General features: G+C 71.6%; 195 protein-coding genes, 1 tRNA gene and 1 riboswitch (2 of these 197 cut by a window edge). Of the genes, 87 read left to right on the top strand and 109 right to left on the bottom strand.

Translation table 11 applies throughout. The features are described from left to right. Positions 1 to 367, bottom strand: the 5' portion of a protein-coding gene (locus N4G70_RS05985; RefSeq protein WP_261711392.1) for an NfeD family protein. Its footprint begins 65 nt before the window's first position; the window shows 367 of its 432 coding nt (coding positions 1–367); its start codon is at positions 365 to 367; the stop codon falls past the left edge of the window. A gap of 162 nt (positions 368 to 529) precedes the next feature. Continuing rightward, complete coding sequence (locus N4G70_RS05980) at positions 530 to 1,324, bottom strand: ABC transporter ATP-binding protein (RefSeq protein ID WP_261711304.1); 795 nt, start codon at positions 1,322 to 1,324, stop codon at positions 530 to 532. 149 nt (positions 1,325 to 1,473) lie between these two features. On the opposite strand from N4G70_RS05980, the gene N4G70_RS05975 reads away from it, so the two are divergent. Then, entirely contained in the window at positions 1,474 to 2,259 is a 786-nt protein-coding gene (locus tag N4G70_RS05975; protein WP_261711302.1) for a hypothetical protein, read from the top strand. Between the two features lie 559 nt (positions 2,260 to 2,818). On the opposite strand, the gene N4G70_RS05970 is transcribed toward N4G70_RS05975, so the two are convergent. Then, the gene (locus tag N4G70_RS05970; protein ID WP_261711301.1) at positions 2,819 to 3,463 is read right to left on the bottom strand and encodes a response regulator transcription factor; all 645 of its coding nucleotides are present in this window, start codon (positions 3,461 to 3,463) and stop codon (positions 2,819 to 2,821) included. Then, entirely contained in the window at positions 3,456 to 4,655 is a 1,200-nt protein-coding gene (locus tag N4G70_RS05965) for a GAF domain-containing sensor histidine kinase (protein WP_261711300.1), read from the bottom strand. Before N4G70_RS05965 ends, N4G70_RS05970 begins: the two co-directional genes overlap by 8 nt. A 193-nt stretch (positions 4,656 to 4,848) precedes the next feature. On the opposite strand from N4G70_RS05965, the gene N4G70_RS05960 reads away from it, so the two are divergent. The 3 genes from N4G70_RS05960 to N4G70_RS05950 all read left to right on the top strand — a co-directional run bounded on the left by N4G70_RS05960 (position 4,849) and on the right by N4G70_RS05950 (position 7,592). Further along, the gene (locus N4G70_RS05960) at positions 4,849 to 5,571 is read left to right on the top strand and encodes an SDR family oxidoreductase (protein ID WP_261711299.1); all 723 of its coding nucleotides are present in this window, start codon (positions 4,849 to 4,851) and stop codon (positions 5,569 to 5,571) included. After that, entirely contained in the window at positions 5,568 to 6,647 is a 1,080-nt protein-coding gene (locus N4G70_RS05955; protein ID WP_261711298.1) for an S-adenosylmethionine:tRNA ribosyltransferase-isomerase, read from the top strand. The genes N4G70_RS05960 and N4G70_RS05955 overlap by 4 nt, the downstream gene beginning before the upstream one ends. 270 nt (positions 6,648 to 6,917) lie before the next feature. Continuing rightward, the gene (locus N4G70_RS05950) at positions 6,918 to 7,592 is read left to right on the top strand and encodes a transglycosylase SLT domain-containing protein (protein WP_261711297.1); all 675 of its coding nucleotides are present in this window, start codon (positions 6,918 to 6,920) and stop codon (positions 7,590 to 7,592) included. Positions 7,593 to 7,670: 78 nt separating this feature from the next. Here the strand turns inward: N4G70_RS05950 and N4G70_RS05945 are convergent, their stop codons facing one another. After that, positions 7,671 to 10,196: an FHA domain-containing protein gene (locus N4G70_RS05945; RefSeq protein WP_261711296.1), complete on the bottom strand. Its 2,526-nt coding sequence runs from the start codon at positions 10,194 to 10,196 to the stop codon at positions 7,671 to 7,673. Positions 10,197 to 10,543: 347 nt separating this feature from the next. Here N4G70_RS05945 and N4G70_RS05940 point away from each other — a divergent pair, with 347 nt between their 5' ends. Together N4G70_RS05940 and serB are read left to right on the top strand one after the other, a co-directional pair. Continuing rightward, a complete protein-coding gene (locus N4G70_RS05940) occupies positions 10,544 to 12,133 on the top strand; it encodes a streptophobe family protein (RefSeq protein WP_261711295.1) in 1,590 nt (529 codons plus the stop codon). Positions 12,134 to 12,312: 179 nt separating this feature from the next. After that, complete coding sequence (gene serB, locus N4G70_RS05935; RefSeq protein WP_261711294.1) at positions 12,313 to 13,554, top strand: phosphoserine phosphatase SerB; 1,242 nt, start codon at positions 12,313 to 12,315, stop codon at positions 13,552 to 13,554. A gap of 129 nt (positions 13,555 to 13,683) precedes the next feature. Here the strand turns inward: serB and N4G70_RS05930 are convergent, their stop codons facing one another. The 4 genes from N4G70_RS05930 to N4G70_RS05915 form a co-directional block, all read right to left on the bottom strand. Continuing rightward, the gene (locus N4G70_RS05930) at positions 13,684 to 14,202 is read right to left on the bottom strand and encodes a histidine phosphatase family protein (protein ID WP_261711293.1); all 519 of its coding nucleotides are present in this window, start codon (positions 14,200 to 14,202) and stop codon (positions 13,684 to 13,686) included. Positions 14,203 to 14,330: 128 nt separating this feature from the next. Continuing rightward, the gene (locus N4G70_RS05925) at positions 14,331 to 14,537 is read right to left on the bottom strand and encodes a hypothetical protein (RefSeq protein ID WP_261711292.1); all 207 of its coding nucleotides are present in this window, start codon (positions 14,535 to 14,537) and stop codon (positions 14,331 to 14,333) included. 305 nt (positions 14,538 to 14,842) lie between these two features. After that, positions 14,843 to 14,959 (bottom strand): SGM_5486 family transporter-associated protein, encoded by a 117-nt coding sequence (locus tag N4G70_RS05920; RefSeq protein WP_261711291.1) that lies wholly within the window; start codon positions 14,957 to 14,959, stop codon positions 14,843 to 14,845. Between the two features lie 30 nt (positions 14,960 to 14,989). Next, on the bottom strand, positions 14,990 to 16,303 hold the full coding sequence (locus N4G70_RS05915; protein ID WP_261711290.1) for an MFS transporter: 1,314 nt from the start codon (positions 16,301 to 16,303) through the stop codon (positions 14,990 to 14,992). A 107-nt stretch (positions 16,304 to 16,410) separates the two neighbouring features. Between N4G70_RS05915 and N4G70_RS05910 the strand changes: the two genes are divergently transcribed. Beyond that, the gene (locus N4G70_RS05910; protein ID WP_261711289.1) at positions 16,411 to 17,094 is read left to right on the top strand and encodes a FadR/GntR family transcriptional regulator; all 684 of its coding nucleotides are present in this window, start codon (positions 16,411 to 16,413) and stop codon (positions 17,092 to 17,094) included. Positions 17,095 to 17,184: 90 nt separating this feature from the next. Here N4G70_RS05910 and N4G70_RS05905 read toward each other — a convergent pair whose 3' ends face one another. The 3 genes from N4G70_RS05905 to fabG all read right to left on the bottom strand — a co-directional run bounded on the left by N4G70_RS05905 (position 17,185) and on the right by fabG (position 19,313). After that, a complete protein-coding gene (locus tag N4G70_RS05905; protein WP_261711391.1) occupies positions 17,185 to 17,550 on the bottom strand; it encodes a hypothetical protein in 366 nt (121 codons plus the stop codon). Between the two features lie 270 nt (positions 17,551 to 17,820). Beyond that, the gene (gene fabI, locus N4G70_RS05900) at positions 17,821 to 18,588 is read right to left on the bottom strand and encodes an enoyl-ACP reductase FabI (protein ID WP_261711288.1); all 768 of its coding nucleotides are present in this window, start codon (positions 18,586 to 18,588) and stop codon (positions 17,821 to 17,823) included. A 5-nt stretch (positions 18,589 to 18,593) separates the two neighbouring features. Continuing rightward, the gene (gene fabG / locus N4G70_RS05895) at positions 18,594 to 19,313 is read right to left on the bottom strand and encodes a 3-oxoacyl-[acyl-carrier-protein] reductase (protein ID WP_120724660.1); all 720 of its coding nucleotides are present in this window, start codon (positions 19,311 to 19,313) and stop codon (positions 18,594 to 18,596) included. 210 nt (positions 19,314 to 19,523) lie between these two features. Between fabG and N4G70_RS05890 the strand changes: the two genes are divergently transcribed. From N4G70_RS05890 to tyrS, 3 genes are read left to right on the top strand one after another with little or no spacing between them, the layout of a single operon-like run. After that, positions 19,524 to 21,035 carry a TldD/PmbA family protein gene (locus N4G70_RS05890; RefSeq protein WP_399034329.1) on the top strand — a complete coding sequence of 504 codons (1,512 nt, stop codon included), beginning with the start codon at positions 19,524 to 19,526 and terminating at the stop codon, positions 21,033 to 21,035. Further along, positions 21,032 to 22,429, top strand: a complete 1,398-nt coding sequence (locus N4G70_RS05885; protein WP_261711286.1) for a metallopeptidase TldD-related protein — start codon at positions 21,032 to 21,034, stop codon at positions 22,427 to 22,429. The genes N4G70_RS05890 and N4G70_RS05885 overlap by 4 nt, the downstream gene beginning before the upstream one ends. 52 nt (positions 22,430 to 22,481) lie before the next feature. Then, a complete protein-coding gene (gene tyrS, locus N4G70_RS05880) occupies positions 22,482 to 23,750 on the top strand; it encodes a tyrosine--tRNA ligase (RefSeq protein WP_261711285.1) in 1,269 nt (422 codons plus the stop codon). A gap of 84 nt (positions 23,751 to 23,834) precedes the next feature. On the opposite strand, the gene N4G70_RS05875 is transcribed toward tyrS, so the two are convergent. Beyond that, on the bottom strand, positions 23,835 to 24,110 hold the full coding sequence (locus tag N4G70_RS05875) for a GlsB/YeaQ/YmgE family stress response membrane protein (RefSeq protein WP_189961347.1): 276 nt from the start codon (positions 24,108 to 24,110) through the stop codon (positions 23,835 to 23,837). Between the two features lie 214 nt (positions 24,111 to 24,324). Between N4G70_RS05875 and N4G70_RS05870 the strand changes: the two genes are divergently transcribed. Together N4G70_RS05870 and N4G70_RS05865 are read left to right on the top strand one after the other, a co-directional pair. Then, positions 24,325 to 24,699, top strand: coding sequence for a DUF3099 domain-containing protein (locus N4G70_RS05870; protein ID WP_261711390.1), 375 nt, complete (start codon positions 24,325 to 24,327; stop codon positions 24,697 to 24,699). A 176-nt stretch (positions 24,700 to 24,875) separates the two neighbouring features. Then, positions 24,876 to 25,133, top strand: coding sequence for a hypothetical protein (locus N4G70_RS05865; protein WP_388730911.1), 258 nt, complete (start codon positions 24,876 to 24,878; stop codon positions 25,131 to 25,133). On the opposite strand, the gene moaA is transcribed toward N4G70_RS05865, so the two are convergent. The 3 genes from moaA to N4G70_RS05850 form a co-directional block, all read right to left on the bottom strand. Further along, entirely contained in the window at positions 25,116 to 26,105 is a 990-nt protein-coding gene (gene moaA, locus N4G70_RS05860) for a GTP 3',8-cyclase MoaA (RefSeq protein ID WP_261711283.1), read from the bottom strand. The two genes, N4G70_RS05865 and moaA, sit on opposite strands and share 18 nt — an antisense overlap. Before the next feature lie 175 nt (positions 26,106 to 26,280). Next, complete coding sequence (locus tag N4G70_RS05855; RefSeq protein WP_261711282.1) at positions 26,281 to 27,912, bottom strand: cation acetate symporter; 1,632 nt, start codon at positions 27,910 to 27,912, stop codon at positions 26,281 to 26,283. Further along, positions 27,909 to 28,274: a DUF485 domain-containing protein gene (locus tag N4G70_RS05850; protein WP_261711281.1), complete on the bottom strand. Its 366-nt coding sequence runs from the start codon at positions 28,272 to 28,274 to the stop codon at positions 27,909 to 27,911. The genes N4G70_RS05855 and N4G70_RS05850 overlap by 4 nt, the downstream gene beginning before the upstream one ends. Positions 28,275 to 28,646: 372 nt before the next feature. Between N4G70_RS05850 and N4G70_RS05845 the strand changes: the two genes are divergently transcribed. Then, positions 28,647 to 30,188 (top strand): S8 family serine peptidase, encoded by a 1,542-nt coding sequence (locus tag N4G70_RS05845; RefSeq protein ID WP_261711280.1) that lies wholly within the window; start codon positions 28,647 to 28,649, stop codon positions 30,186 to 30,188. A gap of 50 nt (positions 30,189 to 30,238) precedes the next feature. Here the strand turns inward: N4G70_RS05845 and N4G70_RS05840 are convergent, their stop codons facing one another. From N4G70_RS05840 to N4G70_RS05830, 3 genes are read right to left on the bottom strand one after another with little or no spacing between them, the layout of a single operon-like run. Then, positions 30,239 to 31,282 (bottom strand): zinc-dependent alcohol dehydrogenase family protein, encoded by a 1,044-nt coding sequence (locus N4G70_RS05840; protein ID WP_261711279.1) that lies wholly within the window; start codon positions 31,280 to 31,282, stop codon positions 30,239 to 30,241. An 18-nt stretch (positions 31,283 to 31,300) separates the two neighbouring features. Then, positions 31,301 to 31,990, bottom strand: coding sequence for a lysoplasmalogenase (locus N4G70_RS05835; RefSeq protein WP_261711278.1), 690 nt, complete (start codon positions 31,988 to 31,990; stop codon positions 31,301 to 31,303). After that, positions 31,987 to 32,871 carry a sterol desaturase family protein gene (locus N4G70_RS05830; protein ID WP_261711277.1) on the bottom strand — a complete coding sequence of 295 codons (885 nt, stop codon included), beginning with the start codon at positions 32,869 to 32,871 and terminating at the stop codon, positions 31,987 to 31,989. Before N4G70_RS05830 ends, N4G70_RS05835 begins: the two co-directional genes overlap by 4 nt. A 160-nt stretch (positions 32,872 to 33,031) precedes the next feature. Between N4G70_RS05830 and N4G70_RS05825 the strand changes: the two genes are divergently transcribed. After that, positions 33,032 to 36,103, top strand: coding sequence for an NACHT domain-containing NTPase (locus N4G70_RS05825; RefSeq protein ID WP_261711276.1), 3,072 nt, complete (start codon positions 33,032 to 33,034; stop codon positions 36,101 to 36,103). A gap of 3 nt (positions 36,104 to 36,106) precedes the next feature. Here N4G70_RS05825 and N4G70_RS05820 read toward each other — a convergent pair whose 3' ends face one another. The 5 genes from N4G70_RS05820 to N4G70_RS05800 are packed head-to-tail and all read right to left on the bottom strand — an operon-like array spanning position 36,107 to position 41,052. Beyond that, positions 36,107 to 36,820, bottom strand: coding sequence for a VIT family protein (locus N4G70_RS05820; RefSeq protein ID WP_261711275.1), 714 nt, complete (start codon positions 36,818 to 36,820; stop codon positions 36,107 to 36,109). A 24-nt stretch (positions 36,821 to 36,844) separates the two neighbouring features. Next, positions 36,845 to 38,071, bottom strand: a complete 1,227-nt coding sequence (locus N4G70_RS05815) for an amidohydrolase family protein (protein WP_261711274.1) — start codon at positions 38,069 to 38,071, stop codon at positions 36,845 to 36,847. Further along, a complete protein-coding gene (locus tag N4G70_RS05810; RefSeq protein ID WP_261711273.1) occupies positions 38,068 to 39,354 on the bottom strand; it encodes an amidohydrolase family protein in 1,287 nt (428 codons plus the stop codon). The genes N4G70_RS05815 and N4G70_RS05810 overlap by 4 nt, the downstream gene beginning before the upstream one ends. A gap of 13 nt (positions 39,355 to 39,367) precedes the next feature. Continuing rightward, positions 39,368 to 40,252 (bottom strand): SDR family NAD(P)-dependent oxidoreductase, encoded by an 885-nt coding sequence (locus N4G70_RS05805; protein WP_261711271.1) that lies wholly within the window; start codon positions 40,250 to 40,252, stop codon positions 39,368 to 39,370. 2 nt (positions 40,253 to 40,254) lie between these two features. Next, a complete protein-coding gene (locus tag N4G70_RS05800) occupies positions 40,255 to 41,052 on the bottom strand; it encodes an acetoacetate decarboxylase family protein (protein WP_261711270.1) in 798 nt (265 codons plus the stop codon). 121 nt (positions 41,053 to 41,173) lie between these two features. Between N4G70_RS05800 and N4G70_RS05795 the strand changes: the two genes are divergently transcribed. The 6 genes from N4G70_RS05795 (at position 41,174) to N4G70_RS05770 (ending at position 46,747) form a co-directional block, all read left to right on the top strand. Next, complete coding sequence (locus N4G70_RS05795; protein WP_261711269.1) at positions 41,174 to 41,800, top strand: TetR/AcrR family transcriptional regulator; 627 nt, start codon at positions 41,174 to 41,176, stop codon at positions 41,798 to 41,800. 225 nt (positions 41,801 to 42,025) lie between these two features. Further along, complete coding sequence (locus N4G70_RS05790) at positions 42,026 to 43,006, top strand: DEDDh family exonuclease (RefSeq protein ID WP_261711268.1); 981 nt, start codon at positions 42,026 to 42,028, stop codon at positions 43,004 to 43,006. A 53-nt stretch (positions 43,007 to 43,059) separates the two neighbouring features. After that, a complete protein-coding gene (locus tag N4G70_RS05785) occupies positions 43,060 to 43,293 on the top strand; it encodes a hypothetical protein (RefSeq protein WP_114036065.1) in 234 nt (77 codons plus the stop codon). 62 nt (positions 43,294 to 43,355) lie between these two features. After that, on the top strand, positions 43,356 to 44,147 hold the full coding sequence (locus N4G70_RS05780) for an SURF1 family protein (RefSeq protein WP_261711266.1): 792 nt from the start codon (positions 43,356 to 43,358) through the stop codon (positions 44,145 to 44,147). 30 nt (positions 44,148 to 44,177) lie between these two features. Beyond that, positions 44,178 to 45,986 (top strand): glycoside hydrolase family 15 protein, encoded by a 1,809-nt coding sequence (locus N4G70_RS05775; protein ID WP_261711265.1) that lies wholly within the window; start codon positions 44,178 to 44,180, stop codon positions 45,984 to 45,986. 5 nt (positions 45,987 to 45,991) lie between these two features. Beyond that, positions 45,992 to 46,747 (top strand): SDR family oxidoreductase, encoded by a 756-nt coding sequence (locus N4G70_RS05770; protein WP_261711264.1) that lies wholly within the window; start codon positions 45,992 to 45,994, stop codon positions 46,745 to 46,747. A 277-nt stretch (positions 46,748 to 47,024) separates the two neighbouring features. On the opposite strand, the gene amaP is transcribed toward N4G70_RS05770, so the two are convergent. The 5 genes from amaP to N4G70_RS05745 all read right to left on the bottom strand — a co-directional run bounded on the left by amaP (position 47,025) and on the right by N4G70_RS05745 (position 49,489). Next, complete coding sequence (gene amaP / locus N4G70_RS05765) at positions 47,025 to 47,603, bottom strand: alkaline shock response membrane anchor protein AmaP (RefSeq protein ID WP_261711263.1); 579 nt, start codon at positions 47,601 to 47,603, stop codon at positions 47,025 to 47,027. Between the two features lie 3 nt (positions 47,604 to 47,606). Then, positions 47,607 to 48,296, bottom strand: coding sequence for a DUF6286 domain-containing protein (locus tag N4G70_RS05760; protein WP_261711261.1), 690 nt, complete (start codon positions 48,294 to 48,296; stop codon positions 47,607 to 47,609). Beyond that, on the bottom strand, positions 48,293 to 48,640 hold the full coding sequence (locus N4G70_RS05755) for an alkaline shock response membrane anchor protein AmaP (RefSeq protein ID WP_261711260.1): 348 nt from the start codon (positions 48,638 to 48,640) through the stop codon (positions 48,293 to 48,295). Before N4G70_RS05755 ends, N4G70_RS05760 begins: the two co-directional genes overlap by 4 nt. 3 nt (positions 48,641 to 48,643) lie before the next feature. Then, positions 48,644 to 48,835, bottom strand: coding sequence for a hypothetical protein (locus N4G70_RS05750; RefSeq protein ID WP_120724613.1), 192 nt, complete (start codon positions 48,833 to 48,835; stop codon positions 48,644 to 48,646). Between the two features lie 153 nt (positions 48,836 to 48,988). Beyond that, positions 48,989 to 49,489 (bottom strand): Asp23/Gls24 family envelope stress response protein, encoded by a 501-nt coding sequence (locus tag N4G70_RS05745; protein ID WP_261711259.1) that lies wholly within the window; start codon positions 49,487 to 49,489, stop codon positions 48,989 to 48,991. Positions 49,490 to 49,577: 88 nt separating this feature from the next. On the opposite strand from N4G70_RS05745, the gene N4G70_RS05740 reads away from it, so the two are divergent. Continuing rightward, positions 49,578 to 50,240, top strand: coding sequence for a hypothetical protein (locus N4G70_RS05740; protein ID WP_261711258.1), 663 nt, complete (start codon positions 49,578 to 49,580; stop codon positions 50,238 to 50,240). A 91-nt stretch (positions 50,241 to 50,331) separates the two neighbouring features. Here the strand turns inward: N4G70_RS05740 and N4G70_RS05735 are convergent, their stop codons facing one another. The 4 genes from N4G70_RS05735 to N4G70_RS05720 all read right to left on the bottom strand — a co-directional run bounded on the left by N4G70_RS05735 (position 50,332) and on the right by N4G70_RS05720 (position 54,336). Beyond that, on the bottom strand, positions 50,332 to 51,132 hold the full coding sequence (locus N4G70_RS05735; protein ID WP_261711257.1) for an enoyl-CoA hydratase/isomerase family protein: 801 nt from the start codon (positions 51,130 to 51,132) through the stop codon (positions 50,332 to 50,334). A 148-nt stretch (positions 51,133 to 51,280) separates the two neighbouring features. Then, positions 51,281 to 51,502, bottom strand: coding sequence for a helix-turn-helix domain-containing protein (locus N4G70_RS05730; RefSeq protein WP_216826872.1), 222 nt, complete (start codon positions 51,500 to 51,502; stop codon positions 51,281 to 51,283). Between the two features lie 386 nt (positions 51,503 to 51,888). After that, on the bottom strand, positions 51,889 to 53,487 hold the full coding sequence (locus N4G70_RS05725) for an ABC-F family ATP-binding cassette domain-containing protein (protein WP_261711256.1): 1,599 nt from the start codon (positions 53,485 to 53,487) through the stop codon (positions 51,889 to 51,891). Positions 53,488 to 53,631: 144 nt separating this feature from the next. Beyond that, positions 53,632 to 54,336, bottom strand: coding sequence for a PQQ-like beta-propeller repeat protein (locus N4G70_RS05720; protein WP_261711255.1), 705 nt, complete (start codon positions 54,334 to 54,336; stop codon positions 53,632 to 53,634). A 147-nt stretch (positions 54,337 to 54,483) separates the two neighbouring features. Between N4G70_RS05720 and N4G70_RS05715 the strand changes: the two genes are divergently transcribed. Continuing rightward, entirely contained in the window at positions 54,484 to 55,377 is an 894-nt protein-coding gene (locus N4G70_RS05715; protein ID WP_261711254.1) for a neutral zinc metallopeptidase, read from the top strand. 37 nt (positions 55,378 to 55,414) lie between these two features. On the opposite strand, the gene N4G70_RS05710 is transcribed toward N4G70_RS05715, so the two are convergent. The 3 genes from N4G70_RS05710 to N4G70_RS05700 form a co-directional block, all read right to left on the bottom strand. After that, positions 55,415 to 56,758: a hypothetical protein gene (locus N4G70_RS05710; protein ID WP_261711253.1), complete on the bottom strand. Its 1,344-nt coding sequence runs from the start codon at positions 56,756 to 56,758 to the stop codon at positions 55,415 to 55,417. A 351-nt stretch (positions 56,759 to 57,109) separates the two neighbouring features. Then, positions 57,110 to 58,237, bottom strand: a complete 1,128-nt coding sequence (locus N4G70_RS05705; protein ID WP_261711252.1) for an alpha/beta hydrolase — start codon at positions 58,235 to 58,237, stop codon at positions 57,110 to 57,112. 89 nt (positions 58,238 to 58,326) lie between these two features. After that, entirely contained in the window at positions 58,327 to 58,986 is a 660-nt protein-coding gene (locus N4G70_RS05700; RefSeq protein ID WP_261711251.1) for a class II aldolase/adducin family protein, read from the bottom strand. A gap of 106 nt (positions 58,987 to 59,092) precedes the next feature. Here N4G70_RS05700 and N4G70_RS05695 point away from each other — a divergent pair, with 106 nt between their 5' ends. The 8 genes from N4G70_RS05695 to N4G70_RS05660 all read left to right on the top strand — a co-directional run bounded on the left by N4G70_RS05695 (position 59,093) and on the right by N4G70_RS05660 (position 68,509). Next, positions 59,093 to 59,890 carry a lysozyme gene (locus N4G70_RS05695; RefSeq protein WP_261711250.1) on the top strand — a complete coding sequence of 266 codons (798 nt, stop codon included), beginning with the start codon at positions 59,093 to 59,095 and terminating at the stop codon, positions 59,888 to 59,890. 141 nt (positions 59,891 to 60,031) lie between these two features. Continuing rightward, complete coding sequence (locus N4G70_RS05690) at positions 60,032 to 61,297, top strand: inorganic phosphate transporter (RefSeq protein ID WP_261711249.1); 1,266 nt, start codon at positions 60,032 to 60,034, stop codon at positions 61,295 to 61,297. 32 nt (positions 61,298 to 61,329) lie between these two features. Next, a complete protein-coding gene (locus N4G70_RS05685) occupies positions 61,330 to 61,569 on the top strand; it encodes a hypothetical protein (RefSeq protein ID WP_261711248.1) in 240 nt (79 codons plus the stop codon). A gap of 100 nt (positions 61,570 to 61,669) precedes the next feature. Beyond that, positions 61,670 to 61,811, top strand: a riboswitch (cobalamin riboswitch). A 94-nt stretch (positions 61,812 to 61,905) separates the two neighbouring features. Beyond that, positions 61,906 to 62,862: a cobalamin biosynthesis protein gene (locus N4G70_RS05680; RefSeq protein ID WP_261711247.1), complete on the top strand. Its 957-nt coding sequence runs from the start codon at positions 61,906 to 61,908 to the stop codon at positions 62,860 to 62,862. Further along, on the top strand, positions 62,844 to 64,349 hold the full coding sequence (locus N4G70_RS05675; protein WP_261711246.1) for a cobyric acid synthase: 1,506 nt from the start codon (positions 62,844 to 62,846) through the stop codon (positions 64,347 to 64,349). Before N4G70_RS05680 ends, N4G70_RS05675 begins: the two co-directional genes overlap by 19 nt. A gap of 52 nt (positions 64,350 to 64,401) precedes the next feature. Further along, positions 64,402 to 66,462: a putative cobaltochelatase gene (locus N4G70_RS05670; protein ID WP_261711245.1), complete on the top strand. Its 2,061-nt coding sequence runs from the start codon at positions 64,402 to 64,404 to the stop codon at positions 66,460 to 66,462. Then, positions 66,462 to 67,070 (top strand): cob(I)yrinic acid a,c-diamide adenosyltransferase, encoded by a 609-nt coding sequence (gene cobO / locus N4G70_RS05665; RefSeq protein ID WP_261711244.1) that lies wholly within the window; start codon positions 66,462 to 66,464, stop codon positions 67,068 to 67,070. Before N4G70_RS05670 ends, cobO begins: the two co-directional genes overlap by 1 nt. Next, the gene (locus N4G70_RS05660; protein ID WP_261711243.1) at positions 67,064 to 68,509 is read left to right on the top strand and encodes a cobyrinate a,c-diamide synthase; all 1,446 of its coding nucleotides are present in this window, start codon (positions 67,064 to 67,066) and stop codon (positions 68,507 to 68,509) included. The genes cobO and N4G70_RS05660 overlap by 7 nt, the downstream gene beginning before the upstream one ends. A gap of 5 nt (positions 68,510 to 68,514) precedes the next feature. Here the strand turns inward: N4G70_RS05660 and N4G70_RS05655 are convergent, their stop codons facing one another. After that, positions 68,515 to 69,237, bottom strand: coding sequence for a ZIP family metal transporter (locus N4G70_RS05655; RefSeq protein WP_261711242.1), 723 nt, complete (start codon positions 69,235 to 69,237; stop codon positions 68,515 to 68,517). Positions 69,238 to 69,324: 87 nt separating this feature from the next. Between N4G70_RS05655 and cobC the strand changes: the two genes are divergently transcribed. Next, the gene (cobC, locus tag N4G70_RS05650; protein WP_261711241.1) at positions 69,325 to 70,866 is read left to right on the top strand and encodes an Rv2231c family pyridoxal phosphate-dependent protein CobC; all 1,542 of its coding nucleotides are present in this window, start codon (positions 69,325 to 69,327) and stop codon (positions 70,864 to 70,866) included. Positions 70,867 to 71,216: 350 nt separating this feature from the next. Here the strand turns inward: cobC and N4G70_RS05645 are convergent, their stop codons facing one another. The 3 genes from N4G70_RS05645 to N4G70_RS05635 form a co-directional block, all read right to left on the bottom strand. After that, positions 71,217 to 72,182 (bottom strand): SCO1860 family LAETG-anchored protein, encoded by a 966-nt coding sequence (locus N4G70_RS05645; RefSeq protein WP_261711240.1) that lies wholly within the window; start codon positions 72,180 to 72,182, stop codon positions 71,217 to 71,219. Between the two features lie 312 nt (positions 72,183 to 72,494). Beyond that, positions 72,495 to 73,787, bottom strand: coding sequence for an alpha/beta hydrolase (locus tag N4G70_RS05640; RefSeq protein WP_261711239.1), 1,293 nt, complete (start codon positions 73,785 to 73,787; stop codon positions 72,495 to 72,497). Positions 73,788 to 73,985: 198 nt separating this feature from the next. Then, positions 73,986 to 75,071, bottom strand: a complete 1,086-nt coding sequence (locus N4G70_RS05635) for an amidohydrolase family protein (protein WP_261711238.1) — start codon at positions 75,069 to 75,071, stop codon at positions 73,986 to 73,988. 113 nt (positions 75,072 to 75,184) lie between these two features. Here N4G70_RS05635 and N4G70_RS05630 point away from each other — a divergent pair, with 113 nt between their 5' ends. From N4G70_RS05630 to N4G70_RS05605, 6 genes are all read left to right on the top strand, one after another. Then, positions 75,185 to 76,282, top strand: coding sequence for an alanine--glyoxylate aminotransferase family protein (locus N4G70_RS05630; protein ID WP_261711237.1), 1,098 nt, complete (start codon positions 75,185 to 75,187; stop codon positions 76,280 to 76,282). A gap of 377 nt (positions 76,283 to 76,659) precedes the next feature. Then, positions 76,660 to 77,139, top strand: coding sequence for a diaminobutyrate acetyltransferase (ectA, locus tag N4G70_RS05625; protein ID WP_261711389.1), 480 nt, complete (start codon positions 76,660 to 76,662; stop codon positions 77,137 to 77,139). After that, the gene (gene ectB, locus N4G70_RS05620; protein WP_261711236.1) at positions 77,136 to 78,404 is read left to right on the top strand and encodes a diaminobutyrate--2-oxoglutarate transaminase; all 1,269 of its coding nucleotides are present in this window, start codon (positions 77,136 to 77,138) and stop codon (positions 78,402 to 78,404) included. Before ectA ends, ectB begins: the two co-directional genes overlap by 4 nt. Positions 78,405 to 78,466: 62 nt before the next feature. Further along, positions 78,467 to 78,871 (top strand): ectoine synthase, encoded by a 405-nt coding sequence (locus N4G70_RS05615; RefSeq protein ID WP_120724569.1) that lies wholly within the window; start codon positions 78,467 to 78,469, stop codon positions 78,869 to 78,871. Between the two features lie 2 nt (positions 78,872 to 78,873). Next, positions 78,874 to 79,734: an ectoine hydroxylase gene (thpD, locus tag N4G70_RS05610; protein ID WP_261711235.1), complete on the top strand. Its 861-nt coding sequence runs from the start codon at positions 78,874 to 78,876 to the stop codon at positions 79,732 to 79,734. Positions 79,735 to 79,874: 140 nt separating this feature from the next. After that, complete coding sequence (locus N4G70_RS05605; protein WP_261711234.1) at positions 79,875 to 80,543, top strand: hypothetical protein; 669 nt, start codon at positions 79,875 to 79,877, stop codon at positions 80,541 to 80,543. A 45-nt stretch (positions 80,544 to 80,588) separates the two neighbouring features. Here N4G70_RS05605 and N4G70_RS05600 read toward each other — a convergent pair whose 3' ends face one another. After that, positions 80,589 to 81,662: an alkene reductase gene (locus N4G70_RS05600; protein WP_261711233.1), complete on the bottom strand. Its 1,074-nt coding sequence runs from the start codon at positions 81,660 to 81,662 to the stop codon at positions 80,589 to 80,591. 115 nt (positions 81,663 to 81,777) lie between these two features. Between N4G70_RS05600 and N4G70_RS05595 the strand changes: the two genes are divergently transcribed. Further along, complete coding sequence (locus tag N4G70_RS05595) at positions 81,778 to 82,278, top strand: MarR family winged helix-turn-helix transcriptional regulator (protein WP_261711232.1); 501 nt, start codon at positions 81,778 to 81,780, stop codon at positions 82,276 to 82,278. 80 nt (positions 82,279 to 82,358) lie between these two features. On the opposite strand, the gene N4G70_RS05590 is transcribed toward N4G70_RS05595, so the two are convergent. The 3 genes from N4G70_RS05590 to N4G70_RS05580 form a co-directional block, all read right to left on the bottom strand. Then, positions 82,359 to 83,408 (bottom strand): aminotransferase class V-fold PLP-dependent enzyme, encoded by a 1,050-nt coding sequence (locus tag N4G70_RS05590; protein WP_261711231.1) that lies wholly within the window; start codon positions 83,406 to 83,408, stop codon positions 82,359 to 82,361. Between the two features lie 114 nt (positions 83,409 to 83,522). Beyond that, complete coding sequence (locus N4G70_RS05585) at positions 83,523 to 84,230, bottom strand: DsbA family oxidoreductase (RefSeq protein WP_261711230.1); 708 nt, start codon at positions 84,228 to 84,230, stop codon at positions 83,523 to 83,525. Positions 84,231 to 84,310: 80 nt separating this feature from the next. Beyond that, the gene (locus tag N4G70_RS05580) at positions 84,311 to 85,270 is read right to left on the bottom strand and encodes a GlxA family transcriptional regulator (RefSeq protein WP_261711229.1); all 960 of its coding nucleotides are present in this window, start codon (positions 85,268 to 85,270) and stop codon (positions 84,311 to 84,313) included. Between the two features lie 70 nt (positions 85,271 to 85,340). On the opposite strand from N4G70_RS05580, the gene N4G70_RS05575 reads away from it, so the two are divergent. Next, entirely contained in the window at positions 85,341 to 86,717 is a 1,377-nt protein-coding gene (locus N4G70_RS05575; protein ID WP_261711228.1) for an MFS transporter, read from the top strand. A gap of 591 nt (positions 86,718 to 87,308) precedes the next feature. Here the strand turns inward: N4G70_RS05575 and N4G70_RS05570 are convergent. Then, on the bottom strand, positions 87,309 to 88,838 hold the full coding sequence (locus N4G70_RS05570; RefSeq protein WP_261711227.1) for an aldehyde dehydrogenase (NADP(+)): 1,530 nt from the start codon (positions 88,836 to 88,838) through the stop codon (positions 87,309 to 87,311). A gap of 154 nt (positions 88,839 to 88,992) precedes the next feature. Here N4G70_RS05570 and N4G70_RS05565 point away from each other — a divergent pair, with 154 nt between their 5' ends. The 4 genes from N4G70_RS05565 (at position 88,993) to N4G70_RS05550 (ending at position 93,345) form a co-directional block, all read left to right on the top strand. Next, entirely contained in the window at positions 88,993 to 89,763 is a 771-nt protein-coding gene (locus N4G70_RS05565; protein ID WP_261711226.1) for an IclR family transcriptional regulator, read from the top strand. Between the two features lie 183 nt (positions 89,764 to 89,946). Beyond that, positions 89,947 to 91,167 (top strand): histidine kinase, encoded by a 1,221-nt coding sequence (locus N4G70_RS05560; protein WP_261711225.1) that lies wholly within the window; start codon positions 89,947 to 89,949, stop codon positions 91,165 to 91,167. After that, entirely contained in the window at positions 91,164 to 91,820 is a 657-nt protein-coding gene (locus tag N4G70_RS05555) for a response regulator transcription factor (protein WP_261711224.1), read from the top strand. The genes N4G70_RS05560 and N4G70_RS05555 overlap by 4 nt, the downstream gene beginning before the upstream one ends. 64 nt (positions 91,821 to 91,884) lie before the next feature. Then, the gene (locus N4G70_RS05550; RefSeq protein ID WP_261711223.1) at positions 91,885 to 93,345 is read left to right on the top strand and encodes a penicillin-binding protein 2; all 1,461 of its coding nucleotides are present in this window, start codon (positions 91,885 to 91,887) and stop codon (positions 93,343 to 93,345) included. Between the two features lie 66 nt (positions 93,346 to 93,411). Here N4G70_RS05550 and N4G70_RS05545 read toward each other — a convergent pair whose 3' ends face one another. From N4G70_RS05545 to N4G70_RS05535, 3 genes are all read right to left on the bottom strand, one after another. Further along, positions 93,412 to 94,200 (bottom strand): HAD family acid phosphatase, encoded by a 789-nt coding sequence (locus tag N4G70_RS05545; protein ID WP_261711222.1) that lies wholly within the window; start codon positions 94,198 to 94,200, stop codon positions 93,412 to 93,414. A gap of 876 nt (positions 94,201 to 95,076) precedes the next feature. Next, entirely contained in the window at positions 95,077 to 96,234 is a 1,158-nt protein-coding gene (locus N4G70_RS05540) for a hypothetical protein (RefSeq protein WP_261711221.1), read from the bottom strand. Beyond that, complete coding sequence (locus tag N4G70_RS05535) at positions 96,231 to 97,268, bottom strand: 5-dehydro-4-deoxyglucarate dehydratase (protein WP_261711220.1); 1,038 nt, start codon at positions 97,266 to 97,268, stop codon at positions 96,231 to 96,233. The genes N4G70_RS05540 and N4G70_RS05535 overlap by 4 nt, the downstream gene beginning before the upstream one ends. Before the next feature lie 261 nt (positions 97,269 to 97,529). Here N4G70_RS05535 and N4G70_RS05530 point away from each other — a divergent pair, with 261 nt between their 5' ends. From N4G70_RS05530 to N4G70_RS05520, 3 genes are all read left to right on the top strand, one after another. After that, positions 97,530 to 98,339 (top strand): NAD(P)-dependent oxidoreductase, encoded by an 810-nt coding sequence (locus N4G70_RS05530; RefSeq protein WP_261711219.1) that lies wholly within the window; start codon positions 97,530 to 97,532, stop codon positions 98,337 to 98,339. Between the two features lie 82 nt (positions 98,340 to 98,421). Continuing rightward, positions 98,422 to 99,633 (top strand): TerD family protein, encoded by a 1,212-nt coding sequence (locus tag N4G70_RS05525; RefSeq protein ID WP_261711218.1) that lies wholly within the window; start codon positions 98,422 to 98,424, stop codon positions 99,631 to 99,633. A 166-nt stretch (positions 99,634 to 99,799) separates the two neighbouring features. Next, a complete protein-coding gene (locus N4G70_RS05520) occupies positions 99,800 to 101,017 on the top strand; it encodes a beta-ketoacyl synthase (protein WP_261711216.1) in 1,218 nt (405 codons plus the stop codon). A gap of 89 nt (positions 101,018 to 101,106) precedes the next feature. Here the strand turns inward: N4G70_RS05520 and N4G70_RS05515 are convergent, their stop codons facing one another. Together N4G70_RS05515 and N4G70_RS05510 are read right to left on the bottom strand one after the other, a co-directional pair. Further along, a complete protein-coding gene (locus N4G70_RS05515) occupies positions 101,107 to 102,690 on the bottom strand; it encodes a TROVE domain-containing protein (RefSeq protein ID WP_261711215.1) in 1,584 nt (527 codons plus the stop codon). Positions 102,691 to 103,131: 441 nt separating this feature from the next. Next, on the bottom strand, positions 103,132 to 104,586 hold the full coding sequence (locus tag N4G70_RS05510) for a hypothetical protein (RefSeq protein WP_261711214.1): 1,455 nt from the start codon (positions 104,584 to 104,586) through the stop codon (positions 103,132 to 103,134). A 315-nt stretch (positions 104,587 to 104,901) separates the two neighbouring features. Between N4G70_RS05510 and N4G70_RS05505 the strand changes: the two genes are divergently transcribed. Beyond that, on the top strand, positions 104,902 to 106,737 hold the full coding sequence (locus tag N4G70_RS05505) for an endonuclease/exonuclease/phosphatase family protein (RefSeq protein ID WP_261711213.1): 1,836 nt from the start codon (positions 104,902 to 104,904) through the stop codon (positions 106,735 to 106,737). 68 nt (positions 106,738 to 106,805) lie between these two features. Here N4G70_RS05505 and N4G70_RS05500 read toward each other — a convergent pair whose 3' ends face one another. Beyond that, positions 106,806 to 107,540 (bottom strand): SDR family NAD(P)-dependent oxidoreductase, encoded by a 735-nt coding sequence (locus N4G70_RS05500; protein ID WP_261711212.1) that lies wholly within the window; start codon positions 107,538 to 107,540, stop codon positions 106,806 to 106,808. A 117-nt stretch (positions 107,541 to 107,657) separates the two neighbouring features. On the opposite strand from N4G70_RS05500, the gene N4G70_RS05495 reads away from it, so the two are divergent. Continuing rightward, the gene (locus tag N4G70_RS05495) at positions 107,658 to 109,214 is read left to right on the top strand and encodes a N,N-dimethylformamidase beta subunit family domain-containing protein (protein ID WP_261711211.1); all 1,557 of its coding nucleotides are present in this window, start codon (positions 107,658 to 107,660) and stop codon (positions 109,212 to 109,214) included. A gap of 190 nt (positions 109,215 to 109,404) precedes the next feature. After that, on the top strand, positions 109,405 to 110,280 hold the full coding sequence (dapA, locus tag N4G70_RS05490; RefSeq protein ID WP_399034219.1) for a 4-hydroxy-tetrahydrodipicolinate synthase: 876 nt from the start codon (positions 109,405 to 109,407) through the stop codon (positions 110,278 to 110,280). 636 nt (positions 110,281 to 110,916) lie between these two features. On the opposite strand, the gene dapD is transcribed toward dapA, so the two are convergent. Together dapD and N4G70_RS05480 are read right to left on the bottom strand one after the other, a co-directional pair. Further along, on the bottom strand, positions 110,917 to 111,909 hold the full coding sequence (gene dapD / locus N4G70_RS05485; RefSeq protein WP_120724528.1) for a 2,3,4,5-tetrahydropyridine-2,6-dicarboxylate N-succinyltransferase: 993 nt from the start codon (positions 111,907 to 111,909) through the stop codon (positions 110,917 to 110,919). Positions 111,910 to 111,919: 10 nt separating this feature from the next. Then, complete coding sequence (locus N4G70_RS05480) at positions 111,920 to 113,152, bottom strand: MFS transporter (RefSeq protein WP_261711209.1); 1,233 nt, start codon at positions 113,150 to 113,152, stop codon at positions 111,920 to 111,922. A gap of 342 nt (positions 113,153 to 113,494) precedes the next feature. Here N4G70_RS05480 and N4G70_RS05475 point away from each other — a divergent pair, with 342 nt between their 5' ends. Both N4G70_RS05475 and N4G70_RS05470 read left to right on the top strand, forming a co-directional pair. Continuing rightward, positions 113,495 to 114,376 (top strand): winged helix-turn-helix transcriptional regulator, encoded by an 882-nt coding sequence (locus tag N4G70_RS05475; protein WP_261711208.1) that lies wholly within the window; start codon positions 113,495 to 113,497, stop codon positions 114,374 to 114,376. A 318-nt stretch (positions 114,377 to 114,694) separates the two neighbouring features. Then, positions 114,695 to 115,729 (top strand): glycerophosphoryl diester phosphodiesterase membrane domain-containing protein, encoded by a 1,035-nt coding sequence (locus N4G70_RS05470; protein ID WP_261711207.1) that lies wholly within the window; start codon positions 114,695 to 114,697, stop codon positions 115,727 to 115,729. Positions 115,730 to 115,735: 6 nt separating this feature from the next. Here the strand turns inward: N4G70_RS05470 and N4G70_RS05465 are convergent, their stop codons facing one another. The 9 genes from N4G70_RS05465 to N4G70_RS05425 form a co-directional block, all read right to left on the bottom strand. Further along, complete coding sequence (locus N4G70_RS05465; RefSeq protein WP_261711206.1) at positions 115,736 to 117,127, bottom strand: DUF3616 domain-containing protein; 1,392 nt, start codon at positions 117,125 to 117,127, stop codon at positions 115,736 to 115,738. A 202-nt stretch (positions 117,128 to 117,329) separates the two neighbouring features. After that, on the bottom strand, positions 117,330 to 117,668 hold the full coding sequence (locus N4G70_RS05460; protein ID WP_100574411.1) for a metal-sulfur cluster assembly factor: 339 nt from the start codon (positions 117,666 to 117,668) through the stop codon (positions 117,330 to 117,332). Next, the gene (gene sufU / locus N4G70_RS05455; RefSeq protein WP_261711205.1) at positions 117,665 to 118,129 is read right to left on the bottom strand and encodes a Fe-S cluster assembly sulfur transfer protein SufU; all 465 of its coding nucleotides are present in this window, start codon (positions 118,127 to 118,129) and stop codon (positions 117,665 to 117,667) included. The genes N4G70_RS05460 and sufU overlap by 4 nt, the downstream gene beginning before the upstream one ends. 11 nt (positions 118,130 to 118,140) lie before the next feature. After that, on the bottom strand, positions 118,141 to 119,412 hold the full coding sequence (locus N4G70_RS05450) for a cysteine desulfurase (protein WP_261711204.1): 1,272 nt from the start codon (positions 119,410 to 119,412) through the stop codon (positions 118,141 to 118,143). A gap of 88 nt (positions 119,413 to 119,500) precedes the next feature. Beyond that, on the bottom strand, positions 119,501 to 120,265 hold the full coding sequence (gene sufC, locus N4G70_RS05445; protein WP_261711203.1) for a Fe-S cluster assembly ATPase SufC: 765 nt from the start codon (positions 120,263 to 120,265) through the stop codon (positions 119,501 to 119,503). Between the two features lie 7 nt (positions 120,266 to 120,272). After that, positions 120,273 to 120,590 (bottom strand): bifunctional 3-phenylpropionate/cinnamic acid dioxygenase ferredoxin subunit, encoded by a 318-nt coding sequence (locus N4G70_RS05440; RefSeq protein WP_261711202.1) that lies wholly within the window; start codon positions 120,588 to 120,590, stop codon positions 120,273 to 120,275. Next, complete coding sequence (sufD, locus tag N4G70_RS05435; protein WP_261711201.1) at positions 120,590 to 121,768, bottom strand: Fe-S cluster assembly protein SufD; 1,179 nt, start codon at positions 121,766 to 121,768, stop codon at positions 120,590 to 120,592. Before sufD ends, N4G70_RS05440 begins: the two co-directional genes overlap by 1 nt. A 62-nt stretch (positions 121,769 to 121,830) precedes the next feature. Beyond that, positions 121,831 to 123,252 carry a Fe-S cluster assembly protein SufB gene (sufB, locus tag N4G70_RS05430; RefSeq protein WP_261711200.1) on the bottom strand — a complete coding sequence of 474 codons (1,422 nt, stop codon included), beginning with the start codon at positions 123,250 to 123,252 and terminating at the stop codon, positions 121,831 to 121,833. Beyond that, the gene (locus tag N4G70_RS05425; protein WP_261711199.1) at positions 123,249 to 124,001 is read right to left on the bottom strand and encodes a metalloregulator ArsR/SmtB family transcription factor; all 753 of its coding nucleotides are present in this window, start codon (positions 123,999 to 124,001) and stop codon (positions 123,249 to 123,251) included. Before N4G70_RS05425 ends, sufB begins: the two co-directional genes overlap by 4 nt. Before the next feature lie 404 nt (positions 124,002 to 124,405). On the opposite strand from N4G70_RS05425, the gene N4G70_RS05420 reads away from it, so the two are divergent. The 3 genes from N4G70_RS05420 (at position 124,406) to N4G70_RS05410 (ending at position 127,275) form a co-directional block, all read left to right on the top strand. Beyond that, positions 124,406 to 125,386, top strand: a complete 981-nt coding sequence (locus tag N4G70_RS05420; protein ID WP_261711198.1) for an ABC transporter ATP-binding protein — start codon at positions 124,406 to 124,408, stop codon at positions 125,384 to 125,386. After that, positions 125,383 to 126,150 (top strand): ABC transporter permease, encoded by a 768-nt coding sequence (locus N4G70_RS05415; RefSeq protein WP_261711197.1) that lies wholly within the window; start codon positions 125,383 to 125,385, stop codon positions 126,148 to 126,150. The genes N4G70_RS05420 and N4G70_RS05415 overlap by 4 nt, the downstream gene beginning before the upstream one ends. A gap of 129 nt (positions 126,151 to 126,279) precedes the next feature. Next, the gene (locus N4G70_RS05410; RefSeq protein ID WP_399034207.1) at positions 126,280 to 127,275 is read left to right on the top strand and encodes a heme A synthase; all 996 of its coding nucleotides are present in this window, start codon (positions 126,280 to 126,282) and stop codon (positions 127,273 to 127,275) included. On the opposite strand, the gene N4G70_RS05405 is transcribed toward N4G70_RS05410, so the two are convergent. From N4G70_RS05405 to N4G70_RS05395, 3 genes are all read right to left on the bottom strand, one after another. Beyond that, positions 127,255 to 128,343 (bottom strand): amidohydrolase, encoded by a 1,089-nt coding sequence (locus N4G70_RS05405; RefSeq protein WP_261711196.1) that lies wholly within the window; start codon positions 128,341 to 128,343, stop codon positions 127,255 to 127,257. The genes N4G70_RS05410 and N4G70_RS05405 overlap by 21 nt on opposite strands. A gap of 76 nt (positions 128,344 to 128,419) precedes the next feature. After that, complete coding sequence (locus N4G70_RS05400) at positions 128,420 to 128,761, bottom strand: hypothetical protein (RefSeq protein WP_261711195.1); 342 nt, start codon at positions 128,759 to 128,761, stop codon at positions 128,420 to 128,422. A 91-nt stretch (positions 128,762 to 128,852) separates the two neighbouring features. Beyond that, the gene (locus N4G70_RS05395; RefSeq protein ID WP_162952638.1) at positions 128,853 to 129,806 is read right to left on the bottom strand and encodes a heme o synthase; all 954 of its coding nucleotides are present in this window, start codon (positions 129,804 to 129,806) and stop codon (positions 128,853 to 128,855) included. A gap of 307 nt (positions 129,807 to 130,113) precedes the next feature. Here N4G70_RS05395 and tkt point away from each other — a divergent pair, with 307 nt between their 5' ends. The 5 genes from tkt to pgl are packed head-to-tail and all read left to right on the top strand — an operon-like array spanning position 130,114 to position 136,692. Next, positions 130,114 to 132,201 (top strand): transketolase, encoded by a 2,088-nt coding sequence (gene tkt, locus N4G70_RS05390; RefSeq protein WP_261711194.1) that lies wholly within the window; start codon positions 130,114 to 130,116, stop codon positions 132,199 to 132,201. A 35-nt stretch (positions 132,202 to 132,236) separates the two neighbouring features. Beyond that, positions 132,237 to 133,355 (top strand): transaldolase, encoded by a 1,119-nt coding sequence (gene tal, locus N4G70_RS05385; protein WP_261711193.1) that lies wholly within the window; start codon positions 132,237 to 132,239, stop codon positions 133,353 to 133,355. Positions 133,356 to 133,367: 12 nt separating this feature from the next. Then, positions 133,368 to 134,891: a glucose-6-phosphate dehydrogenase gene (gene zwf, locus N4G70_RS05380; protein WP_399034325.1), complete on the top strand. Its 1,524-nt coding sequence runs from the start codon at positions 133,368 to 133,370 to the stop codon at positions 134,889 to 134,891. Beyond that, positions 134,888 to 135,913, top strand: a complete 1,026-nt coding sequence (gene opcA / locus N4G70_RS05375) for a glucose-6-phosphate dehydrogenase assembly protein OpcA (RefSeq protein WP_261711191.1) — start codon at positions 134,888 to 134,890, stop codon at positions 135,911 to 135,913. The genes zwf and opcA overlap by 4 nt, the downstream gene beginning before the upstream one ends. After that, the gene (gene pgl / locus N4G70_RS05370; protein ID WP_261711190.1) at positions 135,910 to 136,692 is read left to right on the top strand and encodes a 6-phosphogluconolactonase; all 783 of its coding nucleotides are present in this window, start codon (positions 135,910 to 135,912) and stop codon (positions 136,690 to 136,692) included. Before opcA ends, pgl begins: the two co-directional genes overlap by 4 nt. A gap of 75 nt (positions 136,693 to 136,767) precedes the next feature. On the opposite strand, the gene pgi is transcribed toward pgl, so the two are convergent. The 14 genes from pgi to N4G70_RS05300 all read right to left on the bottom strand — a co-directional run bounded on the left by pgi (position 136,768) and on the right by N4G70_RS05300 (position 154,411). Beyond that, positions 136,768 to 138,420, bottom strand: coding sequence for a glucose-6-phosphate isomerase (pgi, locus tag N4G70_RS05365; protein WP_261711387.1), 1,653 nt, complete (start codon positions 138,418 to 138,420; stop codon positions 136,768 to 136,770). A gap of 66 nt (positions 138,421 to 138,486) precedes the next feature. After that, on the bottom strand, positions 138,487 to 139,710 hold the full coding sequence (locus tag N4G70_RS05360) for an MFS transporter (RefSeq protein WP_261711189.1): 1,224 nt from the start codon (positions 139,708 to 139,710) through the stop codon (positions 138,487 to 138,489). 181 nt (positions 139,711 to 139,891) lie between these two features. Continuing rightward, the gene (locus N4G70_RS05355; RefSeq protein ID WP_003976875.1) at positions 139,892 to 140,227 is read right to left on the bottom strand and encodes an RNA polymerase-binding protein RbpA; all 336 of its coding nucleotides are present in this window, start codon (positions 140,225 to 140,227) and stop codon (positions 139,892 to 139,894) included. Between the two features lie 113 nt (positions 140,228 to 140,340). Continuing rightward, positions 140,341 to 140,574: a preprotein translocase subunit SecG gene (gene secG / locus N4G70_RS05350; protein ID WP_261711188.1), complete on the bottom strand. Its 234-nt coding sequence runs from the start codon at positions 140,572 to 140,574 to the stop codon at positions 140,341 to 140,343. Between the two features lie 108 nt (positions 140,575 to 140,682). Next, entirely contained in the window at positions 140,683 to 141,459 is a 777-nt protein-coding gene (gene tpiA / locus N4G70_RS05345; protein WP_261711187.1) for a triose-phosphate isomerase, read from the bottom strand. Between the two features lie 6 nt (positions 141,460 to 141,465). Then, on the bottom strand, positions 141,466 to 142,677 hold the full coding sequence (locus N4G70_RS05340; RefSeq protein ID WP_261711186.1) for a phosphoglycerate kinase: 1,212 nt from the start codon (positions 142,675 to 142,677) through the stop codon (positions 141,466 to 141,468). Positions 142,678 to 142,796: 119 nt separating this feature from the next. Further along, positions 142,797 to 143,807, bottom strand: a complete 1,011-nt coding sequence (gene gap / locus N4G70_RS05335; protein ID WP_120724478.1) for a type I glyceraldehyde-3-phosphate dehydrogenase — start codon at positions 143,805 to 143,807, stop codon at positions 142,797 to 142,799. A 211-nt stretch (positions 143,808 to 144,018) separates the two neighbouring features. Then, positions 144,019 to 146,967, bottom strand: a complete 2,949-nt coding sequence (locus N4G70_RS05330; RefSeq protein ID WP_261711185.1) for a M14 family metallopeptidase — start codon at positions 146,965 to 146,967, stop codon at positions 144,019 to 144,021. 163 nt (positions 146,968 to 147,130) lie between these two features. Next, positions 147,131 to 148,120 carry a DNA-binding protein WhiA gene (gene whiA, locus N4G70_RS05325; RefSeq protein ID WP_161247460.1) on the bottom strand — a complete coding sequence of 330 codons (990 nt, stop codon included), beginning with the start codon at positions 148,118 to 148,120 and terminating at the stop codon, positions 147,131 to 147,133. Further along, entirely contained in the window at positions 148,111 to 149,133 is a 1,023-nt protein-coding gene (yvcK, locus tag N4G70_RS05320) for a uridine diphosphate-N-acetylglucosamine-binding protein YvcK (RefSeq protein ID WP_261711184.1), read from the bottom strand. The genes whiA and yvcK overlap by 10 nt, the downstream gene beginning before the upstream one ends. Beyond that, on the bottom strand, positions 149,130 to 150,074 hold the full coding sequence (rapZ, locus tag N4G70_RS05315; protein ID WP_261711183.1) for an RNase adapter RapZ: 945 nt from the start codon (positions 150,072 to 150,074) through the stop codon (positions 149,130 to 149,132). The genes yvcK and rapZ overlap by 4 nt, the downstream gene beginning before the upstream one ends. Next, complete coding sequence (uvrC, locus tag N4G70_RS05310; RefSeq protein ID WP_261711182.1) at positions 150,071 to 152,197, bottom strand: excinuclease ABC subunit UvrC; 2,127 nt, start codon at positions 152,195 to 152,197, stop codon at positions 150,071 to 150,073. Before uvrC ends, rapZ begins: the two co-directional genes overlap by 4 nt. Positions 152,198 to 152,990: 793 nt before the next feature. Next, a complete protein-coding gene (locus N4G70_RS05305; RefSeq protein ID WP_261711385.1) occupies positions 152,991 to 153,788 on the bottom strand; it encodes a hypothetical protein in 798 nt (265 codons plus the stop codon). A gap of 5 nt (positions 153,789 to 153,793) precedes the next feature. Further along, positions 153,794 to 154,411 (bottom strand): papain-like cysteine protease family protein, encoded by a 618-nt coding sequence (locus tag N4G70_RS05300; protein WP_261711181.1) that lies wholly within the window; start codon positions 154,409 to 154,411, stop codon positions 153,794 to 153,796. 238 nt (positions 154,412 to 154,649) lie between these two features. Between N4G70_RS05300 and N4G70_RS05295 the strand changes: the two genes are divergently transcribed. Next, positions 154,650 to 155,573 (top strand): hypothetical protein, encoded by a 924-nt coding sequence (locus tag N4G70_RS05295; RefSeq protein WP_261711180.1) that lies wholly within the window; start codon positions 154,650 to 154,652, stop codon positions 155,571 to 155,573. A gap of 193 nt (positions 155,574 to 155,766) precedes the next feature. Here the strand turns inward: N4G70_RS05295 and N4G70_RS05290 are convergent, their stop codons facing one another. Next, the gene (locus N4G70_RS05290) at positions 155,767 to 156,195 is read right to left on the bottom strand and encodes a Rieske (2Fe-2S) protein (RefSeq protein ID WP_261711179.1); all 429 of its coding nucleotides are present in this window, start codon (positions 156,193 to 156,195) and stop codon (positions 155,767 to 155,769) included. 179 nt (positions 156,196 to 156,374) lie between these two features. Here N4G70_RS05290 and N4G70_RS05285 point away from each other — a divergent pair, with 179 nt between their 5' ends. Next, positions 156,375 to 157,268 carry a carbohydrate kinase gene (locus N4G70_RS05285; protein WP_261711178.1) on the top strand — a complete coding sequence of 298 codons (894 nt, stop codon included), beginning with the start codon at positions 156,375 to 156,377 and terminating at the stop codon, positions 157,266 to 157,268. Positions 157,269 to 157,869: 601 nt separating this feature from the next. On the opposite strand, the gene uvrA is transcribed toward N4G70_RS05285, so the two are convergent. Continuing rightward, positions 157,870 to 160,848: an excinuclease ABC subunit UvrA gene (gene uvrA / locus N4G70_RS05280; RefSeq protein ID WP_261711177.1), complete on the bottom strand. Its 2,979-nt coding sequence runs from the start codon at positions 160,846 to 160,848 to the stop codon at positions 157,870 to 157,872. A 222-nt stretch (positions 160,849 to 161,070) separates the two neighbouring features. On the opposite strand from uvrA, the gene N4G70_RS05275 reads away from it, so the two are divergent. From N4G70_RS05275 to N4G70_RS05265, 3 genes are all read left to right on the top strand, one after another. Then, positions 161,071 to 161,760: a maleylpyruvate isomerase family mycothiol-dependent enzyme gene (locus N4G70_RS05275; protein ID WP_261711176.1), complete on the top strand. Its 690-nt coding sequence runs from the start codon at positions 161,071 to 161,073 to the stop codon at positions 161,758 to 161,760. Positions 161,761 to 161,781: 21 nt separating this feature from the next. Next, a complete protein-coding gene (locus N4G70_RS05270) occupies positions 161,782 to 162,438 on the top strand; it encodes an MBL fold metallo-hydrolase (protein ID WP_261711175.1) in 657 nt (218 codons plus the stop codon). 230 nt (positions 162,439 to 162,668) lie between these two features. Then, on the top strand, positions 162,669 to 163,955 hold the full coding sequence (locus tag N4G70_RS05265; RefSeq protein WP_261711174.1) for an MFS transporter: 1,287 nt from the start codon (positions 162,669 to 162,671) through the stop codon (positions 163,953 to 163,955). Between the two features lie 23 nt (positions 163,956 to 163,978). Here the strand turns inward: N4G70_RS05265 and N4G70_RS05260 are convergent, their stop codons facing one another. From N4G70_RS05260 to N4G70_RS05240, 5 genes are all read right to left on the bottom strand, one after another. Then, positions 163,979 to 164,956, bottom strand: coding sequence for a TerC family protein (locus tag N4G70_RS05260; protein ID WP_261711173.1), 978 nt, complete (start codon positions 164,954 to 164,956; stop codon positions 163,979 to 163,981). A 285-nt stretch (positions 164,957 to 165,241) separates the two neighbouring features. Next, on the bottom strand, positions 165,242 to 167,161 hold the full coding sequence (locus N4G70_RS05255; RefSeq protein WP_261711172.1) for a TerD family protein: 1,920 nt from the start codon (positions 167,159 to 167,161) through the stop codon (positions 165,242 to 165,244). A gap of 126 nt (positions 167,162 to 167,287) precedes the next feature. Beyond that, the gene (locus N4G70_RS05250; protein ID WP_120724448.1) at positions 167,288 to 167,866 is read right to left on the bottom strand and encodes a TerD family protein; all 579 of its coding nucleotides are present in this window, start codon (positions 167,864 to 167,866) and stop codon (positions 167,288 to 167,290) included. A 155-nt stretch (positions 167,867 to 168,021) separates the two neighbouring features. Further along, positions 168,022 to 170,145, bottom strand: a complete 2,124-nt coding sequence (uvrB, locus tag N4G70_RS05245; RefSeq protein WP_261711171.1) for an excinuclease ABC subunit UvrB — start codon at positions 170,143 to 170,145, stop codon at positions 168,022 to 168,024. Between the two features lie 51 nt (positions 170,146 to 170,196). Next, positions 170,197 to 171,060, bottom strand: a complete 864-nt coding sequence (locus N4G70_RS05240; RefSeq protein WP_261711384.1) for an MHYT domain-containing protein — start codon at positions 171,058 to 171,060, stop codon at positions 170,197 to 170,199. Positions 171,061 to 171,350: 290 nt separating this feature from the next. Between N4G70_RS05240 and N4G70_RS05235 the strand changes: the two genes are divergently transcribed. Further along, on the top strand, positions 171,351 to 171,902 hold the full coding sequence (locus N4G70_RS05235) for a methylated-DNA--[protein]-cysteine S-methyltransferase (protein WP_261711170.1): 552 nt from the start codon (positions 171,351 to 171,353) through the stop codon (positions 171,900 to 171,902). A 61-nt stretch (positions 171,903 to 171,963) separates the two neighbouring features. Further along, positions 171,964 to 173,268 (top strand): MFS transporter, encoded by a 1,305-nt coding sequence (locus tag N4G70_RS05230; protein WP_261711169.1) that lies wholly within the window; start codon positions 171,964 to 171,966, stop codon positions 173,266 to 173,268. Positions 173,269 to 173,441: 173 nt separating this feature from the next. On the opposite strand, the gene N4G70_RS05225 is transcribed toward N4G70_RS05230, so the two are convergent. After that, complete coding sequence (locus tag N4G70_RS05225) at positions 173,442 to 173,885, bottom strand: cupin domain-containing protein (protein WP_261711168.1); 444 nt, start codon at positions 173,883 to 173,885, stop codon at positions 173,442 to 173,444. A 182-nt stretch (positions 173,886 to 174,067) separates the two neighbouring features. Between N4G70_RS05225 and N4G70_RS05220 the strand changes: the two genes are divergently transcribed. Further along, positions 174,068 to 174,982 carry a pseudouridine-5'-phosphate glycosidase gene (locus N4G70_RS05220; RefSeq protein WP_261711167.1) on the top strand — a complete coding sequence of 305 codons (915 nt, stop codon included), beginning with the start codon at positions 174,068 to 174,070 and terminating at the stop codon, positions 174,980 to 174,982. 23 nt (positions 174,983 to 175,005) lie between these two features. Further along, on the top strand, positions 175,006 to 175,926 hold the full coding sequence (locus N4G70_RS05215; protein WP_261711166.1) for a carbohydrate kinase family protein: 921 nt from the start codon (positions 175,006 to 175,008) through the stop codon (positions 175,924 to 175,926). 18 nt (positions 175,927 to 175,944) lie between these two features. Here N4G70_RS05215 and N4G70_RS05210 read toward each other — a convergent pair whose 3' ends face one another. Next, complete coding sequence (locus tag N4G70_RS05210; protein WP_261711165.1) at positions 175,945 to 176,595, bottom strand: uridine kinase; 651 nt, start codon at positions 176,593 to 176,595, stop codon at positions 175,945 to 175,947. 253 nt (positions 176,596 to 176,848) lie between these two features. On the opposite strand from N4G70_RS05210, the gene N4G70_RS05205 reads away from it, so the two are divergent. The 3 genes from N4G70_RS05205 to N4G70_RS05195 all read left to right on the top strand — a co-directional run bounded on the left by N4G70_RS05205 (position 176,849) and on the right by N4G70_RS05195 (position 180,556). Continuing rightward, positions 176,849 to 177,574, top strand: a complete 726-nt coding sequence (locus N4G70_RS05205) for a DUF2293 domain-containing protein (protein WP_261711164.1) — start codon at positions 176,849 to 176,851, stop codon at positions 177,572 to 177,574. A gap of 124 nt (positions 177,575 to 177,698) precedes the next feature. Further along, entirely contained in the window at positions 177,699 to 178,241 is a 543-nt protein-coding gene (locus N4G70_RS05200; RefSeq protein ID WP_261711163.1) for a hypothetical protein, read from the top strand. A 206-nt stretch (positions 178,242 to 178,447) separates the two neighbouring features. Further along, a complete protein-coding gene (locus N4G70_RS05195; protein ID WP_261711162.1) occupies positions 178,448 to 180,556 on the top strand; it encodes a TerD family protein in 2,109 nt (702 codons plus the stop codon). A 47-nt stretch (positions 180,557 to 180,603) separates the two neighbouring features. Here the strand turns inward: N4G70_RS05195 and N4G70_RS05190 are convergent, their stop codons facing one another. The 5 genes from N4G70_RS05190 to N4G70_RS05170 all read right to left on the bottom strand — a co-directional run bounded on the left by N4G70_RS05190 (position 180,604) and on the right by N4G70_RS05170 (position 188,761). Next, entirely contained in the window at positions 180,604 to 181,848 is a 1,245-nt protein-coding gene (locus N4G70_RS05190; protein ID WP_261711161.1) for an SWIM zinc finger family protein, read from the bottom strand. Next, positions 181,845 to 184,820 (bottom strand): SNF2-related protein, encoded by a 2,976-nt coding sequence (locus N4G70_RS05185; RefSeq protein ID WP_399034321.1) that lies wholly within the window; start codon positions 184,818 to 184,820, stop codon positions 181,845 to 181,847. The genes N4G70_RS05190 and N4G70_RS05185 overlap by 4 nt, the downstream gene beginning before the upstream one ends. A gap of 116 nt (positions 184,821 to 184,936) precedes the next feature. Further along, positions 184,937 to 186,391 (bottom strand): carboxylesterase/lipase family protein, encoded by a 1,455-nt coding sequence (locus N4G70_RS05180; protein WP_261711159.1) that lies wholly within the window; start codon positions 186,389 to 186,391, stop codon positions 184,937 to 184,939. Further along, a complete protein-coding gene (locus tag N4G70_RS05175) occupies positions 186,391 to 187,446 on the bottom strand; it encodes an alpha/beta fold hydrolase (protein WP_261711158.1) in 1,056 nt (351 codons plus the stop codon). The genes N4G70_RS05180 and N4G70_RS05175 overlap by 1 nt, the downstream gene beginning before the upstream one ends. Before the next feature lie 10 nt (positions 187,447 to 187,456). Beyond that, on the bottom strand, positions 187,457 to 188,761 hold the full coding sequence (locus tag N4G70_RS05170) for a triacylglycerol lipase (protein WP_261711157.1): 1,305 nt from the start codon (positions 188,759 to 188,761) through the stop codon (positions 187,457 to 187,459). Positions 188,762 to 189,003: 242 nt separating this feature from the next. Here N4G70_RS05170 and N4G70_RS05165 point away from each other — a divergent pair, with 242 nt between their 5' ends. Then, positions 189,004 to 189,375 carry a hypothetical protein gene (locus N4G70_RS05165; RefSeq protein WP_261711156.1) on the top strand — a complete coding sequence of 124 codons (372 nt, stop codon included), beginning with the start codon at positions 189,004 to 189,006 and terminating at the stop codon, positions 189,373 to 189,375. Positions 189,376 to 189,398: 23 nt separating this feature from the next. Here the strand turns inward: N4G70_RS05165 and N4G70_RS05160 are convergent, their stop codons facing one another. Beyond that, positions 189,399 to 190,295, bottom strand: coding sequence for an acyltransferase domain-containing protein (locus N4G70_RS05160; RefSeq protein ID WP_261711155.1), 897 nt, complete (start codon positions 190,293 to 190,295; stop codon positions 189,399 to 189,401). Positions 190,296 to 190,557: 262 nt separating this feature from the next. Here N4G70_RS05160 and N4G70_RS05155 point away from each other — a divergent pair, with 262 nt between their 5' ends. Then, entirely contained in the window at positions 190,558 to 190,827 is a 270-nt protein-coding gene (locus N4G70_RS05155; protein WP_261711154.1) for a DUF6343 family protein, read from the top strand. 49 nt (positions 190,828 to 190,876) lie between these two features. Here N4G70_RS05155 and N4G70_RS05150 read toward each other — a convergent pair whose 3' ends face one another. The 4 genes from N4G70_RS05150 to N4G70_RS05135 all read right to left on the bottom strand — a co-directional run bounded on the left by N4G70_RS05150 (position 190,877) and on the right by N4G70_RS05135 (position 193,518). Further along, on the bottom strand, positions 190,877 to 191,287 hold the full coding sequence (locus tag N4G70_RS05150) for a tetratricopeptide repeat protein (RefSeq protein ID WP_261711153.1): 411 nt from the start codon (positions 191,285 to 191,287) through the stop codon (positions 190,877 to 190,879). A 56-nt stretch (positions 191,288 to 191,343) separates the two neighbouring features. After that, positions 191,344 to 191,730, bottom strand: coding sequence for a DUF3592 domain-containing protein (locus tag N4G70_RS05145; protein WP_261711152.1), 387 nt, complete (start codon positions 191,728 to 191,730; stop codon positions 191,344 to 191,346). A 225-nt stretch (positions 191,731 to 191,955) separates the two neighbouring features. Next, entirely contained in the window at positions 191,956 to 192,555 is a 600-nt protein-coding gene (gene coaE, locus N4G70_RS05140) for a dephospho-CoA kinase (protein WP_261711151.1), read from the bottom strand. Positions 192,556 to 192,579: 24 nt separating this feature from the next. Then, a complete protein-coding gene (locus N4G70_RS05135) occupies positions 192,580 to 193,518 on the bottom strand; it encodes a PAC2 family protein (protein WP_261711150.1) in 939 nt (312 codons plus the stop codon). Between the two features lie 334 nt (positions 193,519 to 193,852). On the opposite strand from N4G70_RS05135, the gene N4G70_RS05130 reads away from it, so the two are divergent. Further along, the gene (locus N4G70_RS05130; RefSeq protein ID WP_261711149.1) at positions 193,853 to 194,815 is read left to right on the top strand and encodes a nitrous oxide reductase family maturation protein NosD; all 963 of its coding nucleotides are present in this window, start codon (positions 193,853 to 193,855) and stop codon (positions 194,813 to 194,815) included. 96 nt (positions 194,816 to 194,911) lie between these two features. Here N4G70_RS05130 and rpsA read toward each other — a convergent pair whose 3' ends face one another. After that, a complete protein-coding gene (gene rpsA / locus N4G70_RS05125; RefSeq protein ID WP_053729297.1) occupies positions 194,912 to 196,411 on the bottom strand; it encodes a 30S ribosomal protein S1 in 1,500 nt (499 codons plus the stop codon). Between the two features lie 374 nt (positions 196,412 to 196,785). On the opposite strand from rpsA, the gene N4G70_RS05120 reads away from it, so the two are divergent. Both N4G70_RS05120 and hrpB read left to right on the top strand, forming a co-directional pair. Beyond that, positions 196,786 to 197,625: a class I SAM-dependent methyltransferase gene (locus N4G70_RS05120; protein WP_261711148.1), complete on the top strand. Its 840-nt coding sequence runs from the start codon at positions 196,786 to 196,788 to the stop codon at positions 197,623 to 197,625. Between the two features lie 130 nt (positions 197,626 to 197,755). Beyond that, a complete protein-coding gene (gene hrpB / locus N4G70_RS05115; protein WP_261711147.1) occupies positions 197,756 to 200,248 on the top strand; it encodes an ATP-dependent helicase HrpB in 2,493 nt (830 codons plus the stop codon). 42 nt (positions 200,249 to 200,290) lie between these two features. On the opposite strand, the gene N4G70_RS05110 is transcribed toward hrpB, so the two are convergent. From N4G70_RS05110 to polA, 4 genes are all read right to left on the bottom strand, one after another. Then, complete coding sequence (locus N4G70_RS05110; RefSeq protein WP_261711146.1) at positions 200,291 to 201,286, bottom strand: DUF3068 domain-containing protein; 996 nt, start codon at positions 201,284 to 201,286, stop codon at positions 200,291 to 200,293. 35 nt (positions 201,287 to 201,321) lie between these two features. Further along, positions 201,322 to 201,477, bottom strand: coding sequence for an SPW_0924 family protein (locus tag N4G70_RS05105; RefSeq protein WP_261711145.1), 156 nt, complete (start codon positions 201,475 to 201,477; stop codon positions 201,322 to 201,324). Positions 201,478 to 201,613: 136 nt separating this feature from the next. Then, the gene (locus N4G70_RS05100) at positions 201,614 to 203,317 is read right to left on the bottom strand and encodes a lytic transglycosylase domain-containing protein (protein ID WP_261711144.1); all 1,704 of its coding nucleotides are present in this window, start codon (positions 203,315 to 203,317) and stop codon (positions 201,614 to 201,616) included. A 353-nt stretch (positions 203,318 to 203,670) separates the two neighbouring features. Beyond that, positions 203,671 to 206,382: a DNA polymerase I gene (gene polA, locus N4G70_RS05095; protein ID WP_261711143.1), complete on the bottom strand. Its 2,712-nt coding sequence runs from the start codon at positions 206,380 to 206,382 to the stop codon at positions 203,671 to 203,673. 188 nt (positions 206,383 to 206,570) lie between these two features. Between polA and N4G70_RS05090 the strand changes: the two genes are divergently transcribed. The 8 genes from N4G70_RS05090 to N4G70_RS05055 all read left to right on the top strand — a co-directional run bounded on the left by N4G70_RS05090 (position 206,571) and on the right by N4G70_RS05055 (position 216,198). Next, on the top strand, positions 206,571 to 208,877 hold the full coding sequence (locus N4G70_RS05090; protein WP_261711142.1) for an FdhF/YdeP family oxidoreductase: 2,307 nt from the start codon (positions 206,571 to 206,573) through the stop codon (positions 208,875 to 208,877). Positions 208,878 to 208,949: 72 nt separating this feature from the next. Continuing rightward, positions 208,950 to 209,417 (top strand): PaaI family thioesterase, encoded by a 468-nt coding sequence (locus N4G70_RS05085; RefSeq protein ID WP_261711141.1) that lies wholly within the window; start codon positions 208,950 to 208,952, stop codon positions 209,415 to 209,417. A gap of 303 nt (positions 209,418 to 209,720) precedes the next feature. Continuing rightward, complete coding sequence (locus N4G70_RS05080) at positions 209,721 to 210,173, top strand: hypothetical protein (protein WP_261711140.1); 453 nt, start codon at positions 209,721 to 209,723, stop codon at positions 210,171 to 210,173. A gap of 410 nt (positions 210,174 to 210,583) precedes the next feature. Beyond that, positions 210,584 to 211,798, top strand: a complete 1,215-nt coding sequence (locus N4G70_RS05075; protein WP_261711383.1) for a branched-chain amino acid ABC transporter substrate-binding protein — start codon at positions 210,584 to 210,586, stop codon at positions 211,796 to 211,798. A 95-nt stretch (positions 211,799 to 211,893) separates the two neighbouring features. Then, a complete protein-coding gene (locus tag N4G70_RS05070) occupies positions 211,894 to 212,823 on the top strand; it encodes a branched-chain amino acid ABC transporter permease (RefSeq protein ID WP_261711139.1) in 930 nt (309 codons plus the stop codon). 5 nt (positions 212,824 to 212,828) lie between these two features. Then, entirely contained in the window at positions 212,829 to 214,619 is a 1,791-nt protein-coding gene (locus N4G70_RS05065) for a branched-chain amino acid ABC transporter permease (protein WP_261711138.1), read from the top strand. Positions 214,620 to 214,624: 5 nt separating this feature from the next. Next, positions 214,625 to 215,485 carry an ABC transporter ATP-binding protein gene (locus tag N4G70_RS05060; RefSeq protein WP_388730545.1) on the top strand — a complete coding sequence of 287 codons (861 nt, stop codon included), beginning with the start codon at positions 214,625 to 214,627 and terminating at the stop codon, positions 215,483 to 215,485. Further along, on the top strand, positions 215,482 to 216,198 hold the full coding sequence (locus tag N4G70_RS05055; RefSeq protein WP_261711136.1) for an ABC transporter ATP-binding protein: 717 nt from the start codon (positions 215,482 to 215,484) through the stop codon (positions 216,196 to 216,198). Before N4G70_RS05060 ends, N4G70_RS05055 begins: the two co-directional genes overlap by 4 nt. Before the next feature lie 73 nt (positions 216,199 to 216,271). On the opposite strand, the gene N4G70_RS05050 is transcribed toward N4G70_RS05055, so the two are convergent. Continuing rightward, positions 216,272 to 216,925 (bottom strand): ANTAR domain-containing response regulator, encoded by a 654-nt coding sequence (locus N4G70_RS05050; RefSeq protein WP_120724383.1) that lies wholly within the window; start codon positions 216,923 to 216,925, stop codon positions 216,272 to 216,274. Positions 216,926 to 217,019: 94 nt separating this feature from the next. Here N4G70_RS05050 and N4G70_RS05045 point away from each other — a divergent pair. After that, positions 217,020 to 217,102 (top strand) — tRNA-Leu (locus N4G70_RS05045). Between the two features lie 83 nt (positions 217,103 to 217,185). Beyond that, positions 217,186 to 217,974: a helix-turn-helix domain-containing protein gene (locus N4G70_RS05040; RefSeq protein WP_261711135.1), complete on the top strand. Its 789-nt coding sequence runs from the start codon at positions 217,186 to 217,188 to the stop codon at positions 217,972 to 217,974. 56 nt (positions 217,975 to 218,030) lie between these two features. On the opposite strand, the gene pyk is transcribed toward N4G70_RS05040, so the two are convergent. Together pyk and N4G70_RS05030 are read right to left on the bottom strand one after the other, a co-directional pair. Beyond that, positions 218,031 to 219,467, bottom strand: a complete 1,437-nt coding sequence (pyk, locus tag N4G70_RS05035) for a pyruvate kinase (protein ID WP_261711134.1) — start codon at positions 219,465 to 219,467, stop codon at positions 218,031 to 218,033. A gap of 157 nt (positions 219,468 to 219,624) precedes the next feature. Continuing rightward, positions 219,625 to 220,314, bottom strand: coding sequence for an SIMPL domain-containing protein (locus N4G70_RS05030; RefSeq protein ID WP_261711133.1), 690 nt, complete (start codon positions 220,312 to 220,314; stop codon positions 219,625 to 219,627). A gap of 223 nt (positions 220,315 to 220,537) precedes the next feature. On the opposite strand from N4G70_RS05030, the gene N4G70_RS05025 reads away from it, so the two are divergent. After that, positions 220,538 to 222,367: a bifunctional UDP-sugar hydrolase/5'-nucleotidase gene (locus tag N4G70_RS05025; RefSeq protein ID WP_261711132.1), complete on the top strand. Its 1,830-nt coding sequence runs from the start codon at positions 220,538 to 220,540 to the stop codon at positions 222,365 to 222,367. A gap of 22 nt (positions 222,368 to 222,389) precedes the next feature. Here N4G70_RS05025 and N4G70_RS05020 read toward each other — a convergent pair whose 3' ends face one another. The 3 genes from N4G70_RS05020 to pepN all read right to left on the bottom strand — a co-directional run. Beyond that, entirely contained in the window at positions 222,390 to 223,796 is a 1,407-nt protein-coding gene (locus N4G70_RS05020) for a lysine N(6)-hydroxylase/L-ornithine N(5)-oxygenase family protein (protein WP_261711131.1), read from the bottom strand. Further along, complete coding sequence (locus tag N4G70_RS05015) at positions 223,793 to 225,184, bottom strand: aminotransferase class V-fold PLP-dependent enzyme (protein ID WP_261711130.1); 1,392 nt, start codon at positions 225,182 to 225,184, stop codon at positions 223,793 to 223,795. Before N4G70_RS05015 ends, N4G70_RS05020 begins: the two co-directional genes overlap by 4 nt. Positions 225,185 to 225,409: 225 nt before the next feature. After that, positions 225,410 to 227,106, bottom strand: partial view of an aminopeptidase N gene (gene pepN / locus N4G70_RS05010; protein WP_261711129.1) — the 3' portion only. 787 nt of this gene lie beyond the right edge of the window; 1,697 of the gene's 2,484 nt are visible here — the last part of the coding sequence; its start codon lies off the right edge, out of view; the stop codon is at positions 225,410 to 225,412.

Here is a 227,106-nt window from a genome sequence, read left to right as displayed (position 1 = left end):
CCTGCTCCGTGTCGAGCGCGCGGGCCGACCAGACCTCGCCGGCGAGTTTGATCCGGCCGCCACTCGCGTCGACCCGTTCCAGGACGACGGCCTGACGGCCCTTCAACGCCTCGGTACCGGTGGCGAGTTGGGGATGCTGGGTGCGGTGGCGGGCGGCGATGGGGCGTACGACGCCGATGAGTGCGACCGAGACGACCACGAAGAGGAGCACCTGCGCGACGGCGCCGAGCCCCAGGGCCGCCCCGATGGCGGCGGCGATCGCGCCGACCGCCATCATCCCGAACTCGGGCATGGCCGTCAGGACGAGGGGAATGCCAAGACCCGCCGCGGCTACCAGCCACCACACCCATGCCTCGATGTCCACCAGGTCATGGTAGGTCCGGGCGCCCCCTCACCGACAGGGCACATGGCACGGGGCACGAGGCACATGCCCCAGGGCACGGGCCTCAAGGCCCCGGGCCCCGGCCTCCGGCATCGAGCTCCGGGCTCCGGGCTCCGGGCTCCGGGCTCCGGGCTCCGGGCTCAGGGCTCAGGGGCCGAGCGGGAGGCCCGTCGCCGTGTAGCGGTCGCCGCGGTGCTCGACGAGCAGCGGGAGGCCGAAGCAGAGGGAGAGGTTGCGGGAGGTGAGCTCGGTCTCCATGGGGCCGGCCGCGAGCACCTTGCCCTGGCGGATCATGAGGACGTGGGTGAAACCGGGGGCGATCTCCTCGACGTGGTGGGTGACCATCACCATCGACGGCGCGTACGGGTCGCGCGCGAGGCGGCCGAGACGGCGCACCAGGTCCTCGCGGCCGCCGAGGTCGAGTCCGGCGGCGGGCTCGTCGAGGAGGAGCAGCTCGGGGTCGGTCATCATGGCGCGGGCGATCAGGGTGCGCTTGCGCTCGCCCTCGGAGAGCGTGCCGAACTTGCGGTCCAGGAAGTCCGTCATGCCGAGCCGGTCGAGGAAGGCACGGGCGCGGTCCTCGTCGACGGCGTCGTACTGCTCCTGCCAGCTCGCCGTCATGCCGTAGGCGGCGGTGAGGACGGTCTGCAGGACGGTCTGGCTCTTGGGGAGCTTGTCGGCCATGGCGACGCCGGCCATGCCGATGCGCGGGCGCAGCTCGAACACGTCGACCTTGCCGAGCTGTTCGCCGAGGATCTTGGCGGTGCCGGTGCTCGGGAAGAGGTAGCTGGAGGCGATGTTGAGGAGGGTGGTCTTGCCGGCGCCGTTGGGGCCGAGGATGACCCAGCGCTCGCCTTCCTTGACCGACCAGGAGACGTCGTCCACCAGAGCGCGTCCGTCGCGGACCACGGATACGTCCACCAGCTCCAGTACATCGCTCATGAGCGCGTTGTCTCCCCATGCCATCGTCGTGAGTGCGCGAGTGCGTCGCGGGGCGCGCCGGTGGGCGCGGTCCCCAGGGAAAACCTACGCCACTGGGGAAGTGATCCCGCCTCTAGGTCCGGTCGCGCGGCTTCCCTAGGCTGGGGGCCATGTTCTCGGAACCACGTTCAGGTCGGCTGACCGCTTGGGGAAATGCCCTGTTGGCCGGAAATGTCTCGCCGGACGACGCGCAGCTCGCGATCGTCGCGGACGACGCGGTGCACCGCGTGGAGGGGCTGCCCGGCGAGTCCGCTCCGGTGGGGCTCACGCTGGCGCTCGGCCGGCTGCGCACGCTCGGGGTGGCCGGCTGGCGGCTCGCGCTCCCGGTGGCGGGCCATCCGCTGGGGCTCAGCGGGCCCGCGGAGTTCAACGCGCGGGCGCTGGAGGCCGAGGAGGCCGTGGTCGGGTTCGGGGCGCCGTACGGACTCGTGCCGCAGGTGTACGAGGCCGGGCCCGCCGGGGACGTGCACGCGGAGGTCGTCTGGCACTGCCTGGCGGTGCGCGAGGCGCCGCCCGCGGACGTGCCCTCGCTCGGTGAGGCGGAGCGCGAGCTCGCGGAGGCGCTGCGGGATGCGACGGCCGTACTCACCCGGCTCGACGTGGCCGGTTCCGGCCCGGCGGCGGCCGCCGCGATCGACGCGTACCGGGCGCGGGTCGAGGGGCCCGACGACGAGGTGCTCGCGCCTGGCTATCCGCCGCGGGCGGTACGGGTGCTGGAGCTGGCGCGGCGAGTCGCGCTGCTGGTGGCGCTCGCGCTGGAGAACGGGCACGGGGGTGCGGTGAGTGCCTCGGAGATCGCGGCGCGGGGGGAGGCGTTGCGGCCGGTGGAGCGGGTGGCTCGGCGGGCCAGGGTTGCGGCGTACAACGCGTACGTCGAGCAGCGCGAGCGGGGGTGACCTCGGCCGGGGCGGGTTCCGGCCCGCCCCCGGGGCTCCGCCCCGGCCCCCGTGTCGCCGGACGGGTTGAAGGTGCCGCCGCACCGGGCGTTTAGGGGCGCGGGGAACTGCGCGAGAAGCGGGCACGGTCCGCAGCCGAACAAGCCCCTGGGGCTCCGCCCCAGACCCCGATCGCGCCTGAACGGCGCTCGTCCTCAAACGCCGGACAGGCTGAGGTGTCCCGTGCGGACCAGCACCGAGTAGTTAGGGGCGCGAGGAACTGCGCGAGCGGCCACACACGCCCGCAGACGCCCCGGGGCTCCGCCCCAGACCCCGATCGCACCTGAACGGCGCTCGTCCTCAAACGCCGGACGGGCTGAGGTGTCCCGTGCGGACCAGCACCGAGTAGTTAGGGGCGCGGGGAACTGCGCGAGAAGCGACCACGGCCCGCGGGCGGAATCGGGGTTGGGGGCGCGGGGAACTGCGCGACCAGCTACGCACGGTCCGCAGGCCGACAGCGGGTTCAGGGGCGCGGGGAACTGCGCGAAAGGTGAGCGTGGGGCGTGGTGGAGTCCGGGCGTCAGCCCGTTACGCCGTTGCGGACCGCCCACAGCGCGGCCTGCGTGCGGTCGGCGAGGTCCAGCTTCATCAGGATGTTCGAGACGTGCGTCTTGACGGTCTTCTCGGACAGCACGAGGTGGCGGGCGATCTCGCGGTTGGAGCGGCCGTCGGCGATGAGGGCCAGGACCTCCTTCTCGCGCTCGGTCAGGGTCGTGCCGCGCCCCGTGCCGCCGTGCCCTTCGTCCTGGCTGAGCAGGGCGCCCGCGACCTCGGGCTGGAGCAGGACGTGTCCGGCGTGCACGGAGCGGATCGCTCCGGCGAGCGCGTCCGGGTCGACGTCCTTGTATACGTATCCCGAGGCGCCCGCCCGCAGTGCGGGGACGACCGTGCGCTGCTCGGTGAAGCTGGTGACGATGAGGACCCTGGCCGGGTTGGCGAGTTCGCGGAGCCTGCGCAGGGCCTCGATGCCGTCCATGCCCGGCATCTTCACGTCCATCAGGACGACGTCCGGTCTCAGCTCCTCGGCGCGGGCCACGCCCTCGGCGCCGTCGGAGGCCTCCCCCACCACCTCTATGTCGTCCTGTACTTCCAGGAACGTGCGCAGCCCCCGGCGGACCACCTGGTGGTCGTCCACGAGCAGGACCCTGATCACCTTGTCAGCCACCGGGGACCTCCATCTCGATCGTGGCGCCCTCGCCGGGTGCCGATTGCACGGTGAGTCTGCCGCCGACGCCGCTCGCCCGGTGCCGCATCGACACCAGACCGAGGTGGCGGCCCGCGCGCCGGACCAGGCCGGGATCGAAGCCCCGGCCGTCGTCGCTGATCCGCAGCACCGCGCCCTGCTCCCGGCGCTCCAGTACGACCTCGACGCGGCCCGCGCCGGAGTGGCGCAGCGCGTTGTGCAGGGCCTCCTGGGCGACCCGCAGCAGCGCCTCCTCCTGGGCCGGGGGCAGCGCGCGCACACCGAGGTTGTCGAAGGTGACGCGGGCCGTGTGGGCGCGGTCGAGGACCTGGATGTGGGTGCGCAGGGTGTGGACCAGGCCGTCCTCCTCCAGGGCGGCGGGCCTCAACTCCACGACGGCGGCGCGCAGTTCGTCGGCCGCCTCCGCCGCGAGGGCCGCGACCTGCTGGAGTTCGCCCTTGGCGCGGGCCGGGTCGCGGTCGACCAGGGCCGCGGCCGCCTGGGCGGTGAGCCGCAGCGAGAACAGCTTCTGGCTGACCGCGTCGTGCAGCTCGTGGGCGAGCCGGGAGCGTTCCTCGGCGATGGTCAGCTCGCGGCTGCGCTCGTAGAGCCGGGCGTTGGTGAGGGCGATCGCGGCGTGCTGGGCGAGCAGGCGAAGGAGTTCCTCGTCGTGCTCGGTGAAGCCGCAGCGGTCGCCCCGGCGGGAGAGGGAGACCGTGGAGCAGCGCTTGTTGGCGAGGAAGAGCGCGCCGAGCGTCTCGTCCCCGTCGCGGATCGGCATGCCGAGGAAGTCGGACATGTCGGGGTGGGCGGAGGGCCAGCCCTCGAAGCGGGGGTCCTTGCGGACGTCGGCGAGGCGCTCGGCCTTCTCCTCGTGGAGCATCGCGGCGAGGATGCCGTGCTGGCGGGGCAGCGGCCCGATCGCCCGCCACTGCTCGTCGCTGACGCCGTCCACCACGAACTGGGCGAAGCCGCCGCGGTCGTCGGGGACGCCGAGCGCCGCGTACTCGGCGTCGAGCAGTTCGCGGGCGGACGCGGTGATCGTCTTGAGGACGTCCCCGACCTCCAGGTGCCGGCTCATGGCGAGCAGGGCGGTGCTCACGGCGGCGAGGCCCGCGCTCGGCGAGGGGGCCTCTCCCGGCCGGGCGGCGCAGTCGGGTCCAGGACGGCTCATGTGATCACCGTACCGGCGGGGTGTCGCGGTGCGCCTCGGCCTGTGGACCAGCACCGCTCGGGTCCTGCGGCCTAGGCCGAAGTGCCGTGCCGGGGTGGGCCCCGCGTCCGAGGCGGCGCCCACGCCCCCGGCGCCACTGTGAACGCATCGACGGACACGCTCGACGGACTGATGGATTAAGGGGTTGGACACCATGCCGGTCGCGATCATCACAGGTGCCTCGAAGGGGCTCGGAGGGGCACTCTCCGTGGCACTGGCCCGGCGGGGCTGGGATCTGGTCCTCGACGCGAGGACGGGTCCCGTACTGGAGGAGGCGGCGCGCCGGCTCGACGGGTACGGCACAAAGGTGGTGGCGCTCGCCGGAGACGTCACCGACGCCCGGCACCGGGCGGAGCTCGTGGCCGCGGCATGGGATCTGGGCGGTCTCGATCTGCTGGTGAACAACGCCTCCGCGCTGGGCGCCGAGCCGCTCGTCCCCCTTGAGGAGCTGGAGCTCGCGGGGCTTCGGGCGGCCCTGGAGACCAATGTGGTGGCCGCGCTCGGGCTCGTGCAGGAGGCGCTGCCCCTGCTGCGGCGGGCGCCCTCGGGCGCGGTGGTGGCGGTCAGTTCGGACGCGGCGGTCGAGGCATACGGGACCTGGGGCGGTTACGGGGCCTCGAAGGCGGCGCTCGACCAGGTGGCGGCGGTGCTCGCCGTGGAGGAGCCGGGCCTTCGGGTGTGGGCGGTGGACCCGGGTGATCTGCGCACGGACCTGTACGCGGCCGCGGTGCCGGGCGACGACTCGGGGCGGCCGGAGCCCTCGACGGTGGTGCCGGGCTTTCTGCGGCTCCTCGACGAGCGGTTGCCCAGCGGGCGCTACAGCGCGCCTTCCCTGGTGGGGGGCCTGGTGGCCACCGGTGAGGAGGCGGCGCGATGACCGCGCCCCTGGTGGTGCGGGTGCCCGATGACCTGCTGGCCTCGGTGCCCGCCGAGGTGCGCGGGGCGGGGCGCGACGACGTGCGCCTGATGGTGTCGCGCGGCTCGGCGGTCTCCCACCACCGCTTCCGCGAGCTGGCCGGGCAGTTGCGGGCCGGGGACGTGCTGGTGGTCAACACCTCGCGGACGCTGCCCGCCGCGGTCGACGGGAGGGTCGGCGGGCGGCCGGTGGTGGTGCACTTCTCCACGCTCGGCCCGGACGGGCGCTGGGCGGTGGAGCTGCGCCGCCCGACCGCCTCGGGCAGTACGGAGCGGCGCACCGGGGACCGGGCGGGAACGCCGGTGGCGCTGCCGGACGGCGAGCACCTGGTGCTGGAGGAGGCGCTGAGCCCCGACCGGCTGTGGTGGGCCCGGGTGTCGGCGGCCGACGTGGTGGGGCTGATGAGCCGGCACGGGCGGCCCATCCGGTACTCCTACACCGAGCGGGACCAGCCGCTGGCCGCGTACCAGACGGTGTTCGCGCGGCCCGCGCCCGGCGGGCTCGGCTCGGCCGAGATGCCGAGTGCGGCACGGCCGTTCACGGACCGCCTGGTCGCGGAGCTGGTGCGGCGCGGCGTGCGGTTCGCGCCGGTGGTCCTGCACACCGGGGTGGCCTCGGCGGAGGCGCACGAGCCGCCTTACCCGGAGCGCTTCGAGGTGCCCGCGGCCACGGCCCGCCTGGTGAACGCGGCCCGCGCGGGCGGCACCCGGATCGTGGCCGTGGGGACCACGGCGGTGCGCGCCCTGGAGTCGGCGGCCGGGCCCGACCGGGTCGTGCGGGAGGCGGCGGGCTGGACGGATCTGGTGGTGACGCCGGAGCGCGGGGTGCGGGTGGTGGACGGACTGCTGACCGGCCTGCACGAGCCGGAGGCCTCCCACCTTCTGATGCTGGAGGCGATCGCGGGGCGCGAGGCGCTGGCCGCCGCCTACGACCAGGCGCTGAGCAGGCTCTACCTGTGGCACGAGTTCGGCGACGTCCATCTCCTCCTCCCGGAGGAGAACCCTCACCCTGCGCATTGCTCCAGCAACGTGCGGTGAAAATGTTACGTGGCCGATGTGAGCCCGCGCATAGGACGCACATCACTTACGAAGCGGGCTAGTGGACAGATAAAGGCGGTGTGAGCCGGGCCGGAGTGGGTACGAGGCGCCTTTCGCGCGGCCCTGATCCACTACCCGGCTTCGTAATGGGCAGCTTTGCCACCAGATTTTGCGGCCGCTAACAATGGCTCCCGTCGCACAGCGCTGCGGCTCAAACGCCGCGGCGCTTCGATGCGCCGTCCCCCGCCATTCGGAAGAGGTCCAACCGCCATGCCCGAGTTCAGCAACCTGGGTCACAGTCGTCTGCCCAAGACGCACAAGATCTCGATTGCCGGTGTCGCCGCCCTCGGCGCCGCCGCTCTCGCTCTCACGGTCCTTCCCGGCACGGGCGAGTCGGGCAGTGCCGCCGCGGCCGCCGAGCCCGCCGCCTTCTCGGTGACCGTCGCCGGTACCAAGACGCTCTCGGAGAGCGTCGCCAAGCAGCACGTCACCGCGGACAAGCAGGCCCAGGCCGCCGCCAAGGCCAAGGCCGCGGCGGACGCGAAGGCGAAGGCCGACGCCGAGGCGAAGAAGCGGGACGAGGCCGCCGCCGCGAGCCGCGCCGCCGCCCGCAAGCCGATCTACGCCAACAACCTCGACGGCTGGATCCGCCAGTCCCTCGACATCATGAAGAGCAAGGGCATTCCGGGCACCTACGAGGGTCTGCACCGCAACATCATGCGCGAGTCGACCGGTAACCCGATGGCCATCAACGGCTGGGACATCAACGCCATCAACGGCGTCCCGTCCAAGGGGCTGCTCCAGGTCATCCAGCCGACCTTCAACGCGTACCACGTGCCCGGAACCTCGTGGAACATCTACGACCCGGTCGCCAACATCACCGCCGCCGCCAACTACGCGGCCGACAAGTACGGCTCGATGGACAACGTCAACAGCGCCTACTGAGCCTCTTCCTGACGTACGGGACGCGAGAAGGGCGGCACCCCCCACGGGGTGCCGCCCTTCTTCCGTGACCGGGTCCGGCTACTTGCGCATGACCTCGGGCTCGTGGCGGCGCAGCAGGCGCGCGACCACGAAGCCGAGCGCGATGCCGATGACCAGCAGCACCGAGATGTCGGTGAACCACTGGGCGGCGTCGTGCTTCCACAGCGGGTCGAGGTTGGTCGGGTCGCTCTGGTCCATCGGGCCCATCAGATGGGACAGGTCGAGCGTCGTGCCGGCGCCCGCGATGGCCCAGCGCGACGGCATCAGCCAGGCGAACTGCTCAAGGCCGGGCGAGTCGTACACCTTGAACAGGATGCCGGTGAAGACGACCTGCACGATGGCGAACATGACGAGCAGCGGCATGGTCTTCTCGGAGGTCTTCACCAGCGAGGAGATGATCAGGCCGAACATCATCGAGGTGAAGCCGAGCGCGATGACGACCAGGCACATCTCGACCGCGGGCGGCATCACCAGACCCTCGGCGGGCAGCTTGCGGGTCGAGAAGCCGATGATGCACAGGATCACGCCCTGGAAGGCGGTGATCACTCCGAGCACCAGGATCTTGGACATCAGATACGCCGAGCGGGACAGGCCGGTGGCCCGTTCCCGTTCGTAGATGACCCGTTCCTTGATCAGTTCTCGTACGGAGTTGGCCGCGCCCGAGAAGCACATGCCGACCGCGAGGATCAGCATGATCGTGCCGGCGTCCCCGTTGAACCGGGACGGCGGCGTCGGCGGGCCGAGGCCGAACTTCGCCGGGATGACGACACTGACCGAGCCGATCACGGCGGGCAGCGCCACCGACAGGGCGAGGAAGCCCTTGTCGGAGGCGATCACCGAGGTGTAGCGGCGCATCAGGGTCCACAGCTGGGAGAGCCAGCCCTGCGGCTTCGGCGGCTTCATCGCCTGGGCCGGCGGCATCTGCACCGACTGCGGGGCGACGGCGTCGATGTCCGCGGCGTACATCTGGTAGTGCTGCGAGCCCTTCCAGCGGCCCGCCCAGTCGTAGTCGCGGTAGCTCTCGAAGGCGGAGAAGACATCGGCCCAGGTGCCGTAGCCGAAGAAGTTCAGGGCCTCCTCGGGCGGGCCGAAGTAGGCGACCGAGCCGCCCGGCGCCATCACCAACAGCTTGTCGCAGATGGCGAGTTCGGCCACCGAGTGCGTGACGACGAGCACGGTGCGGCCGTCGTCGGCGAGGCCGCGAAGGAGCTGCATGACGTCGCGGTCCATGCCCGGGTCGAGGCCCGAGGTGGGCTCGTCGAGGAAGATCAGCGACGGCTTGGTCAGGAGCTCCAGGGCGACCGAGACGCGCTTGCGCTGGCCACCGGAGAGGGAGGTGACCTTCTTCTCCTTGTGGATGTCCAGCTTGAGCTCGCGCAGCACCTCGTCGATGCGCTGCTGGCGCTCGGTCTCGGTGGTGTCGGCGGGGAAGCGCAGCTTGGCCGCGTACTTCAGCGCCTTCTTGACGGTCAGCTCCTTGTGCAGGATGTCGTCCTGCGGAACCAGGCCGATGCGCTGGCGCAGCTCGGCGAACTGCTTGTAGAGGTTGCGGTTGTCGTAGAGGACATCGCCCTTGTTGGCGGGCCGGTAGCCGGTGAGCGCCTTGAGGAGCGTGGACTTTCCGGAGCCCGAGGGGCCGATGACCGCGATGAGCGACTTCTCGGGGACGCCGAACGAGACGTCCTTGAGGATGTCCTTGCCGCCGTCGACCGTGACGGTCAGATGGCGGGCGGAGAAGGAGACGTCACCGGTGTCGACGAACTCCTCGAGGCGGTCGCCGACGATGCGGTACGTCGAGTGACCGACGCCCACGATGTCCTGCGGGCCGAGCAGGACACTGCCGCCCTTGGCGATCGGCTGGCCGTTGACATAGGTGCCGTTGTGCGAGCCGAGGTCGCGGATCTCCATCCGGCCGTCGGGCGTCGCGTGGAACTCGGCGTGGTGGCGCGAGACCTGGAGGTCGGAGACGACCAGCTCGTTCTCCAGGGCACGGCCGATGCGCATGACGCGGCCGAGCGCGACCTGGTGGAACGTGGTCGGGCTGCGGTCCCCGTAGACGGGCGGGGCGCCCGCGGCGCCGCCCTGCTGCGGGACCTGCGGCTGCGGGGGCTGCTGCCACTGCTGCTGCGGGACCTGCGGCTGCTGGGGGTGGTGCGCCTGCTGAGGGTGCTGCGCCCAGCCGCCCTGCTGGGGCGGGGCCTGCTGGGGTTGGGGGTGGGCGGGCGCCGCCTGCGCCTGCTGGGCGGGGGCGGGCTGTGCGTAGGCGGCCGCGGCGGCACCGGTGAGATTCAGCCGCGGACCGTCGGTCGCGTTGCCTAGGTGGACCGAGGAGCCGGGGCCGATGTCCATCTGGTGGATCCGCTGGCCCCGCACATAGGTGCCATTGGTCGATCCGTGGTCCTCGATGACCCAACTGCGGCCGCTCCAGCTGATCGTGGCGTGCCGCCACGACACTCTGGCGTCGTCGACCACCAGGTCACCTTGCGGGTCCCGGCCAAGGGTGTACGACCTGGACGGATCGAGCGTCCAGGTGCTGCCATTCAATTCCAGTACGAGTTCCGGCACTCCAGCCCCACTTGTCGTCCCCCGAAAGGCCTCCGCACCGGAGGCCCCTGACTCCCGACAGGGAGTCTAGGGATGGTGAACATCGTGGGGAACTATTTCAGGCCCGGGCTCGTATCCGAAACCCGGGCCTTGTGAATTACGTGCACAGACCGGGCACAGTCCCGTCGCGGTCGTGCAACAGGGCCCCGGCGCCCGCCCGTTGACGCGGGCCAAACACCCCCCGAGAGTAGTAAGCACCCATGAGTGCGTACGGATCATGATGTCCGCCCATAAATGATGTGTCGGCGGTCGAAATTGGTCTCTCCATATCCAACAGGGGCAAGTCGGCTCGTATCGGGGGGGTCCTGATGAACGTGGGCGACAACGAGGTCCGGGGCTCGATCCGGTGGGGCGATGTCTGGCTCACCTCGATCGCCTCGGTGAGCTGGGCGCTGGTCGCGATGGCGGGCACGGCCGCGCTCGGGCTCCATCTGCTGGGCGCGGACGCGGCGGGAGCGCTCGGCCCGATGACGGCGGCCGTGGTGGTGCTCGGGGCGGGCGGCTCGGTCACCCCGTCCGGCGATGTCTCGGCGTTCGGCCTGAGCGGCGCGCAGGCGCGGACGGCCGTCGATGTCGCGCCCCTGGGGGTGGGCCTGGCAGGCGCGCTGCTGCTCGCGTTCTTCTTCCTGCGCTCGCTGCGGAGCGCCGGGGCCCGGATCCGGGGGGCCGAACTGGCGGCCCGCGCGGCCGTGCTGGCCCTCGTGTTCGTCGCGGTGGTCGCCGGGCTCGCGCGGGTCGGCCACGACCTGGTCACGCTCGACGGCACGGATCTTTTGCCGGGCGGCGTGAAGGTGCCGGCCATCCCCGGCATCGGGGACGTCGGCGGGCTGTTGCCGGGCCGGCTCGCCGGGCTCGCGGACACCGGGGCGAAGGTCGGCTTCCGCGTGGAGACGGCCCGCTCGCTGACGGGCGCGGCCTGCTGGGTCGCCGCGGTGCTGGCGATCGCCCTGCTCGCCTCGCGCCGCACTCCTCTGCCGCGCGGCTGGTCGGCGCTGCACCGGGCGGTGCGGCCCGCGGTCTCCGCGCTGGTGACGGTGGCCCTGGTGGCGGTGGCGGCGGGGTTCGCGGCGGCGGCGTACGCGGCGATCGGCGACGCCCACCCGGGCCGCATCGCGGGCGCCGCACTGCTCGGGGCGCCCAACGGGGTGTGGCTCGCGATCCCGCTCGGCCTCTTCGTACCGTGGAGCGGCCACGCCACGGGCACGCTCGCCACCCTGCTCCCGGACCCGCTCGGACGGCTGCTCGGCACGCGGGCCGACGAACCGGTGTCGGTGGCCCGGCTCGCCCAACTCGACGGCAGGGCATGGCTGTTGGTCCTGGCAGCCGCGTGTCTGACGCTGTGCGCGGGGGTGCTCGCCGCGGTCCGGACGCCGGTGGGCGGGCGTTCGGGCGGCGCTTTCGCCGGGCGGTGCGCGCTGTCGCTGGCCGCGGCCACCGCGGTGGCGCTCCCCCTGATGGTGTGGCTCACCGGGGTGTCCGCGAACGCCTCGCTCTCGGTGCTGGGCTTCGACGCGTTCGGGGCGGGCGTCGAGCTGCACGGCGACGCGGGGCTCGCCCTCGCGCTGGGCGCCGGGTGGGGGGCGGGCGCGGGCGCCCTGGGTGCGCTGCTCGCCGGCGCCTCGGGGGCGGCGGGCCGGCGGGCGGCCGTGCTCGCGGACCCGGGCTACCCGGACGCGGCGCGGCCTCGGGGGGAGCGGCCTCCCGGGCCCTACGACCCGGCGCCCTCCCACCGGCCGCCGAACCCCGACACCAACCCGTATCTGAAGCTGCCGCCCGGGCTGCACGGCGACCCGACCCTGCCCGGCCCCGGGGGCGGGCCGCGACCGGGCCCGCGGCCGCGCAGGCCCCCCTACGAGGGCCCGCCTCCCCCGCCCGGCCCACCGCGGCGCGGCCGCTGAACCGCTCCGGCCCGGGGCGTACGACGCGGGCCCGGGGCCCCACCCCGCCGGTCACAGCCGTACTCCCGGCTCCCACCCGGCCCGTCCAAGCCGTGCCGAGGGGCCGTACGAGGGGGGCCTGTCCGCAGGGCGGGACGGCGTGCGGGTCCGGAGCGGCGTGCGGATACGGTGGGATCACCATGACGCCATCGCCCCTGCCCCCCGCCGGCCAGAACTCCGACGCCGGTCAGAGCTCTGACGTACCGACCCTCCTCGTCAAGATCTTCGGCAAGGACCGCCCCGGCATCACCGCCGGGCTCTTCGACACCCTCGCCGCCTACTCCGTCGATGTCGTGGACATCGAGCAGGTCGTCTCCCGTGGCAGGCTCGTCCTGTGCGCGCTGGTCACCGAGCCGACCGTCGCCTCCTCGGGCGAGCTGCGGGCCACCGTGCACAGCTGGGCCGAGTCGCTGAAGCTGGAGGCCGAGATCATCTCCGGCACCGGCGACAACAGGCCGCGCGGCAGCGGCCGTTCGCATGTGACGGTTCTGGGCCACCCGCTGACCGCCGAGTCCACGGCGGCCATAGCGGCTCGTATCGCCGGTACCGGCGGCAACATCGACCGTATCTTCCGGCTCGCCAAGTATCCCGTCACCGCCGTGGAGTTCGCGGTGTCCGGCGTCGCGACCGGGACGCTGCGCACCGCGCTCGCGACCGAGGCCGCCGCTCAGGGCGTGGACGTGGCCGTCGTCTCGGCGGGCCTGCACCGCCGGGCCCAGCGGCTCGTCGTGATGGACGTGGACTCCACGCTCATCCAGGACGAGGTGATCGAGCTGTTCGCCGCGCACGCCGGCTGCGAGGCGGAGGTCGCCGAGGTCACCGCCGCCGCGATGCGCGGCGAGCTGGACTTCGAGCAGTCGCTGCACGCCCGGGTGGCGCTGCTGCGGGGCCTGGACGTCTCGGTGGTGGACAAGGTACGGGCCGAGGTCCGGCTCACCCCGGGCGCCCGCACCCTGATCCGTACGCTCAAGGCGCTCGGCTATCAAGTGGGCGTCGTATCGGGCGGGTTCACCCAGGTCACCGACGACCTCAAGGAGCGCCTCGGGCTCGACTTCGCGTCCGCCAACACCCTGGAGATCGAGGACGGCAGGCTCACCGGCCGGGTCACGGGCGAGATCGTCGACCGGGCCGGCAAGGCCCGGCTGCTGCGGAGGTTCGCCGACGAGGCGGGGGTGCCGCTGTCCCAGACCGTGGCGATCGGCGACGGCGCCAACGACCTGGACATGCTGAACGCGGCGGGCCTCGGGGTCGCCTTCAACGCCAAACCCGTGGTGCGCGAGGCCGCGCACACGGCGGTGAACGTGCCCTTCCTCGACACCGTGCTGTATCTGCTCGGCATCACCCGCGAAGAGGTCGAGGCGGCCGACGGCCTCGTCGACTGATCCCCTCGGACACGAAAGGGCCCCGGCGCGGTGTGCGCCGGGGCCCGACGCGTACGGGGCCGGACGTGCGGGGCCAGGCGTGCGGGGTCAGGCGTGCGGGGTCAGGCGTGCGGGGTCAGGCGTGCGGGGTCAGGCGTGCGGGGCCCAGAAGTCGACGAGCCTGGCCACCCCGTGTTCCACGGACTTCCAGGGGCCGTCGAAGGTGAGCACGGCGATGGCGCAGGTCGGGAAGCCGGTGCGGTTCATCCGAGGCAGCAGGTCGCCCTCCGCGTCGCCGCAGAGCGCGTCGGCCATCGCGTGCATACCGGGGTTGTGGCCGATGAGCAGCAGGTCCGCGACGTCCTCGGGGGTCTCGTTGACCAGCGCGATGAGTTCGCCGAGGGAGGCTTCGTACATCCGGTCCTCGTAGACCGTCCTGGGGCGGTGCGGCAGTTCCTGCACGGCGAGCTTCCAGGTCTCGCGGGTCCGCACCGCACTGGAGCACAGGGCGAGGTCGGGGACGATGCCGGCCTCGGCCAGTCGGCGGCCGGCGACGGGGGCGTCCGCCCTGCCTCGGTCGGCGAGCGGCCGCTCGTGGTCGGACATCTGGGGCCAGTCGGCTTTCGCATGCCTCAGAAGGACGATCCTGCGGGGTGTGTCGACGCTCATGTTCCCCAGCTTCGCATGTTTCGCGCCACCGGGCGCAGGGTCTCCCATGCTCCCCCGGCGAGGGCGACGGCCGTGCCGGCGGGGGCTGTTGCGCGTCGCAGTGCGGGGCTTTCGCGGAGCCCGGCACGCTAGCGCGAGAGGCTTTCCTGGATGCGCTCGACGAGGTGGGTGAGCGTGCCGTCGCCGGACACCGCGTGGGCGTCGCCGGACCCCACGACCAGCGCGAGGAGCGCGAAGAACGCGATCGCGGGCAGGACGACGCCCCACCACGGCAGCTTGAAGTCGATGCCACCGGCGGCCGGTTGGGTGGACCTGGGGTGGGTGTGGGCCGACATGACCGCCTCCGTGGGGGTTCCCGCTTCGAGTTCCGCGGGCGGACGGGGTGTCCGTCGCGGTACCTCAAAACCTACGGATCCGGCGGGCGTCGTCCCATCCGGCGACCCACCCACTCGACCCTGACCCTGGCCCCCTAGGGGATGGTGGGGCTAGCACCACCCTGGCGGGCCCTGCCGTCGCCCTGACCACGGCAGGACGACGCGGGGACGTCGTCCAGGTGACGCGCGGGCGTCGCCGTGGGAGAGGCGCGGGCGTCCGTCAGGGGGAGGCGGAGGCGTCCGTCAGGGAGAGGCGGAGGCGTCCGTCAGGGAGAGGCGAGCGTCGCGATGACGGCGACGACGACCGTGACGGCGAGCATCGCGCCGAGCACGAGCAGCAGCTTCTTGTGGCTGTTCTGCGGATTGGGTTCGAGCACTGGCATGCGGCCAGTGTCGCATCCCGGTTTGGCCCGCTATCGCCGGGCCCCGGCCTCGCTCTCGCGGGCCCCGGCCTCGTCCTCGATCGTGCGGTCCCGGCCGGCCAGGACGCCCACGACGATCTGCGGCACCATGAGGGCCGCCATCAGCGCGATGGGCAGGTCCCAGCCGCCGCTGCGGTCGTGCAGGAGGCCGACGAGCAGGGGGCCCGGGATGGAGAGCAGATAGCCGACGCACTGGGCGAAGGCGGAGAGGCGTACGACGCCCGCGCCGGTCCGGGACCGCTTGCCGATCATCGTCAGGGCGAGCGGGAAGGCGCAGTTGGAGATGCCGAGCAGCAGCGCCCAGGCCCAGGCTCCGGAGGCCGGTGCGAGGTAGAGCCCGGCGTACCCGGCCAGGCCGCAGGCACCGAGCGCGACGACGATGGGCCCCTGGCTGCGCAGCCGGTTGACCATCCAGGGGATGACGAAGCCGAGCGGCACGCCCATGACCATGGTGATCGACAGGAGCAGCCCGGCGGTGCCCGCCGAGACGCCCGCGTCACGGAAGATCGTCGGCATCCAGCCCATGGTTATGTAGGCGCCGGTGGCCTGGAGCCCGAAGAAGCAGGCCAGCGCCCAGGCGGTGCCGCTGCGGGTGATGCGCAGGGCGGGCGCCGCCTCCTGCTGGGCGCGGACGGCCGGCCCCGTACTCCCCGAGCGGTCGCGCGTCAGCGGGAGCCAGGCCGCCACGGCGAGGACCGCGAGCAGCGCCCAGACGCCGAGCCCCTGGCGCCAGCTTCCGCCCAGCGCGTCGGTGAGGGGCACGGTGGTGACCGCGGCGAGCGAGGTTCCGGCGGCGAGCGCCATCGAGTAGAGGCCGGTCATGGAGCCGACCCGGTCGGGGAAGTACCGCTTGACGATGACCGGCATCAGCACATTGCTGACGGCTATGCCCATCAGGGCGAGCGCGCTGGCCGCGAGGAAGGTGACGGTGCCGCCCGCGAACGGGCGCAGGAGCAGGCCGACGGTGATGGCGGCCATGCCGGCGAAGACGACGGCGCCGGGGCCGAAGCGGCGGGCCAGGCGCGGCGCCATGATGCCGAACAGCGCGAAGCAGAACGCCGGCACCGAGGTGAGGACGCCCGCGAGGCCGCCGCTCATGTGCAGTCCGCCGGTGACCTCCTTCATCAGCGAGCCGAGGCTGGTGATGGCGGGGCGCAGATTGACGGCGGCGAGGACCAGCGCGAGCGGTACGAGCCAACGCGTCCACGCCGGCACCCGGGCGGCGCCGGCGGGCGCGGGGGCTTCCAGGGGCTCGGTGCGGACGGTGGGCGCGGCGCTCAGCGTCGTGGTCTCTTCGTCGGGCATGCCGCCCATCATAGAATCATGGGATGATTGGTTGTCCAATCGTTCACGATCCCCCTTCACGGATCGTCGTTGACCCTCTTCACCCTCCCCTCTCGGACTGGAGCACCATGACGCTGAGTTCTCCCCGGCGGTCCGCCCTCGCCGACCAGGTGATCGCGCAGTTGCGCAACCAGATCACCTCGGGCGAGTGGCCGGTGGGTGCCCGCATCCCGACCGAGCCGGAGCTGGTCGAACAGCTCGGGGTGGCCCGCAACACGGTGCGCGAGGCGGTTCGCGCCCTCGCGCACAACGGCCTGCTCGACATCCGCCAGGGTTCGGGCACCTATGTCGTGGCGACCAGCGAGCTGGCCGGGGTGATGCAGCGCCGGTTCGCCGACGCCGATCCCCGCCATGTGGCCGAGCTGCGCTCCACCCTGGAGTCGTCGGCGGCCAGGCTCGCCGCCCAGCGGCGCACCGAGCGCGAGCTCAAGCAGTTGGACACGCTGCTCGACCGGCGCGAGCGGGCGTGGGCCTCGGCCGACCGGGAGGCGTTCATCGCGGCCGACGCGACGCTCCACCTGGCCGTCGTCGCGGCCTCGCACAACGACGTACTGACCGAGCTGTACGCGGACCTCGGCCATCTGCTGCGGGACTGGCTGCGGGACGACGTGGGCACCGAGATGACGCCGGAGAACCACATGGACCACGCCCGGATGGTCGACGCGATCCGGACGGGCGACGCGGAGAGCGCCGCCGCCGAGGCCGCGGCCCACGCCTTCATCTGCCTGCCGGACCGCCTCGAAGGGCGCTGAGCGGAGCTCGGCGCCGGCCGCGGAGGCCGTGCGGACCGCGCGGGACGACGCCGTCGGGGCGCCTCGCGGGACGACCCCGCACCGAGCGCGTCAGGACACCTTCTCGTGGGTGACCCACACCGCGCGGACATCCTTCCAGCACCGGTCGGTGAGCCGTACGGTCTGGCCGGGGCCGACCTCCACCGGCGCCGCGTCGGCGTCCAGGTCCCACCACATCGCGCAGTCGGTGTGCAGACGCACCCGGTCCGCGCCCGGGTAGGGGTTGTGGCAGTACGCGATCACGTGCGAGCCCCGTACGGAAGGGCGGCAGTCGGCGCCGAACGGCTCGGGCCTGGCCACCGGGGGCGGGGCGTCGGGGGCCGTCGCGGCCCGCACCACGGAGGGCACGGCGAGCCCGGCCGCCGTGGCCAGCGCCAGGAGGAGCAGGGCCAGGGCACGGCGCTGGCCCACCCGCAGGGGGTGTTGGGGGAACGGGCGTCCCCGGCGGGGGCGCGACCCCGGGGGCCGTGCCCGCGAAGACCCCGGGAGCTGCCCATCGGAACCTTCCGGGGGCCGTACACGCGAAGACTCCGGGGGCCGTACACGCGAAGGACGCACGCCCCCACCTCTTCCCGGCCGACTGCCCGACATGTCCGTCTCGTTCAGTCTGCGGGGAAGTCGTGGTCCACGCACGGCGGCCGCCCACCGGAAGGTTCCGGTGGGCGGCCGCCGATCGTGCTGGGAGGGTCAGGCACCCACGGCGTGCAGGCCGCCGTCGACGTGGATGATCTCGCCCGTGGTCTTCGGGAACCAGTCCGAGAGGAGCGCGACGACGCCCTTGCCGGCGGGCTCGGGGTCGGCCATGTTCCACTCCATCGGGGAGCGGTGGTTCCACACGTCTGCGAGCTCCGAGAAGCCCGGGATGGACTTGGCGGCCATGGAGCCGATCGGGCCCGCCGAGATCAGGTTGCAGCGGATGTCGTCCTTGCCCAGGTCGCGGGCCATGTAACGGGACGTCGCCTCCAGGGCGGCCTTGGCCGGGCCCATCCAGTCGTACTGCGGCCAGGCGTACTGCGCGTCGAAGGTGAGGCCGACGATGGAGCTGCCCGGGGTGAGCAGCTCGCGCAGCGCCATGGTGAGCGACTTCAGCGAGAACGCCGAGACGTGCATGGCGGTGGCGACCGACTCGAACGGCGTGTTCAGGAAGTTGCCGCCGAGCGCGTCCTGCGGGGCGAAGCCGATGGAGTGGACGATGCCGTCGAGGCCGCCGAGCTCCTCCTTGACCAGGCCCGCGACCCGGTCCAGGTGCTCCTGGTTGGTCACGTCGAGCTCGATGACCTTGGCGGGCTTGGGGAGCTTCTTGGCGATGCGCTCGGTCAGGGTCGGGCGCGGGAAGGCGGTGAGGATGACCTCCGCGCCCTGCTCCTGCGCCAGCTTCGCGGTGTGGAAGGCGATGGAGGACTCCATCAGCACACCAGTGATCAGGATGCGCTTGCCCTCGAGAATTCCGCTCATGGTGATCAGTGACCCATGCCCAATCCGCCGTCAACCGGGATGACGGCTCCAGTGATGTACGAGGCGTCGTCGGAGGCGAGGAACTTCACCGCGGCGGCGATCTCCTCGGGCTGCGCGTAGCGGCCGAGCGGCACCTGGGACACGATGCCCGAGCGCTGCTCCTCGGTGAGCACCTTGGTCATGTCGGTGTCGACGAAACCGGGTGCGACGACGTTGAAAGTGATGTTCCGGGACCCGAGCTCACGCGCGAGCGACCGGGCGAAGCCGACAAGTCCCGCCTTGGAGGCGGCGTAGTTGGCCTGCCCCGCCGAGCCGAGCAGCCCGACGACGGAGGAGATGAGGACCACGCGGCCCTTCTTGGCCCGCAGCATGGCGCGGTTGGCACGCTTGACGACCCGGAAGGTGCCGGTGAGGTTGGTGTCGAGGACGGAGGTGAAGTCGTCCTCGGACATGCGCATCAGGAGCTGGTCCTTGGTGACGCCGGCGTTGGCGACCAGGACCTCGACGGGACCGTGCTTGTCCTCGATCTCCTTGTAGGCCTGCTCCACCTGTTCGGTGTCCGTGATGTCGCACCTGACGGCGAGACAGCCCAGTTCGGTGAGCGCGGCCGGCGGCTCTCCGGAGCGGTACGTGATCGCGACCTTGTCGCCGCTCTCGGCAAAAGCGCGGGCGATGGCGAGGCCGATGCCCCGGTTACCTCCGGTGACGAGAACCGAGCGGCTCAACGGATCACCCTTTCGATAGGCGGATTCGTACTCCCCGCAAACTATCGGTACCGCCCGACTTACGAGGAATCGGGCCCTGACAGTGGCGAGGAACGAGCGCTGTCGGGTCCCTACAGAAAGACGTAGTCAGGGACCGGGCCGGCGGTGAATGATCGGGGGCGTCCGGTCTCATACGACAGGGAGACAGCTGTGCCATCTGGGACCCATTCCATCGACGAAGCCTTCACGGCGCTGCCCTTGCGGGCCCTCGCCGACGCGGCGCTCGCGCGGGCCCGCGCCCTGGGGGCCGATCATGCCGACTTCCGGTTCGAGCGCGTGCGCAGCGCCGCCTGGCGGCTGCGCGACGCCCGCCCGGCCGGCTCCTCGGACAGCACCGACCTCGGCTACGCGGTGCGCGTGGTGCACGGCGGGGCCTGGGGCTTCGCCTCCGGGGTCGACCTGACCATGGACGCCGCGGCCAAGGTCGCCTCCCGCGCGGTGGCGATGGCCAAGCTGTCCGCGCAGGTCATCGCGGCCGCGGGGTCGAACGAGAGGGTCGAGCTCGCGGACGAGCCGGTGCACTCCGAGAAGACCTGGATCTCCTCCTACGAGATCGATCCCTTCTCCGTCCCGGACGAGGACAAGAGCGCGCTGCTCGCCGACTGGAGCGCGCGGCTGCTGCGCGCCGACGGGGTCGAGCACGTGGACGCCTCGCTGCTCACGGTGCACGAGAACAAGTTCTACGCCGACACCGCCGGCACCGTCACCACCCAGCAGCGGGTCCGGCTGCACCCCCAGCTCACCGCCATCGCGGTGGACCGCACGACCGGCGAGTTCGACTCGATGCGCACCATCGCGCCGCCCGTCGGCCGCGGCTGGGAGTACCTGACCGGCACCGGCTGGGACTGGGACGCCGAACTGGAAGAGATCCCTTCGCTTCTGGCCGAGAAGATGCGGGCGCCCGGCGTCGAGGGCGGCCGCTACGACCTCGTGGTGGACCCGTCCAACCTGTGGCTGACCATCCACGAGTCGATCGGCCACGCCACCGAGCTGGACCGGGCGCTGGGCTACGAGGCGGCGTACGCGGGCACCTCGTTCGCCACCTTCGACCAGCTGGGCAAGCTGGCGTACGGCTCGGGGGTCATGAACGTGACCGGCGACCGGACCGCCGAGCACGGGCTCGCCACCATCGGCTACGACGACGAGGGCGTCGCGGCACAGTCCTGGGACCTGGTGAAGGACGGCACCCTCGTCGGGTACCAACTCGACCGCCGCATCGCGAAGTTGACCGGTCTCGGCCGCTCCAACGGCTGTGCCTTCGCCGACTCCCCCGGGCACGTTCCGGTCCAGCGGATGGCGAACGTCTCGCTCCAGCCGGATCCGGGCGGGCTCTCCACCGAGGATCTGATCGGCGGGGTCGAGCGCGGGATCTACGTGGTCGGCGACCGGTCGTGGTCGATCGACATGCAGCGCTACAACTTCCAGTTCACCGGCCAGCGCTTCTTCCGCATCGAGAACGGGCGCCTGACCGGCCAGCTCCGCGACGTCGCCTACCAGGCGACCACCACCGAGTTCTGGGGCTCCATGGAGCAGGTCGGCGGCCCCGGCACCTACGTCCTGGGCGGCGCCTTCAACTGCGGCAAGGCCCAGCCGGGCCAGATCGCGGCGGTCTCCCACGGCTGCCCCTCCGCCCTGTTCCGCGGGGTCAACATTCTGAACACCACGCAGGAGGCCGGGCGATGAGCTCCCGTACGACCGTCAAGCCGCACGAGATCGTCGAGCGGGCCCTGGAACTGTCCACCGCCGACGGCTGTGTCGTCATCGCCGACGAGCACTCCTCGGCGAACCTGCGCTGGGCCGGCAACGCGCTCACCACCAACGGCGTCACCCGCGGGCGGACCCTCACCGTGATCGCCACGGTGGACGGCGCCCAGGGCACCGCCTCCGGTGTCGTGTCGCGTTCGGCCGTCACCGCCGAGGACCTGGAGCCGCTGGTACGCGCCGCCGAGGCGGCCGCCCGGGGCGCCGGGCCCGCCGAGGACGCCCAGCCACTGATCACCGGTATCCCCGTCGCCGCGGACTTCACCGACGCCCCGGCCGAGACCTCCTCCGCCGTCTTCACCGACTTCGCGCCCGCGCTCGGCGAGGCCTTCGCGCGGGCCCGGGCCGGCGGCCGCGAGCTGTACGGCTTCGCCAACCACGAGCTGAACTCCACCTACCTCGGCACCTCCACGGGCCTGCGGCTTCGCCACGACCAGCCCAACGGCACCCTGGAGCTCAACGCCAAGTCCCCGGACCGCACACGCTCGGCGTGGGCGGGCCGGGCCACCGCGGACTTCAAGGACGTCGACCCCGGCGCCCTCGACGAGGAGCTGGCCCGCAGGCTCGGCTGGGCCGAGCGCCGCATCGACCTGCCGGCCGGGCGGTACGAGACGCTGCTGCCGCCGACCGCCGTGGCCGACCTGCTGATCTACCAGATCTGGTCGGCGGCGGCCCGGGACGCCGCCGAGGGCCGGACCGTGTTCTCGAAGCAGGGGGGTGGCACCCGCGTCGGCGAGACGCTCTCGCCCCTGCCGCTGACACTGCGCAGCGACCCGAACGAGCCCGGTCTGGAGTACGCGCCGTTCATGGTGGCGCACTCCTCGGGCGACACGGAGTCGGTGTTCGACAACGGGCTCCCGCTGACCGCGACCGACTGGATGCGCGGGGGCCGTCTGGAGAACCTGGTCACCACCCGGCACAGCGCCGCCCTGACCGGACTGCCGCTCGCCCCCTCGCCGGGCAACCTGATCCTGGACGGCGGCGGCGAGCGCACCCTGGACGAGATGGTCGCGGCCACCGAACGCGGGCTGCTCGTGACGTGCCTGTGGTACATCCGCGAGGTGGACCCGGCGACGCTGCTCCTGACCGGTCTGACCCGGGACGGGGTGTACCTCGTCGAGAACGGCGAGGTGGTCGGCGAGGTGAACAACTTCCGCTTCAACGAGTCGCCGGTCGACCTGCTGTCACGGGCCACCGAGGCGGGCCGCACCGGCAGGACGCTGCCCCGGGAGTGGAACGACTACTTCACCAGGACGGCGATGCCCGCGCTGCGCGTGCCCGACTTCAACATGAGCTCGGTCAGCCAGGGCGTGTGACCCGCCTAGACTGGCGGTTCCACCCCGTACTACGCCAAGGAGACCCAGAACCGTGACGGACATCGTCGACGAGCTGAAGTGGCGCGGGCTTTTCTCGCTGTCCACCGACGAGGACGCACTGCGCAAGGCTCTCGCGGACGGTCCCGTCACGTTCTATTGCGGCTTCGACCCGACCGCGGCCAGCCTGCACGTCGGCCACCTCGTGCAGGTGCTCACGGTGCGCCGGCTCCAGCAGGCCGGGCACCGGCCGCTGGCGCTGGTGGGCGGGGCCACCGGCCAGATCGGTGACCCGCGCCCGACCGCCGAGCGCACCCTGAACGACCCGGAGACGGTCGCGAACTGGGTGAACCGGCTGCGCGGCCAGATCGAGCCGTACCTCTCCTTCGAGGGCGAGAACGCGGCCGTGATGGTCAACAACCTGGACTGGACCGCGGGCCTGTCCGCGATCGAGTTCCTGCGGGACATCGGCAAGCACTTCCGGGTCAACAAGATGCTCACCAAGGACTCGGTGGCCCGCCGCCTGGAGTCCGAACAGGGCATCAGCTACACGGAGTTCAGCTACCAGCTGCTCCAGGGCATGGACTTCCTGGAGCTGTACCGGCGCTACGGCTGCACCCTCCAGCAGGGCGGCAGCGACCAGTGGGGCAACCTCACGGCCGGGCTCGACCTGATCCACCGCCTGGAGCCGGACGCCGAGGTGCACTGTCTGGCGACGCCGCTGATGGTCAAGGCGGACGGCACCAAGTTCGGCAAGACCGAGGGCGGGGCCGTCTGGCTCGACCCGGAGATGACCACGCCGTACGCGTTCTACCAGTTCTGGCTGAACGTGGACGACCGGGACATCTCGACGTACATGCGCATCCTCTCCTTCAAGTCCCGCGAGGAGCTGGAGGAGATCGAGAAGCTCACCGAGGAGCGCCCGCAGGCGCGCACCGCGCAGCGGGCGCTCGCCGAGGAGCTGACCACCCTGGTGCACGGCGCCGACCAGTGCGCGGCGGTCATCGCCGCGTCCAAGGCGCTGTTCGGCCAGGGTGAGCTCGCGGAGCTGGACGAGGCGACGCTGGCCGCCGCCCTGTCCGAGCTGCCGAACGCGAAGGTGTCCGAGCTCGGCCCGGTCACCGATCTCTTCGCCGAGGTGGGCCTGGTGGCCAGCAAGTCGGCGGCCCGGCGCACCGTGAAGGAGGGCGGCGCCTACGTGAACAACGTGAAGGTGACGGCCGAGGACGCGGTGGCCACGGCGGAGGAACTGCTGCACGGGCGCTGGCTGGTGCTGCGCCGCGGCAAGAAGAACCTGGCGGCCGTCGAGGTCGTCGGCGCCTGACCGCGCCCGGCGCCGACCCGCACCGGTCGGCCCGTCGCACCACCAGGGGGCGGCTCCTTCGCGGAGCCGCCCCCTCGCGCTGCCTCAGGCTCTCTGCTTGTTGCCCCGCAGCGCCATGTAGAGCATGTCGCCCAGGAAGACGATGACGACGGCGGCCGCGATCTGGAGGCCGTGCCGGCCCCAGTCGATGCCCTTGGTCTCGGCGATGCCGATGGCCCGGGCGATCGAGTTGCCGACGATGCCGCCGATGATGCCGAAGATGGTGGTCAGCCACAGCGGACTGTGCTGCTTGCCGGGAATGATCGCCTTGGCGATGAGACCGAGCACGAATCCCACGATGATGGCCCACAACCAGCCCATGGCTGCCTCCTTGTACGGCTCGACGTGAGCAGGTTCAGCCAGTGTCGGCCCACTCCCGGTACGGCGCACGTCGGACAGGTCCGTACGGGGCGGGTACCGCGGCATCCGGGCGGGTGGGGCCCTCCCCGGTCTCGTGCCCGGCGGAGCCCCGGCGTACGGTGGGAGCAGTCCGGGCCGGGGAGAGCCCGCCGTGGAACTCGGGTGGTGGAACGTGATGCGGAAGCAGAGCAGCGGCCAGGTCTTCCGGATCACCGGGGCCCGCCAGGGGCTCGCCGAGGACGTCCGGGGCAGGCAGCGCCGCTATGTGATCTCGATGTCGATCCGCACCCTGTCGGTGGTGCTGACGGCGGTGCTGTGGAACGTCGAGCGTCCTGTCGCCATCGTGACGCTGGCCCTCGGGGCGCTGTTGCCCTATGTGGCGGTCGTGTTCGCCAACGCGGGCCGGGAGAACGTCACTTCACTGCCCTCCACCTTCATCCCCGCCCCCGTGCGGCCGGCGCTCGGCGCCGCCCCGGTGGGCGGCTCCGCGGAACCCCCGGCGGAATCCGCGGCCGGTGACCAGGAGTGGCGTTCACACGATCACGGCTGATCCGTCACCGTCCGCAAAGCTCAGGAAAACCTCAGATCAATCATGAAGTTCCGGTGCACCACACCGGGTCCCCCATGACATACTTCGTAAGCGCTCCGCATCCCCCGTCGGAGCGACGGACCGACGCCGGGCAGCTCCCCCCGTGGCTGCTCGGCGTCGCCTTTGTACGGGGCCGCATGCCGCACAATGTCTCTGTGAGTGACGAGACCAGCGACGAGACCCCCGTGTGTTCCGCCAAGGGCTGCCGTGCCGACGCCGTGTGGGTGCTGGCCTGGAACAACCCCAAGATCCACACCCCGGAGCGCCGCAAGACGTGGCTCGCGTGCGAGGAGCACCGCGAGCACCTGTCCCAATTCCTGGGCGTACGGGGCTTCTTGAAGGATGTCGTGGCGCTCGCCGAGTGGGAGTCGGCCGGGTCAGCCGCCGATCGCTGACATCGGACGGTCGGGCTGGAGGAACGAGGGGTCGTCCAGGCCGGAGCCGGCCTTCTTCCCCCACATCGCCAGCTTCCACAGCCGGGCGATCTCCTCGTCACCGGCGTCCGAGCGCAGGGCCGCGCGCAGGTCGGACTCCTCGCGGGCGAACAGGCAGGTGCGCACCTGGCCGTCGGCGGTGAGCCGGGTGCGGTCGCAGGCCCGGCAGAAGGGGCGGGTCACCGAGGCGATGACGCCCACGGTGTGCGGGCCGCCGTCGACCACCCAGCGCTCGGCGGGGGCGGAGCCCCGCTCGTCGTCGCCCTCGGGGGTGAGCGTGAAGCGCGTCCGCAGCGACTGGAGGATGTCGCCCGCGGTGATCATGCCGTCGCGCTTCCAGCCGTGCTGGGCGTCCAGCGGCATCTGCTCGATGAAGCGGAGCTCGTAGTCGTGCTCCACGGCCCAGGCCAGCAGGTCGGGAGCCTCGTCGTCGTTGAGGCCCGGCATCAGGACGGCGTTGACCTTGACCGGGGTCAGCCCCGCGTCGCGGGCCGCCACCATGCCCTCGATGACGTCCTTGTGGCGATCGCGCCTGGTCAGCGTCTTGAAGACCTCGGGGCGCAGGGTGTCGAGCGAGACGTTGACGCGGTCAAGGCCCGCCGCCTTCAGGGCGGCGGCGGTGCGCTTGAGGCCGATGCCGTTGGTGGTGATGGACATCCGGGGGCGCGGCTCCAGGGCGGCGCAGCGCTCGACGATGCCGACCAGGCCCGGCCGCAGCAGCGGCTCGCCGCCGGTGAAGCGGACCTCCGTGACACCGAGGTCGGTGACGGCGATGCGGATCAGGCGGACGATCTCGTCGTCGGTGAGCAGATCGGGCTTGGCCAGCCACTGCAAACCCTCTTCCGGCATGCAGTACGTGCACCGCAGGTTGCACCGGTCGGTCAGCGAGACACGCAGGTCAGTGGCCACACGGCCATAAGTGTCGATGAGCACTGTGGGCCCCCTCCCCTCGTCCGTCGAACATCAGCCGAATGTGTACGCACCCGAGCCTACGCGAGACGTATGACAACGGGGGAGGCCGATTGTCACGAGGTGCGGCGAGGCCGTGTCGTAGGGTCCTACGACACGGCCTCGGGCATCCGCCGTGCGGATGTACGTGCGGGGCGGCTCAGTGGGCGCCGACGCCGGTCAGGGACTTGACCTCCAGCTCGGCGTACTTGCCCTTGTCGGACTCCTCCTTGGACAGCAGCGAACCGATCCAGCCCAGCAGGAAGCCGAGCGGGATCGAGATGAGGCCCGGGTTCTCCAGCGGGAACCAGTGGAAGTCGACCCCCTTGAACATCGAGGTCTTCGGGTTGCCGGAGACGACGGGCGAGAACAGCACCAGGAACACCGAGCTGAACAGGCCGCCGTAGATCGACCACAGCGCGCCCTGGGTGGTGAAGCGCTTCCAGAACAGGCTGTAGAGGAGGGTCGGCAGGTTCGCGGAGGCGGCCACCGCGAAGGCGAGGGCGACCAGTCCGGCCACGTTCATGTCGCGGGCGAAGGCGCCGAGCAGGATCGCGACCGCGCCGATGAGGACGGTGGCCCAGCGGGCGGCGCGCATCTCCTCCTTCTCGGTCGCCTTTCCCTTGCGGATCACATTGGCGTAGATGTCGTGCGCGAAGGAGGACGACGAGGCGAGGGTGAGGCCGGCGACCACGGCGAGGATCGTCGCGAAGGCGACGGCCGAGATCACCGCGAGCAGGGTCGCGCCGCCGGTGGTGCCGACGCCACCGCCCAGGTACTCGGCGAGCTGGGGGGCCGCCGTGTTGCCGGCCGGGTTCTGCGCCTTGATCGCGGCGGGCCCCACCAGGGCGGCCGCGCCGAAGCCGAGCGCGATCGTCATCAGATAGAAGGCACCGATGATGCCGATGGCCCAGTTCACGGACTTACGGGCGGCCTTCGCGGTGGGGACGGTGTAGAAGCGGATCAGGATGTGCGGAAGTCCCGCGGTGCCGAGGACGAGGGCGATGCCCAGCGAAAGGAAGTCCAGCTTGGAGGTGCCGCTGACGCCGTACTTGAGGCCGGGCTCCAGGAACGCGGCGCCCTTGCCGCTCTTCTGGGCCGCCGAGCCGAGCAGGTCGGAGATGTTGAAGTGGAACTTGAGCAGCACCATGAACGTCATCAGGAGGGCGCCCGCGATGAGCAGCACCGCCTTGACCATCTGCACCCAGGTGGTGCCCTTCATGCCGCCGATGGTGACGTACACGATCATCAGGACGCCGACGAGGGCGACGATGAGGATCTTGCCCGCGTCGGTGGTGATGCCGAGCAGCAGCGAGACGAGCACGCCCGCGCCGGCCATCTGGGCGAGCAGGTAGAAGATCGAGACGACGATGGTGGAGGCGCCGGCCGCGGTGCGGACCGGGCGCTGGCGCATCCGGTAGGCGAGCACGTCGCCCATCGTGTAGCGGCCGGAGTTGCGCAGCGGCTCGGCGACCAGCAGGAGCGCCACCAGCCAGGCGACCAGGAAGCCGATGGAGTACAGGAAGCCGTCGTAGCCGAACAGGGCGATGGCGCCGGCGATGCCGAGGAAGGACGCGGCGGACATGTAGTCGCCGGAGACCGCGAGGCCGTTCTGGAAGGCGGTGAACTGGCGGCCGCCCGCGTAGAAGTCGGAGGCGTTCTTGGTCTGCCGCCCGGCCCAGACGGTGATGGCGAGGGTCGCGGCGACGAACACCGCGAACAGGGTGATGATCAGCGGCCGGTGCTCGGTGGTCGAGGAGGCCGCGGCGAGCGGAATCAGGGCGGGGCTCATGCGTCGGCCTCCATGCGGGACTTGATGGCCTCGGCCTTGGGGTCGAGCCTGGCCGTGGCGTGGCGCGAGTAGAACCAGGCGATGAGGAAGGTGGTCAGGAACTGGGCGAGGCCGAACACGAAGGCCACATTGATGTTGCCGATGAGCTTGGTACCCATGAAGCCGCCCGCGTAGTTGGACAGCAGCACGTACAGCAGGTACCAGGTGATGAAGGCGATGGTCAGCGGGAAGGCGAACGAGCGGTGCGCGCGGCGGAGTTCAGCGAATTCCGCGCTCTGCTGCTCCGCGACGAATGCCTGGGTACTGGGCTGGGCCGGGCGGGATTCCACCCCGGCTTCGGGCGGCGGCGCGTCGGTGGCCACGGAATCTCCTCGCGATGCGGGTACGGCGGGTACGGAAAGTTCGGACATGGGGGTCCTTGTCGGGGATGGGACGCGGTCCCCCTGACAACGGCACGGAGCGCGGGCCGTCTCGGTTCAGTCCGGCCGTGTTTTGTCGCGGCGCCTTCCACCGGCGCGTTCGTCAGCGGGGCGCGCCGCGCGGGTGCCCGGCGCCCTTCGCGCTCCCCCGGGTCGACTACGCGACTTTCTTCGCGAACTCGGCGCAAGCCGTTGAATCGCCGTGATGATCGGGGATAGCTTCACTCCTCGATGCCCCGGGACGGCCCGATGGTCCCGGTCGCCGTCCCTCACGTCCGTACGTACCGAGAGTTCCGCCAACCCCATGGAGACCCCATGACGTTGCACATCTCCCGTACGCGCCGCGCCGTCGCCGTCTCGGCGGGTCTGGCCACCGCCACCGCGCTCGCGCTGCTGCCCGGCACCGCGTCGGCCGCTTCCACCGGAGCCGGGCCGGCCCCCGCGCGGGCCGCGTCGAGCACCGGCCCGGAGCTGAGCTACATCGTCAACGTCCGCCCCGGGCAGGGCAATTCGGCCCGGGTGCGCAGAGCCGTCGAGCAGGCGGGCGGCTCGGTGCTCCAGGCGTACGACCGCATAGGCGTGCTCGTCGTGCACTCCGCCAACGCGGACTTCGCGAAGACCATCCGCACCGTCAGGGGCGTCGATTCGGCGGGCGCGACCCGGACCGCGCCGCTGCCCGCGCAGTCCACCACCGATGTCGGCACGCCGAGGAACATCACCGCCGAGGAGCTGAGGACGCTGTCCGCGAAGGCGGCGCCCGGCGAGGATCCGCTGGAGCCGTTGCAGTGGGACCTGAAGGCGATCAAGGCGGACAAGGCGCACGAGAAGACCCTGGGCAGCTCCCGGGTCACCGTCGGCGTGATCGACACGGGCGTCGACGACACCCACCCCGACATCGCCCCGAACTTCGACCGCGCCAAGTCGGTGAGCTGCATCACCGGCAAGCCGGACACCACGGACGGCGCCTGGCGCCCGTTCACCACCGGCGGCTCCCCGCACGGCACCCATGTGGCGGGCGAGATCGCGGGCGCCAAGAACGGCGTGGGCATCACCGGGGTGGCGCCCGGGGTGAAGGTCGCGGCCATCAAGGTGTCGACGCAGGGCGGCAGCTTCTTCTACACCGAGGCCGTGGTCTGCGGCTTCATGTGGGCGGCCGAGCACCACATCGACGTCACCAACAACAGCTATTACACCGACCCGTGGTACTTCAACTGCAAGAACGACCCCGACCAGAAGGCGCTGGTCGAGGCGATCACGCGGGCCTCGAAGTACGCCGAGTCCAAGGGCACGGTGAACGTGGCGGCGGCCGGCAACGAGAACTACGACTTCGCGTCCGACGCGATCACCGACTCCTCCAGCCCGAACGACTCGACGCCGGGCAGCCGGGTCGTCGACCCGCGTGAGTGCCTGGACATCCCGACCCAGCTCCCGGGTGTGGTCACGGTCGCCGCGACCGGCGCCAAGGGCCTGAAGTCGTCGTTCTCGAACTACGGCCTCGGGGTGATCGACATCGCGGCGCCGGGCGGCGACTCGACCGCGTACCAGCCGCCCCAGGCCCCGGCCACCAGCGGTCTGATCCTGGGCCCGCTGCCCGGCGGGACCTGGGGGTACATGGCGGGTACGTCCATGGCGACGCCGCATGTGGTGGGTGTGGCGGCCCTGCTGAAGTCGCAGCACCCGTACGCCTCGGCGTGGGAGATCAAGGCGCTGCTCGCCCTCGGGGCGGTCCGTACGCCGTGCACCACGCCGTACGACATCGACGGTGACGGCAAGGCGGACGCGGTCTGCCAGGGCGGGGCGTTCTACAACGGCTTCTACGGGGCGGGTATCACCAACGCGCTCAACGCCGTTCGTTAGCAGGTGAGTTGAGGGGGCCGTCCGGAACGCGGGCGGCCCCCTCCGGCGTGTTACGGCTTGACGAGGACCTTCAGGGCGGTGCGCTCGTCCATCGCCCGGTAGCCGTCGGGCACTCCCTCGACGGAGACCGTGAGGTCGAAGACCGGGGACGGGTCGATGGTGCCGTCGAGGATGTCGGCGAGCAGCTCGGGGATGTAGGTGCGCACGGGGGCGACGCCGCCGCGCAGCGCGATGTTGCGGTCGAACATGACGCCGAGGTCGAGTCCGGTACCGCTGCCGTGCGGGACGCCGACGTAGCCGATGGCGCCGCCGTCGCGGGTGATGTCGACGGCGGTGCGCATGGACTGCTCGGTGCCGACGGCCTCGATGACGGCGTGCGCGCCCTGGCCGCGGGTCAGCTCGCGCACCGCGTCCACGGCGGCCTCGCCGCGCTCGGCGACGACATGGGTGGCGCCGAAGAGCTTGGCGATGTCGGTACGGGCCCGGTGGTGGCCGAGCGCGATGATCCGCTCGGCGCCGAGACGCTTGGCGGCGAGCACCCCGCACAGGCCGACGGCGCCGTCGCCGACGACCGCGACGGTGGAGCCGGGCCGCACGCCGGCCCCGAGCGCCGCGTGGTGGCCGGTGCCCATGACGTCGGACAGGGCGAGCAGCGCGGTCAGCAGGTGGTCGTCGGAGGCGGCGTCGGCGGGCAGCTTGACGAGGGTGCCGTCGGCGAACGGGACGCGGACGGCTTCGCCCTGGCCGCCGTCGGAGCCGACCGAGCCCCAGAAGCCGCCCTGCGGGCAGGAGGTGGTGAGGCCTTCGGAGCAGAAGTCGCACGTGCCGTCGGACCAGACGAAGGGCGCGACGACGAGGTCGCCCTTGCGCAGCCCGCGCACCGCGGGCCCGGTCTCCTCGACGAGGCCAAGGAACTCGTGGCCGATCCTCTGCCCAGGCTGACGCGCGGACTCGCCGCGGTACGCCCACAGGTCGCTGCCGCAGATGCAGGCCCGCAGGACCCGGACGACCGCGTCGGTGGACGTCTGGATCCTCGGGTCCGGCACCTCCTCCACCCGGATGTCGTGGGGGGCGTGGATGACGGTGGCGCGCATGGTGCGGATCCTTGCCGGTCAGGAGGTGGTTCGGGGTCCTTCACGGTACGCCTGTGCGAGAAGGGACTGCGCGCCGAGATACGTCAGCATGATCCAGAAGTCGGGGCGCGGAAGCTGCGGCCAGTCGGCCACGCCGGTGGCGATGAGGGTGTCGGAGAGCAGGAACAGCGCCCCGCCGAGGCCGACGAGCGGGCCGAGCCGGGAGGAGCGGCAGGCCATCGCGGTGAGCAGCAGGCTGTATCCGGCGACCGGGATCCGCAGCCCGCCCGGCAGGTCGGCCCAGAGCGCCGCGACGGTGGCGATCAGCGCGACCCCGTAGGCGGCGCCGAGCCCGGGATGCGTCCTGCCGCGCCCGAACAGCACGAGGTAGCAGACGTGTCCGGCGGCGAAGCAGCCCATGCCGAGCAGGAAGGCGGGGTCGGCGTCCGAGAGCAGGAACACATCACCGCCCCAGCCGCACAGCAGCGCCGCGACGAGCAGCCGGGGCCCGCCGCGCGCGTACACGTGCCCGGCGAGCAGCGGCATCAGGAGCGGCTTGGCGAGTAGGTGGCCGGGGTGCCAGTGCGCGAGCAGCGAGCCGAGGTCGACGAGGCAGACGCACGCGAAGGCCACCAGGAGCGGGGCGACGGCGCCGGGGTGCGGCACGGCGGGCGCGTCGGCGCCCGGGGCCGTTCCGCGCGGGACGGCGCCCGCGCCGGGGGACGTCATACGGCGCGCTCCGCCACGGCGACGGGCTCGGCGGCCGGCGCCACCGGCGTCCTCGGCTGCCAGCCCGGGCCGCGGAAGATCCGCCCGGCCCGCTCGCGCCAGGTGCTCGCGGCGCGCACGTCGCGGGCGATGGCGGCGTACTCGTGGGTGGCGACGCGCAGCGGGTTGAAGGTGGAGATGTTCTTGGTGAGCCCGAACACGGGCCGCTCGGTCTCGGCCGTGAACGAGCCGAACATCCGGTCCCAGATGATCAGGATGCCGCCGAAGTTCCGGTCCAGATAGCCGCCCTGCGACGCGTGGTGCACCCGGTGGTGGGAGGGCGTGTTGAGGACGAACTCGAAGGGCCGGGGCAGCTTGTCGACCCGCTCGGTGTGCACCCAGAACTGGTAGACGAGGTTCGCCGACGAGCAGAACGCGAGGACCGCCGGGTGCACGCCCAGCGCGATGAGCGGCACATAGAAGGGCCACACCGTCCAGGTCGTCCAGGGCTGGCGCAGGGCGGTGGTGAGGTTGAACTTGCGGCTGGAGTGGTGCACCACGTGACAGGCCCACAGGATCCGGATCACATGGTGGCCGCGGTGCGACCAGTAGTAGAAGAAGTCCTGCCCGAGCAGCATCAGCGGCACGGTCCACCACAGGACCGGGATGGCGAGCGGGGTCAGCGCGTAGACGGCCGTGTAGATCGCGACGATGGGAATCTTCCACAGCGCGTCGAAGACAAGACTGCCGAGCCCCATGCCGACACTGGTGGCGGCGTCCTTCGTCTCGTACCCCGCGGCCTCCTCGTCCGGATGGAGGCGGTAGCTCACCATCTCGACGACGGTGAGCAGCACGAAGGCGGGTATCGACCACAGCACGACATCGGGCAGGTTCGGCGACATGCCTGCACCGTAGGGGCGGGGTGGCGGCTCCGGCTAGATGTTGTTACCGACAAGTATGCGAGACGGGTTGTCAGCAGCCGTTGGTGAGTTCCGCCAATCGGTGCGGAGGGTGCGGCGTACGATCGCCGGTACCGGTGCGCTCTGGGGGGAGACAATTACGGTGCCAGGCCTTGAAGTTGTGGTGCTGCGTCTTGCCTGCACGGTGGTCTCGGCGGTCGCGAAGTCCGTCCTGACCCCGAGGCCGGGCGCAGGTCTGGTCGCCGGGCCGCTGCGCCCGCTGCCAAAACAGGCCTCCCCCGATCGTCTCGCGAAGGTCCTGGGACGCCGCCTCGACGAAGCCCATGACTCGCTGCCCGAGCACGAGCGGGCGGCGGCCGTCGACGCGGTTCGGGACGGCTTCGCGGCAGCCGGCGCCCTCGGCTTGGACCGCCTGTTTTCGCTAGGCCTTGACGCAGACCGCCTCGCCGCCGAACTGCGCCGCCCATACCCCGGCCCCGGCGAAGCCCTCTATGACGAACTCCTCACCCTCTGCTGCGCGCATGTCCTGGAACAGCTCACCGCGCATCCCTCCTTCGCGGCCCGGGCGGCGCTGGAGCAGACCAGGTCGGCCCAGGCCGCGCGCGGCCTGATCGAGGACGTACGCGACCGGGTCGGCCCCCGTCCCGAGGCGGCCGCGCTCGCCTTCGAGGAGACGTACGCGCGGTACGTGGCCGAGATCCACGGGCGACTCGAACTGTTCGGTCTGACCCTGGGCCGCTCGGCGAGCGAATGGCCGCTGGACACGGCGTACATCAGCCTCGCGGTCAGCGGGGAGCCCCGCCAGGCGGTGGGGCTCCCCCACGCGCGGGCCGCCACGATGGGCGTGGAGCAGGCGCTCGCCGGAAACAGCCGACTGCTGCTGCGCGGCCCGGCGGGCTCCGGCAAGTCCACGCTGGTGCAGTGGCTGGCGCTGAACGCGGCCCGCCGGACCTTCGGCCCCGAACTGGCCGACTGGAACAGGTGTGTTCCTTTCGTCCTGCGCCTGCGGGCTTTCACCTCGGCAGCGTCGCTGCCGATGCCGCAGGACTTCCTGCAGGCGGCCGGGGTGCCGCTGACGCCCGCGCCCGGCTGGGCCGGGCAGCTCCTGTCGGAGGGCCGGGCACTGGTCCTGGTGGACGGTGTGGACGAGGTCCCTATGCGGCTGCGGGCCCGGACCGAAGCCTGGCTGAAGTCCTTGGTGACGGCGTTCCCCGCAGCTCGATACGTCGTCACGACCCGACCGTCGGCGGTGTCCGAGGATTGGCTGGCGGGCCAGGGCTTCGTGGCGCACTCGCTCCTGCCGATGGAGCGCGAGGATGTCCGCGCTTTCGTGGCCCACTGGCACGCCTCGGCGCGGCTCGCCTGCCCGGCGCCCGAGGAGCGGGAGCGCCTGGACACCTACGAGGCCTCGCTGCTCACGGCGGTGGCCTCCCGCCGCGACCTGGGGCGACTCGCCACCAACCCGCTGATGTGCGCGCTCCTGTGCGCCCTGAACCGGGACCGACGCATGCAACTTCCCCGCGCCCGCAAAGAGTTGTACGACGCCGCGCTCGACATGCTGCTCGTGCGACGGGACACCGAGCGGGAGATCACCGGAGTCGAGGGGGTCACCCTTACCCGCGACGAGCAGACGGCCCTGCTCCAGCGGCTCGCGTACTGGCTAATCCGCAACGGCCTCGCGGAGGCGGACCGGGACGAGGTCGCCTCGATGGTGACAGAGTGGCTCGGCGCGATGCCGCAGGTGACGGGCGACCCCGACCACGTCTTCGCCCACCTGCTGATCCGCAGCGGGCTGCTTCGCGAGCCCATGCCTGGCGCGGTCGGCTTCGTCCACCGCACCTTCCAGGACTATCTGGGCGCGAAGGCGGCGGTGGAGGAGCGCGACTTCGGCGTCCTGGTGCGCAACGCGCACGACGACACATGGGACGACGTGGTGCGGATGGCGGTGGGCCACGCACGGGCGGACGAACGGGCACGTCTACTACGTCAGTTGCTGCGCCGCGCCGACCACGCGCCGCGGCTGCGCCACCGGCTGGTACTTCTGGCCGCGGCCTGCCTGGAGCACGCCCCGGAGCTGGACCCAGCCGTGTGGGCCGACGTGGAGGAGCGGGCCCGCGAACTGATGCCCCCACGTTCGTGGGACGAGGCGGAAGCCCTGGCCAAGGTGGGGCCGCTGGTCCTTGAGCTGCTGCCGGGGCCGGAGGGGCTTACCGAAGACGAGGCGGCTTTTGCGGTGCGGACGGCGGGGCTGATTGGCGGGGATGCGGCGCTAGGCGCGATCAGGCGGTTCCGAGGTGAGAAGCGACCCAGGGTGCGGGTCCAACTCGGCCTGGCCTGGGGCAAGTTTGACGCAGCGGAATATGTGACAGAGGTACTGGGACCGGCCCAGGAATGGGAAAATACCTATCTCAGTGTACGCACCGAGGAGCAGGTGGCTCAGCTGAGCCGACTCCAAGGAATGCGGATGATCAACCTGGAGGGCGACTGCGCATTGCCGGACGTCGTTCTCACCCACCCGGGCCTGACCGCCTTGAACCTCATCGCAAACGGTGTCGTCGAAGACCTGGTCCCACTGCTTCAGCTCAACGCCCTGGAGCGCCTGGCTCTACACAATTGTCCGGCCATCACGGATCTCACACCCGTCTCCGGCCTGCCCGCCCTCCGCGACCTCTCGCTCGCCACGCTCTCGCCCCGCCTTTGCCTAACACCCCTGGCCGCACTTGACCGGCTGGAGGCTCTCGCACTAGGGATCCCCGGTGAGACCCGGCGTATTGCCGACATTCCGGCCCCGGACTGGCTCCTTACATTGGGTCTGTACCGGGGGTCAGAGAGGATCAGCCTGAGCGGTCTGGAGCGTTGGCCCGACCTCCGCAACCTGACTATCACGGGTGGCCTCCAAGCGGGCGAACTGGTGCACCGTTCCACTCTGCGGAATCTACGCACCCTGCAGATCGGTGACCATCAAACCCTCGACCCGGCCGCACTGATCCAGCACTGCGGGCTGACCTACCTCAATCTGAGTAACTGCCGTCTCGTCGCGGGCCTGGGAATCCTGCGCGAGCTGCCGGATCTTCGATCTCTGTCGCTTTACAACTGCACCGGTCGACTCGATTTGAGCACTCTCGCCCACTTGGACCGGCTCCACATCCGGTACAGCAGGACCGATGTCCAGGGTGCCGAGTCCATCCCGCCCGAGCGCCTGGAGCGGTACTGACGCTCACACCCCCACCGCCCCCAGCAACGCCCCCGCCGCATAAGTGACCGCCATCGCCACCGCGCCCCCGCCCATGTTCCGCAGGACCGCGCGGTGGGCCGGGGCCGAGCCGAGGCGGGCGCTCCACCAGCCGGTCAGGGCGAGTGCGGCCAGGACCGAGCCGACCGTCACGTACAGGCGGACCGACGAGGGGGGCAGCACGATCGCGAGGAGGGGGAGCAGCGCGCCCGCCGTGAAGGCGAGGAAGCTGGCCCAGGCCGCGTGCCAGGGGTTGGTGAGTTCGTCGGGATCGATGCCCAGCTCGACGCTGGCGTGCGCGCGCAGGGCGTCGCGTTCGGTGAGCTGGACGGCCGCCTCGCGGGCCACCTCCTCGCTGAGCCCGCGCTCGGCCAACAGGCCGGTGAGTTCGGCGAGTTCGGCCTCGGGCGACTCCTTCAGCTCCCGGCGCTCCAGGGCGAGGGCGGCCTTCTCGGAGTCGCGCTGGGTGGAGACGGAGACGTACTCGCCGGCCGCCATGGACATGGAGCCGGCGAGCAGTCCGGCCAGGCCGGCGGTCAGGAGCGCGGAGCGGTCGTCGGTTGCCCCGGCCACGCCGACGACCAGTCCGGCCGTGGAGACGATGCCGTCGTTGGCGCCCAGGACCGCGGCCCGCAACCAGTTGAGCCGCGAGCCGAGGGCCCCGTTGTGCGCCTCGTCGTGCTGGTCGGATGAGCTCATGCGGGGCAGGGTCTCACCCCGTACTCACCAGACGCGCACCGACCCGCCAAGGGCGAACGCGGGGCTCGTCGCCTCGGGCGGTATCTCCTTCAGGGGCTCGGCGATCTCCGCCACCGTGGGGCCGACCCGGGCCGCGATCGCGTCCAGGGAGGTCAGGTCGAAGCCGTAGACGCGGGCCGCGTTGCCGCCGGCCATCGCCGCGACCTCGTCGCTGGGCAGGCCCGCGTAGGCGATGCGCAGGCCCTCCCGGGAGAAGGGGGTGGTGCCTTCGTCGTGGGGGTAGTCGCTGCCCCACATGATCTTGTCGAGGCCGATCCGGTCCCGCAGCGGCACCTCGTGCGGGCGCATGAAGCTCGCGCCCACGAAGCAGTTGTCCCGCCACACCTGGGAGGGCCCCTTGCCCATGGACTCGGCGAGACCGCTGCCGAACTTGGACTCCGCCGTGGACGCCTTCGTCGCGGCCGCCACCAGGCGCCCGTGGTAGTAGTCCAGCATGTCGAGCACGCCGGGGATCCAGCCCGAACCCTGCTCGGTGAGCACGAGGTTGAGGGAGGGGTGGCGGTGGAAGACCCCGCCGAAGATCAGGTGCCACAGCGCCCGGTGCGAGAACCAGGTCGTCTCCACCATGAACACCGCCCGGGCCGCCGGCTCCTCCCCCAGCGGCGGCGACGCGGACCCGCCGTGGTGGTTGACCGGTATGCCGCGTTCCGCGCAGATCGCCCAGATCGGGTCGTACACCTCGGAGTAGAGCTCGGGCACCCCCGAGCCCGGCGGGGCGCCCGGCAGCAGGATTCCGCCGGTCAGACCCGCTTCCTGGGTCCGGCGGATCTCGCGTACCGCCTCGTCCACGTCGCCCAGCAGGATCTGCGCGACGCCCGCCCGCCGGCCCGGCGCCCGGGCGCAGAAGTCGGCCAGCCAGCGGTTGTGGGCGCGCAGCCCCGCCCAGCGCCGCTCGAACTCCTCGCGGGTGGGGGTGGGTGCCATGAGGGAGGCGCTCGGGAAGAACGGCGGGATCGTGTTGGGGAAGATCACTTCCGCCACGATGCCGTCCGCCTCCAGGTCCGCCAGCCGGCGGTCGGAGTTCCAGTTGCGGTCGGCCGCGTCGGCCAGCAGGTCCTCGTACGGGTTGACGTAGGTGGCGGCCCACGCGTCGAAGGCCTCGTGGTACTTGGACTCCAGGTAGGGCCGGTAGTCCAGGAGGTCGGCGCCGGCGTGGCAGTCCGCCGAGATGACGGTGTAGCGCTCGGTCATCGCGTCACCCCGAGGACGGGGAAGTCGTGTTCGGTCAGCCAGTGGCGGCCCACCTCGCGCGAGCGCGCCCAGGACGCCTCCACCGTCAACTGGTCCTCGGGCTGGCCGAGTTCGGCCGGGGTCGGCCCGATCCGGCGGGCGATCGGCGCGAGCTTGCCGGTGTCGAAGCCGAACACCTCGGCGGCCGCCAGGCCCAGCATCCGCCGGGTCTCGGTGACCGGAATGTCATGGAAGGTGTTCTTCAGCCACTCCCGGGTGCGGGGCCAGGTGCCCTCCGGGTGGGGGAAGTCGGAGCCCCACAGGATGTTGTCGACGCCGATCTCGTAGCGCTGGGCGAGTTCGCGTCGCTTGGTGTTGGTCGCGCAGACGAAGAGCTGGCGGTCCAGATACTCGCTCGGGGGCCGCTTCAGCTCGGCGAACGGGGAGAGCTTCTTGCCGCCGTGGGCGCCGAGGTAGAGCCGGTCCATGAACCACAGCAGGTTGGGCAGCCACCAGCAACCCGACTCCGCCACCCCGAACTTGAGCCCTGGGTGGCGCTCGAAGACCCCGGACCACAGCAGGAACCAGAGCGGCCTGGCCGGCCACCAGGTCACCTCGCTGACGTAGATCCCCAGATGGTCGCCGTACTCGTGGCGCGGGGCCGCGCCCGAGTGGGTCACCAGGGGCATGCCGGTCTCGGCGGCGGCCGCCCAGACGGGGTCGTAGCGGCGGTCGTGGTAAGGCGCCTTGTCCACCCACATCGAGGGGATCATCAGCGCGCCGAGCCCGGACTCCCTGGCGCGGTGGATCTCGGCGACGACCCGGTCGACCTCACCGGTGACCGGCAACAGGGCGACCCCGCAGTGCCGTTCGGGATGCTGGCCGACGAACTCGGCGAGCCACCGGTTGTGCGCCTGCGCGCCCGCCATGCCGAGGTCGGGGTCCTGGTCGCCGGAGAGGCCGAGGCCCACGCCGAAGGGGGCGGCGGTCCGGCTGTCGACGGCGTCCGCGTCGGGGAAGACGACCTCGCCGGCCACCCCGTCGCCGTCGAGCTCCTTGAGGCGCTGCACCGCGTCCCAACCCCCGCGCAGCCCTTCCTCGTTGTCGCTGAACCAGCGGTCGGCGAAGGCCTCGTTGCGTACGCCGAGCCGGGTCATCTCCTCGCGGCGGCGCTCGCGCCCCGCGAGGAACTCGTCGAACTCCCGGTGGAAGCGGGCGTCCAGACAGGGCCGGTACTCCTCGGTGGGGAGCCCGGCGTGGCAGTCGGAGGAGATGATCAGGTACGGGTCCATCTGTGCTGTCATCGCACGTCCCTCGTCAGTCCAGAATGAAGCGTTCCAGGTAGGCCGGGTTCGCCCGGTCGAGCATCGACTGCGACCGCGCTCTGATCTGGCGGTCGCTGTGCTCGCCGGCGGGCAGCATCCAGAAGCGGTCGGCCCGGATCCCGTCGACGACCTCCGCGGCCACCGCCTCGACCGGGGTGAACTCGATCTCCTGGCCCGCCGCCTTCATGGCGGCCTCCCACTGGTCGAGGCTGCGGTAGGGGGTCCTGCGCGGCCGCTCCTTGGCGTACCGCTCGGGCCGGTTGCGGTGCGACTCCCACAGTCCGGTGCGCAGCATGTGCGGGCCGGGGAAGAGCACCGAGGCCCCCACCGCGGCGCCCTCCGCCTTCAGATGCGCGTACAGGGACTCGGTCATCGTGACGACCGCCGACTTGGTGACGGCGTACACGGACGCGGTCGGCAGCGGGGCGATCCCGCCGTCCCCCGAGGAGGTGTTGACGACGCGGCCCGGCTCGCCGCCCGCGATCATGCGGGGCACGAAGGCCTGGATGCCGTGGAAGACGCCCCACACATTGACCGCGAAGGCCCACTTCCAGTCGTTGACCTCGTGTTCCCACATGCGGCCCTCGGCGCCGGAGCCGACCCCCGCGTTGTTGCACAGCACGTGCACGGCGCCGAAGGTGTCGTACGCGGCGTCCGCGAGCGCGATCACCGAGTCCCGTTCGCTGACGTCGACGACGCGGGCGAGCACCTGGGCCCCGTCCTCGCGCAACTGCCCCGCCGCCTTCTCCAGGGCGCCCTCCTCCACGTCGGCGAGGACCACCTTGAGGCCCTCGGCGGCGAACCGCCGGGCCATCGCGAGCCCGATCCCGCTCGCGGCGCCGGTGACGACCGCGACCTGCCCCTGCCCGAGCTCCATGGTCAGACGCTCCCCTCGGGCGGCCCGTCGAGGATCTGGTGGGGGTCGTCGTAGCGCTGGTGGATGTAGGGCAACAGGGCCTGGGCGCTGACCCGTTCGACCACCCGGCCCTTCTGGTCGGTGGTCTTCTCGCCGATGGTGATCTCGACGACGCGGCGCACCGGCAGATCGGCGACCGGGTCGTACATCGACTCGCGCAGCACCACGTCGCCGGTGATCCGCTCCAGTTTGCGCACCTTCTCGTTGCGTACGCAGTGGACGAGGACGGGGTCGGCGTCGAAGCCCTCGCCGTCCACGGCCGGCAGGAACTTGAAGTAGAAGTCGGTCTTGAGCGTCGGCTCGGGCAGCGGCAGCGGGCCGTCGACGGCGCCGCGCACCTCGACGAACGCGATGGAGTGCCGGGCGAGCGAGGCCCGTACCACCAGGCCGTCCCGCTCGACGACCACCTCGCCGAGCTTCTTGGGTTCGCCGAACACCTCGCGCCCGCCGATCAGGGCCCGCTCGTGGGTCATCGGCATGACCAGCGGATACCAGCCCTCCTGCCCGTCGTGCACGGCGGCGACCGCCACCGAACCCGCGCCGAGCGGATAGCCGGGCAGGTCGACCTTGCTGATGTTGGCCCGCACCAGGGGGCGTTCGGCCGGCTTGAGCGGCGGCGGAAGGACGGCCGCGACCGCGTCGGGGTCGCTCTCCCAGAGAGCCACCACGCCGGTCGACCAGATGTCGGGGAGCTTGGAGCTCGCGGTGCGCGCGGCCTGGATCTCGGCCTCGGTGCGCGCCCCGTACCGTACGCGTGCCATGTCGTACCACCCTTCTCGAGCTGTTCTCCTCGGGGGGTCCTCGGGGTCTGTAACACAGTTACACCGCGCCCGATGAAGGGTAAAGAGCCGTGCGGGCACCGGAATTGAGGGAGCGTCAGACATGACACGCGCGTCACTCACCCGTGAGGAGGTCCTGCTCGCGGCCGGATCCCTGGTCAGACGGCACGGCCCGGCCGCCCTCACCATGCGGGCGCTCGCCGCCGAACTCGGCACGGCGGTCACCTCGATCTACTGGCACGTCGGCAACCGCGAGTCCCTCCTGGACGCCCTGGTCGAGCGGACCGTCGAGGAGCTGGGTGAGATCGAGCCGCGCGGGCGCACCCCGGCCGCGCGCGTGGTGTCGGTCGCGCGCGCCCTGCGTCGCGAACTGCGCGCCCGCCCGCATCTGATCGCGATGGTCCACGAACGCGGTCTGACCGAGCGGATGTTCCTGCCCGCCCAGCAGGCCCTGGTCCACGAGGTGCACGCGGCGGGGCTGCGCGGCGCCCGCGCGGCCCAGGCGGTGCGGGCCGTCCAGTTCCAGGTGGTGGGGTACGTCCTGGTGGAGCGCAACCGGGAGCGCGCGCCCCTCCAGCGCCCGGCCGAGGAGGAGCTGTGGCATCCCGCCATGGCCGAACAGGACCCGGCGCTGGCCCGCGCCCTTGGCACACCGGTGGACCAGGACCGGCTGTTCGACGACTCGGTCCGGGCGCTCGTGGCGGGGCTGCTCGGGGATCCGGGGGCGTGACGTACGGGCGCGCGAGGGTGCGCCTCGACCGCCCCGAGCCGCCGGGTGGTGCGGCCCGGCCCCCATCCCCACACCCGAGGGGGTGGCTTCCGCGCGGACCGAGGGGTGCCCATATCGCCTGTTCCGGGCGCCGGTTGGGGCGCGTGCCCCGGCGGGGGCGGGCCCCGGGCATCCCGTCGGGGCCCCGGCCGCGGCCCGCGCTGTCAGTGCGGGCCCGTATTCTCTGTGACCATGCTCGACGACCTGACGACAGCAGCGACGTGGCCGACCGCCTACCCACCGGGGTACGCGGTCGTCGACGTGGAGACCACCGGCCTCGCCCGCGACGACCGGATAATCTCGGCTGCCGTCTACCGGCTCGACGCGCGGGGCAACGTCGAGGACCACTGGTACACCCTGGTCAACCCCGAGCGCGACCCCGGCCCGGTGTGGATCCACGGGCTGACCAGTGACGTGCTCGAAGGCGCCCCGCTCTTCCCGGAGGTCGCCGAGGAGTTCGCGGCCCGGCTCGACGGACGGGTCCTGGTCGCGCACAACGCGATCTTCGACTGGCAGATGATCGCCCGCGAGTACGCACGGGCCGCGCGGACCGCCCCGGTCAAGCAGCGTCTGTGCACCATCGCCCTGTCCAAGGAGCTGGCGCTGCCGCTGCCCAACCACAAACTGGAGTCGCTCGCCGCGCACTTCGGCGTCGTGCAGCAGCGCGCGCACCACGCGCTCGACGACGCGCGGGTGCTGGCCGAGGCGTTCCGGCCGAGCCTGCACGCGGCCGCGGCCGGGGGCGTGCGCCTGCCGCTGCTCGAATGCCGCCCGCTGACCGAGTGGACGGACTCCCCCGCGGCCCCCCGCATCGGCTACCAGGCCTCCTACCGCGGCGGCTCGGGCACCTGGCGCGCCTCGCGCAAACGCCCCGCCTGCCCGCACCCCAACCCGGGGCGCTACGAGCCGGACCGGCCGCTCAAGCAGGGCATGCGGGTCGCGTTCTCGGGCGACACCTCCGTCGACCGCGAGCTCCTGGAGGACCGGGCCGTCGAGGCGGGGCTGCACGTGGCGACCAGCGTCTCGCGCCTCACCAGCCTGCTGGTCACCAACGATCCCGACTCGGCCACCTCCAAGACCGTCAAGGCGAAGTCGTTCGGCACACCGGTCGTCGACGAGGCCGCCTTCACCCAACTGCTGCGGGACGTGACACCGGCAGACGGGTGAGTGCCGGGCGCGGCGCCCACCGCACGCGCCGCCCAGAGCCCACCCTGTGGCCCATGGCACGTTGCGAGGTCTGCGGAAACGACTACGGGATGTCCTTCGAGGTGCACGCGCAGGGCGCGGTGCACGTCTTCGACTGCTTCTCGTGCGCCATCCACCGCATGGCGCCCATCTGTGAACACTGCCGGGTCCAGATCATCGGCCAGGGGGTCGAGGTCGAGGGCGCGTGGTACTGCGGAGCGCACTGCGCCCGCGCGGAGGGAAAGGCGGGCATCGTCGACAAGGTCTGACCCCCTGTACTTCCCGCCACCCCACCCGGCGCATCCCATGACCCGAGTTGTACGGTCATGGGGTGTACCGCTTCCTGTTGTCCCGGCAGTGGGTGCTCGTCACCCTCCTGGCCCTGGCTCTCATCCCCACGATGATCGAGCTCGGTTTCTGGCAGCTGCACCGGCACGAGCACAAGGTCGCCCAGAACACGATCATCGCCGACAACCTGAAGTCCCGGCCGGTCCCGGTGACCGACCTCACCTCGCCCGGCCACACCGTCCCGCACGCGGACTACTGGCGCCGGGTCACCGCCACCGGCAGCTACGACACCGCGCACGAGGTCGTCGTGCGGCGCAGGACCGCCGCCGACGGACGGGTCGGCTACCACGTGCTCACCCCGTTCGTCCTCGACGGCGGCGGCCCGACCGTACTGATCAACCGGGGCTGGATCGCCGACAACGGCAACCAGAGCGACTTCCCGAAGATCCCCCCGCCGCCCGCCGGCAAGGTCACCGTCACCGGCCGCCTGATGGCCGACCAGACAACCGCGGCCAGCGGCATCAAGGACGTCAAGGGCCTGCCGCCCCGCCAGGTCATGCTGATCAGCAGCGCCCAGCAGGCCAAGGCCCTGGGCCGTACCGTCCTCGGCGGCTACATCGAGCAGACCGGGCCCGAACCGGCCGACAACTCCCCCGAGCTGATCCCGGCCCCCGACGACAGCTCGATCGGCCCGCACATGGCGTACGCCGTCCAGTGGTGGCTCTTCTCGGCCGCGGTACCGGTCGGCTGGTTCATCCTCGTACGGCGCGAGAAGCAGGACCGCCTGGCCGCGGCCGCCGAGCCGGTGGCGGCGCCCGAACACGCGGCTGCTTAGCGAATTGTCCGGCCGGGAACACGCCTTGGCGTGACCCAACGTACGCAACGCATCGAGGACTACGCCCTCATCGGCGATCTCCAGACCGCGGCCCTGGTCGGCCGCGACGGCTCCGTCGACTGGCTCTGTCTGCCCCGGTTCGACTCCGCCGCCTGCTTCACCGCGCTGCTCGGCGACGAGGACAACGGCCAGTGGCGGATCGCCCCGGCCGAGGCCGGCCCCTACGGGCAGTGTTCCCGGCGCGCCTATCTGGATGATTCGCTCATCCTGGAGACCTACTGGGAGACGCGTTCGGGCACGGTGAAGGTCGTCGACTTCATGCCGCAGCGCGACACGGCGCCCGACGTCGTACGCATCGTGGAGGGCGTCAGCGGCACCGTCGAGATGTCCTCCGTCCTTCGGCTGCGCTTCGACTACGGCCATGTGGTGCCCTGGGTGCGGCGCTCGGACGGGCACCGGGTGGCGATCGCGGGCCCCGACTCGGTGTGGCTGCGCAGCGAACCCGAGGTCAAGACGTGGGGCCAGCACATGAGCACGCGCTCCTCGTTCACCGTCGCCAAGGGTGAGAAGGTCGCCTTCGTCCTCACCTGGCACCCCTCGCACGAACCGCGCCCCGCCCTCATCGACCCGCACGAGGCGCTGGAGCAGTCCCTCGCCGGCTGGCGGGAGTGGGCGGGGCGCTGCCGCTACCAGGGCCCCTACCGCGAGGCCGTGATCCGCTCCCTGATCACCCTCAAGGCGCTCACCTTCGCCCCCACCGGCGGCATCGTGGCGGCCCCCACCACCTCGCTGCCCGAGGAACTCGGCGGCGTCCGCAACTGGGACTACCGCTACTGCTGGCTGCGCGACTCCACCCTCACCCTCGAAGCACTCCTCTCGGGCGGCTATCTGGAGGAGGCGGCCCAGTGGCGCAACTGGCTGCTGCGCGCCGTCGCCGGCGACCCGGCCGACCTCCAGATCATGTACGGCCTGTCGGGCGAGCGCAGGCTCCCCGAGGTCGAACTCCCTTGGCTGAAGGGCCACTTGGAGTCGGCACCGGTACGGATCGGCAACGCGGCCGTCGAGCAGCTCCAGCTCGATGTGTACGGAGAGGTGATCGACTCGCTGTACCTGGCGCGCCAGGCGGGTCTGGAGAGCGAGTCCCACGCCTGGAACCTCCAGCTCAGTCTGCTCGGCTTCCTGGAGGCCCGCTGGCGCGAACCCGACGAGGGCCTGTGGGAGGTGCGCGGGCCGCGCCGGCACTTCGTCCACTCCAAGGTGATGGCCTGGGTGGCCGCCGACCGCGCGGTACGCACCCTGGAGGCGGAACCGGAGCTGCGCGGGGACGTCGCGCGCTGGCGCAAGATGCGCGACGAGGTCCACCGGGAGGTCTGCGAGAAGGGCTTCGACCCGGTCCGCAACACCTTCACCCAGGCGTACGGCTCAGAGGAGCTGGACGCGGCGACCCTGCTCATCCCCCGCCTCGGTTTCCTTCCCCCGGACGACCCCCGGGTGGTGGGAACCGTCGACGCGGTCCGCGCCGAACTCGGCGGAAGCGGCTTCGTGCGCCGCTACAGCACCGACGGCTCGACCGTGGACGGGCTGCCCGGCGACGAGGGCACCTTCCTGGTCTGCTCGTTCTGGCTGGCGGACGCGCTGCGCCTGACCGGCCGGGTGAAGGAGGCGCGGGAACTGTTCGAGCGGCTCCTGACGCTGCGCAACGACGTGGGGCTGCTCGCCGAGGAGTACGACCCGGGGGCCGAGCGCCACCTCGGCAACTTTCCGCAGGCCTTCAGCCACATCGGCCTGGTCGCCACCGCCTGCGCACTGGAGCCGGACGGCGGGGACGAGGCAGGATAGACGGCATGGATCTTGGACTGAAGGACCGTGTGTACGTCGTCACCGGGGCCTCGCGGGGCCTTGGCCTCGCGTCCGCCCGCGCGCTCGTCGCCGACGGCGCGAAGGTGGTCGTCAGCGGCCGCGACGAGAAGACGCTCAACGAGGCCGCCGCCGAACTCGGCCCCGGCGCCCACCCGTTGGCCTGCGACAACGCCGACCCGGAGGCGGCGGCCCGGCTCATCGCCACCGCCCGCCGGCACTTCGGGCGCTTCGACGGGGTGCTGATCAGTGTGGGCGGCCCGGCGCCGGGCTTCGTCGCGGACAACACCGACGAGCAGTGGCAGTCGGCCTTCGAGTCGGTGTTCCTCGGCGCGGTCCGCCTCGCCCGGGCGGCGGCGGACGAGCTGGAGGAGGGCGGGGTGATCGGCTTCGTCCTGTCCGGCTCCGTCCACGAGCCGATCCCCGGCCTGACCATCTCCAACGGCCTGCGCCCCGGCCTCGCGGGCTTCGCCAAGTCCCTGGCCGACGAGCTCGGCCCGCGCGGCATCCGCGTGGTGGGCCTGCTGCCGGCCCGCATCGACACGGACCGGGTCCGCCAGCTGGACGAACTGTCCGGCGACGCGGAGGCGACTCGCGCGGCGAACGAGTCCCGCATCCCGTTGCGGCGCTACGGCACGCCGGAGGAGTTCGGGAGCGTGGCGGCGTTCCTGCTGTCGCCTGCGGCGTCGTATCTGACGGGGGTGATGGTGCCGGTGGATGGGGGGGCTCGGAGGGGGTTTTGAGGGGGCGGGGGGTTGGGGGTTGGGGGGCCGGTAAGAGCCGCATCCCGACTGCGGGCCGCAGGCGGCTGGTCGCGCAGTTCCCCGCGCCCCTCAACCCCCTGCCGGGTGCAGACCGTGCTCGCTTCTCACGCAGTTCCCCGCGCCCCTAACTACTCGGTGCTGGTCCGCACCGGGCAACCTCAGCCCGTCCGGCGTTTGAGGACGAGCGCCCTTAAGGCGCGATGCGGGGTCTGGGGCGGAGCCCCAGGAATGCGGCACAGCAAAGGGCACCCCGCGCTCAACTGACGCGCCGCGCCCGGTGCTTGACCGCCCGGAGACGAACCTCCGCCGGCAGCTCCGCGAGCCCCGCCGAGTCCCGCGCGTGCGCCAGCGACTCCCCTTCGAGCCGCGCCAGCACGTCCCCCGGCTGGGCATGCGGCTCAAGCAGCAGAGCGACCCGCGCGGCCGGCGCGGCCCGCCGGCCGACCAGCACGGCCTGGGCCCGGGCCACCCCGTCAAGCCCTTCAGCCTCCCCCGCGAGCACCGACTCCAGCGCCCGCCCCCGCAACAGCGCCCCCTCACCGTCCCCGGAATCCACCAGGACCTCGGCGAGCCGGGCGCGACGCAGTTGGGCGAGCAGCCACCACAGGGCGAGCAGGACGGTGAGCGCGAGGGCCGCGATCACGACCGGCCACCACCAGTCCTGCTCGTGCCAGCGGATGCGACGGGACCGGCTCAGAAGTACGTCGTGCTTGGTGCCCCAGGGCCACCAGGACGGCACATCGAGGCCGAGTCCGGCGGCGAGGGCCGCACCGCCGCCGAGGAACAGCACCAGTCCCACAAGGCCGAGCACCACCCGGTTGACCGTCCTCAGCATGGCTCAGCCCTTCCGTTGCGGACGGCTCACATGGACCGCGAGCCCGGGCGGCCCGGCCAGGCCCAGCTCCCGGATGCCCGCACCCAGCGCCGCGTCCAAGTCGGCCCGTACATCGTCGAGTTCACGAAAGTGCGACAGGGCCCGCACCACGACCCGGGTGCGTCCCATGCGCACCCGCGCCGACTGGATGCCGGCCACTTCCATCGCCCGGTCGCGCAGCACGAGCGCGGCCGCGTCCCGGTCGAGTCCGGCGCGCACGGCCGGCGACCGGCGCCGCATCGGCAGGATGCTGCGCAGACCGGGGGTGACCGCGAGCACGATCAGCCAGACGCCGAGCGCCGCCACGGCACCCGCGCCGGCGAGCACCGCGACATCGTCGACGGGGTGCTCGGCCAGCCAGTCCGCGAGCCCGGACCGCCAGCGCATCGCCGAGCGGTGGGCCCGCACGGAGGCGATGTCGTAGAGCAGGAGGCCGGCGGCGGCCAGGATCAGCAGCGCGACGAGGCCCGAGGGGACGCGACGCGCGGACCAGAAGCGTCCCGCCCTGCCGCCCGCGCCGTCCGCGAGGACCGGCACGGCGGCGTAGTCGGCGGCCGACGCCGACTGGTCGAGCCCGGGGTCGGCCGCGGTGGCGCCCTGCTCGATCACGGGCAGCCGCTGGGTGTTGTGTTCGCCTTCGTACGGCTCGCTCATCGGATTCTCCCCCGGTCCCCGCCCGCGTCCGTCGCGTGCAGACGCTCGATCCGCACCGCCACTTCGGGCACCTCCATCCCCGCCAACGCCCTGACCCGCTCGGCGACTTGACGGCGTACCGCGCCGCACTGGCCGCCGAGGTCTCCGGGGTAGCCGAGTTCGACACTGACTTGTACCCGCGCCGAGTCGTGGTGAACGGTGACGGCGGCGCGAGGTGGGGCGCCGCTCTCGGGGATGTGGTCCAGGGCTTCCCTGGCCGCCTGCGCGGCGATCTTCGCCACCACCCGGTCGGCGATCCGGGTGGCGCCGCGCTCGGCGGGCTCGATCCGTGCGGCCACCGCCATGGGTCAGCGCCGCCGGTCGCCGCGGTCACGCGGGCGGAAGAAGTCTCCGGGGTCGAGGTCGCCGTCCACGAAACGGCCCACCACGAAGCCGATGGCGCCGAGCGCCGCGATCAGCAGGAAGGCCCCGAATCCGCCGAAGTATCCGGCGAAGCCGAGTGCCATGCCGGCCATCAAGCCAACCACCGCCATGCTCATGCCGAACTCCTCGGTTGGATGCGTGCGTCGTGTCCTTGCTGGTCCTGCGTCATGGTCGTACGGCGTTGCCGGCCGTACCGCGTTACTGGTCGTGCGGCGTCGTCGGCCGTACCGCGTTACTGGTCGTACGGCGTTGCCGGGTGCCGTACCGCGTTACTGGAGGCGGGATTCCGGTTCCTCGTCCTCGTCGTCGGGCAGCTTCACATCGCTGACCGCGATGTTGACCTCGACGACTTCAAGGCCGGTCATCCGCTCCACGGCGGAGATGACGTTCTCCCGCACATCGCGGGCCACCTCGGCGATGGACACGCCGTACTCGACGACGATTTCCAGGTCGAGCGCGGTCTGCACCTCACCGACCTCGGCCTTGACCCCGCGCGTGACGGCCGACTTGCCGCCGCCGGGGACCCGGTCCCTGACCGCGCCGAACGTACGGGACAGGCCACTGCCCATGGCATGGACGCCCATGACGTCACGGGCCGCGAGGCCGGCGATCTTCTCCACGACGCCGTCGGCGATGGTGGTGCGGCCGCGGCCGCCGGGGTCCGCGCCGCCCCGCTTGACCACGGAGGTCTTCTGGCCGTGTTCGGCCGATTCGCCCGACGGTCCGTCCCCGGGGGCGCCGGACCTGCGCTGTGCGGTGGTGTCGCTCATGTGAGTTCGTCCCTTCGCGCTTGGACTCCATTGCCCACATTAAGTGCGGTTGCCCCGACTCGCGCCCCCGATGCGGCAGGCTGGGGGAATGACGGGTGATGCGTGGAGCGCCGGGGTACGCCGCCGGCTGGGTATGGGTCGACTACTCGCGCTGGGCGGTCCGCGGGACGGGGTGTGGATCTCCGAACGGGCGGCCGTCTCGGTGCTGGGAGCGGTGGCGGCAGCGCTGCCGGGGCTCGCCGTGACGTCCCTGCGGCTGGCCCCGGCGGACCCGGAAGCCCGGGCGGAGCCGTCGATTCCGGCGCCTCCGAGCGCTCTGCCACCGGTGCCGCTGCGGATCTCCGCGCGGCTTGAGGCGCTGGGCGACCGGCCGCTGCCGGAGCTGACGGAGGGGCTGCGCCAGGCACTGTTCGACGCGGCCGACGCGCGGCTCGGCCTCGATGTCTCGGACGTCGACCTCCAGGTGGCGGCCCTTCTGGACGCCCTTCCGGTTCCCCCGTCCGGCGGTCCCCCGCCCGGCCCAGCCGAGCCGCCCGCCACGAGGGCGGCGACGGCGGCGCTCGCCACCCCCGGCGTGGCGCATCTGACGTCCGAGCTGGGTCCGCCGGTGCAGCTCACGGAGGACCACATCCGCCTGGAGCTCGCGACGACGGGCCACCCCCTGGAGGTGGCGCGTGCGGTACGGAGCGCGGTGGCCCGGGCGGTCCCGGAGGCGGCTTCCGTCGGGGTCCTGGTGACCTGGGCGGGCTGACCGGCCGGACGTGGCACGGCCGGTCAGGGGCGTCCCGGGCGGTACGGCCGGTCGGGGCGTCCCGGGGCGGCACCACTCGGGGATCGCGTCGTCAGTCGGCGAGGCCGGCCAGATCGCGCAGGCGCCGGGCCTGGGCGGCGCGCTCGGCGACCCGCTGCTCCTCGTAGCCGCGCCCGGCCGCGCCGCGCAGCAGCGCCTTCGTCTCGACCACGGCGTCACGCGGCGCGGCCAGCAGCGCACCCGCCAAGTCCCTTACCGCCGAGTCGAGTTCGCCGGCGGGCACGGCGAGGTTGGCGAGGCCGACGCGCTCGGCCTCCTCGGCCCCGACGAACCGGCCGGTCGCGCAGATTTCGAGCGCGCGGGCGTATCCGACGAGCCCGACGAGCGGGTGGGTGCCGGTGAGGTCGGGGACGAGTCCGAGACTGGTCTCGCGCATGGCGAACTGCACGTCCTGCGCGACGACCCGGAGGTCGCAGGCGAGGGCGAGCTGGAAGCCGGCACCGATCGCGTGTCCCTGGACGGCCGCGATCGACACGATGTCGTTGCGGCGCCACCAGGTGAACGCCTCCTGGTATTCGGCGATGACCGCGTCGAGTTCCGCGTCGGAACCGCGCGCGAGGTCGAGGAACGAGGGCTCGCCGTCGAAGCCTTCGGGGGTGAAGGCCTGGCGGTCGAGGCCGGCGGAGAAGGACTTGCCCTCGCCGCGCAGCACGACGACGCGCACGCTGCCCGGGAGCGACCGTCCGGCCTCTGTCAACGCCCGCCACAGAGCGGGAGACTGGGCGTTGCGCTTGGCCGGACGGGTCAGGGTCACCGTGGCGACCGCGTCGTCGACGGACAGCCGGACGCCGTCCTTGTCGAATACCTCATGTACGGATGCGGGCGTAGCCATGGGGCGCCTCCGGGTCAGTGGCCGTCAGTGAACGACCGCCTCGGCGGTCATTAAGTGACTGCACAGTAACCACCCGGTCGACCGCAGGGCCGACCGGGTGGCCACCACCGGACCCGGGGGGCCACAGGAGCCGTCCGAACCGCCTCGGTCAGACCGAGGTGGCCTTCTTGCCCCGTGTCGCTCCGCCGCGTCCACGGAGAGTGACCCCGGACTCGCTGAGCATCCGGTGGACGAACCCGTAGGACCGGCCGGTTTCCTCGGCCAGCGCCCGGATGCTCGCACCGGAGTCGTACTTCTTCTTCAGGTCTGCCGCGAGCTTGTCGCGCGCGGCGCCGGTAACCCGGCTGCCCTTCTTCAGAGTCTCGGCCACCCGTGCCTCCTCATGGGAAGTGCGCTCTGGACTTCTCATGATCACCCCTTCCGCGCTTCCTGGCCACCCATTCGGCAAGGTCCGTCCAACATCCTTGGGGGCCCGGATGGCGCACGGCCGGGGCGGAACCTCACATTCCGGCTGGGCGCGGACATATCCCGGCCCGAAAGTCGAGACGAAGCGCCAGGTCAGCGCTGTGTTCCGGGTCACACACGGAAAAAGGCCCGTCCCACAAGGGACGGACCTTGATCCCGTACCGAACACACCGGGGGTACGAGACGCACTCACTCAGATTGAGGATCACGTCTGAGCCGAATGATCCAGAGGGAGTGGATCAGCGGATGGATCACCGACCGGTCCCGCCCCCGGACACCGCCTCGGGCCGGTCAGGCGAGGGCGACCAGGTCCGCGTAGTCCGGGCCCCACAGGTCCTCGACGCCGTCCGGCAGCAGGATGATGCGCTCGGGCTGGAGCGCCTCGACGGCGCCCTCGTCGTGGGTGACCAGGACGACCGCGCCCTTGTACGTGCGCAGCGCGCCGAGGATCTCCTCGCGGCTGGCCGGGTCCAGGTTGTTGGTGGGCTCGTCGAGCAGCAGGACGTTGGCGGACGACACCACGAGGGTGGCGAGCGCGAGACGGGTCTTCTCGCCGCCGGACAGGACCCCGGCGGGCTTGTCGACGTCGTCCCCGGAGAAGAGGAACGAGCCGAGCGTCTTGCGGACCTCGACCAGGTCCAGGTCCGGCGCGGAGGAGCGCATGTTCTCCAGGACCGTGCGGTCGGGGTCGAGCGTCTCGTGCTCCTGGGCGTAGTAGCCCATCTTCAGGCCGTGGCCCGGGGTGACCTCGCCGGTGTCCGGCTTCTCGGCCCCGGCGAGCAGCCGCAGCAGGGTCGTCTTTCCGGCGCCGTTGAGGCCGAGGATGACGACGCGGGAGCCCTTGTCGATGGCCAGGTCGACATCGGTGAAGATCTCGAGCGAGCCGTACGACTTGGAGAGGCCCTCGGCGGTCAGCGGCGTCTTGCCGCAGGGCGCGGGGTCGGGGAAGCGCAGCTTGGCGACCTTGTCGGAGACGCGGACCGCCTCCAGGCCGGAGAGCAGGCGCTCGGCGCGCTTGGCCATGTTCTGCGCGGCGACGGTCTTGGTGGCCTTGGCGCGCATCTTGTCGGCCTGCGAGTTGAGGGCCGCGGCCTTCTTCTCGGCGTTCTGGCGCTCGCGCTTGCGGCGCTTCTCGTCGGCCTCGCGCTGCTGCTGGTAGAGCTTCCAGCCCATGTTGTAGACGTCGATCTGGGCGCGGTTGGCGTCCAGGTAGAAGACCTTGTTGACGACCGTCTCGACGAGGTCGACGTCGTGGGAGATGACGATGAAGCCGCCGCGGTACGTCTTGAGGTAGTCCCGCAGCCAGACGATGGAGTCGGCGTCGAGGTGGTTGGTCGGCTCGTCGAGGAGCAGGGTGTCGGCGTCCGAGAAGAGGATCCGGGCGAGCTCGATGCGGCGGCGCTGACCTCCGGAGAGGGTGTGCAGCGGCTGGCCGAGCACCCGGTCGGGCAGGCCGAGGGCGGCGGCGATGGTGGCCGCCTCGGCCTCGGCGGCGTACCCGCCCTTGGTGAGGAACTCGGTCTCCAGGCGCTCGTACTTCTTCATCGCCTTCTCACGCGTGGCGCCCTTGCCGTTCGCCATGCGCTCCTCGTTCTCGCGCATCTTGCGCAGCACCTCGTCGAGGCCGCGTGCGGACAGGACGCGGTCGCGGGCCAGCACGTCGAGGTCGCCGGTGCGCGGGTCCTGCGGCAGATAGCCGACCTCGCCCGAGCGCGTGATGGTGCCGGCGGCCGGGATGCCCTGGCCGGCCAGGCACTTGGTGAGGGTGGTCTTGCCCGCTCCGTTGCGGCCGACCAGACCGATGCGGTCGCCCTTGGCGACGCGGAAGGATGCGGACTCGATGAGGACTCGGGCGCCGGCGCGCAGCTCGATGCCGGTGGCGGTGATCACGGAAAGACTCCAGGGCGGTGTGGACGGCGGACGGGACGTCATGAGGCGCCACGCGCAGCGCGTCCCCGAAGGGGCGGCCGTGGGCGGCGGGGCGTGGAGGTCGACGCCGCCTAATGCACGAGGAGAATTGCCATGGGGCCAATTCTAACTGGGCCGTGCAACCCGGTTTCCGCCGCCGTCCGCACGCCGCCCGCCCGGGAGATCGTTGCCGAGCGGGGTACGGCCGGGGGTGATCTCGCCGAGGCCGTCGACCGCGACCAGTTCCCGGGGCCAGGGGTGGGGGCCCCGGCAGGGCCGCGCGAGCAGCAGCGCCCCCGCGGTGTGCGCCGTGCGCGCGGGGTCGAAGGCGCATCCCTGGGGCGCGGGCAGCAGCCAGCGCAGGTCCCCGTCGGCGACCCGGAAGGCGCTGACCCGCTCGGGGGCGACGACGGCCAGCATGGTGGCGTCCGGGTCGAGCGGCTGGAGCACCCCGGCGGCGCGCGCGGGCGAGGCGGTCAGCCAGGCGCCGAGGCCGGGCACGGCCCGGTGCCAGCGGACCCTGCGGGCGTCGGGGTCGGTGTCGGTGACCATGCCGTCGGCCCAGAGCGCCACGGCGTGGCCGGGCGCGCGGTACAGGGCGAGCACCCGGCTGCCCCGCCTGCCGTACGTCCAGCGCGGGGCGCCGGTGCCCCGGTCGTACGCCTCCACGGCGGCGCCCCGGATCCGTACCGCCGCCGCGCCGGCCGTCGGGGCCGCGAAGCGGTGGAAGTGGTCGCCGTAGGGGGCCCGGTCGGCGTGCCGGGCCGCGGTGACCAGTGGGAGAGCGAGTACGGCGGCGATCGCGGTCAGCGCGAGACGGGTCCGTTCCATGACGCGCCGAGCGTAACGGCCGGGGCGATAAAACAGGCGTAGCGCCGTGACCTGTCCCATACTCGGGGTGACCTTTTGATACTCGGGGTGATCATGAGCGGCCCGGGCCGCTCTGGCGGCCCCGGTGGAACAGACGGTGGTGCGCCCATGCAGTTCGACGACGACGCCGGTCTGGACACCTCCGAGGTCAAGGACCAGCGGGGCGGCGGGATCCCGGGCGGCCGGGCCACCGTCGGCGGCGGCATCGTCGGTGTCATCGCGCTGCTCCTCGGCCTGTTCTTCGGGGTGGGTCCGGAACAGCTCGGCCTCTCGTCGGGCGACACCGCGCCGGGCGCGCGTTCGTCGTCGCAGGCCCAGGTGAACCAGAGCTGCCGCACCGGCTCGGACGCCAACACCAAGGAGGACTGCCGCATCGTGGCGGTGGTCAACAGCGTGCAGGACTACTGGAGCCAGGAGCTCCCGCGGCGCGGCGGCAGGTACTCCCCCGCCCAGACGGTGTTCTTCACCGGCCGGGTCAACACCGCCTGCGGGGCGGCCACTTCGGCCGTCGGCCCCTTCTACTGCCCGGGCGACCGGCAGGTCTATCTCGACCTCGGGTTCTTCGACGAGCTGCGCACCAAGTTCGGCTCCAGCGGCGGGCCCTTCGCGCAGGCGTACGTGGTGGCGCACGAGTACGGCCACCACATCCAGAACCTGCTGGGCACCCTCCAGAAGTCGCAGGACGGGCGGCAGGGCGCCGACAGCAACGCGGTGAAGGTGGAGTTGCAGGCCGACTGCTACGCCGGGGTCTGGGCGCGCCACGCGACGACGACCCCGGACAAGGCCACCGGCCGCCCGCTGATCTCCCGGCTCACCGACCAGGACATCAAGGACGGCCTGGACGCGGCGGCGGCCGTCGGGGACGACCGCATCCAGGAGAAGTTCCAGGGCCGGGTCACCCCGGAGACCTGGACGCACGGCTCGGCGCAGCAGCGCCAGCAGTGGTTCTACACGGGCTACCGGACGGGTGACATGGCCCGCTGCGACACCTTCGCGCGGTGAGCCGGGGCCGCCCGGGAGGCGGCCGCTACGCGCGTCGCTATACGGAACCGTTGTGCACCTGGAACGCGGCGCGGCGCACGGCCTTGGCGAGGGCCGGGTCGGGGTGGGCGGCGGCGAGGGCGACCAGGACCTGCACGGTGCGCGGATGACCGATGGCCCGCACCTCCTCCAGGAGCGCCGGGACCGTGCCCTGCACCGCGGAGTCGAGGTGGCGTACGAGCAGTTCGCTCTCGCCGTGGTCGGCCACGGCGGCGGCCGTGTCGACCCACAGCCAGGTGGACTCCTCCCGGGTGAGCACACCCAGGACGTCCTCGGGGTCGCCGCCCTCGTGCTCGGCGAGCCAGAGCAGCGCGTAGGGGCGCAGGCACGTCTCCGTCGCGGCGGCGCGCACGGCGGCCTCGGCGGGCGCCCCCACGACGCGCAGCGCCTCGAAGGCCAGTCCTCTCAGCAGGGCGTCGTCGCCCCGGGCCACGTCGAGGAGCTCGGTGACGGCGCTGGTGACGGTGCGCGCGGCGGTCCAGGCGCGGTACTCGGCGCGGGCGGGCCCCGGGGTGAGTCCCGCGCAGCCGCGCAGCATGTCCTCGGCGGGCTGCTCGATGTTGCCGGCCGGGCTCTGGGCGGCGACGCAGATCTGCTCCAGCTTGACCCAGACCGCCCAGTTGCCGAGGGGGGTCAAGGTGGCCTGGCCCTCGCCCAGGACGAGGGCGCCGACCGCGGCGAGGCCGGTCAGGGCCCAGTCGAGCAGGTGGGGAAGGAGGGGCGGCAGGGACACGGGGTCGGTCCGGGGGCCCTGGGGCACCTCGCAGCGTTCCTCGCGGAGTTCGGCGACGCGCTGTTCGAGCAGATCGAGCAGGGCCGGCATGAGCACGGGCCCGTTGGAGAGCTGGAGGAGCGAGAGCACCTGGGGGACGGCTTCGACGACCTCGGCGACCGCGGTCGGGGCGAAGTCCTCCGGCGCGGGGTGGACCAGGGACCACGCGTCGAACAGGGCGACCCAGCCGCGCAGCACGGCCGCGTCGTCGCGGTCCCAGGCGCGCATGCGCCAGCCCGGCCGCACCGTGGCGCCGTGCAGTTCGACGAGGCCCGCGAGCCGGGCCCGGTCCCAGCCGGCCCGCACCTGAGCGGGCGTCAGTCCCAGGGCGGCGGCGGCCCGCTCCGCTACGGGCGCGGGCAGCGGGCCGGGCCGGCCGGGGCCGGGGGCGGCGCCGCGGGCACGCTCGGCCTCGGTCCAGCGGGCCACGCGTACGGCGTCCTGGAGCACCGCCCTGGCCTGGCGGGCCAGTTCGGCGGCGGCGGGGGTGCCCGCGGGCGGGCGCGGGGCCGGCCGGGTGCGCCGGTCGGTCACGGCCCTGCGGGCGGCGGCAAGGGGTCGGGCTTGCATCGGGTGCGGAGCGCGGACAAGCCGCAGTCTGGAGTCGCGCGGCAACTTCTCTTCAGGCTTCCGGGACGTCACGCATGCAGTCTTCCCGGTCACTGCCCGAAAGCCCAAACGGAACGAGCCGCCTTCGGGGGGCCCGGGCGCCGGTCGGGGCCCGGTATCGGGGCCTCCCGACCCGGACGAACACACTCCGTGCCCGGAGCGGAAGGCGAAACGGAATCAGCCCCGCGCGGTCGGCCCAGGCCGGAGCCGACCGCCGGGTGGCCGGGAGTCGCCCCTTGGACGCACCCTTCCCGGTGACCGTCCGAAAGTTGAAGCGGAATCGGCGGTGCTCGCCCGGTGGCCGACGCAGCGTCACATCAGCGGGGTGAGGAAACGGCGCAGGGTTTCTTCGTAGACCGTCGGGTCGGCGTTCCACATCGAGGCGTGCGGGGCGTGCCGCACGGCGTGCAGGGTGACCAGATCCGGTCGCCGGGCGGCCAGTTCGCGGGACGGACCCCAGGGGGCGAGCGTGTCGTCGGGGCCGTGGAAGAGCAGGGTGGGGACGCGCAGCGCCCGGGGGTCGACGGCCTCCCTGAGGCGGTCGCCGTGAATGCCGGTGCGGCCCTGGGCCGCCCGGACGGCGAGCGGCAGCAGGGGGCCGGGGGTGCGGTGGGCGGAGGCGAGGGCCTTGAGGGTGAACTCCCAGTCCAGTACGGGCGAGTCGAGGACGATGCCCTCGACGCGGTCGCGCAGCGCGGAGTGGGTGGCGGCGTGCAGCGCCATGGTGGCGCCGGTGGACCAGCCGTGCAGGATGACGCGCCGGGCGCCGGAGCGCAGCGCGTAGCGGATCGCGGCGTCGACGTCGCGCCACTCGGAGTCGCCGAGGTGGCCGAGCCCGTCCGGCGAACGGGGGGCGCCCTCGTCGCCGCGGTAGGCGAGGGCCAGCACCGGGAGCTGACCGCGGTGCAGGAACTCCGCGATGTTCAGGGCGTGTTCACGGGTGGTGCCGAGACCGTGCACGGCGATCACCCAGGTACTGCGGACTCCGGGGATCAACCAGGCGGGCAGCGGCCCGAGTTCGGAGGTGACCTCGACGTCCCGGTGCTCGATGCCGAGGGCGGTGCTCGGGGTGCCGCGGTGCAGTTGCGGGGTGAACCGGACCCGGTCCCCCGGCACGAGGGCGCCGTGGGTGACCCGCTCCAGGCGGCGTACCACCGTGTCGGCGGTGTGCGGGGCGTCGTCCAGGACCTCGCCGACGACGGCGTGCGCCCCCTCGCCCTCCAGGCCGTACACCCCCGGGCGCAGCGCGGCGAGCGAGCGGGTCAGGGTGATCCGGCCGGGGGCCGTGGCGTGCACGGTCAGCCGGGGGTCGGCGGGCAGCGGTCGGCCCGGCGCCGCCTTGAGCGCGGCGTCGCTGGCGTGGCGTCCGGCGACGATCGCTGCCGCCCCGACGCCGAGGAGTGTGGTGACGGCCGCTGCCGTCTTGGTTGCAGGACGCACGCGTACAGTCTCGGGGCCATCGGGCCCGGATGCCAGTGGGCGGGGCCCATCGGGGCGGCGCCGGGGGCCGCCCGTGGCCGCCCGGCCGCTCACCGCTGGGGCTGTCCGTACCCCCGCAGCCGCTCGGCGACCTCGTCGAGCTGGTCCGTGGTGAGCAGGGACGGCGTCCGGCCCGGCCGGGCCGAGGCGGTGAGCCAGAGCCGGCACATCCACTCCAGTTGGGCGGTGCGGTCGTAGGCCTGGGCCAGGCTCGTTCCATAGGTGAGGGCGCCGTGGTTCTGGAGGAGGCACCCGGTGCGGTCCTCCAGGGCGCGCAGCATGTGCCCGGCCAGTTCCTCGCTGCCGTACAGGGCGTACGGGGCGACCCGGACGGGGCCGCCGAGCGCGGCCGCCATGTAGTGGATCAGGGGCAGTTCGGTCACCAGGGTGGACACGGCGGTGGCGTGCACGGCGTGGGTGTGGACGACGGCCAGCGCGTCGGTGTGGCGGTAGACGGCCAGGTGCATCGGGATCTCGCTGGTGGGCCGGAGCGTGCCCCTGACCTGACGGCCTTCGAGGTCGACGGCGACGGTGTCGGCGGGGCCGAGCCGGTCGTAGGGCACACCCGTCGGGGTGACCAGGACCAGGTCGCCGACGCGGACCGACACATTGCCCGAGGTGCCGACCACCAGACCCTCGGCGGCCGTTCTGCGCGCGGTGTCGACCAGTTCGGACCATGCGGCGGCGATGGCCGCCTCGTCGTCGCTCATGCGGGCGATCCTGCCAGGCGGGGGCGGCCGGGACACGGGGTGGGGCCGCACTCTTCGCTAGCCTCCGGGTGGTTTGTTCCGTACACCGGAGTTTCGGGGGGAATGCATGGCTCGTGATCGCACCCGGCTGCCGCGCCGGTTCCGGGTGGGCGCGCGGGTCGCGCTCTCGGTGTCCCTGGCCTCGCTGGCGCTAGGCTCCGCGGCGCTCGCGGTGCCGGCGGGAGCCATGGACAGACCGGCCGGCCACGACGTCTCCTCGCACCAGGGGAACGTGGACTGGGGCGCCGCGAAGAGCCGGGGGGCCTCCTTCGTCTATGTGAAGGCGACCGAGTCCACCTCGTACCGCAACCCCTACTTCGGACAGCAGTACGGCGGCGCCCGGCGGGCCGGCCTTGTCCGGGGCGCCTACCACTTCGCGGTGCCCGGCCAGTCCTCCGGCCGGGCCCAGGCCGACTACTTCGCACGCAACGGGGGCGGCTGGTCGGGCGACGGCTGGACGCTGCCGCCGGCCGTCGACCTGGAGCACAACCCATACGGCAAGGACGCCAAGGACGGCAAAGACGCCAAGGGCGGCAGCGGCGCCCCCTGTTACGGGCTGAGCCCGGCCGCGATGACCGACTGGATCGCCGGGTTCAGCGACGAGATGCTGCTGCGCACCGGTCGCCGCCCGGTGATCTACACGACGGCCGCCTGGTGGAACGAGTGCACCGGCCACAGCCGGGCGTTCGGCGCGGACCACGCGCTGTGGCTGGCCCGGTACGCCGCCGCGCCGGGCGCGCTGCCGGCGGGCTGGTCGTACTGGACGTTCTGGCAGCACGCCAACGGGAGCGGGAAGCTGCCGGGTGACCAGAATCTCTTCAATGGGTCTTTCGAGCAGTTGAGGCGGTTCGCGGCCGGGCGCTGAACGGCCCCCGAGGCCGGGCAGGGAACGACAAGGGAACAACAAGGGGACACGGACACCGCTGCGCCCGCCCCAGTTCACCTTCCGTTCATCCAGGTTACTTACGTTCGTCCCGCCACTGACGTCGAACGATTGCCTGGGTAAATGGAACACATCACGCTGCTGCTCGCGATTGTGATCGTGACAGCTCTAGTGTTCGATTTCACGAACGGTTTCCACGACACCGCCAACGCGATGGCCACGACCATCTCGACCGGCGCCCTGAAGCCCAAGACGGCGGTCGCCATGTCCGCCGCACTCAACCTGCTCGGCGCGTTCCTGTCGGTGGAGGTCGCCAAGACGATCTCCGGCGGGATCATCGACGAAAAGGGCATCCGCACCGAGGTCATCTTCGCGGCCCTGGTGGGTGCCATCCTCTGGAACCTGCTGACCTGGCTGCTCGGTCTGCCCTCCAGCTCCTCGCACGCCCTGTTCGGCGGCCTCATCGGCGCCGCGGTGATGTCGGCCGGCTGGTCCTCGGTCAACGGCTCCACCGTCGTCACCAAGGTGCTGCTGCCCGCCGTCGCCGCGCCGGTCGTCGCGGGCATCGCCGCGATGCTGGCCACCAAGCTCACGTACCGGATCAACCGGAACACCGACGAGAAGGCCACCGCCAAGGGCTACCGGGCGGGCCAGATCGCCTCGGCCGGCCTCGTCTCGCTGGCGCACGGCACCAACGACGCCCAGAAGACGATGGGCATCATCACCCTCGCCCTGGTCACCGGCGGGGTGCTGCACCCCGGCGCGAACCCCCCGCTGTGGGTCATCGTCTCGGCCGGCCTGGCCATCGCGATGGGCACCTACCTCGGCGGCTGGCGCATCATCCGCACCATGGGCAAGGGCCTGACCGAGCTCCGCCCGCCGCAGGGCTTCGCCGCCCAGACCGCCGCCGCCACCGTCATCCTGGCCTCCTCGCACATCGGCTTCTCGCTCTCGACCACCCAGGTCTGCTCGGGCTCGGTCATGGGCGCCGGCGTCGGCCGCAAGGGCGGGGTGGTCCGCTGGTCCACCGCGTCCCGGATGGCCGTCGCCTGGGTCCTGACGCTGCCGGCCGCCGCACTCGTCGGCGCGGGTGCGGAGTTCCTCGCCCGGCAGGGCACCTGGGGCATCGCCGCCGTCGCCGTCCTGCTGATCGCCGGCTCGGGCACCATCTGGAAGCTGTCGCGCCGTCAGCCGGTCGACCACCACAACGTCACCGCGGAGGAGATCGGCGAGGCCCCCGTGGCCGAGCCCGCCGGGGTCGTCACCACCGCGATCGCCGCGGTCACCCCGCCGCCGACCCTCGCCGCCGCGACCGCCGGCCTCACCGCCACCATCCCGGCGCCTGCCCCGGTGGCCCCCGCCGATCCGCCCACCCCGGCGACGGTCTGACCCCGGTCCTCCGGCACAGCTAAGGAATCCTCATGCACATCAACTGGGAAGCCCTCGGCTCCGTGTTCGGCGTCAGCCTCGCGGTGACCGTCGGCCTGGTGGGCCTGTTCACGCTCGGCATCGTCGGCCTCACCAAGCGGGAGGCCGCTGCCTCCGGCGCCGGCAACACCGGCACCACCGGCAACACAGTGATGGCCCGCACCGGTGCCTACGCCTGCTTCGCGCTCTGCGCGGCGGCCGTCGCGTACGGGATCTTTCTGATCGTCGCCTGACCCACAAGCACCATCCGAACCGCCCTCCGGCCCGCGCCGGAGGGCGGTCGTGTGCCCGGCCGCACGCTCTCTCGCGCCGCAGGTCAACGGCAAGTTGACGGCTGTTCTCGGGGCATGGTGGACTGCACCGGCCAGCTACGGCGGCAGAAGAGGAAGCCGGTGCGAATCCGGCGCGGTCCCGCCACTGTCACCGGGGAGAGATCCCCGTGAGCCAGGAACTCTCACCGCCGGTCACGTCGAACCAGGGCGCGGACACCCTGAGTGAGGACATACCGCCATGCGTGCCTGCCTGCCCAGCCCTGCCGGTCCTTCCCGCCACGCCCTGGCGCGCTGAGGATGCGGGCCGATCGCACCTTCGCCTACGGCGCCACCGCCGGCCTCGTCGCCGACCTCCTGCTCGGCGATCCACGCCGCGGCCATCCGGTCGCCGCGTTCGGCCGGGCGGCGGGCGCCGTCGAACGCCTGCTGTGGCGCGACCACCGCGGCCGGGGCGCCCTGCACACCCTGGTGTGCGCGGGTGGCGCCGTCGGCGCCGCCGCGCTCGTCTCCCGTGCCGTACGAGGCCGCCCCGCCGCCTCCTTCGCGCTGACCGCGGCCGCCACCTGGTCGGTGGTCGGCGGCACCTCGCTGGCCCGTGAGGCGCGGGCCATCGGCGGCGCGCTCGCCGCGGGCGACGTGGAGGTGGCCCGCGAGCGCCTTCCGCATCTGTGCGGGCGCGACCCGCGCTCCCTGGACGCCGACGGCGTCGCGCGCGCGGTCGTCGAGTCGGTCGCCGAGAACACCTCCGACGCGGTCGTCGGCGCCCTGGTGTGGGGCGCGCTCGCGGGCGTGCCCGGGCTCGTGGGCTTCCGCGCGGTCAACACCCTGGACGCGATGGTCGGGCACAAGTCGCCCAGATACCGCCGGTACGGCTGGGCCTCGGCGCGGCTCGACGACATGGCGGGCTGGCCCGGCGCACGGGTCACCGCGGTCCTCGCCGCGCTCGCGGGCCCGGACACCAGGGGCGCGTTCCACGCCTGGCGCGCCGACGCCGCCCAGCACCCGAGCCCCAACGCGGGCCCCGTGGAAGCCGCGTTCGCGGGCGCGCTCGGTGTGCGGCTCGGCGGCACGCTCTCCTACGGAGGGCGCGTCGAGCACCGGCCGGTCCTGAACACGTCGGGGCGGCCCGTCGAGGTCACCGACATCGAACGTGCGGTACGGCTCTCGCGCACGGTGGGCCTGCTGACGCTGGCCGGCGCCGTGGTGGCGGGGGCCGCTGTGAGAAAGGGACGTACATGGGTGGCGGGCTGCTGATCGCGGGCACGACCTCCGACGCCGGCAAGAGCGTCGTCACGGCCGGGATCTGCCGCTGGCTGGTGCGCCAGGGGGTCAAGGTCGCGCCGTTCAAAGGGCAGAACATGTCGCTCAACTCCTTCGTCACGCGCGAGGGAGCGGAGATCGGGCGGGCCCAGGCGATGCAGGCGCAGGCGGCGCGCGTGGAGCCCACCGCGCTGATGAACCCGGTGCTGCTCAAGCCGGGCAGCGACCGCTCCAGCCAGGTCGTCCTGATGGGCAGGCCGGTCGGCGAGCTGAGCGCCCGGGGCTACCACGGGGGACGCCAGCAAGCGCTGCTCGGCACCGTCCTGGAGTGCCTGGAGGAACTGCGCAGCACCTATGACGCGGTGATCTGCGAGGGCGCGGGCAGCCCGGCCGAGATCAACCTGCGGCGGACCGACATCGTCAACATGGGCATCGCGCGGGCCGCGCGGCTGCCCGTGGTCGTGGTCGGCGACATCGACCGCGGCGGGGTGTTCGCCTCGTTCTTCGGGACGACGGCGCTGCTGAGCCCCGAGGACCAGGCGCTGGTCGCCGGGTACGTGGTCAACAAGTTCCGGGGCGATGTGACGCTCCTGGAACCCGGCATCGAGATGCTGCGCGGCCTCACCGGACGGCACACCTACGGAATCCTGCCGTACGCCCACGGGCTCGGCATCGACGAAGAGGACGGGCTCCGCGTCTCGATGCGGGGGGCCGTGCGGGAGTCGGTGGTGACGCCGCCGGTCGGCGAGGACGTGCTGCGGGTCGCCGTCTGCGCGGTGCCGCTGATGTCCAACTTCACCGATGTGGACGCGCTCGCGGCCGAGCCCGGCGTCGTCGTGCGCTTCGTGGACCGGCCCGAGGAACTCCTCGACGCCGACCTGGTGGTGGTGCCCGGCACCCGCGGCACGGTCCGCGCCCTGGAGTGGCTGCGCGAGCGCGGCCTCGCGGCCGAACTGGCGCGCCGCGCCGCCGCGGGCCGCCCGGTCCTCGGCATCTGCGGCGGCTTCCAACTGCTCGGCGAGCACATCGAGGACGACGTCGAGTCGAAGGCGGGCTCCGTCGCCGGCCTGCGGCTGCTGCCGGTCCGGGTGCGGTTCGCGGCCGACAAGACCCTGGCGCGGCCCGTCGGCGAGGCCCTCGGCGAACACGTCGAGGGGTACGAGATCCATCACGGGGTGGCCGAAGTCCTGGGCGGCGAGGCCTTCTTGGACGGCTGCCGGGTCGGCGCCGTGTGGGGCACCCACTGGCACGGCTCCCTGGAGAGCGACGGGTTCAGACGGCGCTTCCTCGAAGAGGTCGCGCGCGACGCGGGCCGCCGTTTCGTGCCCGCGCCCGACACCTCGTTCGGAGCCCTGCGCGAGGAACAGCTCGACCGGCTCGGCGACCTGATCGAGGAACACGCCGACACGGAAGCCCTGTTGAGGCTGATCGAGCAGGGGCCGCCCGCCGGACTGCCCTTCATCCCGCCGGGGGCGCCATGACCGCCCCGGCCCGCCCGCCGCGTACCGCACCAATCCGAGGAGAGATCGGCACATGAGCACCCGGTATCCGTTCACCGCCGTCGTCGGCATGGACGACCTGCGGCTCGCGCTGCTCCTGAACGCCGTCAGCCCCGCGGTGGGAGGGGTTCTGGTCCGGGGCGAGAAGGGCACCGCCAAGAGCACCGCGGTGCGCGCGCTCGCGGATCTGCTGCCCGAGGTGGCGGTCGTGCCGGGCTGCCGTTTCAGCTGCGACCCGGCCGCGCCCGACCCGCGGTGCCCGGACGGGCCGCACGAGAGCGGCCCCGGCGTCGCCCGTGCCGCCCGCATGGTGGAGCTTCCGGTGGGCGCCTCCGAGGACCGTCTGGTGGGCGCCCTCGACATCGAACGGGCGCTGGGCGAGGGCGTGAAGGCCTTCGAGCCGGGGCTGCTCGCGGACGCGCACCGCGGCATCCTGTACGTCGACGAGGTCAACCTGCTGCACGACCACCTCATCGACCTCCTCCTCGACGCCGCCGCGATGGGGTCCTCCTACGTCGAGCGCGAGGGCGTCTCGGTCCGGCACGCCGCGCGGTTCCTGCTGGTGGGCACGATGAACCCCGAAGAGGGCGAGCTGCGGCCGCAGTTGCTCGACCGCTTCGGCCTGACGGTCGAGGTCGCGGCCTCGCGCGAGCCGGCGCAGCGCGTCGAGGTGGTGCGGCGCCGTCTCGCCCACGACGACGACCCGGCCGCGTTCGCCGCACGCTGGGCGGACGAGGAGGGCGCGCTGCGTCAACGGGTCGTCGCGGCACGGGAGTTGCTCCCCTCGGTCGTGCTCGGGGACGCGGTGCTGCTCCAGATCGCGGCGACCTGCGCCGCGTTCGAGGTGGACGGCATGCGCGCCGACATCGTGATGGCGCGCACCGCCACGGCGCTCGCCGCGTGGGCGGGCCGCACGGACGTGACGAGCGACGACGTCCGCCAGGCCGCGCTGCTCGCGCTGCCGCACCGGCGCAGGCGCAACCCCTTCGACGCGCCGGGCCTCGACCAGGACAAGCTCGACGAGACCCTGGAGCAGTTCCGGGGCGAGGACGAGGGCGACGACGATCCGGACCCGGGCCCCGAGGGCCCCGGCGGCGGTGGCGGGGGCGGGGTGCCGCCGCAGGGCGACTCCCCCGAGAGCCCGGCCGAATCCCCCGAGGCACCCGACGCGTCGGAGCCGTCGGAGCCGGCCGGGTCCCCGGACTCCGCCGACGCGGTGGAGCCGCCCGCCTCCCCCGTCCCCAGCGGCCCCAAAGAGCGCGCCGCGGTGAAGTCCGCCGAGCCGTTCCGTACGAAGATGCTGAGCGTGCCCGGACTCGGCGAGGGCGCGGCCGGCCGGCGCTCGCGGGCCCGTACCGAGCATGGCAGGACCACCGGCTCGCGCCGCCCCCAAGGGGCCCTCACCAAGCTGCACTTGACGGCCACCGTGCAGGCGGCCGCCCCCCACCAGCGGGCGCGCGGGCGGGTGGGCCGCGGTCTCGTGGTGCGCCGCGACGATCTGCGCCAGGCGACCCGCGAGGGCCGCGAGGGCAACCTCGTGCTGTTCGTGGTGGACGCCTCGGGGTCGATGGCGGCCCGGCAGCGGATGAGCGCGGTCAAGGGCGCGGTGCTCTCGCTGCTGCTCGACGCCTATCAGCGCCGCGACAAGGTCGGCCTGATCACCTTCCGGGGCAAGGAGGCCGAGCTCGCGCTGCCGCCCACCTCGTCGGTGGACGCGGCCGCCGCCCGGCTCGAAACGCTGCCGACCGGCGGGCGCACCCCGCTCGCGGCGGGGCTCCTCAAGGCCCACGACGTGCTGCGGGTCGAGCGGTTGCGGGACCCCTCGCGCCGTCCGCTGCTCGTGGTCGTCACGGACGGCCGGGCCACGGGCGGCCCCGAGCCGGTGGCGCTCGCGGGGCGGGCCGCCCGGCTGCACGCCGCCGAGGGCACCGCGTCGGTGGTCGTGGACTGCGAGTCGGGCATGGTGCGGCTGGGGCTCGCGGGGGAGCTCGCACGTGAACTCGGCGGCAGCGCCGTCACGTTGGACGAGTTGCGGGCGGACTCCATCGCCGGCCTCGTCAAGGATGTCCAGGGAACTTCGAGGAGGGCCGCTTAATGCCGCAGGGACAGGTCAGTGTCGTACCCGAGGACGGTCTGACGACCCGTCAGCGACGCAACAGGCACCTGGTCATGGTGCACACCGGCGTCGGCAAGGGGAAGTCGACGGCCGCGTTCGGGATGGCCCTGCGCGCATGGAACCAGGGCTGGCCGGTCGGGGTGTTCCAGTTCGTGAAGTCGGCGAAGTGGAAGGTCGGCGAGGAGAACGCGCTGAAGGTGCTCGGGGCGTCCGGCGAGGGCGGCCCCGTCGACTGGCACAAGATGGGCGAGGGCTGGTCGTGGATCCAGCGCGAGACCGCCGAGGGCGAGCCGACCCACGAGGAGAAGGCCCGCGAGGGCTGGGAGCAGGTCAAGCGCGACCTGGCCGCCGAGACGTACAAGTTCTACGTCCTCGACGAGTTCGCCTATCTGCTGCACTGGGGCTGGGTCGACGTCGACGAGGTCGTCTCGGTGCTCCGCGACCGTCCGGGCACCCAGCACGTGGTGATCACCGGCCGCAACGCGCCCGAGGCGCTGGTGGAGTTCGCGGATCTGGTCACGGACATGTCCAAGGTCAAGCACCCGATGGACGCCGGCCAGAAGGGCCAGCGGGGCATCGAGTGGTAGCACGTCTCGTCATCGCCGCCCCGGCGTCGGGCAGCGGCAAGACCACCGTCACGACAGGCCTGATGGCCGCGTTCACGCGCGCCGGGCTCACCGTGTCCCCGCACAAGGTCGGCCCGGACTACATCGACCCCGGCTACCACTCCCTGGCGACCGGACGGCCCGGCCGCAACCTCGACGCGTACATGTGCGGGCCCGAGCTGATGGCCCCGCTGTTCGCGCACGGGGCCCGCGGCTGCGACCTCGCCGTGGTCGAGGGCGTGATGGGCCTGTACGACGGGGCGAGCGGCATGGGCGAACTCGCCTCCACCGCCCAGGTGGCCAAGCTGCTGCGCGCGCCGGTGGTGCTCGTCGTGGACGCCTCCTCGCAGTCGCGGTCGGTGGCCGCGCTGGTGCACGGCTTCGTGTCCTGGGACCCCGAGGTACGGGTCGGCGGGGTGATCCTCAACAAGGTCGGCTCGGACCGGCACGAGGCGCTGCTGCGTGAGGCGATGGAGGACGTGGGGGTTCCCGTCCTCGGCGCCCTGCGCCGCGCGCCCCAGGTGGACACGCCCTCGCGTCATCTGGGCCTGGTCCCGGTCGCGGAGCGCCGCACCGACGCGGTGGACGCGGTGGCGGCGATGGGGGAACAGGTGCGGCAGGGCTGTGATCTGGAGGGCCTGCTCGCCCTGGCCCGTACGGCGCCGCCGCTGGGGGTGGAGGCGTGGGAGCCGGGGTTCGGCCTCCCCCACCCCGCCCCCTCCCGAAAGTCCCCGGCGGACGCGTTGCCGGCCGCGGCCCGGCCCGCACGGGGCTCTGCCCCGGGCCCCGCTCCTCAAGCGCCGCAGGGGCGGGTTTCCGCCCGGCCCCTCGTCGCCGTCGCGGGGGGTTCCGCGTTCACCTTCTCCTACGCCGAGCACACCGAACTGCTCACCGCCGCCGGCGCGGAGGTGGTCACCTTCGACCCCCTCAGGGACGAGCAACTCCCGCCCGGGACAAGCGGGTTGGTGATAGGCGGCGGTTTCCCCGAGGTGTACGCCGCCGAGCTGTCCGCCAACGAACGGCTCCGCAAGGCCGTCGCCGAGCTCGCCCGCTCGGGGGCGCCGGTGGCCGCCGAGTGCGCGGGGCTGCTGTATCTGGCGCGCTCCCTCGACGGGCAGCCCATGTGCGGGGTGCTCGACGCGGACGCGCGGATGTCGGGCCGGCTCACCCTGGGCTACCGGGAGGCGGTGGCGGTGCGCGACAACAGCCTGGCCGTCGCGGGGACGAGACTGCGCGGCCACGAGTTCCACCGCACCGTCATCGAGCCGGGCGCGGGCGCCGACCCCGCCTGGGGCGTGGTGCACCCCGAGCGCCGCTTCGAGGGCTTCGTCCAGGACGGTGTGCACGCGAGCTATCTGCACACCCACTGGGCGGCCCGCCCGGAGGTGGCCCACCGGTTCGCCGGGGCCTGCGCGCGATGACGTACTCAGCCGGCGGCGCCCACCACCAGCCAGATGAACCCCACGCCCGCGACCGTGCACAGCAGCGTCGAGAGGGCGGGGTGCTCGTGGTGGGCCTCGGGGAGGATCTCGGCGGCGGCCAGGTACAGGAGCACGCCCCCGAAGAACCCCAGATAGCTGCCGAGCAGCTGCTCCGGAAGGGTGAACAGCAGGGTCGAGGCGGCGCCCACCATCGGCGCCAGCGCGTCGGCGAACAGCATCGCGAGCGCCTTGCGCTTCTCGTTCCCGTACAGACTGGTGATCGTGTACGTGTTGAAGCCGTCGGCGAAGTCGTGGGTGATGACGGCCAGGGCCACCGCGAGGCCCATTCCGGCGCCCACCTGGAAGGCCGCGCCGATCGCGACGCCGTCCATGAGGCTGTGCCCGACCATCGCCGAAGCGACGGTGACGCCGACCTGCGGCGCCCGGTGCTCGCCCGCCCCGTGGGCGGCCTGGCGCACGGCGAGCACCCGCTCGACGACATGCGCGAACAGGAAGCCGCCCACGAACAGGAGCAGGGCGCGGGGCACCCCGAAGAGGTCCTCGCCGGCCGCGTCCAGGGCCTCGGGCAGCAGGTCGAGCCCGACCACGCCGAGCATGAGTCCGCCCGCGAGCCCGAGCACCAGGTGGCGCCGGTCGGTGACCCGCTGGGCGGTCCAGCCGCCGACCAGGGTCATCAGGAACGCGCCGAGCGCGACGAATACCACCATGCGCCCTTGCTAACCGACGGGGCCCGTACTCCGCACGTCCACACCGGGGCCCGCCGCCGCCCCGGAGCGGCCTGAGAGGATTCCGTCATGGCCGACGACGCCGCCCGCAGCGCCCGGGACGCAGCCCCTCTCGTGGTGGGCGTCGGCGCCTCCCGGGGGGTCGCGGCGGAGGAGGTGCTCGCGCTGATCGAGACCGCCCTCGCGGACGCGGGCCTCGACGCTCCGGCCGTCGCCGAACTGGCCACCGTGGACACCAAGACGCGCGAGCCGGGGCTCCTCGGGGCAGCGGCCCGGCTCGGGGTGCCACTGGTCGGGTACCCGGCCGACGAGCTGGCCGCCGTCCCCGTGCCGCACGGCTCGCGCACGGCCCTCGCCGCGGTCGGCACTTCGTCCGTCGCGGAGGCCGCGGCCCTGGCGGGGGGCGGGGAACTGCTCGTGCCCAAGCGGAAGTCGAGCCCCGCGGGCCGTGCCGCCATGGCGACGTGTGCGATCGTACGTCGGTCCCACCTCCGGCCGTACGCCGACGAAGGCGACGGACCCCCCACCAGGAGCGAGGAAGCCATGCCCATCCCCACCACCGAGTCCCCCCACGACCTGCGCCACCACGGTGACGCCGAGGTCCGCGACCACGGCGGCGAGCTGACCGATCTCGCGGTCAACGTACGCACCGGCACTCCCCCCTCCTGGCTGCGCGAGCGGATCGCCGATTCGCTGACCTCCCTCGCCGCCTACCCGGACGGCCGCGCCGCGCGCGCGGCGGTGGCCGAGCGGCACGGACTGGCGCCGGAGCGGGTACTCCTGACGGCGGGCGCGGCCGAGGCGTTCGTGCTGCTCGCCCGCGCGCTGACGGTCCGTCACCCCGTGGTGGTGCACCCGCAGTTCACCGAGCCGGAGGCGGCGCTGCGCGATGCCGGGCACACGGTGCGGCGGGTTCTGCTGCGGGCCGAGGACGGCTTCCGGCTTGACCCCGCAGCCGTCCCCGAGGAGGCGGACCTGGTGGTGGTCGGCAACCCGACCAACCCCACGTCCGTCCTGCACCCGGCCGCTCTGCTGTCCCAACTCGCGCGCCCCGGGCGGACGTTGGTGGTGGACGAGGCGTTCATGGACGCGGTGCCGGGCGAGCGCGAGGCGCTGGCCGGCCGCACCGACCTGCCCGGCCTCGTCGTGCTGCGCAGCCTCACCAAGACGTGGGGTCTGGCGGGGCTGCGGATCGGCTATGTCCTGGCCGAGCCGGAGACGATCGCGACGCTCCAGGGCGCCCAGCCGCTGTGGCCGGTGTCGACTCCGGCCCTGGTCGCGGCGGGCGCCTGCATGGAGCCCCGGGCACTCGCGGAGGCCGAGGCGGCGGCGGTACGGGTCGCCGAGGACCGGGCCCATCTGCTCGCCGGGCTCGCGGAGTTCGAGGAGGTGCGCACGGTGGAGGCGGCCGAGGGGCCGTTCGTGCTGGTACGGATCGAGGGGGCGGACCGGGTACGGGAGCGGCTGCGTACGCTCGGGTTCGCGGCGCGGCGCGGCGACACGTTCCCTGGGCTCGGCCCCGAGTGGCTGCGGCTCGCGGTCCGCGACCGCACCACGACCAACCGCTTCCTCCAAGCCCTGGACCAGTCCCTGACCCTGACCCACCCCTGACCCCCCGCCCCCTGGGGCTGCGCCCCAGACCCCCTTCGCGCCTTAAGGGCGCTCGTCCTCAATTGCCGGACGGGCTGAAATGCCTCCATGCGGCCCAGCACCAGTACTACTGAGGGGCGCGAGGAACTGCGCGACCAGCCACGCACGGCCCGCAGACCGAAGGGCTTCAGGGGCGCGAGGAACTGCGCGAGAAGCGACCACGACCCGCGGACGAAAGCGGGTTTCAGGGGCGCGAGGAACTGCGCGAAAAGCGACCACGGCCCGCAGGATCGAGAGGGGTTGGGGGCGCGGGGAACGGCGCAGAGAAGGCACCCCGGGGGTGGCCGGCCCACCCCCAGCACCCAGAACCCCTACCCCCGCCCACCCCTCACGCGACCCCGGGTCAGCACAACCACCCCCGCCCCACCCACCAGCACCGCCGCCCCACCCACAAGCCAGGCCGTGACCGAACCCCCACCCGTCTCGGCCAGTTCGGAGTCGCCCGCGTTCCGCGCAGCGATCCCGCTCGCCACGGGCGCCTTCTCGGGGCGGGCCGCGACCCCGCTCGGCCGAGGCGCCTCCGGCGCCGCCGGCGCCCGGCAGGTCGCCTCGGCGAGCGTGACCTCTCCCTCGACCTGGGCGACGTTGAGATGGAGCGGGTTCACCGAGACCTTGAGCCGCAGCGCGACCGCCGCCGCGGTGCGCGAGGTGGTCGTGGCCCGCGACAGGTCGAGGGTGACCTCGCCGACCCCGGGCACCCGCACCCGCGTGGTGCCGCCCGTGGACACGGTGACCTTCTTGCCGAGTACCGTCACCGCGCCCAGCACATTGGACTGGGCGACGGGCGCGCGGCCCGCCTCGCAGACCGCGCTGGAGGTCACCTCGCCGACCTCGATGAGCGAGAGCAGCGGAAGGCCGGGCAGGTGCAGCCGGGCGTGGACCAGCCGGGCCGAGGACTCCGCCTTCCGCGCGTCGGCGCTCGCCCGCGCGGTGGCGACGTCCGCCTTCAGTACGTTGACGGGCTGACCGCCGCCGACACCGTCCAGCTTCACGGTCAGCGCGGTCTTCTCTGCCCCGGCGGGCGCCGAGACCTCGTTGAGCGTGGCCTTCAACGGCACGTCGAGGGCCTTGTCGAGGAGGGAGACGTCGAGCCCGGTGCGCAGCACCACGGCCCCCGCCCGGCCGCCCCCGTCCCCCTCGGCGCCGGTGGAACCGGCGGCGTGCGCGGGCGCGGCGAGCAGCAGCGGCCCGGCGGTGAGCGCCGCGCAGGCCGCGATCGCGGCGGACCGGCGCGCGAGGGGACCGTGCGCGGGCAGGCGGAAGTTGTCGCTGTTCAAGATGGTGGAACCCCCACGGGAGACATGGCAGTCCGGGCGCCCGCCACGGGGACTCGTGGGACTCCTGCGAATCGAGGGGCGCACCGGCGACTTGGGACACCGCATCTTTACGCACTGAGAGTGAACTGACCGTCACACGAAGCGAGTTCACCCCAAGGGGTGGTTTCCGCTCCCCTATTCGATTCCCCGACCACCCCCACCCCCTCCGTCACCCCCACCACAGCGCCCACGCCCCAACGCCGCCCCACCACCCCGGCGTACGCGTGAAGGTCTTCAACGACCCGCCCCCGCCGAACGTAACGGGCGGTCAACTCAGGGCGTTTCACGCAGGAGCGAGATCAGGTGATCCAGGACGGCTCCGTCGCTCGTGCGCAGGCCGTCGTGCTGGTAGGCGTCGGTGATCCAGGGCCTCAGTCCGCGGATGGCTCCGGCGGTACCGATCGAGAGGTCCCGGTCGAGGTACATGTCGTCGTGGTAGATGGCGGCGGCGACGGGGACGGTGTTGGCGCCCAGGCGCTCGATGTCGTAGAGGGCGGGCCAGGTCGAGCGTTCGGCGAGCAGGTGGGCGGCCCGGTGGAAGGGGCGCAACGCCGGGTCGGTGTCGAACATCCAGGGGTAGATCATCTCGCCGGTGAACAGGACGGGCTCGCCCGAGTCGAGGGCCGTGAGGGCGTCGAAGGCCGGGAACTCGGCCCGGACGCGCTGGGCCGACCACCGCGTGGCGCCTTCCCCCTGCGCGTAGGTCGCCTCGTGCAGCACGGAGTACAGCGGCCCGCCGGCGATCGCGGACAGTTCTCGGTCGACCTCGGCCAGGAAGGCGTCCGAGGGCTCGGTACCGCCGGTGAAGGGGTCTTCGAGGAGATAGTGCAGCCGATGGCCGCCGTCGTCGCTGCCGAGAAGGTTGCCCAGGGACTGGAAGGCCTCGACGGTCAGGGGGCGGCCACTCGGCAGGACGACCCGGTGGTCCCTCAGGTACCGGGCGACGTCACGGGCCCGGTCGCCGTCGTCCGGGAAGCGGTCGACGTGCTCGGCGTTCTTCTCGGCCACCCGGGGGTACAGCGCGCGGTAGACCTCGTCGGCCCCGGCGCGCACCCCGGGCAGCCCCCCGGTGATGAACGCCTCGGCCATGCCCTGGGGAGCGAAGGAGAGGTAGGTGACCGTGCACAGGCCTCCGAAGCTCTGCCCCAGCACACTCCACGGCCGGTCCCCGATGAGCGTGCGGCGCATCATCTCGGCGTCCCGCACGATCGCATCGGCACGGAAGTGCGCCAGGTACTCCGCCTGGGCCCGCGGAGCGCGGACCTGGGCCAGGAAGCGACGGTCGACCGGGGTGGACCTGCCGGTGCCGCGCTGGTCGAGGAGGAGCACCCGGTAGTCCCGCACGGCCCGGCGCAGCCAGCCTTCTCGGCCGAGTGGTCGAGGGGCGGCCGCGCCGGGGCCACCTCCCAGGAACAACAGCCAGGGGAGGTTCTCGGCCGCCTTCCCGGCGTGGCGCGCCTCGCGCGCGTACACCAGGATCCGCCGTCCGTCCGGCCGGTCGTGATCAAGGGGCAGGGCGAAGGTGTGGTCGGTGAACACGATGCCGTACCGGCTCGTTGTCGTCATGGTGCCGCCTCCCGAGTCGGGCCGTGGACGAGAGGATGACGAGAGGATGAGGAAAGGCGCGCCATGTGCCCGGCCTCTCCAACTCCCTTGCCGGGGATGCTGATTGGCTCGCCCCGGCTCACGATGCGGCGCCGAGGTCTGCTTGCGGGGGCTCGAGGACGGCCTCAACTTCTGCCGGCATCGGCCGAGTTGGCCCCCTCACCCCACCACCCGCCCCCGCAGCACGACACGGCTGGGGGTCGCGAGGACGCGGACGTCCGTACGGGGGTCCTGGTCGTAGAGGACCAGGTCGGCGGGGGCGCCCTCCTCCAGGGCGGGGCGGCCCAGCCAGGCGCGGGCCCCCCAGGTCGTCGCGGAGAGCGCGTCGAGCGCGGGGATGCCCGCCGTGACCAGTTCGGCGACCTCGGCGGCGACCAGGCCGTGGGCGAGGGAGCCTCCCGCGTCGGTGCCGACGAAGACCGGTACGCCCGCGTCGTAGGCCGAGCGCACCGTGTCGTAGCGGCGCGCGTGCAACCGCCGCATATGGGCGGCCCATTGGGGGAACTTCGCCTCGCCGCCGTCGGCCATGTGCGGGAACGTGGCGATGTTGACCAGGGTCGGCACGATCGCGACGCCGCGCTCGGCGAAGAGCGGGATGGTGTCCTCGGTCAGGCCGGTGGCGTGCTCGATGCAGTCGATGCCCGCCTCGACCAGGTCCCTGAGCGAGTCCTCGGCGAAGCAGTGCGCGGTGACCCGGGCGCCGAGCCGGTGGGCCTCGGCGATGGCGGCCTCGACCTCGCCGCGCGGCCAGCAGGCGGCGAGGTCGCCGGCGTCCCGGTCGATCCAGTCGCCGACCAGCTTGACCCAGCCGTCCCCGCGCCGCGCCTCCCGCGCGACGTAGGCCACGAGGTCACCGGGCTCGATCTCGTGGGCGTAGTTGCGGATGTAGCGCCGGGTGCGCGCGATGTGGCGGCCCGCCCTGATGATCTTCGGCAGGTCCTCGCGGTCGTCGATCCAGCGGGTGTCGGAGGGCGAGCCCGCGTCCCGGATCAGCAGGGTGCCGGCCTCGCGGTCGGTCAGGGCCTGCTTCTCGCTCACCTCGTCGGGCACCGGCCCGTGCTGGTCGAGGCCCACATGGCAGTGCGCGTCGACGAGGCCCGGCAGCGCCCAGCCGGTCAGGGTGAGGGCCTCGCCCGGGGGTCGCTCGTAGGTGATCCGCCCGTCGACCGCCCACAGTTCGTCCCGTACGTCCTCGGGCCCGGCGAGGACGCGCCCCTTCACATGCAGCACCATGCGATCGCTCATGGTCAGCACTGTACGAGGCGCTGGGTAGTCTCCCTCCAGAGGATCGAACACCGGACTCGAACCCCGGCCCGAGCCTCCCCACGACCCCCGAGCCGACCGAAGAAGGCACCCCCGTGACACACCCGCTCCTGGACCTGGCCCCGCTGACCGCCGACCACTTCGCGGCGATCGAGCGACGGGTGGCCGCTCTGCTCGCCACCGGTCAGGACGTGGTGATCATGCAGGGCGAGGCGCTGCTCCCCCTGGAGGGCTGCATCCGGGGCGCGGCGCACCCCGGCTCGACCGCGCTCAACGTCGTGACCGGCCCCTATGGGCAGACCTTCGGCAACTGGCTGCGCGACTGCGGGGCGCGTGTGGTCGATCTGGAGGTGCCCTTCCACACCGCGGTCACCGCCGAGCAGATCGATCGTGCGCTCACCGATCACCCGGAGATCGATTTCGTTTCGCTCGTTCACGCGGAGGCGGCGACCGGCAACACGAACCCGGTCGCGGAGATCGGCGAGGTGGTGCGCCGGCACGGCGCCCTGTTCATGCTGGACGCGGTCGCCTCGGTGGCCGCCGAGCCGCTCCGGCCGGACGACTGGGGCGTGGACCTGTGTGTGATCGGCGCGCAGAAGGCGATGGGCGGCCCGGCCGGCGTCTCGGCCGTCTCGGTGAGCGCCCGCGCCTGGGAGCGCATCGCCGCCAACCCGAACGCGCCGCGCCGCTCCTACCTCTCGCTCCTCGACTGGAAGCAGCGCTGGATCGACGGCGGCCGCAAGGCCCTGCTGCACGCGCCCGCCCAGCTGGAGATGCTGGCCCTGGAGGCGTGTGTGGAGCGCATCGAGTCCGAGGGACTGGAGGCCGTGATGGCCCGGCACGCCTCGGCCGCGGCGGCGACCCGGGCGGGCGCCCTCGCGCTCGGCGGCGGGCTCGCGCCGTATGTCCACAAGGCGGCGGACGCGGCCCCGGTCGCCACGACGCTGCGCGTCCCCGAGGGCGTGGACGCCGGTGAGCTGGTCGCCGCGGCGCTCGCGGCCGATCCCTCGCTGCCGCTGATCGCCGGCGGCGGGGCGCTGGCCTCGACCATGATCCGGGTCAACCACTACGGGGTGGACGCCACGCGCGGCGCCGTCCAGTCCTCGCTCGCGGCGCTGGGGGCGGCGCTCGGCGAGCGCGGGATCGCGGTGGACCTCGAAGCTGCCCGCAAGGCCGTTTCCGAAACCTGGTGACACCTTTTCCGCGATCCTCCGACGCGTAAAGCACAAGCGACGCACAACTGACGCACAACTGAATTCCACAAACCGTTCCACAAAACGGGAAGCTGCTTATCCACCGCAGCTTCCCGTTTTCTTCTGCCCCCACTTGCCGAACTCAAACATATGGGTTTCGGCAAGGTTCCCGGGCGGTCACAAGGGTGTGATCGACTCCACAACCCCGCCCTTTTGTCCGGTAATTACCGGACAAACCGGTTCGCGCGCATGCTCGCGTGATAACACGAACGACCTCTGCGCACACCCCCTGACGGGAATGCGATTTCAATTTCCGATCGGTAAATTCCCTCGGCATGACCGCCGCGCAAACAGCAGTCCGTATCGAAAACCCACGAGTGGAGGACGGAGCCGCGATCTGGCGTATCGCCCGTGACTCCGAGGTGCTCGACCTCAACTCCTCGTACAGCTATCTGCTCTGGTGCCGCGACTTCGCCAGGACGTCCGTGGTGGCCCGGGACGACGACGGCGCGCCCATCGCGTTCATCACCGGCTACGTACGGCCGGACCGCCCGGGCACCCTCGTCGTGTGGCAGGTCGCCGTCGACCACGCCCACCGGGGCCAGGGGCTCGCGGGGCTGCTGCTCGAAGCGCTGACCGCGAAGGTGTCCACCTCGCACGGGGTGACCTGGCTGGAGACGACGGTCTCGCCGGACAACACCCCCTCCGACCGCCTCTTCGCGTCCTACGCCAAGCGGCGCGGCGCCGCCCTCGACCGTGAGCTCCTCTTCGACGCGGGCCTCTTCCCCGACGACGGCCACCAGCCCGAAGTCCTCTACCGAATCGGCCCCCTCCACCCCCAGGGAGAATCGCTGTGACCATCACCCCGCCCGCCCTCAGTGTCTTCGAGTCGCTCGAATCGGAGGTACGCAGCTACTGCCGCGGCTGGCCCGCCGTGTTCGACCGCGCGCAGGGTGCCCGTCTCACCGACGAGGACGGCCACAGCTACCTGGACTTCTTCGCCGGAGCCGGCTCACTCAACTACGGCCACAACAACCCGGTCCTGAAACGGGCGTTGCTCGACTACATCGAGCGGGACGGCATCACCCACGGCCTCGACATGGCGACCACCGCGAAACGGGCGTTCCTCGAGACGTTCCAGAACGTGATCCTGCGCCCGCGCGACCTGCCGTACAAGGTGATGTTCCCCGGCCCGACCGGCACCAACGCCGTCGAGTCCGCGCTGAAGCTGGCCCGCAAGGTGAAGGGCCGCGAGTCGATCGTGTCCTTCACCAACGCCTTCCACGGCATGTCGCTCGGCTCGCTCGCGGTGACCGGCAACGCCTTCAAGCGGGCCGGCGCCGGCATTCCGCTGGTGCACGGCACGCCGATGCCGTTCGACAACTACCTCGACGGCCGGGTGCCCGACTTCCTGTGGTTCGAGCGGCTCCTGGAGGACCAGGGCTCCGGCCTCAACAAGCCGGCCGCCGTGATCGTGGAGACCGTGCAGGGCGAGGGCGGCATCAACGTGGCCCGGCCCGAGTGGCTGCGCGCGCTCGCCGACCTGTGCCGGCGCCGCGACATGCTGCTGATCGTCGACGACATCCAGATGGGCTGCGGCCGCACCGGCGCCTTCTTCTCGTTCGAGGAGGCGGGCATCGTGCCGGACATCGTCACCGTCTCCAAGTCGATCAGCGGCTACGGCCTGCCGATGTCGCTGTGCCTGTTCAAGGGCGAGCTCGACGTGTGGGAGCCCGGCGAGCACAACGGCACCTTCCGCGGCAACAACCCGGCGTTCGTCACCGCGACCGCGGCGCTCGACGCGTACTGGGCCGACGGCCAGATGGAGAAGCACACCCTGGCCCGCGGCGAGCAGGTCGAGCAGGCGCTGCTCGCGCTCTGCACCGAACACAGCCGGCTCGGCGCGAGCTACCGGGGCCGAGGTCTGGTGTGGGGTCTGGAGTTCGCCGACGCGGCGCGCGCCTCCGAGGTCTGCGCCCGCGCCTTCGAGCTGGGGCTGCTCCTGGAGACCTCCGGCCCCAAGAGCGAGGTCGTCAAGCTGCTTCCGCCGCTGACCATCACGCCGGACGAGCTGGACGAGGGGCTGCGCTCGCTGGCCCGCGCGGTCGCCGCGACGGTCTGACCCGTCCGCCCCACCGGCGTCCGCAGAACCGACCGACGTACACAGAAAGGCAGCAACTCACCGTGATTGTCCGCTCGTTCAAGGACATCGAGAACACCGACCGCCATGTGAAGGCCGCCTCCGGCACCTGGGAGAGCAAGCGGATCGTCCTCGCGAAGGAGAAGGTCGGCTTCTCGCTGCACGAGACCGTCCTGTACGCGGGCACCGAGACCTCCATGTGGTACGCCAACCACATCGAGGCCGTGCTGTGCACCGAGGGCGAGGCCGAGCTCACCAACGAGGAGACCGGCGAGACCCACTGGATCGAGCCGGGCACCATGTACCTCCTGGACGGCCACGAGCGCCACACCCTGCGCCCCAAGACCGACTTCCGCTGTGTCTGCGTCTTCAACCCGCCCGTCACCGGACGGGAGGACCACGACGAGAACGGCGTCTACCCCCTGCTGACCGAACCCGAGGAGGGCTGACCATGACCATCCAGGATCTCTACCCCACGCGTGGCTCCGCCGAGGTGATCACCCCCCGCCAGGACCCGGTCGTCTGGGGACCGTCCGAAGGGCTCGAATCGTTCGAGCAGGACGGCTTCCTCTCGATCCAGGATCTGCTGTCGGACGACGAAGTGGCGCTCTACCGCTCGGAACTTGAGCGATTGATCACCGATCCCGCCATTCGTGCCGATGAGCGGTCGATCATCGAGCCGACGTCCCAGTCCGTGCGTTCGGTCTTCGAGGTACACCGGATCAGTGAGGTGTTCGCGCGCCTGGTGCGCGACGAGCGCGTGGTGGGCATGGCACGCCGCATCCTCGGCTCGGACGTGTATGTCCATCAGTCCCGGATCAATGTGAAGCCCGGCTTCGGCGCCTCCGGCTTCTACTGGCACTCGGACTTCGAGACGTGGCACGCCGAGGACGGCCTGCCGAACATGCGGACGGTCTCGGTCTCGATCGCGCTGACCGAGAACCACGACACCAACGGCGGCCTGATGATCATGCCCGGCTCGCACCGGGACTTCCTCGGCTGCGAGGGCGCCACACCCAAGGACAACTACAAGAAGTCCTTGCAGATGCAGGACGCGGGAACGCCGTCCGACGAGGCGCTCACCAAGATGGCCGACCGCCACGGCATCAAGTTGTTCACGGGCCGGGCCGGCTCGGCGACCTGGTTCGACTGCAACGCGATGCACGGCTCCGGGGACAACATCACCCCGTTCCCGCGCAGCAACGTGTTCATCGTCTTCAACAGCGTGGAGAACACCGCGGTGGAGCCCTTCGCCGCGCCGATCCGCCGCCCGGAGTTCATCGGGGCGAGGGACTTCACGCCCGTGCGGTGAACGACCTCCAGGCCGGGGGTCCGGGGAAGGCGTCCCCGGACCCCCGGCCTGGGGGCCGTCTCGGCGCCGTCCCCGCCCGTCGCTCCCCATGGACCGATCCATGAAGATCCGTCCACAGAGATCGTTGGTACGGTCCCTCCATGTCCATGGTCGATGAACCTTCCCGAACTCCCGTCACCGCCGCCGACGTCGAGCACGCGGTACGGCTGTCCGTCACCGCGCTGCGGGCCGGGCTCGCCGCGGACTGGAGCGTGCCGGCCGGTTCGCTGGAGTGGGACTGCTGGGAGACGGTGGAACACCTCTCGGACGACCTCTTCGCCTACGCCGTGCAGCTCGGCCCCGCCCAGCCCCCGCTGGACGGCGAGGTGCCGTACCTGTGGGAGGCCAAGCGGCCCGGCGGCCCCCGCAACGCGGTGCACGCCGACCGCGCGGCCGGGCCGGCCGGCCTCCTCCAGACGCTGGAGGCGAGCGGCGCCCTGCTCACCGCGATGGTGCGCACCACCTCGCCCGAGGTACGCGCCTACCACGGCTTCGGCGTCTCGGACCCCGAGGGCTTCGGCGCGATGGGCATCGTGGAGACCCTGCTGCACACCCATGACGTGGCCGAGGGCCTCGGCCTCGTCTGGGCCCCTCCGGCCGGGCTCTGCGACCGGGTGCTGGCCCGGCTCTTCCGTGACGTACCGGACGACCAGGACCGCTGGCAGGTGCTGCTGTGGGCCTCCGGCCGTGCGGACCTGCCCGGCCGGCCCCGTCCGGACTCGTGGCGCTGGTACGGCGAGCCGGTCAGCGCGGGCGCGGCCACATCCTGAGCGGCCCCGCCGGGGTGCCGCACGCAGGGCCGTGACCAGCGGATTTCACGCGTCGAGCGCGGGGTAGTCGAGGTAGCCGCGGTCGTCGCCGCCGAAGAACGTCGCCGGGTCGGCCGCGTTGAAGGGGCCGCCCGCCCTGAGCCGCGCGGGCAGGTCCGGGTTGGCGAGGAAGAGGACGCCGTAGGAGATGAGGTCGGCGGTGCCGTCCTCGATCAGGGCGAGCGCCTCGGGGCCCGTCGGACCTTCGGTGGCGGCGTTCAGGATGAGCGTCCCCGAGAACGACTTGCGCAGTTCGAGGGTCAACTCCCGCTGTTCCGGGGCGGTTTCGAGGAGGTGGAGGTAGGCGAGGCCGAGCGGTTCGAGGGCGGCGACGAGCGCGGTGTACGCCGCCCGCGGCTCGGGCTCGTCGATGTCGTTGTACGGGTTGCCGGGCGAGAGGCGGATCGCGGTGCGCTCGGGTCCGATCGCGGCGGCGACCGCCCGGGTCACCTCGACGGCGAAGCGGATGCGGCCTTCGACGGATCCGCCCCAACGGTCGTCGCGCACATTGGAGTTGGGCGCGAGGAACTGGTGGATGAGGTAGCCGTTGGCGCCGTGCAGCTCGACCCCGTCGAAGCCCGCCTCGATCGCGTTGCGCGCGGCGGTGACGTACTCGCCGATGGTGACGAGGATCTGGTCCTCGCTCAGGGCCTGCGGCGTGATGAACGGCTTCGGGCCCTCGTGGGTGTAGACCTGGCCCACGGCGGCCACCGCGGACGGGGCCACGTTGACGAGGCCGTCGGGCAGCAGATCGGGGTGGCCGATCCGGCCCGCGTGCATGAGCTGGGCGAAGATCCGGCCACCCTTGGCGTGCACGGCGTCGGTGACCTTGCGCCATGCCGCGACCTGCTCGGCGCTGTGCAGTCCGGGGGTGTCGGGGTAGCCCTGGCCGACCGGGGAGGGCTGGACGCCCTCGGTGATGACGAGCCCGGCGGAGGCGCGCTGGGCGTAGTACTCGGCCGTCGACGCGGTGGGCGAGTTCCCCGGGCCGTGGGCGCGGCTGCGGGTCATCGGCGCCAGCGCGATGCGGTTGGCGAGCCGGGTGCCGGCCAGGTCGATCGGGTCGAAAGCGGTGGTCACAACGGCCTCCAGGGAGACGGGCAGGGCAACGGAACAGCAATATGTGGTCGACCAAGTATTGGCGCCGGATGCCACTGTAACCCATTGCTTGGCCGACCAAGGTAATCTTGTCGGCATGACCTCCGACGACCCCGCCTGTACCGCGTACCCCCACCTGCCGAGCGCCGCCCGCGGCGGCCCGTTCAGCCATGCGGTCTCCCGGGTGGCCCGGCTGCACCGCATCGCCGCGGGCAGGCAGCTGCGCGCCGCCGGGCTCTACCCGGGGCAGGAGCTGCTGATGATGTACCTGTGGGACGCGGGGGCGACGCGCCAGTCCGAGCTGATCAAGCTGCTCGGACTCGACCCGTCGACGGTCACCAAGATGCTCCAGCGCCTGGAACAGGCCGGCTATGTGCGGCGCGCCCCGGATCCCGGGGACCGCCGCGCCTCGCTCGTCGAGCCCACCGATGACGGCTGCGTACTCCACGAACGGGTGCGGGACGCCTGGACGGAGCTGGAGGAGCAGACCCTGGCCGGCCTCGATGAGGGTGAACGGGCCGAGCTGGCACGGCTGTTGGGCAAGGTGGAGGCCAACCTGTGCCGGTCGGCCGGCGACGAGGCGGGCTGCGGGGAGTGACCCGGCCGGGGGCCTTGCCCCCCCCGGCCGCACTCCGCCGCCGGACCCGGGGCCGCGTCTCCCCCGCCCCCACTCCGCCGTCAGCGGGCGGGCAGCAGCTCCAGAAGCCGGTCCACGTCCTCGGCCGAGCTGTACAGATGGAAGGCCGCCCGCAGGTTGCCGGCGCGGTTCGACAACTCGACGCCCGCGCCGCTCAGTTCCTCCTGCCGGTGGCCTAGGCCGGGCACCGAGACGATCGCCGACCCGGGCGCGGCCACCGGCTCGTACCCGAGCGGGACGAGACCGGCACGGAAGCGGTCGGCGAGCGCGGTGTTGTGCGCGTGGATACGTTCGATGCCGAGCTCCTCGACGAGTGCCAGCGAGTGCCGGGCTCCGGTGTACGAGAACAGGGCGGGGCTCTCGTCGAACCGCCGCGCGGAGTGGGCGAGTTCATCGATCGGGCCGTAGCAGGAGTCCCAGGGGCGCTCGCCCGCGACCCAGCCCGCGAAGATCGCGTTCAGGCCGCCGAGGTCGTCGGGGACGGTCAGGAAGGCGACGCCGCGCGGGGTGGTGAGCCACTTGAAGCCGACGGCCACGGTGTAGTCGTACGCCCCCGCGTCGAGGGGGTACCAGCCCGCCCCCTGGGACACGTCGACCAGGGTCCGGGCGCCGTGGGCGCGGGCGGCCTCGCGGATCGCGGCGAGGTCGGCGATCCGGCCGTCGGCGGACTGGACCGCGCTGACCGCGACCAGCGCGGTGCCCGGGCGCACCGCCTCGGCCAGGCGCTCCAGCGGAGTGGTGCGCACCTTCAGGTCCTGGCGCATGTGGAAGGGGTTCACCACGGAGCTGAAGTCGGCCTCCGCGAGCAGGACTTCGGCGCCTTCGGGCAGGGAGGCGGCGACGAGCCCGGTGTAGACGGCGACGGACGCGCCGGCCGCCACGCGCCGCTCGGGGACGCCGACGATCCGGGCGTAGGCGGCGCGGGCCGCCTCCACGTCGGCGAACATGTCGGTGGGGCGGCCCGCGGCCGAGGCGGCCACGGCCTCACCCATGGCGGTCACGGCGCGGGCGGGGAGCAGCCCGGTGCTCGCGGTGTTGAGATAGGTGGTCTGCGGCGCGAACTCGCCGCGTGCGAGGGAGTCCAGTTCCATGGCTCCACCCTGAATCCCCGCCATCCCCAAGTCAATTGGGCAAAATTGACCGATATCCCCAAGCGATCCTTATGTGTCGGGGTGCGTCGGGGTGCGGACCGAAAGGGATCGGGCTCAGCGCGGAACCTCGCACCCTTCCGGCCCGCAGGCCTCCGCATCGCCCTCGATCGTCCTCAGGGCCGGGGTCTGCGCCTGCCAGGCCTGTTCGAGGGCGCGGGTGAAGACCTCGGCGGGCTGGCCGCCGGAGATGCCGTACGTGCGGTCGAGCACGAAGAACGGGACGGCGTTCGCACCGAGCTCGGCCGCCTCGCGCTCGTCGGCGCGCACCGCGTCGGCATAGGCGTCCTCATCGGCGAGCACCGCACGCACCTCCGCCTCGTCCAGACCCGCCCGGACCGCGATCTCGGCCAGGACCTCGGCGTCGAAGACGGAACGCTCCTCGGCGAAGTTGGCCCGGTAGGCGAGGTCGAGCAGCTCGCTCTGGCGGCCGCGCGCCTTGGCCAGGTGCAGCAGCCGGTGGATGTCGAAGGTGTTGCCGTGGTCGCGGCCGTCGGCGAGATAGCCCAGCCCCTCGGCGTGCGCGTTGGAGGCGACGTTGGCCTCCATCTGCCGGGCCTCCTCCAGGGTGCGCCCGTACTTCTCGGCCAGCATCGGGATCACCGGGCCGACATCGCCCTTGGGCCGGTTCGGGTCGAGCTCGAAGGAGCGGTGCACCACCTCGACGTCATCGCGGTGGGCGAACTCGGCCAGGCCCTTCTCGAACCGGGCCTTGCCGATGTAGCACCACGGGCAGGCGATGTCGCTCCAGATCTCGACGCGCATGTCACTTCTCTCAGTTTGTTGAACCCTGTACCTCCCCGACAACACGGACACGCGGTGCGCCATTCCCGGGTGCCGCCCCCTCACGCCACCGTGGGGAGCCTGCTGAAGGCGGACCGGTAGGCGGTCGGGGTGAGGCCGGTGCGGCGGACCAGATGGGCGCGGAGGGAGTCCGCGCTGCCCAGGCCGCTCGCTTCGGCGATCCGGTCCATGGGGAGAGTGGTCGTCTCCAGGAGTTCCTTGGCGCGCTCCACGCGCTGGTGCAGCAGCCACTGGAGCGGGCTCACCCCGCTCTCGGCGTGGAAGCGGCGGGTCAGGGTGCGCACGCTCACGCCCGCGTGCCGGGCCAGGTCGGTCAGGGTGAGCGGCTTGTCGAGGTTGCGCATCGCCCAGCCCCGGGTGTCCGCGCAGGCCATCCCGCGCTCCGCGGGCAGCGGGGTCTGGGTGAACTGGGTCTGGCCCCCCGGCCGGACCGGTGCGACCAGTGCCTGGCGGGCCACGGCGTTCGCGGCGGCCGCGCCGTAGTCGCCGCGGATGATGTGCAGGCACAGATCGATTCCGGCCGCGTATCCGGAGGAGGTCATGACATTGCCGTCCTGGACGTACAGGACATCGCCCTTGAGATCGAGCGCCGGGTAACGCCTGCGCAGTTCCTCGGCCAGTTCCCAGTAGGTGGTGGCGCTGCGCCCGTCGAGCAGCCCCGCCTCGGCGAGCACGAACGCGCCGCTGCAGATGGAGGCGATCCGTACACCCCGGGCGGCGGCCGCCTCCACCGCGGCCACCGTGCGCGGATCGGGCTCGTAGCGCCGGCCGGTCCCCGCGACCAGGACCGTGTCGGCGCCCTCCACCGCGTCCAGACCCCGGGCCACGTACAGGTCGAGTCCTCCGGTCGTGGCGACCGGGCCGGGCTCGGGGGTGCACACGACCACCTCGTACGCCGGTCGCCCGTCGACCTCGACCTTGCCGAAGAGCAGCTCGGGGATGGCGAGGTTGAACAGGGAGACGGGCGAGGGCGCGATCACGGCGACCCGGTGCGACGGCATGGCCAGAACCTCCGGACGTATGGCATTCGGGCCACTACTGTACGCGCCGGGCGCCCGCCAGGCTGGGGGCATGGCACCGAACACCTCCCTCCAAACCCCGCCCACCGAGCGCCGGTTGACCCCCAGGCCTCCGCGCGGCTCCTCCGCCCTCACCCTGGCGGCCGCCCTGCTCGGCTTCGCCCTGATCACCCTGGACGCCTCCGTGGTGAACGTGGCACTGCCCGCGATCGGCGGTGACCTCGGCGGTGGCATGTCCGGCCTCCAGTGGGTGGTGGACGCCTACACGCTGGCCTTCGCCGCGCTGATGCTGTCGACCGGCGCCTTCGCCGACCGGGTCGGCTCGGCTCGGGCGTACGCGCTCGGCACGATCGTGTTCACCCTGGCCTCGGCGGCCTGCGGCCTCGCCCCGACCCTCGGGGTACTGACCGGCGCGCGAGTCCTCCAGGGCGTGGCGGCCGCGGTGGTACTGCCCGCCTCGCTCGCCCTGGTACGCCAGGCCTACCCGGATCCGCAACGCAGGGCCAGGGCGGTCGCGCTGTGGGCGGCCGGGGGCTCGGTGGCCGTGGCGCTCGGCCCGGTCGCGGGCGGCGCGCTGACCACGCTGTGGGGGTGGCGGGGGATCTTCTTCATCAACCTGCCGCTCGGGCTCGCGGCGCTCATCCTCACCGCCCGCGCCCCGCGCGCCGGGCGCCGGCCCGCACCGCTGGATCTGCCCGGTCAGCTCGCGGCCGCCGTGGCGCTCGCCGCGCTCGCCTTCACCGTGATCGAGGACGGCCCGGTACGGATCGTGGCGGGCCTGCTCGCACCGGCGGCCGGGGTCGCGTTCTGGTGGATCGAGCGCCGTGCCGCGCACCCCGTGGTGCCGCTCGGCCTGTTCCGCGGCCGGACCGTGGCCGTCGCCCTGGGCGCGGGGGCCTCGGCCAGCGTGGCGTTCTACGGCGTGATCTTCGTCTTCAGCCTCTACTTCCAGCGAGTGCGCGGCGAGTCCGCGCTGATGGCTGGGCTGATGTTCCTGCCGATGACCGCGCTGATCCCGGTCATGAACGTGCTGTCGGGGAAGCTGTCGAACCGCTTCGGGCCGCGTGTGCCGATGCTGATCGGTCAACTCATCGCACTGGGCGGCCTGTTGGTGCTGCTGCTCGCCGACGAGCGGACTCCCACGCTGCTCGCCGCGTTCCTGCTGATCCCGCTCGCGCTCGGCTGCGGGCTCTCGGTGCCCGCGCTGACCGCCGCCATGATGGAGGCGCTGCCGCAGGAGCGGGCGGGGCTCGCGGCGGGGGTGCTCAACGCCGGGCGGCAGGTCGCGGGGGCGCTCAGCATCGCGGTGTTCGGGGCGCTGGTGGGGGGTGGGGTGGGGTTCGTGCGCGGTCTGCGCCTGAGTCTGCTGATCGCGGCGGGGCTGTTCGTCCTCTCGGCCCTCTCCACGGCGAGGCTCCGCCGGGCGTGAGGTCCCTGCCTCGGGGGTGGCCGCCGCCCCCCTGGGGCTCCGCCCCAGACCCCGGGGGGGGTTTCCCACCCACCCGCCCGTGCACCGGGGTTGGTTGGTTCCGGCCCCCCTGGGGCTCCGCCCCAGACCCCGGGCACCTTTGCCCACCCACCCGCCCGTAGGCGCAGGGTTGGTTGGTTCCGGCCCTCCTGGGGCTCCGCCCCAGACCCCGTATCGCGCCTTAAGGGCGCTCGTCCTCAAACGCCGGACGGGCTGAGGTGTCCCGTACGGGCCCGCACCGAGCAGTTAAGGGGCGCGGGGAACTGCGCGACCAGCCACACACGACCCGCAGATGGCCAGGGGTTTTGGGAGCGCGGGCAACTCCGCGAGCAAGCGACCACGGCCCGCGGACGACCGGGGGTTTAGGGGCGCGGGGAACTGCGCGAGACGCGACCACTACCCGCGGACGACCGGGAGTTCAGGGGCGCGGGGAACTGCGCAAGCCGTCCATGCGAGAGGGCGGACGCACGGTCACCCCGAACCCCCCGCCCGCAGGGAAGCGCCCGCACCGTCACCCCCGAACCCCCTCCCCGCAAGGAAGCACCCGCCCAGTCACCCCAGAACCCCGTTCACCCGACGCGGCAACCCCAGCGGATTGTCGTCGCGCAGCTCCGGAGGGAGCAGGGCCTGGGGGGTGGACTGGTAGGTGACCGGGCGCAGCCAGCGTTCCACGGCGGTGGCGCCGACCGAGGTCGAGGTGGAGGTGGTCGCGGGGTAGGGGCCGCCGTGGTGCTGGGCGGGGGCGACGGCGACACCGGTGGGCCAGCCGTCGACGAGGACCCGGCCCGCCAAGTGGCTCAATTCCGCCAGGAGTTGGGCTCCCGAACCCTCGCCCCGCGCCTCGGCGGTGGAGAGCTGGAGGGTCGCGGTGAGGTTGCCCGGCAGGCGGGAGAGCACCGCGCCGATCTCCGACTCGTCCGCGTACCGGGCGACGACGGTGACCGGTCCGAAGCACTCCTCCAGGAGGAGGTCGTGTGCGCCCTCCTCGGCGAGCAGCGACGCCGGTACGGTCAGGAAGCCGCCGCTCACCGTGTGCTCGCCGCCCGCGCCGGGCGTGACCGGGGCCTCGACCCCGGGCAGTGCGGCCCGTTCGGTGACCCCGGCGACGAACGCGTCGCGCATGCGGTGGTCGAGCATGACCCCGGCGTCGGTGTCGCTGACGGCGGCGGTGAGGGCCTTGAGCAGGGCGTCGCCCGCCTCACCCAGCGGGGCGAGCACGAAGCCGGGCTTGGTGCAGAACTGGCCGACCCCCATGGTCATCGAGGCGCCGAGCCCGGCCCCGATCTGCTGCCCCCGCTCCTCGGCGGCGGCGGCTGTCACCACGACGGGGTTGAGGGAGCCGAGCTCGCCGTGGAAGGGGATGGGCGCGGGGCGCGCGGCCGCCGCGTCGAACAGGGCACGCCCGCCGCGCACCGAGCCGGTGAATCCCGCGGCCGACACCAGCGGGTGGCGTACGAGCTCGACGCCCGCGGTGAAGCCGTGCACCAGCACGACGACGTCCTCGGGGAGGCCGGCCTGGGCCGCCGCGCGGCGCAGGAGCGAGACGCACAGCTCGGAGGTGGCCGGGTGGTCGGGGTGCGCCTTGACGACGACCGGGCAGCCGGCCGCGAGCGCGCTCGCGGTGTCGCCGCCGGGGACGGAGAAGGCGAGCGGGAAGTTGGAGGCCGCGTAGACGGCGACGACCCCGAGCGGGACCTTGATCCGCCGGAGGTCGGGCCACGGCGGCATCCGGGACGCGTCGGCGTGGTCGATCCGTATGTCGAGGAAGGCCCCCTCCTCGACGGCTTCCGCGAACGCCCTCAACTGGGCGCTGGTCCGCGCCAGTTCGCCGGTGAGGCGGACGGGGCCGAGCGCCGTCTCGGCGTCGGCGGCCTCCACCACGTGCTCGGCGGAGGCGTCCAGGAGGTCGGCCGCGGTCCTCAGCAGGACGGCGCGTACGCTCAGGTCGGCCAGCGCCCCGCGAGTGGCCCAGGCGGCCCGGACCGCCTGGTCGACCTCTTCGGGCGTGGCTTCGACCGCAACCTCTTCACGCGGCTTCCCCGTACGGGGGTCGACACTCCAGACTGGTGCTGCTGCGCTCACCGCGTTGTCCTTCCACTGCCCGGTCCGCTCCTGCCACCCACCAGGACTTGTTCGGTATTCTGAACAGAGTTCCCGATGCTGAATATGCTGGGACTCTATTAACGGGCGTTCCGCCTTGGCAAGAAGCCTCGGCGAGAAGGAGCGGGGTGCTGGGATGTCGGCTGCCGATTCAGGTGGACCACAGGTCAAGTCCGCGGTGCGGACGGTCGAGTTGCTCGAGTATTTCGCAGGGCGGCCCGGAATGCACTCCCTCGCCGCGGTCCAGGAGGCGGTGGGCTACCCGAAGTCCAGTCTGTACATGCTCCTTCGCACCCTGGTGGAGCTCGGCTGGGTGGAGACCGACGCGACCGGCACCCGGTACGGCATCGGCGTACGGGCCCTGCTGGTGGGCACTTCCTACATCGACGGCGACGAGGTGGTGGCCGCGGCCCGCCCCACCCTGGACCGCCTCTCGGACGACACCACCGAGACCATCCACCTCGCCCGGCTCGACGGCACGAACGTGGTCTATCTCGCCACCCGCCAGTCGCAGCACTATCTGCGCCCGTTCACCCGCGTCGGCCGCAGGCTTCCGGCCCACTCCACCTCGCTCGGCAAGGCGCTGCTCGCCACCCACAGCGACGAGCAGGTGCGCAAACTGCTCCCGGAGAACCTCCAGCAGCTGACCGAGCACACCATCACCGACCGCGAGAAGCTCATCGAGGAGCTGCACCTCGTCCGCGAGCAGGGCTACGCCGTGGACCGCGAGGAGAACACCCTCGGCCTGCGCTGCTTCGGAGTCGCGATCCCGTACCGCACCCCGGCGCGCGACGCGATCAGCTGCTCGGTGCCGGTGGCCCGGCTCACCCCGGCGCACGAACAGATGGTGAAGGACGCCCTGTTCGACGCGCGGGACCGCCTGACGCTGGCCACCCGCCGGCTCTGAACCCCCCTCGCCCCGGGGGTCGTTCGGCCGTGCGCCGGTGCCTTCGGTGCCGGTGCGGCCGGGCCCGGAGGTCGCCGCCCGGGGCCTCGCCTAGGCTGTACGGGTGATCACCGGATCGCCCGACCCCGCCCTCGGGCCGCGCTGCCGCGCCGAGCGCTCCCGTCGCCCGAACCGTACGCCGTGATGCGCGCCCTGTTCGGCGCCCGGGCGCGGCACCGCTGGGTCCATCTGGTCATCGGCGGCGCCCTGTTGATGCCGTACTTCCTGGTGGGCTCGGTCGTCGTGGGCCCCCTCGCGGGTGACGTCAGCCCGTTCACCTCCTTCCCGCTCGCGCTCGTGACGTTCGCCGTCGCTCTGCCGTTCGCCGCCGTGTCCGCTCTGGTGCCGATCGCCAGGCCGCTGCTGGTGTCCGGCGTCCGGGCGCTGGGCGGGGTGGATCCGGCGGCGCTCGCCGACGGCCCCGCCCGCTCCTGGGACGCCCGGCTGCGCGTCTCCGCCTGGTACACCGCCCATCTCGCGGTGGGCGGGATCCTGAGCGGGATGAGCCTGGCGCTGCCCCCGTTCACCGTCTTCCTGATCGTGCTGCCCCTCTTCCCGAGCCTGCGCCACACCGCGTACAGCGGCGACGGCCCGCTCTCCACAAGCTGGGGCGTCGCACTCGCCCCGGTCGCCGGGATCGCGATGCTGTTCGGTCTGGCGGCGTGTTCGGCGGCGGCCGGGGCGCTGCTCGCCCGGCTCGCGCCGCTCCTGCTCGGGCCCGCCCCCGCCGACCGGCTGGCCGCCGCCGAGCGACAGGCGGCGGAACTGGCCGTGCGCAACCGGCTCGCCCGTGAGCTGCACGACTCGGTGGGACACGCCCTGAGCGCGGTGACGCTCCAGGCCTCGGCCGCCCGCCGCGTCCTGGACTCGGACCGCGCCTTCGTACGCGAGGCCCTCGCCGCCATCGAGGAGACCGCCCGGCGTACGGTGGCCGAACTCGACTCCGTACTGGGCCTGTTGCGCCAGGACGACGGGGATCCGGCCACCCCGGACCTCGCCACCCTGGAGGGGCTGCTGTCCCGCACGGGCCTGGAGGTGACGTACTCCCTGGAGGGCGATCCGTCCGCGGTGCCCGAACTCGTCTCGCGGGAGGCGTACCGGATCGTCCAGGAAGGGCTGAGCAACGCCCTTCGCCACGGCGGGAGTTCACCCGTCGCCCTGCAAGTCGCCGTCGGCGGCGGAGAGTTGGTGCTGGTGCTGGAGAACCCCCTGCCCGTGGAGGCGACCGTGGTGCGCCCCGGGGGCGGACGCGGCCTGCGCGGCATAGCGGAACGGGCCGCCCTGCTCGGCGGGCACGCCTCGGCCGGCCCCGTGGACGGCCGCTGGCGGCTGCGGGCCTGCCTTCCGCTGGGCGGCGCGCGATGAGCGCCGCGATCCGGGTGGTGGTGGCCGACGACGAGCGGATGGTGCGCACCGCGCTGCGGGTGATCATCGACGCCGAGCCGGATCTGGAGGTGGTCGGCGAGGCCACCACGGGGGCCGAGGCCGTCACGGTGGTCCGCGACCGGCTGCCCGACGTGGTCCTGATGGACGTACGGATGCCGGAGATCGACGGCATCCGCGCCACCGAGCGGATCCTGGCCACGCTCGCCGCGCCGCCGAGGATCGTGGTGGTCACCACGTTCGAGAACGACAGCTACGTCTACGACGCGCTGCGCGCGGGCGCCTCCGGTTTCCTGCTGAAGCGGGCCGCCGCCGAGGAACTGATCCAGGCGGTCCGTCTGGTCGCCCGCAGCGACTCGCTCCTGTTCCCGGCGAAGGTCCGCGAACTGGCCGCCCGGCACGCGCCCGACCAGGGCGCCGCCCCGGCGTGGACGGCCCGGCTCTCCGAGCGGGAGGCGCAGGTGCTCCGGCTGATGGCGACCGGCCTCACCAACGCGGAGATCGCCGGGCGAATGGGCGTGGGCCCGGCCACGGTGAAGACCCATGTCGCCTCCGTGCTGGCCAAGACCGGCACCCGCGACCGCACCCAGGCGGTGATCGCGGCGTACGAGTCGGGCTTCGTCCGGCCCCGATGAAGGTTTCCTGAGAAACCGGGGCAACAGGAACTTCGCGCTCCGGTCCGTCCGTCGTGCGTACGGGATGAACAAGACAATCAGGCGCGCCTCGGTCTTCTGTCTGCTGATGGTGCTCGCCCTCCTCGGTCGAGCCACCTATGTGCAGTTCTACGAAGGCCAGGCCCTCGCGGACGACAAGCTGAACCGGCGGAACACCATCGCGGAGTACTCGCAGCCGCTCGGGGACATCATCGTGGCCGGCTCGCCGGTCACCGACTCGGAAAGGACGAAGAGCGGCGATCTCGCCTACCAGCGCGGCTACAAGGACGGGCCGCTGTACGCACCCGTCACCGGCTTCGCGTCCCAGGTGTACGGATCGACCCAGCTGGAGGGGATCTACTCCAAGGTCCTCGACGGCAGCGACCCCCGCATGGGGAACCCCTTCGACGCGCTGACCCGCCAACGCGCCCCCGGCGGAGACGTCCTGACCACCATCGACCCGGCGGTCCAGAAAGCCGGCTACCAGGCGCTCGGCGACAAGGAGGGCGCGGCCGTCGCGATGGACCCGAAGACGGGCCGCATCCTCGGCATGGTCTCCACACCGTCCTACGATCCGTCGAAGATCGCGGGGTCCTCGGCCGCGGACGGCGACGCCTGGAAGCGGTTGGAGGAGGACAAGAGCAAGCCGATGCTCAACCGGGCACTGCGCCAGCCGCTGGCGCCGGGCTCCACGTTCAAGCTGGTGGTGGCGTCGGCCGCGCTGGAGAACGGGCTGTACTCCTCGATCGACGAGAACACCGTGAGCCCCAACCCGTACCGGATGCCGGGGACCACCACGGATCTCCGCAACGAGTCGGCCTCCGCGCCCTGCGAGAACGCCTCGATCCGTACGGCGCTCGAATACTCCTGCAACAACGTGTTCGGCAAGATGGCCGTGGACCTGGGCCAGGACAAGGTGCGGGCGATGGCCGAGAAGTTCGGCTTCAACGACGCCGAGCTGGATGTGCCGGTCCGCGCGGCCACGAGCGTCTACCCGAAGAACATGGACAGGTCGTCGACGGCCCTCTCGGGGATCGGCCAGTTCGATGTCACCGCGACCCCGATGCAGATGGCCATGGTGTCGGCCGCCATTGCCAACGATGGCGTCATGTCCTCGCCGCACATGGTGTCCAAGGTGACCGACGCCAAGGGGGGCACGCTCCAGTCCTACCCGGACTCCGACGGCAAGAGGATCCTGTCCTCGAAGACGGCCCGGGCGATGTACAGCGCGATGATCTCGGTGGTCACCGACGGCACCGGGTCCAACGCGAAGATCGACGGCCTGGAGGTCGGCGCCAAGACGGGCACGGCCCAGCACGGCGTGGACAACTCCAAGAAGCCGTACGCCTGGTTCACCTCGTTCGCCAAGGACCCCGGGACCGGCAAGGAGGTCGCGGTGGCCGTGGTCATCCAGGACTCCGACGCCGATCGCTCCGAGGTCAGCGGCAACGGCCTGGCGGGCCCGGTCGCCCGGGCGATGATGAAGGCCGCGCTGGCGTCGAACTGACGCGGTGGCCCGGCCCGGGGCGCGCGTGGACGGCGGGCGCCCCGGACCGGAGCGGACCGGACCGGTTTACGGCAGGAAGTACATCGGGTTCGGGATCTTGTACGTCTTGTCGGCGTAGCCACCCGAGAGGTCGGTGTACTGGTCGCCGAGGTTGGCCACGATGTGGTACCCGAGCGACTCGATGTGCTTGCGGGTGCCCGCCTTGTAGTCGACGGTCGAGCAGGTCCAGGTGGGCTTTCCGCAGCTCAGGTAGGCCGGGGCGTTGACCTTGTCCTTGAGGAAGAAGTGCGCGGGGTCGACGGGCACGTTGTAGCCCGCCTTGGTGAGGTTGACGGCGCTGGCGTTGCGCTGCGAGACGTCGCGTCCGGTCAGGAAGAAGACGGTGACGCCGTTCTTGGCCGCGTAGTTGACCAGGTCCGGCATGCCGAACACGGCTATCGAGCGGGCGCTCTGTACGTATGCGTCGAAGGCGGCGGCGTTGTAGGCGAAGCCGTTCTTCTTCTCGTAGTCGTACGTCAGCAGCGTCGTGTCGTCGACGTCGAGCACGATGGCGGGCTTACGGCCGTCCCGCCCCGGGTGCTCGGCGGCGTGCTTGATCTGCCGCTTGGCGCGGGCCTCGATGTCGGCGACCTGCTTGGCGTAGTTACTCGTGGGCGACGCCTGGTAGCTCCCGGAGGCGTCGGGGGCTCCGCCGTAATACGCGTTGATCTTGTCTTCGACCTTGGTGACGTTGGGGATCTCGCGGTCCGACTTCGGCGCGGCGTTGTCGGCGGAGGCGGCGCCGACGCCGTAGAAGGCGACACCGGTGAGGGCGAACGCGGCGGCGGTGGCGGCGGCTTTGGTAAGAGTGCGCATGGCGGCCTGTCTACGCGCATCACACGCGTCCCGCCAGGGGAAACGCCCAAATCTTTGCCGCACCGTGTCCTACCGGGGGTAGGGGGTGGGGGTGTTTGTGGTTTCCCCCACCCCCTACCCCCTGCGGGGGCGCGGCGCGCAGTTCCCCGCGCCCCTGGCCCCTCCTTCCCTGCGGCCCAGGCGGGGTTGGACGCGCAGTTCCCCGCGCCCCCAAAACCCTCGGCCGTGTGCGGGCCGCGGTCGCTTCTCGCGCAGTTCCCCGCGCCCCTAACCCCTCTTGGCCCTGCGGACCGCGGTCGCTTCTCGCGCAGTTCCCCGCGCCCCTAACCCCTCTCGATCCTGCGGACCGTGGTCGCTTCTCGCGCAGTTCCCCGCGCCCCTGGCGGAGTCGGTGCTGGCCCGCAGCGGGGCATTTCAGCCCGTCCGGCGATTGAGGACGAGCGCCGTTCAGGCGCGATACGGGGTCTGGGGCGGAGCCCCGGGCAACCTCGTTCTCGGCTGCGGGTCGTGGTCGCTTCTCGCGCAGTTCCCCGCGCCCCTCAGCGGTACTGGTGCCGGCCCGCATGGAGGCATTTCAGCCTGTCCGGCGTTTGAGGACGAGCGCCCTTAAGGCGCGAACGGGGTCTGGGGCGGAGCCCCAGGAGGGCCGGAGCCAACCAACCCCGCTGCACGGGCGGGTGGGTGGGCAAGGCGCCTCGGGGTCTGGGGCGGAGCCCCAGGAGGGGCGGAACCAACCAACCCCGCCGCACGGGCGGGTGGGTGGGCAAAGGGGCCGGGGTCTGGGGCGGAGCCCCAGGGAGCCGGAGCCAACCGACCCCGCTGCACGGGCGGGTGGGTGGGAAGACGGGGCCGGGGCCGGGGCGGAGCCCCGGGGGGTCAGGGCAGCGCGCCCGCGTTGCGGACCGCGTCGAGGTCCTCGTCCGACGCCAACCCCACGTGATACAGCCGAAGTTCCGTCGCCCCCAACGACACCACCCGCCCCGCCTCCTCCCCCAGCGCCGCCGGCCGGCCCCCCATCCCCGACACCACCGTAAGGTTCGCCGCGATCACCGAACCCCCCGTCGCCCGCGCGGCGAACGGCTCCAGCAGCGACACCCCGCCCGCCCCGCCCGCGCCGCCGCACGGCACCACCACCCCGTCGGCCACGCCGAGAACGTGCCCGGCGTCGACGCCCACATTGGCCCCGCACCGATCCGGCCGGGGATCCGCGTGGAGCAGCACCTGGAACCCCGCCCCCGCCCGCCCCCGTACCGCCGCGACCGCCGCCTCCTGGAGCTCTTGGGCGACGCGCGTGCGGAACGGGAGCGTGGCCGCGAGGAGTTCCGCGCCGGACGCGTCCGGCGGGCCGCCCCGCCACACCGGCTCCAGCGCCCTCCGCACCCGGTCCCTCAACTCTCCCTCTTTCAGGCCGGCTTCCTCATAGCCCTGCCCGCAGGAGGGGCAGAAGCAGAGCGACATCAGATACTGCGCGGTGTCGTCGAGGACCACCCCCGCGATCTTGTCGTGGCCGTGCAGATGGGCGAGGCCGTACCAGCCGCAGGACTCCAGCTCGGTCCCGAGGGCCCCGGGTCGCACCGCCGCCTCGGCCGCGAGGGCGACGAGGTAGGCCCGGACCCGGGGCTGGGCGATGCAGGGGGCCCAGGGGTAGCGGTCGCCGTAGGCGTTGACCACGGACGTACCGGGGTGTTCCGCGCCGAGCCGGGAGTTGTGCGCGAGCACCACCCAGGAATGCACGTCGAGCCCGGCCTCCGCGAGCGCCCGCGCGGCCTGACCGAACGCGTCGCCCGGCGCCCAGGCACCGGACGCGTACGGTCTCAAGTCCCGCCCCCGCCAATACAGTTCACCCGGTGGATAGAGCACTGCCGCATGCTCGGCGGTCACGATGCGGTGGCCGGGGTGTCGGGGTGTCAGGGCTCGGGTCGAGTGATAGGCGGAGGCGAGCGTCACCTGCCGCACGCCGAGGTCCGCGATACGCGCCGGGGCGTCCGGATCACCCAGGACGTCCCAGGGGTAGAGAAACGCGGAGGCCTTCACACGCCCGCCCCACGAGCTCCGGCCGCACCGGCCACACCTGGCGTACCGGCCACACTTGGCGTACCGGATGCAGCAGCCTCGGATCCGCCGACGGGCCCGTCCGCCGCCGGCACCAGCGTTCGCCCCCGCTCGATCAGCGCGGCGAGCTGCTTGACGTGGTCGTCGTCCGGCTCGGTCAGCGGGGGCCGGACCTCGCCGACGTCCAGGCCGGTCAGCCGCACGCCCGCCTTGACCAGTGAAACCGCGTACCCGCGACCTTGGTTGCGCAGTTCGACGAGTGGTGCGAAGAAGCCGTCGAGCAGCCGGTTGGCCAGGGCGTCGTCGCCCGATTCGAGGGCCCGGTGGAAGGCGAGCGCGATGTCGGGGGCGAAGCAGAAGACGGCCGAGGAGTAGAGGGTGATGCCGATGCCCCGGTAGGCGAGACCGGTGAGTTCGGCGGTGGGCAGACCGTTGAAGTACAGCGGGTCGAGGCCCGCGGAGCGTACGGCGCTGACGATGCGCTGCATCAGGTCGAGGTCGCCCAGACCGTCCTTGAAGCCGATGATGCCCTCGACGCGGGCCAGCGCGACGGCGGTCGCGGGGGTGAGGATCGCGTTGTCGCGCTGGTAGACGATGACGTCGAGCGAGGTCGCGCCGGCCAGCTCGGTGTAGTGGCTCAGCAGCCCCGCCTGGTCCGGCACGACGAGGTAGGGCGGCAGGGCGAGCAACCCGTCCGCGCCGGCCTCCTCGGCGAGCCGGGCGTACTGCACGGCGAGCGCGGTGCCGTATCCGGCGCCGGCGACCACCGGGACGCGGCCCTCGCTCTCCTCGACGGCGGCGGCGACGCAGTCCCGGAACTCCTGCGGGGTCAGGGCGTGGAACTCCCCCGTGCCGCAGCAGGCGAACACCGCGGCCGCCCCCGCCTCGATGCCCCGGCGCACATGGACGCGGAAGGTGTCGAGGTCGAGGCTCCCGTCGGGCCCGTACGCGGTCACGGGAAAGAAGAGGGGTCCGCTGACGTGAGTGAGACGGGCGGCGAGCGGGGCTGAGGTCACGGGTGCTCCCTGGGCAAGGACCGTCGTGCACAATTCTGACTGGCGTCTATATTTCTGAACGTCTCAACGCTAAGGCAGCGTCCTGGCGCCGGTCAAGGCGAACAACCGCGACCCGCAAGCCGATTGGGCCCGCAGGCGCACCCCTTGACTCGGTTCGGTCCCGCTCCCTAGCGTGTCCACGCATGTGAATGATGTCCATGGATGCATCGCGGCGTCGACGACCCGCGATGCATCCGGGCACCCGCCTCCCAAGGAGAGCCCATGGCCCGACCCCGCACCGTCCTGCTCACCGGCGCCGCCGGCGGCCTCGGCACCCTGATGCGCGGGCTGCTCCCGGCATACGGATACGAGCTGCGCCTCCTGGACGTGCTGCCGATCCCGGGCGAGCCGGACGCGATCACCGCCGACCTCGCCGACAAGGACGCCCTGCGCGCTGCCGTGTCCGGGGTCGACGCGGTGCTCCACCTGGCGGGGATCTCCCTCGAAGCGTCCTTCGACAAGATCCTGAAGGCCAACATCGAGGGCACGTACAACCTCTACGAGGCCGCGCGCGCGGAGGGTGTGCGCCGGATCGTGTTCGCCTCCTCCAACCACGCGGTCGGCTTCACCCCCCGCCCCATGGGCACGGACCCGCTGATCCCGGTCGCCACCGCTCACCGCCCGGACACCTTCTACGGCCTGTCCAAGGCCTTCGGCGAGGATCTGGCGCAGTTCTACTGGGACAAGCACGGCCTGGAGACCGTCTCGGTACGCATCGGCTCCTGCTTCGCCGAGCCCACCTCCGTACGGATGCTGTCGGTCTGGATGAGCCCGGGCGACGGGGCCCGCCTGTTCGACGCCGCCCTGACCGCCGAGCACGTCGGGCACACCGTGGTGTACGGCTCGTCCGCCAACACCCGCCTGTGGTGGGACCTTTCCTCGGCGCGGGCCCTTGGCTACGAGCCGCGGGACGACTCCGAGCGGTACGCCGAAAAGCTCATCGCCGAACAGGGCGAGCTCGACCCGGCCAGGCCCGAGCACGCCTGCCTCGGCGGCCACTTCACCACCGACCCGCCGGTCTGGCCGCACTGACCCTTCGGCGCGGGAGGAGCGCGGCGTCGACATTCGGCCGAGGTTCAAGGAACCGCAAAGCCGCGCCGCTCGTTTCCGGGGCATGACCGCAATGACCCCCGGCTCGAACCTCCCGCTCCCGACCACCCGTGTGACGGTGGACGTCGCCGCCCCCGTGCGGCTCGACGTCTCGGGCCTGCTGCTCACCGCCGACGGCAAGGTGCGCTCGGACGACGACTTCATCTTCTACAACCAGCCACAGGGCCCCGGTGTCACCCACCGCTCCGGCGGCGGAACCGCGCCCGACGCGATCGTCGTGGACACCGCGGCCGTGCCGCCCGGCATCGAGAAGATCGTGGTGACCGCGAGTCCGGACGCGGCGGGCCAGACCTTCCAGGGCATCGAGCCCACCGCCACCCTGCGCAACGGCGACGACGGCAGCGTGATCGCCTCCTTCACGCCGCCCCAACTGGGCACCGAGACAGCGCTGGTGGTCATGGAGATCTATCTGCGCGGCGGCGCCTGGAAGGCCCGCGCGGTGGGCCAGGGGTATGCCAACGGCCTCGCCGGGATCGCCACGGACTTCGGCGTCTCGGTCGAGGAGCCGGCCGCGCCCGCCGCGGCGCCCGCGCCCCCGATGCCGTCCGCGCCTCCGGCCGACCCGCGCCTCACGGCCCCTTCCCCGGCGGCTCCCGCGGCCCCCGCGCCACCGGCCGCCTCCGCACCGGCGGCCGGCCAGAAGATCAACCTGGACAAGGGCCGGGTCAACCTCCAGAAGAACCAGACGGTGTCCCTGGTCAAGGGCGGCCGTCCGCTGCTCTCGCAGGTCAAGATGGGTCTCGGCTGGGAGCCCGCGTTCCGCGGCAAGGACATCGACCTGGACGCCTCGGTGATCGCCTACGGCCCGCAGCGCAACCACCTCGACAGTTGCTACTTCGGCAAGCTCTCCATCCTGAACGGCGCCGTCAAGCACTCCGGCGACAACCTGACGGGCGAGGGCGCGGGCGACGACGAGGTGATCGTGGTCGACCTCGGCCGCATCCCCGCAGAGGCCACCGGCCTGGTCTTCACCGTGAACTCCTTCTCCGGCCAGAAGTTCACCGAGGTCGCCAAGGCGTACTGCCGACTGATCGACGCGGCGACCGGCGAGGAACTGGTGCGCTTCGACCTGACCGGCGCGGAGCCTCAGACCGGCGTCATGATGGCGAAACTGATCAAGCAGTTCTCGGGCGAGTGGGAGATGACGGCCCTCGGCAGCTTCGTGAAGTCCCGTACCGCGCGCGGGATGGTGAAGCCGGGGGCGGAGGCTCTGTAGCGGCGCCGGAGCGCGGAGCCGCGGACCACTGAGCGCGGGCGGGGCCCCCGGGCCCCGCCCCTCCTCGCCCGAGCCGTCTTTCTATCAGAACCCCACAAACCTCCAGGGACAAATCGCTACCTCCACGCCCTCCCTCGGCATCCGCCCCGGCTGACAGGGTCGAGGCATGAGTGATCTTGGAGAAGTACTCGTCACCGGTCTCGGCGCCCTCACCCCGCTCGGCGCGGATACCTCCACCACATGGGCGGAGATGCTGGCCGGCACCTCCGGAGTGCGCCGGATCGAAGAGGACTGGGCGGCCGGCCTGACCGTGTCGGTGGCGGCCGGGCTCGCCGTGGACCCCCTGTCCCTGCTGCCTCGCGTCGAGGCCCGCAAGCTTGACCGATGTGAACAACTCGCGATGATCACGTGCCGTGAGGCCTGGCAGGACGCGGGTGCCCCGGAGGTGGCCCCGGAGCGGCTCGCGGTGGTGATCGGTACCGGCTCCGGTGGCGTGCTGAGCACCCTGGGCCAGGACGACACGTTCGAGAAGAGCGGCGCCCGGCGCCTCTCTCCGTACGCCGTGCCGATGCTCATGCCGAACGGGGCCGCCGCCTGGGTGTCGATGGAGCTCGGCGCGCTGGGCGGGGCCCGCACGCCGGTCAGCGCGTGTGCCTCCGGCGCCGAGGCGATCGCGATGGGCCTGGACCTGATTCGCGCGGGCCGCGCCGATGTGGTGGTGGCCGGTGGCACCGAGGCCTGTCTGCACCCCTTCACGCTCGCCGCGTTCGCGCAGATGAAGGCGGTGTCGACCGAGGGCAAGGATCCGGCCGCCGTGTCACGGCCGTTCGATGTGGACCGCAGCGGTTTCGTGATGGGCGAGGGGGCGGGGCTGTTCGTCCTGGAGCGGGCGGAGTTCGCGCGGGCCCGGGGCGCGCGGGTGTACGGGGCGGTGGCGGGCGCGGGCGTGACGTCCAGCGCGCGGCACATCACGGCCTCGGACGTGGCCGGGCAGGTACGGGCCATCGACATCGCGCTGCGCGACGCCGAGTTGGGCCGCTCGGACATCGGCGTGGTGCACGCGCACGCCACCTCCACTCCCCCGGGCGACCTCGCCGAGGCGCAGGCGGTGGCCCAGGCCATCGGCACCCATCCGGTGGTCACCGCCACCAAGTCGATGACGGGGCACATGTTCGGCGCTTCCGGCGCGATCGGCGCGATGGCGGCGCTCCTGTCGCTGCGCGACGGCACGGTGCCGGCCACCCGCAACCTGGACCGCCTCGACCCGGCGGTCACCCTCGATGTGGTCGCGGGCGAGAACCGCACCGGTTCCTGGGACGCGGCGCTCGCCAACTCCTTCGGGTTCGGCGGGCACAACGTGAGCCTGGTGCTCAAGCGGGCCTGAGCACCGGGCACACGCGGGCCGGGCCGCCGGGCGGCGGCCCGGTGGGGCGGGCGGCTCCGGCGGCGCGGTGGGGCGGACGGTCGGGGCCGTCAGCCCTGCCGCCACGGCCAGTCGGCCGAGCGGCCCGCCTCAAGGAGCGGCACCATGCGGAAGGCCGCGTCGGTCAGGCCCCCGAAGACATGCCGGCCGGCCGTGCCCGAGGGGCCGTGTCCGCTGCGGTATCCGGCGAGGTTCCAGGTGTAGACCGGTACCTCGGCCGGGATCTGCTCCGTCGGGCCGCCGTCGCGGTGGTGGGCGCTCTGCTCGTCGGTCACGATCAGCACCCGGTCGTGTCCGCGGTAGTGCCGGCGGACCGCTTCGGTGGTGCGGGTGCCGCCGAGGTCGCCGAAGCGCCCCAGGACCTTCAGGACGGACTCCCCCGCCCGGTACGCCACCGGAGCGCTGGTCGAGCCGAACTGCACGAGGTCCGCGGCGCCGGCCCGCAGTGCCAGCGCCGTACCGAAGATCGCGGCGGCGTCGGCCCGGTTGAGCCGGGAGCGGTCCGAGAGCGGCGCCCACATCGAGCCCGAGCGGTCGACCAGGATCAGGGTGCGCCCGCCGAGCGCGGGCACGTTGGCCAGCGAGTGGCCGAGCGCCCGCTCCAGCGGATACGCCCAGCGAAGCGACGGCGCGTGGCGGTAGGCCGCGAGGTAGCGGAACGGGAACTGCCGTGAGGCGGCGACGACTTCGGGGTCGGAGATCTTCGCCGCCACCTGTGCGGCGACCTCGTCCGAGACACCCGCCTCGTCGAAGTTGCGCAGGTTGCGCACCAGCGCCATCGGGCCCATCGACGGAATGACCGCCTCCCAGGCCCGCTGGTCCATCGGCCCCTGCAACCAGCCCGCGAGCGCCTCCCAGGTCAGTCCGGCGGCGGCCAGCCGCTCGGCGCCGTCGGGGGCGAGCAGGACCGCGCGGCGCTCCGCCACCGGCAGCGCCATCAGTGCCCGGTGCGCGCCGAGGACCCGGTCGCCGGGCGGCGGCACCGCGGTGTCCGGGTGGTGCCGCCGGTCCAGCGCGTACCGGAACAGCTCGCCCTGCCACGGCTTGGCCGGGTCGGGCGCCGCGTGCACCAGGTTGAGGATGTCGCCGAAGCGGTACCCCTTGGACGCGGTGTCGTACTTGAGCAGCGCCCTGGCGCTGTACAGCCGGCGTACGGCGTCGGCGATCCCGCGCTTCACGGGCTTGGGCACGTTCCGGCCGTAGCGGGACGTCCAGTAGCCGAGCAGTTCCCCGGGCTCGTCGGGGCGCAGCAGTACCGAGGCGACGACCCCCCGGTTGGCGGGGCCGTCCACGGCGCCCGCGTCGAGGCGCGCCTTGACGTATTCGGCGGCGCCGACGAGGGAGGCGGTCCGCAGTCCGCCCTCGCCGCGCAGCCAGCCGAGCAGGCCCGCGGTCCACTCGGGGTCCTCGACGGCGAGAGCGCGCACCAGGGTGGCGAACCGGTCGTCGCGGTCCGCGCCGGACTCGTAGAAGGTCCCCTGGGAGACGAAGTTGGCGACCGCGAGCAGGAAGAGTTCGGAGCGGGCGTCCCGCAGGTGGCCGCGCCCGCCCTCGTGGGTGGGGGCGAGCGCGCCGGTGGACGCCACCGGCGAGGTGGTGCGCGCCTTCGCGGCGCGCGTGTTGAAACGAGCCATGGTGAATGGCCTCCCGAGATCGGATGCGGCGACGGCGCGTTTCAGATGAGGAAGGAGCCGTTGCCTGCGCACCGGGAGGTGCACGAGCGGATGACGTGTGGGTGTCCAGAGATCAGGGCGGCGGAACCGACATGTGGTGCTCTACCACCTGAGCTACACCGGCACGGCCGTGCCGGCGGCGGGATTCGAACCCGCGACCTCCCCGTTGGCAGCGGAAGTAGGTCCTGCCTGCGCACCTGGACGAGTTCGACCCTAGGCGCGGGGCGCACGGCGCCGCCACGGATTTTCCCGGGGCGGCGCGCGCGGGTCCTGGCTTCGCCTGCCCGGCCGCGCGTCAACTGACCACCCAGCACCCGGAGTTGACCGACCGTGGGACATCCGGACATGCCTCCGCCCGGCGGCCGTGGCGGACGCCGGGCGGAGAAGGAGCAGCGGGGGCGGTCAGGTGCGGGAGCGGGCCTTGAAGGCCGCCTTGCGGGCCTCCTTGGCGGTGGACTTGTCGGGGTGGAGGCGGCCCATCGCCTCCAGGACGTCCGCCGTCGCGGGGTGCTCCACCCGCCAGGCCGCGTCGAAGAACCCGCTGTGCTGGCCGACCAGGCCCTCGACGAGTTCCTGGAGCTCCTCCAGGTCGCCCTCGACCGCGAGTTGGGCCGCGATGGTGTCGATGGCCAGCCAGAAGATCATGGTCTCCGAGGGCGGCGGCACGTCGGGGGCGCCGCGCTCGGCGAGCCACACCCGGGCCAGGCCCCCGAGTTCGGGGTCGGGCAGGACCGCGCGCACGGCGGGTTCGGCCGAGGCGCCGGTCAGAGCGAGCGCCTGCTGGCAGTGCAGCCGGCGCAGCGGGGCGCCCGCGTCGGCGCCCCGGGCGGCCGCGAGCAACTCCCCTGCCGCCGCGGCCGGTTCGCGCCGGGCGAGCCACTGCTCGGTCTCGGCGCGGGCGGAGAGTTCGGGGAAGTGGGCGATGCCGTCGAGCAGCGCGTCGGCGCCCTTGTCGGCGAGGTCGCCGACGGCGGGGGCGTCCACACCCGCCTCCAGCATCCGGGCCCGTACGCCGTAGAGGCCGAGCGGGGTGAGGCGGACCATGCCGTAGCGGGAGACGTCCTCGTCGTCGACCGGCGGGGCGGGCTCGTCGCCGACCTCGGCCATCAGCGCCTCGTCGACGGGCTCGTACTCGACCAGGCCGATCGGCTCCAGGATCCGGAACTGGTCGTCGAGGCGCATCATCGCGTCGGAGACCTGCTCCAGGATGTCGTCGGTGGGCTCGCCCATGTCGTCGGGGACGATCATCGAGGCGGCGAGCGCGGGGAGCGGCACGGGCCCCTCGGAGGCGCCGGCCTCGCTGACGGTGAGCAGATACAGATTGCCGAGGACACCTTCCAGGAAGTCGGCCTCCTCCTCGGGGTCCCATTCCAGGCGCTCGAAGTCGATCTCGCCGTCTTCGCCGACGAGGTCGGCGAAGTCGTCGATGACGGGGGCGGTGGCGTCGGCGAAGACCACGTCGAAGGCGTCGAGCCAGAGGGCGAGGACGTCGTGCGGCGATCCGGAGGTGAGCACGGACAGGTTGTCGCCGGCGGAGGCGGTGCCCTCGGCGTCGTCGTCCTCGCCGGTGGCACCCGGGGCGTCCGCGATGTCGACGAGGCCGGTGTCGACGGCGACCCGCCAGGCCTCGCTCGCGTACGCCGGGCCGTCCTCGTCGTCCCCCAGGCCGAGTTCCGCGGCGGCCGCGGGCAACTGCTCCTCGACGAGTTCGCCGCCCGCGCCGACGCGGGTTTCGGGACCGGCCCAGCGGGCGAGCCGCACGGCGCGGGCGAGCAGCGGGGCGGACAGGGCCTCCCGGGCCAGCTCCGCCTCGGAGTTCAGCCGTACCGGCGGCAGGGTGGGGCGGTCTCCGGACATCTGGGGGTACTCCTCGGCCGTACGGTCTGGGGGCTCTGGTCGCGCTGGGTCAGCGGTGTCGAGCGGCACCCAGCGTAGACGCATTTCACCGGGTTTCGTTGCGCCGGCCGTGAGCCCGCCGCCGGCCCCCCGGCCGCGGGACCGGTCGTGGCCCGCCCCCGGCGTGCGCCGTGCCCGGCGCCCCAGAGATTCACCTACTCGTCAGTAGTCATCCACCGCGAACCCTTGACAACTCGCCACCCCAGACAAGAGATTGACGCGCGTAGAACCGCACCGCCGCACGCACCTTTCCTCCCTCATCACCGGAGTACGTGAATGCCCGTTCCCAGAACCGCCGCCGTGTCCGCCGTGGTCGCCGCAGCGCTCGCCGCAGGCCTGATCTGTGCCGCCTCCTCGCAGGCGGCCCCCGCCGCCCCCGTGCCGGCAAAGATCCATGACATCCAGGGCACCACCCGGATATCGCCGCTGGCCGGCCAGCAGGTCACGGGCGTGACCGGCGTGGTCACCGGCGTGCGCGCCTACGGCTCCTCCAAGGGCTTCTGGTTCCAGGACACCGCGCCCGACAAGAACCCCGCCACCAGCGAGGGCATCTTCGTCTTCACCGGCGCCAACCCGACCGTCGCGGTGGGCGACGCGGTGGACGTCTCCGCCACCGTCACCGAGTACGTTCCCGGCGGCCTCTCCTCGGGCAACCAGTCGCTGACCCAGCTCTCCAAGCCGACCGTGACCGTGCAGTCCTCGGGCAACCCCGTGCCCGCCCCGGTCGTCATCACCGCGCGCTCGGTGCCCGACCGGTACACGCCGAACGGCGACCCGGCGGCCGGCAACAGCGTCAACGGCCTCACGCTCCGCCCGAAGACGTACGCCACGGACTACTACGAGTCCCTGGAGGGCATGAACGTCCGCATCGGCACCTCGCGGGTAGTCGGCGCCACGGACCCGTACGCCGAGCTGTGGGTCACGGTGAAGCCGCACGAGAACCGGACCGCGCGCGGTGGCTCCCTGTACGCGTCCTACGACGACCAGAACACCGGCCGCCTCCAGATCCAGAGCCTGATCCCGAAGGCCGAGCAGCCCTTCCCCACCGCGAACGTGGGCGACACCCTGACCGGCACCACCGAAGGCCCCCTGGACTTCAACCAGTTCGGCGGCTACACCATCACCGCGCGCACCCTCGGCACGGTCAAGGACAACGGCCTCAAGCGCGAGGTCACCCGCAAGCAGCGCACGGGCGAGCTGGCGGTGGCCACGTACAACGTGGAGAACCTGGACCCGTCCGACCCGCAGTCGAAGTTCGACGCCCTGGCGCAGGGCGTGGTGACCAACCTGGCCTCGCCGGACATCGTGGCCCTGGAGGAGATCCAGGACAACAACGGCGCCAAGAACGACGGCACGGTGGACGCCTCGGCGACCGTAAGGAAGTTCACGGACGCGATCGTCGCCGCGGGCGGCCCGGCCTACCAGTGGCGTTCGATCGACCCGGAGAACAACAAGGACGGCGGCGAGCCCGGCGGCAACATCCGCCAGGGGTTCCTCTTCAACCCGGCCCGGGTCTCCTTCACCGACCGTCCCGGCGGTGACTACAAGACCGCCGTCGCCGTCACCGGCACCAAGGGCCATCCGGCGCTCACCGCCTCCCCCGGCCGGATCGACCCGGCCAACGCGGCCTGGCAGGACAGCCGCAAGCCGCTGGCCGGCGAGTTCGTGTTCAAGGGGAGGACGGTCTTCGTGATCGCCAACCACTTCGCGTCGAAGGGCGGCGACGAGGGGCTGCTCTCGCAGCACCAGCCCGTGCCGCGCTCCTCGGAGACCAAGCGGCTCCAGCAGGCGCAGGCCGTCAACGCCTTCGTAAAGCAGCTGCTCGCGGTCGACAAGCACGCGGACGTCCTGGCGCTCGGCGACATCAACGACTTCGACTTCTCGGGCACCACCAAGGCTCTGGAGGACGGCGGCGCGCTGCGCTCGGCCTACCGGACGCTGCCGAAGAAGGAGCGCTACTCCTACGTGTACCAGGGCAACACCCAGGTCCTCGACCAGATCCTGACCAGCCCCGCCGTCCGTGGCTTCGACTACGACAGTGTGCACATCAACGCGGAGTTCGCGAACCAGACCAGCGACCACGACCCGCAGATCATCCGCTTCCGCCCGTAGCGGCCGTCGGGCCGGCCCGGGGGGCATCTCGCTGCCCGGGCCGGCCCGAACTCGCGCGGGCCGGAGGCTCACACGAGATGGCCGCCGCCGTCCACGAACAGGACCTCGCCCGTGATGTACGGGGCGTCGACGAGGTGGACGACGGCGTCGGCCACGTCGTCCGCGCTTCCGGTACGGCGCAGCGGCACCGCGTTCTCCACGTGCCGCTTGGTGTCCGCGAAGCCGTCGACGCCTTCGTACCAGGGGGTCTCGATGAAGCCGGGCGCCACCGCGTTGACGCGGACCTCGGGGCCGAGCGTCTTGGCGAGCAGCCGCGTCAGGTGGTTCACCGCCGCCTTGGAGACGGCGTAGGGGATGGAGCTGCCGTTCGGCCGGACGCCCGCCTGCGAGGACACGGTGACGACGGCGCCCGCGCCGCTCGCCTTCAGATGCGGGGCGGCGGCGGTGATGGTCTGCCAGACGCCGAGGACGTTGACGTCGAAGATGTCCCGCCAGACCTCGGGGCTCGCGGCCGCGAGGTCGTCGTGCGGGATGAACCGGGTGGTGCCGGCGCTGTTGACCAGGATGTCGAGCCGCCCGAAGGCGTCGATGACGCCCTGGACCAGCCGCTCGGCCTCGCCGTCCACCGCGACGTCCGCCTGGAGGTAGCGGGCGCCGGGCAGTTCGGCGGCGAGTTTCTCACCCGCCTCGGGCGACCGGGAGTTGATCACGACACGGACGCCGGACGCGGCGAGCCGGCGGGCGGTGGCGGCGCCGATGCCCGAGGAGGAGCCGGTGATCAGTGCGACACGTGCTTCGCTCATACTGCTGTTCCCTCAATCGCGGTTTTCAGCCGCGCCCGCGGCCGATCATGCCACGGCCGGGTACGGCTCGCGCACACTGGATCCCTCGGGGACCGAACGGCAGAGCGGAGTTGTGCGATGGACCGCGCGGCATTCAGTCGCAGGACCTTCCTCGGGGCGGCCGGCGCGGCCGCCGCGGCGGGAGCGGCGGGCTGCGCGTCCGGCGGCGGCCGGGACGGCAAGGACGCCGCCCCGCACTCCTCCGCCCCGAAGGCGCCCGCGCGGGAGAACGACCGCCCGGGCGACGCGCGTTGGCGGCTCACCGGGCGCGGCGCCGAGCACGAGGTCGAGGGCTACGCGGACCGTACGAGCGTGGCGCCCGGCGACTCCTTCCGCCTCCATGTGCACACCACCGCGAAGACTTACCGCGCCGAGGCGTTCCGGATGGGCTGGTACGGGGGCGCACTCGCCCGCAAGGTGTGGGAGTCGGGGCCGCTGACAGGTGTCCGGCAACCCGCCGCGAAGGTCGAGCCGGGCACGTACACGGTCACGGCGGCCCACTGGTCGCCCGGCCCCGAGATCACCACCGGGGCCTGGCCAGAAGGCGCCTACCTGATCCGCCTCACCGCCGACAGCGGCGGCCAGCGCTACGTTCCGGTCACCGTCAGGTCGGCCACCACCCGCGGCCGGGTGGTGATCGTCAACGCGGTCGCGACCTGGCAGGCGTACAACGAATGGGGCGGCCACAGCCTCTACAACGGCCCGAGCGGCGACGACGGGGACCGCTCGCGCGCGGTGAGCTGCGACCGGCCCTACCACCGGGACGGCGACGGCCTGTTCCTCACCTATGAGCAGCCGGTCGTGGCGCTGGCGGAGAAGCTGGGCCTCGACCCCGCCTATGTGACCAACATGGACATCGACCGCGACCCGCACCTGCTGGACGGGTCAACTGTCGTGCTGTCACTGGGACATGACGAGTACTGGACGCAGGCGATGCGCGACCGGGTCACGGCCGTACGCGACCGGGGCACGAACATAGCCTTCCTCGGCGCGAACGCCTGCTTCCGCCGCATACGCCTCGAGAACACCCCGCTCGGCGACCACCGACTGATCGTCTGCTACAAGAACGACTGGCCCAAGGACCCGGGCCGCCGCGAGGGCGAGCCCCCCACCACCAACTTCCGCGAGCCCCCGCACGCCCAGCCGGAGAACTCCCTGACCGGCACGGTGTACGAGTCGAACCCGACCACCGCCGACTATGTGGTCACCTCCCCCGGCCACTGGCTGTTCGAGGGGACGGGCGTCACCCAGGGCGCGAAGTTCCCCGGCCTGGTGGGCACGGAGTACGACCGGGCGAACGGCACGGAGACGACACCGCGCCCCATGGAGGTGATATCCCACTCCCCCCTGACCTGCCGAGGGGTCCACTCCTTCGCCAACTCCGCCTACTACACGGCGAGTTCGGGGGCGGGCGTCTTCAACACGGGGACGATGCGGTGGGTGCAGTCGACGGTCGGGGCGGGCGGCCACGGCATCGACGCGACGACGGCGACGTTCACGTCGAAGGTCACGGAGAACCTGCTGCGCGCCTTCGCGGCGGGCCCGGCGGGCCGCAGGCACCCGGCGAAGGACAACCTGGATTCCTTCCACCCGTACGCGGGGGATCCGACGTGGTCGAAGCGGAATCTGTGGTGACGGGGCGGATGGCGAGGGCCGCCCGCCACCCTTCAGTAGAGCTAACCCCACCCCCCACCAACTCTAAGTAGACGTTAACCGTGGGACAGGGCAAAACTGCCCCATGACGACCACAACACCACCGCCCCACCTTTGCCACCCCCCTCGCCCTCTTGGCCCGCCCCGCCCGTTCGGGCGGGCGCTGTGCGCGATGGTCACACCCTTCACCGCGTCGTACGAGCTCGACCTCCCGGCCGCGCGGGAGCTGGCGGAACACCTGGTCGACAACGGCTGCGACGGCCTGGTCCTGAACGGAACGACCGGGGAGTCGCCGACGACGTCCGACGAGGAGAAGACGGCGCTGGTACGGGCCGTGGCGGAGGCGGTCGGCGACCGGGCCGCGGTCGTGGCGGGCGTGGGCAGCGCGTCGACCGCCCACACCGTCGCGCTGGCCCGCGCGGCCGAACGGGCGGGCGCGGACGGCCTGTTGGTCGTGACCCCGTACTACAGCCGGCCGCCGCAGGACGCGGTGGAGGCCCACTTCCGCACGGTGGCCGACGCCACGGCGCTGCCGGTGATGCTGTACGACATCCCGGGCCGCACGGGCACCCGCATCGAGGTCGACACGGTGCTGCGGCTCGCGGAGCACGAGCGGATCGTGGCGGTGAAGGACTGCGCGTACGACCTGCTCGGCTCGACCAAGGTGATCGGCCGTACGTCGCTGGCGTACTACTCGGGGTGCGAGGAGCTGAACCTTCCGCTGTACGCGGTGGGGGGCGCGGGCTATGTGAGCACGGTGGCCAATGTGGCGCCACGGGCGATGCGGGCGGTACTGGACGCGTACGACGCGGCCGCACCCGCGGAGGCGGCTCGCCTCAACCAACTGGCCCTGCCGCTGGTGGAGTTGATGATGGCGTCGGGCCTGCCGGGCGCGGTCACGGCGAAGGCACTGCTGGGCCTTCCGGTCCGGGGGCCGCTTCTGCCGGCGTCCCCGGCGGAGGTGGTGCGGCTGGGGGTGGCGCGGGAGGGGGTGCTCGCGGGGGCGGCGGCGGGTGCGGGACGTTTGCGCAGTTCCCCGCGCCCCTGACCCGCTTCGCCCGCAGGCCGTGCCGGGTACTCGCGCAGTTCCCCGCGCCCCTGGGCCGCCGTTGGCCTGCGGGCCGTGCCGGGTGTTTGCGCAGTTCCCCGCGCCCCTGACCCCCTTCGCCCGCAGGCCGTGCCGGGTACTCGCGCAGTTCCCCGCGCCCCTGGGCCGCCGTTGGCCTGCGGGCCGTGCCGGGTGTTTGCGCAGTTCCCCGCGCCCCTGACCCGCTTTCGGCCGCGCCCCGCGCGTGGCTGGTCGCGCAGTTCCCCGCGCCCCTTAAGGGCGGCCGACTGGGGGGAGGTGGGAAGCTCGGCGGGTTCGTCCTTGCGGAGGGCGGACGGGGGTCCAGGGGGCAGAGCCCCCGGCGGGGGTAGGGGCGGAGCCCCTGGGGTCCGGCCTTTTCATGCCCGTCACGGGCGGGTGGGTGGGCAAACCCCACGGGGGTCCAGGGGGCGGAGCCCCGGCGGGGGTAGGGGCGGAGCCCCTGGAGCCCGGCCTTTTCATGCCCGTCACGGGCGGGTGGGTGGGCAAACCCCATGGGGGGGCTGGGGGCGGAGCCCCCAGGGGGGCAGCCCGGGGTGGGGCCCGGCAGGGGTCCGGGGGTGGCCCCCGGTGACGCCGACTGCCGGGCGGCTCCGGCTAGTTGTGCGCGTGCAGCACCTCGTTCAGCCCGCCCCACACCGCGTTGTTGGGCCGCGCCTCGACCGCCCCCGTCACGGAGTTCCGCCGGAACAGAATGTTGGACGCCCCCGACAGCTCCCGCGCCTTGACGATCTGCCCGTCCGGCATCGTCACGCGCGTACCGGCCGTGACGTACAGCCCCGCCTCGACGACGCACTCGTCGCCGAGCGCGATCCCGACGCCCGCCTCGGCCCCCACCAGGCACCGCTCCCCGATGACGATGCGGACGTTGCCGCCGCCCGAGAGCGTGCCCATCGTGGACGCGCCGCCGCCGATGTCGGAGCCGTCACCCACGACGACGCCGGCCGAGATGCGCCCCTCGACCATGGACGTGCCGAGCGTGCCGGCGTTGAAGTTGACGAAGCCTTCGTGCATGACGGTCGTGCCCTCGGCGAGGTGGGCCCCGAGGCGCACCCGGTCGGCGTCGGCGATGCGTACGCCCTTCGGGGCGACGTAGTCCGTCATGCGCGGGAACTTGTCGATGGACGTCACCTGGAGGTGCAGCCCTTCGGCGCGGGCGTTGAGGCGGACGGTCTCGACGTCGTCCACGGCGACCGGGCCGAGCGAGGTCCAGGCGACGTTGGCGAGCAGCCCGAAGAGTCCGTCGAGGTTCTGGCCGTGCGGCTTGACGAGCCGGTGCGAGAGGAGGTGCAGCCGCAGGTAGGCGTCGTGCGCGTCCAGCGGCTTGTCGTCGAGCGAGGCGATGACCGTGCGGACGGCGACGACCTCGACCCCGCGGCGCTCGTCGGCGCCGACGGCCTTCAGCGCACCCGCGCCGAGCAGTTCGGCGGCGCGCTCGGCGGAGAGGCGCTCGGTGCCGGCCGGGCCGGGCTCGGCCACGGTCACGAGCTCGGGGGCGGGGAACCAGGTGTCCAGGATGGTGCCGTCGGCGGCGATGGTGGCGAGTCCGGCGGCCGCGGCGCCGGTCGTAGCGGTAGTCGTGTCGGTCATGACCCAAAACCTAACCGGCCACGGCCCGCCGGGGCGAACCGGTCTCAAGTGACGGTCCCGTGTCCGCCCCGCCCGGCCGCCCGGGCAGCCGCCGTGCCCCCAGCACGGCCAGGCCCGCGAGCGCGGCCAGCAGCGCGCACAGGGGCCACAGCAGTCCGGGTGCCCAGGCGTACAGGGCGCCGCCCAGCGGCGGGGCCAGCGCCTGTCCGCTGATGGAGGCGCCCGCGTACAGGCTCTGGAACCGGCCCTGGGCATGGGCGGGCGCCTGGTCGGCGACGTACGCGGTGGCGGTGGTCTTGTAGAGGATCTCGCCGAGGGTGAGCAGCACCATCAGGGCCACGGCCGCGCCGAGCGAGGCGCTGGGGACGAGTGCGGCGTAACCGAGTCCGACCAGGAGCAGTCCCGAGCCGATCACCGGGAGCGGGGCGCGGCGGCGCAGGGCGTGCGCGGCGGGGAGTTCGAGGCACAGGATGATGCCGCCGTTGATGGCGATGAGCCAGCCGTACACCCGGGCGTCGAGACCGTGGTCGCCGAGGAAGACGGGCAGGGTGGAGTACTGCTGGCGGTAGACGAGGTCGACGCAGACGATCGCGGCGAGCAGGACGAGCACGGCGGGCCGCGCCCTCAGCTCTCCGAGCAGGCCGGGCGCGGACGCGGCACGCGGCCCGGGCGACCGGACGGCGCCGTGGCCGGGCAGCACCCGCGAGGCGTACAGCGCGAAGAGCAGCGTGCCGATGCCGTCGGCGACGAAGAGCCAGCCGTAGGAGAAGCGGGCCGCGACCAGGGCGCCGAGCGGCGGCCCGACGGTGAACCCGGCATTGCTGGCGAAGCGCATGACCGCGAAGCCCTGGCGGCGGCTGCCCTTGGCGACGCCGACCGCGACGAGCGCGGCGCTCGCGGATCTGACCACACCGGACGCGTACTGGGCCAGTGGCAGCGCCACGAAGAGGGCGGCGACCGGGAGCAGGGCGATGACGGACAGGACGCTGCCGCTGACGGCGGCACCCGCGAGCAGGGCTCGGCGATGTCCGTAGTGGTCGCCGAACCATCCGCCGGTGAAGTTTCCGGCCACCAGGCCGAGGCCGCCGATGCCGCTGATCAATCCGGCCTGGGCGGGGGTGAGTCCGCGTGGGCCCGTCAGCCAGACGAAGAGATAGATGAAGGTGAAGCTGACGATCGCGTTGAAGAAGATTCCGCAGCACAGCAGTTGGACCGTCTTCGGCACCGCGCGCAGTGTCTTCACTCCGCCCCGCCCCCCGAGCTCGGACCCGGGCCGCTGGACCCGCCCGGGTCCCTCCGAGCGGGTCCACCCGCACAGGTTCCAGGTGAGTTCCTTATGGGAACGGACTATGGCAGCATGTTTTCGGCAGGTCAACCGACGCCCGCTGTCAGCGGCTCGGGCATCGGCGGACAGCGGACGCTGGCTGCTGACTGCTGACAACTGACGGCTGGCAGCTGACAGATGACAGCCGCCGACCACCGACCACCGACTGCCGACTACCGGCACCGGTCGTCGAGTGCCGGCCGCGTCGCCGACGAACCGGACCCGCGTCAGGCCCGCGTGCGATCGCGAAAGGATGGGCGCATGCCCCAACGCACCCGACTCGACGACGAACACTGCGCCATCGCCCAGGCCCTGGACGTGGTGGGCGACTGGTGGACCCTGCTGATCGTGCGCGACGCGGCACGCGGCGTGCACCGGTTCGACGCGCTCCAGCGGGAGCTCGGCATGTCCCGCAAGGTCCTCGCCGAACGCCTGAAGCTGCTGGTGGAGTGCGGGGTCCTGATGCGCGAGCCGTACCAGGAGCGCCCGGTGCGCCACGAGTACCGGCTCACCCCGCGCGGCCGCGCCCTGCTGCCCGTACTGATCGCACTCCAGGACTGGGGAGACACCTGGGTGCTGGGAGAAGGAGAGACGATGGCCACCTCGACCGAGACCTCGGGCGAGACCGAGCGGGTCCGGGAGCTCGTCGGCACCCGGGTGCCGGAGCTTCAACTGACGGATTTCGACGGGGAGTTGACCGACCCCGTGGCTTCCTCGACGCCGTACACGGTCCTGTACTGCTTCCCCGGCGCCTACGCCCGCGCCGAGTCCTACCCGCCCGGCTGGGCCGGGATTCCCGGCGCGCGCGGCTGCACCCTGGAGTCCTGCACCTTCCGCGACCAGCTCGCCCGGTTCACCGCCGCGGGCGCGAGCGTGCGCGGGGTGTCGACCCAACGCCCGGACGAGCAGCGGGCGTTCGCCGACAAGGAGGCCCTGCGCTTCCCGCTGCTCTCGGACGCCGGCCTCGATCTGACGGCGGCGCTGCGCCTGCCCACCTTCCGCACAGCGGGGGTGAGCCGGCTCAAGCGCCTGACCCTGGTGGTCGACCGGGACCGCACGGTGATCGAGGCGCTCTATCCGATCACCGACATCGAAGCGAGCGTGCGGGCCGCGCTCTCGGCGGTCCTGCGCGCCGGCGCCTGAAGCCCCGCCCGGTGCGCCGCGCCGCCGGGGCCCAGCGCGGCCCGCTCTCCATCGGGTTCCCGTTGTTCCGGCCTGGTCACAGAGCATGCCCCCCGACCGTACCCGCAGGTCGCGCGGGCTTACGGTAAGGCGATCGATCAGGGGACGGGACGTACGGAGACGTACGGGAAGAGCGAGGTTGCGGTGGCGCAGGACATGGGGTGGGGGCCGGGTGGCCAGGGCGGGCCGCCGGGACCGCCGCCGGGCTGGGGCCCGGGCTTTCAGGGCGGGCCGCCCGGACCGCCGCCGGGGTGGGGGCCGGGCTGGGCCGGTGGCTGGATGCCGCCTCCCCCCAAGCCGGGCGTGATTCCGCTCAGGCCGCTGAACCTCGGCGACATACTCGGCGGGTCCTTCTCGGCCCTGGGCCGCCACTGGAAGCAGCTCTTCGGGATGGCCGTCGTGGCGTACGGCCTCGCGGCGCTGCTGATGGGCGGGGCGGCCGCGATCGCCGTGGCCGCCGTGTACGACCATCTCCGCCACCTCGACCATGTCGTCAACTCCACCTACCGGGTGGTCCCGGCGCGCTCCGACGTGCAGCCGGTGGTGATCGCCGGGTCTGCCGTCGTGATCTTCGCGATGGTGATGTGGCTCGTCGCGATGGCCCTGCTGTGCTCGGCCGTCCCGGCCGTGCTCCAGGACGCGGTCCTGGGCCGCCGCAGCACCTTCTCCGCCGTGTGGCGCAGGGCGTGGTCCAGGTTCCCCGCCGTGCTCGGCACGGTCGCGGTCCAGTGCGCGGCCCTGATGGGCATGACGCTGCTGTTGGTGGTGGTGCCGATGGCGATGTTCCTGTCGGCCTCCCGTCACCATGCCCCGTCGTCCCTGCCGCTGCTCCTGTTCGCCCTGGGCGCCCTCGTGCTGACACCGGTCGGCACCTGGCTGTGGGTGCGCTTCGGTTTCGCCCCGGCGATCGCGGTGCTGGAGAACCAGCGGCCCCTGGAGGCGCTGCGCCGCTCGGCCCATCTGGTCAGGGGCGTCTGGTGGCGGACCTTCGGCATCCTGATCCTCGTCGTCATGATCAGCGGCGTGATCGGCTACTTCGTCCAACTGCCGCTCACCTACGGCGGGATGTTCGCGACGATGCCCCTGATGCTGGCCGACGATTCGACCGGCAGCGTGGCCCTGGCCATCACCATCTTCGTGGTGATGTATCTGGCCGGCATGGTGATCAGCCAGTTCGTGTCGACCACGCTGCCCCAGCTCGCCACCGGTCTGCTCTACATCGACCAGCGCATACGCCGTGAGGACCTGGCCCTGGCGCTGGCGGACGCGGCAGGCATCCCGAAGGAGCCGGCCGGCCCGATGGGCACCTGGTAGCCCGGATCAGCCGTTCAGCGTGAACCACGTGGCCCGGGACTTCTTCCACTCGGGGTGGGTGAGGTCCTTGGCGTCGGTGCCGTCGCCGTAGAGGTCGGCCGAGCCGTCGTCGGTGATGAACTGTGCCTTGGCGCCCGGCTGGTCGAGGTCCGGCACGGCCACCACGGCCTCCCAGCCGCCCGGGTCGCTGGTCGGCAGGTCGGCCCGCTTGACGGGGGCGTGCTGGGCGAGCCCGTCCCAGGAGTAGACGGCGTACGGGTCGGAGTTGTCGTCCGCGGCCCAGGAGCCGGCCACGATCAGATACTGGTCGGCGGCGTTCTTGCGGATGTCGCGGATGCTGAGCCCGCCGAGGTCGAGCTGGATGGCGGTGCCGAACACCGGCTTGGCGCCGCTCGCGAGGACCTTGTCCATGTTGGTGACGGGCACGATCAGCGCCTTGCCGCCGTCGACGGGCGGCGCGAGCGGCGCCCGGAACCCCATGTAGGCGGTGCTGGTGGAGCCGGGCGCGAACTCCAGTCCCTCCACGTTGAACCCGTCGATCTGCTTGGGCGCCTGGCCGTCGGCGGTCGCGGATGCGAAGCCGAAGCGGTCCCCGTTGGCGTGGTCCCAGGCGACGAGGTCGTCCCGCAGCTTCTTGTACGAGCGGCCGACCGCGAGCTGGGTGGAGGCGCCCGAGCCGGTGACGGTGGTCGTGAAGACGGTGTTGCGGTCCGCCTTGTACGCGCCGTCCTTGTTGTTGCCGAGCGAGCCGGTCCAGTAGATGGTGTTGCCGACGCGGGCCGCGCCCTCGATGTCGATCTCCTTGGTGACGCCGAGGGCGGAGCTGAAGTCCCAGGTCCGCACGGGTGCCCCGGAGGACGAACGGTCGTACAGGCGGAGCGTGTTGGACTCGTCGTCGGCGACGACGGCATAGCCGCCGCCCACGTCCACGGCGGCCGAGGCGTCGCTGGAGCCGGTGAGGTAACGGGTGTCGGCGGCGCCCCGCACGGCGGCGGAGGCGGCGTAGTGCAGCGTCTTGGTGGCGCTCTTGCCGCCGAGTCCGGTGACCTTGACGGTGAGGTCGGTGTAGCCGCGCCCGCGCGCGGCCACGGACAGCTGCCGGCCGGCGCCGCTTCCCGTGATCTGGACGTCCCCCGTGCCCGCCACGGACGACGTGGAACTCGCCGAGGCGGCCACGGTGAGCGCCGATGCGTCGGCCCCGCTCTGCCCGACGGTCACGGTGACCACCGGGTCGCCGGTGGCGCCCACGGCCCCGGACAGGTAGGAGGCCGAGAGCGCGATGGTCGGGGTGCCGTAACTAACGGCGTGCGCCGGGGCGTTGCACCCCAGCGCGGCCAGCGCGAGAACACCGGAGGCGGCGACGGCCCTGGTACGGCGGAGCGGCGGGTGATGCGGCACGGGTGGCCTCTCGTCGGCGGGATCTCGTCGAGTAGGTTCCGGTCACCCCGCCACGCGCGGGCGTACGCGATACGTACAGCGGACGAACGTCAGCCGAGCAGCAGCCCGCCCGCCCGCGGCGCCCGGAACCCGTTCCCGGCACCCTGCCACGCGAAGGCCCCCGGCACCAGCGGTACCGGGGGCCTCAACTCGTGGGCGGGACTCAGACGTTGAACCCCAGCGCGCGCAGCTGCTCGCGGCCGTCGTCCGTGATCTTGTCCGGGCCCCACGGCGGCATCCAGACCCAGTTGATCTTCAGCTCGCTGGCGATGCCGTCGGTCGCGGACTTCGCCTGGTCCTCGATCACATCGGTCAGCGGGCAGGCCGCCGACGTCAGGGTCATGTCCAGCGTGACGACGTTGGAGTCGTCGATGTGGATGCCGTAGATGAGGCCGAGGTTGACGACGTCGATGCCCAGTTCGGGGTCGACGACGTCGTACAGCGCCTCGCGGATCTCTTCTTCGGTCGCCGGCTTGATCGCCGCCTGTGCGTTCTCGGTCATGCCGTCTTCCTTTCGGCGACGTCTCCCAGAGCCTGGGCCGTCGCGTCCTTCCACGCCATCCAGCTCAGCAGAGCACACTTCACGCGGGCCGGGTACTTGGAGACGCCGGCGAAGGCCACCGCGTCCTCGAGGACCTCCTCCATCGCGTCGTCCGGCTCCAGCTGGCCCTTGGACTGCATCAGCTCCAGGAAGGTCTCCTGGATGCGCTGCGCGTCCGCCAGCTCCTTGCCGACCAGCAGGTCGTTGAGGACCGAGGCGCTGGCCTGGCTGATCGAGCAGCCCTGGCCCTCGTACGAGACGTCCTCGATGCGCGAACCCTCGTACTTCACGCGCAGCGTGATCTCGTCGCCGCACGTCGGGTTCACGTGGTGCACCTCGGCGTCACCGTCCCGCAAGCCCCGGCCGTGCGGGTGCTTGTAGTGGTCCAGGATGACGTCCTGGTACATCGAATCAAGCTTCACGTCGGTAACCCCTAGCCGAAGAAGTTTCGTACGTGCTCCAGGCCGTCCACCAGGGCGTCGACCTCGGCGGGCGTGGAGTACAGATAGAAAGACGCTCGCGTGGTCGCGGGAATTCCGTAGCGCAGGCACACCGGGCGCGCGCAGTGGTGGCCGACGCGGACGGCGATGCCCTCCTCGTCGAGGACCTGGCCCACGTCGTGCGGGTGGATGTCGCCGAGCGTGAAGGAGATCGCCGCGCCGCGGTCCTCGGCCGTGGTGGGGCCGATGATCCGCAGGTCGGGCACCTCGAGGAGGCGCTTGACCGCGTACTCGGTGATCGCGTGCTCATGCGCGGCGATCTTGTCCATGCCGATCGCCGACAGGTAGTCCACGGCCGCGCCCAGTCCCACGGCCTGCGCGATCGGGGGCGTGCCCGCCTCGAACTTGTGCGGCGCCGGAGCGTAGGTGGAGGAGTGCATCGAGACCGTCTCGATCATCTCGCCGCCACCGAGGAACGGCGGCAGGTCCTCCAGGAGCTCCTGGCGGCCCCACAGGACGCCGATGCCGGTCGGGCCGCACATCTTGTGGCCGGTGAAGGCCACGAAGTCGGCCTGGAGCGCCTGCACGTCCAGCGGCATGTGCGGGGCGGCCTGCGAGGCGTCGATGCAGACCAGCGCGCCGACCTGCTGTGCGCGGCGAATGATCGCGTCGACCGGGTTGTGGGTGCCGAGCAGGTTGGAGACCAGCGTGAAGGAGACGATCTTCGTCTTCTCGGTGATGATCTCTTCGATGTTCGACAGGTCGAGCCGGCCGTCGTCGGTGAGGCCGAACCACCGCAGCTTCGCGCCGGTGCGCTGCGCGAGCAGCTGCCACGGCACGATGTTGGAGTGGTGCTCCATCTCCGTGATGACGATCTCGGTCTCGCTGTCCACGCGGTAGGGCTCGTCGGCCCAACCCAGCATGTTGGCAACGAGGTTGAGCGACTCCGAGGCGTTCTTGGTGAAGATGACCTCGTCGCGGCTCGGCGCGTTGATGAACCGGGCGACCTTGTCACGGGCGCCCTCGTACAGCGCCGTGGCCTCCTCGGCGACCAGGTACACGCCGCGGTGCACGTTGGCGTTGTGCTGCTCGTAGTACTCGTTGAGCGCGTCGAGCACCTGGCGCGGCTTCTGCGAGGTCGCGGCGGAGTCGAGGTAGACGATCTTCTTCCCGTCGTGGACCACACGGTCCAGCAAGGGGAAGTCCTTGCGGATCGCCTCGTCCAGGAGAGCGGACTGCGTGAGGAGGCCCGGCAGCTGTGTCACGCCCTGCTCCTTTCGTTCGCTTCTCCGCCCGCGAGGCGCGTCTGCGGCTCGCAGCTCATCCGCGGGCCGGTGGCCTCGCGCGCGTCGCTCACAGGTCAGCGCCGCCCTTCGTGTACGACTCGTAGCCCTCGGACTCGAGCTTGTCGGCGAGCTCGGCGCCGCCGGACTCGACGATGCGGCCGCCCGCGAAGACGTGGACGTAGTCGGGCTTCACGTAGCGCAGGATGCGGGTGTAGTGGGTCACCAGGAGGGTGCCGACCTCGCCGTTCTCACGGACGCGGTTGATGCCCTCGGAGACCTGGCGCAGCGCGTCGACATCGAGGCCGGAGTCGGTCTCGTCGAGGATCGCGATCTTCGGCTTGAGGAGTTCGAGCTGGAGGATCTCGTGGCGCTTCTTCTCACCGCCGGAGAAGCCCTCGTTGACGTTGCGCTCGGCGAAGGCCGGGTCCATCTGGAGCTGCTCCATCGCGGACTTGACCTCCTTCACCCAGGTACGCAGCTTGGGGGCCTCGCCGCGGATCGCGGTGGCCGAGGTGCGCAGGAAGTTGGAGACCGAGACGCCGGGGACCTCGACCGGGTACTGCATGGCGAGGAAGAGGCCGGCGCGGGCGCGCTCGTCGACGGACATCTCCAGGACGTCCTCGCCGTCGAGCGTGACGGTGCCGCTGGTGATCGTGTACTTGGGGTGCCCGGCCAGCGAGTACGCCAGGGTCGACTTGCCGGAGCCGTTGGGGCCCATGATGGCGTGGGTCTCGCCCTGCTTCACGGTCAGGTCGACGCCCTTGAGGATCTCGCGGGGGCCGTTCTCGGCCTCGACGGAGACGTGCAGGTCGCGGATTTCAAGCGTTGCCATGGGGAACTCAGGACTCCTGGGTGACGGAGACGAGCACATCGTCCCCTTCGATCTTGACGGGGTATACGGGGACGGGGCGCGTCGCGGGAAGGCCGGACGGCTTGCCGGTGCGGAGGTCGAAGCTTGAGCCGTGCAGCCAGCACTCGATGGCGCAGTCCTCGACCTCGCCCTCCGACAGCGACACGTTCGCGTGCGAGCAGATGTCGTTGATCGCGAACACCTCGCCCTCGGTGTGGACGAGGGACACCGGCGTGCCGTCGATCTCCACCCGCTTGGGGGTGTCGCTCTCCAGCTCGCTCAGCGCACAGGCTTTGACGAAGGCCATCAGACGGAAGCCTCCAGCTCCGTCTCGATCTTCGCGAGCAGGCGCGCCTCGACGTCCGGCAGACCGATCTGCTGGACGAGCTCCGCGAAGAAGCCGCGGACGACCAGGCGGCGGGCCTCCATCGGCGGGATGCCGCGGGACATCAGGTAGAAGAGCTGCTCGTCGTCGAAGCGGCCGGTGGCCGACGCGTGACCGGCGCCGGCGATCTCGCCGGTCTCGATCTCCAGGTTCGGCACCGAGTCGACGCGGGCGCCGTCGGTCAGAACCAGGTTGCGGTTCATCTCGTAGGTGTCCGTGCCCTCGGCCGCGGCCTGGATGAGCACGTCACCGATCCACACCGCGTGCGCGTCCTCACCCTGGAGGGCGCCCTTGTACACGGCGTTGGACTTGCAGTGCGGGGTGTTGTGGTCGACCAGGAGGCGGTGCTCCTGGTGCTGGCCGTGGTCGGTGAAGTACAGCCCGAAGAGCTCGGCCTCGCCACCGGTGCCCGCGTAGGCGACCCTCGGGTGCAGCCGCACCAGGTCGCCGCCGAAGGTGACCACGAACGACTTGAAGGTGGCGTCGCGGCCGATCAGCGCGTTGTGCTGGGCCACGTGGACGGCCTTGTCGTCCCAGTCCTGGACGGAGACGACGGTCAGCTTGGCGCCGTCGCCCAGGAGGTAGTCGACGTTGGCACCGAGCACCGCGTCGCCGGTGTGGTCGATGACCACGACGGCCTCGGCGAAGGCACCGAGCTCGATCACCTGGTGGCCGTAGGCCACGCCGCCCTCGCCGTGCACGGCGATCCGGATCGGCTCGGTGAGCACGGTGTCCTTGGGAACGGACACGACGGAGGCCTTCTCGAAGGACGAGTACGCCTGGGCCGCGACACGGTCCACCGGCGTGCCGGCCCTGCCGATCCGGGCGTCGTCGCGCCCGACCGTCTCGACGGTCACGCCCTCGGGCGCCTCGACGGCGACCTTGACACCGTCGCCGGTCGCGACGGCGGTGCCGTCGTGCAGCCCGCGCAGCCGCTCCAGCGGCGTGAACCGCCACTCCTCCTCGCGGCCGTGCGGGACCGGGAAGTCCGCGACGTCGAAGGACGGGGGCGCGCTCATGCGGGTGGCGACGGTCGACTCGGCGGCCACCGCGATGGATCCGGCGGTGGTGGAGCCCACCGGGATGTTTGCCTCAGCCATGGCTGTCGTAGTGCTCTCTTCCTAGATCAGAATCTGCTCAACTGCCGGACGGGGAACGGTCGTTATCCGACCGAGCCCTCCATCTGCAGCTCGATCAGCCGGTTGAGCTCCAGGGCGTACTCCATGGGGAGCTCCTTGGCGATCGGCTCGACGAAGCCGCGCACGATCATCGCCATCGCCTCGAACTCGGTCAGACCGCGGCTCATCAGGTAGAAGAGCTGGTCCTCGGAGACCTTGGAGACGGTCGCCTCGTGGCCCATGGAGACGTCGTCCTCGCGGACGTCGACGTACGGGTAGGTGTCCGAGCGGGAGATGGTGTCGACGAGCAGGGCGTCGCAGAGCACGTTCGACTTGGAGCCGTGGGCGCCCTCACCGATCTCGACGAGGCCTCGGTAGGAGGTGCGGCCGCCGCCTCGCGCCACCGACTTGGAGACGATGTTGGAGGAGGTGTTCGGCGCCATGTGGACCATCTTGGAGCCGGCGTCCTGGTGCTGGCCCTCGCCCGCGAAGGCGATGGAGAGCGTCTCGCCCTTGGCGTGCTCGCCCATCAGGTAGACGGCCGGATACTTCATGGTGACCTTGGAACCGATGTTGCCGTCGATCCACTCCATGGTCGCGCCCTCGTACGCCACGGCGCGCTTGGTGACCAGGTTGTAGACGTTGTTCGACCAGTTCTGGATCGTCGTGTAGCGGCAGCGGCCGCCCTTCTTGACGATGATCTCCACGACGGCGCTGTGCAGCGAGTCGGAGGAGTAGATCGGGGCGGTGCAGCCCTCGACGTAGTGGACGTAGGCGTCCTCGTCGACGATGATCAGCGTCCGCTCGAACTGGCCCATGTTCTCCGTGTTGATGCGGAAGTAGGCCTGGAGCGGGATGTCGACGTGGACACCCTTGGGCACGTAGATGAACGAGCCGCCGGACCACACCGCCGTGTTCAGCGACGCGAACTTGTTGTCGCCGACCGGGATGACGGTGCCGAAGTACTCCTGGAAGAGCTCGGGGTGCTCCTTCAGGGCGGTGTCGGTGTCGAGGAAGATGACGCCCTGCTCCTCCAGGTCCTCGCGGATCTGGTGGTAGACGACCTCGGACTCGTACTGGGCCGCGACACCGGCCACCAGGCGCTGCTTCTCCGCCTCGGGGATGCCGAGCTTGTCGTACGTGTTCTTGATGTCGGCGGGCAGGTCCTCCCAGGACGCCGCCTGCTTCTCCGTCGAGCGCACGAAGTACTTGATGTTGTCGAAGTCGATGCCGGAGAGGTCGGAGCCCCAGTTCGGCATGGGCTTCTTGTCGAACAGCCGCAGGCCCTTGAGGCGCAGCTTCAGCATCCACTCGGGCTCGTTCTTCTTCGAGGAGATGTCGCGTACGACGTCCTCGTTCAGACCGCGCTTGGCAGCGGCGCCGGCCGCGTCGGAGTCGGCCCAGCCGTATTCGTACGTGCCCAGGCCATCGAGCTCAGGGTGGGCAGTCTCCGTGGGGAGCGTCATGCGGGGTTCCTCCCGGCCGTGCTTGCGGATGCTTGCTGGTGTGTGGTCCGTGGTGGCGCGCCGTGCGGGATGAACGTGGTGCAGACGCCGTCGCCGTGGGCGATCGTGGCCAGGCGCTGCACATGCGTTCCCAGGAGGCGGGAGAAGAACTCCGTCTCCGCCTCGCACAGCTGCGGGTACCGCTCGGCGGCGTGGGCGACCGGGCAGTGGTGCTGGCACAGCTGCTCACCCCGCTGGGGAAGGGGCGCGCTGCGCGCCGTAGCAGCGTACCCGTCGGCACTCAAGGCCCTGGCCAGGGCCTGGGTCCGCTCTTCAGGCTGTACGGCCTCGATCGCGTCCCTGTACGCCCCGGCTTGAGCCTCGACGCGGGCCCGCGCGAACGCCGCCACGGCCTCCTCGCCGGCCGCGCCGCCGCCCGCCGACCGCTCGATCCAGTCCAGGGCGTCGACGGCGAGCTTGTCGTAGGCCTGCTCGAAGGCGTCCCGGCCGCAGTCGGTGAGCGCGAAGACCTTGGCCGGACGGCCTCGGGTCCGCGCGCCGTAGACGCGCTGTTCACGCGGGACGACGACCTCGTCGGCCACCAGCGCGTCGAGGTGGCGGCGCACGGCGGCCTGGGTGAGACCGAGGCGGTTGGCCAGGTCCTGGGCGGTCGAGGGACCGTGGTCCAGGATGGAGCGCGCGACCCGGTTGCGGGTGGACCGCTCACCGGTCGCGAGTTCCTCCTGGGGAGCCTCGCCGATGTTTTTCACAACGCCATTGTTGCGTAATTCCTCAGAAGCTGACAACCCACCTCGGGATCACCGGCGGTGCGCTGCATCACTTAGGCATACCTAAACTGACCTGCGGAAACGATCTTTGATCGATCACTTCCGGGGCGGTGCGGCGGCCGCCCGCGCGCCCCTCCCGCCCCTTCTTCGGCCGATCCGCACCCCCTGTGACCGGGCCTTTGTGTGCGCATGGCCGCAGAGCGCCCGGTCCGGGCCGACAGAGCCACGATCGCCCGGACGCTCCTCGCACACCTCCGCCCGGCATCCCCCGGCCAGGGGCGCCAGGGGCTCGTCGCGGGCCCTGGATTTCGTGCCGACACGCGGGGCCGATCGGGCCCCGGGCCCCGCTCCGGAGGGGTGGCGGGCCCCGCCTAGACTTGGCGTCCATGAACAGCGAGCCCGCCCTTCCGTCTCCCGGCCGCCACCCCTCAGGGAGACCCCGCGGGTCGCACCCCGTCGTCGAGATCACCGGCCTGGTCAAGCGGTACGGGCCCAAGACCGCGGTGGACGGCCTCGACCTCACGGTCGGCGCGGGCACCGTGACCGCCGTCCTCGGCCCCAACGGCGCCGGCAAGACCACCACCATCGAAACGTGCGAGGGCTACCGCAGGCCCGACGCGGGCACCGTCCGCGTCCTCGGTCTCGACCCGGTCGCCGACGCCGAGCGGCTCAAACCGCGGATCGGCGTGATGCTCCAGTCCGGCGGCGTCTACTCCGGCGCCCGCGCCGAGGAGATGCTCCGCCACATGGCGAAGCTGCACGCCCACCCGCTGGACGTGGACGCGCTCATCGAGCGCCTGGGCCTCGGCAGTTGCGGACGCACCACCTACCGCCGGCTCTCCGGCGGTCAGCAGCAGCGCCTCGCGCTCGCCATGGCCGTCGTCGGCCGGCCCGAACTGGTCTTCCTCGACGAGCCGACCGCCGGGCTGGACCCGCAGGCCCGCCGCGCCACCTGGGACCTGGTGCGCGAACTGCGCTCCGACGGCGTCTCGGTGGTCCTCACCACGCACTTCATGGACGAGGCCGAGGCCCTCGCGGACGACGTGGCCATCGTCGACCTCGGCAAGGTCGTCGCCCAGGGCTCCCCCGAGCAGCTCTGCCGGGGCGGCGCCGAGAACACGCTGCGCTTCACCGGCCGCCCCGGCCTCGACCTCGGCGCGCTCCTCAAGGCGCTGCCGGACGGCACCGCGGCGGCCGAGCTGACACCCGGCGCCTACCGCATCACCGGCGCCATCGACCCCCAGCTGCTCGCCACCGTCACCACCTGGTGCGCCCAGCACGGCGTGATGCCCGAGGGCATCGCGGTCGAACGCCACACGCTCGAGGACGTCTTTCTGGAACTGACCGGCAAGGAGCTGCGCGCATGAGCGCTGGTACGTACGCGCCGAAGCCGGGCGCGGCACCGCTCGGGCGGATGATCGGGGCGCAGACCGCCCTGGAGACGCGGATGCTGCTGCGCAACGGCGAGCAGCTGCTGCTCACCGTGATCATCCCGAGCCTGCTGCTCGTGCTGTTCTCGACCGTCGACATCATCGACACGGGCGCCGGCAAGTCCGTCGACTTCCTGGCCCCCGGCGTCCTCGCGCTCGCCGTGATGTCGACCGCCTTCACCGGCCAGGCCATCGCGACGGGCTTCGAGCGGCGGTACGGGGTGCTCAAGCGGCTCGGCGCCTCGCCGCTGCCCCGCTGGGCGCTGATGACCTCCAAGACCCTCGCCGTGCTCGTCACCGAGGTGCTCCAGGTCGTCCTGCTCACCGTGATCGCCCTCGCGCTCGGCTGGTCCCCGCACGGCAACCCGCTCGCGGTGCTGCTCCTGCTGGTCCTCGGCACCGCCGCCTTCTCCGGGCTCGGGCTGCTCATGGCCGGCACCCTGAAGGCCGAGGCGACGCTGGCCGCGGCCAACCTGGTGTTCCTGCTGCTGCTCGTGGCGGGCGGGGTCATCGTGCCGATGGACAAGTTCCCCGGCGGTGTGCGGTCGGTGCTGGAGGCGCTCCCCATCTCGGCCCTGTCCGACGGGCTGCGCACGGTGCTCCGGGACGGCGCCTCGATGCCCTGGTCGGACCTCGGGATCCTCGCGGTGTGGGCGGTCCTGGGCCTCGGCGCGGCCGCGCGCTTCTTCCGCTGGGAGTGAGCCGGGGGCGGTGGCGGAGGCGGCGGCCGGGGTAAGGCCGGGGTGACGCGGGGGTGACTTTCCTCCCGTCCGGGTACGGCGGGCCCCCCTCGTGAAAACATGCACAATCGGGCGCCTACGATAGGCCGCATGCCGAAAGTGACCCGAGCCGATGTGACCGCGGCGGCGCGCAATCCGCTCCTCTACATCGCGCAGCGGTGGACCGCCTCCCCCACGGTCGTGCGGCGCGCGGCCCTCATCGCCCTCGTCATGTCCGTGGCCATCGTGGTGACCGGAGGAGCCGTCCGGCTCACCGGCTCCGGGCTCGGCTGCCCCACCTGGCCCAAGTGCACCAGCGACAGCCTGACCGTCACCAGCGAGATGGGCTTTCGCGGTGTCATCGAGTTCACCAACCGCATGCTGACGTACGTGCTGTGCGCCGCGGTCGGCTGGGCCATCATCGCGGCCCGCTCCGCGAAGCCGTGGCGGCGCCCGCTGACCCGGCTTGGCTGGGTGCAGTTCTGGGTGGTCATGGGCAACGCGGTGCTCGGCGGCATCGTCGTCCTGGTCGGTCTCAACCCGTACACGGTGGCCGCCCACTTCCTGCTCTCCAGCGCCCTCATCGCGGTCGCGGTGGTCACCTGGCAGCGCACCCAGGAGGGCGACGGAGCGCCAAGGCCCTTGGTGGGCAAGGCAGTTGTGCAACTGACCTGGCTCCTGGTGGGTGCCTCGGCGGCGCTCATCGCGGTCGGCACCATCGTCACCGGCACCGGACGCCACCCCGGCGACTCCAAGGACGTGCCGCGCATCCCGCTGGACTGGACGATGATCACGCAGCTCCACGCGGATCTCGCCTGGGTCGTGGTGGCGCTCACCGTCGCGCTCTGGTTCGTCCTGAAGGCCGTCGACGCGCCCCCGGGCCCGCGCCACCGCGCCCGTGACCTGTTCCTGGTCCTGATGGGTCAGGGTGTGATCGGTTACGTCCAGTACTTCCTGAAGACGCCCGAGGTCCTGGTCGCTCTGCACATGCTCGGCTCGTGCCTGGTGTGGATCGCCGTGCTGCGCGTCCTGCTCGCGCTGCGCGAGCGTCCGCAGGCCCCGGTCGAGGTCCCGGAGCGGACGGGCTCAGCCCTCAGCCACGCCTGACAGGCCGTAGACGCGGCGGGCGTTGCCCGCCGCGATCATCCCGGCGACCCGCTGCGCGTCGCCGCGCGACCAGGCGCCGTCGCCCACCCAGCCGCCGAGCACCCGGCCGAGCGCCTCCGAGAACAGCCGCGCGCCCACCACATGCAGTTCGGGCAGCCCGCGCGCCCCGCTGGAGTAGAGCAGCTTCCCGAAGGGGGCCAGCTCCAGGATCTCGGCGAGCACGGCCGCGGCCCGCGCCCCCGTCCGCACCAGGGCGGGCCCCACGTCCGCGTACACATGCGGATGGACGCTGGCGAGATGGGCGGCCTGGCGGTGGTACGGATAGCCGTGCAGCAGCACCAGATCGGTGCCGAGCCCGCACGTCGCTTCCGCGAATCCGGCGAGCGGCATGGGGTCGGCCATCCCCACCTGGAGCTGGAGCGGCCGCCCGCACGCGACGGCGCTCCACAGCAGGTGGCGCAGGAGCACCGGGTCCCGCAGGCGGCCGTGCTTGCGCCGGCCGTCCAGCCACCGCCCCGCCGCCCCGCGCACCTCCCCCGGGCCCGGCGGCCGCGGGTCGAGCCCCTCGCGGGCGCCGCTCACCGAGGCGAAGGCGACCGCGGACGAGGCCGCGGTGTGCAGGGCCTCGGCGAGGTTGGCGAGGAAGGACTCGACGGTCCCGGAGGTGTCGGCGACCTGCTCGGCGAGGAGTTCCAGACGCACGATCTCGTGGGCGTCGGCGGCGCCGGCCGCGGCGATCTCGTGCGGGGCGGTGAGGTCCCCGGGCAGCCCGGTGTCGACCAGATAGGTGGAGATCCCGGAGCCCCTGAGCAGCCGCCTGCCCGACTCCAGCACGCCGAGCTCGCGGCGGCGGGCCAGATAGCGGGCCGGGGGGCAGTGCGGCTCCAGGCCGAGGAGCGGTGGGCACCAGCGGCGTACCGCGAAGCCGGTCTGGGTGTCGAAGAACGTGGTGCCGGGCGCGGGCAGGGTTCCGGTGCGGCCGAGCGCCGTCTCGAAGGTGCCGAGGCCGAGCTCGGTACGCAGCACGCCGTGGCAGTACTGGTCCACCAGGCTCGGGGTGTCGATCATCCGGGGCTCCCAGGGATGGAGGCGCTTGTACCCCTCCTAACGGGTGAGCCCCGGATCGGTGTTGCTCGCGGGCTGCTCAGCCGTTCTTCGGACCGCCGAGCTGGATGCCGGCCATGCGCGACCACTCGTAGGGGCCGGTCTTCACCTTGGCCGCGAACTCACCGTCGAAGTCCTCGTGGACGGTGATCCCGGACTTCTCGACGGCGCTCATCGCGACGGCGTGGCTCGGGGCCACCAGGTCGCCCCAGCCGCCGTCCTCGCCCACCAGGACGATGCGGGCGCCCTTCTGCCCGATGTACGCGACCTGGCCCTCGGCGCCGCCGTGCTCCTTGGCGAAGGAGTCGATCCGCCGGGCCAGCTTGGCCGCGTGCCGTTCGGCCGCCGCGGCCTGCTTCTCGTCAACCTGGGTGTCTGCCATGCCGCGATGCTACTAGCGGGTAGATCCGGGAGCGACAAGAGGGGCCAGTGGCTTGCGCCACTGGCCCCTCGACGTCGTGCGGACGGCTCGGTCAGCGCAGGAACGGGTCCACCGCGACGGCCACGAACAGCAGCGACACATACGTGATCGACCAGTGGAAGAGCCGCATTTCCTTCAGCTTGGTGCCGGTCGCCTCGTTCTTGGCGCGGGACTGGAGCGCGTGCGCCTCCCACAGCCACCAGCCGCCGGAGACCAGCGCGACGGCCGTGTAGAACCAGCCGGTGTAGCCGAGCGGGGTGAGCAGCAGCGAGACGGCGACCATCACCCAGCTGTAGAGCACGATCTGGCGGGCCACCACCTTGTTGGAGGCGACCACCGGCAGCATCGGCACGCCGACCCGCGCGTAGTCCTCCCTGACCTTCATGGACAGCGGCCAGTAGTGCGGCGGCGTCCAGAAGAACATGACGAGGAACAGGATGACCGGCGCCCAGGACATCGAGTTGGTGACCGAGGACCAGCCGATGAGCACCGGCAGGCAGCCCGCGATGCCGCCCCAGACGATGTTCTGTGAGGTGCGGCGCTTGAGGATCATCGTGTACACGACGACGTAGAAGAGCAGGGCGCCGAGTGAGAGCGCGGCCGAGAGCCAGTTGACGAGCAGCCCGAACCACAGCGTGGAGACGACGGCGAGCGAGATGCCGAAGACCAGGCACTCGCGCGGCGAGACCATGCCGGTCACCAGGGGCCGCTGCGAGGTGCGGTCCATCAGCGCGTCGATGTCGCGGTCGATGTACATGTTCAGGGCGTTTGCGCCGCCCGCCGAGAGGTACCCGCCCAGAGTGGTGGCGAAGACCAGCCACAGCGGGGGGACGCCCTGTTCGGCGAGGAACATCACCGGAATGGTGGTGATGAGGAGCAGTTCGATGATTCGTGGCTTGGTCAGCGCCACAAAGGCCTTGACGCGGGCCCCGAATGGCCGATGGCCCCCCGGGCTGGGAGTCAAGACGACCCCTGCGGGTCGGGACTCGACGGCCGTCACGCACACCCCTGACAGAGAATTCCCAGCAAGTCCCCGGTGATCCGGGATGTTCCCGGACGTGAAGGCCCGGTAAAGACTTGCGCGTACCACGCCACTCTAGACGTTGCCCATACGCCGCCCTCCCCGGGGGTGGGGTCGTGTTGGGGGTGGTTCGCCGGGAGGCGGATTTCATGGCTCCCCGGCACCCTGGAGCTGTCCGTCTCAGCGTGCAGGCAGTCGAAAAAGTGAGCGTTCGGGCAGGGGTAGGCTCGACAACGCCCGGTGCGCCCTCAGTCACCGGGATACGACATGTGGAGAGGAGCCCTGACTCAGGGTGAGCACCAAGCCGACCACCACAGACCTCGAGTGGACCGAGCTCGACCAGCGGGCCGTAGACACCGGCCGCGTCCTGGCCGCGGATGCTGTACAGAAGGTCGGCAACGGCCATCCAGGTACGGCGATGAGCCTGTCCCCGGCCGCGTACACCCTCTTCCAGAAGGTGATGCGGCACGACCCGGCGGACGCCGACTGGGTCGGACGCGACCGCTTCGTTCTCTCCGCGGGCCACTCGTCCCTGACCCTCTACATCCAGCTCTACCTGGCCGGTTTCGGCCTGGAGCTGGATGACCTCAAGGCGTTCCGCACCTGGGGTTCCAAGACCCCCGGCCACCCGGAGTACGGCCACACCACCGGCGTCGAGACGACCACCGGCCCGCTGGGCCAGGGTGTCGCCAACGCGGTGGGCATGGCGATGGCCGCCCGCTACGAGCGCGGCCTGTTCGACCCGGAGGCCGCCCCCGGCACCTCCCCGTTCGACCACTTCGTGTTCGCCATCGCCGGTGACGGCTGCCTCCAGGAGGGCATCTCCTCCGAGGCGTCCTCGCTGGCCGGACACCAGAAGCTCGGCAACCTGATCCTCCTGTGGGACGACAACCACATCTCGATCGAGGGCGACACCGAGACCGCGGTCTCCGAGGACACCGTCAAGCGGTACGAGGCCTACGGCTGGCACGTCCAGCGCGTCGCGCCCAAGCCGGACGGCGACCTGGACCCCGAGGCGCTGTACGACGCGATCGAGGCCGCCAAGGCGGTCACCGACCGGCCGTCGTTCATCGCGATGCGCTCGATCATCGCCTGGCCCGCGCCCAACGCCCAGAACACCGAGGCCGCGCACGGCTCGGCGCTCGGCGACGACGAGGTGGCGGCCACCAAGCGCGTTCTCGGCTTCGACCCGGAGAAGTCCTTCGAGGTCGCCGACGAGGTCCTCGCGCACACCCGCGGGGCCCTGGACCGCGGCCGTGAGGCCAAGGCGGAGTGGGAGAAGTCCTTCGCCGCCTGGCGCACCGCCAACCCCGAGCGCGCCGCCGAGTTCGACCGCATCAACGCGGGCGAGCTGCCCGAGGGCTGGGAGTCGCACCTCCCGGTCTTCGAGACGGGCAAGGGCGTCGCCACCCGCGCCGCCTCCGGCAAGGTGCTCCAGGCGCTCGGCGCGGTCATGCCCGAGCTGTGGGGCGGCTCCGCCGACCTCGCGGGCTCGAACAACACGACCATCGACAAGACGTCGTCGTTCCTGCCGTCCGGCAACCCGCTGACGGAGGCCGACCCGTACGGCCGCACCGTGCACTTCGGCATCCGCGAGCACTCCATGGCCGCGGAGATGAACGGCATCGCGCTGCACGGCCACACCCGCATCTACGGCGGCACCTTCCTGGTGTTCTCCGACTACATGCGCAACGCGGTGCGCCTTTCCGCGCTGATGCACCTGCCGGTGACGTACGTGTGGACGCACGACTCGATCGGCCTCGGCGAGGACGGCCCCACCCACCAGCCGGTGGAGCACCTGGCCTCGCTGCGCGCGATCCCCGGCCTCAACGTGGTCCGCCCCGCGGACGCCAACGAGACCGCCATCGCCTGGCGCGAGATCCTCAAGCGCTACACCAAGGTGTTCGGCAAGGGGGCCCCGCACGGCCTCGTGCTGACCCGCCAGGGCGTGCCGACGTACGAGGTCAACGAGGCCGCCGCCAAGGGTGGTTACGTGCTTGTGGAGGCCGAGGGCGGCGACGCGCAGGTCGTGCTCATCGGCACCGGCTCCGAGGTCCAGCTCGCCGTCGGCGCGCGCGAGGAACTCCAGGCCGCCGGCATCCCGACCCGTGTGGTCTCGATGCCGTGCGTGGAGTGGTTCGAGGAGCAGGACCAGGCGTACAAGGACAGCGTGCTGCCGCCGTCGGTCAGGGCGCGGGTCGCGGTCGAGGCCGGCATCGGTCTGACCTGGCACCGCTTCGTGGGTGACGCGGGCCGCATCGTCTCGCTCGAGCACTTCGGCGCTTCGGCCGACGGCAAGGTCCTCTTCCAGGAGTTCGGCTTCACCGCCGAGCACGTGGCCGCCGCCGCCCGGGAATCCCTCGACGCCGCCAAGCGCTGACGCCGGTATACGAACTAGTAGGAGATGCAATTCTCATGACAGACGCACTCAAGCGCCTCTCCGACGAAGGCGTCGCGATCTGGCTCGACGACCTGTCGCGCAAGCGGATCACGTCCGGCAACCTGGCCGAGCTGATCGACCAGTCGCACGTGGTGGGCGTCACGACCAACCCGTCGATCTTCCAGAAGGCGATCAGCCAGGGTGACGGCTACGACACCCAGCTCACCGACCTCGCGGCCCGTGAGGTCACCGTCGAAGAGGCCATCCGCATGATCACGACGGCTGACGTGAGGGACGCCGCCGACATCCTGCGCCCGGTCTTCGACGCCACGGACGGCCAGGACGGCCGGGTCTCCATCGAGGTCGACCCGCGCCTGGCGCACAACACCCGCGCCACGGTCGCCGAGGCCAAGCAGCTCGCCTGGCTGGTGGACCGGCCGAACACGCTCATCAAGATCCCGGCCACCGAGGCGGGTCTGCCGGCGATCACCGAGACGATCGGTCTCGGCATCAGCGTCAACGTCACGCTGATCTTCTCCCTCGAGCGCTACCGCAAGGTCATGGACGCCTACCTCGCCGGCCTGGAGAAGGCCAAGGAGCGCGGCCTGGACCTCTCGAAGATCCACTCCGTGGCGTCCTTCTTCGTGTCCCGCGTGGACACCGAGATCGACAAGCGGATCGACGCGCTCGGCACCGACGAGGCCAAGGCCGCCCGCGGCAAGGCCGGTCTCGCCAACGCGCGCCTGGCCTACCAGGCGTACGAGGAGGTCTTCTCCTCGGAGCGCTGGGCCGCCCTCGACAAGGCGCACGCCAACAAGCAGCGCCCCCTGTGGGCCTCGACGGGCGTGAAGGACAAGGCGTACAAGGACACCCTGTACGTGGACGACCTGGTCGCGCCCAACACGGTGAACACCATGCCGGAGGCCACCTTGGAGGCCACCGCCGACCACGGCCAGATCACCGGCGACACGGTGACCGGCACGTACGAGCAGGCCCGCGCCGACCTCGACGCCGTCGAGAAGCTGGGCATCTCCTACGACGAGGTCGTGCAGCTCCTGGAGGACGAGGGCGTCGAGAAGTTCGAGGGCGCCTGGAACGACCTGCTCAAGTCCACCGAGGCGGAGCTCAAGCGCCTCGCACCCTCGGAGGCGTAAATCTTGACCGCGATTCGCGAAGCGAACCCGCTTCGTGACGCCGCAGACCGACGGCTCCCGCGCATCGCGGGGCCGTCGGGTCTGGTGATCTTCGGCGTCACGGGCGATTTGTCCCGTAAAAAGTTGATGCCCGCCGTCTATGACCTCGCCAACCGGGGTCTGCTGCCGCCGGGCTTTTCCCTGATCGGCTTCGCCCGCCGCGAGTGGCAGGACGAGGACTTCGCGCAGGAGGTCCACGACGCGGTCAAGGCGCACGCCCGTACGCCGTTCCGCGAGGAGGTCTGGCAGCAGCTCATCCAGGGGATGCGCTTCGTCCAGGGCGACTTCGCCGACGACGACGCGTTCGAGACGCTGAAGTCGACGATCGAGGAGCTCGACAAGGCGCAGGGCACGGGCGGCAACTTCGCCTTCTACCTGTCCGTGCCGCCGAAGTTCTTCCCCAAGGTCGTCCAGCAGCTCAAGAAGCACGGTCTGGCCGACCAGAAGAACGGCGCCTGGCGCCGTGCGGTCATCGAGAAGCCGTTCGGCCACGACCTGGTCTCCGCCGAGGAGCTCAACCAGGTCGTGCACGAGGTCTTCCCGCCCGACGAGGTCTTCCGGATCGACCACTACCTGGGCAAGGAGACCGTTCAGAACATCCTGGCCCTGCGGTTCGCGAACACCATGTTCGAGCCGCTGTGGAACCGCTCCTACGTCGACCACGTGCAGATCACCATGGCCGAGGACATCGGCATCGGTGGCCGGGCCGGCTACTACGACGGCATCGGCGCGGCCCGTGACGTCATCCAGAACCACCTGCTCCAGCTGCTCGCGCTGACCGCGATGGAGGAGCCCGCCTCCTTCGACGCGGACGCGCTCGCGGCCGAGAAGACCAAGGTGCTGGGTGCGGTACGGCTGCCCAAGGACCTCGGCAAGGACACGGTGCGCGCGCAGTACGCGGCCGGGTGGCAGGGCGGCGAGAAGGCCGTCGGCTACCTCCAGGAAGACGGCATCGACCCCAAGTCGAAGACCGACACCTATGCCGCGATCAAGCTGGAGATCGACAACCGCCGCTGGGCGGGCGTCCCGTTCTACCTGCGCACCGGCAAGCGGCTCGGCCGGCGCGTCACGGAGATCGCGGTGGTCTTCCAGCGCGCCCCGCACTCCCCCTTCGACCACACCGCCACGGAAGAGCTGGGGCAGAACGCCCTGGTCATCCGGGTGCAGCCGGACGAGGGCGTGACCGTGCGCTTCGGCTCCAAGGTGCCGGGCACCTCGATGGAGGTCCGGGACGTCTCCATGGACTTCGCCTACGGCGAGTCCTTCACGGAGTCGAGCCCGGAGGCCTACGAACGCCTCATCCTGGACGTCCTGTTGGGCGACTCCAACCTCTTCCCGCGCGTGGAGGAGGTGGAGCTGTCCTGGAAGATCCTCGACCCGATCGAGAAGTACTGGGACACCCACGGCAAGCCCGCCCAGTACCCCTCGGGGACCTGGGGCCCGGACGAGGCGGACGAAATGCTCGCACGAGACGGACGGAGCTGGCGTCGGCCATGAAGATCGACCTTACGGACACCACGGCCAGCAAGATCAACAAGGCGCTCGTGCAGGGCCGCCGGGCGGTCGGCACGCCGGCCGTCGGCATGGTGCTCACCCTCGTCATCGTCACCGACGAGGAGAACGCCTACGACGCCCTGCGCGCGGCCGGCGACGCCTCGCGCGAGCACCCCTCGCGCACCCTCGTCGTCATCAAGCGGGTCTCGCGCTCGCCCCGCGACCGCACCAGCTCCCGCCTCGACGCGGAGGTGCGGGTCGGCGCGGACGCGGGCACCGGCGAGACGGTGATCCTGCGGCTGTACGGCGAGGTGCTCAACCACGCCCAGTCGGTGGTCCTGCCGCTGCTGCTTCCGGACGCGCCGGTCGTCGTCTGGTGGCCGGTGAACGCGCCGGTCGACCCGGCGCAGGACCCGCTGGGCGCGCTCGCCCAGCGCCGGGTGACGGACACCTACACCTCCGAGCAGCCCATCAAGGAGCTGACCGCGCGCGCCGAGGCCTACACCCCCGGCGACACCGACCTGTCGTGGACCCGCATCACGCCCTGGCGCTCGATGCTGGCCGCGGCCCTCGACCAGGTCGCCTGCAAGGTGACCTCCGTCGAGGTGGAGGGCGAGGAGTTCAACCCGAGCTGTGAACTGCTCGGCATGTGGCTCGCCGACCGGCTGAACGTGCCGGTCAAGCGCTCCCCCTCGGGGGGTCCCGGCCTCACCGCGGTCCGCATGGAGACGGACTGCGGCCCGATCGTCCTGGACCGGGCCGACGGCTCGCTGGCCACGCTCTCCATGCAGGGCCAGCCGGACCGCGCGGTGGCGTTGAAGCGCCGCGAGACCGCCGAGCTCATCGCGGAGGAGCTGCGCCGTCTCGACCCGGACGACACCTACGCCTCCGCGCTGAAGTACGGCGTGGACCGCCTCGGTGAGGGTTCCGGGGGCAAGGCCGCGCCCGTCGCCACGGAGGACGCGCAGGCCAAGGAGGCTCCAGCGAAGAAGGCGGCTCCGGCCAAGAAGGCAGCGGCCAAGTGAGCACGCCTCAGCTCGTCGTCCACCGCGACAAGGAGCTGATGGCGCAGGCCGCCGCGGCCCGGCTGATCACGAAGGTCGTGGACGCCCAGGCCGCGCGCGGCTCGGCGTCCGTGGTCCTGACGGGCGGCCGCAACGGCAACGGGCTGCTCGCGGCGCTGGCCTCCTCCCCGGCCCGGGACGCGATCGACTGGTCGCGTCTGGACCTGTGGTGGGGTGACGAGCGTTTCGTCCCCGAGGACGATCCCGAGCGCAACTACACCCAGGCGCGTGCGGCGCTGCTCGACGCGGTGCCGCTCGATCCCAAGCGGGTGCACGCGATGCCCGCCTCGGGCGGCGCCCACGGCACGGACGCGGACGCGGCGGCCGCCGCCTACGCGGCGGAGCTCGCCGAGGCGTCGGGGCCCGAGGACCACGGCCGGGTGCCGACGTTCGACGTGCTGATGCTGGGCGTCGGCCCGGACACCCATGTGGCGTCGCTGTTCCCGGAGTTGCCCGGGGTGCGGGAGACCGAGCGGACGGTCGTCGGGGTGCACGGCGCTCCGAAGCCGCCGCCCACCCGGATCTCGCTCACCCTCCCGGCGATCCGGGCGGCCCGCGAGGTGTGGCTGCTCGCGGCGGGCGAGGACAAGGCGCACGCCGCGGCGATAGCCCTGTCGGGCGCGGGCGAGGTGCAGGCCCCCGCGGCCGGCGCCTACGGCCGGGCCCGCACGCTGTGGCTCCTGGACGCGGCGGCCGCCTCCCGGCTGCCGCGGTCGCTGTACCCACCGGCGTCCGCCTGACGTCTCACGCGAACGGCCCGGCCCGCCCCCTCGGGGAGCGGACCGGGCCGTTCGTCGTACGGGTGCTTCAGGGGGTCAACGGCCGCGCAGCGAGCGGTACTTGGCGACGAGCGCCTTGCTGGAGCCGTCCAGGCCCGGCACGTCGGCGCCCTCGGTCAGGGCGGGCTCGACCCGCTTGGCGAGCACCTTGCCGAGCTCGACGCCCCACTGGTCGAAGGAGTCGATGTTCCAGATGGCGCCCTGGACGAACACCTTGTGCTCGTAGAGCGCGATGAGCTGGCCGAGGACCGAGGGGGTCAGCTCCTTGGCCAGGATCGTGGTGGTGGGGTGGTTGCCCTTGAAGGTCTTGTGCGGGACCAGCTCTTCGGCCACGCCCTCGGCGCGCACCTCGTCCGGCGTCTTGCCGAAGGCCAGCGCCTGTGTCTGGGCGAAGAAGTTGGCCATCAGGAGGTCGTGCTGGGCGACCAGGCCCGGCAGCAGGTCGGCGACCGGCTCGGCGAAGCCGATGAAGTCGGCCGGGATGACCTTGGTGCCCTGGTGGATCAACTGGTAGTAGGCGTGCTGCCCGTTGGTGCCCGGGGTGCCCCACACCACCGGCCCGGTCTGCCAGTCGACGGGGTTGCCGTCGCGGTCCACGGACTTGCCGTTGGACTCCATGTCCAGTTGCTGGAGGTAGGCGGTGAACTTGGACAGGTAGTGCGAGTACGGGAGCACCGCGTGCGACTGGGCGTCGAAGAACGCCCCGTACCAGACGCCCAACAGGCCCATCAGGAGCGGCACGTTGGACTCGGGGGGCGCGGTGCGGAAGTGCTCGTCGACGAGGTGGAAGCCGGCCAGCATCTCGCGGAAGCGGTCCGGACCCACGGCGATCATCAGGGAGAGCCCGATGGCGGAGTCGAAGGAGTAGCGGCCGCCGACCCAGTCCCAGAACCCGAACATGTTGGCCGTGTCGATGCCGAACTCGGCGACCTTGTCCGCGTTGGTCGACAGGGCCACGAAGTGCCGGGCCACCGCCTCCTGGTCGGCCTTCACTTCACTCAGCAGCCAGTTGCGCGCCGAGGTGGCGTTGGTGATGGTCTCGATGGTGGTGAAGGTCTTGGACGCGATGATGAACAGCGTCTCGGCGGCGTCCAGGTCGCGGACGGCCTCGTGGAGGTCGGCGCCGTCCACGTTGGACACGAAACGGACCGTCAACTCCCGGTCGGTGAAGGCCCGCAGGGCCTCGTAGGCCATCGCCGGACCGAGGTCGGAGCCGCCGATACCGATGTTGACGACGTTCTTGATGCGCTTGCCGGTGTGGCCGGTCCACTCGCCCGAGCGGATCTTCTCGGAGAACGCGGCCATCTTGTCGAGGACGGCGTGCACTTCGGGCACCACGTTCTCGCCGTCGACCTCGACGACCGCGTCCCGCGGGGCGCGCAGCGCGGTGTGCAGCACGGCGCGGTCCTCGGTGGTGTTGATCTTCTCGCCCCGGAACATGGCGTCCCGCAGTCCGGCGACGTCGGTGGCCGCGGCCAGCTCGCGCAGGAGCGCGAGGGTCTCGTCGGTCACCAGGTGCTTGGAATAGTCGAGATGGAGATCGCCGACTTGCAGGGTGTATGCGGTGCCGCGATCGGGTTCGGCGGCGAACAGCTCCCGCAGATGGGTCTCGCCCAACTGCTCCCGGTGCTTGCCCAGCGCGGTCCACTCGGGCATCTGGTTGAGCCTGGTACGGCTTCCTGCGTTCATCTGCGGCATCAGCCCACTTCTACTCGTACGTGCGTACCTGCCCCGCTGCCCCTCCAACCTAATTGATCAGGCCCGGCGGGCAGGAATCAGCGCGGCGACGGCCACCACGAACAAGCCGGACGCCAGCAGCGCCGGGGTGTTCAGGCCCCAGGACGCCGCCGCCGCGCCGCCAGCCAGCGCTCCCAGGGGCGCGCCCGCCACGGCCAGCGTCCGGAACGCGGCGCTCACCCGCCCGAGCATGGCCGCCGGGGAACGCTCCTGCATCAGCGTCGTCAGGTTCACGTTCCACACCATCCCCATCACGCCGAACAGCGCCATGGCCGCGACCGCCACCCCCAGGGAGCGGACCGTGCCGATCGCCACCAGAGCCCCGGTCTGGACGGTCCCGGCGACCAGCACGCTGCGTATCCGCCCGAACCGTCGCGCGAGCCGCTGGGCGAGCAGCCCGCCCGCCAAGCTGCCGGCTCCGTACGCCGTGATGGTCGCCGCATAGCCGCCCCGGCCCGCGCCCAGCCAGCCGGTGATGTGCAGGACGAGGGTGGCGATAAGGGCGCCCATGCCGATGTTGCACACGGTGGTGGCGGCGCACAGGCCGCGCAGCGCCCGGTCGGCCCACAGGGTGCGCAGGCCCTCGGCGGTCTCCGACCGCAGTGTGGAGCCGGGTTTCCTGGCCGCCCGCTCGGGGGCAACCGGCCGCAGCGAGGCGACCAGGGCCGCGGCCAGGACATAGCTCGCCGCGTCCACCCCGTAGGGCGCGGCGGCCGACACCGCGAGCAGCACCGGCACCAGCGGGGCCGCGAGGAAGCTGCCCGCTATCTGCTGCCCGGTCATCACCCGGGCGTTGGCGCTGCCCAGCGCGCCGCTGGGCACGAGTGAGGGCAGCAGGGCGGTGGCCGCGTTGTCGAAGAGGGTGCCCAGGGCGGTCAGCGTGAAGGCGAGCACCATCAGCAGGACCATGGAGGCGTGGCCGGCGGCGACGGCCAGGGCGAAGGCGGCCACCAGGGCGCCACGGAGCAGGTCCACGGCCCACATGGCGCGGCGCTGGTCCACCCGGTCGGCGACCGCGCCGCCGAGCAGTCCGAACAGGAGCCACGGCACATAGCCGCAGGCCGTGACGAGAGCGATGAGGAACGGGTCGGAGGTGAGGGTGGTGGCGAGCAGGGGCAGTGCCGCGGTGCGCAGGGCGTCACCGAAACGGCTGACGACGGCGGCCGTCCACAGCCGTCCGAAACCTCCGCGCCAAGCGGGCTTCGCGGGCGCGGCGCCCTCCCTTGCCTCTACCGCTGTCACAACTCCCCCTCGTGATCGACTGCTTCACAAGGTAGAGGGCGCCACTGACAATCGCCGGTGACCTGCGCGTTCACCCGTTGGGGTGGGAGCGTGCGGTGTGCGCCGGTGCGACGGGTTGCGGCCCGGATGCACCGAAGGGCCCTGCGGATGAACGGAGTTCACCGTGCGGGCCCCTCAACTGTCAGATCTCGCCGCGGAGCTTGGCGAGTGCCTCCGCGAGGATCGCCTCGCCGTCCGCGTCGCTGCGCCGTTCGCGTACGTACGCCAGGTGCGTCTTGTACGGCTCGGTGCGCGGCGGGTCCGGCGGGTTGTCCCGGTCCTGTCCCGCGGGGAACCCGCAGCGCGGGCAGTCCCACGTCTCCGGAACCTGTGCGTCACTGGCGAAGCTCGGCTGCGTCTCGTGCCCGTTCGAGCACCAGAAGGAGATGCGCAGGCGCGGCGCGGACTCGCCCCGCTCGGCCTCGCCCATCGGCCCCGCTCCGACCCGGCTTCCCCGGATCGCGTTGCCACTTGCCACGGTCGTAACTCCCTGCGTGATGGTGCTCGAAGATGCCCCAGTCTACGTAAGGCCCAACGCGCGTCCAGTGATTGGAGTTACACCCCACCCCACAAACGCCGAACGACGACGGCTTACTTGAGCTTCATCAGCAGACCAAGTACGACAATGCACGCGAACCACAGCAGACCGATCACGATGGTGATGCGGTCGAGGTTGCGCTCGGCGACCGAGGAGCCGCCGACGGAGGACTGCATGCCACCGCCGAACATGTCGGAGAGGCCGCCACCCTTTCCCTTGTGCATCAGCACCAGCAGCATCAGCAGCAGGCTGAAGACGATCAGGGCAATCGAGAACCCGACAATCACGGCTGGACCAACTTCCTAGGACTGATATGACGACGGGGGCCGGGGGGACATTCCACAATCCCTGTTCCGGCCCCCGCAAGGGTACGACGGATCCGCGCTACCGCATACTTACTGGTCGCGGAAGCGGACGATCTTGACGAACTCTTCGGCGTCCAGCGCCGCGCCGCCGACCAGGGCCCCGTCCACGTCGGGCTGGGCCATGATCGCGGCCACGTTCCCGGACTTCACCGAGCCGCCGTACTGGATGCGCACCTTGTCGGCGAGCTCCTGGGAGTACAGCTCGGCGAGGCGGCCTCGGATGGCGCCGCACACCTCCTGCGCGTCCTCGGGGGTCGCGACCTCGCCGGTGCCGATCGCCCACACCGGCTCGTACGCGATCACGATGGACTCGGCCTGCTCGGCCGGAATGTCCTTGAGGCCGCCGTCGAGCTGGGCCAGCGTGTAGGGAACCTGCTGACCCGCCTTGCGGATGTCCAGGCCCTCGCCGACGCAGAGGATCGGGGTCAGGCCGTTCTGGTAGGCGGCCTTCACCTTGGCGTTGCAGAGCTCGTCGCTCTCGGCGTGGTACTGACGGCGCTCGGAGTGGCCCACGGCGACGTAGGTGCACTTCAGCTTGGCCAGCATGGAGCCCGAGATCTCACCGGTGTAGGCACCGGAGTCGTGCGCCGAGATGTCCTGGGCGCCGTACTTGATCTTGAGCTTGTCGCCGTCGACGAGGGTCTGCACGGAGCGCAGGTCGACGAAGGGAGCCAGGACCGCGACCTCGACGGCGTCGTAGTCCTTGTCGGCGAGCGCGAAGGCGAGCTTCTGGACGTGCGCGATGGCCTCGAGGTGGTTGAGGTTCATCTTCCAGTTGCCCGCCATCAGCGGGGTACGGGTGCTCACAGGTGTTCAGTCCTCCAGTGCGGCGAGGCCGGGAAGCGTCTTGCCCTCGAGGTATTCGAGGCTGGCGCCGCCACCGGTCGAGATGTGGCCGAACTTCGACTCGTCGAAGCCCAGGTTGCGGACGGCCGCGGCGGAGTCGCCGCCGCCGACCACGGTGAAGCCCTTGCTGTCGAGCAGGGCCTGCGCGACGGCGGTGGTACCGCCCGCGTAGTCGGGGTGCTCGGCGACGCCGACGGGGCCGTTCCAGAAGACGGTCTCGGCGTCGGTGATCTTCGAGGCGAACAGTTCACGGGACTTGGGGCCGATGTCCAGGCCCTCCTGGTCCGCGGGGATCTTGTCCGCGTCGACGGTCTGGAAGGTCGCCGGAGCCTTGGTCTTCAGGTCCGGGAAGTCCTTGGAGACCAGCACGTCGACCGGGAGCACCAGCTCGACGCCGGTCTCCTCGGCGCGCTTCATGTACTCCTGGACGACCGGGATCTGGTCCTCCTGGAGCAGGGAGATGCCGACCTCGTGACCCTTGGCCTTGAGGAAGGTGTACGCCATGCCGCCGCCGATGAGCAGGCGGTCGGCCTTGCCGAGCAGTTGGTCGATGACGGCGAGCTTGTCGGAGACCTTGGCGCCGCCGAGCACGACGGTGTAGGGGCGCTTGACGTCCTCGGTCAGCTTCTTGAGGACGCCGACCTCGGTGGCGATGAGGTAGCCCGCGTAGTGCGGCAGGCGCGCCGGGAGGTCGAAGACGGAGGCGTGCTTACGGTGCACGGCTCCGAAGCCGTCGCCCACGTAGACGTCGGCGAGGGCGGCGAGCTGGTCGGCGAAGGCGGCGCGCTCGGCGTCGTCCTTGGCCGTCTCGCCGGCGTTGAACCGCAGGTTCTCGATGACGGCGACCTGGCCGGGCTGGAGCCCGTTCACCGCGTCGTGGGCGGCGGCGCCGACGGTGTCCTGGGCGAACGCGACCGGGGCGCCCAGGAGTTCACCGAGCCGCTCGGCGGCCGGAAGCAGCGAGAACTCGGGGTCCGGGGCGCCCTTGGGGCGGCCCAGGTGCGAGGCCACGACGACCTTGGCGTTGGCGGCGACGAGCGCCTTGAGGGTGGGCAGCACGGCGCGGATGCGGCCGTCGTCGGTGATGCGGCCTTCTGCCAGCGGCACATTGAGGTCGGCGCGGACGAATACCCGCTTGCCCGCGACCCCTTCGGCGAGAAGTTCGTCGATCGTCTTCATGTGTGGGTGACTCCTTGGAGCTACGTGACGGGCGGTCAGGACAGGCGACAGGGCCCGCACAGCGCGTCGTTGCGCTGCCCGAGCCCTGTAGCTCACATCAGGTGCCTACCGGACCGAGGTCAGAGCTGGCCGCCGACGAAGACGGTCAGGTCGACGAGGCGGTTGGAGTAGCCCCACTCGTTGTCGTACCAGCCCAGGATCTTCACCGTCTTGCCCTCCTGGACCATGGTCAGGGAGGAGTCGAAGGTGCAGGAGGCGGCGTCGCCCACGATGTCCGAGGACACGATCGGGTCCTCGGTGTAGAAGAGGACGCCCTTCAGGTCACCGTCGTCGGCGGCCTTCTTGAACGCGGCGTTGACCTCGTCCTTGGTGACCTCGCGCTGGAGCTCCACGACGAGGTCGGTGGCCGAACCGGTCGGGACCGGGACGCGCATCGCGATGCCGTCGAGCTTGCCCTTGAGCTGCGGGAGGACCAGGGCGGTGGCCTTGGCGGCGCCGGTCGTGGTCGGGATGATGTTCTCGGCGGCGGCGCGGGCGCGACGCAGGTCCGAGTGCGGGAAGTCCAGGATGCGCTGGTCGTTGGTGTACGCGTGGACCGTCGTCATCAGGCCCTTGACGATGCCGAAGTTCTCGTCGAGAACCTTGGCCATCGGCGCCACACAGTTGGTGGTGCAGGAGGCGTTGGAGATGACGTGGTGGTTGGCCGCGTCGTACTTGTCCTGGTTGACGCCCATCACGATGGTGATGTCCTCGTCCTTGGCCGGAGCCGAGATGAGGACCTTCTTGGCGCCACCGGCGATGTGCTTCTCGGCGTCGGCCTTCTTGGTGAAGATGCCGGTCGACTCGATGACGATGTCGACGCCCAGCTGACCCCAGGGGATGTCGGCCGGGTTGCGCTCGGAGAGGACCTTGATGGTGTGGCCGTCGACCGTGATGGTGTCGGCGGTGTGGGTCACCTCGGCCTTGAGGCGGCCCAGAATGGTGTCGTACTTCAGCAGGTGGGCGGTGGTCGCAGTGTCACCCAGGTCGTTGACAGCCACGATCTCGATGTCCGCACCCTGCTCAAGGAGCGCGCGGAAGTAGTTGCGCCCGATGCGGCCAAAGCCGTTGATGCCTACGCGGATCGTCACGAACCGATCTCCTCGTTAGGTACGCCGGGTTTCTCGACGCCGGCGAGTTGTATGGGATGTCCCCGACCGGTTACGACCCTACCTCCCCGGGGACGGCGAAGTGACATCGAGCGCGTCCGGATGGTTCCGAAATGCCGCCCGGGACGGCCCGGTGGCCCGTACCTACCTGCGGGTACGGACCACCGGGGACCTTCGGCCCCACTACACGGTGTCAGCGGCGCAGTGCGCTGAGCGCCTTGCCGACGAGCTGCTTGCGGTCGGCGGCCGAGGGCACGTTCTCCAGACCGAAGCCGAGCAGCACGGTGTCACGGGTGGTGACGGCGGCCGAGGAGTGGAACAGCGCCTGGGAGCGGGCCCAGTCGGCACTGTTGCCGGGGCTGCCGGCGGGCGGTCCCGGCACGCTCCAGGCGCCGAGCGCGGTTTCGAAGCCCTCGGCTCCCGACGCCGCGCCGCCCATGACAAGGCGGGTGTCGTCGACGAAGGCACCGAGTCCTCCGGTGCCCGGGTCGGACACATAGGAGACGGCGACCTCGACCTGCTTGCCGGCGTACGGGGCGAGGTCGACGGACACCTGCTGCCAGCCGTTGGACGAGCCGGTGAAGCGGTTCCAGGCGCCGCTGCTGCCGCTCGCCGCGCAGGCGGACGGGCCGGGCGTGAGGTAGTGCGTCAGGAAGGGGTGCTCCTTGAGGAGGAAGCCCTGTTCGCACTGGCTGGGCACGCTGGTGGTGCTGCCGCCGTTGAGGTCCGGCAGGGTCGTCCAGTCGTCCTGGCCGACGGTGTGAGCCTCGACGATCACCTGGTCGTAGCCGGGTTCGGTGTCGTAGCTGAGCTGGAAGTCCAGGCTCGGCTTCACCGAGGCCGTCGCCCGGGTCAGGTCGACGGTGCGGGCGAGCCGCATATAGGCGTCGTCACTGTGCTTGGCCGCGGCGAACCAGGAGCCCTCGGCGGGTTCGAACGGGGTGCGCACCCCGGGGTAGTCACCGGCGGAGGCGCTCTTGAACTGCGGGAACTGCTCCGGCTTCAGGGTGTCGGAGGTGACGGTGTACGCACCGGCCGCGGTCAGCGGGCTGCCGGGCGCGGCGGCCAGGGAGGCCTTGGCTCCGGCGAGCCTTCCGGCCCCGGCGAAGGCGGGCGGCGACTTGAGGCCGGCCTTGTTGTAGGCGCCGAGGTAGTACTGGGAGAAGTCGTCGGACAGGGCGCCGTCGCCGAGGTCGACGCTGCCGCCGGCCTGCTCACCGGCGTTGACGAGCTTGCCGCCCTCGTTGACGAAGTCGCGTACCGCGAACATGGTGGCCGCCGACGGCTGGGCGCTGCCGGTGTACCAGAGAACGTTGCGGAAGTGGCTGAGCACGCCGAGCGCGCTCGGGGTGCCCTGGGTCGCCACGTCCCAGACCGCCGCCTTCCTGCCGTTGTCGGCCAGCGCCTTGGTGTAGAGCGCGGCGTTCCTGGCCGGCGCGGTGCCTCCCTCGTCGGCGAGCACCAGGGTGTCGCCCTTGGGGCGTTCGGCCACGGTGTAGGTGAACGGCGTGCTGGACGTCTGCTGCCCCGTCGCGGTCCGCCCCGTGAACCACACCTGGACCTGGTCGCCGGCGTCGGCGTCCTCGACCTTGGCGCGGTACTGGTCGAAGCGGATGTTGTCGTGTCCGCCGAAGACCTTGCCGCCCTTCCAGGGCTCCAGTTCCTCGGTGTGCCTGCGGCCGCCGTTGATGCGGTAGTTGAGGGTCTTGTCGCGCACCGACTTGCGTGCGGTGACGGCGACTTCCTGGTCGTCGTCGCGCGTGTAGGAGGTGGCGAAGGCGTCCGGGGTGAAGTCCGGGGCGTCGATGCCGACCGGGGAGGAGGGCCGGTCGGGGTGGGCGGTGGTCTCGGCGACGGAGAGCGCGAAGGGGATGTTCTTCTGGAACTCGGCCTGGATCAGCTTCTCGCTGTCCGGGAAGTTGAAGTCCGAGGGGCAGTCGGCCGCGTTCCACTCGTCGGACGGGTCCGCCTTGGACACCGTGGTGCAGGTCGACATCTCGGGGGTGAACATCATCGTGCGGTTGACGTTCGCCGCGTGGCCGTCGGCCTCGCCGTTGGTGGTGTAGAGCGCGGAGGAGAGCTCCGAGTGGTAGCCGGGGATGGCCGGCTTGTCGGGGGTGCCGGCGAGCGACTTGTAGATGACGTCGTCGGGGGTCGGCGTCGCGACCTGCCAGCCCACTCCGTACAGCAACAGCTCCGCGGCGGAGTGGTAGTTGATGGCGTAGTTGAAGTGGACCCGCTTCTCGAAGGAGTCGAGCGCCTTGGTCTCGGGTTCGCTGCCCGCGCTCGGGCCGCGGTAGGTCTCGCTCGACGGGTCGGGCGAGGAACCCTCGTTGTCGTAGCCCCACTTGTAGGGGAAGTTGCGGTTCGGGTCGACGCCGTCGCCCGCGGTGATCTTGCCGTCGCCGTTGTTGTCGCGGAGGTTCTTGCGCCACAGCCGGTTGCCGGGGGTGAAGGTGTAGTCGTAGCCGTCCGGGTTGGCGGATATGACGAACCACAGCTCGGTGGAGTCCACGATCTTGGTGATCCGCGGGTCCTTGCCGTAGTTGTCGAGGTAGTAGTGCATCAGCCGCCGGGTCATCTCCGGGGTGATCCACTCCCGGGCGTGCTGGTTGGACATGTAGAGCGTGGCGGGCCTGGAGCCGTCCCTGGACTTGTTGGCGCCCTTGGTGAGCTTGACGGCGAGGATGTCCTGGCCGTTGACGGTCTTGCCGATCGACTCGACCTTGGTGAGGTCCGGGTGGGCCTTGCCGGTGTCGAGGATCTCCTGCTTGAGGCCGTGCCCGCCGCTGTACGGGCGGAACACCCCGTCGCCCGCGGCCTTGAGGCGGTTGGCGGCCTGGGCGGAGACCTTGTGCTCGGTGAGGTCGACGCCCTTGCCGCGCAGGGCCGCGGCCTGGGACTTGGTGAGGTAGAGCTCGACTCCCGCCGAGCCCTTGGCGGGCAGAGCGGCACCCAGTTCCTGGGCGTCGGCGCCGGCTTCCAGGAGCAGCGGCAGTTGTGCGCGGCTGACCTGGGCGTTCCAGACGACGATGCCCTCGCCGTCGGCTCCGCTCGGACGGGCCTGGACGGCGGGCGCCGCCACCAGTCCGGCCGTCAGCAGTGATGCAGTGGCGAGGATCGCTCTCGCTCTGCGTCTCATGAGCCCCCCTTGCTGTTGTCTGCCACGAAAGTGGACAGACGCCAGGCTCATGACAGTTCATGATCATGTCAATAGCGCGGGGGCCTTCGCGGACGCGGCCGGAAAACGAGACCGGCGCCCGTCAAGTGGGCGCCGGTCGAAGCGAGTTGAGGACGGTGGCGGCTCAGCCGACCAGGCCGTCCGCCATCTCCTCCGTCAGATTGGACTCCGTCCCGGGGATCCCCAGGTCCTGGGCCCGCTTGTCGGCCATCGCGAGCAGGCGGCGGATCCGGCCCGCGACCGCGTCCTTGGTCAGCGGCGGGTCGGCGAGCGCGCCCAGTTCCTCCAGGGAGGCCTGCTTGTGCTCCATGCGCAGCCGGCCCGCCGCCGCGAGGTGCTCGGGGACCTCCTCGGCGAGGATCTCCAGGGCGCGCTGGACGCGGGCCCCGGCGGCGACCGCGGCCCGCGCCGAACGGCGCAGGTTGGCGTCGTCGAAGTTGGCGAGGCGGTTGGCGGTGGCCCGGACCTCGCGGCGCATCCGCCGCTCCTCCCAGGCCAGCACCGACTCGTGCGCGCCGAGCCGGGTGAGCAGCGCGCCGATCGCGTCGCCGTCCCGCACGACCACCCGGTCCACACCGCGGACCTCGCGTGCCTTGGCCGCGATCTGGAGCCGCCGGGCGGCACCGACCAGGGCGAGGGCCGCCTCCGGGCCCGGGCAGGTCACCTCGAGGGACGAGGAGCGGCCCGGCTCGGTCAGCGAGCCGTGCGCCAGGAACGCGCCGCGCCAGGCGGCCTCGGCGTCACAGGTGGCCCCCGAGACCACCTGGGGCGGCAGGCCGCGGATGGGACGGCCGCGGCCGTCGACGAGACCGGTCTGGCGCGCCAGCTGATCGCCGCCCGCCACGACCCGTACGACGAAGCGTGAGCCTCTGCGCAGGCCGCCCGGGGCCATCACGATCAGCTCGGAGCTGTGCCCGAAGATCTCCAGAATGTCCCGCTTGAGCCGGCGCGCCGCCATCGCGGTGTCCAGCTCCGCCTCGATCACAATGCGGCCGCTCACCAGGTGCAGCCCGCCCGCGAATCGAAGAATCGCCGAGACCTCCGCCTTCCTGCAGCAGGTCCGGGTGACGGGCAGCCGGGAAATCTCGTCCTTCACCGCCGGCGTCATCGCCATGGGCCGATCCTTCCATGCATCCGAAAAATACGGTCGTACGCGGCGGCCAACAGCTCCGGATCGTGCTTCGGAGAACCATCGGGCCTGGCCACGGGCGCCAGCTCGACCTCGGCTCCGAGCCGTTTCGCGGCTTCGGTCAGGCTCCCCCGGTCGGGCACGGCGGCCACATCGGCCAGCACCACGTCGAAGGCGAGTTTAGGGGCGTGTCGTCCCAAAACCTCCAAATGACGCTGCGGTGAGAAGCCATCGGTTTCACCCGGTTGTGGCGCGAGGTTCAGCGAGAGGACCTTGCGGGCCTTGGTCTCGGTGAGCGCGTCGAGCAGTTCGGGGACCATCAGATGCGGGATGACGGAGGAGAACCAGGAGCCCGGGCCGAGCACCACCCAGTCCGCGTCGAGCACCGCGGCGACCGCTTCGGGGACGGCCGGCGGGTCGTGCGGGACCAGTTGCACGGAGAGCACCTCGCCGGGCGTGAGCGCCACCGTGGCCTGCCCGCGCACGGTGTCCACGTCCTCGGGGCGCGCCACGTCGTGCCCCCGTACGAGGGCTTCGAGCTCCAGCGGCACGGCCGACATCGGAAGCACCCGGCCCTGGGCGCCGAGCAGCTTCCCGACCAGATCGAGGGCCTGCACATGATCGCCGAGCTGTTCCCACAGGGCGACGATCAACAGGTTGCCCACCGCGTGCTCGTGCAGCTCGCCCTGGGACTGGAAGCGGTGCTGGATGACCCGGGCCCAGGTCTGGCCCCAGTCGTCGTCGCCGCACAGCGCGGCCAGCGCCTTGCGCAGGTCGCCCGGTGGCAGCACGCCGAGTTCCTCGCGGAGCCGGCCGCTGGAGCCGCCGTCGTCGGCGACGGTGACGACGGCCGTCAGGTCGCCCGTGATGCGGCGCAGGGCCGCGAGCGAGGCCGACAGGCCCATGCCGCCGCCGAGCGCGACGACCTTGGGCTGGGCGCCCCGCTTGCGACCGGTGCGCAGCACCGGCCCGGCGGTGCGCCGGCGGTACACCTTCACTCGCGCCCCATGTCCCGGTGGACGACGACGGTCTCGATCCCCTCGGAGGCCAGGCGGGCGGCGAGCTTCTCGGACATGGCGACCGAGCGGTGCTTGCCGCCGGTGCAGCCGACCGCGATCGTCACGTACCGCTTGCCCTCGCGGCGGTAGCCCGCGGCGATGAGCTGGAGCAGCTCGGTGTACTGGTCGAGGAACTCCTTGGCGCCCGGCTGCCCGAAGACATAGCCCGACACCTCCTCGTTGAGGCCGGTGTAGGGACGCAGCTCCGGCACCCAGTGCGGGTTGGGCAGGAAGCGGCAGTCGACGACCAGGTCCGCGTCGACCGGCAGGCCGTACTTGTAGCCGAACGACATGACGGTGGCGCGCAGCTCCGGCTCCTCGTCGCCCGCGAACTGGGCGTCCATCTTGGCGCGCAGCTCATGGACGTTGAGGCTGGAGGTGTCGATCACCAGGTCGGCGTCGCCGCGCAGCTCGCGCAGCAGGTCGCGCTCGGCGGCGATGCCGTCGACGATGCGGCCGTCGCCCTGGAGGGGGTGCGGGCGGCGCACCGACTCGAAGCGGCGCACCAGGGCGTCGTCGGAGGACTCCAGGAAGACGATCCTGCGGGTCACCTCCTTCGCGTCGAGGTCGGCGAGCGACTCGCGGAGGTTGTCGAAGAACCTGCGGCCGCGCACGTCGACCACGACGGCGATGCGCGCCACGTTGCCCTGGGAGCGGGCGCCGAGCTCCACCATGGTGGGGATCAGCGCGGGCGGCAGGTTGTCGACGACGAACCAGCCGAGGTCCTCCAGGCACTTGGCAGCGGTGCTGCGCCCGGCGCCGGACATACCGGAGATGATCACCAGCTCGGGGATGGGCGTATCGGCCCCGCCGGCCTCGATCGTCGTGCCCGTACTCACGTCTACTCCCGCGTCTCGGTCTTCTTCGTGCTGGTCAGTCATGTCGTGCTGCCCCCGTCGTCCTCTTCAATGATCTCTCCTGTCGCCGTGTTCACGGCGGGCGCGGCCGGAACCGCTTCGGCGAGGGCCGCGGCAACGGTCTCGGCCGTCTTGCGGCCTATGCCGGGGACCTCGCAGATCTCGTCGATTGTCGCCGACCGGAGCCTCTTCACCGAGCCGAAATGCTTGATCAGAGCATGCTTGCGGGTGTCGCCGAGGCCGGGCACCGCGTCCAGCGGCCCCGCCTTGAAGCGCTTCGTCCGTTTGGCCCGCTGGTAGGTGATGGCGAAGCGGTGAGCCTCGTCACGCACCCGCTGGAGGAGGTAGAGCCCCTCGCTGGAGCGGGGCAGCACCACCGGGTCGTCCTCCTCGGGCACCCAGACCTCTTCGAGCCGCTTGGCGAGGCCGCATACGGCGATGTCGTCGATGCCCAGCTCGTCCAGGGCCCGCTTGGCGGCGGCGACCTGGGGCCGGCCGCCGTCGACGACCAGGAGCTGGGGCGGGTAGGCGAAGCGCTTGGGGCGGCCGTCCTCGTCCTGGAACGCGGACACCTCGCCCGGCGGCGGGGCGGACACGGGGGCCGCCGGCTCGCAGGGGACGCCCCGGTCCGGCGCGTCCGTGGGCCCGAGGGGAGCCCGGCCGGACGCGTCCGGCAGTTCGTCCGCGACCTGGCCGGGCATGTCCGCGCCGTCCTGGCTCTCCTCCTCGACCCACTCCCCCGTGCGCGCCTTCTCCGACAGATAGCGCTTGAAGCGGCGGCTGATCACCTCGTGCATGGACCGGACGTCGTCCTGGCCCTCGAAGCCCTTGATCTGGAAGCGCCGGTACTCGCTCTTGCGGGCGAGGCCGTCCTCGAAGACGACCATCGAGGCCACCACGTCGTCACCCTGGAGGTGGGAGATGTCGAAGCACTCGATGCGCAGGGGCGCGCTGTCCAGCTCCAGGGCAGTGGCGATCTCCTCCAGGGCCCGCGAGCGCGTCGTCAGGTCCGAGGCGCGCTTGGTCTTGTGCAGCACCAGGGCCTGCTGGGCGTTGCGGGCGACCGTCACCATCAGCGCCTTCTTGTCGCCGCGCTGGGGGATGCGCAGCGAGACGGCCGAGCCGCGCCGGCTCGCCAGCCAGCCGCTCACCGCGTCCATGTCCTCGGGGAGCGCGGGAACCAGGACCTCCTTGGGTACGGAGTCGCCGGTCTCCTCGCCGTAGAGCTGCTGGAGCGCGTGCTCGACCAGGCCCGCGGTGTCCACCGCCTCCACCTTGTCGGTGACCCAGCCGCGCTGGCCGCGCACCCGGCCGCCGCGCACGTGGAAGATCTGGACGGCCGCCTCCAGCTCGTCCTCGGCGACCGCGATGAGGTCGGCGTCGGTGGCGTCGTTGAAGACGATCGCGTTCTTCTCCAGGGCCTTCCTGAGCGCCCCGAGGTCGTCCCGGAGCCGGGCCGCCCGCTCGTACTCCATGTCCTCGGCCGCGGCCATCATCTGCTGCTCGACGCGGCGCAGGTAGGTGCCGGTGCGGCCCGCCATGAAGTCGCTGAAATCCTCGGCCAGTTCGCGGTGTTCCTCGGGGGTGACGCGGCCGACGCAGGGGGCCGCGCACTTGCCGATGTAGCCGAGCAGACAGGGGCGGCCGATCTGGGCCGAGCGCTTGAAGACGCCCGCCGAGCAGGTGCGGACCGGGAAGACGCGCAGCATCAGGTCGACGGTCTCGCGGATCGCCCAGGCGTGCCCGTAGGGGCCGAAGTAGCGCACGCCCTTCTTCTTGGCGCCGCGCATGACCTGGACGCGCGGGAACTCCTCGTTCATCGTCACCGCGAGATAGGGGTAGCTCTTGTCGTCGCGGTACTTGACGTTGAAGCGCGGGTCGAACTCCTTGATCCAGGAGTATTCGAGCTGGAGCGCCTCGACTTCGGTGGCGACGACGGTCCACTCCACGGAGGCGGCCGTGGTGACCATCGTGGCCGTGCGCGGGTGCAGACTCGTCAACGGCTGGAAGTAGTTGGCGAGCCGCTGGCGCAGGGACTTCGCCTTCCCGACGTAGATCACCCGGCGGTGTTCGTCGCGGAATTTGTAGACCCCCGGCGAGTCGGGGATCTGTCCCGGCTTGGGGCGGTAGCTGGAGGGGTCTGCCATGGCCACCACCCTACTGGCGGCCGCTGACAACCCAGCCGCTCCCGGCCCCTCTGGGCCTCCGCCCCAGCCCCCGCTCACACCTCGAACGCGCTCGCCCCCAACCGCCGGCCGGGCTGAGGCGGCCTTTGCCGGCCCGCACCGGCCCTGCGTCCCCAATCGCCGGGTGCCAATGGCTCCCATGCGGGCCTGCGCCCTCAACCGCCGGCCGGGCTGAAGAAGCCGATGCGGGCCGGCACCTGTCCTGCCAGGGGCGCGGGGAACTGCGCGACCAGCCCACGCACGGCCCGAGGATGGAGACCGGCCTCCTGGGGCTCCGCCCCAGACCCCGTTCGCGCCTAAAGGGCGCTCGTCCTCAATCGCCGGACGGGCTGAGGATGCCCACATGGGCCGGCACCGAGCAGTTACAGCCTGAGGGGGTCGATGGAGCCCAGCACCAAGTAATCAAGGGGCGCGAGGAACTGCGCGAGAAGCGACCACGGCCCGCAGACAGGAGCAGGCTTCAGGGGCGCGGGGAACTGCGCGACCAGCCACCCACGGTGGACAGGTGAAAGCGGTTTTGGGGGCGCGAGGAACTGCGCGACCAGCCACCCACGGTGCAAGGACGAAAGCGGGTTCCAGGGGCGCGAGGAACTGCGCGACCAGCGACCCACGGTGGACGGGCGAAAGGCGGTCAGGGGGCGGAACGCGCAGGTCGGGGCCCGCCGGGGCACGGGCGGGAGGGGCGGGCCGGGGCCGGGCGGGAGGGATGGGCCGGTGCGGGGCGCGGCGTCGGGCCCCGCACCGGCCCCGGCCGCTACACCCGCCCCGCCGCGCGCCGACGGCGACGCCACGCCGTGCCCAGCAGACCGAGCGCCAGCCCCGCCCCGGCCACGGCGGACACCGGGGCCAGAGCGGTGTCGCCTCCGGCGACGGCCGCCCGGGTGACCCCCGCGGCCTCGGCGGGCCCGGCATACCCGCCCGCCTTGCCCGACCTGTCGTACGCCGACCCCGGCAGCTTGTCCCCGTACGCCCGCAGGACGCGCTGGTGGTAGCCGGCGAGGCTGGTGCCGCCCGCGCCGATCGCCTTGACGGCGTCCTCGTCGAGCGGCAGCACCTCGCTGTCCTTCGTCACGTACCAGGCGTTGATCTGCGGCTCCTGGAACACGGTGCCGCCGGGGAGTTTCGCGGCGCCGGCCGCGGCGTAACGGGACTCGTCGTCGCCGGTGGCTATGTTGACCACCTTCCAGGACGAGCCCTGGGGGACGGTCCACAGCGAGGCCTTGCGGCCGTCGGAGGCGACGGCCGTGGAGGCGAGGTATTCGAGCTGCGCGACGGGGGCGCCCGCCGTGCCCGCCACGAACCCCGGCGAGAGCGTGTACACGGGCACCGCGTCGCCCTCGATGTGCGGGGCGACGGCCGTGAGCGCCACCTTGCCGTCCCGGGCGAAGAAGCGGGAGAGCGTGGAGAGGGTGGTGGGTGCGGACGCGGCCTGGCGGGCCGCGGCCTTCGACTGCGCGGAGGCGTTCGGCACCTGGTCGGCGACGGCGTGGGGGGCCGCGAGACCGAGGAGCGCGACGGCGGCGGTCACGGGTGCGAGGCGGGTCACCTTCATCGTCGTCACGCCCCGATCCGGTACAGCGAGTGGGTCCAGGAGAAGGAGTTGTTGTTCACGTACCAGTCGTGCGACGCCCAGTTGTAGCGGGTGCTGGAGGGCCAGGGATCGCCCCAGTACACCCAGCTGTTGGCGTCGTCGTAGCCGTACACGACGTGCATGTGACCGCCGCCGCTGGACCACTGGATGCGGGTCTCGATCGGACGGTTGTTGTTGATCTCGGTCTGCACGGTCGAGTAGCGCAGCCAACCGGTCACATACGAGCCCGGGTTGATGCCCGCCCAGTCCAGGGCGTTCTGCACATTGCCCAGGTTCGCCTGCCAGTTGGGGCAGTCGTAGCCCTGCGTCCGGCCGAACGCGGCGTTGCAGAACTGGTTCTGGGTGTACGAGCGGCCGAACCAGGTGGCGATGGTGTTTCCGCTGCCGGCCCAGCACCAGTTGTCCTTCTGCTGCGCCTGCATGGTGATGTTGAGGCGCTTGGAACCGGCAGCGCTCGCCGCGGCGGCTGCGGAGGGCACCGGCTTGTCGCTGTGCGGGGCGGCGGTGGCTGTTGCCGTGGGGGCGGCAAACAGGGCCGCCACCACGAGGGTGAGGGCGGACAGCCGTCTGTTCTTGCTGCGCATCGCGTTCCTCCCATGGCGGGGTGGGGGGTTGGGGATGGTGGAGGATCGCGTCCGGACGCTTGTTGTCGAGCATCGGCCGTTGTCGAGAACAGGTCAACGCGCTTCAATGCGGGGTGGGACGCGGGTGTGAACGAAGTGGCCGGAGTGTGAACAGCTCCTTCCCCGCCACCAGGTTTTCCCCGACCTGCTGACGCCCCGCGTCCACCCCCCACCGTGAACGTTCACTGAGGAGTCCCCCATGCTCCACACCGAGGCCGACTTGAAGCAGGTGCTCCACACCGGCCCGTTCCATCTGGCGCTGCGGGCCGCGCTGTCCGTCCGGGGCCTGCCGCTCCAGCGCGTGCAGCACCATCTCGCCGGGCGCGGCATCAAGGTCGGTGTCACCAGCCTGAGTTACTGGCAGCAGGGCGCGCGCCGGCCGCAGCGCCCCGAGTCGCTGCGCGCGGTCCGCGGGCTGGAAGAAGTACTGGGCCTGCCCGCGAACTCCCTGCTGCGCCTGCTCGACGACGCCTCGGCGACCGAGGTCGAGCGTCCCGCGGGGCGCTCCTACCGTTCGCTCGTCGAGGCCTCGGGGGTGGTGGAACAGCTCATCGCCGGTCTCGAAACCCCCGTGGACGGCGGCCTCCACACCGTCGGCCATCATGAGCGCGTCCGCATCGGCGCGGCCCGCGAACTGCGCGGCCGCGACTCGCAGCACGTCGTACGGGCCCATCGCGACGGCATCGACCGCTATCTGGCCATCCACCGCGGAGACGCCGGCTGCGATCCCGCCCGGGTGGAGGTGCGCGCGGGCGAGAACTGCCGTACCGGCCGCGTCCGTTGGGACGCCGCCAGCGCGGTCCTGGTCGCGGAACTCCTCTTCGACACCCGGCTGCGGGCCGGCGAGACGTATCTGTTCGGCTACGGCTTCGAGGACGGTACGGGCGGCACGAGCCGGGAGTACGTACGCGGCTTCGCCTTCGCGGGCGGCCAGTACGTCCTACAGGTGCGGTTCGACGAGCGGGCCCTGCCGGCCCGCTGCCGCCGCTTCGCCCAGACCTCCACCGGCGCCACCCGCTCCGGCCGCAGCGACCTCACCCTCAGCGGGCGCCACCGCTCGGTCCACCTGGTGGAGCAGGGGGTGCGGCCGGGGATCCTGGGGGTCGACTGGGACTGGGAGTGAGCGCGGGGTGCCTGTAGGGCCGGGGGCGGGAGGGCTGCCGGGTCGGCCGTCATGGACCTGCCGCGTCAGGCGTCGAGTGCCTGTCGGGCCGGGGAGCGGGAGGGTCGCCGGGTCGGGCGTCCTGGACCTGCGCGTCAGGCGTCGAGTGCCTGTCGGGTCAGGCGTCCGGCCCAGCCACGAGCTGCCTGTCCGGTCAGGCGTCCGGCCCCGCCACGAGCTGACCGTCCTTGAGCTTCACCGGAACCGGGGGCAGCGGCACGGTGGCCGGGCCGTGGACGGGCTTGCCGGTCATCACGTTGAAGCGGCTGCCGTGGCAGGGGCAGTTCGCGTGATCGTCCTCGATCTTGTCCAGGAGACAGCCGGCGTGCGTGCACTGGGCGCTGAACGCCTTGTACTCGCCCTTGGCCGGGCAGCTCACCATGACCCGCTGCTCGCGGTAGAGCTTGGCTCCGCCGACGGGAACCGCGTCGGGCGAACCGAGCGGCTCGGGGGCGGTGGGCGTGGGGGTTTCGGCGTGCCCGAGCTTGGAGTCGGTGGAGCAGGCGGCCACGCCGACCCCCGCGACCCCGGCGAGGGCGGCGCCTTTCAGCACGGTGCGACGGGCGGCGGGCTGGCCGGTCATGGGCTGTCTCCACTGTTCACTGGTCTTGTCCTGGTCGGCCGCTCGGCGACCGGTCCGGCCGCCGCAACCGACCCGGGTTGCCCCATCGACGATACCGGCGCAGATCGCCCGCTCGGCGCCGGGGCTCTCCCCTCGGCGGGGCTGCCCGCGCGGCCGTGGGATGGGTTACGTTCTGGGCCGTGATCGTCGTCGCCGGAGAATCCCTCATCGACCTGGTGCCGCAGCACCCCGAGGATCCCCTGGGGCCGCTGACGCCCCGGCTCGGTGGCGGCCCGTACAACACTGCGGTGGCCCTCGGGCGGCTCGGGGCGCGGGCCGCCTTCTGCTCCCGGGTCTCCACGGACGGCTTCGGCGAGGCCCTTCTCGGCGGGTTGCGCGCGGCCGGGGTGGACACGTCCCTGGTCCAGCGCGGCCCGGAGCCGACGACCCTCGCCGTGGCGACGCTGGCACCGGACGGCTCGGCGGGGTACGGCTTCTACGCGGACGGCACCGCCGACCGCCTCTTCGCACTCCCCCCTCAACTGCCGCCCGCCGCAACCGCGTTGGCCCTCGGCACCTGCTCCCTGGTCCTGGAACCGGGCGCGAGCGCCTACGAGGCACTGCTGCGCCGGGAGTCCGGGCGGGGCCTACTGACCCTGCTCGACCCCAACATCCGCCCGCCCCTGATCCCGGACCCCGACGCCTACCGCGCCCGGTTCCGCGACTGGCTGCCGTACGTCTCCGTCCTGAAGCTGTCCCAGGAGGACGCCCAGTGGCTGGGCGGAACGCCCGAGGAGTGGCTCGCGGCGGGCCCCCGGGCGGTGGTCCTGACGAAGGGCGCGGACGGCCTGACGGCATACACCGGCGACGGCGCCGAACACTCCGTCCCCGCCGAGCGGGTGGCCGTGGTGGACACGATCGGCGCCGGCGACACGGTGAACGCGGCCCTGCTCCACCACTTCTCGGACCACACCGCCCTCACCTCGGCGAACTGGCCGAAGGCCCTCCGCTACGCGGCGAGGGCGGCCGCCCTGACCTGCACGAGGGAGGGGGCCCAGCCCCCCACGGCGGAGGACCTGAGAACGCGCCCCTAACCCCTCGGAGGCAAGGACGCCCTCGCCTCCGACCCCGACCCCCGAGGGAACCCCGCCCCGAGCCCACTGGGCGCCGGGCCTCAGGAGCCCCAACCGCACCAACCCTCAAGGGAGTTGAGGGTCGCCAACCCCCGGGGGGTTCGGGGCAGAGCCCCCGGGGGCGAGGCACACAACCCCGCGGGGGGCGAGGCGCGCAGCCCCTGGGGGGTCGAGGGGCGCAGCCCCCGGGACAGCAAGGGGCGCAACCCCGGGGCAGAGCCCCCCGGGGGGGCGAGGTGCACAACCCCCGCGGAGGTCGAGGCTCGCGGCCCCCGGAGCAGCAAAGGGCGCAACCCCAGGGCCCCCGGGGGGGGCGAGGTACACAACCCCCGCGGAGGTCGAGGCTCGCGGCCCCCGGAGCAGCGAGGGGCGCAACCCCCGGGGCTTCGGGGCAGAGCCCCCGGCGAGGCGCACAACCCCCGCGGGGGTCGAGGGGCACAGCCCCCGGTGGGGTCGAGGGGCGCAGCCCCCGCGGAGGTCCGGGGCGGAGCCCCGGGAAAACACCCCCCACCCCCACCCTCAACCCCCGGCGGGTTTCGGGGAGGGGCGGGGTGGGGCGAACTCAGCCCTTCCGCGCCCGGGCCACCTTCTTGGCGGGGGCCGCCTTCTTGGCCGGCCCCGCCTTCGCCGAGGCAACCGCCTTCTTGGCCGCCGCCCTCTTCACCGGCTTCCGCCCCGAAACCGCCGCGTCACTGATCCGGTCCGCCCCCAGAATGTCCCGCAGGAACTTCCCGGTGTGGCTGGCCGGCTCCGAGGCCACCTCCTCGGGCGTGCCCTCGGCGATGACCAGGCCACCCCCGTTGCCGCCCTCGGGACCCATGTCGATCACCCAGTCCGCCGTCTTGATGACGTCCAGGTTGTGCTCGATGACGATGACCGAGTTGCCCTTGTCGACCAGCCCCGAGAGCACCTTGATCAGCTTGGAGATGTCCTCGAAGTGGAGCCCGGTGGTGGGCTCGTCTAGCACGTACACCGTGCGGCCCGTGGAGCGCTTCTGGAGCTCGGAGGCGAGCTTCACGCGCTGGGCCTCGCCGCCCGAGAGCGTGGGCGCGGACTGCCCGAGCCGGACGTATCCGAGCCCGACCTCGTTCAGCGTGCGCAGATGGCGCGCGATGGTCGGGACGGCCTCGAAGAACTCCAGGCCCTCCTCGATCGGCATGTCCAGGACCTCGGCGATGGACTTGCCCTTGTAGTGGACCTCCAGGGTCTCCCGGTTGTATCGCGCCCCGTGGCAGACCTCGCACGGGACGTACACGTCCGGCAGGAAGTTCATCTCGATCTTGATGGTGCCGTCGCCCGAACAGTTCTCGCAGCGGCCGCCCTTGACGTTGAAGGAGAACCGGCCCGGCAGATAGCCCCGGACCTTCGCCTCCATCGTCTCCGCGAACAGCCGGCGGACATGGTCGAAGACGCCGGTGTACGTCGCCGGGTTGGACCGCGGGGTGCGGCCGATGGGCGACTGGTCGACGTGCACGACCTTGTCGACGAGGTCGTCCCCGTCGACCCGGGTGTGGCGGCCGGGCACGCTGCGCGCCCCGTTCAGCTCCCGGGCGAGGTGCGTGTAGAGGATGTCGTTGACCAGCGTGGACTTGCCCGAGCCGGAGACGCCGGTGACCGCGGTCAGCACGCCGAGCGGGAACGAGACGTCGATGTCGCGGAGGTTGTTCTCCTTCGCGCCGTGCACGGTGAGCCGGCGCGTCGGGTCGGTGGGGCGCCGGACGTCGGGCAGCGGGATCGACTTCTTGCCCGCCAGGTACTGGCCGGTCAGCGACTCCTTGTTGCTGAGCAGCTGCTTCAACGGCCCGCTGTGGACGACCTTTCCGCCGTGCTCACCGGCGCCGGGGCCGATGTCGACGACCCAGTCGGCCACCTTGATGGTGTCCTCGTCGTGCTCGACGACGATCAGGGTGTTGCCCATGTCGCGCAGGCGTACCAGCGTCTCGATGAGGCGGTGGTTGTCGCGCTGGTGCAGCCCGATCGACGGCTCGTCCAGCACGTAGAGCACGCCGACCAGGCCGGAGCCGATCTGGGTGGCGAGCCGGATGCGCTGGGCCTCGCCGCCGGAGAGCGTACCGGCGGCGCGGTTGAGCGAGAGGTAGTCGAGGCCGACGTCGACCAGGAACTTCAGCCGCTCGTTGACCTCCTTCAGGACCCGCTCGGCGATCTTCTTGTCGCGGTTGTTGAGCTTGAGTTCGCCCAGGAAGTCCGCGCAGTCGCTGATCGACATCGCGGCGACCTCGGCGATGGACTTCTCCATCACGGTGACCGCGAGGACCAGGGGCTTCAGGCGCGTGCCCTCACAGGTGGGGCAGTGCACCTCGCGCATATAGCCCTCGAAGCGCTCGCGGGCGCCGTCGCTCTCCGCCTCGGAGTGTCGGCGCTTGACGAACGGCACCGCGCCCTCGAAGGCCGTGGTGTACGCCCGCTCCCTGCCGTACCGGTTGCGGTAGCGGACCTCGATCTGGGTCTTGTGGCCGTAGAGCAGCGCCTTCTTGGCGCGCTGCGGAAGGCCGGCCCAGGGGATGTCGGTGCGGAAGCCCAGCTCTGCGGCGAGTGCGCCCACCAGGCGGGCGAAGTAGTCCTTGGTGTGACCGAGCGACCACGGCGAGACCGCTCCCTCGTCGAGGGACTTGTCCACGTCGGGGATGATCAGGTCGGGGTCGACCTCCATGCGCGTACCGATGCCGGTGCAGTCGGGGCAGGCGCCGAACGGCGAGTTGAAGGAGAAGGAGCGCGGCTCCAGCTCCTCGAAGGAGAGGTCGTCGTACGGGCAGTACAGGTGCTCCGAGTACATCCGCTCGCGCTCGGGGTCGTCGGCCGCGAGGTCGACGAAGTCCAGCACGACCATGCCGCCGGACAGGCCCAGCGCGGTCTCGACCGAGTCGGTCAGGCGGCGCTTGGCACCCTCCTTCACCGTGAGGCGGTCGATGACCACCTCGATGGTGTGCTTCTCCTGCTTCTTGAGCTTGGGCGGCTCGGCGAGCTGGATGGTCTCGCCGTCGACCCGGGCCCGGCTGTAGCCCTTGGTCTGGAGGTCGGCGAAGAGGTCGACGAACTCGCCCTTGCGCTCGCGCACCAGCGGCGAGAGCACCTGGAAGCGGCTGCCCTCGGGCAGTTCGAGGACCTTGTCCACGATGGCCTGCGGCGACTGGCGGGAGATGGGCCGGCCGCACTCGGGGCAGTGCGGCTTGCCGATGCGCGCGAACAGCAGACGCAGGTAGTCGTAGACCTCGGTGATGGTGCCGACCGTCGAGCGCGGGTTGCGCGAGGTCGACTTCTGGTCGATGGAGACCGCGGGCGACAGGCCTTCGATGAAGTCGACGTCCGGCTTGTCCATCTGGCCGAGGAACTGGCGCGCGTACGAGGACAGCGACTCGACGTAGCGGCGCTGTCCCTCCGCGAAGATCGTGTCGAAGGCGAGCGAGGACTTGCCCGACCCGGACAGACCCGTGAAGACGATGAGGGAGTCACGCGGCAGGTCGAGCGAGACGTTCTTGAGATTGTGCTCGCGCGCGCCACGGACGATGAGACGGTCGGCCACGCCGGTCCGCACCTTTCTAGAGGGAGCGAGGGGGCTCCAGGAGCCCCCGTCCCAGGGTATGGGGGGCGCCACGGTGATGTCGTTGATTCTTGGATGAATCCGGACAGGTTCCACAACGGTTTTGAGGGGGGACCCATTCCCGAGCGTATAGCACGCACATTCGAATTATGGACTCGTCCAGCCACCTTCACCCAATCGAGTGGCGGGGCTATCGTCGGCGCCATGATTGATCACGCGCGCGACCTGGCCTCTGTACGCGAAGCCACCGAACGGCTGCTCACCGCAGCCGCCGCACTGGACAACGTCTCCGTCGCCGAGCCGTCACGGCTTCCCGGCTGGAGCCGCGGCCATGTGCTCGCCCATGTCGCACGGAACGCGGACGCGCTCGTCAATGTGCTGGCCGGGCGGCCCATGTATGCGAGCGCCGAGGCCCGGGACGCCGACATCGACCGTGACGCGCCCCGCCCGCTGGACGTCCAGCTCGCGGACGTGCGCGACAGCGCGGCCGGCTTCCAGGCGGAGGGCGATCGGCCCGCCGACTGGTCGCGCACGGTCGAGCTGCGCAACGGCGTGACGGACGCGGCGGCCCGCGTGCCGTTCCGGCGCCTCGTCGAGGTCGAGCTGCACCACGTGGACCTCGGGATCGGTTATGAGCTCGAGGACCTCCCCGCGGACTTCGTCCGGCGGGAGACCGAGTTTCTCGCCGACCGGTTCGCCGGCCACAAGGACCTTCCGTCGATCACCCTGAGCGACGACACCGGCGGAACCTGGACCACCGGGGGCGGCGGCCAGGGCGACCCCGTCCGGGTGAGCGGTCCGGCGGCGGACCTCGTCGGCTGGCTCGCGGGCCGGCGTGACGGCGCCGCCCTCAAGGTGACCGGCGGAGCACTTCCCGCCCTGCCCCCGCTGTGACCCCGGCGATAGGCTGAGCCCATGACGTACAGCGGAGCGGTGAAGGCCGGCGGTCCTGCCGACGTGCACGAGTTGACGGACCTGATGATCTCCAAGGTCGAGGTCGGGTCGATGGGCAACAACGCGTATCTGCTGCGCTGCCGGAACACCGGCGAGCAGCTGCTCATCGACGCGGCCGCGGACCCCGCGACGCTGCTCACGCTGATCGGTGACGACGGCATCGCGTCCGTCGTCACCACGCACCGCCACGGCGACCACTGGCAGGCGCTGGCCGAGGTCGTCGCCGCGACGGGCGCGCGCACCTATGCGGGCCGCCATGACGCCGAGGGCATCCCGGTCGCCACGGACGTCCTCGTCGAGGACGGCGACACGATCACGGTCGGCCGCGTCGAGCTGACCGCGCGCCACCTCGTCGGCCACACCCCGGGCTCGATCGCCCTGATCTACGACGACCCGCACGGCCACCCCCATGTGTTCACCGGCGACTGCCTCTTCCCCGGCGGCGTCGGCAACACCTGGAAGGACCCGGAGGCCTTCGCCAGCCTCCTCCACGACGTCGAGACCAAGCTCTTCGCCGCCCTGCCCGACGAGACCTGGGTCTATCCCGGCCACGGCAACGACACCACCCTCGGCGACGAGCGCCCGCATCTGCCGGAGTGGCGCGAGCGCGGCTGGTAGCCGGCGGGCAGCGGCTCGCGCCACCCGTCCCGCCGAGGCGAACCGCCCTCGCCACGCGCCGAAGATGTCCATGCCTCGATGGTGGCACCCGCCACTGACAATCGGGCTCGGCCCCGTGCGCCCGCCCGCCTCCCACGAAGCTCCCGCACGCCCCGTAACGGCCGTTCACGGTGGGTAGTTGGCGCGGTATGCCCACCACTACTCCCCCGGGTCCGCCCACGCCCCCGTCGATGCTCCGCCTCGCGGCCGCCTCGCTCGCCGGCACGGCCATCGAGTTCTACGACTTCTTCGTGTACGGGACAGCGGCCGCTCTGATCCTGGGCCCGCTGTTCTTTCCCACGTTCTCCGCGCTCGCGGGAACCCTGGCCGCCTTCGGCACCTTCGGGGTCGGCTTTCTGGCCCGCCCCCTGGGCTCGGTCCTCTTCGGACATGTCGGTGACCGGCATGGGCGCCGCCCGGTCATGTTCGCCTCGCTCGCGCTGACCGGCCTCGCGACGGTGGCGGTCGGCTGTGTGCCCTCGTACGCCACGATCGGCGTCGCGGCGCCCTTGCTGCTCATGGTGCTGCGCTTCCTCCAGGGCCTCGGGCTCGGCGGCGAGTGGGGCGGCGCGGTGCTGCTCACGGCCGAGCACGCGCCCGCCCACCGGCGCGGCCTGTGGACGAGCTTTCCGCAGATCGGCCCCTCCATCGGATTCCTGCTCGCCAACGGAGTCGTCCTCGCGCTGTCCGCGGGGCTGAGCGACGCCCAGTTCCGCGACTGGGGGTGGCGGGTGCCGTTCTGGGCCGCCGGGCTGCTCGCCCTGGGCGGGCTGCTGCTGCGGACCTCACTGGCCGAGACCCCGCACTTCCGTGAGATGGGCGAGCCGGCCAAGCTGCCACTGCTCGAAGTGGCGCGCGGCCACTGGCGGTTGGTGCTGCTCACGGCGGGCGCTCTCGCGATCGGGTACGCCCTCTTCTACACGGTCTCCACCTGGTCGCTGGTGTACGCGACACAGCGGCTCGGGGTGGACCGCACGGTGGCGCTGGTCTGCGTCATGGCGGCGGTGGCGATCATGGGCGCGGTGACCCCGCTGGCGGCGCTGCTCGCCGACCGCTACGGGCGCAAGCCGCTGTGCCTTGCGGGGTGCGGCGCGGCGGTGGTGTGGATGTTCCCGATGGTGGCGCTGCTCGGGACCGCCGAGCCCTTGTGGATGTTCGCCGGGTTCCTCGGCGCGATGCTGGCGTTCATCACGATGTTCGGGGTGATCGCGGCGTATCTCCCGGAGCTGTACGAGCCGAGGGTGCGCTGCACGGGGGCCGCGGTCGGCTACAACCTGGGCGGGGTGCTGGGCGGCGCCCTGACGCCGATCGCGGCGACGGCGCTGGCCGGCCGCGACGGGCCGCCCTGGGGCGTCGCCGCGTATCTGGTCGGGGTCGGGCTGCTGAGCCTGGCCTGTTTCGCGCTGCTGCCGGAGACCCGTCCGGCGCCGGTGGTACAGCCTGTGTCCGGGACGGAATCGGAGGCGGCCCCCGCGTAGGGGGGCCGCCCTGATCCGCGCGGTCAGGCGCCGATGCTGTCCTTCTGGGGCTCCTCGGCCGCCTGCTTCCGGGCGGCGACGAGGCTGGTGATGGTGGTGATCACCAGGACGCCGCAGATGACGCCCAGCGAGACGGGGATGGAGATCTCGGGGACGTTCACCCCGTTCTCGTGCAGGGCGTGCAGCACCAGCTTCACGCCGATGAAGCCCAGGATCACCGAGAGGCCGTAGCTGAGGTGGACCAGCTTCTTGAGCAGCCCGCCGATCAGGAAGTAGAGCTGGCGCAGACCCATCAGCGCGAAGGCGTTGGCGGTGAAGACGATGTACGGGTCCTGGGTGAGGCCGAAGATCGCCGGGATCGAGTCCATCGCGAAGAGCACGTCGGTGGTGCCGATGGCGAGCATGACGACCATCAGCGGCGTCATGATCTTCTTGCCGTTCTTCGCCACGAACAGCTTGGTGCCGTGGTAGCGGTCGGCGACGCCGAACTTCTTCTCGACGGACTTCAGAAGGCGGTTCTCCTCGAACTCCTCCTCCTCGTCGCCGGAGCGCGCCTCCTGGATGAGTTTCCAGGCGGTGTAGATCAGGAACGCGCCGAAGATGTAGAAGACCCACGAGAAGTTGGCGATCACCGCGGCACCGGCCGCGATGAAGATCGCGCGCAGTACCAGGGCGATCAACACGCCGAAGAGCAGCACCCGTTGCTGCAACTGCGAGGGCACCGAGAACTTCGCCATGATCAGGATGAAGACGAAGAGGTTGTCGACGGAGAGCGACTTCTCGGTGATGAAGCCCGCGAAGAACTCTCCGGACGCCTGGCTTTCGCCGAAGAACAACAGGCCGAGACCGAAGAGCGCCGCCAGCACGATCCAGACCACGGTCCAGACGCCGGCTTCCTTGACCGACACGTCATGGGGCTTGCGCCCGATGAAGAAGTCGGCCGCGATCAGGGCACACAGACCGAGGATGGTCAGTACCCACATGGTCATTGAAACGTCCACTGCGCCTCCGGCGTCGTACGGCTACTGATCAGCGTCGTCGCTGCCGGAGGTCTCTTCCACCCGGGCGCCTTCCCTCGCGCCGCGGGCCGGCGCCCCGGGACCCGTCCCGTGGGTCCGTATTGACGGGAACGCCGCAGTCGGGAGTACTCCCCTCCGCTGAAAGCAGCCTACCCGAATAACCAAGAGAAGGTAAAGAGATGGGTAAAGAAGATACAAAAGGCCAGCTCGGAGGCGTCCGGGCCGACCCCGAACGGCCGAGCCGACGCCCCCGGCGCGGGTAATCCGCTAATGGGGCCAGGCGGCACGGGCCTCGCCGACCCGGCCGAGCACCTGCTCCAGGACCCGGCTGCCGGGCGGCGCGAGCGGCGGCTCGTACGTCCAGGCGTGCCCCACCCACGGGTCGGCGAGATGGTCGTCGGGGGCCGGGGTCAGGCGCAGCAGCGAACGCCACAGCGGCTGGAGGACCGGCCCGTACTCACTGGCCTCCTCGCGGTCGGCGATCATGAGCAGGTGCACGCCGACCGAGGGCCCCTCGTCGGCGAGGTAGCGCAGCTGGTTGAGGGCGCGGTCGTCGAAGCCGTGCGGGAAGTCGTTGACGATGAGGAGCTGTTCGGCGGTGTCCATACCGGGCGGCAGCGCGTCGGCACCGGCCCCGGCCCGTACCGCCATCTGTACGAGGTCCACCCGCTCGGTGAGCTTGGCGAGCACCTCGGACACCCCGGCGGCGCCCGCAGCGGGCGGTGCGGCGAGCACCCCCGAGCGCGTGAGCGGGGCGAGCCGCGCGGCGGCGGTGCCCGCAGGGTCGATGACGTGCACCGCGAACTCGTGCGCCGGGTAGACCGCGAGCAGCCGCGCCGCGATGGCCACCGCGGTGTCCACCGCCAGGCGCTTGACCTGGTCGGGATCCAGGAAGGCGGCGGCATCGAACCCGCTGCGGCCGGAGTCGATCCACAGTCCGCGCTCCAGAGGCAGCCGGACCAGCATCGGAATGCGCAACTTGGGCTGCTCGGGCAGGTGGAGGTCGCCGATCCTCAGCGCCATGGGGAGCTCCATCGGCACCCGGTAGGCGTGCCACACCGGGTTGTCCCAGCGGGCGTACGCGGGCGGCAGCGCGGGCTCGACGACCTCCGACTCGGCGGTGAGCTGGGCCAGATCGCGGTCGAGTACCTCCCTGGCCCGGTCGACGAGTTCCTCCCGCTTGCCGCGGGCCTCATCGCGCGCCCGGTCCCCCGCTGAGCCCAGGCGGGCACGGGGGTCGGACAGGGCCCGGTCGAGCTCCTGCCCCAGCCGCGAGTCCGCGAAGTCGACGGCGCTGCGGTAGGCGGCGACGGTGCGGGCCAGGTCCTCGAACATGCCCCACACCTGGTTGTAGAGCCGCTCGTCCATGGACCAGCCGCTGGCATCGCCCGCGACGGGCCGCGCGGGCTCGCCGGGGGCCGCGGGCGGCGCGACGGGGGCGGGCGGCGGCGGGGTGCTGGTCTGGCGCCGCGGATGGGCGTAGTTGATGGGGCCGCCGTCGCCGACCGCCTGCTGCGGCACGGCGGCGGGCGGCTGAGCGCCGGCGGGCGCGGGCCGGCCCGAGGGTCCGGTACCGGACGTACGCACCCGCGCGTCGTCGCCCGTACGGGGCGGGGGCGCCGCCACCGAACGGGAGACGCCGAGCGTGACCGCCTCCTGGATGGCGGCGGCCACCTGGGCGGCCTCGGCCAGGCCCTGGGCGGCCAGCAGCGCGGCGAGGCCGCCCTCATAGCCCTGGCCGATGGCGCGGATCTTCCAGGCGCCCTGGCGGCGGTAGAGCTCCAGGGCCACCACGGCCGACTCGGCGCCGAGACCGGTGAGGGTGAAGCTGGCGATCTCGGTGCCGTCCAGGCCGGTCACGGCGACGAAAGGCGCGGCGACCGCGGCGAACCGGCTGGGCCCCGGCGTCCCGAAGGGAAGCGCGAGCAGCACGTCGACCCGGTGGACATCCTCGCCGAGGGCCTCCAGGTCCACCGCGAGGCGGTGGTCGGCCGCGGCCTGCCGGGAGACTTCCAGGCCGGGCAGCGTCGGCGAGCCGGGGTGGGCGACCCGCTCAGCCGCCCCCACCCTGCCCTGCTCGTCGCCGAGCGTGGCGGCGGCCACCACCGGGGTGCCGGCCGACACCCGGATCTCCAGTCGGGTCACGGGCAGGGGATGGTTCTGTCCCCGTACCAGCTCGGCCGTCATCGCCTCTGTCCCCTCGTCGAGTTGATGGTGGTGCGTGTGGTGCGTGTGGTGCCTGTGCGGTTGCGGTGCAGCTCCCGGCGGCCTGGTGCCTCCGGGAGCTGCGGTGGTGCGGTGTGGTGCGGTGCCTCAGAGCTGCGGCAGGATCGCCGGCATCAGGTCCTGGAAGGTGCGGCCGTTGGCCGGGTTGCCGATGGCGGTCATCTGCCAGCCGGCGCCCGAGCGGTGGACCTTGGCCATGATCTGCGCCGTGTACTGGCCGCCGCCGTCCAGCGTGTAGCGGGCCAGCTCCTGGCCGTTGGTCTCGTCGACCAGCCGGCAGAACGCGTTCTGCACCTCCTGGAACGTCTGGCCGGTGAAGGAGTTCACCGTGAAGACGATCTGGTCGATGTGCACCGGCACGCGCGAGAGGTCGACCAGGATCGACTCGTCGTCACCGCCCTGGCCCGCACCGCCCACGAGGTTGTCACCGGTGTGCCGTACCGAACCGTCGTCGCTGACGAGGTGGCGGAAGAAGACCACGTCGACGGGCTGCTTGTCGGCGAACAGCACCGCCGACGCGTCCAGGTCGATCTCCTGCGTCCGCTTGCCGAACAGGCCCCGGCGCGGGGCCGCCTGCCAGCCGAGCCCCATCCGCACCGCGGTCAGGGTGCCGCCACCCTGCTTCTCCAGGCTGATGGCCTGACCCTTGGACAGATTGACCGTCACGCGCTGTCCCCTCTCCCCATGTTGTCGTTCTTGACATGCTTTGCGTGGTGTACGTTCTCGGGCCCGACCCTACGCAGTGGCACGGGCCGCCCGCTCCGGCAGGGGCGCTTTTGTGGCGGTGTTGCAACACACCGCCCCCGCGGGGCTCCCGCGGGTCAGGCGAGGCCCGCCTCCCTCATCTGGCGGAGCTCCTTCTTCAGCTCGCCGACCTCGTCGCGCAACCGGGCCGCCACCTCGAACTGAAGATCCGCGGCCGCCGCCCGCATGCGATCGGTCATCTCCTCGATGATTCCCGCCAGTTCGGCCGCGGGCCGGTCGGTGAGCTCCTTCTTCGCGCCCTTCGCCGACTTCGCCGCCTTGCCGCCGAGCGAGGGCACGGGAGCCTTGGCGGCCTTGCCCTCCTTGCCCTGGCGGTATCCGGTGCCGAGCAGCTCCTCGGTGTCGACCTCTTCGCGCGCGATGCTCGCGGCGATGTCGCTGATCTTCTTGCGCAGCGGCTGGGGGTCGATCCCCCGCTCCTTGTTGTACGCGATCTGCTTCTCGCGGCGCCGGTTGGTCTCCTCGATGGCCTTCTCCATCGCCGGGGTGACCCGGTCGGCGTACATGTGGACCTGGCCCGAGACGTTACGGGCCGCACGGCCGATGGTCTGGATCAGCGAGGTGCCCGACCGCAGGAAGCCCTCCTTGTCGGCGTCGAGGATCGCCACCAGGGAGACCTCCGGCAGGTCGAGGCCCTCACGCAGCAGGTTGATGCCGACCAGCACGTCGTACTCGCCGGCCCGCAGTTCGCGCAGCAGCTCGATGCGGCGCAGGGTGTCGACGTCGCTGTGCAAGTACCGCACCTGGATGCCCAGTTCGAGGAAGTAGTCGGTGAGGTCCTCGGCCATCTTCTTGGTCAGGGTGGTGACCAGGACGCGCTCGTCCTTCTCGGTGCGCTGACGGATCTCGTGCACCAGGTCGTCGATCTGCCCCTCGGTCGGCTTGACCACGACCTCCGGGTCGACGAGGCCGGTGGGGCGGATGATCTGCTCGACGAAGCCGTCGCCGCGGGAGAGCTCGTACTTTCCGGGGGTGGCCGAGAGATACACAGTCTGGCCGATGCGGCCCAGGAACTCCTCCCACTTCAGCGGCCGGTTGTCGAGCGCGGAGGGCAGCCGGAAGCCGTGGTCGACGAGGGTGCGCTTGCGGGAGGCGTCGCCCTCGTACATCGCGCCGATCTGCGGCACGGTCACATGCGACTCGTCGAGGACCAGCAGGAAGTCCTCGGGGAAGTAGTCGATCAGGGTGTTCGGCGCGGTGCCGGGCTCACGTCCGTCGAAGTGCATCGAGTAGTTCTCGACGCCCGAACAGCTGCCGATCTGCCGGAGCATCTCCAGGTCGTAGGTGGTGCGCATGCGCAGCCGCTGGGCCTCCAGGAGCTTGCCCTGCTTCTCCAGCTCCGCCAGGCGCTGCTCCAGCTCCTTCTCGATGCCGTTGACGGCCTTCTCCATGCGCTCCGGGCCCGCCACGTAGTGGCTCGCGGGGAAGACGTAGAGCGACTGGTCCTCGCTGATGATCTCGCCGGTGATCGGATGCAGGGTGGACAGGGCCTCGATCTCGTCCCCGAACATCTCGATGCGGACGGCCAGTTCCTCGTAGACGGGGAAGATCTCGATGGTGTCGCCGCGCACCCGGAAGGTGCCGCGGGTGAACGCCATGTCGTTGCGGGTGTACTGGATGTCGACGAAGCGGCGCAGCAGCTGGTCACGGTCGATCTCCTCGCCGACCTTGAGCTGCACCATCCGGTCGACGTACTCCTGCGGGGTGCCGAGGCCGTAGATGCAGGAGACGGAGGCGACCACGATCACGTCGCGCCGGGTGAGCAGCGAGTTGGTCGCCGAGTGGCGCAGCCGCTCGACCTCCTCGTTGATCGAGGAGTCCTTCTCGATGTAGGTGTCCGACTGCGGGACGTACGCCTCGGGCTGGTAGTAGTCGTAGTACGACACGAAGTACTCGACGGCGTTGTTGGGCAGCAGCTCGCGGAACTCGTTGGCGAGCTGGGCGGCCAGCGTCTTGTTCGGCGCCATCACCAGGGTGGGGCGCTGAAGCTTCTCGATCATCCAGGCAGTCGTCGCCGACTTTCCGGTGCCGGTCGCGCCGAGGAGGACGACATCCTTCTCACCTGCACGGATGCGCTTCTCCAGCTCGGCGATGGCCGCCGGCTGGTCACCGCTGGGCTGGTAGGGACTGACGACCTCGAAGGGCGCCACCGTACGTTCGATCTTGGAAACGGGCCGCATGCAACCACCGTACGACCCGCCACTGACAACCGGCGTCCGATCGGGGTCCGCTCACCAGTCGTGCGGCGAGGCGGAGCCCTCGCGCGGGGGCTCGGAGGGCGCCCAGCTCGTGCGCTCGGGGAAGGACGGGCGGTGCCGGGGCAGCGGAATCGCGCGCGGCGGACGCTTCTCCCAGTCGGGCTTGCCCATCACCACCAGCGGGTCGAACATCACGACCACCCCGGCGAGGATCAGGAAGGCGACGGGCCCGATCAGCATGGGCGCGAGCAGGGCTGCGGGCGTCTCCCCGCCGGCCGCGACGCCGGAGGCGCCGTGCAGCTGGACGCTGAGCGCCGCCATGCCCGTGTAGTGCATGCCGCTGACGGCGACGCCCATGACGAGGCTGGCCACCAGGCTGGCCAGGAATCCGTGCACGGAGACGGCGGCCCACAGGGCGGCGGTGGCGGCCACCACCGCGATCACCACGGAGATGCTGACCACGACGGTGTTGTACTCGAACTCGCCGTTCATCCTGATCCCGGCCATGCCCAGGTAGTGCATGGTGGCCACGCCCAGACCGGTGATGGTGCCCCCGGTGACCAGCGCCATGGGGGTGGCGCCCCGGTAGCCGACGATGAAGATCCCGATGCCGACCATCACGATCGCGACGGCGAGACTGGCGAAGGTGATGCCCCGGTCGTAGCCGAGCGGCACCTCGTGGACCGAGAAGCCCATCATCGCGATGAAGTGCATGGTCCAGATGCCCGACCCTATGGACGTGGCGCCCAGCGCCAGCCAGGCCGCCTTGAAGGACCGCTCGGTCCGCAGCGACCGCGCGGTGCAGCGCAGGCCCAGCGCCCCGCCGAGGCAGGCCATGATGAACGCCGCCACCGGCGTGACGAGGCCGTAGCTGAATCCGTCGACCGTCCCGTGCATACTCATGTGCCCTTCGCCCCGTGCCGACTGAAGAGGCCCTACTCCTGTGGCGACCCTGGTGGGGGCGACATTAGGGCTCGCTGCGCGACAGGCAAACATTTTCCGGGCAATTTATCGACTCCGGGCACTTGGGACGTTCCCATCTGAGGGGATCCGTTCGCTTTGGTGCCCCCGTCGCGGGCTCCGGGAAGGCCTGCCCGGCCGCGTGGGCCGCGTTGGCCGCGTTGGTCGCGTTGGCCGCGTTGGTCGCGTTGGTCGCGTTGTCAGTGGGTGGTCCTACGGTGGTCGGCATGGACAGCAACGCGCAGTTCGTCGAGTGGGCGGTCGTTCGCAGCGACATCGGCCCGCTGCTCCTGGCCGCGACCGGCCAGGGCCTGGTGAACGTGGTGTTCCACGCGGACGAGCCGGTACGGGACCGGGCCGTGCGGGCCCTCGCCGCCCGGTTCGCCACCGAGCCCACCCCGGCGGTGCCCGGCGGTCCGGGCCTCCTGGAGGAGCCCATACGCCAGATCGAGGCCTACTTCGACGGCACCCTGCGCGAGTTCACGCTGCCGCTCGACTGGTCGCTCTCGTCCGGGTTCAACCGCCAGGTGCTGCGCGAGCTCGCGTCCGGGGTGCCGTACGGGACGGTGGTGGGGTACGGCGATCTGGCCGGCCGGGTCGGGCAACCCGGGGCGGCGCAGGCGGTCGGCGCGGCCATGGGCTCGAACCCGCTGCCGGTGGTGGTGCCCTGCCATCGCGTGGTGGAAAGCCGCGGCGGCCTGGGCGGATTCGGCGGCGGCCTGGAGACCAAGCGGCACCTCCTCGCGCTCGAAGGGGTGCTTCCGCGCCCCCTGTTCTGAGCGCCGGGCTTCCTTCGGCCCGACTGTTTCCCGGCCGTGTACGGGCTGGCACACTGCGCCGGTGACCACACGTCCCCACCCCACCGGAACCGGCGCGCCGCCAGACCCGGCGGCGCTGCCCGCGCTGCGGCGCCGCATAACCGCCGTGCTGATCGCGAGCCAGATACTCGGCGGGCTCGCGAACGCCACGGGGATCGCGCTGGCCGCCGTGCTGGCCGCCGCGATCAGCGGCAGCCAGGCCCTGTCGGGGCTCGCCTCGGCCTCCATGGTGGCGGGGCCCGCGCTCCTCGCTATGCCGCTGGCCGCGTTGATGACCAGGCACGGCCGCCGGCCCGGCCTGGTGCTCGCCTATCTGCTGGGGGTGGTGGGCGCCTGCGTCGTGGTCACCGGCGCGGTGCTCGAGAACTTCCCGCTGCTCCTCGTCGGCATGGCCGTCTTCGGCGCGGGCTCGCTGGGCAACCTTCAGGCCCGGTACGCCGCCGCCGATCTCGCCGAACCGGGGCGCCGCGCCCGTGCCATCTCCACCGTGGTCTGGGCGACGACGATCGGCGCGGTGCTCGGCCCGAACATAGCGGCACCGGCCGGCCGCAGCGTCACCGGCCTCGGCATACCGGCGACGGCGGGCCCGTTCGTGTGGGCTGCCGGGGTGTTCCTGCTGTCGGCCGTCCTCGTCGGCATACTGCTGCGCCCGGACCCGCTGCTGACCGCCCGAGCCCTCGACGGCGGCGCGGCGCATCCCCCGGCGGCCCGCTCCCTGCGGGCCGGGGTCACAGCGGTCCGGCAGTCGCCGCGGGCGCGCCTGGCGCTCGTCACCGTCGCCGTGTCGCACACCGCGATGGTGTCGATCATGTCGATGACGCCGGTCGCGCTCACCCGTCATGGCGCGGACATCGAGCTCGTCGGGCTCGTCATCAGTGTGCACATCGCGGGGATGTACGCGTTCTCCCCGGTGATGGGCTGGCTCGCCGACCGGCTGGGGCGGCTCTCCGTGATCGGTCTGGCGGCCGGACTGCTGTGCTGCGCCGCCCTGTTGGCGGGCACGGCGGGCACGAGCCACGGCCAGACCATGGCCGGGCTCTTTCTGCTCGGCCTCGGCTGGTCGGCGGGGCTCGTCTCCGGCTCGGCCCTGCTGACCGACTCGGTGCCGGGCCCGGCACGCGCCGCCGTGCAGGGGCTGTGCGACCTGACCATGAACGTGGCGGCCGGAATCGGCGGCCTCACGGCCGGCCTGATCGTGGCCCGCGCCGGCTACGGCTGGCTCAACGCGGCGGGCGCCTCGCTGCTGCTGCCGATGGCGGGCCTCGCCCTGTTCACCTCGCGACGGCACGGGACGGGGACGAAGGGGGCGGCGGAGTCCCCGGGATAGCGGAATAGCGGAACAGGGGAGGCGGTAAGGCGGCCGCCTTCGGGCGGAGGGATGCGCGCCCAGCCCGGCACGGGGGCTGGTGCCGGCCAGCGCGCTCAGCCCCGCACGGAGGCTGGTGCCGAACCAGCGCGCTCAGCCTGCCGCTCTGAGCCCGCCACTCTCAACAGGCCCCGCTACAGGCTGATGTGGTAGGCCTTGCGCAGCGTCTCGTGGACGGTCCAGGTGGTGCGGTCCCCGGCGCGCAGCACACACGCGTCGCCGGGACCGATCTCCAGGGTCTCGCCGCCCTCGACCTCGACGGTGGCGCGTCCCTCGACGACCACGAAGAGCTCGTCGGCCTCGGTGTCGGTCACCACGCCCGGCGTGATCTGCCAGATGCCCCGGATCTGCTTGCCGTCGGGCGACTCCCACAGCACCTTGCCGGTCACCCGCGGAGTGCCGGAGACGATCTGCGCCGGGTCGAGCGGCTCCGGCTCCAGGTCGGCGTCGCTGATCCGCACGGCGAACGAGGCGGGCTCGAGCGGCGGAATCCGGTCGTCGGGCGCGGGGCTCGTGTGCGCCGGGTTCGTGGGGGCGGGGTTCGTGGGGGCGGCGGTGGGCTGGTCCGTGGTGCTCATGACCGGTCAATCTAGCCGCGCCGGCTCGGGGCCGTGACCGGCAGTACGCCCAGGTCCGCGCGTCCTCCCACGACAGTCTGTCCAGTGCGTCCCCCGGCCCGGTTACCGGCCGCCGAAACGGGTCCGCCCGGCGCGGAGTTGAGGAACGTTTACCCGGCTTCCGTACGCGCCAGGGATGGGGCATGCCCTTTGACGACGTATCCGCTGAGACCACGGTGTCGGAAGAAGTAAGGACGGCTCTTGACGAGGGTCGCCCGGTCGTCGCTCTGGAGTCGACGATCATCTCGCACGGCCTCCCCCGTCCGCGCAATCTTCGCGTCGCCCGCGAACTGGAGCAGGTGGTGCGGGACCGGGGCGCGGTCCCCGCGACGATCGCCGTGCTCGACGGACGGCCTCGGGTCGGCCTGGACAAGGCGCAGTTGGAGCGGGTGGCCAACGAGGAGCTGCGCAAGCTCGGGCACCGCGACCTGCCGATGGCGCTGGCGGCCGGGGTGAGCGGGGCCACCACCGTATCGGCCACCGCGTTCCTGGCCGCACGGGCGGGCCTGCGCGTCTTCGCGACCGGCGGCCTCGGCGGCGTACACCGCGGGTGGACCGAGACCCAGGACGAGTCCGCGGATCTGCGCCTGCTGGCCAGGACGCCCATCGCGGTGGTGTGCGCGGGCGTGAAGTCGATCCTCGACGTGCCGGCCACGTTGCAGCGCCTGGAGACGCTCGGGGTGTCGGTGGTCGGCTACGGCACGGACCGGTTCCCGGGGTTCTATCTGTCCAGCTCCGGCGAGCCCGTGGACTGGACGGTGCACTCGCCGCAGGAGGCCGCGAACGTCCTGCGGGCCCACCGTTCGCTGGCGCTCGACGCGGCGGTGATCGTGGCCAACCCGGTGCCGGAGGCGGACCAGCTCGATCCGCGGCTGCACGACGCGGTGCTCGCCTCGGGCCTGGCCGAGTGCCGCGCCGCGGGCGTCACGGGCCAGGCGGTGACCCCCTTCCTGCTGCGCTACCTGGTCGAGCACACGGACGGTGCTTCCCTGGAGGCGAATGTGGCGGCGGTACGCGGCAACGTCCGGCTCGCAGCCGACATCGCGGCGGCGCTGTGACCGAAGGGGTTGACAGCCACGCCGTGACCGAAGCGGTGGACGGCCGCGCGGGCGGGGGCCTGCTGGTCGTCGGGGACGTGGTCACCGACGTGGTCGCGCGCCACCGCGGCCCCCTCGCTCCCGCCACGGACACGGTCGCCGACATCCGTACGGTGCCGGGCGGTGCGGGCGCCAACGCGGCCTGCTGGGCGGCCCGTTCGGGCTGTCCGGACGTGCGGCTGCTCGCCCGGGCCGGCCGGGACGCGGCCGACTGGCACGACCTCCAGCTGCGCCGGGCCGGCGTACGCCCCCTACTGATCGCGGACGACGACGCCCCCACCGCGACCGTGATCGCCCTGGTCGACACGGCGACGGCGGAACGCACCTTCCTCACCGACAGCGGCGCCGTCCACCGCATGGGTCCCGCGGACTGGTCGCCGGCTCTCCTCGACGGCGTCGCCCAGCTCCATCTGTCCGGCTATCTGCTGTTCGCCGAATCGAGTCGTCAACTGGCGCTCGCTGCACGCGAGTCGGCGCACGAGGCGGGCGTCGGCGTGAGCCTGGACCCGGCGTCGACCGGCTTCATCGCCGGCCTGGGCATCGAACGCTTCCTGGCCCTGACCGAGGGCATCGACGTACTGCTCCCCAACGCGGACGAGGCGTCCCTCCTCACCGGACTGCCCCAACCGTCGGACGCGGCGGCCAAGTTGAGCCGCCAGTTCCCCTTGGTGGCGGTCACGCTCGGCGCGGCCGGCGCACTGGTGGCCGTCGCCGGGGAGATCGTCGCGCGGGTTGCGGCGCCGGAGGTGACGGCCCTGGACTCCACGGGCGCGGGCGATGCCTTCACGGGCGGCTTCCTCGCCGCCCGCCTGCGCGGCGCGACCCCCGCGGAGGCCGCCGAGGCGGGGTGCCGGGCGGGGGCGCTCGCGGTGGGGGTGGTGGGAGGGCGGCCGACGACGGAGTAGGGGCATGAGGAAGATCCGTCACCCGCCCTCCGTCGTCCTCACCTCCCAAGCCGGGTGCCGAGGGTCGTCGACCCGCACCACGACGTCGGCCACCTCGGCCGGTCGCACCTCGGCCTCGTACCGCTCGAAGGCGGGCAGCGTCCAGCGGGCGTCCGCGTCGGTTCGGCGGCGCAGCGCCGGCGCCGAGAGACGCAGGTGCACGGTGAGGTCGAGCGGAAACCAGCGGCCCAGGAGCAGGGGTCCGTGCACCAGCAGCACCCCGCCCTCCGGGATGACCTGATACGGGCTGCGGGTCGCCCGGTCGGTCGCCGGGTCCCACAGGTCGGGCAGGACCCGTCCCGTACCGCCCGCCTCCAAGGGGCCGAACACCTCCCGCCACAGGGCTCCCGTGTCGAACCAGCCGTCGTAGTACGTGTACGCGTCCTGGTGGCCGAATTCGAAGCGCAGCGACGCTGGCCGCAGAAAGCCCTCGGTGGAGACGGCGAGGACGGATCTTCCGCGCAGCCGGAGCGCGTCCGCCAGGAGCCGCGCCAGCTCGTCGGTGCGGGCGGCGGGAGCGCCGTCGATGCCGATGCGCAGCCGGGGGCCGCCGTCGGCCGTCTTCACGTCCATGGCCCGCTCGGCGAGGGCATCGGTCAGCCGTTCCCAGGTGATCGCTTCGAATCGCACGCACCCATGATGCGTCGTTGCGGGGCGCACGGGCCGGAAACGGGAGCGGGCCCGGAGACGTAGCCGGCCCCCGGGCCCTGGTGGATGCCACCGCGACCGCACACACCGGTCCGCTTCGGTGTCAGCTTTGCGCTCCTCGCGCACCCGGCCGCGCGGGGCGCACATCCAATCCGGCTTGTTCCACGGCTTATTGGGCGGGGCATCACAGAAGGGAACGGCATCCTCGGGAAACCTGCGCGAGGAGGGCGGCCGCATGCTCGTCATACAACCCCGGCGCCACCACCACTGCGCCGACTGCGGGTGCGCCCCCCTGCGGCATCTCGTCCTGGTGTCGGGCGCCCCGCTCTGTCTGGACTGCGCGGACCTGGGCCATCTGGTCTTCCTGCCGCGCGGCGACACCGCGCTCACCCGGCGCGCCCGCGCGGGCGGCTCGCTGTCCGCCGTCGTGGTCCGCTTCAACCGGCGCCGGCGGCGCTATGAGCGGCAGGGCGTGTTCGTCGAAGAGGCCGCGCTCGCCGCGGCCGAGGCCGCCTGTCTGGCCGATGCGGAGGCCCGGGCCCGCCGGCGCGCCCGGGACGCGGAGCGCCGGGCGGTCCAGGACGTGCGGTTCACCGCGGCGCTGGCGGCCGAGATCCTGCGCCTGTTCCCGGGCTGTCCGCCCGCGCGGGCCCGCGACATCGCCGAGCACGCCTCGGTGCGGGGCAGCGGCCGGGTGGGGCGCTCGGCGGCCGGGCGGGCCCTGGACGAGGCGGCGGTGACGGCCGCCGTGCGGGCGTCCGTACGCCATCTGGACACGGAGTACGACGCGCTGCTCATGGCGCGCGTGCCGCACAACCGGGCGCGGGCCCGGGTCGCCGCGGCGATCGACGCCGTCATGTCCGCCTGGGCGGCGGGCCCGGCCACCCCTCCCCCGCCACCCCGAGCGGGCCCCGCCCAAGGCGAGGCGGCAGCCGATGCCGAGACAAGTCATCGCCCGTAGCGGCACGGGGCCGCCCCTGGCGGTCCGACCGGAACCGCGAACCCACCGAGACAAACCGACACCCACCGCACAACTACACGTCTCTATGCGGAAATTGACATCCCATCATGGGTATCCCTCCCGCATGACGACTGCGCCGGACCGCCCGCTGCTGCTCCTCGACGTGGACGGCCCCCTCAACCCGTACGCCGCCCGCCTGCCGCATCTGCGCGGCTACCGCACCCATCGGCTCCGCCCCTCGAACTGGCTCTCCCGCCAGGCCCCGGGCTCCCGACCGCACCGTCGCGGCCTGCGCGTCTTCCTCAACCCGGCGCACGGCCCCCTGCTGCGCGCGCTGCCCTACGAACTGGCGTGGGCCACCACCTGGATGAACGAGGCGAACGAAATGATCGCCCCCGTCATCGGCCTCCCCCCGGACCTCCCCTTCATCGCCTGGCCCGAACTGTTCGCCACCGACCCGGACGGCCTGTACTGGAAGACCAGACCCCTGCTGAAGTGGGCTGCCGGCCGACCGTTCGCCTGGGTCGACGACATGATCACCGATCTGGACGAGACATATGTGCGCACCCACCACGACGCACGCGCCCTCCTGGTGCGCGTCCACCCTCGACGGGGCCTGAGCGAGGCCGACTTCAAGAGGCTGACCCATTGGGCGACGAGCGGGTAGGGGGCGCGGCCATGCCTTCCGGGAGGCCGCGCCCCATCTTTGCGAGGGGGCTGGTGTCCCCTCATGCCTTTTCCCTTTCCCCCAGGCAGGAGCACATCGGCGAGTAGGCTCGATCCCGCGCTCTTGGGGAGGGCATCAACTTTTCCGTGAACAGAGGGCAGTTCGGCCATGCCCGTGCAGCCCTCCATCCCGTGGGGGGATCTCGCATGCACGAAATGGTCAAGGGTGCCAACGTGGGCCTGGCGGCGCTCAGTGAGAACGCCGGTTCCGTGATGGTCAACCTGAGCTGGAGCAGTCCCAGCGGAGAAGGCGACGCGGATATCTCCGTGCTGTTACTCGGCGCCGACGGCAAGGTCCGGGACAACGCGGACTTCTACTTCTACAACAACCCGGCCGCGCCCGACGGCACGGTGCAACTCCTCGGTCCGGCACCGACCGAGAACGGCAGTGAGGACAGAATCCGGCTCGATCTGACGGCCCTTCCCGGCGAGGTCGACCGGATCGTCAACGCGGCCAGCCGCCATCAGCGGGCTCATTTCGGCGAGTTGGAGAACATCCGCCTCACCCTGGCGGACGGTTCCGGCGAAGCCATGCTCGGTTTCTCCATCGCCGACGCCGACTCGGAGAGCGCATTCGTCTTCGGGGAGATCTACAGGCGTGCGGATGCCTGGAAGTTCCGGGCGATCGGTCAGGGCTACGACTCAGGCCTGGCCGGCCTCGCCACCGACTACGGGATCGGGATCGACGAGGACGACGACCAGGACGGCCGACAGGACGAGGCGGCCGACACCCTCCATGCCGCGGACGACAGCAACGCCGAACCGGCCATCGAGAGCGTTGCCCCAACCCCGCGGGCGGACACGGCCGTCGCCGCTCAGGCCGCCGCCCGCGCCGCCGCGCTCGCGTCCGTACCCGTTCCGCGCACCGCCGAACCAGACCCGGCCGCACCAGCCCCGGCCGAGCCGACCGCCGCCGCGCCCGCACGACGGCTGCGTACGGCCAAGAAGAAAGTCACGCTGCCGAAGGCACCCAAGCCCTCGCTCGCCGAGAACGACGCCTGGCGCGGCGCCCGGTTGTTCCCCGCGTCCTCGCTCAAGAGCGACCGGGAACGCGAGGTGCGGGCGACGTCCGTACTGCTCGCCGTGATGACCCAGGTGCCCGAGTTCGGACGCCGTCTCACCGCCACGTTCGGCGCGCCCGCCGGGCGGATGGAGACATTCACCGAGGTCACACTCCCGCACGGCGACACCCCCAAGCGGCCCGACGGTGTCATTCGTGTGGAGCGCGCGGGAAAGTTGTGGACGGCCCTCGTCGAGACGAAGACCAACGGCAACCCACTCAAGGCCGAGCAGATCCAGGCGTACATGGACATCGCCGCCCGCCGGGGCTACGAAGCGGTCATCACTCTCTCCAACGACGTGGCGCTGGAGGGAAGTTCCCTGGTCGAGGTGAAGACCGATGGGCGGCGCAAGCACAAGGTGGCTCTGTGGCACCTGTCCTGGGCCGAAGTGACGCACCAGGCACAGCTCCTCATCCGGCACGAGGGTGTACGCAACGAGGCGCACGCCTGGCTCCTCCAGGAGCTCCTGCACTACCTCCAGCATGACAACTCCGGCTGTCACGGCTTCCAGAACATGGGGCCCGCGTGGGTCCCGGTGCGCAACGGAATCGATGAGGAGACCCTGTCGCCGGGCGACCCGCGGACCGTGCAGGTCGTCGAGAGCTGGGAGCGGCTGATCCGCCAAGTGTGCCTGCGGCTCGGCGGAGAGCTCGGCACGAAGGTGGTGCCCGTGCAGCGGGCCAAGCGGGGCACCGATCCTCAGTCACGCCGTGCCGAACTGGCCGGGCGCCTCTGTGTGGACGGGCAGTTGGGGGCCGAGATCCGTATCGAGGGCACGCCCGGCATCCTGGGGGTCGTCGCCGATCTGCGGATGGGACGGCTCAGGACGTCCATCGAGATCGCCGCACCCGAACAGGGGTATCCCCTCAGCTGGGTGAAGAAGCTGATGAAGCAGCTGAGCGAGGCGCCGGCGGACCTTCATGTGCAGACCCTCCTCGAAGGTGAGACGGTCGGCCCCCGCGGCACCCTGGAGAAGTTGCGCCCCGAGCCGGGGGACCTGCTGCCGAAGGGGCCCGAGCGGATCACCGGGTTCCGGCTGTCGCTCTCCAAGGGCGTGGGCAGTACGCGCGGCAACGCCGAGACGGGGTTCATCCGCGGGGTGGACGCGGCCGTCGACCTGTTCCACTCCGGCGTGGTGACGCACCTGGAGCAGCGGCCGGCCCCGCGCGCCAGGGTGGCCGGCCCGGCCGCCTGACATCCCGCCCCTCCCGACCCGGCACTGCTTCGGCGCGTCGGCGGCCGTCAGGAGCCCAGGCGGGCGGTGAGGGCTCCTACGGGGTCGGGATCGGGGGTGCCGCGGGGCCACCAGTCGTCTCGGCCGGGGTCCGATTCGTAGCCGTACCAGAGGCCGTCGCGGCCGTAGCGTAGCTGGACGGTGGGGGTGGAGAGGCGGTTGCGGTGGGGGCGGAAGCCGGGGAAGCCGGCGGTGCTCAGCGCCGGGCGGGCGCGGTCGAAGGGGCCGGCCGGCGGGTCCCAGGGCGATTCGAGGACGGCGAGCGCCTCGATACCGCCCTGGCGCCAGGCGGCCACCGCGCGGGCCAGGTCTGTGGGGGTGCGGTCGGTGGCACGGGTCAGCGAGGTGTAGAGCGCGCGGGTGGCCGAGGTGAGGCCGGAGCCCGGGTGCGCGGCGGCGAGACGGACCGCGTCCTGCCAGGTGGTGAGCGGGGCGATCGGGTCCTGTCCGGTGGTCAGGAGGGTGTGGGCACGGATGGCCGCCTCGGTGGCGAGGAGGTCGAGGGACAGCGGGTCGGGGCCGCCGTGCACCTCGGGGAAGGCGGGCGGGTGGCCCGGCCGCGCGGGTGCGGGGAAGGGCGGCGGGAGCGGCGGCAACGTGCGCGGCTGGACGGCCGACCGGGCCTGGACGGTGGGGAGTCGGGGCGGCGGCGCGGGTCGTTCCACGGCCATGCGGGTGGCGTTGCGCCGGGTGAGCGCGGCGAGGACCTCCTGCTCGCCCCGCCCCCGCATCAGCAGCAGTACGAAGGGGTCCTCGTCCAGCAGGCGGGCGGTCTGGTAGCAGAGCGCCGCCGCGTGCTTGCAGGGGTAGCCGTCGTCGGGACACGAGCAGTCGGGGATCAGGTCGCCCGACGCGGGAAGCAGCGCCGCCTCGTCGGCGAGCGCCTGCGGAAGGTCCTTGTCGAGCAGGGCCGCGATGTGGGCGGGCTCCCGGGCCGCGGTGTCGAGGAAGTCCTCCCACGCCTGCTCGGGCAGGGTGCGCAGCCGCAGCTCCGTACGGTAGGGGCGGGGCCTGGAGCCGTGGACGTAGGCGGTGATCCGGCCCGGGGTGACGGTGATCGCGTCGACCTGGCCGGCTTCGGCGTAGGCACGCCCGCGGGCCAGGCGGGCGGGGTCCAGGGCGAGGTCCTCCAGGGCCTCCACCCAGGCGTCGCCCCACCAGGTCCCGGTCCGCTGCGAGCGGGCGCCGAGCGCGGGGTAGGTGCGGCGGCGGTCGTCGTGGCGCGGGGTGCGCAGGGGCGCGCGGGGGTTCACGCTGCCCTCCGCAGGGAGATCAGATCGGCCAGTTCACGGTCGGTGAGTTCGGTCAAAGCGCTCTCCCCGGATCCGAGGACCGCCTCGGCCAGCCGGCGTTTCTGCTCCAGCATCTCGGCGATGCGCTCCTCCACCGTGCCCTCGGCGATCAGACGGTGGACCTGGACCGGCTGGGTCTGGCCGATGCGGTAGGCGCGGTCGGTGGCCTGTTCCTCGACCGCCGGGTTCCACCATCGGTCGTAGTGGATGACATGGCCGGCGCGAGTCAGGTTGAGGCCGGTGCCGGCGGCCTTGAGGGAGAGGATGAACACGGGGACCTCGCCGTCCTGGAAGGCGTCGACGAGGCGGTCCCGCTCGGCCACCGGTGTTGCGCCGTGCAGGAGTTGGGAGGGCACGCCACGGGCGGTGAGATGGCTGGAGAGCAGCCGGGCCATGGCGACGTACTGGGTGAAGACGAGGACCGAGCCGTCCTCGCTGAGGATGGTGTCGACCAGTTCGTCGAGCAGGGCCAGCTTGCCCGAGCGGGACGCCAGGCGCGGGGCGTCCTCCTTCAGATACTGCGCCGGGTGGTTGCAGATCTGCTTCAGGGCGGTCAGCAGCTTCATGATCTGGGCGCGGCGCGCGATGCCTTCCGAGGCCTCGACCGCCACCATCACCTCGCGGACCACCGCCTCGTACAGGGCGGCCTGTTCACGGGTGAGCGGGACGGGATGGTCCGTCTCGGTCTTAGGCGGCAGTTCGGGCACGATGCCCGGGTCGGACTTCTTGCGGCGCAGCAGGAAGGGGCGGACCAGGCGGGAGAGACGGGCCGCGGCTTCGTCGTCCTCGCCGTTCTCCACCAGGCGGGCGTGCCGGGCCCGGAACGCCTTGAGGGGGCCGAGCAGCCCGGGGGTCGTCCAGTCGAGCAGCGCCCACAGTTCGGAGAGGTTGTTCTCCACGGGGGTGCCGGTGAGCGCGACCCTGGCGGGCGCGGGGATGGTGCGCAGCGCCTTGGCGGTCGCCGAGAACGGGTTCTTGACATGCTGCGCCTCGTCGGCGACCACCATGTTCCAGGCGTGGTCGGCCAGTTGGGGCGCGCTGCCGCGCATGGTGGCGTACGTGGTGAGGACGAAGCCGCCGGCGCTGCCCTCCAGGCTCCGGCTGTTTCCGTGGAAGCGGCGCACCGGGACGCCGGGCGCGAACCGGGCGATCTCGCGCTGCCAGTTGCCGAGCAGCGAGGCCGGGCAGACCACGAGGGTGGGCTCGGTGCGGGCCCGGCGCAGATGCAGGGCGATCACGGTGATCGTCTTGCCGAGGCCCATGTCGTCGGCGAGGCAGCCGCCGAGACCCATCGACGTCATCATGTCGAGCCAGGCCAGACCCCGCAGTTGGTAGTCGCGCAGCGTCGCGTCCAGGCCGGGCGGCTGTTCGGCCGTCGCGGGGCCTTCCAGAAGCCGGTCGCGGAGCAGGGCGAGCGCTCCGGCCGGGACCGCCTGGACCGTCTCGCCGTCGACCTCGGCGGCGCCGGTGAGGGCGACGGACAGCGCGTCCACGGGGTCGAGCAGCCCCAGGTCGCGTTTTCTGGCCTTGCGGACGAGCTCGGGGTCGGCCACCACCCACTGGTCGCGCAGCCGCACGATCGGGCGGTGGGACTCGGCGAGCACATCCATCTCGGCGTTGGTGAGGGGTTCGTCGCCGAGCGCCAACTGCCAGTCGAACGCGAGGAGTTCACCCGCGTCGAAGAAGGAGGTGCCGTCGGTCGCCGAGCCGGGGGCCGGTCGCACCACGGCGGTGGCGCTGAGGGTGCGGGCCAGTTCGCGGGGCCAGTGGACGGTGATGCCCGCCGCCGCCAGCCGCGCGGAGGCCTCGCCGAGCAACTCGTACAGCTCGTCCTCGGTGAGCGGCAGCACATCGGGGACGCCGCGCTCCAGGAGCAGGCCGAGCGGTGACCACACACGGGCGGCGCGGCGCAGGGCGAGCAGCGCGTCGATGCGGGCGCGCGGCCCGAAGGCCTCGACTCCGCTTCCCGGGACGGCAGTTGGGGCCTGAGGGCGCTCGTCGGCCGCGCCGTCCGCCCACAGGTCGGCCGCGTCGACGACCAGGGTGGGGTCGGCGAGGCTGTGTACCTGGACGATGGCCGAGCCCGCCCGTCGCGCCTCGCCCTCCTCCTCGGACGCCGTGTCGAACAGCTCGTACCCGGAGAGGTCCAGGCGCAGCGAGACCCGGACGCCCGCGTCCATCCCGGCGGCCGCCTCGGCGGCCCAGGCGCGGGCGCCCGGCAAGTGCTGGGCGGTGGGCGCCGCGAAGGGTGCTCCGGCGGCGTGGGCCGCGGCCGGAGTACGCGGCAGGGTGTCGGCGACCGCGTCGAGGAAGGCCCGCACCAAGGCCTCCGGTTCGGGCAGTTGGAGGGCGCCGCGGCCGGGGACGGGCATGCCGTACGCCTCGTACGGCATGGCGGCGGCGATGGCCCGGAGCTGGGCGATGTCGTCGGCGTCCAGCGGGCCCGCGCGCCAGGCGTCGTGGTGGGTGGAGGTCAGGCCGGGCAGCAGTCTGCCGCGCGCGACGAGGTGCAGGGCATGCAGCGCGGCGGCGCCCCAGCAGGCCGCCGCCGGGTGTGCGGCGGGGTGGCGGCGGGCTCTGACCAGCAGCGGCAGCGCTTCGGCGACCGGCAGCACGAGAGCGGCGACCTTGCGGCTGCGGGCGCCGCCGCCGTGGCGGCGCACCACGGTCAGCTCGGTCACCTCGGCGCCGGGCGGTCCTTGGGGCAGCGGGCCCTGGTCCGGATCCCAGAACGCGACCCTTCCCTCGCGGGGCAGCCCGGCGGGCAGGAACACGGCGGCGGCCGACACCGCGGGCCCCGGTGCGGCCGGGTCGTCGTGCGGCCGCGCGGGGTTCTGGCCGGGCCCTGGAGGCCGCTGGGTGTGCGGGGAAGGCTCGCGGCGGGCGGGCGCGGGGCCGGAGGAGGCCGCGCGGCCGGACTCGGGGTGCCACATCGGTGTCGGCCGGTTCACCGCCGGTCACCTCCTTCGTCCGCACGGTCGTCTCCGTCGCGTGGTCCGCGACTGATCTACGACCTTACGGGCGAGGTCTGACAATGGGCCCCGCGACCTCAGCGCACCCCCTCCCACAAGGCACGTTCTTCGGCGCGGGGGTCCGGCTCGACGCCGCAGACATCGTCGAAGACCTGGGTCGCGCGGGTCTCGCGGTCATAGGGCGCCCAGCCCGGGTCGCCCGTCTTCGCGAAGGCCACCCAGGCGCTGTGCATCGCGTCCGCGAGGGGCTGGAAGGGCTTCTCGCCGAGGATCGGAGCGTAGGTGGGGTCGTCGAGCCGGTCGAAGACATACGCGAGCTCGGAGGCGTGGCAGGCGCCGAGCCGGCCGTCGGCGGCCGGGGAGCGCCGGGCGAACTCGTACACGTGGGAGCCGGGCACCGCCTCCGCCAGACGCAGGGCGGGGATCCGGTAGAACCAGTCGGTGGTGACCGCGTCGAACAGTTCGCCCGGCGACGCGTCCGGGCGGTTGCGCGCGTACACGGGCAGCGCCTTGTCGGGATCGAGACCGTACGCCGTCGTGGCCGCGCGCAGCCTGTCCTGCGACAGGACGTCCAGGCGCCGGGTCGGCACCAGGAAGAGGCGGTACTCCTCCAGGTTGCTGCCGGTCATGAGCTCCACCCCGCAGTCGGCCGACGGCAGCGGCAGCTCGTCCAGGACGGGCTCGAACGGCATCATGTTGAGCGCCGCCTCGCCCCACAGGGCGGGGTCCGGGCACGCCCCGATCTCGCCGCGCAGCTCGGCCTGGGCGGGAAGCAGGGCCTCCAGGGGGACGGCGGCGAACTCCTCCGCGGTCGCCCCGATGCCCAGTTTCCCGGCGAGCCGGGCGGTGATCAGGTCGGCGGAGGCGGGCCGCAGGAAGTGGTGGGCGGCGCCGCTCTGCAGGATCGCGCGGCGGAACAGGCCACGGGCGCGGGGCATGGAGAGCAGCGCGCCGATGCTCATGGCGCCCGCCGACTCGCCGAAGACGGTGACCTGGCCGGGGTCGCCGCCGAAGGCGTCGATGTTGTCGCGAACCCATTCCAGGGCGGCGATCTGATCGAGCAGCCCGCGGTTGTCCGGCCGGTCGGGCAGCCGCAGGAAGCCGTCGGCGCCGAGCCGGTAGTTGATGCTGACGTACACCACGCCGTCGCGCGCGAAGGCGCTTCCGTCATAGCCGGAGGCCGACCCGGAGCCGTTGGCGAAGGCCCCGCCGTGGATCCACACCATCACCGGGAGGCCGCCCCCGGAGGCCGGGTGCGGGGTCCAGACGTTGAGGTTGAGGCAGTCCTCGCCCTGCGGTCCGTCGTCGGGGAGCAGGACGTCGAAGGGCGGCGCGTAGGGAGCTCGGGGCACGCTCGGGCCGTAGGAGAGCGCGTTGCGCACGCCGTCCCAGGAGGCTGCGGGCGCCGGTGCGCGAAAGCGCGCCTCCCCGAAGGGGGGCGCGGCGAACGGGATGCCGAGGAAGGCGGCCACGTCGTCGGCGACGAGCCGCCCTCGCACCGCGCCCTGGCGGGTCGTACGGATGGGTTCCATCAGGTGCGTGCGCCTTCCGACAGCGTTTCGAGCAGTGCCGCGCCGAACTCCCGGGGACGTTCGACATGGACCGCATGCCCGGCTCCGGGCACCACAACCTCTCGTACCCTGCCGCCGGCCCGGGCGTAAAGGCCCAGCACGTGACGGGTCTGGGCGAGCATCGGCTGGGCGGGGGTGCCGTTCCAGTCGGGCACCACGCCGAGCGCGCCGAGGTGGGCGAGGTCGAACAGGGAGGTGTCGGAGACGATGACGTCGTCCTCGCCGCGGATCCAGGTCACCGGCGGCAGGACGGGCAGCGTGTGCAGGTCGTCGAGGCGGAAATGGGTGGGGGCGAGGCAGTTGAGGACGCCCCGGCCGCCGGGCGCGACCCCGGGCCAGGTGCCGCACACCATGCTGTCGCCCGGATAGTGGTCGTCGCCCACACGGGTCGTCAGCATGGCGGCCACCAGTTCGTCCTCGCGGGCCGGGCGCATCGGGGGCTTGACGTAGCAGGTGGCCAGGACCTGGCGCGGTGAGAGCGGGGAGCCGTCGCCCTGGTCGCCCTCGCGCAGGAGCCGTACGAAGTCCGCGTTGGCGGTGCCCCCTCCGGAACCGGCCCCGTCGGGCGAATTGAGCTGCCCGTCCTCGCCCCGGGTACCGCCGAATCCGTACGGCGAGACCGGGTTGACGAGCGTGACGGAGCGGACGGCGGACGGCCGGTCCCGCAGATACTGGAGCACCACGCCTCCCCCCAGGGACCAGCCCACCAGGTGTGCGCCGCCCACATGCAGGGCGTCGAGCAGCGCCGCGAGGTCGTCCGCGTAGTCGCGCAGCCCCCGGGTCGCGTCGACGGGCAGCGGATCGGTTCCACCGAAGCCGCGCAGGTCTACCGCGATCGCCCGGTAGCGCTCGGGCACATCGTGCAGGGTGTCCTGCCAGAACGCCGAGGACGAGACATTGCCGTGGACGAAGACGACGGTCCCGGCCGGGTCCTCGGGCCCCGCTCCGGGCCCGGTTTCCAGGATGTGCTGGGTGAGCCGGGCCGTGGCCACACGGCGGGTTCGCAGGGTGCGCATCGACGGTTCCTCAGGGGAGTGCGAGCCAGGCGGCTACCTGGGCGGCGGATGTGCTGTTCCAGCCGAGTTCGAGGTGGTTGGCGTCCGTCACGGTGGCCGTCCCGCCCACGGTGGCGATCCCGGTGGTGTCCAGCGCGCTGGAGATGAAGACGACTCCGTCGCTGGGTCCCCGGTTCTCATTGACGATGCCGATGACGTTCGGGGTGGCTCCCGCCAGCAGATAGGTGGTGACGGACGCGGGGACCCCCGCCCGCCGCAAAGGCGCCACCAGGGAGCCGCTGTCCAGCGCTTTCTGGATGCCGTCTCCGGCGGTGTAGAAGCCCTGGCCGCCGTAGTAGGTGGTGTACCAGTCCTGGGCGGACTGGTCGACGCCGTACACCGAGTCCCAGCGGGCCAGCATCTGGCGCTGGCCCGGGTAGTCGTCGTAACCGCCGGACGGCGTCATGGAGTACTCGGGGTGCGCGGTGTAGGTGCCGTAGCAGGTCATCCTGGAGTGCGGCGACGGCGCGTTGATCTTGCCGCCGCACTCGGGCCAGATGGAGAAGTCGTGCGCCCAGCCGTGCGCGTACGGGTAGTCGTAGCCGCCGTTGGGGCCGCCGAGCGTGATCAGTTTCCGTACGTCACCGGCGTAGGCCCGCCCCCAGGAGGGCTTCACCGACGAGACATAGGCGCGGGTCGACATCTCGCCCTTGCTCCAGCCGACCAGATCGACCTTGGCGACGCCGAGCTTGGCCTTGATGGCGGCGACGGCGTCCCCGACGGCCTGCGCCTGCATCAGGTTGTCGCCCTGTTTGTGGGCGAAGCCGATGGCGAAGACGCGCCGGCCGCGCGACGACAGGTACTGCATGAGGCCGGTGGAGGGGCAGGACACGGCGCCGCAGCCGTAGCCGCCGGACTCCCCCGGGTTGGCCCAGGCCCGGTCAGCGGTGTCGTTGGCGCCGTGCACGAGCAGCACGGGAACGCTCTGGGCGCCGGTGTTCCAGCCGGGCGCCGAGTACAGCAGGAAGCGGTCGGAGGCCGGCCGCGCGACCTTGCCGAAGTACGTCACGCGTACCCCGTCCTGATCGCCGCGGCCGTCCGGCGGATAGCCCTCGGCGGCGCCCGCCGCGAATCCCGCGGTGGTGTCGCGGAAGCGCTCGACCTTCTCCCAGCCGTTGGTGACGGTGCCCGCGCCGTAGCTCGCCTCCAGCGAGAGGTGGGCGGGGTACGCGGTGGCCCCGGCCGCACTCGCCGCGCCGCCACCGCCGAGGAGTCCCGCCACCACCGCCACGACGGCGGCGATCACTCCCCATCCGGCACGCTGTCCGTAACGCACGACCCGGTCCCCCTTGCCTCGGCACCACCGCGAAACCCGCCCTGTCCGGGTAGACGCTATGCAGCGCGCGGCTCCGGAAGTGATGTGTGCGGACCACATAAGACGAGGCGGAACTGTGGATTGTCGACGCCTCCTCGCCCGGGCGGGCTAGCCGGGGCCCGCACCGGATGCCGGAAGCGGGAGCAGAGGGCAGGCTGACGGCACTGACCGCCGCAGTCATGCCGTACAGACGAGGACCGCTCATGTCCGTGCCCGCGTCCCAGTCCCCCAAGCCGACTTCGCGCCGCCGTCGCCGGACGCGGATCGCCGGCGGGGCGATGCTGCTGATCCTCGCCACCACGGCCTGCTCCAGCCTCGGGCGGACGGCCGTCGGAACCATCTCGTACACCATCGGACCCGAGACGTCCGTCAAGGTGACCAGCCCGAAGGTGCGGGGCTGCCACCGGCTCCCGCCGGCCGGCACGACCGAGGTCTACAACAACACGCTGGTCGACATGGTCATGTACCGGACGCCCGACTGCACCGGCAAGGACACGACGTATCTCGGCAGCAGACTCGCCAACAACACGGCCCCTCAGGCCGCGCCCTGGCGCAGTTACAGCTTCGTGCACTGAGCCGGTTCGCCCGGGCAGGGCTCCTACAGCTCGAACCATCCGTGCCCCACATACCAGTGGCCGCCGTCCAGGAGATGGCGGGCGACGGCGCGTTGCAGGGTGGTGCGCTGCGGCAGTTCCGCCACGGGGAGTTCCCGATTGCCGAAGACGAAGCCGACGGGTTCGCCGTCGGCGGGCTCGTCGTCTTTGTAGGCGGCGCGGAACAAACCCTGGAATCGCGCGATGTTGGAGTGTTCGGGCAGGTAGTCGCGCAACTGCGCGTCAAGCAGCCAGGAGTGGCACACAGCGAGCCGATACCCCTCATCGGGGAAGTGGCGCGCGAAGAACTCCTTGGCCCGGGCGATGGAGTCGGCGCACGCCTCGGGCGTCAACGGGCCCCGGAAGTCGGGGACATGAAGGTCCAGACAGCGGTCGCCGGGGTTCGCGTCGAAGCCTGCCGCCCTAATGCCCCGGCCCGTACGCTCACCGAGGCGTGAGCGCTGGAACTGGAGCCGGCCGAGCTGGTAGATCTCCCCGCGGGAGTGGAGCCGCAGCCATCCGGGCACGGTCAGCCCGCCGCTCCCGCGCCGCTCGCGGTGCAGCGCGATGTGGCGCCCGAGGTCGGCGAGCGTACGACGGGAGACGTCGTCGGGGATGCCGCGCTCCCGGTGGTAGGCCCTGGTGTACGGCAGCGCGGCGACGGCGACATAGACCGGGAACCAGCGCTCCAGATCACCCAACCCCTCTGGCAGGGGCGGCAGTTCGGGCCGTACGTCGACGTTTCCGATGTCCTGGACGAGAGCCCGTGCGGAGTCCTCCAGAAGATCACCCAGCGCGGGTTCGGCGCCGAACCGGGCGGCCAGCGACGTCAGTTCGTTGATGTCCTGGTGCGGCACGGCGAGGTCGAGCAGCGTCTCGGGGAGGTCGTCGGGGAGCGGCATGCGCGCCACCCTAGCCAGCGCGCTGCCTTCGCGCCGCAGTATGCGCGGGCCCGCCCTCTGGACGCGCCTCGCGCGCCCCGGCGGCCCGGCCCCGGCTTGCTCCCCCTCACCTGGAAGCGCCTGGATCCGCCGCGCGCACGACCTCCGCGCCGCCCCGTGAATACGGCACTCGGAGACCAGGAACGCGCCGCCCGGCAGATTCGACACGCCCCACGCTTTCACCCCCGCCCCAGCGGGTACACCCTCTATAGAGGCGATCACCATGCCGCGTACCGGTAACGAACCGATCACCGCCCGCAGTCCCCTGCGGATGCGGCTCTGGCTGAGCATCTGGGGCCTGATCTGGGCCCTCGGTGGCACGGTCGGCTTCGCGCTGGAGGGACGGCCGGGGTGGATGGCGGCCTGCGCGGTTCTGTCGGCGGTCATCGTCGTCGATCTGTTCGTGATCGTCCGCCATATCCGGCAGGGCCCCCACTACCAGCCGGGCCGCGACGTCCCGCCGTACGAGCCGCTGCGCAAACGCCGCCCGTGAGGGCCGGCCCCGCCTCCCCCGAGCCCCGGAGCAGGCACCACCGGCCCCGCTAGTCCCCGTCCTCCTCGAAGCGTGCCGCCGCCACATAGTCCGGCTTCGGGTCCAGGGCGGCGGCCAGGCGGAAGTGGCGCTTGGCCTGGTCCGGGCGGGCCTGGCGTTCATAGGTGCGGGCCAGGGCGAAGTGGGCGAAGGCGTTGTCCGGCTCGCGTTCCAGGACGAGCTGGAACTCCAGCTCGGCCGAGCGGAGCTGGGCCGAGGCGAAGAAGGCGCGGGCCCTGAGCAGGCGGGCCGCGGTGTTCTCGGGGTGGGCCGCGATGACCGAGTCGAGGAGTTTCACGGCACCACGCGGATCCCGGGCGGCCAGGAGTTGCTCGGCCGCGCGGTAGTCGATGACGTGGGTCTCGGGAGTGCTTTCGGCCACGTGCCTGTCCTTTCCCTCGCTGCGCGATGTCAACGCCATGCCCGGCCCCGGTATTCCGTACGCCTGTGAACACGCTTACGCCCCGGCGCCACGGCTCAGAGGGCGGCCGCCGCCAGGGTCAGCCCGAGCGTGACGAGGACTCCGCCCGCCACCATGAACGCCCGGTCCAGGGAGGTGCGTTGGCGGCCAAGGAGGACGATGCTGCGGGGGTCCTCCGGGTCGTAGGACAGCCGGACGCCGACGCCCGGCGGAAGCGGTTCGCGGCGGCTCGGCGGGACGGGCGAAGGGAGTTCGAGGACGAGACCGTCAGCCGTCTCGAACTGGAGGAGAGGACGTGTCGAGCCAGGCGGGGGCGCCTTCACGAGCGCCCACGCGGGCTCCCCCGCCCGCTCGACGCGCCGGGTCTCCCGCAGCCCGTACGCCCCGGCGAGCAGCGCCACCAGGCCGCCGATCGCCGTGAAACCCGCCAGTACGAAGAGCACGGTCGGATCGTAATCCGCACCGGCGACGGACGGCGGGGCAAGCCCGGGAAACCCAGCATGATGAGGGAAATCCGTACGGTTCGCTTACGTATCCGCAGCGCCCGGGGAGTCCCGGGCCCCCGCCCGCGAGTCTTCCAGGGGTTCTGACACGGCTGCCGAACCGCTCGCATACGGCGGCCGTGTGCCCGGCATGGAGGCAGCAAGGCCCCCGCCCTGCCTCGCCCGCTACCGTGCGGTTCGCTCCAGCAGCTCGGACCACACCTTGCGCACCTGGGGTTCGAGCGCTTCCAGCGGGCCGTCGTTGTCGATGACGAGGTCGGCGACGGCCAGGCGCTGGGATCGGTCGGCCTGGGCGGCCATGCGGGCGCGGGCCTCGTCGGCCGCCATGCCGCGCAGGCGCACCAGCCGGTCGAGTTGGGTCTCGGTGCTCGCGTCGACGACGACCACCAGGTCGTAGAGGGCCGCCAGACCGTTCTCCGTCAGGAGGGGAACGTCGTGGATGACGACGGAGTCGGCGCCGGCCGCCGATTCCAGCTCGGCGGACCGCGCGCCCACCAGCGGATGCACGATGCCATTGAGGGTCGCCAGCTTCTCCGGGTCGGAGAAGACGATGCCCCCCAGCCGGGGGCGGTCCAGGGTGCCGTCGGCGGACAGGATGTCGGGGCCGAATGCCTCGACGACCGCCGCCAGGCCCGGAGTTCCGGGCTCGACGACCTCGCGCGCGATCCTGTCCGCGTCGATCAGCACGGCTCCGTAGGAGACGAGCAGCCGTGACACTTCGCTCTTGCCGGCGCCGATACCGCCGGTCAGGCCCACCTTCAGCATGAGCGGAAGCTTAGGCGGACGCCACTACGCATCGCCCTCCCGCTCCGCGAGAAAGCGCTCGAACTCGCGGCCCAGCTCCTCCGCCGACGGGAGATCGGCCGGCTCGGCGACGAGGTTGCCGCGCGATTCGGCGCCCGCCACCGCGTCGTACTGGTGCTCAAGTCCCTGCACCAGGCTGACCAGTTCCTCGTCGCCCTCTCCGATCTGCCGCTCGATCTCGGTCTGGGTGCGCTGCGCCTCCGTACGGAGGCTGTGCGCGACGCTCGGCAGGACCAGGCCCGTTGCCGCCGTGACCGCCTCCAGGGCCGTCAGGGCCGCGTCCGGGTAGGAGGAACGCGCCACATAGTGCGGCACATGGGCGGCGACGCCCAGGACGTCGTGGCCGGACTCCATGAGGCGGTACTCGATCAGCGACTCCGCGCTGCCGGGCACCTGCGCCTCGTCGAACGGCGAACGGTGGCCGGGCATCAGGTCGGTGCGGTTGCCGTGCGGAGTGAGGCCGACGGGGCGGGTGTGCGGCACGCCCATCGGGATGCCGTGGAAGTTGACCGAGAGACGCACACCGAGACGCTCCACGATCTGGCGCACGGCCAGCGCGAAGCGCTCCCACTCCACGTCCGGCTCGGGGCCCGACATCAGCAAGAAGGGCGCGCCCGTGGCGTCCTGCACCAGGCGCACCTCCAGCGCGGGCACCTCGAAGTCGGTCCAGCGGTCGCGCCGGAACGTCAACAGGGGGCGGCGGGCGCGGTAGTCGACGAGTCTGTCGTGGTCGAAGCGGGCGACCACCTGGTGGGGCAGTGTGTCCAGCACCTTCTCGACGATCTGCTCGCCGGTCTCACCCGCGTCGATGTAGCCGTCGAAGTGGTACAGCATGACCAGGCCCGCCGACTCCTGCGCGAGCGCCATGTCGACGACGGCGAGGCCCTTCGGCTCCCATTCGTACAAACTCTGCGGATCAAGCACGATTACCGCTCCTCCTCGTGTTCACCAGGAAGAACGACCGCCAGGACGCGGGCATTCCCGTCCGCGCCCCTTTCCCGCAAAGCGGCGCTCGCCGGAGAGGCTCACCAGGTACCCGGACCACGTGTTCGCCCACAGGAAGCCCCTCGGGGCCGAGGCGTCTGCCAACTCGGTTGTGGGCAAGCCGAGTTGAGCCTCGGCATCTCCGATCCGGCGCCCTCTGGTCCAGACCTTGACATGCCCACAGGGCCACCCTAGGTTCACCCAGCGGTACGGAGTTCAGGTTCTCGCCCCCCATTCATGTACGAGAACATGGCATTGACGCGGAGGATCCCCCATGCGCACGCGCCCGCTGCTTCTCTCCCTGCTGACGACCACCCTCGCCGTGGGCGTCCCCGCCCTCACGACCGCCCACGCCGATACCGCGGCGGTCATCAATGTGGCCACGGCCGCCCAGCTCAAGTCCGCCCTCGCCGCGGCCAAGCCCGGCGACACGATCAAGCTCGCCGACGGCACGTACACCGGCAACTTCAAGGCGACGACGGGCGGAACCGCCTCGGCGCGGATCACCCTGGCCGGCTCGTCGAGGGCCGTCCTCACCGCGGGCGGCGGCTACGGGCTCCACCTCAACGGCGCCTCGTACTGGACCGTCCAGGGCCTCACCGTCACAGGCGGCCAGAAGGGCATCGTGATGGACACCGCCGTCGGGGTCGTTCTGGACTCCGTCACCGTGCACGGCCTCACCATGGAGGGCGTGCACTTCCGCAAGTCCAGCAAGAACGGCCTCATCAGGAACTCGCGGATCTACGACACCGGCCGGGACGGCAGCGGCATGGGCGAGGGCGTGTACGTCGGCACGGCCGGCGATCTGTCGGACCGCAGCGATCAGGTGGAGATCACCGACAACACCATCGGGCCCGGCGTCGGCGGCGAGAACGTCGACGTGAAGGAGGGCACCACCGGCACCCGCATCGTGGGCAACCATTTCGACGGCAGCGGGTTGACCAACGCCCACTTCGACGACTCCTGGGTCGACGTGAAGGGAAACGACGTCCTGGTGGAGAACAACACCGGGGTGCACACCCTGAACAACGGCTACGAGACCCACACCCAGCAGTCCGGCTGGGGATGCGGCACGGTCTTCCGCTCCAACACCTCGGACCTGAGCGACTCCCCCGGCGCGCTGCGGCTCGCCGTCAACGTCACCAACTACAGCGCGGCCACGTGCCCCACGACCGTCTACCGCAGCAACACGGTCATCGGCGGCGAGGGGCTGACCAATATCCCCGTCACCCCGTAGGGACGCGCGTTCCGGTCGCCTGCGGACATGAAGTAAGGCCCGCCCCCAAGGGGAGCGGGCCTTACTTTCAGCTATCTACCAGCCGGGATCAGAGCGTCAGCTCTGGCCGCCCGCCAGCTTCTCGCGCAGGGCAGCCAGCGCCTCGTCCGACGCCAGGGCGCCGGAGTTGTCGTCGGACTCCGAGGAGTACGAACCACCGGAGACGCCCGCCGGGGCACCGGCCGGAGCGGCAGCGCCCTCGGCAGCGGCGGCCTCGTCGGCCTCGCGGGACTTGATGACCTGGGCCTGGTGCTGCTCGAAGCGCGACTGCGCCTCGGCGTACTGGCCCTCCCACGCCTCGCGCTGGGTCTCGTAGCCCTCGAGCCAGTCGTTGGTCTCGGGGTCGAAGCCCTCGGGGTAGATGTAGTTGCCCTGGTCGTCGTAGGACGCGGCCATGCCGTACAGGGTCGGGTCGAACTCGACCGACGCCGGGTCGGCACCGAAGGACTCGTTGGCCTGCTTCAGGGACAGCGAGATCCGGCGACGCTCGAGGTCGATGTCGATGACCTTGACGAAGATCTCGTCGTTGACCTGGACGACCTGCTCCGGGATCTCCACGTGGCGCTCGGCCAGCTCGGAGATGTGGACCAGGCCCTCGATGCCCTCGTCGACGCGCACGAACGCACCGAACGGAACGAGCTTGGTGACCTTACCGGGGACGACCTGCCCGATCTGGTGCGTACGGGCGAACTGCTGCCACGGGTCTTCCTGCGTCGCCTTCAGCGACAGGGAGACACGCTCGCGGTCCATGTCGACGTCGAGGACCTCGACGGTGACTTCCTGGCCGACCTCGACAACCTCGGACGGGTGGTCGATGTGCTTCCAGGAGAGCTCGGAGACGTGCACGAGACCGTCGACGCCACCCAGGTCCACGAAGGCACCGAAGTTGACGATCGAGGAGACGACGCCGGAGCGGACCTGACCCTTCTGCAGGGTGGTGAGGAACGTCTGGCGAACCTCGGACTGGGTCTGCTCGAGCCAGGCGCGGCGGGACAGGACCACGTTGTTGCGGTTCTTGTCCAGCTCGATGATCTTCGCCTCGAGCTCCTTGCCCACGTAGGGCTGGAGGTCGCGGACACGGCGCATCTCGACGAGGGAGGCCGGCAGGAAGCCACGGAGGCCGATGTCGAGGATGAGACCACCCTTGACGACCTCGATGACGGTACCGGTGACGATGCCGTCTTCTTCCTTGATCTTCTCGATCGTGCCCCAGGCACGCTCGTACTGAGCGCGCTTCTTGGACAGGATCAGGCGGCCTTCCTTGTCCTCCTTCTGGAGAACCAGGGCCTCGATCTCGTCGCCGACCTTGACGACCTCGTTCGGGTCGACGTCGTGCTTGATCGAGAGCTCGCGGCTCGGGATCACGCCTTCGGTCTTGTAACCGATGTCGAGCAGGACCTCGTCCCGGTCGACCTTCACGATGACGCCGTCGACGATGTCGCCGTCGTTGAAGTACTTGATCGTCTCGTCGATCGCGGCGAGGAAGGCTTCCTCGTTACCGATGTCGTTGACCGCTACCTGCGGAGTGGTAGAGGTGGTCTCGGTGCTGCTCGTCATGTGGGAAAGGGCTCCGGTTACGGACAGAAAGTCGTAGGTACTGCCACGCCGAAAGCCCGTATCGCCTCTGCATAAGCCGGACAGCCTGGGAAGCGCCGATCCGGGTCGGTCCGGATGGCGCCTCGACAACCGAGGGGACATACAACAGATGGAAGCGCGCCTGCTAGGTCTGAGGTGCGCAGGCTCGCAGCGCAACTTGTAGCATACGGGGGCAGCCGGACAGGGTCAATGCGCGAAGGCGCACACCCGGGGAGGATCCCCGCAATCCCGGCACAACTAAGGTTCCCCGAGGCCCCGATGGGCCCCGCAGACCTCTTTCGAGAACCTTCGAGAACACGGGGTCGCGTTCCGCGCAAACTACAACGACGGACACGATGAGCCAAGAGATCCAAGCGTACGAGTCCGAGAACGGCTCCGATGCCGAGCCCGCGGCGACCCGCCGTACGGCCGGGGACACGGAGAGCAGCCGGGCCAGCCGGGGCTGGTGGGACCGCAACGCCGACGAGTACCAGACCGACCACGGCGCGTTCCTCGGGGACGACCGGTTCGTGTGGGGGCCCGAGGGGCTGGACGAGGCGGACGCGCGGCTGCTCGGCCCGGCCGAGTCCCTCAAGGGCCTGGACGTCCTGGAGATCGGCGCGGGCGCGGCCCAGTGCTCGCGCTGGCTGGCCGCCCAGGGCGCGCGCCCGGTGGCCCTGGACCTCTCGCACCGCCAGCTCCAGCACGCGCTGCGCATCGACGGCGGCGCCTTTCCGCTGATCGAGGCGGACGCGGGCGCCCTGCCGTTCCAGGACGGCTCCTTCGATCTGGCGTGCTCGGCGTACGGCGCGGTGCCCTTCGTGGCGGACCCGGTGAAGGTGTTCCGCGAGGTCCGCCGGGTGTTGCGCCCCGGCGGCCGCTGGGTCTTCTCGGTCACGCACCCGATCCGCTGGGCCTTTCCCGACGAGCCGGGCCCCGAGGGTCTGTCCGTGGCCGCCTCCTATTTCGACCGCACGCCCTATGTCGAGCAGGACGAGAACGGTGACGCGGTCTATGTGGAGCACCACCGCACGCTGGGCGACCGGGTGCGGGACGTGGTGGCGGGCGGCTTCCGCCTGGAGGACCTGGTCGAGCCGGAGTGGCCGGCCTGGAACGGCCAGGAGTGGGGCGGCTGGTCCCCGCTGCGGGGCAATCTGATCCCCGGCACCGCGATCTTCGTGTGCGTACGGGACTGACCTCGTAGGGCCGGCCCGCTCGCCCGCACGGGGCGAGCCCGCCACGTGGTGCCCAGCGTCAGTCATACAAATGGACCGGCCCTGTGGACAGAGCGTCACGCCGTCCGGCGGGACGTACGACACTGAGCGCATGATCCGAACCGCCGCACTCGACGCCCTCCCCGTACGCGAGGCCGTGCCCGAGCTGCTCGCCGCACTCGACGGGCACGGCACGGCGGTGCTGTGCGCCCCGCCCGGCACCGGCAAGACCACCCTTGTGCCGCTCGTCCTGGCGGGGCTGGTCGGGGGCGGCCCGGCGCGGCGGGTCATGGTCGCCGAACCGCGCCGGATCGCGGCACGGGCGGCCGCACGCCGCATGGCCTGGCTGCTCGGCGAGCGCACCGGTGGACGGGTCGGCTTCACCGTGCGCGGCGAACGTTCCGTGAGCGCCGAGACCGTCGTGGAGGTCGTCACCACGGGCGTGCTGCTCCAACGCCTGCAACGCGACCAGGAGTTGACCGGGGTCGACGTCGTGGTGCTCGACGAATGCCATGAGCGCCATCTCGACGCGGACACCGTCGCCGCCTTCCTGCTCGACGTACGAGCCGCACTGCGACCCGAGCTGCGCCTGCTGGCGGCCTCGGCGACGACGGACGCCGAGGGCTGGGCCAGGCTGCTCGGGGACGCGCCGGTGGTGGAGGCCGCAGGGGTCGCCCACCCCGTGGAGGTGGTGTGGGCCCCGCCCTCGCAGCCGGTGCGGCCACCGCACGGCATGCGGGTGGACCCGGCGCTGCTCTCCCATGTGGCCGCCACCGTGCGCCGGGCGCTGACCGAGCGGGCCGGCGACGTGCTGTGCTTCCTGCCGGGGGTGGGTGAAATCGCCCGGGTGGCACGGCAGTTGGGCGATCTGCCGGGCGTGGAGGTGCTTCAGGTGCACGGCCGGGCCCCGGCCTCCGTGCAGGACGCGGTGCTCGCCGGTTCCGAGGGGCGAAGAGTGGTGCTCGCCACCTCGGTCGCCGAGTCCTCACTGACGGTGCCCGGGGTGCGGGTGGTCGTGGACTGCGGCCTGGCCCGCGAACCGCGCGTGGACCACGCCCGCGGCCTGGGCGCGCTGACCACGGTGCGGGCCTCGCAGGCGGCGGCCCGCCAGCGCGCGGGCCGGGCCGGTCGCGAGGCGCCGGGCGCGGTGTACCGGTGCTGGACCGAGGCGGAGAACAATCGCCTGCCGCGCTTCCCGGCCCCCGAGATCAAGGTCGCCGACCTGGCCGCGTTCGCCCTGCAGGCCGCCTGCTGGGGCGATCCCTCGGCCGAGGGCCTCGCCCTGCTCGATGCGCCGCCGGCGGGCGCGATGGCCGCGGCCCGTTCGGTCCTGACGGCGATCGGCGCGGTCGACGACCAGGGGCGCGCCACCGACCGGGGTGCCCGCATGGCCCGGCTCGGCCTGCATCCCCGGCTCGCGCGGGCCCTGCTCGACGGCGCCTCGGAGGTCGGCGCCCGCAGGGCGGCGGAGGTGGTGGCCCTGCTCAGCGAGGAGCCTCCGCGGGAGTACGGGGACGACCTGGCGGCGGCCTGGCGCACCGCGCGCCGGGGCGGGGACGGATACGCGGCGCGCTGGCTCCAGGAGGTGCGACGCCTCGCCTCGTTCGCCGGAACCCATCCCGAGGCGGGCTCCGCCGAGGCCGCCACCGGGCTGATCGCCGCGCTGGCGTTCCCGGAACGGGTGGCGCGGGGTCGTGGCGGCGGTTCGTTCCTTATGGCGTCCGGTACCGGCGCCGAGGTGGGGCAGGGCTCCGGGCTCGGCACGGCGGGCTGGCTGGCGGTGGCCGTCGCGGACCGGCCGGTGCAGGCGGCGTCCGCCCGGGTCCGTCTGGCGGCCGTCATCGACGAGTCGACCGCCCGGCTCGCCGCGGGGCACCTGCTGACCGACGGCGAGGAGGTGCGCTGGGAGGACGGCGACGTCGTGGCCCGCCGGGTGGCCGGACTCGGCGCGATCGAGCTGTCCGTACGCCCGCTGAAGAACGCCGACGCCTCGCTCGTGCGTCAGGCGCTGCTCGACGGCCTGGCACGCGAGGGGCTCGGGCTGCTGCGCTGGACCCGGGACGCCCAGGGGCTGCGGGAGCGGCTCGCCTTTCTGCACCGGGTGCTCGGGGAGCCGTGGCCGGACGTGTCCGACGAGGAACTGTTCGCCCGCGCCTCCCACTGGCTGGAGCCGGAGCTGTCGCGGGCCCGGCGCCGGGCCGACCTCGGGCGGATCGAGGCGGGCGCCGCGCTCAACCGGCTGCTGCCGTGGGCGACCGGGGAGGCGGCCCGGCTCGACGAGCTGGCACCGGAACGCATCCAGGTTCCCAGCGGGTCGCGGATACGGGTGGAGTACGGAGGTGAACAGCCGGTCCTGGCCGTCAAGTTGCAGGAGATGTTCGGCCTGGACGGCACACCGGAGGTGGCCGGGGTGCCCGTCCTCGTCCATCTGCTCTCCCCCGCCGGCCGGCCCGCCGCGGTCACCGCCGACCTCGCGAACTTCTGGCGGGACGGATACCGCGCGGTCCGTGCCGAGTTGCGCGGGCGCTACCCCAAGCACCCGTGGCCCGAGGATCCGACGGCGGCGCAGCCGACCCGGTTCACCAAGGCACGGCTCGCGCGGTAGGGGCGGGATCAGGTGACGGCTCGTGCGACGGCGGGGAGGTGATCAGGCGATGGCCGGGTCGAGATGCTCGGTGACGGCGGGCGGCGGATCGCTGGGGCGGCGGCCGCGGGCCTCCAGCCAGAGGGACAGGGCGAGCAGGACGATCCCGAGCCCGAGGAATCCCCAGGGGAGATAGGAGGTGAGCAGCAGGATCAGGACGCGGTTCTTCTTGACCAGGTCGACGGTGTGCTCGACGTAGTCCTCGCGCATCTTGACGTCGCCGGCGAACACGGTGACCTTGTCGCGGCCGCCGAGGAGGGTGCCGCCGCGCATTTCCTCCTGGTTGAGTTCCTCGCCGTTGACGGGGGCGCCGGTGACCGGGTCGATCCAGAACTTCCGGGTGGTGGTGTACCAGAGGGAGGTACCGGTGGACTTCTCCAGGGTGCTGGAGTCGATGCCCGGCAGGGGCATCTTCTTCGGGTAGGGCACCTTGGTCCACGGGATGGTCTGCTCGAAGTAGTACACGTCGAGGCCGTGGAACTTCTGGGTGCCCTTGTAGTGGATGGGCGCCGAGGTGCGGGCCTGGAAGTCGAAGTACTCGTAGTCCCGCTTCTCGGTCAGGAAGGGCCACTTGAACTCGATGCCCTTGCGCTGCACCGGGTCGCCGTCGACCATCTCACCGGTGGCGTGGACGGGCGCCTGGCTGTGGGCGTCGAAGATGTAGCGCTCGGGTATCTGGGAGACCATCTTGCCGTCGGGGCCCTGCACATAGGCGAGGGTGTCCCACACCACCACGTCCCGCCCCGCGCTCTTCTCGATCTCCCTGGCCGCCTCCACATTGCCCTTGAGCGTCTGGACGACGGTCACCTTCGGGACGGTCCTGGACTGCATGGTGCCGTAGTCGATGAGGGTGGCGTTCTTCGCTTCGAGAACCGCCTCCTGGTACTGGCTGGGCGGGATCTTCGCCAGCCGGGGAAAGGCGTACCAGCGCAGCAGGGGTGACAGGGCGGCGAAGAACACGGCAAGGGCGAGCAGGACGAGACTGGCTTTGCGTCGCATGGACCTGCTCTCCCTCAACTGGTCTGCGTGATCGTCTACTTGGTCTGGGTGATCTTCCCCGGGGCGCTGGGCACGGTGGTGAGCAGCGGCTTGGGCGAGGTCGTGCCCTCGGGAGCACCCATGGCCGAGACCGTCAGGACGAGGGCGAGGGCGGCAACCAACCCGATCGCGGCGGCTATGAGGGCACGCATGCTCGGCCTCCGGGAACTGATGGAGCGTCAGGAGGAGGCACCGTAGCAACGCCCGGCACAGATGAGAACACGTCGAACAGCCCCTCTGCCGTCGGACGGCGGAGGGGCTGCTGAAAAGGACGTGACCGCGAGGCCGTCAGGAAGCGGCGGCGACCTTGAGGTCGAGGGTGAGCGTGGCGCCGCCCTCGGTGGTGACGCGCAGCAGGAAGGTGCCGGTCTGACCGTCCGCGTACATCTTCGGCAGTACCAGGGCGCCGTTCGCGTCGGTCTTCAGGTCCTTCAGTTCACGGACCGGGTTGCCCTTGGCGTCCTTGAAGTACGGGCCCTTGTCGTTGACCTTGGGCGCGGCCTTCGGGTCGGCGCCTGCGGACGGTGACTCGACCATGGTCGCGGACGCCGTCACGCCCGAGGCGACCGCGCCCTTGTACGTCGCCTTGAGGGACACCTGGGCGGCGAACTCGCCACTCGGTACGGCCGTCAGCTCCTTGGCGTCGGCGCGCAGCAGCGCGTCGGCCTGGCGGGCGACGACCGTCGCCTTCCACTGGATGGCGGGCAGCGCGGTCGTGGAGACGGTGGCCCGCACGGTGAACGTGCCCGTCTTCTCGCCCGACTTGAGGGCCGGCACGGCGGCGGTGCCGTCCGCCGCGGTGGTCACGGTCACGGAGGTCGCGGCGCCGGCGAAGCGGGTGTCGGTGTCGCCGACGATCTCGAACTTCACCGCCACCTTCGCCATCACCTTGCCGGACGCGTCCTTCACCCGAGCGATCGGCTGCCCGGCGAACGCGCCGCCGGCGAACGCCGTGAGCTCCTTGGCGCCGGTGCTCTCGAACGTCGTGGGCCGGGGCGTCACGGGTGTCGGCGTCGTGCCGCCGCCGTCGGGCCTGGTGGGCGGCACCGGGGGCTTGACCGGCGGGGCGGGCGGGGTCGGCTTAGGAGCCGGCTTGGTGCTGGGCGGTGTCTGGGGCGTGAGGGGCGGCTGCTTGCCGATGGTGCGGGGGCTGGGGGTCTGGTCACTGCGGCGCACCGGCAGCGAGCCCGTGCCGTCGGGGACCTCGTGGGTGCCGCGCCGGTAGAAGTCGAACCACGTCGTGACCGTGGTCAGGTACTCCTGCGACTGGTTGTAGCTCAGGATCGCCTTGTCCAGGTCGGCCTTCACCGCCAGGTCGCGGCCGCCTCCGCAGAGGTAGAAACCGGCGGCGAGCGACGCGTCGTAGACGTTGTTGGGGTCCTTGACGCCGTCACCGTTGCCGTCCCGGCCCGAGGACGCCCAGGTCGACGGGATGAACTGCATCGGTCCGACGGCCCGGTCGTGCACCTTGTCGCCGTCGTACGCGCCGCCGTCGGTGTCGGTGATGTTGGCGAAGCCCGCGCCGTTGAGCACCGGGCCGAGGATCGGGGTGAGCGTGGTGCCGTTGACATCGACGCGGCCGCCATTGGCGTGCCCCGACTCGACCTTGCCGATACCGCCGAGGAGTTGCCAGGGGAGGTGGCAGTTCGGCCGGTCCGTCGCGAGCGCGGTCTGCGCCCTCTTGTACGCGTCGAGAACCGTCGCGGGTATTCCCTGCTGGTCCCCGACGGGAAGCGTTCCGGTCGACGCGTTGGGCGGCGGCGTCGGCGACACCAGCGGCGGAAGGTCCGTGTAGTACGGCGAGTTGCCGGAGGCCGGGGCGTCCGGGGTGGGCGACGGGGTCGGCGTCGCGTCCGAGGCCGCCTGGTCGATCGGGCTGTTCGCGTGCACGACTCCCGGCGCCTGCGATGCGGACAACGCCGCCACCGCCAGCGCGGCCACCGCCGTGGTGCCCGCTCCCTTACGCAGTCGTCGGCCCATGTGCGGTGCCATACGTCAAGTCCCTCCCCGTACTCGGCTGTCCGCGCTCCCCAGCGCGAGACTCACGTGACACTACGGCAACCGAGGATGCCAGGACACCGTGGGCTGACCGGTTTTCACCATTTCGCCATCTCGGTGCCGCCGGCCGACGGCCGGGTCGCGGATCCGCATACCGAACGCTGTTGATCGCTGACAGGCTATGGGGCTCTGTCAGCTGACGGTTGAAATCGGTCATCGGCTGTTGGTCACGGCCACCATCCAACAGCCCGCGGCTAACGGACGGCTAACACCCCACCCCGGCACCACCCAGGCGCCCCCCGTCTGCCGGGCCCTGGGCCGGGCCCGGCAGACGACAGGCAGATGACCTAGTGCGCCGCCGACTCCCAGTCGTGGCCCGCGCCCACCGACACGTCCAGCGGGGCGCGGAGTTCCACCGCGCCCGCCATCTCGCGGCGCACCAGCGCCTCGACCTGCTCGCGCTCCCCCGGCGCGATCTCCAGGACGATTTCGTCGTGGACCTGGAGCAGCAGGCGGGAGGTGAGGCCGGCGTCCGTCAGGGCGCGGTCCACGTTCAGCATCGCGACCTTGACGATGTCCGCCGCGGTGCCCTGAATCGGGGCGTTGAGCGCCATCCGCTCGGCCATCTCGCGGCGCTGGCGGTTGTCGCTGTTGAGGTCCGGCAGGTAGCGGCGCCGGCCCAGCATCGTCTCCGTGTAGCCCGTCGCGCGGGCCTCTTCGACGGCGCGCTGCAGATAGTCGCGTACGCCGCCGAAGCGCTCGAAGAAGGTGTCCATGAGGCCGCGTGCCTCGCCCGCCTCGATGTTGAGCTGCTGGGAGAGACCGAACGCGGACAGGCCGTAGGCCAGGCCGTACGACATCGCCTTGATCTTGCGGCGCATTTCCGGGTCGACCTGGGTCTTGGCGACGCCGAAGACCTGGGAGGCGACGGTGGTGTGGAGGTCTTCGCCCGACGTGAACGCCTCGATGAGGCCGGCGTCCTCGGACAGGTGGGCCATCACGCGCAGTTCGATCTGGCTGTAGTCCGCGGTGAGCAGTGACTCGTAGCCCTCGCCGACGACGAAGCCGCGCCGGATCGCCCGGCCCTCGTCGGTACGTACGGGGATGTTCTGCAGGTTGGGGTCGGTGGAGGACAGGCGTCCGGTCGCGGCGACGGTCTGGTTGAACGTGGTGTGGATGCGGCCGTCCGTCGCGATCGTCTTGATCAGGCCTTCGACGGTGACCCGCAGCTTCGCCTGTTCGCGGTGGCGCAGCATGATGACGGGCAGTTCGTGCTCGGTCTGGGCGGCGAGCCATGCCAGCGCGTCGGCGTCCGTGGTGTAGCCGGTCTTGGTCTTCTTCGTCTTGGGCAGGGCCAGTTCGCCGAAGAGGACTTCCTGGAGCTGCTTGGGCGAGCCGAGGTTGAACTCGTGGCCGACCGAGGCGTGCGCCTCCTTCACCGCTTGCTGCACGGCGGCGGCGAACTGCTGCTCCATCGCCTCCAGATGGGCCCGGTCGGCGGCGATGCCGTAGCGCTCCATGCGGGCGAGCAGGAGGGAGGTGGGCAGTTCCACGTCGTGCAGCAGGTCCGTCGCGCCGACCTCCTTGAGCCGCTCGGCGAAGGCCGCGCCCAGGTCGAGCACGGCGCGCGCCTGCGTCATGAGGGCGGCGGCCTCGGCCTCGTCGTCCGCGCCGAAGGCGAGTTGCCCGTCGGCGGCGCCGGCCGGGGCCAGTTCGCGTCCCAGGTACTCCACGGACAGGGCGTCGAGCGCGAAGGAGCGGCGGCCGGGCTTGACCAGGTAGGCGGCGAGCGCGGTGTCCATGGTGACGCCGGCGATGCTCCAGCCGTGTTCGGGGAAGACGCGCATCGCGGCCTTGGCGTTGTGCATGATCTTCGGCTGGGCCGGGTCGGCGATCCAGGCGGCGAAGGCCTGCTCGTCGGCGGCGTCGATCAGCGCCGGGTCGAACCAGCCGGCCGCGCCGTCCGCCGCGGCGAGCGCGATCTCGGTGACGCTTCCGGAGCCCAGGGCCCAGGTGTCGACGGTGGCCATGCCCAGGGGCTGGCCGCCGTGTTCGGCCAGCCAGGGCGCGAGTTCGCCCGCGCCGAGGACCGTGCCGTCGACCTCCACGCCTGCGGCCGGCGCGGGGGCCTGCGCCTCGCCGGCGCCCGGGTCGACGGCGAGGAGGCGCTCGCGCAGTGAGGGGTTGCGGATCTCCAGGACGTCGAGGACGCCGGTGACGGCGCTGCGGTCGTAGGGGGCGCGCTCCAGCTCGGCCGGGCCCTTGGGCAGCTCGACGTCCTTGATCATCTCGGTGAGGCGGCGGTTGAGCTTCACCGCGTCCAGGTGGTCGCGGAAGTTCTGCCCGGCCTTGCCCTTGATCTCTTCGGCGCGCTCGACGAGCTCCGCGAACGAACCGAATTGGTTGATCCACTTCGCGGCGGTCTTCTCACCGACGCCGGGGATGCCGGGCAGGTTGTCCGACGGGTCGCCGCGCAGCGCCGCGAAGTCGGGGTACTGCTGCGGGGTCAGGCCGTACTTCTCCTCGACCTTCTCCGGGGTGAACCGGGTCAGCTCGGAGACGCCCTTGGTGGGGTAGAGGACGGTGACGTTGTCGGAGACGAGCTGGAAGGAGTCGCGGTCGCCGGTGACGATCAGGACCTCGAAGCCGGCCGCCTCGGCCTGCGTGGCCAGGGTGGCGATGATGTCGTCGGCCTCGAAGCCGTCCGTCGCGAACCGGTCGACGTGCATCGCGTCGAGCAGCTCGCCGATCAGCTCGACCTGGCCCTTGAACTCGTCCGGGGTCTTCGACCGGTTCGCCTTGTAGTCGGGGAACTCGGTGGAGCGCCATGTCTTGCGGGACACGTCGAACGCCACCGCGAAGTGCGTGGGCGCCTCGTCACGCAGGGTGTTCGCCAACATGGACATGAAGCCGTAGACCGCGTTGGTCGGCTGGCCCGTCGCGGTCGTGAAGTTCTCCGCGGGCAGCGCGAAGAACGCCCGGTACGCCAGGGAGTGCCCGTCCATGAGGAGCAGGCGCGGTCGGTTGTCCGGGGTCTTCTTCGATGCTGTCTCAGCCATGACCCCGATCCTGCCACGCCCCACTGACAATCCCCGCCAGTCCCCGCCAGGCCCCGTTCCCACCCCGGCCCCGCACCCGCTGCGCCCCGCGCCGGCCCGCGGCCGGAGCCTGGGCCGCACGGCTGTCGGTGGGGCGTGACAGGATCGAAGACGTACGCATCTCGTGTTCGCTCGAAGGGGAGCAGCGCATGGCCACCAAGCCGCCCGCAGGTGATCCGGTTCAGGACGCGCCGCAGGTCGAGGCGCCCCAGCACGCCGCCGCCGGCCTCCCCGCCATCGGTCACACGCTGCTGATGGCCCAGCAGCAGATGGGCCTGCGCCGCACCGCGCGGACGCTGCTCAAGGTCAACCAGAAGGACGGCTTCGACTGTCCGGGCTGCGCCTGGCCCGAGGGCGACAAGCGGCACACCGCTGAGTTCTGCGAGAACGGCGCGAAGGCCGTCGCCGAGGAGGCGACGCTGCGCCGGGTCACGCCCGACTTCTTCGCCGCGCACCCGCTCGCCGACCTCGCCGCCCGCAGCGGGTACTGGCTGGGCCAGCAGGGCCGCATCACCCACCCCATGTATCTGCCGCCGGGCGCGGACCGGTACGAGGCGATCACCTGGGAGCGGGCGTTCGCGATCATCGCGGAGGAGCTCAACGCGCTCGACTCCCCCGACGAGGCCCTCTTCTACACCTCGGGGCGCACCAGCAACGAGGCGGCGTTCCTGCTCCAGCTCTTCGCGCGCGAGTTCGGCACCAACAACCTGCCGGACTGCTCCAACATGTGCCACGAGTCGTCGGGGTCGGCGCTCACCGAGACCCTGGGCGTCGGCAAGGGCAGCGTCTCGCTGGAGGACCTCCACCAGGCCGATCTGATCGTGGTCGCCGGGCAGAACCCGGGCACCAACCACCCCCGGATGCTGTCCGCCCTGGAGAAGGCCAAGTCCGCCGGAGCGAAGATCATCTCGGTGAATCCGCTGCCGGAGGCGGGCCTGGAGAAGTTCAAGAACCCGCAGACACCCCAGGGCATGATCAAGGGCGCCGCCCTCACCGACCTGTTCCTCCAGATCCGCATCGGCGGCGACCAGGCCCTCTTCCGCCTGCTCAACAAGCTGATCGTCGAGACCGAGGGCGCCGTCGACGAGCTGTTCGTGCGCGAACACACCCATGGGTACGAGGAGTTCAGGGCCGCGGCCCTGGAGGCCGACTGGGACAGCACCCTCGCCGCGACCGGCCTGACCCGCGCCGAGATCGAGAAGGCATTGGCGATGGTGCTCGCCTCCCAGCGCACCATCGTGTGCTGGGCCATGGGCCTGACCCAGCACAAGCACTCCGTGCCGACCATTCGCGAAGTCGTCAACTTCCTTCTGCTGCGCGGCAACATCGGCCGCACCGGCGCCGGGGTCTGCCCCGTGCGCGGCCACTCCAACGTGCAGGGCGACCGCACCATGGGCATCTTCGAACGCCCGGCGCCCGCCTTCCTCGACGCGCTGGAGAAGGAGTTCGGCTTCGCCCCGCCCCGCCACCACGGCTATGACGTCGTGCGCTCCATCGAGGCGCTGCGCGACGGGCGGGCCAAGGTGTTCTTCGCGATGGGCGGCAACTTCGTGGCCGCCACCCCCGACACGGAGGTCACCGAGGCCGCGATGCGCCGCGCCTCGCTCACCGTGCACGTCTCCACCAAGCTCAACCGCTCCCACGCGGTCACCGGGCGGCGCGCGTTGATCCTGCCCACCCTGGGCCGCACCGACAAGGACGTGCAGCACAGCGGCCGCCAGTTCGTGACGGTCGAGGACTCCATGGGGATGGTGCACGCCTCCCGCGGCAACCTGGCGCCCGCGAGCCGCCATCTGCTGTCCGAGCCGGCCATCGTCGCGCGCATGGCTCGGGCCACCCTGGGCGCCAAGTCCCTGGTGGACTGGGCCGAGTTCGAGAAGGACTACGCCACGATCCGCGACCGCATCGCACGCGTGGTGCCCGGCTTCGACGACTTCAACGCGAAGGTCGCGCACCCCGGCGGCTTCCAGCTCGCCCACGCCCCGCGCGACGAACGCCGCTTCCCCACCGCCACCGGGAAGGCCAACTTCACGGCCGCCCCCGTGGAGGCCCCCGAGCTCCCCGAGGGCCGGCTGCTGCTTCAGACGCTGCGCTCGCACGACCAGTACAACACCACCATCTACGGCCTCGACGACCGCTACCGCGGCATCAAGGGCGGGCGCCGCGTCGTCCTGGTCAACCCGGAGGACGCCCGCCGACTCGGCCTGGCCGACGGCTCGTACACCGATCTCGTCAGCGAGTGGAAGGACGGGGTGGAGCGGCGCGCGCCGGGCTTCCGCGTCGTGCACTACCCGACGGCGCGCGGCTGCGCCGCCGCGTACTACCCGGAGACCAACGTCCTGGTGCCGCTGGGCGCCACGGCCGACGTCAGCAACACCCCGGCCAGCAAGTCGGTGGTGGTCCGCTTCGAGAGCACGCGGCAGGAGGCGGGCCCGGGAATGAGAGCTGAGCCCTAAGCGTTTGCTCAGGCATCTGGTATGACGGTGCGGACACAGAGTCGTGAGCGCAGATGAACGGAGCCGGAGCCCATGGGCGAGCAGCACAGCGTGAAGTTTCCGCAGGAAGTCCTGGATGAGTACGCGGCCCTCGGCGTCGATCTGCCCGCCATGTTCTCCGCCGGGCACCTGGGCACCCGCATGGGCGTGCAGATCATCGAGGCCTCGGCGGACAAGGTCGTGGGCACCATGCCCGTCGAGGGCAACACCCAGCCGTACGGGCTGCTGCACGGTGGCGCCTCGGCGGTGCTCGCCGAGACGCTCGGCTCGGTCGGTTCGATGCTGCACGGCGGCAGCACCAAGATCGCTGTCGGAGTCGATCTGAACTGCACCCACCACCGGGGTGTGCGCAGCGGCCTGGTCACCGGTGTCGCCACCCCCGTGCACCGGGGGCGCTCCACGGCGACGTACGAGATCGTCATCACCGACGAGCAGGACAAGCGGGTCTGCACGGCCCGGCTGACCTGCCTGCTGCGCGACGCGCAGGGCCTCGCAGGCTGAGAACCCGCGACAGCCGGGCGCGGCACCGTACCGATGAGCGCGGCACCGCACCGTCCGGCGCGCGGCACCGTACGGTTCGGCGCGGCACCGGATCATCCGCGCGAGGTGGCCCCGGATCACGCGCGCACGCGCGCACGCGCGCACGCGGCACGGGATCACCCGCCGCGATGCGGCACCGTAGCGCCCATCCCGCACGGAGCGCCCAACTCCGGTACGTACGGGGTGAGTTGAGTCGATGACGGCCGGTGAGTCGAGGACTCACCGGCCATTGTCACCTCCCCGGCCGGGCTCTAACGTCGTGTCATGACACCCCGAGCGCGGCCCCGGGCACGGTGGACACTGCTGGGCGCGCTCGCCGCCTCGGCCGCCCTGGCGGGCTGCTCGACCACCGGGCCTTCCTCGCACAGCACCCCTTCGACGACCGTCACGGTCGCCAACTCGCCCTCACCGCATGTCACTTCACCGGCGGAGCTGTGCGTCCATCTGGTCACGTACTGGGCGGAGCAGGAGCTGGACCAGGGGCAGGGCTCGGGTCTGGACTATCAGGAGAAGGGCCTGTCCGACGGGCAGAACGCGATCCTTCTGACCGCGCTGGCCGCGGCACGCAAGGAGCGCGCGGCCCACGGAGCGGCGGCCGGCGACCGCGTCATCGAGCAGGAGGCGCGGCAGGGTTGTGAGGAGCGCTATCGCAACGGGACGCCGACGACCGACCCTTGGGCGCAGACGAAGCAGCCCCAGCCATCCGGCTCGCCGTAACACAGCGTAACGATCATGGCGGGGGTCAAGATCGAGAACCGGCCACCGGAGCACACCCGCCCGGCCACCGACCGGGTTCCGGACGCAGGGTGGCCTGTCAGCACCATGATCCCCTCAAGCCCCTTAGCGGAACTGGGCGTTCTCATCATGCGAGAAATCCCCACGCCCCGAAATGTACAAATTGTCCGCCCTGTGCCATCAAGGTTTGGCCTTGGCATAACAAGAAAGTCACATCCTGTCCCGGCCGCTCCCCACCCCCCTCAGCTGCGCTTAGAGTCACGGCCAGTCACCGCGCCGCCGGGTGCGACTACTGCACGGCCCTTACCACCCAGTACGGCCCGGCGACCGACACGGCACCTCGCCACGAGGAGGCCGCGCCAGGGAAAGGACCCATCGTGCGACACCGTTCCTTGCTCATCCTCACCACAGTGCTCACCACAGGCGCACTCACACTCACCGCCTGCGGCTCGCGCGACAAAGGCGGCGACGACAGCAGCGGCAAGAAGCAGACCGTCGTCATAGGCGTCGACGCACCCCTCACGGGTGACCTGTCCGCCCTCGGCCTCGGCATCAAGAACTCCGCCGACCTCGCCGCCCAGACGGCGAACAAGCAGAACCTCGTCCCCGGCGTCGAGTTCAAGACCCAGCCGCTCGACGACCAGGCCCAGCCCTCCGTCGGCCAGCAGAACGCCACCAAGTTCATCGGCGACAAGAGCGTCGTAGGCGTCGTCGGACCCCTGAACTCCAGCGTCTCGCAGTCCATGCAGAAACCCCTCAACGACGCCGGCCTCGCCCAGATATCCCCCTCCAACACGGGCACCGAACTCACCCAGGGCGACGGCTGGAAATCCGGCGAGAAGAAGCGCCCCTACAAGACCTTCTTCCGCACCGCCACCACCGACCAGGTCCAGGGCGCCTTCGCCGCCAAGTACCTGTTCAACACCGCCAAGCTCGACTCGGTCTACCTCATCGACGACCAGAAGACCTACGGCGCCGGCCTCGCCGCGTCCTTCAAGGACACCTTCACCAAGCTCGGCGGCAAGATCGTCGGCTCCGACCACATCAACCCCGACGACCGCGACTTCAACGCCATCGTCGCCAAGGTGAAGAACACCGGAGCCAAGGCCCTCTACTACGGCGGCGAATACCCCGCCGCCGGCCCCCTGAGCCAGCAGCTCAAGGACAGCGGCACCAACATCCCGCTCATGGGCGGCGACGGCATCTACAGCGCCGACTTCATCAAGCTCAACAAGAAGGCCGCCGGCGACCTCGCCACCTCCGTCGGCAAGCCCGTCGAGCAGCTCGACTCCGCCAAGAACTTCATCGCCAACTACAAGGCCGCCGGATTCAAGGACGCCTACGAGGCCTACGGGGGCGGCACCTACGACGCCGCCTGGTCGATCATCGAGGCCGTCAAGGCAGTCGTCGCCGCCAACGACGGCAAGCTCCCCACCAGCGACCTGCGCGCCAAGGTCCTCGACGCCGTCGGCAAGGTCAAGTTCGACGGCGTCACCGGCCCCGTCTCCTACGACCAGTACGGCGACACCACCAACACCATGATGACCGCCTACAAGGTCACCGACGGCGCCTGGAAGCCCGAGCTCAGCGAGGCCTACAAGCCGTAACCGGCGCATCCCGCCCACGCACAAAAAAGCCGCGCGGGAGCGCCACCAGCGCTCCCGCGCGGCGCCATATCCGATCACTTCACGGAGGCCCCGCGGTGCACGAACTGCCGCAACAGCTGGCCAATGGACTCATCCTCGGCGCGATGTACGGACTGATCGCGATCGGCTACACGATGGTCTACGGCATTGTCCAGCTCATCAACTTCGCCCACGGCGAGATATTCATGGTCGGGGGCTTCGGGGCTCTCACCGTCTTCCTCGCACTCCCGGCAGGATTCTCCCTCCTCGCCGCCATCCCCCTCATGATCATCGGCGGAGTCGTCATCTCCGTCATCGTCGCCACCGCGGCCGAACGCTTCGCCTACCGGCCCCTGCGCAACGCGCCCCGCCTGGCCCCCCTCATCACCGCGATCGGCCTCTCCCTCGCACTCCAGCAAGCCGTCTGGAAGTGGTACCCCGACGCCAAGAAGGACCGCTCCTTCCCCCAGTTCGACGGCGGCCCCTTCCACTTCCTCGGCGCCAACATCCAACGCGGCGACCTCTTCATCCTCATCGCCGCCCCCGTCTGCATGATCGCCCTCGGGTTCTACGTCACCAAAACCCGCACCGGCCGCGGCATGCAAGCCACCGCCCAAGACCCCGACACCGCCAAACTCATGGGCATCAACACCGACCGCATCATCGTCATGGCCTTCGCCATCGGCGCCGCGTTCGCAGCCGTCGCAGCCGTCGGCTACGGCCTCCACAACGGCCAAGTCGGCTTCCGCATGGGCTTCATCATGGGCCTCAAAGCCTTCACCGCAGCCGTACTCGGCGGCATCGGCAACATCTACGGAGCCATGCTCGGCGGCATCGTCCTCGGCCTCGCCGAATCCCTCGCCGTCGGCTACATCGGCAACATCCCCAGCATGGAACTCTTCGGCGGCGGCGCCTGGAAGGACGTATGGGCCTTCGTGCTCCTCATCGTCGTCCTCCTCGTACGACCCCAAGGCCTGCTCGGCGAACGCGTCGCGGACAGGGCGTGAACACCATGACCAACACCACCCACACCGACAGCGCCACCCCCCTCATCCCGCTGCCCACCACCCTCGCCCGGCACACCACCACCGCCGGCGCCGCCATCGCCCTCATCGGCACCTTCCTGGCATGGACCTGGACCAGCGACTTCCCCGGCGACCTCACCGTCGACGGCTACCCCGGCGGCCTCCAACTCCTCACCCTCACCACCGCAGCCCTCACCCTCCTCTTCGCCCTCTCCACCTACGGCATCCCAGGACTGCGCTGGCTCACCCCCGCCGCCGCCCACGCCCCCCTCCGCCTCCTCGCCCTCGCCACCCTCGGCACCACCGGCTACACCCTCGGCGCCATCTCCCAAGAACTCGGCGGCGTCGTCAACCTCGAACCCGGCGCCTGGATCACCGGCACCGGCGCCCTCATCACCACCATCGGCGCCTTCGCCCTCCCCGGCGACACACCCGGCACCGACACCACCGGCGACAACCCCTGGCAACGCCTGCGCCACACCCTCGCCGCCCCCAGCCCCCGCCCCGCCCAACCCCTCCCCGACTGGGCCGGCATCCTCATCATCGTCGCCGCCTTCGCCATCGGCCTCTACGCCTTCGCCTACGGCATCGACACCGAATACACCGAACTGTTCATCGGCTTCCTCATCACCGCCGCGTTCACGTTCGCCGCCCTCACCCAAGCAGGCCTCATCGCCCGCCTCTCCGCACTCACCGCACAACACCGCACCGTCACCCTCAGCGCCGCCTTCGTCGCCGCGATCTGCTTCCCCTTCACACAATCCAGCGACGAATACGCCCTCATCGGCGCCAACATCCTCATCTTCGCCACCGTCGCCCTCGGCCTCAACGTCGTCGTCGGCCTCGCCGGCCTCCTCGACCTCGGCTACGTCGCCTTCCTCGGCGTCGGCGCCTACGCCGCAGCCCTCGTCTCCGGCGCAAGCCAATCCAGCCTCGGCGTCCACTTCCCCTTCTGGGCCGCCATCCTCGTCGGCGCCGGCGCATCCCTCATCTTCGGCGTCCTCATCGGCGCCCCCACCCTGCGCCTACGCGGCGACTACCTCGCCATCGTCACCCTCGGCTTCGGCGAAATCTTCCGCATCACCATGAACAACCTCAACGGGAACAGCGGACCCAACGTCACCAACGGCTCCCGAGGCATCCCCGCCATCCCCGACATCACCATCTTCGGATACGACCTCGGCACCAGCCACGACGTCGCCGGCTTCACCCTCGGCAAACCCGGCAACTACTACCTGCTGATGCTCGTCATCACCCTCATCGTCGTCACCGTCTTCCGACGCAGCGCCGACTCCCGCATCGGCCGCGCCTGGGTCGCCATCCGCGAAGACGAAACCGCCGCCACCGCCATGGGCATCAACGGCTTCCGCGTCAAACTCATCGCCTTCGCACTCGGCGCCACCCTCGCCGGACTCGCCGGCACCGTACAAGGCCACCTCACCAGCACCGTCACCCCCGAGCAGTACCAATTCGCCGGCTCCGTACCCCCCAACTCCGCCTTCCTCCTCGCCGCCGTCATCCTCGGCGGCATGGGAACCATGAGCGGACCCCTCATCGGCGCATCCCTGCTCTACCTCATCCCGGCCAAACTCCAATTCATGCAGGACTACCAGCTGCTCCTCTTCGGAATAGCCCTCATCGTCCTCATGCGCCTGCGCCCCGAAGGCATCATCGCCGACCGCAGGAAAAAGCTCGAATTCCACGAAACCGGCCAACTCGACACACCCGAAACAAGCCTCACCGACACACCCGTCGGCGTCACCAAGGCGGGGGCGTGACCAGCATGACCACCACGACCAACACCGTCCTCCACGCCAGCGGCGTCACCATGCGCTTCGGCGGCCTCACCGCCGTACGCAACGTCGACCTCACCGTCAACAGCGGCGAAATCGTCGGCCTCATCGGACCCAACGGCGCAGGCAAAACCACCTTCTTCAACTGCCTCACCGGCCTGTACGTCCCCACCGAAGGAAAAGTGACCTACAAGGACACCGTCCTTCCCCCCAAACCCCACCTCGTCACCCAAGCCGGCGTCGCCCGCACCTTCCAGAACATCCGCCTCTTCCCCAACATGACCGTCCTGGAAAACGTCCTCGTCGGCCGCCACACCCGCACCAAAGAAGGCCTCTGGTCCGCACTCCTGCGCCTCCCCGGATTCAAAAAAGCAGAAAACGCATCCCGCGAACGAGCCATGGAACTCCTCGAGTTCACCGGCCTCGCCGCAAAAGCGGACCACCTCTCCCGCAACCTCCCCTACGGCGAACAACGCAAGCTCGAAATCGCCCGCGCACTCGCCAGCGAACCCGGACTCCTCCTCCTCGACGAGCCCACCGCAGGCATGAACCCCCAAGAAACCCGCGCCGCCGAAGAACTCATCTTCGCCATCCGCGACCAAGGCATCGCCGTCCTCGTCATCGAGCACGACATGCGCTTCATCATGAACCTCTGCGACCGCGTCTCCGTCCTCGTCCAAGGCGAAAAACTCGTCGAAGGCACCCCCGACATCGTCCAAGCAGACGAACGCGTCATCGCCGCCTACCTCGGCACCCCCTTCGAAGGCGCACCCGGAGAAGAGGAACTCGCCGAAGTAGAAGCCGCCGAAACGGCGCAGAGCACCACCAGCACCGAAGGAGACACCCCGTGACCGCACTCCTCGAAGTCGAGGACCTCCGGGTCGCCTACGGCAAAATCGAAGCCGTCAAAGGCATCTCCTTCAGCGTCGAAGCAGGACAAGTCGTCACCCTCATCGGCACCAACGGCGCCGGAAAAACCACCACCCTGCGCACCCTCTCCGGCCTCCTCGAACCCCTCGCCGGAACCATCACCTTCGACGGCAAACCCCTCAAAAACGTCCCCGCACACAAAATCGTCGCCCTCGGAATGGCCCACTCCCCCGAAGGCCGCCACATCTTCCCCCGCATGACCATCGAGGACAACCTCCGCCTCGGCGCCTACCTCCGCGACGACAAAACAGGCATCGAAAAAGACATCCAACGCGCCTACGACCTCTTCCCCATCCTCGGGGAACGCCGCAAACAAGCCGCCGGCACCCTCTCCGGCGGCGAACAACAAATGCTCGCCATGGGCCGCGCACTGATGTCCCAACCAAAACTGCTGATGCTGGACGAACCCTCCATGGGCCTCTCCCCCATCATGATGCAGAAAATCATGGCCACCATCAGCGAACTCAAAGCCCAAGGCACCACCATCCTCCTCGTCGAACAGAACGCCCAAGCCGCGCTCTCCCTCGCCGACCACGCCCACGTCATGGAAATCGGCAAAATCGTCCTCTCCGGAACCGGACAAGACCTCCTCCATGACGACTCCGTCCGCAAGGCCTACCTCGGCGAAGACTGAACCCCCCGCCATACAAAAGTGGCCCGCACCCGGAACCCCGGGTACGGGCCACTCTCGTACGACCTCCAGAGAACTACTCCCCCTTAGCCGCCTTCTTCTCCTCAGCGTCCTCAATAACCGCCTCAGCCACCTGCTGCATCGACATCCGCCGATCCATCGACGTCTTCTGAATCCACCGGAACGCCGCCGGCTCCGACAACCCATACTGCGTCTGCAACACCGACTTCGCGCGATCCACCAACTTCCGCGTCTCCAAACGCTGCGAAAGGTCCGCGACCTCCCGCTCCAGCGCCTTCAACTCCGTGAACCGCGACACCGCCATCTCGATCGCCGGCACCACATCACTCTTCGAGAACGGCTTGACGAGGTAGGCCATCGCACCGGCGTCCCGCGCCCGCTCCACCAGATCCCGCTGACTGAACGCGGTCAGCATCAGCACGGGGGCGATCGACTCCTTCGCGATCAACTCCGCCGCCGAGATCCCGTCCAGGACGGGCATCTTCACGTCCAGGATCACCAGGTCCGGCCGGTGCTCACGGGCCAGCTCGACGGCCTTCTGCCCGTCACCGGCCTCGCCCACGACCGCGTAGCCCTCTTCTTCGAGCATCTCTTTGAGATCGAGGCGGATGAGGGCCTCGTCCTCGGCGATGACGACACGGGTCGTCAGCGGGGGGACGTGCGACGCGTCGTCGTCTGCGGTGGGCTGGGGCGACTCGGGGGCGGTCACGGGGGCTCCTCGGTGCGGGGCAGATACTGCTCCCCAGAAGGGTACCTAGCTGCTGGCGCCGCGCGTGAGCGGGTACACTCCCACCAGCAGCCTTGCCGGGTTGGCGGAACGGCATACGCGGATGTCTCAAACACATCTGTCCGAAAGGGCATGCGGGTTCGAATCCCGCACCCGGCACACCCTCTAAGCGGAGGTTCACGTTCGCGTGGATCTCCGCTTTTTGCTACGCGGAGCGACGATCCGTCACGCAGAGTTGCCGCATGAACTTTCACGGCACAGAGGTGCGACAGAAGGCGCTCACGCTGCTGCGGGACGGGAAGAGGAACGCGGATGTGGCGCGCCAGTTGAACGTGCCGCTCGGCACCGTCTCGTACTGGCTCCACATTGACCGCTCCAAACGAGGCCAATGCCCAGGCTCCCATGATCCGAAGTGTCCCCGCTGCGATGGGCGCCCTTTGGACTTCGCGGCGTATGCATACCTGCTGGGCCTCTACCTAGGCGACGGTCACATCAGCCATTACTCGGCACACCGGGTGCCGAATCTCATGATCACGCTCGATGATGCCTGGCCCGGTATCCAGAACGAAGCCGAGGCCTCGATGCGCGCGGTCTTCCCCGACAACGCCACGTGCCGAGTTCGCAAGGTCGGCTGCCACAACATCAAGGTCTACTCGAAGCACCTGCACTGCCTGTTTCCCCAGCACGGACCCGGCAAGAAGCACGACCGTCCCATCGTCCTCGAACCCTGGCAGCAGGACGTCGTCGAGGCGCACCCCTGGGAGTTCGTACGCGGTCTCATCCACTCCGACGGCTGCCGCATCACGAACTGGACGGAGAAGGTCGTCGGCGGGGTGCGCAAGCGCTACGAATACCCCCGGTACTTCTTCACGAACAAGTCGGACGACATCCGCAAGCTGTGTGGTGATGCCCTCACCTCTGTGGGCGTCCAGTGGACCACCCTCGCGCGCGGCAGCGACCCGTTCAACATATCCGTCGCCCGCAAGGCATCCGTCGCCCTCATGGACCAGCACATAGGCCCCAAGTACTGACCGAAGGACCGGCGGGGCCCCCTGCGAGGGGTGGGGCAAGGGGCCGGGGCCCAGGGTTACTTGGGGCTGTCGTCCTCGCCGATGTGGTGGACGCGGACGAGGTTGGTCGAGCCGGCCACTCCCGGTGGGGAGCCCGCCGTGATGACGACCACGTCGCCCTTCTGGCAGCGGCCGACCTTCAGGAGCATCTCGTCGACCTGCGCCACCATCTCGTCGGTGGATTCGACGTGGGGGCCGAGGAAGGTCTCGACGCCCCAGGTGAGGTTGAGTTGGGAGCGGGTGGCCGGTACGGGGGTGAAGGCGAGGAGGGGGATCGGGGAGCGGTAGCGGGAGAGCCGTTTGACGGTGTCGCCGGATTGGGTGAAGGCGACGAGGAATTTGGCGCCGAGGAAGTCGCCCATTTCGGCGGCGGCTCGGGCGACGGCGCCGCCTTGGGTGCGGGGTTTGTTGCGGTCGGTCAGTGGGGGCAGGCCCTTGGCGAGGACGTCTTCTTCCGCTGCCTCGACGATGCGGCCCATCGTCTTGACGGTTTCGATGGGGTATTTGCCGACGCTGGTCTCGCCGGAGAGCATCACCGCGTCGGTACCGTCGATCACCGCGTTGGCGACGTCGCTGGCTTCGGCCCTGGTGGGGCGGGAGTTGTCGATCATCGAGTCGAGCATTTGGGTGGCGACGATGACGGGTTTGGCGTTGCGTTTGGCCAGTTTGATGGCGCGCTTTTGCACGATGGGGACTTGTTCGAGGGGCATTTCGACGCCGAGGTCGCCGCGGGCGATCATGATGCCGTCGAAGGCGGCGACGATGTCGTCGATGTTGTCGACGGCTTGTGGTTTTTCGATTTTGGCGATGACGGGGAGGCGGTGGCCTTCTTCGTCCATGATGCGGTGGACGTCTTGGATGTCGCGGCCGCTGCGGACGAAGGAGAGGGCGATGATGTCGGCGCCGGTGCGCAGGGCCCAGCGGAGGTCTTCCTGGTCTTTGTCGGAGAGGGCGGGGACGGAGACGGCGACGCCGGGGAGGTTGAGGCCTTTGTGGTCGGAGACCATGCCTCCTTCGATGACGAGGGTGGTGACGCGGGGGCCGTCGACGCCGGTGACTTGGAGGGCGACTTTGCCGTCGTCGATGAGGATGCGTTCGCCGGTGGTGACGTCGGTGGCGAGGCCGCCGTAGGTGGTGCCGCAGAGGTGGCGGTCGCCGGGGGTGTGCGGTTCGGTGGTGATGGTGAAGGTGTCGCCGCGTTCAAGGAGTACGGGGCCTTCGTGGAAGCGGTCGAGGCGGATCTTCGGGCCATGTAGGTCGGCGAGGATGCCGACGTTGTGGCCGGTTTCCTCGGCCGCGTTGCGGACGTGGTGGTAGCGCTGTTCGTGTTCGGCGTAGGTGCCGTGGCTGAGGTTGAAGCGGGCTACGTCCATGCCGGCTTCGATGAGGGCTTTGATCTGGTCGTATGTGTCGGTGGCGGGGCCCAGGGTGCAGACGATTTTGGCTCGGCGCATGGTTCGAGCCTAGGGCTTACCGGTGGGTAGACGTTTGATCCTGGGTGACTGCTCAACGTCCGTTGCCCGTGCGGTGGTTGACAAGTTTTGAAGTGTGCGCGGGGGCGCTCCGATGAGCGGTGTGGGGCGCCCGGCGCGGGTGGTGGTGGGGGCGGTGTCAGAGGCGTGGTGGGGTCATGATGAAGCGGGCGTTGACGCGGGCGTGGACGGTTTGGCGTTGGGGTTCGAGGTCGAGGGCGGGGGCGGGTTCGGGGGTGGCGCCGCGGCTGCGGAAGGCCATGGCGCCGCCGGGGGCGCCGTAGCCGGGGCCCGGGTGGTCGGCGCCGGGGTCGGAGAGTTCGACGAGGGCGGCGAGGGTGGTGCCGAGGGCGTCGGCGTATTCGCGGGCGCGGGTGAGGGCTTGGTGGACGGCTTGTCGGCGTACTGCGCTGTGGGCGGGTGAGTCGTGGCGCAGGGACCACCAGGGGCCGTCGACGCGGGTGAGTTCGAGTTCGGCGAGGCGGGTGGTGAGTTCGCCGAGGGTGGTGAAGTCGGTGAGTTCGGTGGTGATGTGGACGGTGCCGTGGTAGGTGCGGACGCGTTCGCCGCGGCCGTGGCGGGTGAGTTCGGGGGTGAGGGTGAAGGCGCTGGTTTCGAGTTTTTCGATGGTGTCGCCGTAGCTCTTGATGAGGTCGAGGGCATGGGTGTTGCGGCGGGTGAGGTCGTCGAGGGTGGTGCGGCGGTCGGGGCCTCGGGTGGTGATGGTGATGGTGAGGCCGGCGATTTCGGGGTCGACGTCGAGGTGGGCTTCGCCGTGGACGGCGAGGCGTGGTTGGTCGGGGGTTCCGTAGGGCTGGGTGTCGGTCATGGTTCCACTGTGGCATCGGTGGGGTGGTTGGCCGGGGGTTGTGGCGGGGTTGGGTGGGGGGGTGCTGGGGGCGGGTTCTCGGTGGGATGTGTCGGGTGCCGGTCATCGGATCGCAACCTGTTGGGGGTGTCGCGGTGGTGGGTTGTGCGTCAGAATCCGTGGGTCTACGCGCGTCGCCGTCCGCTCAACTTCTACGCGCGTCATACGACTTCAGGGAGAGAGCATGCCGCTGAACCGCAGGACGTTCCTGGGCACTACGGCCGCCGCCGGTGCCGGTGTTGCCGTGGCCGGGGGTGTGGCGTCGCCCGCCGCCGCCGAGGGCCGTGAGGACCTGGGCCATGGGCACGATCACGGACAGGGGCGCCCGCCGAAGCGGTACGCGTTCTCGGTGATGGGGACGACCGATCTGCATGGTCATGTCTTCAACTGGGACTACTTCACGGACAAGGAGTACGACGACGCGGCGCACAACGACGTGGGTCTGGCGAAGATCTCGACGTTGGTGGATGAGGTCCGTAAGGAGAAGGGCCGTCACAACACGTTGTTGATCGACGCGGGTGACATCATCCAGGGCACTCAGCTGTCGTACTACTACGCGCGGGTGGAGCCGATCACGGGGTCGGGTGGTAAGCGGGGCCCGGAGCATCCGATGGCGCTGGCGATGAACCACATGCGGTATGACGCGGCGGCGCTGGGCAATCACGAGTTCAATTACGGGATACCGACGCTGCGGGCGTTCCAGGAGCAGTTGGACTTTCCGCTGCTGGGGGCGAACGCGCTGGACGCGAAGACGTTGAAGCCGGCGTTTCCTCCGTATGCGGTGCGGCGGTTGAGGGTGCCGCACGGTCCGGATGTGAAGGTGGGGATCCTGGGTCTGACCAATCCGGGGATCGCGATCTGGGACAAGGCCCATGTGCAGGGGAGGATGACGTTCCCGGGTCTGGTGGAGCAGGCCAGGATCTATGTGCCGAAGTTGCGGGCGCTGGGTTGTGATGTGGTGATCTGTACGGATCATTCGGGTCTTGACGGGGGTACGTCGTACGGGGACGCGCTGCCGTATCCGGAGAACGCGTCGTCGTTGGTGGCGGAGCAGGTGCCGGGGATCGACGCGATTCTGGTGGGTCACACGCATAAGGAGGTGGCGTCGCGGACGGTGGTCAACAAGGAGACCGGTAAGTCCGTGGTGCTGTCGGAGCCGTATATGTGGGGGATGCGGCTGAGTGTCTTCGATTTCGCGCTGGAGTTCGTGCGGGGCCGTTGGCAGGTGGTGTCGGTGACGGCCGAGGTGCGGAACGCGAACGCGGTGGCCGAGGATCCGGTGGTGCGTCGTCTGGTGAAGGCGGAGCACGACAAGGTCGTGGCGTATGTGAACCAGGTGGTGGGGACGAACGCGGCGGAGATGCGGTCGACGGAGGCTCCGTACAAGGATGTGCCGATCATCGATCTGATCAACCGTATTCAGACGGAGACGGTGAAGGCGGCGCTGGCGTCGTCGGAGTATGCCGCGTTGCCGGTGTTGTCGCAGGCGGCGTGTTTTTCCCGGTCGGCGGTGATTCCGGCGGGGAAGGTGACGATCCGGGATGTGGCGGGTCTGTATGTGTACGAGAACACGCTGGAGGCGCGCCTGGTGACGGGGGCTCAGGTGCGGGCGTATCTGGAGTTCTCGGCGAACTACTACGTGCAGACGACGGGTGCGGTGGATCCGGCGAAGATCACCAACGCGAACGGTACGCCGGACTACAACTACGACGTGGTGAGTGGTGTGTCGTATGAGATCGACATCGCGAAGCCGGCCGGCTCGCGGGTGTCGAAGGTGATGTTCGACGGGAAGCCGTTGGACGACAAGGCGCAGTTCGTGCTGGCGGTGAACAATTACCGGGCCAATGGGGGCGGTAATTTCCCGGGGGTGGCCACCGCCAAGCAGGTGTGGGCGAATTCCGACGAGATCCGTAACACGATGATCGCGTGGGTGAAGGCGAAGGGTGTCATCGATCAGGCGGAGTTCGCTTCCGTGGACTGGAAGTTGACGCAGAACGGTGTGCCGGTGTTCTGATCCGGGCGTCGTTCGGGCGGCTTCATGGCTGTTCGACGAGTGGTACCAGGCCCTCCGGTTGTCGGACCGGGTGGGCCTGGTTTTTTTTGTCCAGGCCGAAGGTGGTGAAGGCGGTGCGCGCGGGCTGGGGGTAGGGCTCTTTGCCGGTGAGGGAGTTGAGGATGGTGGCGCTGCGCCAGGCGGCGAGGCCGAGGTCGGGGGCGCCGACGCCGTGGGTGTGCTGTTCGGCGTTCTGGACGTAGACGTGGCCGGTGACGGAGGCGTCGAGGACGAGCTTGAAGTCCCGGTCGATGCGGGGGCGTTGGGCGCTGTCGTAGCGCATGTAGGGGTCGAGTCCGGCGAGCATGCGGCCGAGTGGGCGTTCGCGGTAGCCGGTGGCGAGGACGACGGCGTCGGTGGTGAGGCGTTCGCGTACGCCTTGCTGGGTGTGTTCGAGGTGGAGTTCGACTTTGGTGGTGGCGACGCGGCCGGCGGTGCGGACGCGGACGCCGGGGGTGAGGGTGACGTCGGGCCAGCCGCCGTGCTGGGTGCGGCGGTAGAGCTCGTCGTGGATGGCGGCCATGGTGTCGGCGTCGATGCCTTTGTGGAGTTGCCATTGGCGGGGCAGGAGCTGGTCGCGTACGGGTTCGGTGAGGGCGTGGAAGTAGCGGGTGTAGTCGGGGGTGAAGTGTTCGAGGCCGAGCTTGGAGTACTCCATGGGGGCGAAGGCTTCGGTGCGGGTGAGCCAGGTGATCTTCTCGGCGCCGGCGGGGCGGTTGCGTAGCAGGTCGAGGAAGACTTCGGCGCCGGACTGGCCCGAGCCGATGACGGTGATGTGGCCGGCGCCGAGCAGGCGGGGGCGGTGGTCGAGGTAGTCGGCGGAGTGGATGACGGGGACGGCGGGGGCGTCGGCGAGGGGTTGGAGGGGTTCGGGGATGTGGGGTTGGGTGCCGACGCCGATGGCGAGGTGGCGGGTGTAGGAGCGGCCGAGTGCTTCGGCTTCGCCGTGGAGGTCGAGCTGGGTGAAGTCGATCTCGAACAGGGCGCGTTCGGGGTTCCAGCGGACGGCGTCGACCTGGTGGGAGAAGTGGAGGTCGGTGAGGTTTTCGCTGACCCAGCGGCAGTAGGCGTCGTATTCGGTGCGCTGGATGTGGAATTTTTCGGCGAAGTAGAACGGGAAGAGCCGTTCGCGGTGTTTGAGGTAGTTGAGGAAGGTCCAGGGGCTGGCGGGGTCGGCGAGGGTGACGAGGTCGGCGAGGAAGGGGACTTGGAGGGTGGTGCCTTCGATGAGGAGGCCGGGGTGCCAGTGGAAGGCGGGGCGTTGTTCGTAGAAGGCGGTGTCGAGTCCGCCGGGTACGCCGTGGGCGAGGGCGGCGAGGGAGAGGTTGAAGGGTCCGATGCCGATGCCGACGAGGTCGTGGGGTTGGTCTTCGGCGGTGGTGGGCGTCATTGGGGGGTGCCTTCCGTGGGGGGTGGGGTGCGGGCGTTGAGGGTGGTGGCGAGGAGGGTGCCCAGGTCGTGGGGGGTGAGGTGGGGGTTGAGGAGGGTGGCTTTGAGCCAGAGGCGGCCGTCGGCGCGGGCGCGGCCGAGGACGGCGGTGCCGTGGGTGAGCAGGGTGCGGCGGATGTGGGCGACGGTGTCGTCGTCGGCGTCGCGGGGGCGGAACAGGACGGTGGAGATGTCGGGGTGGCGATAGAGCTCCAACTGGGGTTCTTTGTCGATGAGTTGGGCCAGTTCGCGGGCGCTGTCGAGGACGCGGTCGATGAGGTCGGCGAGGCCGTCGCGGCCGAGGGCTCGCAGGGTGACGGCGATTTTGAGGGCGTCGGGGCGGCGGGTGGTGCGCAGGGAGCGGCCGAGGAGGTCGGGGAGGCCGGCGTCGGTGTCGTCGTCGGCGTTGAGGTAGTCGGCGGTGTGGGTGAGGGGGGCCAGGTGGTGGGGGTCGGCGACGGCGAGGAGGCCGGCGGCTACCGGCTGCCAGCCGAGTTTGTGCAGGTCGAGGGTGACGGTGTGGGCGCGTTCGATGCCTGCGAGTTGGTGGCGGTGTTGGTCGCTGAACAGCAGGGGTCCGCCGTAGGCGGCGTCCACGTGGAGGGGGGCCCGGTGGGTGGCGCACAGGTCGGCGATGGCGGGCAGGGGGTCGATGGCTCCGGTGTCGGTGGTGCCGGCGGTGGCGACGACGAGGAGGGGGTGGGGGTGGAGCCGGCTGAGGGTGTCGTCGAGGGCGGTGAGGTCGGTGGTGCCGGTGGGGGCGGGGACGACGACGGGTTGGGGCAGGCCGAGGAGCCAGGCGGCGCGGTGGATGGAGTGGTGGGTGTGGGCGCCGCACACGATCTGGATACGGCTGTGGTGTTCGCGGGCGAGGAGCAGGGCGAGCTGGTTGGACTCGGTGCCGCCGGTGGTGACGAGGGCGTCGCCGTGGGGCCAGATCTCGTGGGCGATGGTCTGGGTGACGAGGGCTTCGAGGGTGGAGGCGGCCGGCGCCTGGTCCCAGGAGTCCAGGGAGGGGTTGAGGGCCGCGGCGGCGAGGTCGGCGGCGGTCGCGAGGGCGAGGGGCGGGGTGTGGAGGTGGGCGGCGCAGTGGGGGTCGGCGGGGTCGGCGGCGCCTTCGGCGAGGGTGCGCACGAGGGTGGCGAGGGCTTCTTCGGCGCCGGTGCCGTGGGCCGGGAGGATGGTGGGGGCGGCGGCGCGTACGCGCTGGGCGACGGCTTCGGGCCCGCCCGGGGGCAGTGGGCCGCCCCGGGTCTTCGCCCCGTGGTGGAGGGCGTCGAGTACGACGTCGAGCAGGGGGCGCAGGGCGGCGGGTCCTGCGGTGCCTCCGGCGAGGGGCGGGCTGTGCATGGGGTTCCTTCGGGGGTGCGGGCAGCGACTTCACCAGCGTGGTCCCGCGGGGGCCGGTGAAGCCGCTGTGCACAACGATCTCAACCCGAAAGTGGTACTGCCTTGCGGTGAGGGCGAGTTGGTGCGGGTGGTTGCTGCTATGGCTGCGTGTCCCTCGCCCAACTCGCCGGTGGGGTGGCCGAGTTCGGCCGGGGACGGGATGGGCGGCCGGGGTGCCGCGGGGGGTCAGCCGCGGACGTTCAGGGCCCTGCGCAGGTCGTCGACCTGGTCGATGAGTTTGCGGCGCAGCGCGGGCAGCAGGTCGGTCCGGTCGAGGAAGGTCTCGCCGAGGTGGAGTGCGCCGGGGTCGACGGGGGTGGGGAAGGCGTAGCGGCCGGCGGCCTCGGCGATGGCGGGGCCGCGGCGGTCGGCGAGGGGGCCGGCGTCCTGGTAGTAGCGGGCGACGTAGGGCTGGAGCAGGTCGTTCTGTTCGGGTTGCCAGAAGCCCTGGGCGGTGGCGGCGAACAGGTAGTTGGACAGGGTGTCGCTCTGGAACATGGCGGTCCAGGCGGCTTCCTTGGCGTCGGGCGTGGGCAGGGCGGCGCGGCAGCGGGCGGCGCCTTCTTCGCCGGTGGCGCTGGGGTCGGCGGCGAGGTGGGCGGCGATCTCGGTGTCGGTGGTGGCGCCGAGGACGGCGAGGCGGGTCAGGATGCGCCAGCGCAGTTCGGGGTCGAGTGCGGGTCCGCCGGGGACGTGGCCCTCGTCCAGCCAACCGCGCAGGGTGTCGGGCTGGGCGGCGGCGTCGATGAAGTGGCGTACGGCGGTGAGGCGCAGGCCCGGGTTGGTGCCGTCCTCGGTGCGGCGGATGAGGTCGCGGGTGAGGTCGGTGAGCAGGGCGAGGGCGGCGGGGCGCTCGTCGGCGGGGAGGTAGCGGTCGGCGATGTGGGTGGCGGCGAAGGCGAGGACGCCCTGGACGATGGCGAGGTCGGCTTCGTGGCCGAGGTGGGTGCGGGCGGTCTCCAGGTAGGCGGTGGGGGCGAGTTCGCCGTCGCGGACCATGTCGCGCAGGGTGTTCCACAGGACGGCGCGGGTGAGGGCGTCGGGGACGCCGGACAGGCGGCGCAGGGTGGTTTCGGTGGAGGTGTCGTCGAGGCGCATCTTGGCGTAGGTGAGGTCCTGGTCGTTGAGGACGATCAGTGCGGGGCGCCGGCCGGGGCGTGTGGTGGCGGTGTCGCCCTGGGGTACGTCGAGGGCGAAGTGTTCGCGCGCGAGGAGGGCGGCGGGGTGGTGAGGGTCGGGGTCGTAGGCGCCGACGGTGAGGTGGTGGGGGCGGTCGCCGTGCTGGGTGACGGTGAGGTGCCAGGCGCCGTCGGCTTCGCGGACGGTGGGGGTGAGGGTGTCGGCTCCGGTGGTGGTGAGCCACTGGCGGGCCCAGGCGTGGACGTCGCGGTCGGTGGACGCGGCGAGGGAGTCGATGAGGTCGGCGAGGGTGGCGTTGGCGAACTTGTGCCGGGTGAAGTGGGTGTTGATGCCGGCGAGGAAGTCCTTCTCGCCGAGCCAGGCGACGAGTTGGCGCAGCGCCGAGGCGCCCTTGGCGTAGGAGATGCCGTCGAAGTTGAGCAGGGCGGAGGCGGTGTCGGGGACGTCGTCGGGGGTGGGGGCGACGGGGTGGGTGGAGGGGCGCTGGTCGGCGTCGTAGCCCCAGGACTTGCGGGCGATGCCGAACTGGACCCAGGTGTCGCGGAAGCGGGTGGCTTCGGTGAGGGTCTGGTAGCCCATGTATTCGGCGAAGGACTCGTTCAGCCAGATGTCGTCCCACCACCGGAGGGTGACGAGGTCGCCGAACCACATGTGGGCCATTTCGTGGGCGATGACCATGGCGCGGGTCTGGCGTTCGGTGTCGGTGACGGCGGAGCGGTAGACGAACTCGTCGCGGAAGGTGA

Source organism: Streptomyces sp. ASQP_92 (assembly GCF_025399895.1).
GTDB lineage: Bacteria > Actinomycetota > Actinomycetes > Streptomycetales > Streptomycetaceae > Streptomyces.
The sequence above is the reverse complement of the archived record's forward strand: the minus strand, read 5'-3'. Positions and strand labels throughout refer to the sequence as shown.

What these genes read in the sequence shown, in the direction of transcription:
- N4G70_RS05980 (WP_261711304.1), bottom strand. Translation starts at nt 1,324, where the DNA reads ATGAGCGATGTACTGGAGCTGGTGGACGTATCCGTGGTCCGCGACGGA.
- N4G70_RS05975 (WP_261711302.1), top strand. Translation starts at nt 1,474, where the DNA reads ATGTTCTCGGAACCACGTTCAGGTCGGCTGACCGCTTGGGGAAATGCC.
- N4G70_RS05965 (WP_261711300.1), bottom strand. Translation starts at nt 4,655, where the DNA reads ATGAGCCGTCCTGGACCCGACTGCGCCGCCCGGCCGGGAGAGGCCCCC.
- N4G70_RS05960 (WP_261711299.1), top strand. Translation starts at nt 4,849, where the DNA reads ATGCCGGTCGCGATCATCACAGGTGCCTCGAAGGGGCTCGGAGGGGCA.
- N4G70_RS05955 (WP_261711298.1), top strand. Translation starts at nt 5,568, where the DNA reads ATGACCGCGCCCCTGGTGGTGCGGGTGCCCGATGACCTGCTGGCCTCG.
- N4G70_RS05950 (WP_261711297.1), top strand. Translation starts at nt 6,918, where the DNA reads ATGCCCGAGTTCAGCAACCTGGGTCACAGTCGTCTGCCCAAGACGCAC.
- N4G70_RS05940 (WP_261711295.1), top strand. Translation starts at nt 10,544, where the DNA reads ATGAACGTGGGCGACAACGAGGTCCGGGGCTCGATCCGGTGGGGCGAT.
- serB (WP_261711294.1), top strand. Translation starts at nt 12,313, where the DNA reads ATGACGCCATCGCCCCTGCCCCCCGCCGGCCAGAACTCCGACGCCGGT.
- N4G70_RS05930 (WP_261711293.1), bottom strand. Translation starts at nt 14,202, where the DNA reads ATGAGCGTCGACACACCCCGCAGGATCGTCCTTCTGAGGCATGCGAAA.
- N4G70_RS05925 (WP_261711292.1), bottom strand. Translation starts at nt 14,537, where the DNA reads ATGTCGGCCCACACCCACCCCAGGTCCACCCAACCGGCCGCCGGTGGC.
- N4G70_RS05920 (WP_261711291.1), bottom strand. Translation starts at nt 14,959, where the DNA reads ATGCCAGTGCTCGAACCCAATCCGCAGAACAGCCACAAGAAGCTGCTG.
- N4G70_RS05915 (WP_261711290.1), bottom strand. Translation starts at nt 16,303, where the DNA reads ATGCCCGACGAAGAGACCACGACGCTGAGCGCCGCGCCCACCGTCCGC.
- N4G70_RS05910 (WP_261711289.1), top strand. Translation starts at nt 16,411, where the DNA reads ATGACGCTGAGTTCTCCCCGGCGGTCCGCCCTCGCCGACCAGGTGATC.
- fabI (WP_261711288.1), bottom strand. Translation starts at nt 18,588, where the DNA reads ATGAGCGGAATTCTCGAGGGCAAGCGCATCCTGATCACTGGTGTGCTG.
- N4G70_RS05885 (WP_261711286.1), top strand. Translation starts at nt 21,032, where the DNA reads ATGAGCTCCCGTACGACCGTCAAGCCGCACGAGATCGTCGAGCGGGCC.
- N4G70_RS05875 (WP_189961347.1), bottom strand. Translation starts at nt 24,110, where the DNA reads ATGGGCTGGTTGTGGGCCATCATCGTGGGATTCGTGCTCGGTCTCATC.
- N4G70_RS05870 (WP_261711390.1), top strand. Translation starts at nt 24,325, where the DNA reads ATGCGGAAGCAGAGCAGCGGCCAGGTCTTCCGGATCACCGGGGCCCGC.
- N4G70_RS05865 (WP_388730911.1), top strand. Translation starts at nt 24,876, where the DNA reads ATGCCGCACAATGTCTCTGTGAGTGACGAGACCAGCGACGAGACCCCC.
- N4G70_RS05855 (WP_261711282.1), bottom strand. Translation starts at nt 27,912, where the DNA reads ATGAGCCCCGCCCTGATTCCGCTCGCCGCGGCCTCCTCGACCACCGAG.
- N4G70_RS05845 (WP_261711280.1), top strand. Translation starts at nt 28,647, where the DNA reads ATGACGTTGCACATCTCCCGTACGCGCCGCGCCGTCGCCGTCTCGGCG.
- N4G70_RS05840 (WP_261711279.1), bottom strand. Translation starts at nt 31,282, where the DNA reads ATGCGCGCCACCGTCATCCACGCCCCCCACGACATCCGGGTGGAGGAG.
- N4G70_RS05835 (WP_261711278.1), bottom strand. Translation starts at nt 31,990, where the DNA reads ATGACGTCCCCCGGCGCGGGCGCCGTCCCGCGCGGAACGGCCCCGGGC.
- N4G70_RS05830 (WP_261711277.1), bottom strand. Translation starts at nt 32,871, where the DNA reads ATGTCGCCGAACCTGCCCGATGTCGTGCTGTGGTCGATACCCGCCTTC.
- N4G70_RS05820 (WP_261711275.1), bottom strand. Translation starts at nt 36,820, where the DNA reads ATGAGCTCATCCGACCAGCACGACGAGGCGCACAACGGGGCCCTCGGC.
- N4G70_RS05815 (WP_261711274.1), bottom strand. Translation starts at nt 38,071, where the DNA reads ATGACCGAGCGCTACACCGTCATCTCGGCGGACTGCCACGCCGGCGCC.
- N4G70_RS05810 (WP_261711273.1), bottom strand. Translation starts at nt 39,354, where the DNA reads ATGACAGCACAGATGGACCCGTACCTGATCATCTCCTCCGACTGCCAC.
- N4G70_RS05805 (WP_261711271.1), bottom strand. Translation starts at nt 40,252, where the DNA reads ATGGAGCTCGGGCAGGGGCAGGTCGCGGTCGTCACCGGCGCCGCGAGC.
- N4G70_RS05800 (WP_261711270.1), bottom strand. Translation starts at nt 41,052, where the DNA reads ATGGCACGCGTACGGTACGGGGCGCGCACCGAGGCCGAGATCCAGGCC.
- N4G70_RS05795 (WP_261711269.1), top strand. Translation starts at nt 41,174, where the DNA reads ATGACACGCGCGTCACTCACCCGTGAGGAGGTCCTGCTCGCGGCCGGA.
- N4G70_RS05785 (WP_114036065.1), top strand. Translation starts at nt 43,060, where the DNA reads ATGGCACGTTGCGAGGTCTGCGGAAACGACTACGGGATGTCCTTCGAG.
- N4G70_RS05770 (WP_261711264.1), top strand. Translation starts at nt 45,992, where the DNA reads ATGGATCTTGGACTGAAGGACCGTGTGTACGTCGTCACCGGGGCCTCG.
- amaP (WP_261711263.1), bottom strand. Translation starts at nt 47,603, where the DNA reads ATGCTGAGGACGGTCAACCGGGTGGTGCTCGGCCTTGTGGGACTGGTG.
- N4G70_RS05760 (WP_261711261.1), bottom strand. Translation starts at nt 48,296, where the DNA reads ATGAGCGAGCCGTACGAAGGCGAACACAACACCCAGCGGCTGCCCGTG.
- N4G70_RS05755 (WP_261711260.1), bottom strand. Translation starts at nt 48,640, where the DNA reads ATGGCGGTGGCCGCACGGATCGAGCCCGCCGAGCGCGGCGCCACCCGG.
- N4G70_RS05750 (WP_120724613.1), bottom strand. Translation starts at nt 48,835, where the DNA reads ATGAGCATGGCGGTGGTTGGCTTGATGGCCGGCATGGCACTCGGCTTC.
- N4G70_RS05745 (WP_261711259.1), bottom strand. Translation starts at nt 49,489, where the DNA reads ATGAGCGACACCACCGCACAGCGCAGGTCCGGCGCCCCCGGGGACGGA.
- N4G70_RS05740 (WP_261711258.1), top strand. Translation starts at nt 49,578, where the DNA reads ATGACGGGTGATGCGTGGAGCGCCGGGGTACGCCGCCGGCTGGGTATG.
- N4G70_RS05735 (WP_261711257.1), bottom strand. Translation starts at nt 51,132, where the DNA reads ATGGCTACGCCCGCATCCGTACATGAGGTATTCGACAAGGACGGCGTC.
- N4G70_RS05720 (WP_261711255.1), bottom strand. Translation starts at nt 54,336, where the DNA reads ATGGAACGGACCCGTCTCGCGCTGACCGCGATCGCCGCCGTACTCGCT.
- N4G70_RS05715 (WP_261711254.1), top strand. Translation starts at nt 54,484, where the DNA reads ATGCAGTTCGACGACGACGCCGGTCTGGACACCTCCGAGGTCAAGGAC.
- N4G70_RS05710 (WP_261711253.1), bottom strand. Translation starts at nt 56,758, where the DNA reads ATGCAAGCCCGACCCCTTGCCGCCGCCCGCAGGGCCGTGACCGACCGG.
- N4G70_RS05700 (WP_261711251.1), bottom strand. Translation starts at nt 58,986, where the DNA reads ATGAGCGACGACGAGGCGGCCATCGCCGCCGCATGGTCCGAACTGGTC.
- N4G70_RS05695 (WP_261711250.1), top strand. Translation starts at nt 59,093, where the DNA reads ATGGCTCGTGATCGCACCCGGCTGCCGCGCCGGTTCCGGGTGGGCGCG.
- N4G70_RS05690 (WP_261711249.1), top strand. Translation starts at nt 60,032, where the DNA reads ATGGAACACATCACGCTGCTGCTCGCGATTGTGATCGTGACAGCTCTA.
- N4G70_RS05685 (WP_261711248.1), top strand. Translation starts at nt 61,330, where the DNA reads ATGCACATCAACTGGGAAGCCCTCGGCTCCGTGTTCGGCGTCAGCCTC.
- N4G70_RS05680 (WP_261711247.1), top strand. Translation starts at nt 61,906, where the DNA reads ATGCGGGCCGATCGCACCTTCGCCTACGGCGCCACCGCCGGCCTCGTC.
- N4G70_RS05675 (WP_261711246.1), top strand. Translation starts at nt 62,844, where the DNA reads ATGGGTGGCGGGCTGCTGATCGCGGGCACGACCTCCGACGCCGGCAAG.
- N4G70_RS05670 (WP_261711245.1), top strand. Translation starts at nt 64,402, where the DNA reads ATGAGCACCCGGTATCCGTTCACCGCCGTCGTCGGCATGGACGACCTG.
- cobO (WP_261711244.1), top strand. Translation starts at nt 66,462, where the DNA reads ATGCCGCAGGGACAGGTCAGTGTCGTACCCGAGGACGGTCTGACGACC.
- N4G70_RS05655 (WP_261711242.1), bottom strand. Translation starts at nt 69,237, where the DNA reads ATGGTGGTATTCGTCGCGCTCGGCGCGTTCCTGATGACCCTGGTCGGC.
- cobC (WP_261711241.1), top strand. Translation starts at nt 69,325, where the DNA reads ATGGCCGACGACGCCGCCCGCAGCGCCCGGGACGCAGCCCCTCTCGTG.
- N4G70_RS05640 (WP_261711239.1), bottom strand. Translation starts at nt 73,787, where the DNA reads ATGACGACAACGAGCCGGTACGGCATCGTGTTCACCGACCACACCTTC.
- N4G70_RS05635 (WP_261711238.1), bottom strand. Translation starts at nt 75,071, where the DNA reads ATGAGCGATCGCATGGTGCTGCATGTGAAGGGGCGCGTCCTCGCCGGG.
- thpD (WP_261711235.1), top strand. Translation starts at nt 78,874, where the DNA reads ATGACCATCCAGGATCTCTACCCCACGCGTGGCTCCGCCGAGGTGATC.
- N4G70_RS05605 (WP_261711234.1), top strand. Translation starts at nt 79,875, where the DNA reads ATGTCCATGGTCGATGAACCTTCCCGAACTCCCGTCACCGCCGCCGAC.
- N4G70_RS05595 (WP_261711232.1), top strand. Translation starts at nt 81,778, where the DNA reads ATGACCTCCGACGACCCCGCCTGTACCGCGTACCCCCACCTGCCGAGC.
- N4G70_RS05590 (WP_261711231.1), bottom strand. Translation starts at nt 83,408, where the DNA reads ATGGAACTGGACTCCCTCGCACGCGGCGAGTTCGCGCCGCAGACCACC.
- N4G70_RS05585 (WP_261711230.1), bottom strand. Translation starts at nt 84,230, where the DNA reads ATGCGCGTCGAGATCTGGAGCGACATCGCCTGCCCGTGGTGCTACATC.
- N4G70_RS05580 (WP_261711229.1), bottom strand. Translation starts at nt 85,270, where the DNA reads ATGCCGTCGCACCGGGTCGCCGTGATCGCGCCCTCGCCCGTCTCCCTG.
- N4G70_RS05575 (WP_261711228.1), top strand. Translation starts at nt 85,341, where the DNA reads ATGGCACCGAACACCTCCCTCCAAACCCCGCCCACCGAGCGCCGGTTG.
- N4G70_RS05565 (WP_261711226.1), top strand. Translation starts at nt 88,993, where the DNA reads ATGTCGGCTGCCGATTCAGGTGGACCACAGGTCAAGTCCGCGGTGCGG.
- N4G70_RS05560 (WP_261711225.1), top strand. Translation starts at nt 89,947, where the DNA reads ATGCGCGCCCTGTTCGGCGCCCGGGCGCGGCACCGCTGGGTCCATCTG.
- N4G70_RS05555 (WP_261711224.1), top strand. Translation starts at nt 91,164, where the DNA reads ATGAGCGCCGCGATCCGGGTGGTGGTGGCCGACGACGAGCGGATGGTG.
- N4G70_RS05550 (WP_261711223.1), top strand. Translation starts at nt 91,885, where the DNA reads ATGAACAAGACAATCAGGCGCGCCTCGGTCTTCTGTCTGCTGATGGTG.
- N4G70_RS05545 (WP_261711222.1), bottom strand. Translation starts at nt 94,200, where the DNA reads ATGCGCACTCTTACCAAAGCCGCCGCCACCGCCGCCGCGTTCGCCCTC.
- N4G70_RS05530 (WP_261711219.1), top strand. Translation starts at nt 97,530, where the DNA reads ATGGCCCGACCCCGCACCGTCCTGCTCACCGGCGCCGCCGGCGGCCTC.
- N4G70_RS05525 (WP_261711218.1), top strand. Translation starts at nt 98,422, where the DNA reads ATGACCGCAATGACCCCCGGCTCGAACCTCCCGCTCCCGACCACCCGT.
- N4G70_RS05520 (WP_261711216.1), top strand. Translation starts at nt 99,800, where the DNA reads ATGAGTGATCTTGGAGAAGTACTCGTCACCGGTCTCGGCGCCCTCACC.
- N4G70_RS05515 (WP_261711215.1), bottom strand. Translation starts at nt 102,690, where the DNA reads ATGGCTCGTTTCAACACGCGCGCCGCGAAGGCGCGCACCACCTCGCCG.
- N4G70_RS05510 (WP_261711214.1), bottom strand. Translation starts at nt 104,586, where the DNA reads ATGTCCGGAGACCGCCCCACCCTGCCGCCGGTACGGCTGAACTCCGAG.
- N4G70_RS05505 (WP_261711213.1), top strand. Translation starts at nt 104,902, where the DNA reads ATGCCCGTTCCCAGAACCGCCGCCGTGTCCGCCGTGGTCGCCGCAGCG.
- N4G70_RS05500 (WP_261711212.1), bottom strand. Translation starts at nt 107,540, where the DNA reads ATGAGCGAAGCACGTGTCGCACTGATCACCGGCTCCTCCTCGGGCATC.
- N4G70_RS05495 (WP_261711211.1), top strand. Translation starts at nt 107,658, where the DNA reads ATGGACCGCGCGGCATTCAGTCGCAGGACCTTCCTCGGGGCGGCCGGC.
- dapA (WP_399034219.1), top strand. Translation starts at nt 109,405, where the DNA reads ATGGTCACACCCTTCACCGCGTCGTACGAGCTCGACCTCCCGGCCGCG.
- dapD (WP_120724528.1), bottom strand. Translation starts at nt 111,909, where the DNA reads ATGACCGACACGACTACCGCTACGACCGGCGCCGCGGCCGCCGGACTC.
- N4G70_RS05475 (WP_261711208.1), top strand. Translation starts at nt 113,495, where the DNA reads ATGCCCCAACGCACCCGACTCGACGACGAACACTGCGCCATCGCCCAG.
- N4G70_RS05470 (WP_261711207.1), top strand. Translation starts at nt 114,695, where the DNA reads ATGCCGCCTCCCCCCAAGCCGGGCGTGATTCCGCTCAGGCCGCTGAAC.
- N4G70_RS05460 (WP_100574411.1), bottom strand. Translation starts at nt 117,668, where the DNA reads ATGACCGAGAACGCACAGGCGGCGATCAAGCCGGCGACCGAAGAAGAG.
- sufC (WP_261711203.1), bottom strand. Translation starts at nt 120,265, where the DNA reads ATGGCAACGCTTGAAATCCGCGACCTGCACGTCTCCGTCGAGGCCGAG.
- N4G70_RS05440 (WP_261711202.1), bottom strand. Translation starts at nt 120,590, where the DNA reads ATGGCCTTCGTCAAAGCCTGTGCGCTGAGCGAGCTGGAGAGCGACACC.
- sufD (WP_261711201.1), bottom strand. Translation starts at nt 121,768, where the DNA reads ATGGCTGAGGCAAACATCCCGGTGGGCTCCACCACCGCCGGATCCATC.
- sufB (WP_261711200.1), bottom strand. Translation starts at nt 123,252, where the DNA reads ATGACGCTCCCCACGGAGACTGCCCACCCTGAGCTCGATGGCCTGGGC.
- N4G70_RS05420 (WP_261711198.1), top strand. Translation starts at nt 124,406, where the DNA reads ATGAACAGCGAGCCCGCCCTTCCGTCTCCCGGCCGCCACCCCTCAGGG.
- N4G70_RS05415 (WP_261711197.1), top strand. Translation starts at nt 125,383, where the DNA reads ATGAGCGCTGGTACGTACGCGCCGAAGCCGGGCGCGGCACCGCTCGGG.
- N4G70_RS05410 (WP_399034207.1), top strand. Translation starts at nt 126,280, where the DNA reads ATGCCGAAAGTGACCCGAGCCGATGTGACCGCGGCGGCGCGCAATCCG.
- N4G70_RS05405 (WP_261711196.1), bottom strand. Translation starts at nt 128,343, where the DNA reads ATGATCGACACCCCGAGCCTGGTGGACCAGTACTGCCACGGCGTGCTG.
- N4G70_RS05400 (WP_261711195.1), bottom strand. Translation starts at nt 128,761, where the DNA reads ATGGCAGACACCCAGGTTGACGAGAAGCAGGCCGCGGCGGCCGAACGG.
- tal (WP_261711193.1), top strand. Translation starts at nt 132,237, where the DNA reads ATGACAGACGCACTCAAGCGCCTCTCCGACGAAGGCGTCGCGATCTGG.
- opcA (WP_261711191.1), top strand. Translation starts at nt 134,888, where the DNA reads ATGAAGATCGACCTTACGGACACCACGGCCAGCAAGATCAACAAGGCG.
- pgi (WP_261711387.1), bottom strand. Translation starts at nt 138,420, where the DNA reads ATGAACGCAGGAAGCCGTACCAGGCTCAACCAGATGCCCGAGTGGACC.
- N4G70_RS05340 (WP_261711186.1), bottom strand. Translation starts at nt 142,677, where the DNA reads ATGAAGACGATCGACGAACTTCTCGCCGAAGGGGTCGCGGGCAAGCGG.
- N4G70_RS05330 (WP_261711185.1), bottom strand. Translation starts at nt 146,967, where the DNA reads ATGAGACGCAGAGCGAGAGCGATCCTCGCCACTGCATCACTGCTGACG.
- whiA (WP_161247460.1), bottom strand. Translation starts at nt 148,120, where the DNA reads ATGGCGATGACGCCGGCGGTGAAGGACGAGATTTCCCGGCTGCCCGTC.
- rapZ (WP_261711183.1), bottom strand. Translation starts at nt 150,074, where the DNA reads ATGACTGACCAGCACGAAGAAGACCGAGACGCGGGAGTAGACGTGAGT.
- uvrC (WP_261711182.1), bottom strand. Translation starts at nt 152,197, where the DNA reads ATGGCAGACCCCTCCAGCTACCGCCCCAAGCCGGGACAGATCCCCGAC.
- N4G70_RS05305 (WP_261711385.1), bottom strand. Translation starts at nt 153,788, where the DNA reads ATGAAGGTGACCCGCCTCGCACCCGTGACCGCCGCCGTCGCGCTCCTC.
- N4G70_RS05300 (WP_261711181.1), bottom strand. Translation starts at nt 154,411, where the DNA reads ATGCGCAGCAAGAACAGACGGCTGTCCGCCCTCACCCTCGTGGTGGCG.
- N4G70_RS05295 (WP_261711180.1), top strand. Translation starts at nt 154,650, where the DNA reads ATGCTCCACACCGAGGCCGACTTGAAGCAGGTGCTCCACACCGGCCCG.
- N4G70_RS05290 (WP_261711179.1), bottom strand. Translation starts at nt 156,195, where the DNA reads ATGACCGGCCAGCCCGCCGCCCGTCGCACCGTGCTGAAAGGCGCCGCC.
- N4G70_RS05275 (WP_261711176.1), top strand. Translation starts at nt 161,071, where the DNA reads ATGATTGATCACGCGCGCGACCTGGCCTCTGTACGCGAAGCCACCGAA.
- N4G70_RS05270 (WP_261711175.1), top strand. Translation starts at nt 161,782, where the DNA reads ATGACGTACAGCGGAGCGGTGAAGGCCGGCGGTCCTGCCGACGTGCAC.
- N4G70_RS05265 (WP_261711174.1), top strand. Translation starts at nt 162,669, where the DNA reads ATGCTCCGCCTCGCGGCCGCCTCGCTCGCCGGCACGGCCATCGAGTTC.
- N4G70_RS05255 (WP_261711172.1), bottom strand. Translation starts at nt 167,161, where the DNA reads ATGACGGCCGAGCTGGTACGGGGACAGAACCATCCCCTGCCCGTGACC.
- uvrB (WP_261711171.1), bottom strand. Translation starts at nt 170,145, where the DNA reads ATGCGGCCCGTTTCCAAGATCGAACGTACGGTGGCGCCCTTCGAGGTC.
- N4G70_RS05240 (WP_261711384.1), bottom strand. Translation starts at nt 171,060, where the DNA reads ATGCACGGGACGGTCGACGGATTCAGCTACGGCCTCGTCACGCCGGTG.
- N4G70_RS05235 (WP_261711170.1), top strand. Translation starts at nt 171,351, where the DNA reads ATGGACAGCAACGCGCAGTTCGTCGAGTGGGCGGTCGTTCGCAGCGAC.
- N4G70_RS05225 (WP_261711168.1), bottom strand. Translation starts at nt 173,885, where the DNA reads ATGAGCACCACGGACCAGCCCACCGCCGCCCCCACGAACCCCGCCCCC.
- N4G70_RS05220 (WP_261711167.1), top strand. Translation starts at nt 174,068, where the DNA reads ATGCCCTTTGACGACGTATCCGCTGAGACCACGGTGTCGGAAGAAGTA.
- N4G70_RS05205 (WP_261711164.1), top strand. Translation starts at nt 176,849, where the DNA reads ATGCTCGTCATACAACCCCGGCGCCACCACCACTGCGCCGACTGCGGG.
- N4G70_RS05200 (WP_261711163.1), top strand. Translation starts at nt 177,699, where the DNA reads ATGACGACTGCGCCGGACCGCCCGCTGCTGCTCCTCGACGTGGACGGC.
- N4G70_RS05195 (WP_261711162.1), top strand. Translation starts at nt 178,448, where the DNA reads ATGCACGAAATGGTCAAGGGTGCCAACGTGGGCCTGGCGGCGCTCAGT.
- N4G70_RS05185 (WP_399034321.1), bottom strand. Translation starts at nt 184,820, where the DNA reads ATGTGGCACCCCGAGTCCGGCCGCGCGGCCTCCTCCGGCCCCGCGCCC.
- N4G70_RS05180 (WP_261711159.1), bottom strand. Translation starts at nt 186,391, where the DNA reads ATGGAACCCATCCGTACGACCCGCCAGGGCGCGGTGCGAGGGCGGCTC.
- N4G70_RS05175 (WP_261711158.1), bottom strand. Translation starts at nt 187,446, where the DNA reads ATGCGCACCCTGCGAACCCGCCGTGTGGCCACGGCCCGGCTCACCCAG.
- N4G70_RS05165 (WP_261711156.1), top strand. Translation starts at nt 189,004, where the DNA reads ATGTCCGTGCCCGCGTCCCAGTCCCCCAAGCCGACTTCGCGCCGCCGT.
- N4G70_RS05160 (WP_261711155.1), bottom strand. Translation starts at nt 190,295, where the DNA reads ATGCCGCTCCCCGACGACCTCCCCGAGACGCTGCTCGACCTCGCCGTG.
- N4G70_RS05155 (WP_261711154.1), top strand. Translation starts at nt 190,558, where the DNA reads ATGCCGCGTACCGGTAACGAACCGATCACCGCCCGCAGTCCCCTGCGG.
- N4G70_RS05150 (WP_261711153.1), bottom strand. Translation starts at nt 191,287, where the DNA reads ATGGCGTTGACATCGCGCAGCGAGGGAAAGGACAGGCACGTGGCCGAA.
- coaE (WP_261711151.1), bottom strand. Translation starts at nt 192,555, where the DNA reads ATGCTGAAGGTGGGCCTGACCGGCGGTATCGGCGCCGGCAAGAGCGAA.
- N4G70_RS05130 (WP_261711149.1), top strand. Translation starts at nt 193,853, where the DNA reads ATGCGCACGCGCCCGCTGCTTCTCTCCCTGCTGACGACCACCCTCGCC.
- rpsA (WP_053729297.1), bottom strand. Translation starts at nt 196,411, where the DNA reads ATGACGAGCAGCACCGAGACCACCTCTACCACTCCGCAGGTAGCGGTC.
- N4G70_RS05120 (WP_261711148.1), top strand. Translation starts at nt 196,786, where the DNA reads ATGAGCCAAGAGATCCAAGCGTACGAGTCCGAGAACGGCTCCGATGCC.
- hrpB (WP_261711147.1), top strand. Translation starts at nt 197,756, where the DNA reads ATGATCCGAACCGCCGCACTCGACGCCCTCCCCGTACGCGAGGCCGTG.
- N4G70_RS05110 (WP_261711146.1), bottom strand. Translation starts at nt 201,286, where the DNA reads ATGCGACGCAAAGCCAGTCTCGTCCTGCTCGCCCTTGCCGTGTTCTTC.
- N4G70_RS05105 (WP_261711145.1), bottom strand. Translation starts at nt 201,477, where the DNA reads ATGCGTGCCCTCATAGCCGCCGCGATCGGGTTGGTTGCCGCCCTCGCC.
- N4G70_RS05100 (WP_261711144.1), bottom strand. Translation starts at nt 203,317, where the DNA reads ATGGCACCGCACATGGGCCGACGACTGCGTAAGGGAGCGGGCACCACG.
- polA (WP_261711143.1), bottom strand. Translation starts at nt 206,382, where the DNA reads ATGGCTGAGACAGCATCGAAGAAGACCCCGGACAACCGACCGCGCCTG.
- N4G70_RS05090 (WP_261711142.1), top strand. Translation starts at nt 206,571, where the DNA reads ATGGCCACCAAGCCGCCCGCAGGTGATCCGGTTCAGGACGCGCCGCAG.
- N4G70_RS05085 (WP_261711141.1), top strand. Translation starts at nt 208,950, where the DNA reads ATGGGCGAGCAGCACAGCGTGAAGTTTCCGCAGGAAGTCCTGGATGAG.
- N4G70_RS05080 (WP_261711140.1), top strand. Translation starts at nt 209,721, where the DNA reads ATGACACCCCGAGCGCGGCCCCGGGCACGGTGGACACTGCTGGGCGCG.
- N4G70_RS05065 (WP_261711138.1), top strand. Translation starts at nt 212,829, where the DNA reads ATGACCAACACCACCCACACCGACAGCGCCACCCCCCTCATCCCGCTG.
- N4G70_RS05060 (WP_388730545.1), top strand. Translation starts at nt 214,625, where the DNA reads ATGACCACCACGACCAACACCGTCCTCCACGCCAGCGGCGTCACCATG.
- N4G70_RS05040 (WP_261711135.1), top strand. Translation starts at nt 217,186, where the DNA reads ATGAACTTTCACGGCACAGAGGTGCGACAGAAGGCGCTCACGCTGCTG.
- pyk (WP_261711134.1), bottom strand. Translation starts at nt 219,467, where the DNA reads ATGCGCCGAGCCAAAATCGTCTGCACCCTGGGCCCCGCCACCGACACA.
- N4G70_RS05030 (WP_261711133.1), bottom strand. Translation starts at nt 220,314, where the DNA reads ATGACCGACACCCAGCCCTACGGAACCCCCGACCAACCACGCCTCGCC.
- N4G70_RS05025 (WP_261711132.1), top strand. Translation starts at nt 220,538, where the DNA reads ATGCCGCTGAACCGCAGGACGTTCCTGGGCACTACGGCCGCCGCCGGT.
- N4G70_RS05020 (WP_261711131.1), bottom strand. Translation starts at nt 223,796, where the DNA reads ATGACGCCCACCACCGCCGAAGACCAACCCCACGACCTCGTCGGCATC.
- N4G70_RS05015 (WP_261711130.1), bottom strand. Translation starts at nt 225,184, where the DNA reads ATGCACAGCCCGCCCCTCGCCGGAGGCACCGCAGGACCCGCCGCCCTG.